The organism is Streptomyces sp. NBC_00207 (genome assembly GCF_045160965.1).
Classification (GTDB): Bacteria; Actinomycetota; Actinomycetes; order Streptomycetales; family Streptomycetaceae; genus Streptomyces.
In genome coordinates, this window is sequence record NZ_CP130715.1 from 617,115 (window position 1) to 839,556 (window position 222,442).

218 protein-coding genes and 6 pseudogenes (2 of these 224 only partly in view) are annotated in these 222,442 nt (G+C 71.8%); 114 read left to right on the forward strand and 110 right to left on the reverse strand.

Going from position 1 to position 222,442, the window contains the following annotated elements:
• From OG472_RS03235 to OG472_RS03255, 5 genes are all read right to left on the reverse strand, one after another.
• Window positions 1-389: the 5' portion of a flavin reductase family protein gene (locus tag OG472_RS03235; RefSeq protein WP_405827599.1), read on the reverse strand. It extends 118 nt beyond the left edge of the window; the window shows 389 of its 507 coding nt (coding positions 1-389); it begins with the start codon at window positions 387-389; its stop codon lies off the left edge, out of view.
• A 358-nt stretch (window positions 390-747) separates the two neighbouring features.
• Window positions 748-2,001, reverse strand: a complete 1,254-nt coding sequence (locus OG472_RS03240; RefSeq protein ID WP_405827601.1) for an ROK family protein — start codon at window positions 1,999-2,001, stop codon at window positions 748-750.
• A 478-nt stretch (window positions 2,002-2,479) separates the two neighbouring features.
• A complete protein-coding gene (locus OG472_RS03245) occupies window positions 2,480-3,052 on the reverse strand; it encodes a YceI family protein (RefSeq protein WP_405827602.1) in 573 nt (190 codons plus the stop codon).
• Between the two features lie 49 nt (window positions 3,053-3,101).
• On the reverse strand, window positions 3,102-3,509 hold the full coding sequence (locus OG472_RS03250) for a hypothetical protein (protein ID WP_401614344.1): 408 nt from the start codon (window positions 3,507-3,509) through the stop codon (window positions 3,102-3,104).
• A 130-nt stretch (window positions 3,510-3,639) separates the two neighbouring features.
• Window positions 3,640-4,446, reverse strand: a complete 807-nt coding sequence (locus OG472_RS03255; protein ID WP_405827604.1) for an alpha/beta fold hydrolase — start codon at window positions 4,444-4,446, stop codon at window positions 3,640-3,642.
• Window positions 4,447-4,595: 149 nt separating this feature from the next.
• Between OG472_RS03255 and OG472_RS03260 the strand changes: the two genes are divergently transcribed.
• Together OG472_RS03260 and OG472_RS03265 are read left to right on the forward strand one after the other, a co-directional pair.
• Window positions 4,596-5,003 carry a YciI family protein gene (locus tag OG472_RS03260; protein ID WP_383576147.1) on the forward strand — a complete coding sequence of 136 codons (408 nt, stop codon included), beginning with the start codon at window positions 4,596-4,598 and terminating at the stop codon, window positions 5,001-5,003.
• A gap of 26 nt (window positions 5,004-5,029) precedes the next feature.
• Window positions 5,030-6,175, forward strand: coding sequence for an RNA polymerase sigma factor (locus OG472_RS03265; protein ID WP_405834758.1), 1,146 nt, complete (start codon window positions 5,030-5,032; stop codon window positions 6,173-6,175).
• A 21-nt stretch (window positions 6,176-6,196) separates the two neighbouring features.
• Here the strand turns inward: OG472_RS03265 and OG472_RS03270 are convergent, their stop codons facing one another.
• The 3 genes from OG472_RS03270 to OG472_RS03280 form a co-directional block, all read right to left on the reverse strand.
• Window positions 6,197-8,275: a protein kinase domain-containing protein gene (locus OG472_RS03270; RefSeq protein ID WP_405827606.1), complete on the reverse strand. Its 2,079-nt coding sequence runs from the start codon at window positions 8,273-8,275 to the stop codon at window positions 6,197-6,199.
• Between the two features lie 116 nt (window positions 8,276-8,391).
• Complete coding sequence (locus OG472_RS03275) at window positions 8,392-9,060, reverse strand: response regulator (protein ID WP_405827608.1); 669 nt, start codon at window positions 9,058-9,060, stop codon at window positions 8,392-8,394.
• Window positions 9,057-10,019 carry a HAMP domain-containing sensor histidine kinase gene (locus OG472_RS03280; protein ID WP_405827610.1) on the reverse strand — a complete coding sequence of 321 codons (963 nt, stop codon included), beginning with the start codon at window positions 10,017-10,019 and terminating at the stop codon, window positions 9,057-9,059. The genes OG472_RS03275 and OG472_RS03280 overlap by 4 nt, the downstream gene beginning before the upstream one ends.
• Window positions 10,020-10,345: 326 nt before the next feature.
• Here OG472_RS03280 and OG472_RS03285 point away from each other — a divergent pair, with 326 nt between their 5' ends.
• A complete protein-coding gene (locus OG472_RS03285; protein WP_383576158.1) occupies window positions 10,346-10,816 on the forward strand; it encodes a cation:proton antiporter regulatory subunit in 471 nt (156 codons plus the stop codon).
• 5 nt (window positions 10,817-10,821) lie between these two features.
• Window positions 10,822-12,066, forward strand: coding sequence for a cation:proton antiporter (locus OG472_RS03290; protein WP_405827612.1), 1,245 nt, complete (start codon window positions 10,822-10,824; stop codon window positions 12,064-12,066).
• A gap of 75 nt (window positions 12,067-12,141) precedes the next feature.
• Here the strand turns inward: OG472_RS03290 and OG472_RS03295 are convergent, their stop codons facing one another.
• Window positions 12,142-14,574 (reverse strand): SpoIIE family protein phosphatase, encoded by a 2,433-nt coding sequence (locus tag OG472_RS03295; RefSeq protein WP_405827614.1) that lies wholly within the window; start codon window positions 14,572-14,574, stop codon window positions 12,142-12,144.
• A 311-nt stretch (window positions 14,575-14,885) separates the two neighbouring features.
• Between OG472_RS03295 and OG472_RS03300 the strand changes: the two genes are divergently transcribed.
• Window positions 14,886-16,619 carry a SpoIIE family protein phosphatase gene (locus OG472_RS03300; protein ID WP_405827615.1) on the forward strand — a complete coding sequence of 578 codons (1,734 nt, stop codon included), beginning with the start codon at window positions 14,886-14,888 and terminating at the stop codon, window positions 16,617-16,619.
• A gap of 87 nt (window positions 16,620-16,706) precedes the next feature.
• On the opposite strand, the gene OG472_RS03305 is transcribed toward OG472_RS03300, so the two are convergent.
• From OG472_RS03305 to OG472_RS03355, 11 genes are all read right to left on the reverse strand, one after another.
• The gene (locus tag OG472_RS03305; protein WP_405940859.1) at window positions 16,707-17,360 is read right to left on the reverse strand and encodes a hypothetical protein; all 654 of its coding nucleotides are present in this window, start codon (window positions 17,358-17,360) and stop codon (window positions 16,707-16,709) included.
• Between the two features lie 228 nt (window positions 17,361-17,588).
• Entirely contained in the window at window positions 17,589-18,701 is a 1,113-nt protein-coding gene (locus OG472_RS03310) for an LLM class flavin-dependent oxidoreductase (protein ID WP_405940860.1), read from the reverse strand.
• 11 nt (window positions 18,702-18,712) lie between these two features.
• Entirely contained in the window at window positions 18,713-19,759 is a 1,047-nt protein-coding gene (locus tag OG472_RS03315; RefSeq protein ID WP_405827620.1) for an LLM class flavin-dependent oxidoreductase, read from the reverse strand.
• Window positions 19,756-21,135 (reverse strand): NtaA/DmoA family FMN-dependent monooxygenase, encoded by a 1,380-nt coding sequence (locus tag OG472_RS03320; RefSeq protein ID WP_405827622.1) that lies wholly within the window; start codon window positions 21,133-21,135, stop codon window positions 19,756-19,758. The genes OG472_RS03315 and OG472_RS03320 overlap by 4 nt, the downstream gene beginning before the upstream one ends.
• A gap of 22 nt (window positions 21,136-21,157) precedes the next feature.
• Window positions 21,158-22,402 (reverse strand): LLM class flavin-dependent oxidoreductase, encoded by a 1,245-nt coding sequence (locus OG472_RS03325; protein WP_405827624.1) that lies wholly within the window; start codon window positions 22,400-22,402, stop codon window positions 21,158-21,160.
• A 151-nt stretch (window positions 22,403-22,553) separates the two neighbouring features.
• Window positions 22,554-23,366: a GNAT family N-acetyltransferase gene (locus tag OG472_RS03330; protein WP_405827626.1), complete on the reverse strand. Its 813-nt coding sequence runs from the start codon at window positions 23,364-23,366 to the stop codon at window positions 22,554-22,556.
• A 43-nt stretch (window positions 23,367-23,409) separates the two neighbouring features.
• Window positions 23,410-24,426 (reverse strand): ABC transporter substrate-binding protein, encoded by a 1,017-nt coding sequence (locus OG472_RS03335; protein ID WP_405827628.1) that lies wholly within the window; start codon window positions 24,424-24,426, stop codon window positions 23,410-23,412.
• Window positions 24,427-24,485: 59 nt separating this feature from the next.
• A complete protein-coding gene (locus OG472_RS03340) occupies window positions 24,486-25,262 on the reverse strand; it encodes an amino acid ABC transporter ATP-binding protein (RefSeq protein WP_401614316.1) in 777 nt (258 codons plus the stop codon).
• Complete coding sequence (locus OG472_RS03345; RefSeq protein ID WP_405827630.1) at window positions 25,259-26,263, reverse strand: amino acid ABC transporter permease; 1,005 nt, start codon at window positions 26,261-26,263, stop codon at window positions 25,259-25,261. Before OG472_RS03345 ends, OG472_RS03340 begins: the two co-directional genes overlap by 4 nt.
• A 151-nt stretch (window positions 26,264-26,414) precedes the next feature.
• On the reverse strand, window positions 26,415-26,966 hold the full coding sequence (locus tag OG472_RS03350) for a winged helix-turn-helix domain-containing protein (protein ID WP_401614312.1): 552 nt from the start codon (window positions 26,964-26,966) through the stop codon (window positions 26,415-26,417).
• Window positions 26,967-27,197: 231 nt separating this feature from the next.
• Complete coding sequence (locus tag OG472_RS03355; protein ID WP_351157052.1) at window positions 27,198-27,281, reverse strand: putative leader peptide; 84 nt, start codon at window positions 27,279-27,281, stop codon at window positions 27,198-27,200.
• A gap of 321 nt (window positions 27,282-27,602) precedes the next feature.
• Between OG472_RS03355 and OG472_RS03360 the strand changes: the two genes are divergently transcribed.
• The 4 genes from OG472_RS03360 to OG472_RS03375 all read left to right on the forward strand — a co-directional run bounded on the left by OG472_RS03360 (window position 27,603) and on the right by OG472_RS03375 (window position 31,033).
• The gene (locus OG472_RS03360; protein WP_405827632.1) at window positions 27,603-28,811 is read left to right on the forward strand and encodes an acyl-CoA dehydrogenase; all 1,209 of its coding nucleotides are present in this window, start codon (window positions 27,603-27,605) and stop codon (window positions 28,809-28,811) included.
• A 126-nt stretch (window positions 28,812-28,937) separates the two neighbouring features.
• On the forward strand, window positions 28,938-29,396 hold the full coding sequence (locus OG472_RS03365) for an RrF2 family transcriptional regulator (RefSeq protein ID WP_401614308.1): 459 nt from the start codon (window positions 28,938-28,940) through the stop codon (window positions 29,394-29,396).
• Between the two features lie 143 nt (window positions 29,397-29,539).
• Window positions 29,540-29,638, forward strand: a complete 99-nt coding sequence (locus tag OG472_RS03370) for a putative leader peptide (RefSeq protein WP_383576203.1) — start codon at window positions 29,540-29,542, stop codon at window positions 29,636-29,638.
• A 279-nt stretch (window positions 29,639-29,917) separates the two neighbouring features.
• Window positions 29,918-31,033 carry an ABC transporter substrate-binding protein gene (locus OG472_RS03375; protein ID WP_405827634.1) on the forward strand — a complete coding sequence of 372 codons (1,116 nt, stop codon included), beginning with the start codon at window positions 29,918-29,920 and terminating at the stop codon, window positions 31,031-31,033.
• Between the two features lie 146 nt (window positions 31,034-31,179).
• Here the strand turns inward: OG472_RS03375 and OG472_RS03380 are convergent, their stop codons facing one another.
• From OG472_RS03380 to OG472_RS03390, 3 genes are all read right to left on the reverse strand, one after another.
• Window positions 31,180-31,932 (reverse strand): amino acid ABC transporter ATP-binding protein, encoded by a 753-nt coding sequence (locus tag OG472_RS03380; RefSeq protein WP_401604455.1) that lies wholly within the window; start codon window positions 31,930-31,932, stop codon window positions 31,180-31,182.
• A 23-nt stretch (window positions 31,933-31,955) separates the two neighbouring features.
• Window positions 31,956-32,915, reverse strand: coding sequence for an ABC transporter substrate-binding protein (locus tag OG472_RS03385; protein ID WP_401602530.1), 960 nt, complete (start codon window positions 32,913-32,915; stop codon window positions 31,956-31,958).
• Window positions 32,916-33,007: 92 nt separating this feature from the next.
• Window positions 33,008-34,153, reverse strand: coding sequence for an LLM class flavin-dependent oxidoreductase (locus tag OG472_RS03390; protein ID WP_401602532.1), 1,146 nt, complete (start codon window positions 34,151-34,153; stop codon window positions 33,008-33,010).
• Window positions 34,154-34,816: 663 nt separating this feature from the next.
• Between OG472_RS03390 and OG472_RS03395 the strand changes: the two genes are divergently transcribed.
• A complete protein-coding gene (locus tag OG472_RS03395; protein ID WP_401602534.1) occupies window positions 34,817-35,839 on the forward strand; it encodes an amino acid ABC transporter permease in 1,023 nt (340 codons plus the stop codon).
• Between the two features lie 74 nt (window positions 35,840-35,913).
• Here OG472_RS03395 and OG472_RS03400 read toward each other — a convergent pair whose 3' ends face one another.
• The 3 genes and pseudogenes from OG472_RS03400 to OG472_RS03410 all read right to left on the reverse strand — a co-directional run bounded on the left by OG472_RS03400 (window position 35,914) and on the right by OG472_RS03410 (window position 38,074).
• Window positions 35,914-36,297 (reverse strand): MerR family transcriptional regulator, encoded by a 384-nt coding sequence (locus OG472_RS03400; RefSeq protein ID WP_401602536.1) that lies wholly within the window; start codon window positions 36,295-36,297, stop codon window positions 35,914-35,916.
• A 26-nt stretch (window positions 36,298-36,323) separates the two neighbouring features.
• Window positions 36,324-37,359, reverse strand: a pseudogene (locus OG472_RS03405) (MDR family NADP-dependent oxidoreductase).
• A gap of 103 nt (window positions 37,360-37,462) precedes the next feature.
• Entirely contained in the window at window positions 37,463-38,074 is a 612-nt protein-coding gene (locus OG472_RS03410; protein ID WP_405827637.1) for a TetR/AcrR family transcriptional regulator, read from the reverse strand.
• A 92-nt stretch (window positions 38,075-38,166) separates the two neighbouring features.
• Between OG472_RS03410 and OG472_RS03415 the strand changes: the two genes are divergently transcribed.
• The 6 genes from OG472_RS03415 (at window position 38,167) to thpD (ending at window position 43,058) form a co-directional block, all read left to right on the forward strand.
• Entirely contained in the window at window positions 38,167-38,595 is a 429-nt protein-coding gene (locus OG472_RS03415; RefSeq protein ID WP_405827639.1) for a nuclear transport factor 2 family protein, read from the forward strand.
• Complete coding sequence (locus OG472_RS03420) at window positions 38,592-39,509, forward strand: NAD(P)H-binding protein (protein ID WP_405827641.1); 918 nt, start codon at window positions 38,592-38,594, stop codon at window positions 39,507-39,509. The genes OG472_RS03415 and OG472_RS03420 overlap by 4 nt, the downstream gene beginning before the upstream one ends.
• A gap of 262 nt (window positions 39,510-39,771) precedes the next feature.
• A complete protein-coding gene (gene ectA / locus OG472_RS03425; protein ID WP_405827642.1) occupies window positions 39,772-40,329 on the forward strand; it encodes a diaminobutyrate acetyltransferase in 558 nt (185 codons plus the stop codon).
• A 71-nt stretch (window positions 40,330-40,400) separates the two neighbouring features.
• A complete protein-coding gene (ectB, locus tag OG472_RS03430; protein WP_401602545.1) occupies window positions 40,401-41,669 on the forward strand; it encodes a diaminobutyrate--2-oxoglutarate transaminase in 1,269 nt (422 codons plus the stop codon).
• Between the two features lie 33 nt (window positions 41,670-41,702).
• Entirely contained in the window at window positions 41,703-42,116 is a 414-nt protein-coding gene (locus OG472_RS03435) for an ectoine synthase (protein ID WP_401602547.1), read from the forward strand.
• Window positions 42,117-42,155: 39 nt separating this feature from the next.
• Entirely contained in the window at window positions 42,156-43,058 is a 903-nt protein-coding gene (thpD, locus tag OG472_RS03440; protein WP_405827644.1) for an ectoine hydroxylase, read from the forward strand.
• 103 nt (window positions 43,059-43,161) lie between these two features.
• Here thpD and OG472_RS03445 read toward each other — a convergent pair whose 3' ends face one another.
• The 4 genes from OG472_RS03445 to OG472_RS03460 all read right to left on the reverse strand — a co-directional run bounded on the left by OG472_RS03445 (window position 43,162) and on the right by OG472_RS03460 (window position 45,173).
• Window positions 43,162-43,542 (reverse strand): toxin Doc, encoded by a 381-nt coding sequence (locus tag OG472_RS03445; RefSeq protein ID WP_401602551.1) that lies wholly within the window; start codon window positions 43,540-43,542, stop codon window positions 43,162-43,164.
• Between the two features lie 2 nt (window positions 43,543-43,544).
• Entirely contained in the window at window positions 43,545-43,790 is a 246-nt protein-coding gene (locus tag OG472_RS03450) for an antitoxin MazE7 (protein WP_401602552.1), read from the reverse strand.
• A 167-nt stretch (window positions 43,791-43,957) separates the two neighbouring features.
• Complete coding sequence (locus OG472_RS03455) at window positions 43,958-44,587, reverse strand: GPP34 family phosphoprotein (RefSeq protein WP_405827645.1); 630 nt, start codon at window positions 44,585-44,587, stop codon at window positions 43,958-43,960.
• Between the two features lie 232 nt (window positions 44,588-44,819).
• Window positions 44,820-45,173, reverse strand: a complete 354-nt coding sequence (locus tag OG472_RS03460) for a hypothetical protein (RefSeq protein WP_405827647.1) — start codon at window positions 45,171-45,173, stop codon at window positions 44,820-44,822.
• 339 nt (window positions 45,174-45,512) lie between these two features.
• On the opposite strand from OG472_RS03460, the gene OG472_RS03465 reads away from it, so the two are divergent.
• Complete coding sequence (locus tag OG472_RS03465) at window positions 45,513-45,728, forward strand: hypothetical protein (RefSeq protein ID WP_401602556.1); 216 nt, start codon at window positions 45,513-45,515, stop codon at window positions 45,726-45,728.
• Window positions 45,729-45,852: 124 nt separating this feature from the next.
• Here the strand turns inward: OG472_RS03465 and OG472_RS03470 are convergent, their stop codons facing one another.
• Window positions 45,853-46,344, reverse strand: coding sequence for a cupin domain-containing protein (locus OG472_RS03470; RefSeq protein WP_401602558.1), 492 nt, complete (start codon window positions 46,342-46,344; stop codon window positions 45,853-45,855).
• A 297-nt stretch (window positions 46,345-46,641) separates the two neighbouring features.
• Between OG472_RS03470 and OG472_RS03475 the strand changes: the two genes are divergently transcribed.
• Window positions 46,642-47,103, forward strand: a complete 462-nt coding sequence (locus OG472_RS03475; protein ID WP_401602559.1) for a hypothetical protein — start codon at window positions 46,642-46,644, stop codon at window positions 47,101-47,103.
• An 84-nt stretch (window positions 47,104-47,187) separates the two neighbouring features.
• Here OG472_RS03475 and OG472_RS03480 read toward each other — a convergent pair whose 3' ends face one another.
• A complete protein-coding gene (locus tag OG472_RS03480; protein ID WP_405940861.1) occupies window positions 47,188-48,327 on the reverse strand; it encodes a sensor histidine kinase in 1,140 nt (379 codons plus the stop codon).
• A gap of 65 nt (window positions 48,328-48,392) precedes the next feature.
• Window positions 48,393-49,049: a response regulator gene (locus tag OG472_RS03485; RefSeq protein WP_405943136.1), complete on the reverse strand. Its 657-nt coding sequence runs from the start codon at window positions 49,047-49,049 to the stop codon at window positions 48,393-48,395.
• A 447-nt stretch (window positions 49,050-49,496) separates the two neighbouring features.
• Here OG472_RS03485 and OG472_RS03490 point away from each other — a divergent pair, with 447 nt between their 5' ends.
• The 5 genes from OG472_RS03490 (at window position 49,497) to OG472_RS03510 (ending at window position 53,522) form a co-directional block, all read left to right on the forward strand.
• Window positions 49,497-49,820 (forward strand): hypothetical protein, encoded by a 324-nt coding sequence (locus OG472_RS03490; protein WP_401602563.1) that lies wholly within the window; start codon window positions 49,497-49,499, stop codon window positions 49,818-49,820.
• Complete coding sequence (locus OG472_RS03495) at window positions 49,817-50,011, forward strand: hypothetical protein (RefSeq protein WP_401602565.1); 195 nt, start codon at window positions 49,817-49,819, stop codon at window positions 50,009-50,011. The genes OG472_RS03490 and OG472_RS03495 overlap by 4 nt, the downstream gene beginning before the upstream one ends.
• Window positions 50,012-50,204: 193 nt before the next feature.
• Window positions 50,205-51,197, forward strand: coding sequence for a CorA family divalent cation transporter (locus OG472_RS03500; RefSeq protein ID WP_405827653.1), 993 nt, complete (start codon window positions 50,205-50,207; stop codon window positions 51,195-51,197).
• 115 nt (window positions 51,198-51,312) lie between these two features.
• A complete protein-coding gene (locus tag OG472_RS03505) occupies window positions 51,313-52,269 on the forward strand; it encodes a GNAT family N-acetyltransferase (protein WP_401602569.1) in 957 nt (318 codons plus the stop codon).
• Between the two features lie 713 nt (window positions 52,270-52,982).
• Entirely contained in the window at window positions 52,983-53,522 is a 540-nt protein-coding gene (locus tag OG472_RS03510) for a GNAT family N-acetyltransferase (protein WP_405940862.1), read from the forward strand.
• Window positions 53,523-53,746: 224 nt separating this feature from the next.
• Here the strand turns inward: OG472_RS03510 and OG472_RS03515 are convergent, their stop codons facing one another.
• The 7 genes from OG472_RS03515 to OG472_RS03545 form a co-directional block, all read right to left on the reverse strand.
• Window positions 53,747-54,292 (reverse strand): AAA family ATPase, encoded by a 546-nt coding sequence (locus OG472_RS03515; RefSeq protein ID WP_405827656.1) that lies wholly within the window; start codon window positions 54,290-54,292, stop codon window positions 53,747-53,749.
• Window positions 54,293-54,654: 362 nt separating this feature from the next.
• Complete coding sequence (locus OG472_RS03520; RefSeq protein WP_401602578.1) at window positions 54,655-55,092, reverse strand: DoxX family protein; 438 nt, start codon at window positions 55,090-55,092, stop codon at window positions 54,655-54,657.
• Window positions 55,093-55,174: 82 nt separating this feature from the next.
• Window positions 55,175-55,609 carry a YdeI/OmpD-associated family protein gene (locus OG472_RS03525; RefSeq protein ID WP_401602580.1) on the reverse strand — a complete coding sequence of 145 codons (435 nt, stop codon included), beginning with the start codon at window positions 55,607-55,609 and terminating at the stop codon, window positions 55,175-55,177.
• 5 nt (window positions 55,610-55,614) lie between these two features.
• The gene (locus tag OG472_RS03530; RefSeq protein ID WP_405827664.1) at window positions 55,615-56,028 is read right to left on the reverse strand and encodes a VOC family protein; all 414 of its coding nucleotides are present in this window, start codon (window positions 56,026-56,028) and stop codon (window positions 55,615-55,617) included.
• A 106-nt stretch (window positions 56,029-56,134) separates the two neighbouring features.
• Window positions 56,135-56,800, reverse strand: a complete 666-nt coding sequence (locus OG472_RS03535; RefSeq protein ID WP_401602584.1) for a glyoxalase — start codon at window positions 56,798-56,800, stop codon at window positions 56,135-56,137.
• Window positions 56,800-57,330, reverse strand: coding sequence for a helix-turn-helix transcriptional regulator (locus OG472_RS03540; protein WP_405940863.1), 531 nt, complete (start codon window positions 57,328-57,330; stop codon window positions 56,800-56,802). The genes OG472_RS03535 and OG472_RS03540 overlap by 1 nt, the downstream gene beginning before the upstream one ends.
• Window positions 57,331-57,618: 288 nt before the next feature.
• A complete protein-coding gene (locus OG472_RS03545) occupies window positions 57,619-58,029 on the reverse strand; it encodes a VOC family protein (RefSeq protein WP_405827667.1) in 411 nt (136 codons plus the stop codon).
• Between the two features lie 492 nt (window positions 58,030-58,521).
• Between OG472_RS03545 and OG472_RS03550 the strand changes: the two genes are divergently transcribed.
• Entirely contained in the window at window positions 58,522-58,974 is a 453-nt protein-coding gene (locus OG472_RS03550) for a DUF4279 domain-containing protein (protein WP_405827669.1), read from the forward strand.
• A 393-nt stretch (window positions 58,975-59,367) separates the two neighbouring features.
• A complete protein-coding gene (locus OG472_RS03555; protein ID WP_405827670.1) occupies window positions 59,368-62,151 on the forward strand; it encodes an IPT/TIG domain-containing protein in 2,784 nt (927 codons plus the stop codon).
• Window positions 62,152-62,373: 222 nt separating this feature from the next.
• Here the strand turns inward: OG472_RS03555 and OG472_RS03560 are convergent, their stop codons facing one another.
• The 8 genes and pseudogenes from OG472_RS03560 to OG472_RS03595 form a co-directional block, all read right to left on the reverse strand.
• Window positions 62,374-63,471, reverse strand: coding sequence for a methyltransferase domain-containing protein (locus OG472_RS03560; RefSeq protein WP_405834760.1), 1,098 nt, complete (start codon window positions 63,469-63,471; stop codon window positions 62,374-62,376).
• 71 nt (window positions 63,472-63,542) lie between these two features.
• Window positions 63,543-64,868: a multicopper oxidase family protein gene (locus OG472_RS03565; RefSeq protein WP_405943137.1), complete on the reverse strand. Its 1,326-nt coding sequence runs from the start codon at window positions 64,866-64,868 to the stop codon at window positions 63,543-63,545.
• A gap of 75 nt (window positions 64,869-64,943) precedes the next feature.
• Window positions 64,944-65,561, reverse strand: a pseudogene (locus OG472_RS03570) (multicopper oxidase domain-containing protein); the annotation flags it as partial.
• A 45-nt stretch (window positions 65,562-65,606) separates the two neighbouring features.
• Window positions 65,607-65,831, reverse strand: a complete 225-nt coding sequence (locus OG472_RS03575; RefSeq protein WP_383565785.1) for a hypothetical protein — start codon at window positions 65,829-65,831, stop codon at window positions 65,607-65,609.
• Window positions 65,832-65,935: 104 nt separating this feature from the next.
• Window positions 65,936-66,538: an ATP-binding protein gene (locus tag OG472_RS03580; RefSeq protein ID WP_405827674.1), complete on the reverse strand. Its 603-nt coding sequence runs from the start codon at window positions 66,536-66,538 to the stop codon at window positions 65,936-65,938.
• A 409-nt stretch (window positions 66,539-66,947) separates the two neighbouring features.
• Entirely contained in the window at window positions 66,948-67,307 is a 360-nt protein-coding gene (locus tag OG472_RS03585) for an ArsR/SmtB family transcription factor (protein ID WP_383565789.1), read from the reverse strand.
• Between the two features lie 192 nt (window positions 67,308-67,499).
• Window positions 67,500-67,874 (reverse strand): hypothetical protein, encoded by a 375-nt coding sequence (locus OG472_RS03590; RefSeq protein ID WP_383565791.1) that lies wholly within the window; start codon window positions 67,872-67,874, stop codon window positions 67,500-67,502.
• Between the two features lie 286 nt (window positions 67,875-68,160).
• Window positions 68,161-68,601 (reverse strand): VOC family protein, encoded by a 441-nt coding sequence (locus OG472_RS03595; RefSeq protein ID WP_405827677.1) that lies wholly within the window; start codon window positions 68,599-68,601, stop codon window positions 68,161-68,163.
• A 173-nt stretch (window positions 68,602-68,774) separates the two neighbouring features.
• On the opposite strand from OG472_RS03595, the gene OG472_RS03600 reads away from it, so the two are divergent.
• The gene (locus OG472_RS03600; protein ID WP_405827679.1) at window positions 68,775-69,248 is read left to right on the forward strand and encodes a GNAT family N-acetyltransferase; all 474 of its coding nucleotides are present in this window, start codon (window positions 68,775-68,777) and stop codon (window positions 69,246-69,248) included.
• Between the two features lie 85 nt (window positions 69,249-69,333).
• Here the strand turns inward: OG472_RS03600 and OG472_RS03605 are convergent, their stop codons facing one another.
• Together OG472_RS03605 and OG472_RS03610 are read right to left on the reverse strand one after the other, a co-directional pair.
• On the reverse strand, window positions 69,334-69,876 hold the full coding sequence (locus tag OG472_RS03605; RefSeq protein ID WP_401602606.1) for a GNAT family N-acetyltransferase: 543 nt from the start codon (window positions 69,874-69,876) through the stop codon (window positions 69,334-69,336).
• Between the two features lie 10 nt (window positions 69,877-69,886).
• The gene (locus tag OG472_RS03610) at window positions 69,887-70,420 is read right to left on the reverse strand and encodes an NUDIX hydrolase (protein ID WP_405827681.1); all 534 of its coding nucleotides are present in this window, start codon (window positions 70,418-70,420) and stop codon (window positions 69,887-69,889) included.
• 228 nt (window positions 70,421-70,648) lie between these two features.
• Here OG472_RS03610 and OG472_RS03615 point away from each other — a divergent pair, with 228 nt between their 5' ends.
• Window positions 70,649-71,191, forward strand: a complete 543-nt coding sequence (locus OG472_RS03615) for an MOSC domain-containing protein (protein ID WP_405827683.1) — start codon at window positions 70,649-70,651, stop codon at window positions 71,189-71,191.
• 46 nt (window positions 71,192-71,237) lie between these two features.
• Here the strand turns inward: OG472_RS03615 and OG472_RS03620 are convergent, their stop codons facing one another.
• Window positions 71,238-72,530 (reverse strand): MFS transporter, encoded by a 1,293-nt coding sequence (locus OG472_RS03620; protein WP_405827685.1) that lies wholly within the window; start codon window positions 72,528-72,530, stop codon window positions 71,238-71,240.
• A gap of 98 nt (window positions 72,531-72,628) precedes the next feature.
• Here OG472_RS03620 and OG472_RS03625 point away from each other — a divergent pair, with 98 nt between their 5' ends.
• A complete protein-coding gene (locus OG472_RS03625; RefSeq protein ID WP_405827687.1) occupies window positions 72,629-73,714 on the forward strand; it encodes a DUF5937 family protein in 1,086 nt (361 codons plus the stop codon).
• An 83-nt stretch (window positions 73,715-73,797) separates the two neighbouring features.
• On the opposite strand, the gene OG472_RS03630 is transcribed toward OG472_RS03625, so the two are convergent.
• A complete protein-coding gene (locus tag OG472_RS03630) occupies window positions 73,798-73,986 on the reverse strand; it encodes a hypothetical protein (RefSeq protein ID WP_401602614.1) in 189 nt (62 codons plus the stop codon).
• A gap of 316 nt (window positions 73,987-74,302) precedes the next feature.
• On the opposite strand from OG472_RS03630, the gene OG472_RS03635 reads away from it, so the two are divergent.
• The 3 genes from OG472_RS03635 (at window position 74,303) to OG472_RS03645 (ending at window position 78,480) form a co-directional block, all read left to right on the forward strand.
• The gene (locus OG472_RS03635; protein WP_405827690.1) at window positions 74,303-75,655 is read left to right on the forward strand and encodes an acyltransferase family protein; all 1,353 of its coding nucleotides are present in this window, start codon (window positions 74,303-74,305) and stop codon (window positions 75,653-75,655) included.
• 221 nt (window positions 75,656-75,876) lie between these two features.
• A complete protein-coding gene (locus tag OG472_RS03640; protein ID WP_405940864.1) occupies window positions 75,877-77,340 on the forward strand; it encodes an MFS transporter in 1,464 nt (487 codons plus the stop codon).
• Between the two features lie 84 nt (window positions 77,341-77,424).
• The gene (locus OG472_RS03645) at window positions 77,425-78,480 is read left to right on the forward strand and encodes an MBL fold metallo-hydrolase (protein WP_401602620.1); all 1,056 of its coding nucleotides are present in this window, start codon (window positions 77,425-77,427) and stop codon (window positions 78,478-78,480) included.
• A 36-nt stretch (window positions 78,481-78,516) separates the two neighbouring features.
• On the opposite strand, the gene OG472_RS03650 is transcribed toward OG472_RS03645, so the two are convergent.
• Window positions 78,517-79,089 carry a TetR/AcrR family transcriptional regulator gene (locus OG472_RS03650; RefSeq protein WP_401602622.1) on the reverse strand — a complete coding sequence of 191 codons (573 nt, stop codon included), beginning with the start codon at window positions 79,087-79,089 and terminating at the stop codon, window positions 78,517-78,519.
• A 119-nt stretch (window positions 79,090-79,208) separates the two neighbouring features.
• On the opposite strand from OG472_RS03650, the gene OG472_RS03655 reads away from it, so the two are divergent.
• The 6 genes from OG472_RS03655 to OG472_RS03680 all read left to right on the forward strand — a co-directional run bounded on the left by OG472_RS03655 (window position 79,209) and on the right by OG472_RS03680 (window position 83,361).
• The gene (locus OG472_RS03655) at window positions 79,209-79,649 is read left to right on the forward strand and encodes a nuclear transport factor 2 family protein (RefSeq protein WP_401602624.1); all 441 of its coding nucleotides are present in this window, start codon (window positions 79,209-79,211) and stop codon (window positions 79,647-79,649) included.
• Between the two features lie 142 nt (window positions 79,650-79,791).
• Window positions 79,792-80,667: an oxygenase MpaB family protein gene (locus tag OG472_RS03660; protein ID WP_405940865.1), complete on the forward strand. Its 876-nt coding sequence runs from the start codon at window positions 79,792-79,794 to the stop codon at window positions 80,665-80,667.
• Window positions 80,668-80,843: 176 nt separating this feature from the next.
• Window positions 80,844-81,071, forward strand: coding sequence for a hypothetical protein (locus OG472_RS03665; protein WP_405827696.1), 228 nt, complete (start codon window positions 80,844-80,846; stop codon window positions 81,069-81,071).
• The gene (locus OG472_RS03670) at window positions 81,068-81,475 is read left to right on the forward strand and encodes an actin-binding ADF family protein (RefSeq protein ID WP_405827698.1); all 408 of its coding nucleotides are present in this window, start codon (window positions 81,068-81,070) and stop codon (window positions 81,473-81,475) included. Before OG472_RS03665 ends, OG472_RS03670 begins: the two co-directional genes overlap by 4 nt.
• Window positions 81,476-81,535: 60 nt before the next feature.
• A complete protein-coding gene (locus tag OG472_RS03675; RefSeq protein WP_405827699.1) occupies window positions 81,536-82,840 on the forward strand; it encodes a cytochrome P450 in 1,305 nt (434 codons plus the stop codon).
• A gap of 98 nt (window positions 82,841-82,938) precedes the next feature.
• Window positions 82,939-83,361, forward strand: a complete 423-nt coding sequence (locus tag OG472_RS03680) for a CBS domain-containing protein (RefSeq protein ID WP_401602634.1) — start codon at window positions 82,939-82,941, stop codon at window positions 83,359-83,361.
• 27 nt (window positions 83,362-83,388) lie between these two features.
• On the opposite strand, the gene OG472_RS03685 is transcribed toward OG472_RS03680, so the two are convergent.
• The gene (locus OG472_RS03685; RefSeq protein WP_405827701.1) at window positions 83,389-83,745 is read right to left on the reverse strand and encodes a hypothetical protein; all 357 of its coding nucleotides are present in this window, start codon (window positions 83,743-83,745) and stop codon (window positions 83,389-83,391) included.
• Between the two features lie 296 nt (window positions 83,746-84,041).
• On the opposite strand from OG472_RS03685, the gene OG472_RS03690 reads away from it, so the two are divergent.
• Window positions 84,042-84,623, forward strand: a complete 582-nt coding sequence (locus OG472_RS03690; RefSeq protein ID WP_405827702.1) for a DUF2231 domain-containing protein — start codon at window positions 84,042-84,044, stop codon at window positions 84,621-84,623.
• Here OG472_RS03690 and OG472_RS03695 read toward each other — a convergent pair.
• From OG472_RS03695 to OG472_RS03720, 6 genes are all read right to left on the reverse strand, one after another.
• Window positions 84,620-85,714 carry a sensor histidine kinase gene (locus OG472_RS03695; RefSeq protein ID WP_405827704.1) on the reverse strand — a complete coding sequence of 365 codons (1,095 nt, stop codon included), beginning with the start codon at window positions 85,712-85,714 and terminating at the stop codon, window positions 84,620-84,622. The genes OG472_RS03690 and OG472_RS03695 overlap by 4 nt on opposite strands.
• Window positions 85,707-86,381, reverse strand: coding sequence for a response regulator transcription factor (locus tag OG472_RS03700; RefSeq protein WP_405827706.1), 675 nt, complete (start codon window positions 86,379-86,381; stop codon window positions 85,707-85,709). Before OG472_RS03700 ends, OG472_RS03695 begins: the two co-directional genes overlap by 8 nt.
• Before the next feature lie 77 nt (window positions 86,382-86,458).
• On the reverse strand, window positions 86,459-87,163 hold the full coding sequence (locus OG472_RS03705) for a VanZ family protein (RefSeq protein WP_405940866.1): 705 nt from the start codon (window positions 87,161-87,163) through the stop codon (window positions 86,459-86,461).
• Window positions 87,164-87,276: 113 nt separating this feature from the next.
• Complete coding sequence (locus OG472_RS03710) at window positions 87,277-87,645, reverse strand: PRC-barrel domain-containing protein (protein ID WP_405827709.1); 369 nt, start codon at window positions 87,643-87,645, stop codon at window positions 87,277-87,279.
• A gap of 187 nt (window positions 87,646-87,832) precedes the next feature.
• Window positions 87,833-89,560 (reverse strand): thiamine pyrophosphate-dependent enzyme, encoded by a 1,728-nt coding sequence (locus tag OG472_RS03715; RefSeq protein ID WP_405940867.1) that lies wholly within the window; start codon window positions 89,558-89,560, stop codon window positions 87,833-87,835.
• A 132-nt stretch (window positions 89,561-89,692) separates the two neighbouring features.
• Window positions 89,693-90,817: a mechanosensitive ion channel family protein gene (locus OG472_RS03720; protein ID WP_405827710.1), complete on the reverse strand. Its 1,125-nt coding sequence runs from the start codon at window positions 90,815-90,817 to the stop codon at window positions 89,693-89,695.
• A 511-nt stretch (window positions 90,818-91,328) separates the two neighbouring features.
• Between OG472_RS03720 and OG472_RS03725 the strand changes: the two genes are divergently transcribed.
• Complete coding sequence (locus OG472_RS03725; RefSeq protein WP_401602649.1) at window positions 91,329-91,694, forward strand: PRC-barrel domain containing protein; 366 nt, start codon at window positions 91,329-91,331, stop codon at window positions 91,692-91,694.
• A 101-nt stretch (window positions 91,695-91,795) separates the two neighbouring features.
• Window positions 91,796-91,969, forward strand: coding sequence for a CsbD family protein (locus tag OG472_RS03730; protein WP_401602651.1), 174 nt, complete (start codon window positions 91,796-91,798; stop codon window positions 91,967-91,969).
• A gap of 165 nt (window positions 91,970-92,134) precedes the next feature.
• On the opposite strand, the gene OG472_RS03735 is transcribed toward OG472_RS03730, so the two are convergent.
• A complete protein-coding gene (locus tag OG472_RS03735) occupies window positions 92,135-92,452 on the reverse strand; it encodes an ArsR/SmtB family transcription factor (protein ID WP_401602653.1) in 318 nt (105 codons plus the stop codon).
• A 101-nt stretch (window positions 92,453-92,553) separates the two neighbouring features.
• Between OG472_RS03735 and OG472_RS03740 the strand changes: the two genes are divergently transcribed.
• The 3 genes from OG472_RS03740 to OG472_RS03750 all read left to right on the forward strand — a co-directional run bounded on the left by OG472_RS03740 (window position 92,554) and on the right by OG472_RS03750 (window position 95,519).
• Window positions 92,554-92,898: a putative quinol monooxygenase gene (locus tag OG472_RS03740; RefSeq protein WP_401602655.1), complete on the forward strand. Its 345-nt coding sequence runs from the start codon at window positions 92,554-92,556 to the stop codon at window positions 92,896-92,898.
• Window positions 92,899-93,089: 191 nt separating this feature from the next.
• A complete protein-coding gene (locus tag OG472_RS03745; RefSeq protein WP_401602657.1) occupies window positions 93,090-94,322 on the forward strand; it encodes an FAD-dependent oxidoreductase in 1,233 nt (410 codons plus the stop codon).
• 129 nt (window positions 94,323-94,451) lie between these two features.
• A complete protein-coding gene (locus tag OG472_RS03750; protein ID WP_405940868.1) occupies window positions 94,452-95,519 on the forward strand; it encodes an LLM class flavin-dependent oxidoreductase in 1,068 nt (355 codons plus the stop codon).
• A gap of 358 nt (window positions 95,520-95,877) precedes the next feature.
• Here the strand turns inward: OG472_RS03750 and OG472_RS03755 are convergent, their stop codons facing one another.
• Window positions 95,878-98,157 (reverse strand): DUF6777 domain-containing protein, encoded by a 2,280-nt coding sequence (locus tag OG472_RS03755; RefSeq protein ID WP_405940869.1) that lies wholly within the window; start codon window positions 98,155-98,157, stop codon window positions 95,878-95,880.
• A 542-nt stretch (window positions 98,158-98,699) separates the two neighbouring features.
• Between OG472_RS03755 and OG472_RS03760 the strand changes: the two genes are divergently transcribed.
• The gene (locus OG472_RS03760; protein WP_401602663.1) at window positions 98,700-99,659 is read left to right on the forward strand and encodes an SDR family oxidoreductase; all 960 of its coding nucleotides are present in this window, start codon (window positions 98,700-98,702) and stop codon (window positions 99,657-99,659) included.
• A 42-nt stretch (window positions 99,660-99,701) separates the two neighbouring features.
• On the opposite strand, the gene OG472_RS03765 is transcribed toward OG472_RS03760, so the two are convergent.
• From OG472_RS03765 to OG472_RS03780, 4 genes are all read right to left on the reverse strand, one after another.
• Window positions 99,702-100,280 carry a hypothetical protein gene (locus OG472_RS03765; protein ID WP_401602664.1) on the reverse strand — a complete coding sequence of 193 codons (579 nt, stop codon included), beginning with the start codon at window positions 100,278-100,280 and terminating at the stop codon, window positions 99,702-99,704.
• A gap of 86 nt (window positions 100,281-100,366) precedes the next feature.
• Window positions 100,367-100,906 carry a hypothetical protein gene (locus tag OG472_RS03770; RefSeq protein ID WP_405827720.1) on the reverse strand — a complete coding sequence of 180 codons (540 nt, stop codon included), beginning with the start codon at window positions 100,904-100,906 and terminating at the stop codon, window positions 100,367-100,369.
• 227 nt (window positions 100,907-101,133) lie between these two features.
• Window positions 101,134-101,892, reverse strand: coding sequence for a class E sortase (locus tag OG472_RS03775; RefSeq protein WP_401602666.1), 759 nt, complete (start codon window positions 101,890-101,892; stop codon window positions 101,134-101,136).
• A 149-nt stretch (window positions 101,893-102,041) separates the two neighbouring features.
• On the reverse strand, window positions 102,042-102,536 hold the full coding sequence (locus OG472_RS03780) for a hypothetical protein (protein WP_401602667.1): 495 nt from the start codon (window positions 102,534-102,536) through the stop codon (window positions 102,042-102,044).
• A 150-nt stretch (window positions 102,537-102,686) separates the two neighbouring features.
• Between OG472_RS03780 and OG472_RS03785 the strand changes: the two genes are divergently transcribed.
• Window positions 102,687-103,304: a TOPRIM nucleotidyl transferase/hydrolase domain-containing protein gene (locus OG472_RS03785; protein WP_405827722.1), complete on the forward strand. Its 618-nt coding sequence runs from the start codon at window positions 102,687-102,689 to the stop codon at window positions 103,302-103,304.
• A gap of 47 nt (window positions 103,305-103,351) precedes the next feature.
• Here the strand turns inward: OG472_RS03785 and OG472_RS03790 are convergent, their stop codons facing one another.
• From OG472_RS03790 to OG472_RS03800, 3 genes are all read right to left on the reverse strand, one after another.
• Window positions 103,352-104,518, reverse strand: coding sequence for an alanine--tRNA ligase-related protein (locus OG472_RS03790; protein ID WP_405827724.1), 1,167 nt, complete (start codon window positions 104,516-104,518; stop codon window positions 103,352-103,354).
• Window positions 104,519-104,817: 299 nt separating this feature from the next.
• Window positions 104,818-105,999 carry a PP2C family protein-serine/threonine phosphatase gene (locus OG472_RS03795; RefSeq protein ID WP_401602672.1) on the reverse strand — a complete coding sequence of 394 codons (1,182 nt, stop codon included), beginning with the start codon at window positions 105,997-105,999 and terminating at the stop codon, window positions 104,818-104,820.
• A gap of 212 nt (window positions 106,000-106,211) precedes the next feature.
• Window positions 106,212-106,493, reverse strand: a complete 282-nt coding sequence (locus OG472_RS03800; protein WP_405827727.1) for a hypothetical protein — start codon at window positions 106,491-106,493, stop codon at window positions 106,212-106,214.
• A 422-nt stretch (window positions 106,494-106,915) separates the two neighbouring features.
• Between OG472_RS03800 and OG472_RS03805 the strand changes: the two genes are divergently transcribed.
• Window positions 106,916-108,811 (forward strand): ATP-binding cassette domain-containing protein, encoded by a 1,896-nt coding sequence (locus OG472_RS03805; protein WP_405827729.1) that lies wholly within the window; start codon window positions 106,916-106,918, stop codon window positions 108,809-108,811.
• Between the two features lie 61 nt (window positions 108,812-108,872).
• Here the strand turns inward: OG472_RS03805 and OG472_RS03810 are convergent, their stop codons facing one another.
• Window positions 108,873-110,090 (reverse strand): FAD-dependent monooxygenase, encoded by a 1,218-nt coding sequence (locus tag OG472_RS03810; protein ID WP_405827731.1) that lies wholly within the window; start codon window positions 110,088-110,090, stop codon window positions 108,873-108,875.
• Between the two features lie 178 nt (window positions 110,091-110,268).
• Here OG472_RS03810 and OG472_RS03815 point away from each other — a divergent pair, with 178 nt between their 5' ends.
• The 4 genes from OG472_RS03815 to OG472_RS03830 all read left to right on the forward strand — a co-directional run bounded on the left by OG472_RS03815 (window position 110,269) and on the right by OG472_RS03830 (window position 114,135).
• Window positions 110,269-111,231, forward strand: coding sequence for a TetR/AcrR family transcriptional regulator C-terminal domain-containing protein (locus tag OG472_RS03815; RefSeq protein WP_405827733.1), 963 nt, complete (start codon window positions 110,269-110,271; stop codon window positions 111,229-111,231).
• Window positions 111,232-111,319: 88 nt separating this feature from the next.
• Window positions 111,320-112,276: a GlxA family transcriptional regulator gene (locus tag OG472_RS03820; RefSeq protein ID WP_401602682.1), complete on the forward strand. Its 957-nt coding sequence runs from the start codon at window positions 111,320-111,322 to the stop codon at window positions 112,274-112,276.
• A 138-nt stretch (window positions 112,277-112,414) separates the two neighbouring features.
• Complete coding sequence (gene gap, locus OG472_RS03825) at window positions 112,415-113,413, forward strand: type I glyceraldehyde-3-phosphate dehydrogenase (RefSeq protein ID WP_401602683.1); 999 nt, start codon at window positions 112,415-112,417, stop codon at window positions 113,411-113,413.
• Window positions 113,414-113,586: 173 nt separating this feature from the next.
• Window positions 113,587-114,135, forward strand: a complete 549-nt coding sequence (locus OG472_RS03830; protein ID WP_405827735.1) for a hypothetical protein — start codon at window positions 113,587-113,589, stop codon at window positions 114,133-114,135.
• 68 nt (window positions 114,136-114,203) lie between these two features.
• Here OG472_RS03830 and OG472_RS03835 read toward each other — a convergent pair whose 3' ends face one another.
• Window positions 114,204-115,748 carry a glutamate synthase subunit beta gene (locus OG472_RS03835; RefSeq protein WP_405827737.1) on the reverse strand — a complete coding sequence of 515 codons (1,545 nt, stop codon included), beginning with the start codon at window positions 115,746-115,748 and terminating at the stop codon, window positions 114,204-114,206.
• A gap of 199 nt (window positions 115,749-115,947) precedes the next feature.
• Between OG472_RS03835 and OG472_RS03840 the strand changes: the two genes are divergently transcribed.
• Window positions 115,948-116,487, forward strand: a complete 540-nt coding sequence (locus OG472_RS03840; protein ID WP_405827739.1) for an AAA family ATPase — start codon at window positions 115,948-115,950, stop codon at window positions 116,485-116,487.
• 64 nt (window positions 116,488-116,551) lie between these two features.
• Here the strand turns inward: OG472_RS03840 and OG472_RS03845 are convergent, their stop codons facing one another.
• On the reverse strand, window positions 116,552-116,932 hold the full coding sequence (locus OG472_RS03845) for a hypothetical protein (RefSeq protein WP_405827741.1): 381 nt from the start codon (window positions 116,930-116,932) through the stop codon (window positions 116,552-116,554).
• Window positions 116,933-117,300: 368 nt separating this feature from the next.
• Here OG472_RS03845 and OG472_RS03850 point away from each other — a divergent pair, with 368 nt between their 5' ends.
• Both OG472_RS03850 and OG472_RS03855 read left to right on the forward strand, forming a co-directional pair.
• Window positions 117,301-117,702, forward strand: a complete 402-nt coding sequence (locus tag OG472_RS03850; RefSeq protein ID WP_405827742.1) for a hypothetical protein — start codon at window positions 117,301-117,303, stop codon at window positions 117,700-117,702.
• Between the two features lie 181 nt (window positions 117,703-117,883).
• A pseudogene (locus OG472_RS03855) lies at window positions 117,884-119,315 on the forward strand (carotenoid oxygenase family protein).
• A gap of 66 nt (window positions 119,316-119,381) precedes the next feature.
• Here the strand turns inward: OG472_RS03855 and OG472_RS03860 are convergent.
• Window positions 119,382-120,575, reverse strand: coding sequence for a serine hydrolase domain-containing protein (locus tag OG472_RS03860; RefSeq protein WP_401602694.1), 1,194 nt, complete (start codon window positions 120,573-120,575; stop codon window positions 119,382-119,384).
• Between the two features lie 274 nt (window positions 120,576-120,849).
• On the opposite strand from OG472_RS03860, the gene OG472_RS03865 reads away from it, so the two are divergent.
• The 3 genes from OG472_RS03865 to OG472_RS03875 are packed head-to-tail and all read left to right on the forward strand — an operon-like array spanning window position 120,850 to window position 123,400.
• On the forward strand, window positions 120,850-121,728 hold the full coding sequence (locus OG472_RS03865) for a MetQ/NlpA family ABC transporter substrate-binding protein (RefSeq protein ID WP_401602696.1): 879 nt from the start codon (window positions 120,850-120,852) through the stop codon (window positions 121,726-121,728).
• Window positions 121,725-122,741: a methionine ABC transporter ATP-binding protein gene (locus OG472_RS03870; RefSeq protein ID WP_405940870.1), complete on the forward strand. Its 1,017-nt coding sequence runs from the start codon at window positions 121,725-121,727 to the stop codon at window positions 122,739-122,741. Before OG472_RS03865 ends, OG472_RS03870 begins: the two co-directional genes overlap by 4 nt.
• A complete protein-coding gene (locus tag OG472_RS03875; protein WP_383565901.1) occupies window positions 122,738-123,400 on the forward strand; it encodes a methionine ABC transporter permease in 663 nt (220 codons plus the stop codon). The genes OG472_RS03870 and OG472_RS03875 overlap by 4 nt, the downstream gene beginning before the upstream one ends.
• Window positions 123,401-123,459: 59 nt before the next feature.
• On the opposite strand, the gene OG472_RS03880 is transcribed toward OG472_RS03875, so the two are convergent.
• Window positions 123,460-124,485, reverse strand: coding sequence for a phytase (locus OG472_RS03880; RefSeq protein ID WP_405940871.1), 1,026 nt, complete (start codon window positions 124,483-124,485; stop codon window positions 123,460-123,462).
• Window positions 124,486-124,761: 276 nt separating this feature from the next.
• Between OG472_RS03880 and OG472_RS03885 the strand changes: the two genes are divergently transcribed.
• A complete protein-coding gene (locus OG472_RS03885; RefSeq protein ID WP_405827751.1) occupies window positions 124,762-125,076 on the forward strand; it encodes a glyoxalase/bleomycin resistance/dioxygenase family protein in 315 nt (104 codons plus the stop codon).
• A gap of 76 nt (window positions 125,077-125,152) precedes the next feature.
• On the opposite strand, the gene OG472_RS03890 is transcribed toward OG472_RS03885, so the two are convergent.
• Entirely contained in the window at window positions 125,153-125,911 is a 759-nt protein-coding gene (locus tag OG472_RS03890) for an ABC transporter ATP-binding protein (RefSeq protein WP_401602702.1), read from the reverse strand.
• Between the two features lie 233 nt (window positions 125,912-126,144).
• On the opposite strand from OG472_RS03890, the gene OG472_RS03895 reads away from it, so the two are divergent.
• Genes OG472_RS03895 through OG472_RS03905 form a run of 3 tightly spaced genes read left to right on the forward strand, consistent with a single transcriptional unit; the run spans window position 126,145 to window position 133,309 of the window.
• Window positions 126,145-129,465, forward strand: a complete 3,321-nt coding sequence (locus OG472_RS03895; RefSeq protein ID WP_405940872.1) for an FtsX-like permease family protein — start codon at window positions 126,145-126,147, stop codon at window positions 129,463-129,465.
• Window positions 129,462-132,350, forward strand: coding sequence for a hypothetical protein (locus OG472_RS03900; protein WP_405940873.1), 2,889 nt, complete (start codon window positions 129,462-129,464; stop codon window positions 132,348-132,350). The genes OG472_RS03895 and OG472_RS03900 overlap by 4 nt, the downstream gene beginning before the upstream one ends.
• Window positions 132,347-133,309, forward strand: a complete 963-nt coding sequence (locus tag OG472_RS03905) for an ABC transporter ATP-binding protein (RefSeq protein WP_401602708.1) — start codon at window positions 132,347-132,349, stop codon at window positions 133,307-133,309. The genes OG472_RS03900 and OG472_RS03905 overlap by 4 nt, the downstream gene beginning before the upstream one ends.
• An 87-nt stretch (window positions 133,310-133,396) precedes the next feature.
• On the opposite strand, the gene OG472_RS03910 is transcribed toward OG472_RS03905, so the two are convergent.
• The 3 genes from OG472_RS03910 to OG472_RS03920 form a co-directional block, all read right to left on the reverse strand.
• The gene (locus tag OG472_RS03910) at window positions 133,397-133,951 is read right to left on the reverse strand and encodes a YbaK/EbsC family protein (RefSeq protein WP_405940874.1); all 555 of its coding nucleotides are present in this window, start codon (window positions 133,949-133,951) and stop codon (window positions 133,397-133,399) included.
• A gap of 66 nt (window positions 133,952-134,017) precedes the next feature.
• A complete protein-coding gene (locus tag OG472_RS03915) occupies window positions 134,018-135,208 on the reverse strand; it encodes an anhydro-N-acetylmuramic acid kinase (protein ID WP_405940875.1) in 1,191 nt (396 codons plus the stop codon).
• Window positions 135,205-136,536, reverse strand: coding sequence for an MFS transporter (locus OG472_RS03920; protein WP_401602712.1), 1,332 nt, complete (start codon window positions 136,534-136,536; stop codon window positions 135,205-135,207). The genes OG472_RS03915 and OG472_RS03920 overlap by 4 nt, the downstream gene beginning before the upstream one ends.
• Window positions 136,537-136,983: 447 nt before the next feature.
• On the opposite strand from OG472_RS03920, the gene OG472_RS03925 reads away from it, so the two are divergent.
• Window positions 136,984-137,394 (forward strand): C40 family peptidase, encoded by a 411-nt coding sequence (locus OG472_RS03925; protein ID WP_401604462.1) that lies wholly within the window; start codon window positions 136,984-136,986, stop codon window positions 137,392-137,394.
• A gap of 26 nt (window positions 137,395-137,420) precedes the next feature.
• Here OG472_RS03925 and OG472_RS03930 read toward each other — a convergent pair whose 3' ends face one another.
• On the reverse strand, window positions 137,421-137,657 hold the full coding sequence (locus OG472_RS03930) for a hypothetical protein (protein ID WP_383565922.1): 237 nt from the start codon (window positions 137,655-137,657) through the stop codon (window positions 137,421-137,423).
• Between the two features lie 198 nt (window positions 137,658-137,855).
• Here OG472_RS03930 and OG472_RS03935 point away from each other — a divergent pair, with 198 nt between their 5' ends.
• From OG472_RS03935 to OG472_RS03950, 4 genes are all read left to right on the forward strand, one after another.
• On the forward strand, window positions 137,856-138,131 hold the full coding sequence (locus tag OG472_RS03935) for a DUF6355 family natural product biosynthesis protein (RefSeq protein ID WP_405940876.1): 276 nt from the start codon (window positions 137,856-137,858) through the stop codon (window positions 138,129-138,131).
• Window positions 138,132-138,397: 266 nt separating this feature from the next.
• Window positions 138,398-138,967 (forward strand): hypothetical protein, encoded by a 570-nt coding sequence (locus OG472_RS03940; protein ID WP_401602716.1) that lies wholly within the window; start codon window positions 138,398-138,400, stop codon window positions 138,965-138,967.
• Window positions 138,968-139,313: 346 nt separating this feature from the next.
• On the forward strand, window positions 139,314-139,553 hold the full coding sequence (locus OG472_RS03945) for a hypothetical protein (protein WP_401602718.1): 240 nt from the start codon (window positions 139,314-139,316) through the stop codon (window positions 139,551-139,553).
• Between the two features lie 325 nt (window positions 139,554-139,878).
• Window positions 139,879-140,958 (forward strand): PP2C family protein-serine/threonine phosphatase, encoded by a 1,080-nt coding sequence (locus OG472_RS03950; protein ID WP_405940877.1) that lies wholly within the window; start codon window positions 139,879-139,881, stop codon window positions 140,956-140,958.
• A 69-nt stretch (window positions 140,959-141,027) separates the two neighbouring features.
• Here the strand turns inward: OG472_RS03950 and OG472_RS03955 are convergent, their stop codons facing one another.
• The gene (locus OG472_RS03955; RefSeq protein ID WP_405827767.1) at window positions 141,028-141,720 is read right to left on the reverse strand and encodes a DUF6882 domain-containing protein; all 693 of its coding nucleotides are present in this window, start codon (window positions 141,718-141,720) and stop codon (window positions 141,028-141,030) included.
• Window positions 141,721-141,780: 60 nt separating this feature from the next.
• Here OG472_RS03955 and OG472_RS03960 point away from each other — a divergent pair, with 60 nt between their 5' ends.
• The 4 genes from OG472_RS03960 (at window position 141,781) to fabV (ending at window position 146,505) form a co-directional block, all read left to right on the forward strand.
• Window positions 141,781-142,365 carry a DinB family protein gene (locus OG472_RS03960; protein WP_401602724.1) on the forward strand — a complete coding sequence of 195 codons (585 nt, stop codon included), beginning with the start codon at window positions 141,781-141,783 and terminating at the stop codon, window positions 142,363-142,365.
• A 435-nt stretch (window positions 142,366-142,800) separates the two neighbouring features.
• Complete coding sequence (locus OG472_RS03965; protein ID WP_401604574.1) at window positions 142,801-143,232, forward strand: hypothetical protein; 432 nt, start codon at window positions 142,801-142,803, stop codon at window positions 143,230-143,232.
• Between the two features lie 378 nt (window positions 143,233-143,610).
• Window positions 143,611-144,669 (forward strand): VWA domain-containing protein, encoded by a 1,059-nt coding sequence (locus OG472_RS03970; protein ID WP_405940878.1) that lies wholly within the window; start codon window positions 143,611-143,613, stop codon window positions 144,667-144,669.
• Between the two features lie 621 nt (window positions 144,670-145,290).
• Window positions 145,291-146,505: an enoyl-[acyl-carrier-protein] reductase FabV gene (gene fabV / locus OG472_RS03975; RefSeq protein WP_405940879.1), complete on the forward strand. Its 1,215-nt coding sequence runs from the start codon at window positions 145,291-145,293 to the stop codon at window positions 146,503-146,505.
• A gap of 150 nt (window positions 146,506-146,655) precedes the next feature.
• Here the strand turns inward: fabV and OG472_RS03980 are convergent, their stop codons facing one another.
• From OG472_RS03980 to OG472_RS03990, 3 genes are all read right to left on the reverse strand, one after another.
• Window positions 146,656-147,201, reverse strand: coding sequence for a GNAT family N-acetyltransferase (locus tag OG472_RS03980; RefSeq protein WP_405940880.1), 546 nt, complete (start codon window positions 147,199-147,201; stop codon window positions 146,656-146,658).
• An 81-nt stretch (window positions 147,202-147,282) separates the two neighbouring features.
• The gene (locus tag OG472_RS03985) at window positions 147,283-149,121 is read right to left on the reverse strand and encodes a glycoside hydrolase family 15 protein (RefSeq protein ID WP_405940881.1); all 1,839 of its coding nucleotides are present in this window, start codon (window positions 149,119-149,121) and stop codon (window positions 147,283-147,285) included.
• Window positions 149,122-149,831: 710 nt separating this feature from the next.
• Window positions 149,832-151,622 carry a hypothetical protein gene (locus tag OG472_RS03990; protein ID WP_405940882.1) on the reverse strand — a complete coding sequence of 597 codons (1,791 nt, stop codon included), beginning with the start codon at window positions 151,620-151,622 and terminating at the stop codon, window positions 149,832-149,834.
• 462 nt (window positions 151,623-152,084) lie between these two features.
• On the opposite strand from OG472_RS03990, the gene OG472_RS03995 reads away from it, so the two are divergent.
• On the forward strand, window positions 152,085-152,615 hold the full coding sequence (locus tag OG472_RS03995) for a hypothetical protein (protein WP_405940883.1): 531 nt from the start codon (window positions 152,085-152,087) through the stop codon (window positions 152,613-152,615).
• On the opposite strand, the gene OG472_RS04000 is transcribed toward OG472_RS03995, so the two are convergent.
• Window positions 152,612-153,022, reverse strand: coding sequence for an SgcJ/EcaC family oxidoreductase (locus OG472_RS04000; protein ID WP_405940884.1), 411 nt, complete (start codon window positions 153,020-153,022; stop codon window positions 152,612-152,614). The genes OG472_RS03995 and OG472_RS04000 overlap by 4 nt on opposite strands.
• Window positions 153,023-153,081: 59 nt before the next feature.
• On the opposite strand from OG472_RS04000, the gene OG472_RS04005 reads away from it, so the two are divergent.
• Window positions 153,082-153,630, forward strand: coding sequence for a flavoprotein (locus OG472_RS04005; protein ID WP_401602739.1), 549 nt, complete (start codon window positions 153,082-153,084; stop codon window positions 153,628-153,630).
• A gap of 96 nt (window positions 153,631-153,726) precedes the next feature.
• Here OG472_RS04005 and OG472_RS04010 read toward each other — a convergent pair whose 3' ends face one another.
• Both OG472_RS04010 and OG472_RS04015 read right to left on the reverse strand, forming a co-directional pair.
• On the reverse strand, window positions 153,727-154,233 hold the full coding sequence (locus OG472_RS04010) for a DinB family protein (RefSeq protein ID WP_405827780.1): 507 nt from the start codon (window positions 154,231-154,233) through the stop codon (window positions 153,727-153,729).
• A 104-nt stretch (window positions 154,234-154,337) separates the two neighbouring features.
• On the reverse strand, window positions 154,338-155,525 hold the full coding sequence (locus OG472_RS04015) for an epoxide hydrolase family protein (protein WP_405940885.1): 1,188 nt from the start codon (window positions 155,523-155,525) through the stop codon (window positions 154,338-154,340).
• 276 nt (window positions 155,526-155,801) lie between these two features.
• Here OG472_RS04015 and OG472_RS04020 point away from each other — a divergent pair, with 276 nt between their 5' ends.
• From OG472_RS04020 to OG472_RS04035, 4 genes are all read left to right on the forward strand, one after another.
• Window positions 155,802-156,461, forward strand: a complete 660-nt coding sequence (locus OG472_RS04020; protein WP_405827783.1) for a ScbR family autoregulator-binding transcription factor — start codon at window positions 155,802-155,804, stop codon at window positions 156,459-156,461.
• A gap of 124 nt (window positions 156,462-156,585) precedes the next feature.
• Window positions 156,586-157,524, forward strand: a complete 939-nt coding sequence (locus tag OG472_RS04025; RefSeq protein ID WP_405940886.1) for an alpha/beta fold hydrolase — start codon at window positions 156,586-156,588, stop codon at window positions 157,522-157,524.
• An 87-nt stretch (window positions 157,525-157,611) separates the two neighbouring features.
• Window positions 157,612-157,941, forward strand: a complete 330-nt coding sequence (locus OG472_RS04030; RefSeq protein ID WP_401602749.1) for a hypothetical protein — start codon at window positions 157,612-157,614, stop codon at window positions 157,939-157,941.
• 200 nt (window positions 157,942-158,141) lie between these two features.
• Window positions 158,142-158,270: a hypothetical protein gene (locus OG472_RS04035; RefSeq protein ID WP_401602751.1), complete on the forward strand. Its 129-nt coding sequence runs from the start codon at window positions 158,142-158,144 to the stop codon at window positions 158,268-158,270.
• Window positions 158,271-158,554: 284 nt separating this feature from the next.
• Here OG472_RS04035 and OG472_RS04040 read toward each other — a convergent pair.
• Together OG472_RS04040 and OG472_RS04045 are read right to left on the reverse strand one after the other, a co-directional pair.
• Window positions 158,555-158,969 (reverse strand): annotated as a pseudogene (locus OG472_RS04040) (class I SAM-dependent methyltransferase); the annotation flags it as partial.
• On the reverse strand, window positions 158,966-159,637 hold the full coding sequence (locus OG472_RS04045; RefSeq protein WP_405940887.1) for an HAD family hydrolase: 672 nt from the start codon (window positions 159,635-159,637) through the stop codon (window positions 158,966-158,968). The pseudogene OG472_RS04040 and the gene OG472_RS04045, both read right to left, overlap by 4 nt.
• A 146-nt stretch (window positions 159,638-159,783) precedes the next feature.
• Here OG472_RS04045 and OG472_RS04050 point away from each other — a divergent pair, with 146 nt between their 5' ends.
• Window positions 159,784-160,215: a VOC family protein gene (locus OG472_RS04050; RefSeq protein WP_405940888.1), complete on the forward strand. Its 432-nt coding sequence runs from the start codon at window positions 159,784-159,786 to the stop codon at window positions 160,213-160,215.
• A 356-nt stretch (window positions 160,216-160,571) separates the two neighbouring features.
• Here the strand turns inward: OG472_RS04050 and OG472_RS04055 are convergent, their stop codons facing one another.
• The 3 genes from OG472_RS04055 to OG472_RS04065 form a co-directional block, all read right to left on the reverse strand.
• Complete coding sequence (locus OG472_RS04055; RefSeq protein ID WP_405827790.1) at window positions 160,572-161,453, reverse strand: NmrA/HSCARG family protein; 882 nt, start codon at window positions 161,451-161,453, stop codon at window positions 160,572-160,574.
• A gap of 160 nt (window positions 161,454-161,613) precedes the next feature.
• Window positions 161,614-163,020: a serine hydrolase domain-containing protein gene (locus tag OG472_RS04060; protein ID WP_405940889.1), complete on the reverse strand. Its 1,407-nt coding sequence runs from the start codon at window positions 163,018-163,020 to the stop codon at window positions 161,614-161,616.
• A gap of 208 nt (window positions 163,021-163,228) precedes the next feature.
• Complete coding sequence (locus tag OG472_RS04065; RefSeq protein ID WP_401602760.1) at window positions 163,229-164,203, reverse strand: helix-turn-helix transcriptional regulator; 975 nt, start codon at window positions 164,201-164,203, stop codon at window positions 163,229-163,231.
• Window positions 164,204-164,266: 63 nt separating this feature from the next.
• On the opposite strand from OG472_RS04065, the gene OG472_RS04070 reads away from it, so the two are divergent.
• The 5 genes from OG472_RS04070 to argB all read left to right on the forward strand — a co-directional run bounded on the left by OG472_RS04070 (window position 164,267) and on the right by argB (window position 169,448).
• Window positions 164,267-165,412 carry an epoxide hydrolase family protein gene (locus OG472_RS04070; protein WP_405827795.1) on the forward strand — a complete coding sequence of 382 codons (1,146 nt, stop codon included), beginning with the start codon at window positions 164,267-164,269 and terminating at the stop codon, window positions 165,410-165,412.
• A gap of 156 nt (window positions 165,413-165,568) precedes the next feature.
• Complete coding sequence (locus OG472_RS04075; protein WP_405940890.1) at window positions 165,569-166,741, forward strand: alpha/beta hydrolase family protein; 1,173 nt, start codon at window positions 165,569-165,571, stop codon at window positions 166,739-166,741.
• 312 nt (window positions 166,742-167,053) lie between these two features.
• Window positions 167,054-167,707, forward strand: a complete 654-nt coding sequence (locus tag OG472_RS04080) for a hypothetical protein (RefSeq protein ID WP_405940891.1) — start codon at window positions 167,054-167,056, stop codon at window positions 167,705-167,707.
• Between the two features lie 177 nt (window positions 167,708-167,884).
• Window positions 167,885-168,523 (forward strand): isochorismatase family protein, encoded by a 639-nt coding sequence (locus OG472_RS04085; protein ID WP_405827801.1) that lies wholly within the window; start codon window positions 167,885-167,887, stop codon window positions 168,521-168,523.
• A 19-nt stretch (window positions 168,524-168,542) separates the two neighbouring features.
• Window positions 168,543-169,448 (forward strand): acetylglutamate kinase, encoded by a 906-nt coding sequence (argB, locus tag OG472_RS04090; protein ID WP_405827802.1) that lies wholly within the window; start codon window positions 168,543-168,545, stop codon window positions 169,446-169,448.
• A gap of 64 nt (window positions 169,449-169,512) precedes the next feature.
• On the opposite strand, the gene OG472_RS04095 is transcribed toward argB, so the two are convergent.
• On the reverse strand, window positions 169,513-170,013 hold the full coding sequence (locus OG472_RS04095) for a GNAT family N-acetyltransferase (protein ID WP_405940892.1): 501 nt from the start codon (window positions 170,011-170,013) through the stop codon (window positions 169,513-169,515).
• A 219-nt stretch (window positions 170,014-170,232) separates the two neighbouring features.
• Here OG472_RS04095 and OG472_RS04100 point away from each other — a divergent pair, with 219 nt between their 5' ends.
• Complete coding sequence (locus OG472_RS04100) at window positions 170,233-171,903, forward strand: serine/threonine protein kinase (RefSeq protein ID WP_405940893.1); 1,671 nt, start codon at window positions 170,233-170,235, stop codon at window positions 171,901-171,903.
• 19 nt (window positions 171,904-171,922) lie between these two features.
• On the opposite strand, the gene OG472_RS04105 is transcribed toward OG472_RS04100, so the two are convergent.
• The 3 genes from OG472_RS04105 to OG472_RS04115 all read right to left on the reverse strand — a co-directional run bounded on the left by OG472_RS04105 (window position 171,923) and on the right by OG472_RS04115 (window position 173,411).
• Window positions 171,923-172,354, reverse strand: a complete 432-nt coding sequence (locus tag OG472_RS04105; RefSeq protein ID WP_405827808.1) for a GNAT family N-acetyltransferase — start codon at window positions 172,352-172,354, stop codon at window positions 171,923-171,925.
• 96 nt (window positions 172,355-172,450) lie between these two features.
• Window positions 172,451-173,077, reverse strand: a complete 627-nt coding sequence (locus tag OG472_RS04110; RefSeq protein WP_405940894.1) for a glyoxalase — start codon at window positions 173,075-173,077, stop codon at window positions 172,451-172,453.
• A gap of 58 nt (window positions 173,078-173,135) precedes the next feature.
• Complete coding sequence (locus tag OG472_RS04115) at window positions 173,136-173,411, reverse strand: isoamylase early set domain-containing protein (RefSeq protein ID WP_327412004.1); 276 nt, start codon at window positions 173,409-173,411, stop codon at window positions 173,136-173,138.
• 249 nt (window positions 173,412-173,660) lie between these two features.
• On the opposite strand from OG472_RS04115, the gene OG472_RS04120 reads away from it, so the two are divergent.
• The 3 genes from OG472_RS04120 (at window position 173,661) to OG472_RS04130 (ending at window position 176,595) form a co-directional block, all read left to right on the forward strand.
• Window positions 173,661-174,500, forward strand: coding sequence for a class II glutamine amidotransferase (locus OG472_RS04120; protein WP_401602778.1), 840 nt, complete (start codon window positions 173,661-173,663; stop codon window positions 174,498-174,500).
• Between the two features lie 8 nt (window positions 174,501-174,508).
• Window positions 174,509-175,648 carry a glutamate--cysteine ligase gene (locus OG472_RS04125; protein WP_405940895.1) on the forward strand — a complete coding sequence of 380 codons (1,140 nt, stop codon included), beginning with the start codon at window positions 174,509-174,511 and terminating at the stop codon, window positions 175,646-175,648.
• Window positions 175,649-175,767: 119 nt separating this feature from the next.
• Window positions 175,768-176,595 carry a ribonuclease BN gene (locus OG472_RS04130; protein WP_401602781.1) on the forward strand — a complete coding sequence of 276 codons (828 nt, stop codon included), beginning with the start codon at window positions 175,768-175,770 and terminating at the stop codon, window positions 176,593-176,595.
• A 63-nt stretch (window positions 176,596-176,658) separates the two neighbouring features.
• On the opposite strand, the gene OG472_RS04135 is transcribed toward OG472_RS04130, so the two are convergent.
• The 4 genes from OG472_RS04135 to OG472_RS04150 form a co-directional block, all read right to left on the reverse strand.
• The gene (locus OG472_RS04135; RefSeq protein ID WP_405940896.1) at window positions 176,659-177,126 is read right to left on the reverse strand and encodes a hypothetical protein; all 468 of its coding nucleotides are present in this window, start codon (window positions 177,124-177,126) and stop codon (window positions 176,659-176,661) included.
• A 159-nt stretch (window positions 177,127-177,285) separates the two neighbouring features.
• Window positions 177,286-177,483, reverse strand: coding sequence for a hypothetical protein (locus tag OG472_RS04140; RefSeq protein ID WP_327412007.1), 198 nt, complete (start codon window positions 177,481-177,483; stop codon window positions 177,286-177,288).
• A gap of 164 nt (window positions 177,484-177,647) precedes the next feature.
• Window positions 177,648-180,278: a LuxR C-terminal-related transcriptional regulator gene (locus OG472_RS04145; protein ID WP_405940897.1), complete on the reverse strand. Its 2,631-nt coding sequence runs from the start codon at window positions 180,276-180,278 to the stop codon at window positions 177,648-177,650.
• A 337-nt stretch (window positions 180,279-180,615) separates the two neighbouring features.
• A complete protein-coding gene (locus OG472_RS04150) occupies window positions 180,616-181,011 on the reverse strand; it encodes a hypothetical protein (protein ID WP_405940898.1) in 396 nt (131 codons plus the stop codon).
• Window positions 181,012-181,111: 100 nt separating this feature from the next.
• Here OG472_RS04150 and OG472_RS04155 point away from each other — a divergent pair.
• Window positions 181,112-181,246 (forward strand): annotated as a pseudogene (locus OG472_RS04155) (GNAT family N-acetyltransferase); the annotation flags it as partial.
• Between the two features lie 76 nt (window positions 181,247-181,322).
• Window positions 181,323-181,874, forward strand: a complete 552-nt coding sequence (locus OG472_RS04160) for a DinB family protein (RefSeq protein ID WP_405940899.1) — start codon at window positions 181,323-181,325, stop codon at window positions 181,872-181,874.
• Between the two features lie 117 nt (window positions 181,875-181,991).
• On the opposite strand, the gene OG472_RS04165 is transcribed toward OG472_RS04160, so the two are convergent.
• Window positions 181,992-182,450: a MarR family transcriptional regulator gene (locus tag OG472_RS04165; protein ID WP_405940900.1), complete on the reverse strand. Its 459-nt coding sequence runs from the start codon at window positions 182,448-182,450 to the stop codon at window positions 181,992-181,994.
• Window positions 182,447-182,929, reverse strand: coding sequence for a MarR family winged helix-turn-helix transcriptional regulator (locus tag OG472_RS04170; protein WP_405827823.1), 483 nt, complete (start codon window positions 182,927-182,929; stop codon window positions 182,447-182,449). Before OG472_RS04170 ends, OG472_RS04165 begins: the two co-directional genes overlap by 4 nt.
• Window positions 182,930-182,959: 30 nt before the next feature.
• Between OG472_RS04170 and OG472_RS04175 the strand changes: the two genes are divergently transcribed.
• The 9 genes from OG472_RS04175 (at window position 182,960) to OG472_RS04215 (ending at window position 196,914) form a co-directional block, all read left to right on the forward strand.
• Window positions 182,960-183,589, forward strand: coding sequence for a putative immunity protein (locus OG472_RS04175; protein ID WP_405940901.1), 630 nt, complete (start codon window positions 182,960-182,962; stop codon window positions 183,587-183,589).
• A gap of 90 nt (window positions 183,590-183,679) precedes the next feature.
• Window positions 183,680-184,273: an NAD(P)H-dependent oxidoreductase gene (locus OG472_RS04180; protein WP_405940902.1), complete on the forward strand. Its 594-nt coding sequence runs from the start codon at window positions 183,680-183,682 to the stop codon at window positions 184,271-184,273.
• Between the two features lie 273 nt (window positions 184,274-184,546).
• On the forward strand, window positions 184,547-185,815 hold the full coding sequence (locus tag OG472_RS04185) for a phenylacetate--CoA ligase family protein (protein WP_405940903.1): 1,269 nt from the start codon (window positions 184,547-184,549) through the stop codon (window positions 185,813-185,815).
• Window positions 185,812-187,182, forward strand: a complete 1,371-nt coding sequence (locus OG472_RS04190; RefSeq protein ID WP_405940904.1) for an MFS transporter — start codon at window positions 185,812-185,814, stop codon at window positions 187,180-187,182. Before OG472_RS04185 ends, OG472_RS04190 begins: the two co-directional genes overlap by 4 nt.
• Complete coding sequence (locus OG472_RS04195) at window positions 187,179-188,324, forward strand: GNAT family N-acetyltransferase (protein WP_405940905.1); 1,146 nt, start codon at window positions 187,179-187,181, stop codon at window positions 188,322-188,324. Before OG472_RS04190 ends, OG472_RS04195 begins: the two co-directional genes overlap by 4 nt.
• A 23-nt stretch (window positions 188,325-188,347) precedes the next feature.
• A complete protein-coding gene (locus tag OG472_RS04200) occupies window positions 188,348-189,496 on the forward strand; it encodes an acyl-protein synthase (protein ID WP_405943138.1) in 1,149 nt (382 codons plus the stop codon).
• A gap of 2 nt (window positions 189,497-189,498) precedes the next feature.
• Window positions 189,499-192,045, forward strand: a complete 2,547-nt coding sequence (locus OG472_RS04205) for an acyl-CoA reductase (RefSeq protein ID WP_405940906.1) — start codon at window positions 189,499-189,501, stop codon at window positions 192,043-192,045.
• 172 nt (window positions 192,046-192,217) lie between these two features.
• Entirely contained in the window at window positions 192,218-193,903 is a 1,686-nt protein-coding gene (locus OG472_RS04210; protein WP_405940907.1) for a glycosyltransferase family 2 protein, read from the forward strand.
• A 14-nt stretch (window positions 193,904-193,917) separates the two neighbouring features.
• Entirely contained in the window at window positions 193,918-196,914 is a 2,997-nt protein-coding gene (locus OG472_RS04215; RefSeq protein WP_405940908.1) for an acyltransferase family protein, read from the forward strand.
• Between the two features lie 11 nt (window positions 196,915-196,925).
• Here OG472_RS04215 and OG472_RS04220 read toward each other — a convergent pair.
• Window positions 196,926-197,851: pseudogene (locus tag OG472_RS04220) on the reverse strand (helix-turn-helix domain-containing protein).
• A 77-nt stretch (window positions 197,852-197,928) separates the two neighbouring features.
• Here OG472_RS04220 and OG472_RS04225 point away from each other — a divergent pair.
• Window positions 197,929-198,786 carry an alpha/beta fold hydrolase gene (locus OG472_RS04225; protein ID WP_405940909.1) on the forward strand — a complete coding sequence of 286 codons (858 nt, stop codon included), beginning with the start codon at window positions 197,929-197,931 and terminating at the stop codon, window positions 198,784-198,786.
• A 94-nt stretch (window positions 198,787-198,880) separates the two neighbouring features.
• On the opposite strand, the gene OG472_RS04230 is transcribed toward OG472_RS04225, so the two are convergent.
• Window positions 198,881-199,303 (reverse strand): subtilase-type protease inhibitor, encoded by a 423-nt coding sequence (locus OG472_RS04230; RefSeq protein WP_405940910.1) that lies wholly within the window; start codon window positions 199,301-199,303, stop codon window positions 198,881-198,883.
• A 505-nt stretch (window positions 199,304-199,808) separates the two neighbouring features.
• Between OG472_RS04230 and OG472_RS04235 the strand changes: the two genes are divergently transcribed.
• Window positions 199,809-200,294, forward strand: coding sequence for a lamin tail domain-containing protein (locus tag OG472_RS04235; protein WP_401602813.1), 486 nt, complete (start codon window positions 199,809-199,811; stop codon window positions 200,292-200,294).
• 120 nt (window positions 200,295-200,414) lie between these two features.
• On the opposite strand, the gene OG472_RS04240 is transcribed toward OG472_RS04235, so the two are convergent.
• Entirely contained in the window at window positions 200,415-201,479 is a 1,065-nt protein-coding gene (locus tag OG472_RS04240) for an alkene reductase (protein ID WP_401602815.1), read from the reverse strand.
• 189 nt (window positions 201,480-201,668) lie between these two features.
• On the opposite strand from OG472_RS04240, the gene OG472_RS04245 reads away from it, so the two are divergent.
• The 4 genes from OG472_RS04245 to OG472_RS04260 all read left to right on the forward strand — a co-directional run bounded on the left by OG472_RS04245 (window position 201,669) and on the right by OG472_RS04260 (window position 205,085).
• Entirely contained in the window at window positions 201,669-202,211 is a 543-nt protein-coding gene (locus OG472_RS04245) for a MarR family winged helix-turn-helix transcriptional regulator (protein ID WP_401602817.1), read from the forward strand.
• 39 nt (window positions 202,212-202,250) lie between these two features.
• Window positions 202,251-203,012, forward strand: coding sequence for a DUF6193 family natural product biosynthesis protein (locus OG472_RS04250; RefSeq protein ID WP_405940911.1), 762 nt, complete (start codon window positions 202,251-202,253; stop codon window positions 203,010-203,012).
• Window positions 203,013-203,087: 75 nt separating this feature from the next.
• Complete coding sequence (locus tag OG472_RS04255) at window positions 203,088-204,302, forward strand: cytochrome P450 (RefSeq protein ID WP_405940912.1); 1,215 nt, start codon at window positions 203,088-203,090, stop codon at window positions 204,300-204,302.
• 105 nt (window positions 204,303-204,407) lie between these two features.
• Complete coding sequence (locus OG472_RS04260; protein ID WP_405940913.1) at window positions 204,408-205,085, forward strand: M15 family metallopeptidase; 678 nt, start codon at window positions 204,408-204,410, stop codon at window positions 205,083-205,085.
• 15 nt (window positions 205,086-205,100) lie between these two features.
• Here OG472_RS04260 and OG472_RS04265 read toward each other — a convergent pair whose 3' ends face one another.
• Window positions 205,101-206,036 (reverse strand): phosphotransferase family protein, encoded by a 936-nt coding sequence (locus OG472_RS04265; protein ID WP_405940914.1) that lies wholly within the window; start codon window positions 206,034-206,036, stop codon window positions 205,101-205,103.
• Window positions 206,037-206,285: 249 nt separating this feature from the next.
• On the opposite strand from OG472_RS04265, the gene OG472_RS04270 reads away from it, so the two are divergent.
• From OG472_RS04270 to OG472_RS04285, 4 genes are all read left to right on the forward strand, one after another.
• Window positions 206,286-206,441 carry a DUF6131 family protein gene (locus tag OG472_RS04270; RefSeq protein ID WP_401602826.1) on the forward strand — a complete coding sequence of 52 codons (156 nt, stop codon included), beginning with the start codon at window positions 206,286-206,288 and terminating at the stop codon, window positions 206,439-206,441.
• 142 nt (window positions 206,442-206,583) lie between these two features.
• Window positions 206,584-207,948, forward strand: a complete 1,365-nt coding sequence (locus OG472_RS04275) for an LCP family protein (protein ID WP_405940915.1) — start codon at window positions 206,584-206,586, stop codon at window positions 207,946-207,948.
• Window positions 207,949-208,152: 204 nt separating this feature from the next.
• Entirely contained in the window at window positions 208,153-210,270 is a 2,118-nt protein-coding gene (locus tag OG472_RS04280) for a SpoIIE family protein phosphatase (RefSeq protein ID WP_405940916.1), read from the forward strand.
• Between the two features lie 10 nt (window positions 210,271-210,280).
• On the forward strand, window positions 210,281-210,925 hold the full coding sequence (locus OG472_RS04285; protein WP_405827856.1) for a hypothetical protein: 645 nt from the start codon (window positions 210,281-210,283) through the stop codon (window positions 210,923-210,925).
• Window positions 210,926-210,958: 33 nt separating this feature from the next.
• Here the strand turns inward: OG472_RS04285 and OG472_RS04290 are convergent, their stop codons facing one another.
• A complete protein-coding gene (locus tag OG472_RS04290; RefSeq protein ID WP_401602831.1) occupies window positions 210,959-211,432 on the reverse strand; it encodes a MarR family winged helix-turn-helix transcriptional regulator in 474 nt (157 codons plus the stop codon).
• Between the two features lie 103 nt (window positions 211,433-211,535).
• Here OG472_RS04290 and OG472_RS04295 point away from each other — a divergent pair, with 103 nt between their 5' ends.
• The 3 genes from OG472_RS04295 to OG472_RS04305 all read left to right on the forward strand — a co-directional run bounded on the left by OG472_RS04295 (window position 211,536) and on the right by OG472_RS04305 (window position 214,024).
• Complete coding sequence (locus tag OG472_RS04295) at window positions 211,536-211,949, forward strand: DUF1398 family protein (protein ID WP_405940917.1); 414 nt, start codon at window positions 211,536-211,538, stop codon at window positions 211,947-211,949.
• Window positions 211,950-212,012: 63 nt separating this feature from the next.
• Window positions 212,013-212,162, forward strand: coding sequence for a hypothetical protein (locus OG472_RS04300; RefSeq protein ID WP_401602835.1), 150 nt, complete (start codon window positions 212,013-212,015; stop codon window positions 212,160-212,162).
• On the forward strand, window positions 212,162-214,024 hold the full coding sequence (locus OG472_RS04305) for a glycoside hydrolase family 15 protein (protein WP_405940918.1): 1,863 nt from the start codon (window positions 212,162-212,164) through the stop codon (window positions 214,022-214,024). The genes OG472_RS04300 and OG472_RS04305 overlap by 1 nt, the downstream gene beginning before the upstream one ends.
• Here the strand turns inward: OG472_RS04305 and OG472_RS04310 are convergent.
• Together OG472_RS04310 and OG472_RS04315 are read right to left on the reverse strand one after the other, a co-directional pair.
• Window positions 214,021-214,680 (reverse strand): class I SAM-dependent methyltransferase, encoded by a 660-nt coding sequence (locus OG472_RS04310; protein WP_401602838.1) that lies wholly within the window; start codon window positions 214,678-214,680, stop codon window positions 214,021-214,023. The two genes, OG472_RS04305 and OG472_RS04310, sit on opposite strands and share 4 nt — an antisense overlap.
• 65 nt (window positions 214,681-214,745) lie before the next feature.
• Window positions 214,746-216,350: an FAD-dependent oxidoreductase gene (locus OG472_RS04315; protein ID WP_405940919.1), complete on the reverse strand. Its 1,605-nt coding sequence runs from the start codon at window positions 216,348-216,350 to the stop codon at window positions 214,746-214,748.
• Window positions 216,351-216,396: 46 nt separating this feature from the next.
• Between OG472_RS04315 and OG472_RS04320 the strand changes: the two genes are divergently transcribed.
• Window positions 216,397-217,047, forward strand: coding sequence for a TetR/AcrR family transcriptional regulator (locus tag OG472_RS04320; RefSeq protein ID WP_405940920.1), 651 nt, complete (start codon window positions 216,397-216,399; stop codon window positions 217,045-217,047).
• 33 nt (window positions 217,048-217,080) lie between these two features.
• On the opposite strand, the gene OG472_RS04325 is transcribed toward OG472_RS04320, so the two are convergent.
• Complete coding sequence (locus OG472_RS04325) at window positions 217,081-218,349, reverse strand: S1 RNA-binding domain-containing protein (RefSeq protein WP_405940921.1); 1,269 nt, start codon at window positions 218,347-218,349, stop codon at window positions 217,081-217,083.
• Window positions 218,350-218,464: 115 nt separating this feature from the next.
• Between OG472_RS04325 and OG472_RS04330 the strand changes: the two genes are divergently transcribed.
• Window positions 218,465-218,884, forward strand: a complete 420-nt coding sequence (locus tag OG472_RS04330; protein ID WP_405940922.1) for a hypothetical protein — start codon at window positions 218,465-218,467, stop codon at window positions 218,882-218,884.
• An 84-nt stretch (window positions 218,885-218,968) separates the two neighbouring features.
• Here the strand turns inward: OG472_RS04330 and OG472_RS04335 are convergent, their stop codons facing one another.
• Window positions 218,969-219,952, reverse strand: coding sequence for an aldo/keto reductase (locus OG472_RS04335; protein WP_405834765.1), 984 nt, complete (start codon window positions 219,950-219,952; stop codon window positions 218,969-218,971).
• 111 nt (window positions 219,953-220,063) lie between these two features.
• On the opposite strand from OG472_RS04335, the gene OG472_RS04340 reads away from it, so the two are divergent.
• The 3 genes from OG472_RS04340 to tap all read left to right on the forward strand — a co-directional run.
• Window positions 220,064-220,708 (forward strand): TetR family transcriptional regulator, encoded by a 645-nt coding sequence (locus OG472_RS04340; RefSeq protein WP_405940923.1) that lies wholly within the window; start codon window positions 220,064-220,066, stop codon window positions 220,706-220,708.
• A gap of 152 nt (window positions 220,709-220,860) precedes the next feature.
• Window positions 220,861-221,361 carry an effector-associated constant component EACC1 gene (locus tag OG472_RS04345; protein WP_405940924.1) on the forward strand — a complete coding sequence of 167 codons (501 nt, stop codon included), beginning with the start codon at window positions 220,861-220,863 and terminating at the stop codon, window positions 221,359-221,361.
• Window positions 221,348-222,442, forward strand: partial view of a telomere-associated protein Tap gene (gene tap, locus OG472_RS04350; protein WP_405940925.1) — the beginning only. The gene runs 1,638 nt beyond the window's last position; only the first 1,095 of its 2,733 coding nucleotides appear in the window; the start codon lies at window positions 221,348-221,350; its stop codon lies beyond the right edge, outside the window. Before OG472_RS04345 ends, tap begins: the two co-directional genes overlap by 14 nt.

The window sequence follows — 222,442 nt, forward strand, 5'->3', positions numbered from 1 at the left end:
ACGGTGAGGCGCAGCCAGCCGGTGACCCCGTCGAGCACGGGCTCGCCCTGCGGCAGCCGGTGCCACCGGGTCGGCGCGGCGAACCGGTCGACACCGCTGGTCGCGAAGCGCCTGGCCAGGTCTTCCTGGGCGGAGCCGAGGAAGTTGACCACCACGGACCCGGCCCGCTCCAGGTGCGGCCACGAGGAGGAGCTGTTCGCGATGCCGAAGGAGACGAGGGGCGGTTCGAGCGACACCGAGGTCAGCGAGGTGGCGGTGAAGCCGACCGGGCCCGCCCCGGAGTCGGCCGTGACGACCACGACCCCGCCCGGGTAGGCGCGGAAGATCTGCTTGAAGCGGGCCGGCTCGACCAGGCTCGCTGCCGGATACGAGGACAAGGAAATACTCAACGTTCCCCCAGGGTGAATGGTGCCGTGCGCTGCCTTTGCGCGGCGTCCGCTGGAGTCGGCGGTACGGAAAAGGGCGCAAGGAAGCGGATCTCGGCGGAATGGGCGCGGCAGAGCAGGGACCGGCACGTTGCCGGTCGGGCTCAGGAATGCCGGGGAAAGGCGTACGCGAAAGGAGGCGCGCAGCGCGTCGTGACGGCGGTGGAAGCGCCGCCGGCTCTCATGTCAACAACAGGAGCGGTGCGCGTGCCGTCGGTTCCTCTGCGGGCTGCTCATGAATCCATCCTCCCTTTCGGGAGACAGCACGGTCAACAATGCAACTTTCTGAATTAAGTCGATTTCCTGAGGTCGCGGCCCCGGGTCAGGAGACGGCCGGCAGGGCGGGCCACGGGCCCAGCGGGTCGTCGTGGAGGGCGCCCAACGCGACGGCCGCTCCCGCGGTGGCGAGCACCGACCCGGTGAAACTGCTGGGCACGACGGACCGCCCGGCGTCGTCGCACACCACGGACCGCGCCTCCACTTCCGCCCGCAACTCGTCCATGCACGCGGGGAGTCGGCCCGTTCCCTGTTCGACCACGACCAGCACCTCGGGATCGAACATGTCCAGCAGCACCGCCGCCGCCCTGCCCGTGAGCCTGGCCCGCTGCCGGAACAGCTCTGCCGCCACGGGATCACCCGCGACGGCAAGGTCCAGCAGTTCGGCGAACCTCGCGACGGGAAGGCCCCGTTCGACGGCTCGGCGCACCATGGCCGGCTCCGAGACCTCGGACTGGAGGCAGCCGGCCGTACCGCAGGTGCACGAGGCGCCGGACGAGGCGGTGCCCACCGTCAGGTGCGCCACGTTCCCCGCTCCGAACCGCGGCCCCTGGTGCACGGCGCCCGCGGTGGCGAACGCGGCGTCGACGACGTTGCCGACGAACAGCACGACGGCACTGCCGCGGGTGGCCGCCTCGCCGATGAGCTGCTCGGCGCGCGCGAGGGCCCTCGAATGGCTGTCGAGGTGCACGGGCACACCGGTCGCCGCGGCGAGCTCGTCCCGTACGGCAACGCCCCGCCAGCCCAGTTGGGGGTGGTGCACCACGGTCCCGGCCTCGGGATCGACCCAGTGCCCGGTGGCCACGCCCAGGGCGAGGGCCGTCCGCCCCGCCCCGTGCGCGGCCAGCAGCCGAGGCAGTCCGGCGGCCACCCGGGCGAGCACCCGGCCGGGTTCGGTGCCCTCGTGGGGCCGGCGCTCTTCCGCGACGATCCGCCCGGTCAGGTCCATCAGGGAGAGCGTCGTGTGGGGAACCGCGATGTGCGCCCCGGCGACGAGGAACCGGCTGGTGTCGATCTCGACGGGAATGTAGGGGCGGCCCAGTCCCCGGGGGCCCGCCGTCTCGGGGCCTTCCCTGACCAGCCCCCGGTCCAGCAGAGCCGCGCAGTGCCCGCTGACCGCCGCGGGCGAGAGTCCGGTGAGCCGGGCGACGGTGCTGCGGGCGACGGGGCCGTGGTCGAGGACGGCCCCCAGCACCGCCCCGGTACCGGATGACCTCCGCAGCGGATTCGCGCTCGCGGACGGGATGTCGGAACGGCGCAGCGGAGTACGGCGGTTGGCTGAGGTCTTCGATCGGTCCACGGGGGCCTTCCAGGTCCTGTGCGGTGGCGCGCAACGCCGGGCGCCGGAACCGGCGCGCGACGGGCGGCCGATTCCGGGCGAGGACGTGCGCAGGAAGCTCCACGGAGGGAGCGCTGTTCACCAGAACGCGGGGACACTGCGGGAGTTCAGGCTCCGCGCCCACTGCCGGGCAGGACGAAGACGAGGGATCCGCGCGGTCGCCGTACGGTCAGGACCGCTGACACGCGGCGGAGCAGACACGCTTCAGGTCGACATGACCTCGTGTCGTCAGAAGCGCGGATCGGTACATGGCGCGCAACATAGCCGGGGCGGCGCGAGCCGGTCAAACGCCTGCCCGCACCGTGGACGGCCTTCCCCGTCCGCGCGCAACCACATGGGCGGGAATCCATGGCGAACGCCGGGTGACGAGCCCACCCGCCTCGCGGCCTGCGCGCGGCGGCCGGGGCGGCACCCCGCGCGCAGGCCGCGCCGGTCGTGCTCAGGCGGCCCTTTCACCGGGCTCGAGGACGGCCTCGACGTCGACCACGACATCGACCGTGGGGCTGACGACCACTCCGCCGCGGCCGACCACGTCGTTCCAGTTCACGCCGAAGTCATGCCGGTTGATGCGCGTCGTTGCGGTGAAACCGGCGCGCCGCCGGGGCCCGAGATCCCGTCCGTCCTCCCACCAAGGGGTGTCCCACTGCCCCAGGTAGGTGACGTCGAAGGTCACGGGGCGCGTCACGCCGCGCACCGTGAGATCTCCGGTGACCTCGAACTCGATGCCGCTCACCTGATGTACGCGCGACCCGACGAACGTCCAGGTCGGGTGATGGTCGACGTCGAAGAAGTCGGCGCTGCGGAGGTGGGCGTCGCGCTGGGGCTGCCCGGTGTACACCTGGGTGGCGTCGACCGTCGCCTCGACGCGCGCCTCCTCCGGCTTGTCGGGATCGACCTCCAGCGTGCCGTGCACGTTCTTGAGCTGCCCGCGCACGTGGGTGACCATCATGTGCCGGGCGCGGAACTCCGCCGCGGTGTGACCGGGCTCGAAGAACCACTTGGTCATGGCCATGCGCGCTCCTGGCCGACGTGCCAATGGTGCCCGTGGGGCCCGTGGTGCGTCACCCGTGTTCGCTGACGCCGTCGACGACGAGGGCGACGCCGATGCCGAGCAGCCAGACGTCCTTGGCCAGCGCGATCCCCTGCTCCGTGGGGCGCAGGCTGCCCTCCTGCCGCATCCCCGGCGTCCGCAGGTAGAGCCCGAGGGTGCCGGCGGAGAACGCGGTCACCGCGGCCCCTGCGACAGCGGCCGGGACGAACGGCACGAGCAGCGCGGCGGCGATGGCGATCTCGCCGGCGGCGAGGAGCCGGACGAACTTCTGGGCATCCTGCTCGCCCAGGAACGGGTAGGTGTGAGCGGCGAACTGGTGCAGTCCCTCAGCGGTGGCCTCGTCCGCGCCCAGCTTCGAAACGCCGGAGTTCAGGAAGAACGTGCCGGCCGTCAGCCTGAGCGGAAGCTGCCTCGCCATGGAACCCCAAGCCGAACAGGATGCCATCCGGAGCCTCCCAAGATTGACCCCCCTTACAACCCTGCCACCCCTTCGAACCGTGTCAAACGGGCGTCGGGGTCCCCCGGCTGCGGGCGCGCCTCTGACCAGGTCAGGAGCCTGTTTCGGGTCGGCTCGAGCGCCCGACGCGCACGACGCGCCCGATCCAGTCGGCGAGGAGTGCGCGCAGGAGTTCCGGTCGCTCGTGGGGCAGGGCGTGGCCCGCGTCGTCGACGACGGCGAGCGAGGCGTGCGGGTAGTGGTCGACGAGGTCGACGGCGGCGGCGTACCCGACCGTCGAGTCCAGCCGCCCGGCCACGACGGCTGTCGGGCCTGCGTAGGCCGGCGCGTCATCGGGGGTGAGCGCCCACCGTTCGCCGATCCGTTCGAGCGCCGCCTCGTCGACGAGCGCGGCGGCCGGGGCGACGTACCGCTCGTACCGTTCGAGCATCTCCGGGGTCTGGATCACGAAGTAGCTCCGGAAGACGTCGTCACCGATCTCACCCGATCCGGCGACGACACGGTGCTCCGGGACGTCCCGGAGCCTCGGCAGCAGCGGACAGACCAGCGCCAGGCCGGCGACCTGCGCCTGGCGCCTCGCGGCCATCGCCTGCGCGTAGTACGCGCCCGCCGAGTGACCGGCGAGGAGGTACGCGGACCCGCCCGTGACCTCGTCGGCGAAGCCGAGCAGCGTGTCGAGTACGTCGTCGGCGCTGCGCAGCGTCCCGGGAGCGGTGCTCCGGCCCATGCCGGGAAGGTCGGGATAGATCCGCCGCAGCCCCGCGACGCCGTCGAGAGCCGGCTCGAAGCAGGCCTCGGTCTCGCGGTGGTCCACGCCGGCGCCGTGGAGCACCAGCACGGGTCGACCGGTCCCGTGCTCCACGTAGTGGACCACCACCTGGCCCACCCGGATCTCCATGCCCGCATGCTAGCCGCGCAGGGGCGGCGCGAGGCCTCGTCGCGCCGCGGGAGAAAAAGTTTCGGGGAGGATGTCGAGAACCCGGAACCGGCTCCGTCCCTGCAGTGAACGCGACCACAATGGGTCGCACGGCACCGAGGAGAAACACCATGGCCAAGTACCTGCTGCTCAAGCACTACCGCGGCGCCCCGGCAGCGGTCAACGACGTCCCCATGGACCAGTGGACGCCGGAGGAGATCTCCGCGCACATGCAGTACATGCACGACTTCGCGGCCCGGCTCGAGGGGACCGGCGAGTTCGTCGACGGTCAGGCACTCGCCCCCGAGGGGACGTTCGTCCGGTACGACGGCGAGGGGCGCCCGCCGGTCACCGACGGCCCGTTCGCCGAGACCAAGGACCTCATCGCCGGCTGGATGGTGATCGACGTCGACAGCTACGAGCGCGCCCTCGAGCTGGCCGGGGAACTGTCGGCCGCCCCCGGGGCCGGCGGAAAGCCGATCCACGAGTGGCTGGAGCTGCGCCCGTTCCTGGCCGCGCCGCCCACCATCACGGAGTGACCTTCCAGGTGAACGACGTGAACCAGGTGAACGAGGCCCTGCTCCGGAGCCTCACGCCGAGCGTGCTCGGGATCCTCGTCCGCCGCGGAGCCGACTTCGCTGCGGCCGAGGACGCCGTACAGGACGCGCTGCTCGAGGCCGTCCGCGTCTGGCCGGACGACCTGCCGCGGGACCCGAAGGCCTGGCTGATCACGGTGGCCTGGCGCCGGTTCCTCGACGCGACCCGCTCGGACGCCGCCCGGCGCCGACGCGAGGACCTCGTCGACGAGGAGCCGGCGCCCGGGCCGGTGCCCGGGGCGGACGACACCCTCCAGCTCTACTTCCTGTGCGCCCACCCGTCGCTGACGCCGTCGTCCGCGGTCGCGCTCACGCTGCGCGCCGTCGGCGGTCTGACCACCCGCCAGATCGCCCGGGCCTACTTGGTGCCCGAGGCGACCATGGCGCAGCGCATCAGCCGGGCCAAGCGCACCGTCTCGGGCGTGCGGTTCGACCAGCCCGGCGACGTCTCCACCGTGCTGCGCGTCCTCTACCTGGTCTTCAACGAGGGCTACTCCGGCGACGTCGACCTCGCCGCCGAGGCCATCCGGCTCACCCGGCAGCTCGCGGCCGCGATCGACCACCCCGAGGTGGCGGGGCTGCTCGCCCTGATGCTGCTCCACCACGCCCGGCGCGCCGCCCGGACCGCGCCCGACGGCAGCCTGGTGCCGCTCGCCGAGCAGGACCGCGGCCGGTGGGACACCGGGCTGATCGCCGAGGGCGTCGGGATCCTTCAGGCGGCCCTCGCCCGCGACCGGCTGGGCGAGTTCCAGGCCCAGGCCGCCATCGCGGCCCTGCACGCCGACGCGCCCACCGCCGGTGAGACCGACTGGGTGCAGATCGTCGAGTGGTACGACGAGCTGGCGCGCCTGACCGACAGCCCGGTCGTGCGGCTCAACCGCGCGGTGGCCGTGGGCGAGGCCGACGGGCCGCGCGCCGGCCTGGCGGCGCTCGCGGCGCTGGACGACTCACTGCCCCGCCACACCGCGGTGGCGGCGTACCTCCACGAGCGCGACGGCGACCCGGTGACGGCCGCGCGCCTGTACGCCGAGGCGGCTCTGAAGGCCCCCAACACCGCCGAGCGCGACCACCTGACGCGGCAGGCCGCCCGGCTCAACGCCGGCCGGAGTCGCTGACGGGCTCGCGGTGCGGCAAGTTCACAGTTGGCCGGTGTCGACGTGGGGGGCGAAGTGCCGGACCGCGGCGATGAGGCGCCGTCGCTCGATGGAGCCCCGAGTGCCGCCGGCGCTCAGGTCCAGGTCGACCCGGGTCTCGGTGTGCCGTGCCAGGCCGCGTTGCGGCCGCGGGAGCGGCCGCCCGCTCCGGAGGTGCACGCGGACCATCGCGCTCCCGGGTGACGCCGGACTCAGTGCGGACACGTCGGCCCAGGGGATGAGCTGGCTCTCGACGATGAACCAGGCACCCGTGCCGAGGCTGCGCACGGTGATGCCGTCCGCGTCGAAGGCGACGCTCTGCTCGAAGAACAGCGCCTGTGCCAGCCGCACCAGGCATGCGATCGCTCCGAGCGCCGGCACGACGAGCCACAGGGCGTCCCAGCCGTCCTCCGTCTCACCGCTCTGGGTTCGGAGGTAGAACCACCATGCAAAGCCTGCTGCCGCCACCAGCCAGGCGACGGCCGCGGCCTTGCGGTGGGAGCGCGGTACGGCGAGCTGGAGGCGCTCGGGGAGGTCCCTTTCAACGGTCGGCCGCTTTTTTCGGCGCCGGGGCAGGGTGTGGGGGGCGAAGTGCCGTACGGCTTCCTCGGCCGTCTGCTTGAGGGCGTCGGGGTCGGGGCGCCGGGGCCGGGCGGGACTGCCGTCGGATCCCGTGCAGGTCACCTTCCTGGGCAGCGGCACGTCGAGTGCGGTGGCCTGCCAGGCATCGGGGTCGAGGTCGAAGGGCAGGGGCGCGCCGTCGACGAAGGTGAGGCGCAGGACCGGCAGGCGCTGGGGCCCGAAGGGGATCACGTCGACACCCGCGAGGTGCTGCCAGGCGATCCGGGCCCCCCGCCGGCCGTTCAGGGTCTGTTGGTGGACGATCAGCCCGGAGGCGTTCATCTGCAAGGCCGCCGGCTGCCAGGCGATGACGGCCGCGAACAAGGGGGCGCACAGCCAGGGGAGCAGGACGAGCACGGTCGCGGCGGTCTCGTGCGTAAGGGTCATGGCGAAGGCGGCATAGGAGCAGATGCCGGCCAGGGCGGCCCATGTCAGGGCGACCGCGGCGCGGTTGCGGCGCGGCGTGGTGAACATGGCCTCCTGTAGTCCGGCTCCGCCGGCACGGGCCTCGGGTCGCCGACGGTCGACCGCGGTCGCGGGGACCGTGACCGCAGGCGGGGCGGGGCGCGCCGGGGCGGCTTCCGCCCCGCCCTCCTGTGCGACGACGCCAGCGTCGGACGCCGCCGGCCGTCCCGCCGCCGGTGCGGACGCCACTGGTGCGGACGCCACCGGCCCGAGGGCCTCCAGCAGTCCTGCAGGCTCCGGCCGGTCGGCCGGAGCCTTGGCGAGACATGCCTCGACGAGTCGGCGCAGCGGTCCGGGCACGGCCGTGAGGTCCGGCTCGTCGTGCACGGCCCGGTACATGAGTCCCAGGTGGCCGCCCTCTCCGAACGCGCGCCCGCCCGCGGCGTGCACCAGCACGGCCCCGAGCGCGAACACGTCGCAGGCCGGCCCGATCACGCCCCCGCTGATCTGCTCGGGAGCGAGGAAGCCCGCGGTACCCACCACGACACTCGTCTGTGTCAGCCGCGTCTCGTCCAGTGCACGTGCGATGCCGAAATCCACCACGCGCGGCCCGTCACCCGACATGATGATGTTCGACGGCTTCAGGTCCCTGTGGACCAGACCGCAGGCGTGGATCGCGCCCAAGGCCTCGGCCAGGGCGGCGGCCAGCGCCCGCAGCCCGTCCTCGTCCATCGGACCGTCCTGGGCGATCGCCACATCGAGGGTTCGGCCCTGGACGAACGCCGTGACCATCCACGGCGGGTCCGCGTCGGGATCGGCGTCGACGACCTGTGCCGTGTGGAATCCGCCCACGCGGCGGGCCGCTTCGACCTCACTGCGGAATCGTGACCGGAAGGCCGTATCGGCGGCGAGATCACGCCTGGCCACCTTCACGGCAACCAAGCGCCCGCCCGGGGAACGGCCCTGGTAGACCCTGCCCATTCCGCCCTCGCCCAGACGGCCCGTCAACACGTACGGGCCCACCTCCGCCGGATCATCCGGATCCAACCCGCGCATGACGCGCGCCCCCTCCGAAGAAACAACACAGCCCTGCCCCGCCCCGCCCGACAGCCACGGGGCAGTCCACACAGTAGGGCTGTCCCCCGGGCCCGGAAAGACCGACTGATGGTCCGCTACGGCTCGATCAGGCCCACCCGGATCGCGTAGCGGGTCAGTTCCAGGCGGTCGCGCATCCCCAGCTTCTGGAGCAGGTTCGCGCGGTGGCGTTCCACCGTCTTGGCACTGATCACGAGGATGTCGGCGATCTCCTTGGAGGAGTGGCTTTCTGCGACGAGCTTGAGGATCTCCTCCTCGCGCTCGGTGATCGCCCGGGCGGGCAGCGGATCCCCGTGGCGGGCCCGGTCGAGGTAGTTGCGGATCAGGGTGGTTTCGGCGCCCGGGTAGATGAACGGCTCGTCGCGGATCGCCGCGCGGCAGGCCTCGACGAGATCTCGGTCGGCGACGGATTTGGGGACGTAGCCGGCGGCTCCGGCCTTGAGGGCCTCGAAGAAGTACTGCTCGTTGTCGTACATGGTCAGGATGAGGATCCGCAGCTCCGGCCGCAGCCGGGAGAGTTCCCGGGCGGCTTGGAGACCGGTCATGCGCGGCATCGCCACGTCCAGAACGGCCAGGTCGACGTCCTGGGTACGGGCGAGGGCGACGGCCTCCGCTCCGTCCCCCGCCTCGGCGACCACCGTCAGGTCCGGCTCGGCGTCGAGGATGAGCCTGACCCCGCGCCGTACGAGGGCGTGGTCGTCGGCGAGCAGGACGCGGATCGGCCCCGACTGGTCCGGTGCGGTCATCGGCGGCTCTCTTCGGTGCTGCGGGCGGGTGCGTCGAGACGTACGTCGGTTCCATCGTGCGGGCCGCCTCCGATGGCGAGGTCGGCGCCGATCAGCAGGGCTCGTTCGCGCATTCCCTGGATCCCGGCGCCCTCGGCGGCGAGGCGGCGCATGCCCATGCCGTTGTCCCGTACGAGCAGGCGCACCTTCCCCGCGGGCCCGTTGGAGAGACGGACCTCGACGTCGCTCGCGCCGGCGTGGCGGGCCGCGTTGGTGAGGGCTTCCTGGGCGACCCGGTAGAGGACGAGTTCGGTGGCCTCGTCCAGCTCGGGCAGCCCCGGTTCGATGAAGTGCCGCACGGTGAGCGTCCCGGTGGTGAACTCCGCCGTCAGCGCCCGCAGGGCACTGTGCAGGCCCAGTTCTTCCAGGATGCCGGGCCGCAGGCGGCGGGCGATGCGGCGGATCTCGTCCAGGCTGGTGCGGGTCGTCTCCTGGACCTGGTGCAGTTCCTCGCGCAGGGTGTCAGGGGCGCGGTCGGCGGCGTACCTGAGCTGGAGCAGGACGGCGGTGAGGGTCTGTCCGACCTCGTCGTGGAGCTCCTGCGCGATGCGGCGGCGTTCGTCCTCCTGCGCCGAGAGGGCCCGGGCGCTGCTGGTGGCACGCTCGGCCTCCAGCCTGACGAGCATCGCGTTGAACGTGGTGGTCAGTTCGGCCATCTCGCCGGGCCCCTCCACGCGGGTCCGGCTGCCGGGGCGCAGCAGATCGACCGCCATCATCGCGCGGGTCAGCCGGCCGAGCGGGGCCAGGCCGATGCGGAGCAGGGCGGCGTTGGCGACCAGCATGGCCGCCAGCCCCGCGAGCAGGACGACGGCTTCGCCGAAGAGGACGGGGGTGGAGACGGTGACGGGGCCGAGCAGCAGCAGAACGGCCGCGACGAGGACGGCGGCGTTGAGCAGAAAGATCCGCCAGTACAGCGACATGATCGTTTCTTCCTCGTTCCCTCATCGCCTCGTGGCCCCATCGCCTCGTGGCCTCATCGCCGCGTCCGGCTGGTCGGCGCGCTCCCCTCCACTATCCCTGCCGGCACTCCCCCGCACATGCTGTGACCTGCGGAGAAACGGGTGTCCCTGCTCACCCTTTCGCCTCGTCGGCGCCTTGTCCATCCGTGCCGACACCCATATGCCGCCCCTGCTGTGAGGTGGCACGATGAGCCCGCGCCGGAGCGGGATCCTGCCTCGCATCCACCCGGCTCCGCACCGCAGTCGAGCACAGAGCAAGGGGGGACAGAGCTGTGCCTGCTCCACGGATGAGCACCACACCACTGCCCGGCATCGGGGTCCAGTACGACCTCACCACCCGCGGGCACCGGCACCTGTCGGTCATCGCGCACCGGGACGGCACCCGGACCGTCAATGTCTACCGGGCTGACGACCCCGACGCCTGTGCGCAGTCCCTGCACCTGACGGGTGCGGAGACGGCCTCGCTCATCGACGCGCTCATGCCCGCGCACCACAGCCCCAACGTTCTCCACACCACCGATCTGGGTCTGGTGGCCGAGCGGATCGAGCTGTCCGGGCACTCGTACTGGAACGGGCGGGTTCTGGGCGAGACCCGGATGCGCACCGAGACCGGCGCATCGATCGTGGCCGTACTGCGCCGCGCCGAGGCCCGACCCTCCCCTGCACCCGATTTCCGCCTGGCCGGTGGGGACACCCTCATCGTGATCGGCACCCGCGAGGGTGTCGAGGCCGCCGCGGCGATACTCGGACGGGAGTGACGCCCGTGCACTCGGCTGTCTTCCTGATCGAATTCGGCGCGATCATCCTCGGCCTGGGCCTGCTCGGCCGTGTCGCCGGCCGCTTCCACTTCTCCCCCATACCGCTGTACCTCCTGGCCGGACTCGCCTTCGGCAAGGGCGGTCTCCTGCCGATGGGCGCGAGCGAGGAGTTCGTCGCGATCGGCGCCGAGATCGGCGTCATCCTCCTGCTGCTGATGCTCGGCCTGGAGTACACGGCCAGCGACCTGGTCTCCAACCTCAAGACCCAATACCCGGCCGGGCTGGTCGACTTCGCCCTCAACGCGGTGCCCGGCGCGGTTGCGGCCCTGCTGATGGGGTGGGGGCCGGTGGGCGCCGTCGTGCTGGCGGGGGTCACCTGGATCTCGTCCTCCGGCGTCATCGCCAAGGTCATGGGGGACCTGGGCCGGGTCGGCAACCGCGAAACCCCCGTCATCCTCAGCATCCTGGTCCTCGAGGACCTGGCCATGGCCGTCTACCTGCCGATCATCACCGCCCTGCTCGCCGGGGTCAGCCTCGCTGCGGGGAGCCTGACGCTGGCCATCGCGCTCGGTGTCGCGGGCGCGGTCCTGTTCGTGGCCGTCCGGTACGGGCGGCTGATCTCCCGGTTCGTCTCCAGCGACGACCCCGAGAAGCTCCTCCTCGTCGTCCTCGGTCTCACCCTGCTCGTCGCCGGGATCGCCCAGCAGCTCCAGGTCTCCGCCGCCGTCGGGGCCTTCCTCGTCGGCATCGCCCTCTCCGGCGAGGTGGCAGAGGGCACGCACACCCTGCTCAGCCCGCTCCGGGACCTGTTCGCCGCCGTGTTCTTCGTCTTCTTCGGCCTCCACACCGATCCGGCGAGCATCCCGCCGGTTCTGCTTCCCGCACTCGCGCTGGCCGTGGTCACCGCACTCACGAAGATCGCCACCGGCTACTGGGCCGCCAGGCGGGCCGGGATCGGCGTCAAGGGGCGCTGGCGTGCCGGCGGCACGCTGGTCGCGCGGGGCGAGTTCTCCATCGTCATCGCCGGCCTGGCCGTCACCTCAGGGATCGAACCGGCACTGGGCCCGCTGGCCACCGCCTACGTCCTGCTCCTCGTCGTGATCGGGCCGCTCACCGCCCGCTACACGGAACCCGTGGCCGCCCGGATCACACGGGGCCGTACGCGCCGCGCACCCGTGCTGACCGCCGTGCCCTCCCCCGCGAAGTCCCCTGAAGCGGCCCAGGACCAGGATCCGGCCGGCCGCACGTGAGCACCAGGCGGCCGGCAGGAGGACGCCCCCGCGGCGGGGGCGCAGCCGTGACGGGACGCAGCCCCCGCTTCGGCTTCAGGCGCCCTTGCGGTGCCAGGCGATCTCGGCCCACACCTGCTTGCCGCCGCTGAGCGGTACCGAGCCCCAGGCCATCGTCGTCGCGTCGACGATGAGGAGACCGCGACCGCCGGTCGACTCCCAGCTCACCCATGCCGGTTTGACGGGGCTGCGCGGCGACGCGTCGTTCACCGCGATCCGCAGCCGGTCCGCCGACAGGGTCAGGTCCATCCCCACCTCGCCCTGCGTGTGCGCGATGGCGTTGGTGACCAGCTCGGACACGACCAGGAGGGCTGCGTCGAGTTCCTCCTCCACGCCCCAGGTCCGCAGGGTGCGCGCGGTGAAGCGGCGCGCGTGCAGGACCGCGTTGGGCAGCCGCCACACCGTCCAGTGGCCCCGCTTCGGCCGGCCCCGCGTGCCGTCGTAGCGCAGCAGCAGCAGCGCCACGTCGTCGTCGCGACGGCCCACACCGAAGACCAGCTCGTCGGCGACCCCTCCGGGGTCGACCGGGTCGGCCGCGGCGAGCACATCGCACACCCGCCTCATGCCCTCCTCCAGGGGCAGTCTGGCGGACTCGACCAGGCCGTCCGTGAGGAGGACGAGCACGGTTCCGGGGAGCAGCCCCGCCTCGGTCATGGGGAATTCGGCTTCCGCCAGCACGCCCAGGGGAGGTCCGCCCTCGACCGCCAACTCCTCGGTGACCCCGTCGGGACGGCGCAGTACCGGCGGCAGATGGCCGGCCCGTACGACCCTGGCGATGCCCTCCTCCATGTCCAGGTCCACATACGTACAGGTGGCGAACAGGTCGGTCTCCATGCCGACGAGCAGACGGTTGGCCCGTGCGACCACCACATCGGGCGGGTGGCCCTCCACCGCGTAGGCCCTGACCGCCGTGCGCATCTGGCCCATGATGGTGGCGGCTCCCGCGCTGTGCCCCTGTACGTCCCCGATGACGAACGCCACATGGCCGTCTCCGAGCGGGATGACGTCGTACCAGTCGCCACCGACCTCGAGTCCCGCCGTGGCGGGCAGGTAGCGGGCGACGGCGACCCCGCCCGGCAGCTCCGGGAGCTTCCGGGGCAGCAGACTGCGCTGGAGCATGGTGGCGAGTTCGTGGCCCGCGTCCAGTGCGTGGGCGCGCACCAGAGCCTGTCCCACCAGCCCCGCGGTCGCGGTTAGCAGCGATCGTTCCTCCGGTCCGAACCGGTGCTGGGCGTCCCACCCGACCAGACACAGCCCGACGATCCTGCCTTCGGCGGGCAGGGGCAGCACCGCGAGTCCGCCGGGCCCGACGCCCAGGAGACCGGGTTCGAGATCCGCGCCCGGCGGCCAGAGGCTCATGTGCCCCCCGCGCAGCGCGCCCTCCAGGGTGGGGAGGTCGCTGAGGGACACGTCGGGCCACACGGACCGCCATTCCGAGCGCCAGGCCTCGGGCCAGGCATCGGGCTCCGGCGGGTCGAGGGCGGTGACGATGAGGCGCTCGGGTTCCAGTTCGCCGACCGCGACCCTGGAGGCGCCGAGCGGCTCGCGCAGGGCGGCGGCCGCCAGCCGGCTGACCTCTCGGATGGTCGCCGCTCCCGCCAGGGTGGCCGACAGCCGCTGCACGAGGGAGACCTCGTCGGCGCTGGGGCGCAGATAGGTGGCGTCGGCCACCACGCCGAGGACGCGCTGCGGTGTGCCCTCGGAGTCCACCTCTACGCGGCAGCGCAGCCCCAGCCAGCGCAGCTCCCCGTTCGGACGGCGGATCCGGAACGCCAGCTGCTGTCCGACGGCGGCCAGCCGGTCCGGCTCCACGACCGCCATCAGTGCGGGCATGTCGTCGGGAACGGCGCAGGCCAGCAGGGTCTCCACCTGCCCGTCGAACTGCTCGGGAGGCAGACCGAGCAGTTCCAGCACGTGGGCGTGGGCCTCCATGTGGCCGGTGCTCAGTTCCAGGATGAAGGCGCCGCCCTGGTGGGGAACCAGGGACTGGCCCAGATGTGCCTGCGGGGCTCTGCGGCCGGCGAAGCGGGCGGCGACCGATTCGAGTCCGGCGGCCACCTGATCGGCGTAGAGCTCCAGAAGGCTGCGGTCGTCGGCGCTGAAGCCGTCCCCGACCTCGCCGGCGACGATCAGGCAGCCGAGCTCCTGGTCGCCGTGTCCCAGCGGCAGCGCGCCGAGGGAGATCCTGGCCGGCGATTCGGGGTCGCCGTCCCGGATCCGGGTGGGGAAATGGTGGGGATCATCCTCGATGAACGTGGCGAGTTCCTTGGGGGTCAGCCACAGCGGGCGGCCGTCGCGGAAGGCGTTGGCGGCGGGTGAATGGCTGGCCACGGCGAGGACGGCGGGCAGTCCGTAGAGGACGTCACGGTTTCCGGTCAGCTCGGCCAGATGGAGTTCCCTTGCCTGGTCGGCGACCACATAGACAGCGGCCAGCTCTGCCCCGCAGAACGCAAAGCGACGTCTGATCACTGTCTGTATCGCCTCCTCCCGAGGAGCCCGCCGACCGCCCCCTCCCATGCTGTCGCGCCGGGGACCGTTCGGGCGAGTCGGAGCGCGGCTCGAGGGGCCGGTGCCCGCCCGCGCTGCGTGGTGTGGCGTGACGGGAAGGGTGCGACCGCGGCCGACGCGAGAAGCCTAGGATGGAGTGCCCAAAGCTGCAGGTGCGGCGCACGGGCCCGGGACCCGAAGAGCGTCCGGAGCGTCTTCCGTATCCGAGCCGGACCGTCTGCGAGGCGGAAGGGCCCGCTCTGCCCACCGACCTTGTTGGAGAGGAAACCCGGTTGAATCGGTTCGCCCGGCTCGCCACGCGGCTTCTGGCGGCCCCGCAGGGGCTCGTATGGCTGGAACCGGCGGGCGAGGCCGCAGGGGCGCTCCCCGAGTACTGGCCGACCGGGACAAGACCCGCCCCGGGCGTACTGGAGTACTGCCGGCGGGTCGCGGAGAACGGGCACCCCCGGTTCCTGCCGCGGGCCGGGGACGAGGGTGCACCCTTCGCGTTCGCCGGGGTTCCCCTCGTCGGGAGTTCCGGCGAGCTCCTGGGTGTCCTCGCCGTCGTGGACCAGGACCTCCGAGCCTGGAGCGAGGACGACGTACAGGACCTGTCGGACCTGGCCGCCGCGTGCAGCGCGCAGATGCGGATGCGGATGCGCTCCGAGATCGGGCGCCAGGCCCGCGAAGCGGCGCAGGACGCGGTGGACGCGGCCGAAGGGGCGGCAACCCGCGCTCATGAGCTGCTCAACCGTTCCGAGCTGCTCCTGCGGGCATCCGAAGACCTGGCCGACACCCGCAGCCTGGACGACGTGAGCCAGCGGGTCGGAGACCTGGTCGGCAGTGAACTCAAGCCGGCCCGCGTCGACCTGGCACTGGTGCGCCAGGGGATGCTCCACCACACGATGAGTCCCGTCGGCGATGACTCGGCCCACGGCGGGGTGCCCGAGTCCCTCGGCCTCAGTTCGGACTGGCCGGTCGCACGGGCGGTGCGCGAGAACCGGATGATCGTGGTCGACCGGTCGTCGGAGGCCGACGGCGGGGGCGGCCCCTCCGGCGCCCTGGCCGGCCCTGCGTTCGGCAGTGCGCACTTCAGCACCGCCGCCTGCCTGCCCCTGCGCGGAACGCACGGCACCCTCGGGGCCCTGGTGCTGGGGTGGGACACTCCGTACGAGATCGGCGTGGACGAGCGGGCGGTACTGACCACGCTCGCCGGCTACACCGCCCAGGCGGTCGAACGCGCCCTCCACCTGGAAGAACGCGTCACCGTGGCCCGCGAGCTCCAGCGGGCCATGCTCACGGATCTCCCCGACGTACCCGGTCTGGAGCTGTCCGCCCTGTACCGGCCGGCCGCACGGGACGACATGGTCGGCGGTGACTGGTACGACGCCTATCCCCTGCCGGAGGTACCGGGCGCAGGTCCCTCGGAGGCGTTCGCCGTCACCGTCGGCGACATCACCGGACACGACATGCGGGCCGCCGCCCTCATGGGCCAGGTCCGCAGCATGCTGCGCCAGGCTGATCACGACCATCCCGGCACGGGTCCGGAGCAGGCCCTCAGCGCATTCGAGCGGGCCTGCCGGCGCCTGGACCTCCCGGCGAGCGGCACAGCCGTCCACGCCCATCTCAGCCCGGCGCCCGACGGCCACTGGAACCTGAAGTGGAGCAACGCGGGCCACCCCGCTCCGCTCCTGCTCACCGGTGACGGCGTCGTGGAGAGCCTTACGGAGCACGACGTGCTGCTGCACCACGCTCTGCCGCCCGGGCCCCGCTCCTGCGGCAGCCGTCCCCTCCCTCCGGGCAGCACCCTCCTGCTGTACACGGACGGGCTGGTCGAGGAGCGGGGCTCGGACATCGACGAGAACGTCGACCGGCTCGCCCACCTGCTCGCCACGGCTCCGCCGGGAATCCGGCTCCATGCGTTGCTGCGGTCCCTCCTGGACGCGGTCGGTCCGCGGGAGGCCGAGGACGACACCGTCCTGTTCGCGGTACGGGTCCCCCGGCTCCCTGACGATGGCCTCGGCTGATCTTCCCGTCGGCACAGCACGCAAGGTACGGCGGCGACCCACAGGGAGTACGCCTGTCAGGTGGTCCGTGGCGTGGAGGGCACGGGTTCAGTTGACGACGGGGCCGGGGTCGGGGTTGGTCCAGATGCCGTAGTCGCTGTCCTGGCGGGGGCCGGGGTCGGTGTTGCCGTCGGGGATGGTCTGGCCCCCCTCGCCCGACTTCGGAACGACACCACCGTTGGCGCCCGGGAGGCCCTCGCCCCCCTCCCCCGACTTCGGAACGACACCACCGTTGGCGCCCGGGAACGTCAGACCCCCGTCCCCCGACTTGGGGCGTTCGATCTTGCCGGGGTCGCCGCTCTTTCTGATGCTGCCGGGGTTGGAGTCGTTGATGATGGGGCCGCGGCGCGCGTCGTCGGTTCGACTCTCCATGACGACGAAGGGAGGGATGTCGACGGGCGCGGTGTTGGGGTCCTTGCCCCAGGCGAGTCCGCCATTGCGGGGATCGGGGCCAATGCTGGGCGGCTGGGTGTCGCCGCCGTTGGCGCTGTTCGAGCCGACCGGGCCGATCTTGCCCAGGTTTCCGATCTTGCCGAGTCTGTTGAGGAGGGGGTTGTCGCTGTCGGTGGTGATACCCACGGGTGATGCGGATGGGGCGGCGGTCGCGGAGGTGGCGGAGGTGGCGGTGAGGGCGATCGCTCCGGTGGTGAGGGTGGTGGCGATCAGGAGGGGGACGAGACGTCGGGTCTTGATCATGGCCATGAGGAGAGGCCTCCTATTCGAGGGGCGTCGGGGTGCGGACGAGGCGGATTGCCGTTCGGCGGCCGTCGTTCTCGTCTCCATTGCGCCCCAGCCGCGGCCCCGGGTCATGGTCCGGGATCCCGTGGCTTGACAGGCGGGCTGTGACCGCTGTGTCGGCACCCCTGCGCGTGTCGGGCTCCTGCACCCGCTCCGCGCACCCCGGCCCACTGATCCGGGTCCGCCGGCGCGTCAGCGGCGCTGCCACTCCTCGGCCAGCAGGCGGTAGGAGCGGACCCGGTCCGCGTGGTCGTGGGTGATGGTGGTGATCAGCAATTCGTCGGCCCCGGTGGCCTCCTGGAGGCGGTCCAGGTGCCCGGCGACGGTCCGCGGCGAGCCGACGAACTGGGTGTCCACCCGGTCGGCGACGAGTTCCCGATCGGCCTCCATCCAGGGCACGGCGCGTGCCTCGGCGGGCGTGGGGAAGGGGATGGCGCCCTCGGCGGTACGGATGCTGCGCACCCAGGGTGCGTAGCCGGTGGCCAGCTCGCGGGCGGTCGCGTCGTCCTCGGCGACGACGACGTCGGCGGACACCGTCAGGTACGGCCGGTCCAGCTCGGCGGAGGGCTTGAAGGCCGCCCGGTAGCCCTCGGCCGCCTCCAGCACCGATGCGGGGCTCACGTGGTAGTTGGCCGCGAACCGCAGCCCGTTGCGGCCGGCGGTCTCCGCACTGACTCCGCCGCTGCTGCCCAGGATCCACACCTGTACGTCGGCCCCCTCGCCCGGCACGGCATGCGCCTCCACGCCCTCCGGGGAGCGGTAGTCGCCCCGCAGCAGCGCGAGGACGTCGTCGATCTGCTCGGCGTAGTCCTGCGGCTGGGCACCGGGCAGGTTCAGCAGCCGCTGCTGGAGCGCGACCCGTGGATGACCCAGCAGGTGCGCGAAGGAGAACCGGGCCGGGATGCGGAGCCCGTTCGGGGTGTGTCCCTCGAACGGAGGGTCCTGCGAAGCTCCCGGCTGTGGCCGGCCCGCCGAGCGGCCCAGGCCCAGGTCGAGGCGCCCGGGGTGCAGCGCGTCGATCAGGCCGAACTCCTCGACCGTGGACAGGGCGGTACGGTGCCCGAGCTGGACGGCGCCGGAGCCGAGCCGGATGGTCGAGGTCGCGGAGGCGGTCAGTGCGAGCACGACCGCCGGGGAGGTCCCGGCGACTCCCGGATTGAGGTGGTGTTCGGCGAACCAGTAGCGGGTGTAGCCGAAGGCCTCCGTCTGCCGGGCGAGGTCGATGCTGTGCTGCAGGGCCTCGGCGGCGGTGGAGCCGGACGGGACCGGGACGAGGTCGAGGACCCCGAGGGGTATGCCGGACATGGCCGGGCTCCTTACAGGTCGGGGAAGGAAGGGTCGGGGATCGCGCGGCGCAGCTCCGGGGCGATCTGCGACTGGAAGAGTTCGAGGGAGGCCCGGTGCTCCGCGGGGGTGAGCCCGCCCGGCTCCGCCTGGAGGTGCAGGGCCGTGTGGCCGAAGGCCTCGTGGTAGCGGTGGACCTTCTCGATCACCTGCTGGGGGCTGCCGATCAGTGCCGAACTCCGCTCGACGAAGTCCTCCAGTGTCGGGAAGACGGGATCCAGACCCTGCTGCTTGTGGAAGGCGAGGTACCGGGCGAACGCCGGCCGGTACGCCGCCACCGCCTGCTGCGAGGTGGGGGCCGCGTGGTAGCCGGCCGAACCCGCGCCGACGACGGCGTGCGCCGGATCGTGCCCGTAGTGCTCCCAGCGCTCCCGGTAGTGGCGGATCAGCTCGGCGTACGGACCGATCGGGTGGGTGACGTTCGCCGAGAAGAGCGGGTCTCCGTAGCGCGCGGCGAGATCGACGGACTCCCGGCTGGTCGCGCTGCCGTGCCAGACCCGCAGGGCCGGCTGGAAGGGCCGCGGCAGCACCTCGGCGCCGGCCAGCGCGGGGCGGAAGCGCGGCTCGGCGCTCACCTTGTCCTCGCGCCAGATCCGCCGGAACAGCTCGTAGCCCTCGGCGTTGCGCTCCCACTGGTCCTCCGGGGTCACGTGGAACAGCTCGCGCTGGGCCGTGCCGTTGCCCTTGCCGATCATCAGTTCCAGCCGGCCGTCGGAGAGGTGGTCGAGCGTCGCGTAGTCCTCGTACGCACGCACAGGGTCCAGCAGGCTCAGGGTGGTCACGGCGGTGAACAGCCGGATCCGGCGGGTCAGCGCGGCGACGTGGCTGAGGATTACGGGTGGCGAGGACGACAGGAACGGCCGCTCGTGGCGCTCGCCGACCCCGAAGCCGTCGAAGCCGAGCTCCTCCGCGAGCAGCGCGGCGTCGACCACCTCGCGGAACCGCTCACGGGTGGGTGTGGGGGCGCCCGTCACCGGATCCGCGGAGTCCGTGATCAGGGTGATGGCCAGGAACTTCACGAGCCCGCCGCCTGCCGGTCGGAGGCGGCCTCCGGCACCGCGAGCCCGAGGTGGTCGCGCAGGGTGGTGCCCGCGTACTCGGTGCGGAAGACGCCCCGCTCCTGTAGCAGCGGGACCACGGTGTCGGCGAAGACGTCCAGGCCGCCCGGTGTGATGTGGGGGACCAGGATGAAGCCGTCGGCGGCGTCCGCCTGCACCAGCGTGTTGATCTGCTCGGCGACGGTGGCGGCGGAGCCGACGAAGGTCTGGTCGGCGGTGGTGGAGATGACGAGCTCGCGGATCGACAGGCTCTTGGCCTCGGCGAGCGCGCGCCACTGCCGGGCGGTGGCGAGCGGGTCGCGGAACTCCCGGACGCTCGCGCGCCCCAGGGCGATGGTGTTCTCCCCGACCTCCGGGTCGACCTCGGGCAGCGGGCCGTCCGGGTCGTAGCCCGACAGGTCCCGGTTCCAGACGTGCTCCAGGAACTTGATCGCGGTCTGTCCGCTGACCTGGAGGCGGCGCACCTCGTGGGCCGCCTCGCGGGCCTCGGCGTCGGTGTCGCCGAGGACGAACGTGGCCGCGGGCAGGATCTTCAACTCGTCGTGGCTGCGCCCGTACGCGGCCAGCCGGCCCTTGACGTCGGCGTAGAACTCCCGGCCCGCGTCGAGGGTGCCGTAGCGGCCGAAGATCGCGTCGGCGCTGGAGGCGGCGAACTCGCGGCCCTCGTCGGAGTCACCCGCCTGGAAGATCACCGGCCGGCCCTGCGGGCTGCGCGGCACGTTGAAGTGGCCTTCGATGTCGAAATGCTGCCCGCGGTGGGCGAAGGCCCCGGCCCGCGCGTCCCGCAGGAAGGTGCCCGAGCCGGCGTCGGCGAGGATTTCGGAGCCGTCCCACGAGTCGAACAGCTCGGTCGCGGTGACCAGGAACTCCTTGGCCCGGCTGTAGCGCTCCTCGCGCGGCAGGAACCCGCCGCGCCGGAAGTTCTCGCCGGTGAAGGCGTCCCAGGAGGTGACCACGTTCCAGGCGGCCCGGCCCTCGGACAGGTGGTCGAGCGAGGCGAACTGGCGGGCCACCTCGTAGGGCTCGTTGAAGGTGGAATTGATCGTGCCGGTCAGGCCCAGGCGCTCGGTGACCGCCGCCAGGGCGGCGAGCACCGTGAAGGTGTCGGGACGGCCGACCACGTCCAAGTCGTATATTTTCCCGCCCTGTTCGCGCAGTCTCAGCCCCTCGGCGAGGAAGAGGAAGTCGAACTTGGCGCGTTCGGCGGTCCGCGCGAAGTGGACGAACGAGTCGAAGTCGATGTGGCTCCCGGCAGCCGGGTCGCTCCACACGGTGGTGTTGTTGACGCCGGGGAAGTGGGCTGCGAGATGGATCTGCTTGAGCGGTTTGCTGCTCATGACGGGGCCTTCCGGTCCGGGATCAGGCGGCGGGGTGGGCGGCATAGCGGCCGGCCGGGCGCTCCAGGCCCAGCAGGCCGCGCAGGGTGTCCGCCTCGTACGCGCGGCGGAAGACCCCGCGCCGCTGGAGCTCCGGCACCAGCCCCCGGGTGATCGCGGGCAGGTCGTGGGCGTGCGTGCCCGGACGCAGGCGGAAGCCCGACAGCCCGGCCGTCCGCCAGTCCTGGAGCAGGTCCGCCAGTTGCGCGGAGGTCCCGGTGAAGACCGCCGTGTCACTGCCGTACGGGGTGCCCGCGAGGGCGTCCAGGCGTTCCCTGCGCGCGTCGGCGGCCGGGGCGTCCTCGTCCAGGAACACGGTGAGGTCCGCGAAGAGGTGCAGAGGCTGCGCCGCGAGCCCGGCGGATGCCCGGGCCTGCCGGATCTCCGTGACCGCAGCGCGGGCCCCGTCGGCGTCGGGTACGTCGACGTACCCGACGTCCGCGGACCGGGCGATGAGGCCGTGCGCGGCGCTGCCGTCGCCCTGCGCGCCGGCAGTGCTCGCCGCGGTGGCCGCCGTGATGAGCGGTTGCCCCTGCGGCGGGCGGGGGGTGATCGACGGCCCCCTGACGCTGAAGTGACGGCCCTCGAAGTCGATGTAGTGCAGCTTGTCGCGGTCGACGAACCGGCCGGTGGCCACGTCCCGGATCTCGGCGTCGTCGTCCCAGCTGTCCCACAGCCGCCGGATCACTTCGATGTGGTCGGCGGCCTCCTCGTAGGAGTCCGCTTCGGGGAGCGGGACCGGCCGGCGTCCGAAGTGCCGGCCTTCGTGGGCGAGTTGTGACACCTGGATCCGCAGGCCCGCACGCCCACGGCTGACGTGGTCCAGGGTGGCGATCGCCTTGGACATGTGGAAGGGCTCGGTGTGGGTGGCGGTCACCGTCGGGACCAGTCCGATGTGCCGTGTCAGCGGGGCGACTCGGGCGGCGGTGAGTACCGCGTCCAGCCGCCCGCGGACCTGGTCCGTGCGTCCGTCGGGCCCGTCCGCCGAGGACGACTGCAGGGCGAGGGAGTCCTCGAAGGTGACGAAGTCGAGCAGCCCGGCTTCGGCCTCGGCCACGGCATCGGCCCAGTAGCGGGCCGTGAAGAGTTCACCGGGCCGGGCGCCCTGCTCGCGCCAGGCGGCAGGGTGCCGGCCCGCGCCGTCGAGCGCGACGGCGAGGTGCAGCGGTGCGGAAGGTGCTGGTGTGAATGCCGGTGTGAATGCGGATGCGGGCGGGGAGGAGGACACGTCGAATTACGCCTTCCTGATCGGCCGGGCGAAAAGGAGGCCGATGCGCGTCGCGAATATGAGGGCGTACGAGAGGGCGGGGAAGAGGCCCGTCACCCATTTCCTTCCGAAACGCTATGCCTCATAGCGGTGCCATACAATGACTTGAATATTAAGAGAAGTTGGCAGGGGTGTTGCCGGGCGCGCGGACCGCTGTGAAGGACGGGCGGCGGCGCAGGGTGAAGCCGATCGACTCGTACAGGCGGATCGCCGTCGTGTTGCTCGCGGCGGTATGGAGGAACGGGACGTCGCCGCGCTCCCGGATGCCCGCGGCGACGGCGCGGACCAGCCGCGTCGCCAGCCCCGAGCCCCGGTGGTCGGGATGGGTGCACACCGCGCTGATCTCGGTCCAGCCGGGTGGCCGCAGCCGCTCTCCGGCCATCGCGATCAGCCGGCCCCGGTGCCGGACGCCGAGGTACGTGCCCAGCTCCACGGTGCGGGGCAGGAACGGACCGGGCTTCGTGAGCTCGATGAGACCGAGGATCTCGGGTACGTCACGGGGGCCGAGCCTGACCGCCTCCGGGGCGGGCTCGGCGCGCAGCGAGGTGTCGACCAGCTGGACGCCGGGGACCGAGCCGACCGTCTCCCAGCCGTCGGGCGGGCTCAGCACGCCGGCGAGCGCGGCGATCCCGCCGTCGCCGACCAGCCTGCGCAGGTCCGCCCAGGAATCAGGGTCGGCCGGGTCGGCGAGGGCGGCGAACGGCGAGACGTCCGACGGGTAGCGGGCGGCGCGGGAGGAGAAGCCGGCGCGGGAAGGGGCCGGCCGCTCGGCGAAGGCGGCGTGCGCGCCGGACAACGAGGCCCAGGCGGGGTTGTCGAGGACGTGCGGGGACGCCACGGCGCCCGGGCGCGTACGGGTACTCGTGCTCGTGCTCGCACTGGTGCTCGGACTCGTACGCCTGCTGGGACCTGCGTTCGTGCTCATGGGGCGGGCTCTCCGTCCGTGGCGCGGCCCGGGGGCCGGGGATTCAGGAGTTGGTCACCGGCAGGCCCAGCGGGTCGACCTCGGAGGTGGTGACGGCCTCGTTGGAGAGGTTCCAGGCGGCGAGGAGCTCCGCGTACTGGCCGTTCTTGATCAGATGGTTGATCGCCTCGGCGACCGGCTTGGCGAGCCCGCTGTCCTTCTTCGCGGTCGCGGCGATCAGGCCCTGGAGCGACTCGCCGGCGCCGGAGAAGGAGCCCGCGTTGCGGGTGGGGGCGCTGCCGCTCGACGTCTGCGTGATGTGGTAGGCGATGGACGGGTTCGGGCCGAAGCTGAGGTCGATCTTCTTGCCGCTGAGGGCCAGGTAGGTGCTGTTGACGTCGGGGAAGTACTTGACGGTGATGTCCTTGCCCTCGGCCTGGAGCTTCTTCTGCCACTCCAGCAGGATCTTCTCCTGGTTGGTGCCCGAGCTGACCGCGACCGTCTTTCCCGCGAGGTTGCGGTAGTCGCCGCCGTAGTTCCAGGGGTTGTCCTTCAGCGTCTCGAAGGCCAGGTTGTCCTGCCGGTAGGAGGCGAACTCGTACTTCTTCTTGCGCTCCTCCGTGACCGTGACGTTCGTGAAGGCCACGTCCACCTTGCCGCTGTCGATGCCGACGAAGAGGTTCTCCCAGGTGGAGTTCTTCACCACCGGCTTCAGCCCGAGCGTCGCGGCCACCAGCCGGCCGAGGTCCGGCTCCGCCCCGGTCAGGGTCTTCTGGTCGGTGCCGACGTACGCGAGCGGCGGGTAGCCGGCGGGCAGCGCGCCGACCCCGATGACGAGTTCGCCGCGCTCGCGGACTTCGGCGGGCAGCTGGGCGCGCAGGGACTCGACCACCGGGACGGACAGCTCGGCCGGCTGGGCTGCGCCGTTGGACACCCCGCCGACGGTGACCTTGCCGGAGCCCGGTCCGGTGGCCTCGGCGTCACCGCCGCACGCGGTGAGACCGGAGGCGAGCGCGACGGTGGCGGTGGCGGCGCCGAGGCCGCGGACGAGTCTGGTGCGCAGGGAGCGTGGGCGTTGCATGGTGTTCCTTTTCGGGTCGGGAAGGGCGGTGGGGCCAGGTGGGGTGGGGCGCGGCGGAGTCAGAGCACCTTGCTCAGGAACTCCCGCGTGCGGGCATGGGCGGGCCGGTCCAGCACCTGCTCGGGCGGGCCCTGTTCGACGATGCGGCCGCCGTCGAGGAAGACGATCTCGTCGGCGACCTCGCGGGCGAAGCCGATCTCGTGCGTGACGATGACCAGCGTCGTGCCGCCGGTGGCCAGGTCCTTGATCACGGAGAGCACCTCGCCGACGAGTTCGGGGTCGAGGGCAGAGGTGGGTTCGTCGAAGAGGATGACTCCGGGCCGCAGCGCGAGGGCGCGGGCGATGGCCACGCGCTGCTGCTGCCCGCCGGAGAGCTGCCGCGGATAAGCGCCGGTCCGGTCGCCGAGCCCGACGCGCTCCAGGAGTTCGCGCGCCAGGGCACGGGCCCGCGGCCGCGGCAGCCTGCCGGTGGCCACTGGGGCCGCGGCGACGTTGTCCAGCACGGTCAGGTGCGGGAAGAGGTTGAAGTTCTGGAAGACGAAGCCGATCCGGCCGCGCTGGGCGAGGATCGCCCGCTCGCTCAGCTCCTTCAGCCGCCCGCCCTGCCGCTGTACGCCGATCAGCTCGCCGCCCACGCTGACGTAGCCGGCCTCGGGCTTCTCGAGGTGGTTGATGACCCGCAGCAGGGTGGACTTGCCGGAGCCGGAGCGGCCCAGGACCGCGGTGACCGTGCCCGGCCTCAGCGTCAGGCTCACCCCGTCCAGGACCTGCCGGCCGCCGTACCACTTGTGCACGTCGTGGACCTCGATCGCGGCGGCCCGCGTGCTGGTGGTCATCGCGCCGTCTCCTTCCGGAAGCGGTCCCGGAGATCGCGCAGGCCCGTTCGGGCCCGCTGCAGGGGGGTGGGCGGTACGGTCCGCAGCGCACCGCGCGCGTAGTACCGCTCGACGTAGAACTGGACGACCGAAAGGACGCTGGTGAGGACCACGTACCAGAAGGTGGCCACCAGCAGCAGCGGCACGACGTCGCCGGAGTAGGTGCTGCCGAGGCTCTGCACCGTGCCGAACAGGTCGAGCAGCGATACGTAGAAGACCAGCGAGGTGGCCTTGACCAGCCCGATCAACTGGTTGACGTAGGCGGGGACGATGGAGCGCAGCGCCTGGGGGAAGACGATCCGGGCGAACTGGTACCGCTTGGGCAGTCCCAGCGCGGCCGCCGCCTCGTGCTGGCCCTGGTCGACGGAGAGCACGCCGGCCCGTACCACCTCGGCCGCGTACGCCGCTTCGCTCAGGCTCAGTCCCACGACCGCCACGACGATGTCGGTGGCCAGCCGCGACTCGTCGAAGGTGAAGAAGGCGGGCCCGAAGGGCACCCCGATGCTCAGGGTGGGGTAGAGGGCGCTGAGGTTGTAGAGGAAGAGCAGGACCACGATCAGCGGCACCGAGCGCAGCAGCCAGATGTACGTCCAGCTCACCGACCGGAGTACGGGGTTCGCGGAAAGCCTGCCCAGGGCGAGCAGGATGCCGCCCGCGAGGCCCAGGACCGCGCTGTACGCGGCCACCTGGAGGGTGATGAGCAGGCCCTCCAGGATGGCCGGCCGGACGAACCAGTACGCGAACCGGTCCCATTGGTAGAAGGGATTGGTGAACAGCCCGTGGGCTGCCTGGGAGGCCAGCACCAGCACGACGGCGGTGGCGATCCACCGCCCGGGCCGGCGGAGCGGGAGGACCCGCTCGGCCGGCGCCGGCGGTACCGGGGGCGCGGTGAGGACAAGCGACTCGGTCAAGGACACTCCAGCAGCATTCGATAAGTCGAAGAATCGAAAAGCAGCCGTCATGCCGGAAAGAAGAGGCCGCTGATGTCATTTTCTGCGGCGTAAGCTAGGCAGCCCGGATAAGGACTGTCAACGGTCCTGATATCGATATCGGGGGAAGCGCGCGGCAATTTCATCGGCCGTACACACAACGCCTTCCGATGAAATATTCCGGCTACTGGTGGTCGGGAACGTACTTGTAGCCGACGCGGCGCACGGTGGAGATGCGGCCCCGGTGGGCGGGACCGAGCTTGCGGCGCAGCCGGGCCACGTGGACGTCGACCGTACGGCCGTCGCCGAAGTGCCCGTAGCCCCAGATGCCCGAGATCAGGGCATCACGCGTGTGCACCGTGTAGGGATGGGTCACGAGGTGGTCCAGGAGGTCGAACTCCAGGTAGGTGAGCTCCAGTTCGCGCCCGTCGACTTCGACCAGCCGGCGTGCGCGGTCGACCCGGATGGCATCGCCGTGCCGGACGGGGCTGGGGCGGGAGGCCGGCTCCGGCTCGGGGGCCGGAGGCGTCCCGGGCTCGAGGGGGCGGATCTCCGGGCGTATGCCGTGCGCCGTCATCACCGCCACCGGGTCGACGTTCGCCGGCAGGAACACGAGGTAGGCGACGCGGCCGCCGTCGGTCCCGTTGCCGGGGACGACGGGCGGACGGTCCCCGACCAGCTGGAGGCGCGGGGCCGGGGGACGGCGGATGGCGGGTGCGGGAATTGCGGTGGTCATGATGAGCCCCTTCGGCTGCTCGGAGTCAGGTACGGATGCCGGGTGTTCGGCCACGACGGGGCATGGGTCTCCGCGACGGCTTCCGGATGCGACCGGGAGAACCGGCGCGTCGCACGCAGGACGGACCCGTACGGCTCAAAGGAGCGGGGTCACGGAGGAAGCGCGACGCACAGCGGGAAGCGGCAGCCGGAACACCGGCGCGCGGCGGGGAAACGCCCTGGCGAAGAAGCCCTAAACAGGTCGGCAGACCGCGCTGGCGACGCGACGGAAGTCAACGTGCCTGCGGCGTACGAGCAACGGCTGCGACGGGGACATGGCCACATCGTGAGGTGCGCGATGGGCACGCGTCAATACTTCCCTACTGATTGCATAGGAAATATGTCCACAGAGGGCCGCTGACCTGCAGCGTCTTTCATCTCGAGATGGATCCGTCCATCATTCGGTCATGGCCTTGCCGGGAAGGCCGCTTCCGGCAAGTATCCCTATCAATCCGATGGGAAAGGTGGGGATTCGATCGCCACCACCGGCTGACGCCACCCAACAACCTTCCGGAGTAGCCGACATGACCACCGCCGTCCCCCATGGCACCGCTGTCCACCCAGCCCCCGCACCACGCAGCGGCGCCCGGGCCTGCCGGTGACGCCCGCGCCGACGACACCGGGCACCGCCGGCCGCCGCCCCGTGGACGAGCAGCGCCGCACGCTCCTGCGTACCGCCCGCGACGTGGCGGAGGACCTCGCCGCGGACGCCATCGTCCGCGACCAGGCGGCCAAGCCTCCGACCGACGAGACGGCCCGGCTGCGCGAGGCGGGCCTGCCGGCGGCCCTCACCCCGCCCGGGCCGGGCCGCGGGGCGGACTGGCGTACCGGATGCGCCGTCATACGGGAGATCGCCGCGGCGGACAGCTCTGTCGGCGACGTACTCGCCCGCCACTACGTGCACGCGTGGAGCGGACGCTTCTACGGGAGTCACCAGCAGGCGGCCGCCCTCGAAGAGGAGTCGGTGCGCGAACGGTGGCTGTGGACCGGAGCGGTCCGCACGCCCTGGCCCGACGACGACGCCGATGGACCGGACCTCACCCTGAGGCGGCACGCCACCGGCTACGTGCTGAGCGGGCGCCGGGCCGTGGACACGGCGGTGGCCACGGCCGACCAGATCGTGGTCGACGCCGTCTACGCCGCGAACGGTGACGTCCTGGTCGTACGGATCCCACCCGGCGCACGGGGCGTGACCGTCGAACCGGCCCACGACCGCCTCGGGCAGCGCGTCGCCGGCGCGGGCGATGTCGTCCTCGACCGGGTCACCATCACGCCCGAGCAGGTGCTGGGCCGCCGGCCGCACGACGAGGAGTCGACCGCACCCTTCACCGCGCTCGCGGAGCCGGCGCTGCGGCTCGCCCTGTGCCACGTCGGCCTCGGCATCGCCGAGGGCGCCCTCACCGAAGCGCGCGACCTCAGCAGGGGCGGCCGCGCACACCGGCTGCCCGGCGAGGACCCGGACCTCTTCCTGACGTACGGGGAACTCGCCTCCGCCGCCCAGACGGCCACCGCCGTGGTCGACCGGGCGACGGACGTGATGGCGCAGGCCCTCGAAACCGGCCCGCACCTCGACGCGGAGGGAGCCGCGGGCGTCGCCGCGCTGGTCGCCACGGCCGAGGCCGTGACGTCGAAGGCCGCCCTGCGCATCACCGCCCGGGTGCTGGAACTCGCCGACGCGCCCGGCCTGGACCGGTTCTGGCGCAACGCCCGGGTCCTGACGGCCCACCGCCCGGTCGCGCACCGCCTGCGCTCCATCGGCGAGCACTACCTCAACGGCTCCCACCGCGCGGTGGCGGCCTTCCGCTGACAAAGGGCGCAGCTCGGGTCGCGGGCCCGCGACCCGAGCCCCCGGCTGCCGGGTACGCGCACCTTCCCGGCAGCCGGCCGCCACCTGCGGCGGACACCGGCCCCGGCCATGCCAGATAATATCCACATGCGGATCTCAGCCAGGGCGGACTATGCGGTACGTGCCGCGCTGCAGCTTGCCGCGTCGCAGGACGACGGGCCGGTGAAGGCGGAGGCCATCGCCGACGCCCAGGACATCCCGCACAAGTTCCTCGAGGGCATCCTGAACGACATGCGCCGGGGCGGTCTCGTGCTCAGCCAGCGAGGCGGCAACGGCGGCTACCGGCTGGCCAAGCCCGCCCGGTCCATCAGCATCGCGGATGTGATCCGCGTCGTGGACGGACCGCTCGTCTCGGTGCGCGGGGTCCGCCCGCCGGACCTGTCCTACACCGGCCCCGCCCAGGCGCTGCTCCCCCTGTGGATCGCACTGCGGGCCAATGTGCGCGAGATCCTCGACGGCGTGACCCTCGCCGACGTCGCGTCCTCCGACCTGCCCGCTGACGTGTCGGCACTGGCCGACCCCCCCGGCGCCTGGACCAATCCCTGATCTGCGCCCCCACCCCCACCTGCTGTTTCTCGTATGTCGAGATTTCGGTGTCCACCATGCGGTCAGGCTCTTGGGGCGCGTCTCCGCCTCTGCCAATATGCCTACCAACCAGGTGGGAAAACTAGGAATCCAGGGAGGTGGCCGTGCGAACACTGCACCACGCAGGCCGGATGCTGCCTCTGACCTCCCGCCGGCACATCGACCTGGTCCGTACGTCCAGCGCCATCTGTCAGGCCGGCTGACACCCTTCGCCGGGCCTGGCTCCCCGCACAGGTCACCACGGGGCGCTGCCCCGCTCCGTTCCCGTCGGCCGGGCGGGCCCCCCGGCCGACCCGACCGATCGCGTGCCTTCGAGCGCGGGCGTCCGATGTCCGTCCCCCGGCCTGCGACAGCGACACCACCACGGCCACGGCCACGGCCACCGATGGCCGGGAGTCGCTTCCGTGTGTGCCGATGGCTTCGCGTCGCCCCGACTCCGTCCCCGTATCTCCTCGAACACCATCCCGTGAAAGGACACCTCCGTGTCTGCCGCAAGACCGCTCACCGCCCTGCGCGCCATCGCCGTCACCGCAACCCTTCCCCTCCTGCTCACCGCCTGCGGCTACGGTTCCGCGGCGAAGAAGGACGAGGGCGACAAGGCCGCCAACGTCGCGGCCACCGACGGCAAGAAGCTGTCGGCCTCCGAGGTCCGCATCGGCTACTTCCCGAACCTGACGCACGCCACCGCGCTGGTCGGCCTGCAGGAGGGCCTGATCGAGAAGGAACTGAACGGCACCAAGATCAAGCCGCAGTCCTTCAACGCCGGCCCGTCCGAGATCGAAGCCCTCAACGGCGGCTCTCTCGACATCGGCTTCATCGGCCCCTCCCCCTCGATCAACGGCTACGTCAAGTCCAAGGGCTCCAACCTGCGGATCATCTCCGGCTCCGCCTCGGGCGGCGTGAAGCTGGTCGTGAACCCGGACAAGATCAAGACCCTGGACGACCTCAAGGGCAAGAAGATCGCCACCCCGCAGAAGGGGAACACGCAGGACGTCGCCTTCCTCAACTGGATCTCCGAGAAGGGCTGGAAGGTCGACCCCGAGTCCGGCAAGGGCGACGTCTCCGTCGTCCGCACCGACAACAAGGTCACCCCCGACGCCTTCAAGCAGGGCTCGATCGACGGCGCCTGGGTCCCGGAGCCCACGGCCTCCAAGCTCGTCTCCGACGGCGGCAGCGTCCTCCTCGACGAGACCTCCCTGTGGCCCGACAAGAAGTTCGTGATCACGAACATCATCGTGTCCCAGAAGTTCCTCAAGGAGCACCCCGACGTCGTCGAGGCCGTACTGCGCGGCACGGTGAAGACCAACGACTGGATCCACGCCAACCAGGACAAGGCGAAGGCCTCCGCCAACGCCAGGCTCGAGGCGGAGGGCGGCAAGCCGCTCGACGCGAAGGTCATCGACCCGGCATGGCCGAGCTTCACGGTCACGGACGACCCGCTGGCCTCCACGCTGAAGACCCAGTCGGACTGGGCGGTCAAGGCCAAGCTCATCGAGCAGCCCGACCTCGCCGGCATCTACGACCTGACGCTCCTGAACAAGGTGCTGAAGGCCGCCGGCAAGCCCGAGGTCTCCGACGCCGGTCTCGGCGCCAAGTAAGCTGGCCGGCCTCCCGGTTCCCGGGAGGCCGAACCCGGTCGCGGGCCTCGACGAGCCGTCCGCGAGGTCCGCCGAGACCCCCGGCGGCCGTCCGGCCCCGATGTTGCGGGAGCACACCCTCTTCCCGTGACGAGCCACGCCCACGGTCAGAGGACCTTGGAGAGGAAGGCGCGGGTGCGGGCCTGCCGCGGGTCGTCCAGGACGGCCGCGGGCGGCCCCTGTTCGACGACGGCTCCGGCGTCCATGAACACGACGGTGTCGGCGACCTCGCGGGCGAAGCCGATCTCGTGCGTCACGACGATCATGGTGGTTCCGGCGCGGGCGAGGTCCTTGATGACGTCGAGGACCTCGCCGACCAGCTCCGGGTCGAGCGCCGACGTCGGCTCGTCGAAGAGCAGTACCTTGGGTTCTAGGGCGAGCGCGCGGGCGATGGCCACGCGCTGCTGCTGCCCGCCGGACAACTGAAGCGGATAGGCGTCGGCCTTGTCGGAGAGGCCGACGCGGTCCAGCAGCCGGCGGGCCGTCCCCTCCGCCTCCCCCCTTGGGCGGTCCAGCACGGAGACCGGTGCCTCGACCAGGTTGTCCAGCACGGTGAGGTGCGGGAAGAGGTTGAAGTTCTGAAAGACGAACCCGATGCGGGTGCGCTGCCTCAGAACCTCCCTCTCCTTCAACTCGTACAGCTTGCCACGGGAGTTGCGGTAACCGATGAGATCGCCGTCGACGCTGATCCAGCCGCGGTCGACCTTCTCCAGATGGTTGATGGTGCGCAGGAGCGTGGACTTCCCCGAGCCGGAGGGGCCGAGGATCACGGTGACTTCGCCGGCGCGGACCAACAGGTCGACGCCGCGCAGCACCTCCAACGGCCCGAAGCTCTTGTGAACGCCGCGCACGTCGACCATGACGTCGCTCACGGGCTCGCCCCTCACGTGTGCTCGGCCGGATTGATCTGCGACGTGTCGATCGCCGAGGCGGTGGTGCCCCACTTCTGCAGGATCCTCGCGTAAGTGCCGTTCTTGATCAGCTCGTTGACGGCGGCCTGGAGGGCGGGAGCAAGCGGGGAGCCCTTCTTGAAGGCGAAGCCGACGTCGAGGCGGTGGTACTCGCCGAGGAAGGCGGTCTGCGCGGCGGGCTGTGCGGCCTGGTGGCGCAGGCCGTTGATCGTCGACATGACGACGTCGATCCGGCCCTGCTGCAGGGCGGTGGTGACGGCCCCGGTCTCGGAGAAGACCTTCACCTCGTAGGGCTTCTTGCCGGCCGCGGCGCAGACACCGCGCTGGGCGGTGAGGGTCTTCTCGAACGTCGTGCCCGCGCCGGTACCGATGGTCAGTCCGCACAGCTGGGTGAGGTCGGAGACCTGCGTGGTCAGGGTGGTGCTGCCCGTCTTGACCGCGAACCCCTGCCCGTCGTTGATGTAGGTGACGAAGTCGATGGTCTTCAGGCGTTCGGTGGTGACACCGAAGTTGCCCGTGCCGAAGTCGTACTTGCCGCTGCCGAGAGCGGGCAGGATCGTCTCGAAGGAGGCGTCCTGGCGCTCCAGCTTCACGCCGAGGACCTTGGCCACCGCGTCGGCGATGTCGATGTCCTGGCCGGCGGGCGGCTTGTCCTGCCCGTTCGGGTAGTACGCCGCGGGAGGGGACCCGACGGAGCTGCCGACCCGCAGGGTGCCCGCCTTGCGGACGTCGGCGGGCAGCAGGGCGGCGATCGAGTCCACGGTCTGTACGCCGGCGACGGGGTCGTCGGCCGGTGCGGAGGACACCTGCGCGCCCGCCACGGCCGGGGTTCCGCCACCGGAGCCGCAGGCGGTCAGCACCAGGAAGGGCAGGAGGGCGAGGGCGGCGGCGGTGTGCAGGCGGTTGCGGATCCCGTTCCCGGGGAGGTTCACAGCGGGAAGGCCTTTCCGTTGCGGGGCGTGGCGGAATGTGGGGCGGAATGTGGGCGGGCCGGAATGTGGGCGGAGCGTGCGTGCGGCGGAGGTCACCCGCGAGCCGGCGTGAGGGCCTGGTGGGTGTCGAGTGCCGCGCGCTCCGCGTCACGCTTCGCGACCTCCTCACGGACGAGCGGGATCACGTGCCGGCCGAAGTCGACGGCGTCGCCCAGCAGGTCGTAGCCGCGGGCCGAGAGGACGTCGACGCCGAGGTCGTGGTAGTCCAGCAGTGCCTGCGCGACCGTCTCCGGGGTGCCGACCAGCGCGTTGGAGTTGCCCGCGCCGCCGGTGGCGGCGGCGGTCGGGGTCCACAGCGCCCTGTCGTAGCGCTCCCCCGCCTCGGCTATGGCGATCAGCCGCTGTGAACCGGTGTTCTGGGGCCCCGCGGTCTCCAGGACGCCGTTGCGGTGGTGTCGTACGAGGCCCGCCTTCCGCCGCTGCTTGATGGCGCCGACCGTGCGGTGGGCCTTCTCCCAGGCCAGTTCCTCGGTCGGGGCGATGATCGGGCGGAACGCGACCTGGATGCGGGGCACGTCGGTGCGGCCCGCGGCCTTCGCGGCGGCCTTGACGGCCTCGATCTGCTCGGCGGTCTTCGCGAGCGGCTCGCCCCACAGGCAGTAGATGTCGGCCTCCGCGCCGCCGGCGGCGTACGCGGCGGGTGAGGAACCGCCGAACGAGACGTCGGGACGCGGCTGCTGGACCGGGAAGACGTCGCTGACGAAGTCATGGAAGCGGTAGTGCTCGCCCTCGTGGTCGAAGGGCTCGCGGGTGGTCCAGATCTTCTTGACGATCCGGATGTACTCGCGGGTGCGGGCGTAGCGCTCGTCCTTGGTGAGGATGTCGCCCTCGCGGCCCTGCTCGTGGTCGTTGCCGCCGGTGATGAAGTGGACGGTCAGGCGGCCCTCGCTGATCTGGTCCAGGGTGGCGAAGGTCTTGGCGGCGTAGGTGGGGTAGGAGACGTTGGGCCGGTGGGCGAGCAGGATCTGCAGGTGGTCCAGCCTGCTCGCGATGTACGCGGCCGCCGGCGCGGGGTCCGGGGATCCGGAGCCGTAGGCGAACAGCACACGGTCCCAGCCGTGGTCCTCGTGCGCCCGGGCGAGCCGGAGCGTGTACTCCTTGTCGAAGGCGGCGCCGGATCGCGCGGTGGTTTCGGAGCCGTCGTTGGTCGCGGCGATGCCGAGGAACTCCACGGGCATGGGGTGGCCTTTCGGAAGGGGCGATGGATCGTGCACGCGGGCATGGCGGAACAGCCCGTGCTGCAGCGAAGAATGATGGAACGTCACATCCACACATGCGGGGCGGTGCTGGCGTGACGACGCGGGGCGTCGGGAGGATCGGGGCGGCGGCAGCGCACGCCCGGGCCCGCGGCAGCGCGCTCTCGTACGGCTCGCTGCCCGCGCCCGGTGGTGGTGCGAAGGGGGATCTCGGCCCGCGACGGGGTCACCGAGGGAGGGAAGGGCCGATCAGACAGCCCGCTGCCGCGTCAGGCGCAACACGCCGCGGACCACACCCGACCGAAGTCGATGTAGTCGCGCGAGACCAAGCGCTGATGGGCATTCATGCGACTAATTGAGCAGTACATGCTGCTCTTCGTCAAGCAACGGCCCGGATGGCGGACGGCCTCGGCCGGCCGGGCCTCGCGTGGTTGACACAGCCGGGCCGTTGGCACATACGATCGACGGCGGAGCGGCTCCGCCCACACGGAAGCCCCTCCGCCCGCGTTGAGGGACGCGGGGAGCGTGACGACTCGAGTACCCCTTCCCGGCAGCACCGTGTCCGCACGGAGCCCGTGCCGTGCTTTCGCGCGCCGTGCCGCCGGATGGTCCACGCCCACGCCCCCTCCCCTGGAGAGCCTCCCCATGGCCACCCCTCCCGATATCTCCGACGTCTCCGACACCATCGCCGCTCGCGCCGGGGCGGCCGGCCCCCTGGCGAAACGCTCGGGGGCGCACGGCACTTCCGGGGACGAGCTGCCGCCGATCGTGCCGCGCCGGCGCATCGGCCGCCGGCTGTCCGCTGCCGCCGCGCTGCTGGTCTTCGCGATGGTGCTGGCTTCCGTCGTGCGCAACGAAGCCTTCCAGTGGGACGTGGTGGGAAGGTACTTCACCACCGCTGCCGTGCTCGACGGGCTGCTGCTCACCCTGTGGCTGACCGGCGCGGTGATGGTGCTCGGCTTCCTGTTCGGGACGGTGCTGGCGGTGATGCGGCTCTCCGCGAATCCGGTTCTACGGACTCTGAGTTGGGGCTACGTGTGGATATTCCGGTCCACGCCACTGCTGGTGCAGCTGCTGTTCTGGTTCAACATCGGCGCCCTTTACCCGACGCTCGGCCTCGGCATCCCGTACGGCCCCCAGCTCTTCACCGTCAAGACGGTGAACCTGCTCGGCCCGACCCTCACGGCCGTCATCGGCCTGACCCTGCACGAGTCCGCGTACGCCGCCGAGGTGGTGCGCGGCGGCATCCTCTCCGTGGATCCCGGCCAGACCGAGGCCGCGCAGGCGCTGGGGCTGAGCAGGCGCCGGACCCTGCGCCGGATCGTCGTCCCGCAGGCGATGCGGTCGATCGTGCCGACCGCAGGGAACATGCTGATCGGCACGCTCAAGGGCACCAGCATCGTCAGCGTGCTGGCGGTACACGACCTGCTCTACTCGGTGCAGCTGGTCTACAACCAGAACTACCAGGTCATCCCGCTGCTGATGGTCGCCACCCTCTGGTACGTCGCCGTCACGACCGTACTGAGCGGGGGCCAGTACTACGTCGAGCGGTACTACGCGCGCGGCACTTCCCGCGGCCTGCCACCCACGCCGCCGCAGCGGCTGCGCGTCCGGCTCACCGCCCTCCGCGCCCGGCTGCACACCCTGACCGCACCCGCCGGGCGGTAGACCGGCCACCGTCGGGGGCCGCCCGGTCGCCGCGGCCGGCCCGCCAGTCGGAGGCACGCCGCGGCCGGCACGGATCAGGGCGCCGGCCGGGCGCGCCGGGCCAACTCGTCGCGGCGCCGGGTCAGTCGGGCGATCTCGGCGTCCAGGGCGGCGATGCGCCGGTCGACGACCGGCGCGAGGCCGCTGCCGCCGCTCCCGTCCTCGTCGACCGAACCACAGGCGGGTGCCGGGTCCCGGGTCAGCAGCGGCAGCCGGTCCGCGCGGGTGCGCAGATCCTCGATGGTGAGGCCGAGGGAGAGCAGCTCACGGATCATCCGGACCAGCGCCACGTCGGTGTCCGCGTACCGGCGCTGGCCGGACGGGGTACGGGCGACGGGGGGCAACAGGCCGCGCTCCTCGTACAGGCGCAGCGCCCGCGCCGTGGTTCCCGCGGCCGCCGCCGCGTCACCGATCCGCACTCCTCCGCACCCCGCTCGGTCCTCGCCTACAACCGTACGACCACCGCCCCGAAATGGCGGCCGGTGATCAGTTCGGGCAACGCGGTGCGGGCCCGCTGCATTCCCTCGATCTCCGTGTATGGGAAGCTGATCTGACCCGAGCGCAGCCAGTCGCCGAAGCGGCGGGTCCACTCGTCCTGTACGCCGGGATGGTCGGCCCCGGCGTATCCGCTCAAGGTGATCCCGCGCACCACCAGGCCGAAGGTGTCGATCTCGGCGGGCGACCTCCCTCCGGCCGCGGCGGGGGACATCTGTCCGGCCAGCGCACCGACCAGGGCCACACGGGCTCCGGGGCGGGCGGCGTCCAGCGCGGCGGTCAGCTGGTCCCCGCCGACGGTGTCCAGGACGACGTCCGGCCCGTCGGGGGCCGCGGCCCCCAACTGCTCGGCGAACGGCGGCTGTCCGGGGCCGGCCACCAGGACCCGGTCGTAGCCCAGCTGCCGTACGAGCCGGTCGGCCTTGTGGGCAGAGCGGGTGGTGCCGATGACCGTCGCGGCGCCCAGCAGGCGGGCGATCTGCCCGGCCAGGGTGCCGACCGCACCGGCCGCCCCCGTGATGAGGACGGTGTCGCCGGGGCGGACCCGGGCCAGCCGGGTCAGCGCTCCGTACGGGGCCGCCCCCTGGGCCAGGTGTGCGACCGGTGTGGGCAGGGCGCCGCCTGCGGGGACCGCGTCGGCGGCGGGCACCAGCGCGTGGTCGCGCCATCCGGCCAGGTGCACGACGGTGTCCCCGGGGCTTCAGCGGCCCGCCACCCGGCGCGGCGACGACCTCGCCGACGGCGGGGCCGAAGAGGGCGTCCCCGGCGGCCAGGGACGGCAGCGGAAGACCCCGGGTCCGGCCGCCGATGAGCGTGCGCAGGCCGGGGAAGACCAGGAAGTACCGGTTGCGCACCAGCACTTGGCCGGGACCGGGTGCGGCCAGCGAGGTCCGGGACAGGGTGAAGTGCCGGGGTTCGGGAAGGCCTTCGGGTACCGAAGCGAGCCGGATCTCCAGGGCGGTGCCGGGCAGGGCTGTGGTCGTCATACGGGCCTCCAGGATCGGCGCCGGGCGGGGTCCGGAGACGCTAACCCCTGACCCGCTGGTGAGGGTCAAGTGCGTTGGTCCGCCCTGTACCGGTGCGGCAGCGTCACCGTTCGTCGGCAGGTCCTCGTCGGGTGCGGGTCTCGAGGATCCCGGCGGTGAACTCGGCCAGCTGCTCCCGCAGTTCCTCGCGGGGCACGCCCTTGTCGCCGGCCAGGTAGGCGACGAGGTCGGCCCGGGTGGCGGCGAGCAGGGCGTGTGCGGTGAACCCGGTGTCGGCCGGGCCCGGGATCTGTTCCAGCAGGTCCCGGAGCAGGGTGTGCCACCGCTCGTAGTGTGCGGTCCGGTAGGGGCTGTCCGCGCCGGTTCCCTCGAGGGCCAGGGCGAGGTGGCGGTTGTCGAGTTTGAAGCACAGGACGGCGTCCAGCAGGGCGGGCACGCGCTGGAGCGGCGGGGTGGCGGGCCCCAGCGGTGCCGGACCGTCCTCGACGGCGTTCCTGACCGGTTCGAGCCGTGCCTCGTACAGCGCGCCGATCAGCCCGGTGCGGTCGCCGAAAGCGCGGAAGAGCGTTCCCTTGCCGACGCCGGCCGCTGCCGCGATGTCGGCCATCGTCACGTCCTCGGGGCTCCGGCAGTGGGCGAAGAGGGTGTCGGCGGCGGCGAAGACGGCGGCCCGGTTACGGGCTGCGTCCTTGCGCGGGCTGCGCTGTTCGGTCATCGAGATCCTCCGGTTGCGATGCGGACCGGCGGTCCGTATCGTTCACGAAGAAAGCGGACCACTGGTCCGTATCGTACGGGACGGAGTACCCCATGCCCACGACCACCGCACCGGCGGATCTCTATCGCCACAGCCTGCGCCTGCTCCTGGCCAAGGACATACCCGGCTGGGTCGCCCTGTGGGCCGACGACGGCGTGATGGAGTTCCCCTTCGCTCCCCCGGGCTGGCCCGAACGGCTGGAGGGCAGGGAAGCCATCGCCGCCTACATGCGCGACTACCCCGACCACATCGACCTGCACGATTTCCCCGACGTGCGGATCCACGAGAGCACCGACCCCGGAACCATCGTCGTCGAGATGCGCGGCGTGGGCCGCCTGGTCCCGACGGGCGACCCCTTCGACATGACGTACATCGCCGTCGTGACCGTCCAGGACGAACGCTTCACCTCGTACCGCGATTACTGGAACCCCCTCGCCGTCCAGACGCCGGCGATGGACTTCACGGGGAGCAGCACCCGATGACCCTCAACAAAACCACCGGATCCACCGGAACCACCCTGGTCATCGGCGCCACCGGCACCACGGGCGGCCGGACGGCCGCGCAGCTGATCGCCGCCGGCCACCGCGTCAAGGCCGCCGGCCGTCGAGCCACCCCGCTCCCGGGAGCGGAACCGGTCCGCTTCGACTGGTACGACCCCACCACGTTCGGCGACGCCCTCGCCGGAGTCGACCGGGCCTACCTCGTCCCGCCCATCGGCGACCCGGACCCCGCCGCGGTCATGACACCCTTCCTCCGGGAGGCCCGCGCCGCCGGCGTTCGCCGCGCCGTTCTCCTCAGTTCCTCGGCCATCCCCGAGGGCGGCCCGGCGGTGGGGGCGGTGCACCAGGCCATGCCCGGCCTGTTCGAGCAGTGGGCGGTACTGCGGCCTTCCTGGTTCATGCAGAACTTCACCGGCGCGCACGCCCACGCCGACGGCATCCGCGACGACGGGGTCATCCGGACGGCGGCCGGGACCGGCCGGGTCGGATTCGTCGACGCCGACGACATCGCCGCCGTCGCCGTACACGCCCTGACGAACGACCGGGCGCCCAACTCGGACCTGGTCCTGACCGGGCCGGAGACACTCAGCCACGACGACATCGCCAGGATCCTCACCCAGGTCACCGGCCGCCCGGTGGTCCACCACCCCCTGCCCTACGAGGACATGCGCGACCGTCTGGCCACGGTGATCCCGCCGGAGTTCGCCGCGATGCTGGCCGCCATGGACCGCGCCATCGCCGAGGGAGCCGAGGACCGCACCACCGACACCGTCCAACGCCTCACCGGCCGCCCGCCGACCCCCTTCCGGGTGGTCGCCGAACGGGAACTTCACGAGATGAGCCTCGCCGGACGCCGGCGGGCACACCGCCCCACGGGCCGCGAGCCTCGCGTATAACCGCGCAGCTGCGAACGAAACCCCTGACCAGCCGACGAAGACATCACATTCAAGTGGCAAATATGAGACAGAGCAAAGACGTTATCCGCTCGTTATAGAATGAGGGGTGCGGTGGAAATGTCAGCATTTTTCACAAGAACACGGGCGCGCCGCTGGCATTTCACGGCCCCACGATGGCGTCTGCAAATATCACGGGACATCCTGCCTCCGTAACCCCTCAGGCCCATGCAATTTGCTCCATCCCTGGGTAACTTCGGCCCGCATGACTGCTCATGCAGAACTGGCCCGATACAGGAAGACCCCGCCGCCCACTGCGACCCCGACCACCTCGACGACACACATCGACCGACCCCGACCAGGTGACGGCCCCCTGCTGTGGCGCCTCGCCCGCGACTCCAGGACGCTGGACCTCAACTCGGCCTACAGCTACCTCCTCTGGTGCCGCGACTTCGCCGGCACGTCCGCGGTGGCCCGCGACGGGGCCGGGTGTGCCGTCGGTTTCGTCAGCGGATACCTGCGGCCGGACAGCCCCGGGACGCTGCTCGTCTGGCAGATCGCCGTCGACGAATCCGTCCGCGGCCAGGGAATCGCCGGCGCCCTGCTCGACGGCCTCTCCGCCCGTGTCGCGGCGGAACACGGATTGAGCTGCCTGGAGACCACCGTCTCTCCCGGAAACCGCGCGTCGGAGCGGCTGTTCGCCTCGTACGCCGCACGGCACGGCGCCACGCTGACGCGCGAGGTGTTGTTCGCCGCAGAAGAGTTCCCGGACGACGGCCACGCCCCGGAGGTCCTGCACCGCATCGGGCCGCTCCGCTTCTGATCCAGGGCCATCACCCCAACGCCGCTCCGCACCGAACACCCCCACACCCCCACACCCATTGGAGAGTTGCCTTGACCATGACCGAGCCGGTCCTGTCCGTCTTCGAGACCGTCGAGTCCGAGGTGCGCAGCTACTGCCGCGCCTGGCCCGTCGTCTTCGAGCGCGCCACGGGAAGCCGGCTGTACGACGAACACGGCCGCGGCTACCTGGACTTCTTCGCGGGCGCCGGGTCCCTGAACTACGGCCACAACAACCCCGTCCTCAAGCGGGCCCTGCTCGACTACCTGGAGCGGGACGGCATCACGCACGCGCTCGACATGTCGACGACCGCCAAGAGGGCCTTCCTCGAGACCTTCCGGTCCCACGTCCTCGAACCCCGCGCCCTGCCCTACAAGGTGATGTTCCCGGGCCCCACAGGGACCAACGCCGTCGAAGCGGCGCTCAAGTTGGCCCGCAAGGCCAAGGGCCGCGAGTCGGTCGTGTCCTTCACCAACGCCTTCCACGGCATGTCTCTCGGCTCTCTCGCCGTCACGGGCAACGCCTTCAAACGGGCCGGCGCCGGCATTCCCCTGGTCCACGGCACGCCGATGCCCTTCGACAACTACCTCGGGGGCCGGACCCCCGACTTCCTCTGGTTCGAGCGCCTGCTCGAGGACCAGGGATCCGGCCTGAACCATCCGGCGGCCGTCATCGTCGAGACGATCCAGGGCGAGGGCGGGATCAACGTGGCCCGCGCGGAATGGCTCCGCGCCCTCGCGGACCTGTGCCGGCGCCGCGACATGCTGCTGATCGTCGACGACATCCAGATGGGCTGCGGCCGCACCGGCGAGTTCTTCTCCTTCGAGGAGGCGGGGATCACGCCCGACATCGTCACGCTGTCCAAGTCCATCAGCGGCTACGGACTCCCCATGTCCCTGTGCCTGTTCAAGCCCGAGCTGGACCTGTGGGAGCCGGGTGAGCACAACGGCACCTTCCGCGGGAACAACCCGGCCTTCGTCACCGCGACCGCGGCCCTGGAGACGTACTGGGGCGACAACACCCTGCGCGAGCGGACCCTCGTCCAGGGTGCGCGCGTCGAGAGTGCGCTGCGCGAGCTGTGCGCCGAACACGGCCGGCTGGGCGCGACGTACCGGGGCCGCGGCCTGGCCTGGGGCATCGAGTTCACCCGGAAGGAGCGCGCCGCGGAGGTGTGCCGGAGGGCCTTCGAGCACGGCCTCCTCGTCGAGACCTCGGGCCCGGAGGGCGAGGTCGTGAAGCTGCTCCCGCCGCTGACCGTCACCGGCGACGAACTCGAAGAGGGACTCGCCGTCCTCGCCCGCTCCATCCGCGAAGCCGCCTGACCGGCACCAGCTCACACCACGAAGGGCACCACCATGATCGTCCGCTCGTTCCGGGACATCGAGGGAACCGACCGCCACGTCAGGGCCGCGTCCGGCACCTGGGAGAGCAAGCGCATCGTTCTTGCCAGGGAACGTGTCGGCTTCTCCCTGCACGAGACGGTCCTGTACGCCGGCACGGAGACGTCCATGTGGTACGCGAACCACGTGGAGGCCGTGGTCTGCACGGAGGGGGAGGCCGAGCTCACGGACGAGGAAACGGGCCGGACGTACACGATCACGCCGGGAACCATGTACCTCCTCGACGGCCACGAGCGGCACACCCTGCGCGTGAAGCACGAGTTCCGCTGCCTCTGCGTCTTCAACCCGCCCGTGACCGGCCGGGAGGACCACGACGAGAACGGCGTGTACCCGCTGCTCACCGAGCCCGACCACCACCAGCACGGCTGACGTACGGACAACGCACAGAGAGGAGAGGCAGGCACCGCCATGACCTACGCACCCACCCGCACGGTGAACGACCTGTATCCGACCCGCGGCTCCGAGGAGGTGCTCATCGGCCGCGTGGACCCCGTCGTCTGGTCCGAGCCCGGCACCGCGGGCCCCCTGTGGGCCCACGAGCTGGAGAGCTTCGAGCGCGACGGTTTCCTGTCCGTCGACGAACTCATCACGCCCGACGAGGTGACCGTCTACCGGGACGAGATGGACCGGCTGCTGCGCGACCCCTCGACGCTGGCCGACGAGCGGTCCATCGTGGAGCCGAAGTCGCGCGAAGTACGCTCCGTTTTCGAGGTCCACAGGATCAGCGAGGTGTTCGCGGCCCTCGCCGCCGATCCTCGCGTCGTGGGGCGGGCGCGACAGATCCTGGGATCCGAGGTGTACGTGCACCAGTCCCGGATCAACGTCAAGCCCGGGTTCGGCGCCAGCGGCTTCTACTGGCACTCCGACTTCGAGACCTGGCACGCCGAAGACGGCCTGCCGCACATGCGCACCGTGTCGGTGTCCATCGCGCTGACGCCGAACCACGCCACCAACGGCGGCCTGATGATCATGCCCGGCTCCCACCGGAGCTTCCTGGGCTGCGCCGGCGCGACGCCGAAGGACAACTACAAGCAGTCCCTCCTGATGCAGGATGCCGGCACCCCGTCGGACGAGGCGCTGACCAAGTTCGCCTCGGCCTGCGGCATCAGGCTCTTCACGGGCAATGCGGGCTCGGCCACCTGGTTCGACTGCAACGCGATGCACGGCTCGGGTGACAACATCACGCCCTACCCGCGCAGCAATGTGTTCCTCGTGTTCAACAGCGTCGAGAACCGCCCGTCGAAGCCCTTCGCCGCGCCGGTGCGCCGCCCCGGATACATCGCCTCGCAGGACTTCACCCCGGTGGGCTGACGCGTCCTACCGACCGTCCGACCCGTCCCACCCGGCCCGGCCTGGCACCTGCCCGGTCGGGTCGGCCGGTCCCCCCTCTACCCCCGGGCACCTTCTGCGGCGGTCAGGAGCCTTGACGCATCGAGCGCAGCCGGTCGGCCACCTCGTAGACGGTCAGGCGCAGCGTTCGGATGTCGGTGATCAGGTCGCGCCAGGGTTCGAAGGTCGTCTCCACGTCCTTGCCGGAGGCCCTGATGTAGGCCACCGCCACGCCGTAGCCGAAGTACTCGTTCCTGGCCGGCAGTGGGCGCAGCAGCACGATCTGCTCCAGCAGCGCCGCTGACCGCCAGTACGCGTCGGGCTCGTCGGTCGCCAGCGCCGGGGTGTTCACGCGGTGCCGCGCGACCGCGGCCACGAGACCGGAGTAGTCCTGGACTCCCAGCTCATTGCCGAGGAGTTCCTCCTGGCGGTCCAGAAGCCAGCGAATGTCGATGTGCAGGTCCAAGATCAGGCTGCCCGGTGCGCGCTCGCGGACGGAGGCGGCCCGCCGAACTCGCGGTCGAACGCCTCCGCGATGCCCGGCTGGCCGACGGCGTCACGGAACGCGACGGTCGCCCGGCCGAGGGCGAGCTGGTTCTCCTGCTCGATGGCCAGCTCCGCCAGGTAGGCGCGCACGCTCTTGCCGTGGGCGGCGGCCACCGCGGCGAACCGGTCCCGGGTCGCCGAGTCGATCTTCACAGTCGTATCTGCCATGCCCCGAGTATGCACCGATGAATACCATCGCGAATACCTTTCGGGAGTTTTCCCGTGAGAGCCTCCCCCGAGGGGCGCGCGGCAGCTCTTCTCCACGGCCTTTCCGACGTGCTCCGACCTGCTCCGACCCGATCAGAGCGACGGCCTTCTCGGGGAAGGCTCCGGCGTCATCCGACGCCGCCTCGCCAGATGTTGTCGAAGGCCGCGTCCTCGATGGCTCGACGTTGCCGTACCGCCGCCAGTTCCACCAGAGCGTCGTCGACGGCGGCCAGCACCGTCGCGACGGCCTCGTCCGCCACGTCCGCCACTTCCGTCACGTCGGGAGATTCTCCGGTCCGCTCGCCGCGCACCCGTACGGCCTCCGCGAGGAAGGCGAGGACGGGTTCATCCGATGCCAAGCGGTCCGCAGCCCGACGGCGGTCGGGCGAATCGGCCAGCACCAGTTCGCCGGCCCGGAAGGAGATCCCGCGACGGCCGTGCCGGACGAGCTGCCCTTCCGCCTCGAGCTCGGCCTGGTAGGCCGCGGCCAGGTCGCGGCCCCTGCGCCACAGCCAGTCGGCGACCGACTCGTAGGGCACCTCCCGAACGAGCGACGCGGCGGCCTCCTCCAGGAGGCGATCAGCCAGCGCGGGCCGGTCCCCCGGCACGATGAGATCCCCGTCCAGCCTGACGGCCCGGGCTGCGAGGAGGTCGATCACCTCGGCCCCGGCGAGCGCGAGCGACAGGTCGCCCTGTCCGACGGGGCTGCTCGACCCCATGTCCATGGCAATGATCAACAAGTCCCGCGGTGTGGTCATCAAGGGCTCCTCTCAACCGTGCAGGCAGGTCGCTGGCCAATTATTGATCGACTTGCCCTTCGGCAGGGCCTTGCGGCCGAACACGCGAGTCGAGCCTCCCGGGATGGACACGGCACCTTCGTGGCGCTTCCATACGATGCCGCCGTTGCGCTTGCCGGGCAGTGCCCGGCCCGCAGGCCACGAAGGGATCGCCGCAACGGGACGGCCCGCCCCGTCGGCAAGCCGCCCTGCCTCAGCGGAACTCGTGGACGACCTGGATCTCGCCGACGATGTGCGCGTTGAAGTCGTCCAGCTCCTCGGCCGGAACCCACAGCTCGAGGATGGTCCGTCCCCCGGCCTGCTGGACGGGGTACCGGCTCAAGAACTCCGACTCGACCTCGAACTGGGTCACGTAGCCGACACCGCTGTGCTTCACGTTCCAGTCCCTCGCGATCTTGATCGCGTAGTCCTCGTTGAGAACCGGGTAGAAGATCGGCTGCTCGGGGAGCCGGGGCGGCCAAGCACGCCAGTTCAGCTCGCGGACCAGGTCCAACTCCGTAGGGCCGGTGGGGCGCCACAGGGTCGTCGTAACTCGCCGGCTGGTCATGTGAATCGCTCTCTGAACGTGGAAGGCCGCTGACGCACGGCTGGTCTGAGACCGGACGATACCGGCGCCGCGAACGCAACGGCTACGCGATTTCCCGCACCAGGTCAGCGCCGTGACCAGCACATACGGGACAGCCGGCCGCGTCGCTCCGGTCCCGGTCGGCGGCCTGATCCGGCCTGATCCGACCTGAGGCACCACCGACATCCACGCGACCCGCTCGACGTCATCCGGCGCGCGTGAAGGGCGGGTCGCCGCCGCGGCGCGCCCCGAATTCCTTGACCCCGACACCAACTCGCCTGCAAACTCAACACACTTGCTGATCTTCACCAGGGGGCTCTGTTGAACGGCATGATCACCGTCTACGCGTATTTCGGTCTGCCCGTCGTCACGTTGGTGGCATTCCTCCTCTGGCGCGACAAAGCCACCCGGACGAAGAACCTCGACGGACTCCGAGTGGAGGAGAGCGCCCGGCGGCGGGCCCGCCTCGACAAGTACTCCCCCGTATACAGCCACACCTACATCCCGCCCCGCTCCCCCGACGGCCGCCGCCGCTGAGAACGGCCCGCGAAACGGACCGCGTGCACATCCGCCGACGGTGATCAGGCCTGCCGGACCCAGTGCGGACGAGGGGGCCGCGGCCGCCCAGCGTGCCGGGGGCTCGGTGGGCCATGGCCAGAGGTCAAGCTGCGGGGCGGCCGGCCAGCGCCGCGCCACAGCCGCTGCAGTAGCGGGCGTCCGCCTCGATCGCGTGCTTGTGGCACCGGTCGCACACCAGGTGCACCGCGCACGGCTGGGGCGCAGCAGCAGGGGTGGTCCGTCCGATGCGCATTCCGCGGCGCCTGCGGTGCACCGTCAGGACGAGCAGTCCCTCGGGGCCGGCCAGCAGCGCCCGGGATGTGCCGCGGGGCAGCAGGCCGAGGAATCCGGGGGACAGCTCTGACTGGGTACCGTCGAGGGTGAGGGTGCCGGCGCCCGCGACGACGACCAGCATCACGTCGACCTCGTCCTCGGTGTGCGCCGCCCCGCCGGTCCCGGGCAGGTGGCGCACCAGGTTCGCGTCCAGCTGCCGGTCGATGCCTTTCAGTCGCCACAGTGCGCCGCCCTGCGCCTGGGTCGCCGCCTCGACCAGACTCGCGACCGTCACCAACTCCGCCCCCCGCACAGCCTCCATTGTCGTACCCTCCGTGCCCGAACCGAACTCCACCACACCAGCATGATCGCTCACTCGCCACCGGGTCGGGTCCGGACGCCCCGTGACCGGCGTGCCGAAGCCCGAGGCACCGGCCGCAACTGCCGCGCCTGCCGTGCCTGCCGCACCCGAACGGGTGACCGTCTGAACCGCCTCAGACCGCGGTCCCGCAGAACGGTGACCGCCGTCCGCCCTTCCCTCCCGTCCGCAGCGACCACCGCGTACGAAGCCGAGGGCCGGAAGCCGGCCGTACGGCTCCGGTGCGGCATCATCTGGATCATGACGCACCCCTCCCTGCCGACCACCGAGTCGGCCGTCGCCGCGATACGGGCGATCGCGGCCGAGTACCGGCTGTCCATGGCAGTCACCGACGACATCGGCGCCGACCAGACGTCGCGGAGGACCTCCGCACCGCTGTTCGCGGTCGTCGATCCCGACGGATCGCTGCCCCACGAAGCATTCGTGGAACTGGGCGGCAGCCCGGCGGTCAGCGTGCGGATCTTCCCCGACGACGACGCGACGATCACCGTGGACGGGGTGGAGTTCCACGACATCCCCCGGAACTCCGTCCCGCCGTTCCTGATGTCGGTCTACAGCGGACTGGCCTTCGTGAAAGGACGGTTCTTCCCGCCCGGCTACCGGCTCTACGTCCCCCTTTCCGGCGACGAGACCTACAAGGAGCGCATCCTGGGCGCCTCGCTCACGCCCTGGCTCTCCGGACGCGTCCGCCAGGGGTCGTGAAGGAGCGGCTGCCCGTCGAAGTGGGCGAAGCCGCCGTGGCCTTGAGCTCCTCAACCGTGGGGCAACGGGCGGGGCGCCGGGGGGTCACTCGGGGCTGCGCCGGGTCCCGTCGGCCATCGGCTGCGTGCTCGCTCCGCACTGCGGGAGCTGCAGGTGGAGGCGGTAGCCGCCGTCCGGGGTGGGCCCGTGGGAGAGGGCGCCGCCCAGGTGCTCGGCTCGTTCTCGCAGGCCGAGCAGTCCGTGCCGCGCGCTGGGCAGCCCCAGAGCGGGATGCCGGGCCGTGGTGTTGGTGACCGTCACGTCGAGGGCGGGCCCGGACCGGCGGAAGTCGACCACGACGGTCGAACCGGGAGCGTGCTTGCGCACGTTGGTCAGGGCTTCCTGCACGGTCCGGTAGGCGGCGCGCTCCACTGCGCGGCTCGCGTCACGAGGGACCTCGCCTGTCAGAATCACGTCCAGGCCGCTGTCCGCGATCAGGCTGTCGAGGAGGAGCAGGGCGGGCTGCGTGTCGAGTCCTGCATCGCGGCTGCCCGAGGCCCGCAGCACGGCGACCATGTGGCGCAGCTCGTCGAGCGTGGCCGCGCTCAGGGTGCGGATGGTGCGGGCGGCCTCCTTGGTGTCCGTACTGTCCGCGGACACCTGCAGGGCACCGGCTCGTACGGCGATGAGGCTGACCTGGTGGGAGACCACGTCGTGCATCTCCCGGGCCAGATGGGCGCGCTCGCGGGCGAGGACCGTCTGGGCGTGGAGCTCGCGCTGATGCTCCTGTGCCGCGCGCAGTTCCGCCATGTGCCGGGCGAGTTCGCGGCGGGTCAGTACGAGCCGGCCGAGGACCACCGCCACGCCTGCGGCGGTGAGCGAGTAGCCGATGGCGACGGCGAACTCGGACAGATGGCCGCCCCTGTAGTCGTCGAGGTCCGGCAGGTTGGCGCAGATCCCGTACGCCAGTGCGCACCCGGCCAGGACCCGGCGGGTGCGTTGCTGTTCGGCCAGGGAGAACAGGGCGGCCAGCGCGGCGAGGACGTTGTGGCCGAGCTGGATGGCGAGCAGTGTGAAGACGAACACCGCGACCGGCCACCGGCGTCGTGCCAGCAGGGCCAGAGCGGCGACGGCGCCGGGAGCAGCCGCTGCCCACGCGCCGGCTCCGGCTCCGGCTCCGGTTCCGACCTCGGAGAAGGCCCACGCATCGGCCAGCGCGGCAGCCGCCAACCCTGCGTCGACCACGCGAGGCTCCAGGGTGCGGCCGGCACGGTGCACGCGTCCGGCTCCGTCCGACGCCGTACGGCCCGTCACGTGCGTGCCCCGTCCAGCAGGCCGGCGCGCTGCGCCCACAGGGCGGCCTGGACCCGGTTGCTGACGTCCAGCTTGGCCAGCACGGCGCTCACGTAGTCCTTGACGGTGCCGATGCTCAGATGCAGACGACACCCGATGTCGGCGTTGGACAACCCCTGTGACAGCAGCACGAGGACGTCGCGCTCGCGTGCGCTGAGCAGGGAGACCGCGCGGGTGGCGGCGCTCTGCTCGCCGTGGTGGTGGAGGTAGCCGCTGATCACGGTGGCGGTGACCTGCGGAGCGAGAACCACCGCACCCGCCGCCAGTGACCTCACCAGCCGCGCGAGCTCGTCCGGGTCGGTGTCCTTGACCAGGAAGCCGGAAGCCCCCGAGCGCAGTGCGGTGGCGATGTACTCGTCGGAGTCGAAGGTGGTGAGCATGGCGACCAGCGGCGGATCGTCCAGCTCCATCAGCCGCGCCAGGATGGTCAGCCCGTCGACGTCGGGCATCCGTATGTCGAGCAGCACCAGGTCGGGCGCGTGCCGGGCCACGGTCGCCAGCGCCTGCCCACCGCCGGTGGCCGCCACCACCTCGATGTCCACCGCGGCGTTGAGGATCATCGTGAACCCGGACCGGACGAGAGCCTCGTCGTCGACCACCATCACCCGGATCACCGCACCGGTCTCCCACCTGTCGTTCCGCACCGGTCCAGCCTTTCCGCAGGTCAGAACCGAGGAAGGCGCTGCCACCCTAGCGCCACCGGAGGCGCGGCCACGCGGCGGGACGGGCGGCTCGTGGGCGGGCCACGGCCGGCCCACGGGTGCGGACTCGCCCGCGACTCCTGAACCCGAAGACCTGCACCCCGCGGGAGAACGCGAACACGCCCCGCCGGGGTGCCGTCCGGCCGGGCGGCGGGTCCGCAACCCGCGACGTGGCGGGGCCGGACCAGCCGGTCGACGGGTGCCGTCGGCACCCGGGCCGGACCGAAGATCGTGACGTCGCGGGCCACGCCGGCAGCCCGTCGACCGAGCACCATCCGACCCGTCCGTCCACGCGCATCCGCATCCGCAAAATCCGGAATGCCCCTGCGCGGGACGGCAACAAGCACCACGGGAAACACCTTGCGCACCAAACACAGAAGTCTCGCCCTGGTCATGGCCACGGCAGCCTTCCTGTCAGCGGCACCCACCGCCCACGCGGTCGACGTGATCCAGGAGAACAACGTCAAGAACTGCTATCTGGGCAAGAAGAAGGACGTCGCGGCCTGCGAGCGGCTGCTGGCCGGCCGCCCGATGACCCAGCGGGCCAAGGACTGCCTCCTCAAGGCCGGCATCGGCGGGGCCGCCGCCCTGGTCGTGGGACGCGTCAACAAGGACGCCGCGAAGAAGATCGCCACCAACGTGGTGGCCGGCGGGGTCGCCGGCTGCCTGAGCGGGCTCGTATGAGCACCGCGCTCCAGTGGGTGGCCAAGGCCGCCACCACGGCCCTGTCCGTGCTCGTCCTGGTCCTCGTACGCACCCTGGCCGGCCCGCCCTACTGGGCCGAACTCCTCCTGACCGCGGCCGTGACGGCAGCAGGTGCCTGGGTGTGGTCACGGATCGACGGCGCAGAGCCCCGGGCGACCACCCGTCACTGAGCAGCCCTGGCCCGGGTCGTTCCCGTGTCCCTCACAGGCGCGGCCCGGGCCGAGCGGCCGGCACGACGCCCTGCAGGCCGGGGACCTCACCTGTTCGAGGTGCATTGCCGGGCGAACGCGTCACCGGGATTGCGCCCCGCCGTGGCACGTACAGGCTGGGGGCAACGCATCTGATGGCATAGGGCGAGGGGCAATGATCGTATCGGTGATGTCCATGCCGGACGGCACCATGACGCGTGCCCACGTGTCCGAGGCACGGGAGCGCCTCGCGACGTCCCCTTTCCTGCTCGTGGACGTGGAACTGAACAGGAAGAACCAGCCCACCGGGCGGCCGCTCGCGCACCTGTTGGGCCTGGAGGTCGCGGACCTGGCGTGGCTCGGCCGGGAGGGCGAGTCCGCCCGGGCCGAGTTCCTCGGGGGCAGCGCAGCCTTCGTCGTACCCGCCATCGAGGCGGGCCAGGTCATTCACATCCATGTCGTGGTGACCGAGAGGTACCTCGTCACGGTGCACCGGGGGGCGGCCCGCCTGGTGGCAGGTCTCACCGCTCGCTTCCCGCACGAACGTCCGCAGAATGCCGTGGCCATGCTGTTCCTCCTGCTGGACGAGGCTCTGGAGACCTATCGCGAGTCTGCCGTCCAAGCCCTGCTGGACGTGGAGGACCTGGAAGACGAGATGTTCCGCCGACGACAGCCCGAGCAGGTCTATCGCCTGGCGCGTCTGCGACGTATGGCGGCCCTCCTGCACCACACGCTCCTCCCCTACGAGCGGGTGATGGAGGAGACGGTCACGCGCCGGATGATGAGCGAAAGCTTCCCGGAGGAGCGCCTGCGGCTGGTTCGTGAGTACCAGCGCACTTCGAGGATGGTGCTCACGGACATCGAGTCGCTCCAGGAAGCCGCCCGGCGCGCCTTCGGCAGCTACTCCTCCCTGGTGTCCGCCGACCAGAACGGCGTGATCAATCGCCTGGCGATCGTGTCGACGATCTTCCTGCCGCTGACCTTCCTGACGGGGTTCTTCGGCATGAATTTCGCCTACCTGACGGACGAGCTGGAGAGCAGAGCCGTGTTCTGGCTGCTCGCCGTGGGGCTGCAGGTGGCGTTCCTGGCCATCGCGCTCTACATGCTGCACCGCACCGGTCTGTGGCGGAGGCTTCAGGACGACGACGGCACCCTCGACGGCGAGTAGGGCCGGCCCACGGTGTGGCAGGTCTCCCGCCATCAGGACGTACGGGCCCTGCCGACCGACGGCCACTGCCGAAAACGCCTGAGCGTCAGGTCCGGCACGGCCTAAGGTCGGCAACATGAAGATCAACATGCTCACGCTGCCGCCGTCCGAGACCGATATCGACTCCTGGCTGACGGTCCTGGCCTCCGCCGCGGCCTCCGATCTGCCGCAGCTGCCCGCCCCCTCCCGGAGGGAGATCGCCGGCCGGCTGCGCGTGCCGTCGGCGCGCGGCCGGGCCGTGCTCTGGGCGGCGGAAGAGGGCGCGGGCGTGGCCGCTCTGGTCCTGTTCTCGGACGAGGCCAACCGCCACACCGCCTTCGTGGACGTGCTGGCGGTACCTCCGCAGGCGCGGCGCCAAGGCGTGGGAACCGCCTTGTGGGAGCGGGTTCGCGAGGAACTGGTCGCGGACGGCCGGACCTCCGTCGAAGCGATGGTCGACCTCGGCGGTCCCGGGCAGGCGTTCGCCGAGTCGCTCGGGTTCGTGAACGTACTGCCGATGGCCTGGTACGAACAGGAGCTCCCCGACCGGCCCGCGCCCGTCCCGGCCACGCCCGGCTACGAGATCCTCACCTGGCACGGCCTGGTGCCCGATGTCTGGGCCCCGGCCGCCGCAGCGGCCCACGGGGCGATGGAGGATGCGCCGAGCGGGGACATGGACATACAGCTCGAACCCTGGACCGCGCCCCGGCTGCACTCCGTGCAGCAGCTGATCCTGGACCGGGGCGGAGAGCTGACCACGGTCGCGGCGGTGACCCCCGAGGGCGAGGTGGGGGCCTACACGGAACTGGTCCTCCCGGACCCCGCCGGCACGCGCGCGTTCCAGTACGACACGGTGGTCACCCCCCGCCACCGCGGCCACGGCCTCGGCCGCGCCGTGAAGCTGCACATGGCGGCGCAGGCCGCCGAGCGCTACCCGGCGCTGCGCCGCATCGCCACCACGGTGGCGGACGAGAACACCCCCATGCGAACGGTGAACGAGTCCCTCGGCTACCGGCGCGAGCGCGGTACGGCGTACTTCCAGCTCAAGCTGTAGCCGGATCCGGGAAGCGGGCCGCCGTCGGCCGCGGCCCGGAGTGGAGTGGAGTCCGGAAGCAGCGGGTCCAAGGCCGTCTGGCGTGGCGCCGGGGAGCCTCCCGCACGGGAGGGACAGCGTGTCCACGCTTGAGGCACGGACACCAGCGAGTCGAGTCCGCGGAGCAGGGAGCTGCGGCCGGCGCTTGCCGTGTGCGGCGGCGTCAGCCGGGCGGTCCGTCTGAACGTGCGGAGCCCGTCAGGCGACCACCACGCTCCGCAACGCAGCCGGTCGCCGTGCCGGCCGGCCACCGGCTGGCCGCCCGGCCCACACTGTCCCTGGCCGACCCGGCCCGACTCCCGCCCCCGGCCCGGGTCCCCGGTCCCCAACCCCGCGGGGTGGTCAGCCCCGAGGCCGAGCGGGGTGACGCGGTACCCGTCCCGCCGGGGCTCATCCAGGACGCGGTACCGGCACTGATGGGGAGCGGAGCGGCGGCCGCCGCAAACGAGCCGCGGGCATCCGGAATCTCCCCTGTCACATGCCTATCGGCCTGTCCGGCCCCGCGCTTATGGTGTGGCTCCGGACCATCCCGGGCCCGTCGCCCTCCCGGCTCCCCACGGGAGGGTCGCCGCGCGCCCTGGGGCGGAAGGATGTTCCTCGGCACCTCGGAGGCGTCGCGGTGAGGCAAAGAAAAAGGTTTGCCTCAAGGCCAGAGCTCGAGTTGGCTGGGCGGCATGGCTGAACTGCGTACCGATCGCCTCACCGTCCGTCCATGGCGCGACTCCGACCTTGCACCTTGGGCGGCGATGAATGCCGATCCTGAGGTTCGGGAGCATTTGGGCGACCTGCTTACCCGCGAACAGAGCGATGCCTCCGTGGCACGTTTCCAGGCCGCGTTCGACCAGCGAGGCTACGGGTGGTGGGCGGTCGAGGTGCAGGCCACTGGTGAGTTCATCGGCTTCGCCGGCTTGGATCAGGTCGATGACGGCTTGCCGTTCACAGGGGTGGAGATCGGCTGGCGGCTCGCCCGCTCGGCCTGGGGCAAGGGCTACGCTTCCGAGGCTGCGCTGACCGTCCTGGCCCACGGCTTCGACACGCTTGAACTTCCCGAGATCCTTGCCGTGACAACCGCCACCAACGTCCGTTCACAGGCGGTGATGCGCCGAATCGGAATGACGCGGAACCCGGCCGACGACTTCGACGACCCCACGGCGCCCGAAGGGCCGCTGCGTTCGAACGTGCTGTACCGCATCGCCCGTAGCGCCAGAACCTGACCTTCTCCGCTGCTGCGCTACCGCGGGCGCCAGGCCGTGCCGAACCCGACGATCACGGGCTTCGGGCACACCCGAGGCGACCTGGGCACGAAGATCCACCTTGTCAGCGAAAGCCACGCTCGCCCCTTGGCCCCCCACGTCACCGCGGGCCAGGCGGGCGACGCACCGGCCGCCGGCGGCCGCCCGCTTTCGGCCTCCGAACCCGGCACTGAGAGCCGAAGCATCTAACCCGAAATGCGGGGCAGCCAGCTGGTGGCGCCCACCACTTCGCGCGCTATGTCGACCACGGAACGTCCGTCGGTCGCCACTCGCACCGTGTCCAGGGGCGTCTGCTCATCCAGAATCCGTGCCTTACGGGCGCTGCTCTCCAGCTCGTGCTCCAGCTCCGAGCCCAGCTCCCGACCGGTCAACCGCTCACGGACGGTGGCATCGGAGGCGGTGAGCACCACCCGTACGATCCTGACGCGCGCACCCATGGCGCGCTGGAACATGCCCTCGTTCTCCCCCAGAACGCTCACCGTGTGCGTGTAGATCAATCGGCGGTACCCGAGCTCGGCGTAGTTCGACCAGAGCGCCGTCAGATTGCGCTCGGCGATCTTCCTGCGGCGGGGGTCCCCCTCCGGAGCAGGATGAGCCTGCCCCATGAAGTCACCTTCGATGACGCAGTGAGCAACCGTCGCGGCGCGCAGACGCGCCGAGACCTCCCACCCCACCGTCGTCTTGCCGACGCCCGCGCGCCCTCCGATGAGCAACACCTCTGCTTGATCCATAACCACACCCTGCCACCGAGCAGCCGAACCGCGCGAACCACATGTGCGCGGCTCAGGCGGACAGACCCTGGCCACCGGACGTGGAACCCGTGTAGGGGACGCCGACAAAATCTGCCCAGCCCAGTACTCCCCCGGATTGGGCATCCAGTTCGCGGGCGAATGCGCTGAGCTGGTCCATCTCTTCGGTAGAAGTTCGAGCGGAGGGCCAAGCCGATCTCGGCGCCATAGCCGACACCGGCCCAGTGGGCGGTCCAGGAGTGCTCGCTGAGCCAGCTGGAGGCCGCCGGGCCCAAGCACGGCGGGGCACGGCGCGCTCGGGCGGGGCCTGTCGATCCTGCCTGGCCCACACCCCATCCGGCCTTCTACCGGCCAAAACCCGATCGGATCCTCCCCGAGGCCCCTGTCTGCGCGGTAGGAGCCCGCAAGAGGTCTCGCCAGTCGGCAGGCCAATTGGCCAGTGCGAGGGTGCCCATGAGGAGAAGGTGGGTCGGCGCGGCCCAGCTCTCCACCGCCGGGTCGTGGTTGACGATGTGGGTGGTGACCGCTCCGGTGAGCACGAACATCAGCGTCGTGGCAGCCAGGAAGCGTGTTCGCCTATGGGGAATCACCAGCAGGACGGCGGCTGCACCTTCCAGGGCACCGACCACGAAGCGCATCCAGGACGGGTAACCCCAGTCGACGAACTTCGCGGAGTACGCCGAGCTGAATATCGTGTCGCCCGGCCAGTACTTGGTCACGGCGCCCAGCGCGAACTCAAAGGCCAGGAACCAGTACAGACCGGTCATGAGTCGCTTCGACATACTTGTCCCTTCAGCAGGAATGGGGCAGGGGCAAGCCTCCGTACGGCGATTGCAGTGCCGCCGGAGTCCTTGCTTTCGGGGGTCAGCCCCGCAGGGTGGCGATGGCCTTCTCGATACGCCGTCGGCGCGTCTCGGGCCTCTTCGCGCTCTCGATGGCGCGCACATGCTCGCGCTTGCGGCCATGGGCAAGGTTGTCGTACGCGGCGCGGGCGACCGGGTCGTCGTCCAGGGCTCGGGCGAAGTCCGGGGGCTCGGCGACGACGCGCGGCTCGGTGTCGAGCTCCAGCTCGACCTCGACCTCCTCGCCGATCGCGACACCCGCGCCCTGCCGGTTGGCGTTACTGAGGCCGAGCAGGTGGCGGCCCCGCATGATGGCGACCCGGCTCTTCCAGGAATGCCCGTTGACCGTGATCGTCACCGGCGGCCGCGCGCCCCCACCGAGCGCCGCCACCACCTCGGGCGGAACTTCCAGGCCCCGCATGGGCTCGGGCGGCTCGACGTGGGCCCAAAACTTCATCGCGGCTACTCCGCGTAGGGCTGGTCGGTGCCCGCGGCGCTGTAGCCGAGACTCCAGACATAGCCATCCGGGTCGGCGAAGGTGCCGCCGTACCCGCCCCACGGCAGAGCACCGGCGGGCTTGAGGATCGTGGCACCGGCCTTCTGGGCCTCCGCCATGATCTCCTCGACCTGTGCCTCACTGCGGACGACGTAGGTCAGAACCAGCCCGCTGAAGCCGCTGCCCTCCGCATCCGTGCCCACCTGGTCGGCCAGACCCTCGCGACCGTAGAAGCCGACCGGCGAGGCGCCGTCCGAGTCGAAGAACACCGAGATGCCGTAGTCGTTCTTGATCTTCCAACCGAGTCCCTCGGTGTAGAACTGCTTGGCCCGGTCCATGTCCCGGACACCGAGGAGGATCGAGCTGACGTGCGCTTTCATGTCTTACTCCTTGCACTGTGGATGTATGCGTGCCGGACATCCGGGCCAGGGCCCGGCTGTCACATGGCGCGTGTTCGACGGTCAATCGGTAGGACAGGGGCGGGAGTCAGGACAGCGTGGGGGCGAGCGACGCGGCAGCCTCCCAGGCGAACCCGTCCGGGTCGGTGAAGGCATCGGCGGTGCTGCCGAGGGCGATGCGGTGCGAGCCGGTGCCGTCGGCGGGGACGCCGAGGTCCTTGGCCAGGGCGCGGCGCTTGTACAGCGCCAGCTTGACGGGGCTGGACTGACCGGGGGCGAACTCGGCGTACTTGCCACCGAAGCTCTTGGCCACGGTCAGGCCCCGGCCGACGTAGAACTGCTTGGTGGCCTTCACGTCCTCGACGCCGAGCAGCAGGACGACCTCGTCGATCTCGCGGGTGGCGGGGCCGGTGTCCTTCTTCGCCGAGGTCGCGATCTTCCAGATCGTCCCGTCCGGGGCCTGGACGACGCCGCCGTAGCCCCACAGCGACTTCGCGGCGGGCTTCAGGACCGTGGCGCCGGCGTCCACGGCGGCGCCGACGAAGCCGTCGACGGTGGCCGGCCCGGACACCGTGAGCGCCAGGGTGAAGCCGCGGAATCCCGTGGAGTGCGCCTCGGACGCCCGCAGGCGTATGTACGTGTCCACGCCGAAGGCGCTGTAGAAGCGGCGGGCGGCCTCGGGGTCGGCCACCTCGAGGGTGACGGACGCGAGGGACGTGTGGGCTGTGGTGGAGGTGGTGGTTGCCATGACCATCACGCTAGGGGCTGTGCGGCGGCCGGGGCTTCTCGATTCCTGACCGGTCTTGAGACTTGCTTCGCCACGCACGCCGGCATCCCCTCCACCTTGATCGCCGGCCCCGCGCCGCGGACCGTATCCGCTGCATCGGCAGGGTCGGCCGCCGCATCCGCCGCATCCGCCGCCTGGCGGCGGAAGGCCCCGGGCGGCATGCCGACCAGCTCGGTGAAGCGGGTGGTGAACGTGCCCAGCGACGCGCAGCCGACCGCGAAGCAGACCTCGGTGACACTGAGGTCTCCCCGCCGCAGCAGCGCCGTCGCCCGCTCGATGCGACGCGTCATCAGGTACGCGTACGGCGACTCGCCGTAGGCGGCCCGGAACTGCCGGCTCAGGTGCCCGGCGGACATGTTCACATCGTGGGCGAGCGCCTCCACGTTCAGCGGCTTCGCGTATTCCCGGTCGATCCGGTCGCGGACGCGGCGCAGCCGCGCAAGATCGGCCAGGTGCTGCGCCTGGACGCGTGCGCGCCGCCATTCGGGCTTGCACATGAGAGCCCTCCCCTTCGTCTTTCTCTTCCATTTCCCTCGGCGTCCCCAGCGTCTGGGGTGCCGGCCTCGGCGGGCACCCCAGACGCTCGGTGGTGTGGACCGGCCCGCCCGACTCGACCAACCGCCGGTCGGCCAACTGCCATACAGAGGCAGGACGGAGTCCGGGCTCAGGACCGGTTCAAGGAGGACCCGGACGCGTCCCGGGCGGGCGACTGGCAGGGCAGGCACTTCCGCTCTGGTGCGCCGCCGCGTTCCTTATGGGTGGTTCGCAATGTCGGCCCGCACAGGTCAGCGCAGCTCCTGAATGCGGACCAGGTTGCCCGCGGGGTCGCGGAACGCGCAGTCGCGGACGCCGTACGGCTGCTCGGTCGGCTCCTGGACGACCTCGGTGTCACCGGCCTGCCCCTTCTCGAACGTGGCGTTGAGGTCCGGGGTGGCCAGCAGGATCCAGCCGTAGGTGCCCTTGGCCATCATCTCGGTGATCGTGCGGCGCTCGTCCGCGGTGATGCCGGGATCGGCGGCAGGCGGCGCCAGAAGGATCGACGTGCCCGGCTGACCGGCCGGGCCGACCGTGATCCAGCGCATCTTGCCCTGCCCGACATCGCTGCGGACCTCGAAGCCGAGGACGTCGCGGTAGAAGGCGAGCGACGCGTCCGGGTCGTCGTACGGAAGAGAGGTCGTGTGAATGGTGATGTCCATGACTAGCAGGCTAGAGGCGGCTCCGTGAACCGCGCTTCTCGATTCCTGATCGATCCGGACGCGCCCGGACGTTCACGCGCATGTCACGCGGAGCGCACTCGCTTCCCGCGACGGAGCACCCGAGGCCCCCTCCCCCGCCAGGCAGAACCTCGTCCTGGACGAAGCCGGCATCGAAGACCCGGTCGTCTGCGAACTGCTCACCACGCGCGGCCTGGCAAGACCGTCTCCAGCGCGAGCTGACGTACGACGGACTCACCCTCGACGTGCCGGGCAAGATCGCCCCGGCCTGCAATCTGACCGTCAATGAGCGCCACACGTACTATGTAACGGCCGGCACGACGCCAGTTCTCGTACACACGTACACAACGCCTCGTGCGACTTCATCCCGGAGACGGTTTCGCTGTCTGACGCGATGCGCGACGGCGGCAATCGGATCATTCTCGTGAGCAAGGACGGCCGGATCTTGGTTCCGACGAATGGCAGGTACCGGCCATGAGCGCGTTCCGCATGTACTTGAGGGTCGTCAGCGAGTCTTTGCAGCCGGAGGAGATCTCCAGGCGGCTGGGCGCGGAACCCGACGAGTCGGCCTCGATCGGTAGCCGCAGGCGCCCGCAGTTGCCCCCGCAGTCCCACTCGACCTGGATTCTGCGTGCAGGTGCGCCGGAAGGGCGGGGCAGGCCGGAGGATCTGGAGCCGGCGGTCCTCGGGTGGGGCACGGATCTCGCCACGGCCCTCGGACGACTCGCCGACGCGGGGGAAGCCTCCGTCTTCCTGGAGATCGTCCAGGAGATCAGGGACCTCGACGACCCCCAGCAGAAGGGCATTTCGCTCAGCGCCGATCTGATGTCCTGGATGGGTGCGGCCCGCGCATCGCTCGACATCGATCAGTACGTCTACCACGACTGCGGAGACGAACCGGACGCTGCCAGTCCGTCGACACCGTAGACGCCGGGGCCGGATGCTCCACAAGCCCCACCGGGAATCCTCCTGCGGGGCTTCTCCTCCTCACCAAGTTGCCGCATCCAGAGCCCCATTTGCCCGCCGCAGATCACCGGGCGAATCCCGAGCGCAGCTCCAGTGCCTGGCCCAGCCCCTCCGCGGCCGCGCGGTCGCGGTACTCCGCACACTTGTGCCCCAAACTGCACAATCAATCAACGTGGTCGGTTCATGGGTCCGTTCGGGGGACACCTCGGCACGCCGAACCGCAGACGGAAGCGGGGCATGGGGTTCTTCCACTAAACACCGGCCCATGATCACCGGCTACTGCAGGGCAAAGACCGTCCGTTGGCGATCCACGGGCGGCACCGGACTTCCGAACCAGGCTGAAGGGGGAAGCCCATGTCGTTGAAACGGCTTCCCGAGGTGAACCGGAGAGCACTCCGCGCGGCGCGCGGCTGGCCTCGCGCACTGGTGCTCGCGCTCGCCGTCACGCTCACCGCGGTCGCGCCGGCCGGCGGGGCGGCCGCCGAGCCGCGTCCCGGCGTCCCGCCCACCGCCGCCGCCGGCCAGTCGCAGGCCGACGGCGAGGGGAAGCTCTCCCGGGTCACGCCGAAGCGGCGCGTGGACGTGCGGAAGCTGCCGCGGCCGGAGCGCACCGGCGAGCCGCAGGTGCAGCGCTACCTCGCCCCTCCGAAGCGGCGGGCGCCCGTGGGACCGATGCGACAGCCGAGCCTGCCGGTCACCACTACGGCGCTGACTCCGAAGGGCGCGACGCCGCGGAAGTCGGTGCCTTCCTCGGCCGTCGTTGAGCGGCTGAAGACATTCCCCACGCTGGGGAACATCGACACCATCACTCCCTCCGACACCAATCTCGCGGTGGGGCCCACCTACATCGTCCAGGTCGTGAACCGCTCCGGCCAGATCTACGACAAGGGTGGCAGCGCGGTGGGCGCGCCCTTCGACCTGGGTGCCTTCTTCGGATTCGCGGCGGACACGGGCGGGGATCCGCGGGTGCACTACGACGCGGGGTCCGGTCGGTTCTTCGCCTCGTACGAGGGGATCCTGTCGAACGGCGATGAGGTCGACGTCGCGGTCAGCGACAGCTCCGACCCCCGCGGACACTGGACCGTGTACAACATCGGAAGCAACAGCTCCAACGTTCAGCAGGACCGGCCGCTGCTCGGGTACAGCAACGACAAGGTCACCCTGAGCTGGAACAACTTCGACCTCACACCCGACCCCGAAGTGTTCCTGGGCGCGGTGAACGTGGTCGTCAACAAGGCGGACCTGCTGGCCGGCGGCACCATCAGCTTCACGACCTTCGCACAGGACACCAGCCTGGATGACAACGTCCCGGCCACCTCGCTGTCGGGGATCAACGATCAGCTCTCGATGAAGCACTCGGGTACCGACGTGATTGTGTCCACGATCACCGGCGTGCCCGGCGTCAGTGCGGTCAACCGCACCCTGAACACCATCGCCATCGGAGCCGCGCCCCCACCACAGACGTGTGGCGGCGTAAGGGGATGCGCGGCTCAGCCGCCCGGGGGCGACGCCACCATCGCGACGAACGACGACCGGATGCTCTCGGTCGCGTGGCAGAACAACCACCTGTGGGGCGTCTTCAACGTCAGCTGCACCCCCCTCGGCGACACGGCGGTCCACACCTGCCAGCGCTACGTCCAGATCGCGACCGGTGGTGGCCAGAGCCTGGCGACCAACCTCAATCTCGGCCTCGTGGGCGGAGACATCTACTACGGCTCGTTGGCCCTCAACGACGAGGACGACCTGTTCTCGGGCTTCACCGCATCCTCGTCCACGATGTTCGCCACTGCCGTCGCGATCGGAGTGCCGGGCGGCAACTTCCCGTCCACCACCTTCGGCGACTTCTACGCCGCGGGCACGCAGGCGTACGCCTGCCGCTGCAACGGCGACAGCCGCTGGGGCGACTACTCCGGCACCGCGCGCGACCCCAGCAACCCCAAGGACGTCTGGACGGTCCAGCAGATCGGAGCCACCGGCGACACCGGGATCTTCGGCGGTGACTGGGGCACCGCCATGGACCGCGTCACGCTGTCCCCGCCCACCGTCACCAGCGTCACCCCCAACCACGCGCCCGAACTCTCCCAGTGCGTGAACACCGTGACTGTCCGCGGCACGGAATTCCCGACGAGCGGCACCACCGTCAGCTTCGGCTCGGTGGCCGCCACGAACGTGAACGTGAGCGGGCCGGAGGAGCTGACCGCACAGGTGCCCCCGCAGGCACGGGGCACGGTGGACGTCACCGTGACCACCCCCAACGGCACCAGCCCGATCACCGCCGCCGACAAGTTCACCTATGACCCGGACACGACCGCACCGGCCGTCTCCGCGAGCATCTCGCCCGCGCCGAACGGCGCCGGCTGGAACACGACCAGCCCGGCGACCGTCAACATCAGCGCCTCGGAAGGGGCCTGCGCCTCAGGGGTCCAGAAGATCACCTACAGTGCGAGCGGCGCCCAGCCGATCGCATCCACCGTCGTCTCCGGCGCGAGTGCCGCCGTCCCGATCACGGTGAACGGCCTGACCATCGTGACGTACACCGCCACCGACAACGCGGGCAACACCTCCGCACCGCAGACGATCACCGTGCGGCTCGACACTGCAGGGCCGACGATCACCATCGTCCGTCCGACGGCCGGCACGTACCTGTATCGCCAGCCGGTCACCGCGTCCTACTCGTGCACGGACGCCATCTCCGGGGTGGCGAGCTGCGTGGGCACGGTCCCCAACGGCAGCCCGATCAACACCTCCACGCTCGGCCAGCGCACGTTCACGGTCAACGCCACGGACAACGCCACGAACCCGTCCACCAAGAGCGTCACCTACAACGTGGCGTACCGGATCTGCCTGCTCTACGACCCGAGCCGCCCGGTGCGGCTGCTCGGCCAGGTCGTGATCAGCCTGCGGATCTGCGACGCGAACGGCAACAACCTCTCCAGCTCGAACATCACGCTCACCGCCAGCCGCATCACCGGGCCCGTCACCAGGCCCGTCACCGGCCGGTTCAACTACAACCCCCTCTTCTCCTCCTACAGCCTCCCCGTGAGCACCCGGAACCTGCCCAACGGCAACTACAACCTCGAATTCACCATCAGCGGAGCGGACACCACGACCCACGTGGCCCCGTTCACCCTGCGCTGAGACCCGAGCTCCCGTCGGAGTGCGCCGGCCCGGCCCCAGACACTCGGGGCCGGGCCGGCGCGCGTCAGTGCAGTGGCTGCCCGTGCGGAGCCCGCGGGCGATCGACCCGGCATGCCCTGGTCGATGGCTGTTCCGGTTGTCCACAGCGCCATGCCCGATCAGCGCCGCACATGGCCGCCGGGCCGTCCAGGGGCCGCCATGTCACCGACGCTGCGGCGCTGTTCAGGCGATGAGCAGGCGGAGGCCGAGATCTGCCGCGTCGAGGTCGGCGAGATCGCTGTTGCGCTCGGCCCACCGGCCGGAGTCGAGGTCGTCGCGGAGGCTTCGTACCGCCCGCTGCTCGGCGTCCGGCCCGACCCTCGTCCACACCGACATCGCACGGCGGACGTGCTCCTCCAGATACGCCCCCGGTCTGCGCCAGTACGCCTCGAACAGGCCGTCAGTGCAGTCCCACGGGATGGGCACCGGCTCAGCTCGGGCGCCGATCGCGTCGGCCATCCCCGCAAGTGGGGGAAATTCTGCGAGGACGGTGGCGAACTCGGGCAGGTAGTCGCGGGTAAGCCAGAACCGGTCCTGCCATCCGGGCTCGTCGGTGTCGAACGTCAGCACCACCACGCGCCGGGCCACGCGCCGCATCTCGCGCAGCCCCGCCATCGGGTCCCCCCAGTGGTGAACGGTGGAGACGGCCATCGCGACGTCGAAGGAGTGGTCCTCGAACGGCAGGCTCTCCGCGGCGGCGGCCACGCACGGCGCCGAGCCGGCAGGCCGCTGCCTCCGCATGACCTCCGACGGCTCCACCGCGGTCACCTCGCGATCAGCCGGCTCGTAGGAGCCGGTGCCGGCCCCGACATTCAGCACCGTCCGCGCGTCCCCGAGCGCGTCCAAGATCTGCGCTGCGATCCGCGGTTCGGTACGCCGCGTCGCCGTGTAAGCGCCGCCGATTGCGTCGTACAGCCGTGCACCAAGCATCCCCAGTTGCTCCTCCGGTGTCACCATCAGTCCCCTCGCCCGTGCCTCGAGTTCCCTGTCGATGGCCGCCACCATGGCGTCAGCACGATCACGCCGCTCCAGCAGCAGGCCGCGCAGCCGGCGCAGGTGCGCGACCGCGTCGGTGGACTGGTCTCCGACCAGTTCCGCTACCTCCCGCAGCCCGAAGCCCAACCGCCTGTAGGCCAGCACCTCGCGCAGCCGCTCCACGTCGTCGGCCGAATAGGCCCGGTACCCGGCCACGGTCCGCGCCGACGGCCGAACGAGTCCGATCCCGTCATAGTGATGCAGCGTGCGGACGCTCACGTCGGCCAGCTCTGCCACGCGTCCCACGGTCCAGTGATCTTCCACGGCACCGACTATGCAGCCTGACGCCGCGTGAGGGTCAAGAGCGTCACGTGGTGTCAGGTGTGTTGTCCGGACCGGGGCTCGGCGGCGGCGCGCCAGGTTCGGGCGTAGCCCTCGCGGAGGGGACCGCCTACGAGGGTGAGGACCTCCGCGGCGGCGTCGGCGAGGTCCTGCGGTTCGCCGTCCCCGCAGAGGCGGCGGTGGCCGTCGAGGAGGGCGCCGCCGTGCCGGGGGTCGGTCTGCAGCAGGCGGCGGGGCAGCCACTTGCCGCCGCCGGTCCAGGCCCGTCGGTGGTCGAAGAGGAGGTCGGCGGCGGTGTTGAGGACGACGCCGGCCACGGCGAGGCGCTCGACGACGTCCGCGGTGTCGGCGAGGTCGTCCAGCGCATCGGTGAGCACGTAGCGCCGGCTCTCGACCGTGGCGGGGGCCAGGGCGCCAGGGCCCTTACGAAGCGCCTCCTCGGCGTGCCGCTTGATGTTCGCGGCCGCTCCGTCCCGCTCGGAAAGGACCAGGCCGCCGGCGTACATGTGCTGCATGGTGCCGCGGCGGGAGGCTGCGTCCGCGGCGAAGAGCCCGTCGAGGCCGGCCCGCGTGTGGACGAACAGCTCGACCAGCCGTCCCTCGAAGCGGAGGGTCTCCCGGCGGGTCTCGCCGCCCTCCTCGATCAGGACGAAGACGGTGTCCTTCGGCCCGCGCAACGGCGGTGGCGGGGCCGCGCCGTTGATCTCAAGGATGCGGAACTGGACGTCGTGGACGTGGAAGTTGTGCGGCATCCCGTCGTCGTTGCGGAGGGTCCAGGTTTCGGTCGTCCCGCGGGTGACGGTCTCGTCCACCCGGGACATGTCCATCTTCCGGCCGTTGATGCCGGACATCTTGAGCTCGAAGAAGCGACTGCGGGACGGGTCCTCACCGGTGGGGAGCGCCGATGCCACCAGCGCCCCCGGCAGCTCCGCCGAGGGCCTCAGGGTGGGCGCGGCACGCAGCTGCATCACGTCGAAAGAGTCGTCACCGCCCCCGAAGCGCTGGTTCCAGAAGTCCAGGCCGGCGTCCAGGGGGTGGGAGCGCAGGATCCTTCGTTCGCCCGGCTGCATCCGTATGACGATCTCCGCGCGCTCCCCTGGCGACAGGCGCAGACGGCTGGTCGTGTGCGGGGCTTCGAGGAGGCCGCCGTCCGAGGCGATCTGCCGGAAGGCGCGGCCGTCGTCGAAGCCGAAGGTGTAGACGCGGGCGGTGGAGGCGTTCAGCAGGCGCAGCCGGACCAGTTCGTCCTGGACGGTGGCGTACGGGTCCAGGGTGCCGTTGACCATCGTCCGGTCGCCGAGGAAACCGACGTTGCGCATCAGCTTGTGGCCGTGGTCGAGTTTCGCGCCGTCGAAGGTCACGTCCTGGACGATGACCGGGATGTCGTCGACCCCGTACGTCTTGGGCAGGGGCAGAGCTGCCGACTCCGCGTCGTCCAGGAGGAACAGGCCCGCGAGGCCGCGCTGGACGTGCGTCTCGGTCGCGCCGTGCGGGTGCGGGTGGTACCAGAGCGTTGCGGCCGGCTGCTCGACCGTCCACTCCGGGGCTCAGGTGCCGCCCGCCGGCACCATCTGGTGCGGGCCGCCGTCCATCGCGGCGGGCAGGTGCATGCCGTGCCAGTGGACGGTGGATTCCTCGGGCAGGGTGTTGGCCACCTTCACCCGGACCTTCTCGCCCTTCGCCGCGCGGAGGGTGGGGCCGAGGTGGCCGCCGTTGAAACCCCAGGTCGGGGTCCTCGTCCCGGGGGTGAACTCGGTCTCCCCCGCTTGCATCCGCAGGTCGAAGACCCGGGTCCCGTCCGCCTCCACGGTGGACGCGGCGAGGGGAGGCACCGCGAGGGCGTTGTGGAAGTCCACCGCGCCGACGGTGGACACTTTGGCACCGGTGTAGAGCCAGGTGAAGAGCCCGCCGATGACAAGGGCGAAGCCCGCGACCAGTGATCCGAGGATCAGCAGCGTCCGCTTCCAACGCGGCATCCGGGGCTTGTCGCCGGTCCCGATGTTCCCATTTTCAGACATGCCCATGACGCTATGGACGGCGCTCGCGCCCCACATCGGGGACCGACCCGGGGCCGACCCCCACACCGCCCCCGAGTCGGTTCAGGGGCGCGGGCCCGGATCACACGCCGAGCGGCTCGGGGCGCGGGCCAGACGAGAGCCGAGGCGGCAGCGCATCTCGCCCGCGGCCCTGCGGACCTCCTCGGGCTGCCTGTCGTCGTCAAGAACGCCGAGGAGGACCATCAGGGCCCGGGCCTCATCCCCACTGATCAGCTTCAGCCTCGGCTCCGTCACCCCGTCGAGCAGCACGTCCAGCATGTCGTCCATGCAGGGAACAACGCCGGGCTGCACGACGCGTCACACCAGGCGTGGGGTGTCGGGCCGCGAGCTTGATCACTGTGACGAAAGACCGGTCGCCTTCCCCCGATCCGTCAGCCGTTGCGCCGGTCGTCGACCTGGACCTTCAGATGTGGCCAGACCGTGGCCAGGCGTGAAAGCTCGTCGGCCGCCGGAACGGTGACCGGACCCAACGACCCGTCCGGCCTGAAGTGGACCAGCGTCCCGGTCGTGCCGTCGACCTCGATGGGCTCGAGATCAGTGACGGGCACGCCGTGTTCGTAGCGCTGGGTCCAGGCCCCGTTGAGGCGGCGGTTGGTATGGGCGAGCCACTCGCTGAGCGCCGCAACCACGGACATGCCGCGCCGAGGATGGCCGTCCGGCAGCGCCTCGACCTGCGGGGAATCGAAGAACCGGAGGTCCTTCGTGGCCATGACCGGCTTCTTCACGCTCTGGCCGTACTCGTCCACGCGGGTGTCAGTGCCCCGTCCGTCGTCCCGGACGGACACGGAACCGTCGGCATGGAGCTCGACGACGCAGCTTCCCTCGCCTTGGCCCGACGCTTCATCGGCGGCATAGGCGAGTACCTCAAGGACGAGGTGCCAGGGTCCGTCCGGAGCGAACTCCGCAGGCCTTTGCCGGATATGCGCCAGATGATCGGCATCGACAAGGCCGGACCAGTCATGCGTCGTGTTCACCCAGGAAGCCCTCGATACGTCCATCAGGCAAGTATCCCCCTGGCAGGGAACCCCTCACCGCTGTCCCGCGGCCTCCCGCTCCCGGTGCGCGGTGTGGACTCGGTGCCACAGCTTTGCCCGTGCGGGGGCGTCCACATCGGTCAGGTCCAGACGGAACACGCCCTCCAGTACGTCGTACCAGCCGTCGGCGGAGGCGACGGTCCGCTCGGCCGTGCCCGCGACGTCGATCCGGAGCGCGAGATGGTCGCCGGCCGCGCCCGCGGGAGCCTCGGGGGGTGCCGACGTCTCGTTCCGGCTGCCGGAGTCGAGGCCGAGGCCCTTTGCGGACGCTCAGGCCTCGGTCAACGGCCCATATTCACACTCGACTTGGCGCCCCCACTCCGATGACGGCCCGCCGATGCTCGAGGCCTCACAGCGTGGTCGGACCTGTGTGCACGGAGGTGTCGGCGTGGCGTAGTTCAGCGAGCAGCTCGCTCTGTCCTGCCAGCAGTTCGGTGAGGATTCGCCGTGCGGCCCGCAGGAGTTCCGCCACGTCGCCGCCGGCGAGGGCGTAGCTGACGGTGGAGCCGTCACGGATGGAGACCACGATGCCGGATCGGCGCAGTACTGCGAGCTGCTGGGAGAGGTTGGACGGTTCGATCTCGATCTCGTTCAGCAATTCGCGTACGGGTACGGGGCCGTTCTGGAGCAGTTCCAGTACGCGGATGCGGACGGGGTGTCCGAGCATGCGGAAGAACTCTGCCTTGGCCTGGTACAGCGGCACCTGCATGCGACAACACTCCCACCCGGGTTCGACTCTTCACGAGCTGGCAGCCAGACCTGACGGATCCTCGATGCCTGGCTGTCCAGCCATCCTCCCGCCTCCTGGCTCCGGTCCGCCCTCGGCTGATCACTTTCAGATGTGCCGAGTTGAAGAGTTTTTCAACTTGTGGGCATGCGGAGCCGGGAAGCAGGAGGGCGGTTACAACTCCAGGTCCGCCTCGATGCGCTTGAGCTGGTGCCTGGCCATGGCCAGGTTCGCCCTGCCCTTGTCCAGGACGATGTAGATGAACAGGCCGTTGCCCCCGCGCCCCTTGAGCAGCCGGATGAGGTGGTACTGGCTGCCGAGGGTGATCAGTACGTCCTCGATCTCCTCGCTGATACCCAGCATCTCCATGGTGCGGATCTTGGCCCGGATCACATCGGTGTTCCCGGCTGCGGCCACCGTGAGATCGAGGTCTTTGCCTCCGCCCAGCATTCCGAGTGCCATGCCACTCGTGTAGTCGACCAGCGCGGCCCCGACGCTGCCCTCGATCGAGGTCATCGCCTCCTTCAGAGACGTCTCCACACTCACCATCAGTACTCGCTCCCTCGGGAATCGACGGCCCCGGCCGGCTTCATACCTCCGACCGAGGGGATGACGGCAGACGCTACCCACTGGCCGCCAAGAGGGCGGGGAACATGAAACTTTCGGCGGAAAACGATCCCCCAGGCCCTAAGATGCGCCCCTGCGGCCTGCGGGTGACGTGGACGAAGCCGTGCAGCTGCCCCCAGCGGCGAGGGCAGGGGCGGACGGACGCTCGGGCCGACGGCGCGGTCGGCCCAGGGTGCGCAGCACCCGATCGCTTCGCGGTAACCGCCGATCAGTCCTTCGCACCACCGAAATCGGGCAGGGTGACCGAGCCGTCTGCGGCGAGGGGGAACCCCGGGTTGTACGCGACTTCCCAGGCGTGGCCGTCGGGGTCCACGAAGGCACTGGAATAGAACCCGATCGCATTGACGGCCGCGGGCTTGGTGACGCTACCGCCTGCCCGTCGAACCGCGTCGAGCAGCTCGTCCACCTCGGCCTCGGAGCGGACGTTGTGGGCCAGGGCGATCCCGCCGAAGCCGCCGACCGGTCCAGGCTCCACGCCGCAGTCACGAGCCAGCTTGTCGCGATCCCACAGCACCAGCCCGAGCCCGCCGGCCTGGAAGAAGACCGTCGCCTCCACCTCCTGTCCCCGCCAGCCCAGGGCCTCGTAGAAGCCCTTGGCGCGTGCGAGATCGGTAACCCCCAGGGTGACCAGGGTGATGCGCTGTTCCATGCGATCACGCTAGAACGCCTGGCGGCACGGGGGCCGCCGACTCACCGCCGACACGAGGGCGCCGCCGCCCCTGCACGCGCGGGGATGACCCCCATCCGGCCCGGGTCTCACCGGCAGCGACAGGTGCGGAAACCGGATTGCCCCGCCGTGCTGCAGGAGTCAGGCTCGGCCCCATGACCACAGATTTCATCGTGCGTCCGGCCCGACCCGCCGATGCCCGGACCTTGGCCGAACTGCGTTGGGCCTTCAAGCAGGAGGACTACGAACGGCAACCACCGGCCCCTGCCCGGCACTTGGAGGAAGCCGAGCGCTGGATCCACGACCGGCTCGGCAGTGGCCACTGGTTGGCCTGGGTCGCGGAAACCGAAGGCGAAATCCGCGGCCACGTCTTCCTCTGCCTGGTGGAGCGGATGCCGGAGCCCTACGAGGACAACGACCCGTTCGGCTACGTCACGAACTTCTTCGTCCTGCCGTCACAACGGAACAGCGGAGCCGGCTCGGCACTCCTTGCGGCGCTGAAGCAGCATGCACGCAGTGCCGGCATCGAGGGCTTGATCGTCTGGCCGTCGGAGCGCAGCGCGCCGCTCTACCGGCGCCGCGGATTCCAGCCTCCGGAGGAACTGTTGGAGCTTCCGCTCGGCACCTGAGGGGATCGGCTTCCGAGACACCGCGCAGGACCTGTTACCTCGCCGGGCGCGGCGGCTTCGGGCGATCGCGCGGCCTGGCCACCCGCTACGACGAGACCGGGGACCACACTCCGAACCACTGCTCGGCGCCGTACTCCTCGAACCGCTCCACCTCGGTGAACCCCAGCTTCGCCGCGAGGCGCAACGCCCGGTCGTTGGCGTTCTGGGTGCAGAGCACCACCGGATCGCCGGGAAGCGCGGCGGCGAACCAGTCGAGCGCCGCCGTACACGCCTCGGCGGCGTACCCGCGTCCCCACGCCTCCGGCAGGAACATGTAACCGAGCTCGGTCTCCCCGCCCTCCGGACGCACGTGCCCCGGACGCTCCGCAGCGCGCCGATCGAGCGTGATCATGCCGATCATCGCTCCGTCGAGATCGATCACGAAGAATCCGGGACGCCGGCCGGGCACCGCGGGCACCGCGCGTTCGAGCTCGGCACGCGGTCGAGGGCCACCGACGTAGGTGCCCACCTCCGGCGATGAGAACAGCTCGATGAACGCCGCGCGGTCCCGGGCCTCGGATGCGCGGAGCACGAGCCGTTCGGTCCTGATCGGGACAGGTGGCCAGGCAGCGTGTTCGAGTCCAGTCATGCCGGGCAACCTATCCCACGTCCGTACGAGTGATCCGTGGAAGAAGACCTGGGCGATCTTGTAGGGCCGCGACGACCAAGTCGTGGATGAGGAACTCCCCGGGAGCGCGGTTCTCCTTGAGGCGGGGCAGGTCTTCAGGGCCGAACCAGTCGTATGCGGTGTGCTTGGACCATTCCAGGGCGGGGTGGTCCAGGTCGCCGTCGACCTCGACGAGGTAGTCGGCCTCATGACGTACCCCGTGGCCGTCGTCGCCCGTCCACGTGGTGAGGCCGAGCAGACGGCGTACCTTGCGCAGACGCCAACCCGTCTCTTCTGCGACCTCCCGTGCGAGCGTGTCCAGCAGGGTCTCGCCGGGCTCGACGTGTCCGCCCACGATGTCCCAGCAGTCCGGGAAGAGCCGCCGGTCCGGGCTGCGCTTCTGGGCGAAGGCCCGGCCGTGCCGGTCGAGAATCACCGCACCCACGGCCCACAGCTCGCCCTCTGCGGGGACGGGTATCTCGACACCGCTGCTGACGACGACATCCGGGTGCCGGTCTGTTGCCATGGGCCCCAATGTAACGGCGCGTCTGATCAGCATCGCGGCGCGTTGGCCGGTCAGTCCAGAGTGAGCTGGAGGTACGCCGTTTCCCGGAAGCCCGCGGTCGGCGGGTCCGCTTCCACACTCGCCACCGGCTCTCGACCGTGGCGGCGATGGCGACCGCGGCGGCCGTGCCCTGAGGTCCGAGCGTTAGGGTCGTGACCGACCATGGCCACTGAGGAGGGGGCTCCGACCATGTCCGGAGTAGTGACGGCAGTAAGCAGCAACAGCGAGTACTCGTTCACCAAGCCGAACCGGGACAGCATCACACTGCTCCCCGGCCTCGGCGTGGAGGGGGACGTACATTCCGGCGTGACGGTCAAGCACCGGTCGCGCGTCGCGCAGGACCCCACCCAGCCGAACCTGCGCCAGGTGCACCTCATCCACGAAGAGCTCTTCGCCGAGGTCGGTGCAGAGGGATTCGACGTGGTGCCGGGTGCCCTCGGCGAGAACATCACCACCCGCGGGATCGATCTGCTCGGCCTGCCGGTCGGCACGCTGTTGCACATCGGCGATGGTGCCGTGCTGGAGGTGACCGGCCTGCGCAATCCGTGCCTGCAGATAGACAACTTCCGGGACGGGCTGCTGAAGCAGGTCGTCGGCCGCGACGAGGCCGGGAACATCGTGCGCAAGGCCGGAATCATGACCATCGTGAAGAAGGGCAGTGCCGTGCGCCCGGGCGACACGATCGAAGTGGAGCTTCCCAGCGGGCCGCACCGGGCCCTGGAACGGGTCTGACGGCGCTCCATGGGCACCATGCGGATGGGGTAAGCCCGGCCCCGCATCAGTCGAGCGTGAGCCCGTGAGGGGCGGTTCGTACCCTGCACTCCTCTGCCGTGCGGCTTCGCGCTGCGCCGGTCCGGTCTCCGGGTCGGTCTCCGGGGCGGTCCTTTTCGGTGGCAACGGCGCCGGCCGAGAGGAGCGTTGCAGTGGCGAGGCTGCCCCAGAGGGCGGCCGGGCCGTGGGGGGCGAGAGCGGTGATGACCGCCGGGGAGACGGCGAGGCCGAGGCCCGTGGAGAGCTCGAAGCGGGCGAGGGTGCGTCCCAGGAGGTGGGCCGGGGCGAGGACGGTGACGAGCGCCGTGGCACTGCCGGCATAGATGATCTCGCCGATGGTGCAGACCACCGACACCGTGGCGACGGCCGGGGCGCCCCAGCCGTGTCCCAGTGAGGCGGCCGCGAGGAAGCCGAGGTAGGACGCCGCGATCACCACGCCGGCGAGGGCCAGCACGGCCCGCCGGGGGAAGCGGGACAGCAGGACGGTGACCGGGACCTGCAGGGTGACCACCAGCACCGTGTTGGCCACGAAGACGGCCGCCGACCACACCGGGGATGCGTGCAACTGCGTCACCAGGACCAGGGGGAGCGCGATTTCGGGGACGTTGAGGCAGAAGGCGTAGAACACGTTGGCGGCCAGCAGCGCGCGCATGCGGGGCGCCGGCCCGGAGTCCCCGTCCTTGGTGGAGGTTGCAGCCGGGCGGGCGCGCAGGTGGACCGACCACGCCAGGGCCGCCGCGATGAGATAGGCGAGCCCTGTGACGGCTGCCAGCGCCTGCAGTGCGCCGGTGCCGCCCGCCAGGCACGCGGTGGCGAGGAGCGCGCCCGCGCCCATGCCGGCGTTGCGCAGGGCCCGGCCTCCGGCGAGAGCGGTGTCGCGTTCCCGACCGTGGGCGACCGTGGCCACGAGAGCCGCGTGGGCGGCGGGCCATGCCTGGTTGCCGATGCTGAGGAAGAGCGCCGCCGTCGCGAACAGCCAGACGTGCCCGGCCGGGGTCGCCAACAGCAGTGTCACGCCCACCACCCGCACCAGCATGGACGCCGCGACGACCGTGCTGCGTGCCCCGCGGTCCAGCCATCGGCCCACCGCGGGCATGCACCCCAGACCCACGACGACGCCGACCGTCATGGCGACGCCGGTGGCCGGCGCGGACAGCCCCAGCACGGTGACCCCGTAGAGCAGCAGAAAGGGACGCAGCAGGCCGGTGCCGAGCGCGTCCACGATCAGGGCGACGGCGTAGCGGGGGCCTCCGGAGGCGCGGACGAGGGCGCGGGGCTGGATCTTGGTGGTGGTTGCCATGGCATCAACGGTGAGTTCGGCCCGCGGGCCGGCCCCGCCGGTTGACGGACATCGTCAACCGGCGCCGTCGCAGGCCGGGCGGTCGGTGATGATGAGGGGTGACCTTGAGGATCGACATCAGCGGCCTGCCGTCCGAGCGACTGCGGTTCGCCGCCTCCCCGCTGGCCGAGCTGACCGCGATGCTGCACGTGCTGGCCGAACCCGGGCATCATCCGCAGTTCGCCGACTGGGCCGGGGAGGTCTGGGCGGGGCTGCGGCCGGAGCTGGCCGAGCGGCTGCGGGAGGCCGAGTTCCTCTGGCGTTCCTCCCAGGCCGACTTCCTGATCCCCGCCCGGCCTCGGCCGACCCTCGCGGAGGAGTTGGACGAGGTGGACCGGATCGACGACGAGACGTACGTGACCGCCGCACTCGTCACCACCTGCGGCAGCAACCGTGTCCCCTTGGCCGCGCCGTCGCCGCTCACCGACGCGTCAGCGCGCGAGCGGGCCCTGGACCTGGCCCAGGCCCGTGGCGCGCGGCAAGAGGCGTTCGCGGAGCGGCTGCTCGCGGACCCCTCCGCGGTACGGGCCCGGGTGCGCCACACCCTCGAACAGTGCGCCGAGGCCTTCTTCGACGCCGCCTGGGCGGGCGTCGCCGTGCAGCTCGCCACCGACCTGCGGCTGAAGAACGACCTGCTGAAGCGCCAGGGCATCGGGGCGGCACTCGCATCGGTCTCCGGCGCGGTCACCCTGGCACCGGACGGCGACTGCATCGTCGTGGACAAACTGCAGGACAAGACGACCGCAGCCCACGGCGCCGGTGTCACCTTCATCCCCAGTGTCTTCGGCCGCCCGCACCTGGTCGCGGTCCACGCGCCCGGATGGCAGCCGGTGGTGCAGTACCCCGTGGCCGGGCCGGGTCCGTCGGAGCCGATGTCGCTGGAGACGGTCACGCTCCGGCTGGAGGCACTCGCCCATCCGGTACGGCTGCGGCTGCTGCGCACCCTGGCCCGCGGCCCGCACACCACCGGTGAGCTGGCCCACACCTGGGAGCTCTCGCCCCCGGAGGTTTCCCGCCACCTCGCCGCGCTGCGCCGTGCGGGCCTGCTCACGGCCCGGCGGCACGGTCGCTATGTCCGCTACACCCTCAATCTTCCCGATCTGACGGCACTGGGCACCGACCTGCTGGCGGCCGTACTGCGCTGAGCGGCTTCGGCCTGCCGAATGCGGGCGACCGCCGCCGTGTCGGCCGGGGAGCCGGCGGGGGTGTCGCTGGCCGGAGCCGTGTGTCAGCCGCTGCACTGGGTCAGTTCGCCGCCCTGCCGGACGCTGTACTGGCCGGGCGCCACGTTCAGGACCTGGAAGCCGCCGTTCTCGGCGACCTCGGTGGTCCCGCCGAAGCCGGCCGACCCCTGGTAGTAGGCCGGGCCCGGGGTGAAGCCACCTCCGGAGAGGTGCACCTTCCCGTTCTCGAGCACGCTGGAGACCGAGCAGGTCGCGGCCGGTACGGCAGCCGGCGCGGACAGGGGGACCGCAGCGAGGGCGGTGGGGGCGGCGACGAGTGAGGCGGCCGCAAGGGGGTGAGGACGAGCAGGCGTGTGCGCCGGTTCATGAGTCTTCCTCGGTCTTCCTTATCTGGACGAATCGGGAAACTGCGGGCCGAGGCGGAAGCGGGGGCGAGGGCCGCCTTTCCATCGTCACCCTGGCCCTGCCCGGGTGCGACCGGGCATCGGGCATCGGGTCACTCCGCAGGATCCGGACTGCAGGCCTCCGAGCTTCGGATATCGTCCCTGCGTGAATCTCATACCCCCACTCACCCAGCGGGCGGCCGCCCCACCGGCTGCCGCACCCGGTGCCCGGCTCGGCTGGCTGGACGCACTCCGCGGCATCGCCGCTCTGATCGTGGCACTTCACCACTTCGACGTGCTGAGGATGCTGCCCTTCGGGGGCGTGATCTGGCGCAACTTCGACATGGGCCTGTTCGGCGTCATGCTCTTCTTCATCGTCAGCGGCTACATCATCCCGGCCTCGCTGGAGCGACGGGGCGACGTACGCGGCTTCTGGATCGGCCGGATCTTCCGGATCTACCCGGCCCTGATCGCCGCCTTCGTCCTCTCGATCATGATGCTGCCGGCCGGGGACGGTTCGGTCGCGCTGCTGCGCACCGGCGACAACCCGGCCTCGCTGGTCGCGAACGGCCTGATGCTCCAGGACCTGCTCGGCGTCATCAACGGCATGAACGTCACCTGGACGCTCTGCTACGAGATGGTCTTCTACTTCTTCGTCACCGCCCTGTTCACGCGCGGTCTGCACCGGCACAGCGGTCCGATCGCGGTGGCTCTGGCCGGTGTCGCCCTGGCGGTCGGTACGGCCGTCGGCACCCAGCTCGTGAGCGCGGAGATCGGCTCGACCCGGCAGCTCCTGCTGATCGTGACGCCGATCGTGCTGGTGGGCCTCGTCTGCGTGCTCAGCGGCAAGCGCCTGCTGACGGGGACGGGCGCCCTGCTGCTCGCCGGTGTCGGCCTGGTCCTGGTCACGCTGAACAGCCGGGCCCCCGCCTTCGAGACCTGGATGATCTTCGCGACGATGTTCGCCGGTACCGTCGTGTACCGGGCGCAGCACGGGCAGCTCGCCCGGGTCCCGGCCCTGCTCTCGTGCGGTTTCGTCGTCGTCGCGGGTGTCCTGGTCGGCTGGCTGTACAACCACGGCGAGGCCCTGGAGCGGACCTGGTCCGCCGGCTGGAAGGCCTGGTCGATCGCCTACCTGTCCGCGTGGGTGCTCTTCGGCGTCGGCTTCCTCCTCCGGGGGCGCCGCTTCCCGAAGGCGCTGACCTGGCTCGGCGCGATCAGCTTCTCGGTGTACCTGCTGCACATCCCGCTGCTGCGCACCGTCGAACCGCTGGTGGGCATTCCGCCGCAGCCGTCCTCGACGCTCGGCCGGTTCGCCTGGACGGCGATCTTCCTCGGCGTCGTACTGGCCGTCAGCCACCTGATGTACCGCCTGGTCGAGATGCCGATGCAGCGCCTCGGCCGACGCGTGCAGAAGGCGGCGGAGCGCCGCTGGCCACAGAGCGTTCCCACCGCGCCCGTCACCCCTGCGGCCCCTGCCGAGGCCGCCGCGGCCCTGTCCGGTACGTCACGGAATTGATCAGGGCGGACCTGTGGCGAGCACGCGGAAGACGCGTCGCAGCAGCGGCGGCCGGCTCGCGTCCTGTACCGGCGAGGCCGTCTGACGGCGTCGCCGGAGTCCGCGGGGTCCCGGGCGTGCGGTGTCCCGCGGGTCGTTGACGGCTTGGGGTCGGTCCGGCTGTATAGGGTTTGGCCTGCAGCCCGTAAGCGCAGACGTGACCGATCATCAGGGGTGCTGTCATGGGACCCGCAGGGACTTCGTCCGCGCCCGGCGGTCTCGGCCGCAACCGTGAGACGGCGACGCTGGTGCTGCTCTCGTTCGCCATGCTGATCGTTTCGCTCGACCAGTACATCGTGGTCGTGGCCCTTCCCGACATCGCGGCCGACCTCGGCTACTCGGCGCAGACCCTCCAGTCGGTCATCAGCGCCTACGCGGTGACCTCGGCCGGCTTCCTCCTGTTCGGCGGGCGGGCCGCGGACCTGCTCGGACGACGTCGCGTCCTGGCCACCGGCCTCGCGCTCTACGCCGGGGCGGCGCTCGCGGGAGGACTCGCGACCGGACCGGGTGCGCTCCTCGCCGCTCGCGCGGTCCAAGGTCTCGGTGGGGCCCTGGTCTTCCCCACCACCCTGGCCATCATCAACACCACCTTCGTCGAAGGCCGTGCCCGCAACCGCGCGTTGGGGATCTGGGGTGGGGCGGGCGCGGCAGGACTCGTCATCGGTGTGCTGCTCGGCGGACTTCTGACGCAGGTGTTCGGCTGGGAAGCCGTCTTCTTCGTCAACGTCGTCCTGGCCGGCCCCGCGCTGGTCCTGGCGTTCGTGGTGATCCCCCGGGATGGCGAACGCGAGAAGGGCCGGACGTTCGACCTGCCCGGTGCGATCGGCATCTCTCTCGGTGTCACACTCATCGTGTTCGCCCTGGTGCAGGGCCCCGTGTCGGGCTGGCTCGCGCCCGGCATCCTGGTGAGTGCGGTCGCCGGCGTCCTGCTGATCGGAGCCTTCGTCGTCATCGAGCGGCGCAGCTCCGACCCGCTCATGCCGCCCCGGCTCCTCTCCCATCCCCACCTGATCACCGGCGTCGTCATCGCCTTCATGTTCATGGCGACCTTCGGCTCCGTGCTCTATTTCCTGTCCCTCTATTTCCAGGAGGTTCTGGGCTACGACGCCTTGCAGACCGGCGTCGGCTTCCTCATCCCCACGGCAGTGGTGGTGGCCGGTTCGACCGTTGCGGGCCGGCTCGTCACGCGGTTCGGTCTCAGGCGCACGCTGGCCGTGGCCCTCGCCGTCGGTGCGCTCGGTGCGGTCGCGCTCGGCCTCGCGATCTCGCCGAACGGCACGTACGCCGGACTCGTCCCCGGCCTCGTGGCTGTCGGCATGGGCGACGGGGTGGTCTTCACCGCCATGTTCATCGCCGCCGCCACCGGGATCCCCGACCGGGACCAGGGCATCGCCTCGGGCATCGCCTCCACCGGCGCGGGCGCGGGTGGAGCCGTCGGCCTCGCCGTCCTCGTCCTCGTGTCGACTGCCGGCCTCGACGGCCTCTCCGGTGAACGGCTCCGGATCGCCGGCGCCCACGGGATCCGCACCGCGCTCTTCGTCGTGGCGGGCGGGATCGCGGCGACCTTCCTCGTCGCCATGCGCCGCTGCCCGACGCCGTCCGAACCGGTACCCGGCCCCGTGCCGTACCAGACCCGTCGCTGCTGACGGCGCTTCCCGGGGACACCGTGCCTCGTGCGGCGTACGCTCGTCCGCAGGAGACTCGTGGTCCACAGCACCGCGGGAGGGTCCATGACGGCGTCCACGACCGCACTCGGTGATCTGATCGAGATCGACGAACGAACCGTGCTGGTCCTCGGGCAGGGGCTGGACATCGGGCACGATCAGCCCGACGTCGCCAACGCCCTCGTACACCGGGCCGGCGACACGCTGGTGCTCGTCGACACCGGCGTCACGGCGGTCTTCCGCGCGGCGCTGCGGGAGGCGGCCGGCCGGATCGGGCCCTGGTCCCGCGCGCTGGTGCTGACCACGCACGGCCATCCCGACCACGTGGGCAACAACGATCTGGCCGACGAGCTGGGTGTGCCCGTCGAGCACTACGTCCCGGCCCCCGACCTCGACCAGATGCGGGACCCGGCGGCGTACTGGGTGCGGTCCTTCGAGCGCATCGCCGGCGTGACGCCACTGCCCGCTCCTCCCGCGCCGACCGCCGACAAGGTGGTGTCGCTCTTCCGGCCGATGCAGCCCTTCGGCGCGACGACCCGGACCTACGAGGAGCGACCGCTGGAGCGGATCCGGCTCGGCTCGCTGCGCTTCACCGGCTGGACCTTCGCCGACGGCGCGGTCCGCGTGCTGCGCAGCCAGGGCCACTGCGCCGGGCACGTGATCGTGCACCTCGGGGACTGCGGCGTCCTCCACCTGTCCGACGAGGGCAACGGAGCCTGCGGTGCGATGGCCGACGCCGACCAGCTCAAGATCCAGACCGTGCTCGGGTCCGTCGCCCGCCTCTTCGAGGAGGGCGAGGCCTCGCTCCTCACCGACGGGCACACCTTCGCCGTGCGCCGTGGCGCCGAGGTGGTGGCGTACCTGGACGGGCTGCTGGAGCAGGCCACGGCCCTGCAGGCGGCGGCCCTGGGAGTGACGAGGGAGAACAGCGGGATCCGGCCGAGCGCGTTCACCACCCGGTACGCGGAAAGCCTCGCCGAGCTGGAGGTCGGCGGCGCCAATCCGAATGCGATGTTCACCGCCATGATGGCGGTCAACCAGCTCCGCGAACTCGGGCTGCGGCCGCAGTCCGGCGACGCCGACGCGCCCTGGTCCCGTCCCCCGCTACAGAACCCCGCCTAGGTCGTCTCTTTCGGATCTCGCCGGACCCGCGCCGGTTCAGCGTGGCCGCAGCCCGTCGAAGACGACGTCGAAGATCCGCTCCCGGGGCCCGGGATCCGCTCCGAGCTGTTCCAGGGCCCTGCCGGTGCCGGCCAGGAGGGCGATGAACTCCGGCAGGCCCAGCTCCGGGCGGACCGCTCCCGCCCGTTGCGCGCCGGTCAGCAGATCGGCCAGCCGGGCCTGGATCTCCATGGTCGGCCCCTGCAGCGACGCGTGCACGTCCACCCCGGCCGCAGCGAGGGCCTGGGTGAACTCGTTCTTGCCCTCGGACTGCTCCACCACCAGGCGGAAGCAGGCGAAGAAGGCCTCGGCGGGTCCGGACTCGGCGGCCAGCTGCGCGGTCCGGGCTGCCATCTCCTCCAGCCTGCGCACCATCACCGCCTCCAGCAGCGCCTCCTTGGTGGGGAAGTGCCTGAAGAGCGTGCCGACTCCGACCCCGGCGGTTCGCGCGATCTCCTCGGTCGGCACGCTGACACCACGAGTGGTGAACACCTCCGTGGCGACATCCAGCAGCCTGGCCCGGTTGCGTGCCGCGTCCGCCCTCAGTGGGCGCTCCTGACCGCCAGCCATCCCTCTCCGCCTTTCGCAGGCGACGGCAGAACCACCCTGGACAACCGGAGTCTCCAGTCCGTATCGTGAAAACGGAGTCGCTAGTCCGATTCTATCCACGGTCTCACCGGAGGTTCGTCATGCCCGAAACGCTGTCGCCGCGCGAGGTCTTCCAGAAGCTGATCGAAGACATCGGTGCAGGGCGGTACACGGAGTTGGCCGAGCTCTACGCCGAGGACGCCGTCGTGGAGACCGTCTTCGAGCCGGTCGGGCCGCGCCGGGTCGAGGGGCGGGCCGCCCTCAGGGAGCGGTTCGCGCAGGTCTCCGCGGGTTCGCCCGTGGAACTGACCCCGGCGAACGTGGTCGTCAGGGAGACGGACGACGCGGAGGTGGTCGTCGCCGAGTTCGACTACCGGGTGCACCACCGGGTGACGGGGCGGAGTTTCGAGGCCGCCAACATCCTGGTGCTGCGGGTCCGCGACGGCCTGATCGTCAGCAGCAGGGACTACCACGACCACCTCGCCCTCATCGTCGCCGGCGGCAACCTCCCCCAGCTGGTGGAGGCGCTGGAAGGCAAGTAGTGCCAGGGCCGCTGCCGGTCCGGTGCCCGCGGGTCCGGCCGGTGGGCATACTGCTCTCATGGGCCGGTGGAGGACGGTTTTCCCAGGCGCCCGTGCTGTCGCAGGCGCCCTTACTTTCGCAGGTGCCCGTGCGCGCGCCCGTGTGCGGCTGGGCGAGGCTCTCTTCCTGCGGGTGGCCGGGCCCTCCGGCCCGGCCACCCGGAACCGCAGCCACCTGACGCCCGGTCCGCGCTGGTTCGCGCCGGACCACCCTGTGCGGCGGGTCCACGCGGACGCGGCCCTGTTCGTCGGCGGGATCAGCGCCCTGCTGCTGCAGTCCCTGCATCCTCTGGCCATGGCCGCCGTGGCCCGGCACTCCGCGTACCGGGAAGATCCCTGGGGCAGGCTGCAGAGCATCAGCACCTTCCTCGCCTTCACCACCTTCGGGACGGCGGACGACGCGCAACGGGCGGTCGAACGGGTCATCGCGGTGCACAGGACGGTCAGCGGGCAGGCTCCCGGAGGTGAGCCGTACGCGGCCACGGACCCCACCCTCCTCGAATGGGTGCACGACGCCGAGCTGAGCTGCTTCCTCCGCTCCCACCAGCGCTACGGCTCCCGCCCGCTGAGCGGCCCGGACCAGGACGCGTACGTGGCGGGCATGGCGCGGGTCGGCGCGGCGCTGGGTGTCACGGACCCGCCACGCACCGCCGCGGGACTCGCCGCCCGCATCGAGGACTACCGGCCGCAGCTGCGCGGCACCCCCGAAGCCCGGGAGGCGGCCCGCTTCATCCTGCGCCGCCCGCCACTGCCGTGGGCGCTGCGCCTGCCGTACGCGGCCCTGGCCGCGGGCGCGGTCGTACTGCTGCCGGACTGGGCCCGGGCGGAGCTGGAACTGCCCCGGCGCATGCCGCTGGAGCAGTGGTGGGTCCGGCCCGCGGCCCGCGCAGCGGTCCGGCTGGTTCGGTGGTCCCTGCCCCCGGCGCCCGTGCCGTCCTGGGCCGCCGACCCCGTGCCGGATGACGTGCCGGCCCGCTGACGCGCGGCCCGGACACGGCCCGGACAGGGACTGGACCGGGTTTCGCCGACCGAGGGCCGGGCAGGCGCCACCAGGCGGCCCGGGACGGGAGCGAGGAGACTTGACGCGTGGGCCCCGTACCGCGAGCAGTGCGGCCCGGGCATGGCAGTGCAGCCCGGGCATCGAGGAGGTGCGACATGAGCCGACCGGAGCAGCCGCGCCGCCGTGCGCCCACACCGCCGTCGGAAGCCGTCCGCGAGAGCGGGGACCGCGAGGCCCGGCAGGAAGCGGACGCAGCCGTGAGCGGCCGCACGGAAGACGCCGGTGGGCGTCACCCCGCAGGCCGTTCCGCCAAGCGGCAGCGCCCGGGAATCGGCCGCGAGGAACAGATCCGGCAGCACCCGCAGGGAGACGATCGCCCGTGAGCAGCCGGAATACCGCCGTGGACGACAGTTGCCTGAGCGCCTTGCAGGAGCTGAAGAGCAGGCGCGAGATCAACACGGTCGTCTACCGGCTGAACGAGCCCTTGGACACCGTGATCGTCGAGAGCCGGGCGAACCTCACGCACGAGGAGATGCTGGAGGCGCTTCCGGCCGACGAACCCAGGTTCGTCGTGTACGACCTGCACTTCGCCGCGTCGGACGGGGCCCGCAGGAGCGACCTCGTGATGATCCTCTGGATGCCCGACGGGGCGCCGGCGGCGCACAAGCTCGCCTACTCCTCCGCCCACCGCGTCCTCCAGGACCTCCTGGACGGTATCCAGGTCACCGTCCGGGCCACGACCGTGTCCGACCTGGCCTACAACGAGCTCGCATCCCAGGCAGTCTGACCGGGACCGGGACCGGCGGTCGCTCCTGATCGCGGTCCCCCGATCACGTAGGGGCAGACCATGTCCGTTCTGTTGACCGACAGCACCCTGTCCCTGCTGACCCACGGCTACGCGTGGGCCCCCGACCTGCGCCGGGCCCACCATGGTGCGCCCGTGGTCTCCACCCACCTGTTCGGCCGTCGCGCGACACTGCTGCACGGGCCGGGGGCCGTGGCCCTCTTCTACGACGAGAGCCGCGTCCAGCGGCACGGCGCCCTGCCCTCTCACGTGCTCGACACCCTCTTCGGGAAGGGAGCGGTCCACAGCCTGGACGGGCCGCCGCACCGGGTGCGCAAGGAGCTCTTCGTCTCCCTGCTCATGTCGCCGGAGTCCATCGGCACCCTGACCGAGAGCATCGAGGAAGGCTGGCGCGAAGCGGTGACGGCCTGGGAAGGGCGCAGGGTGGTCCTCTTCGACGAGGTGGCCACCCTGCTCACTCGGGCGGTCTGTGACTGGGTGGGGCTGCCGGTCCCGGACGACGCGGCCCGGGAGGTCGCCGAGGACTGCGTCGCCATGATCGACGGCTTCGCCACGGCCGGACCCCGTCGCGTACGTGCCCGGCACGCCCGGCACCGCCAGGAGCAGGCCCTCGCGGCCGCCGTCGCCGACCTCCGCAGACTCGGGCCGCACCCGGACGGCGTCTTCGCCCCGTCCCGGCACGCGTCACTGGCCGGCAGCCCCCTGGAGGCGGTCGCGCTCCACCGCGAGCAGGACGGCACCCTGCTCGATCCGCACACGGCAGCCGTCGAGCTGTTGAACATCATCCGTCCCACCGTCGCCATCACGTGGTTCGCCGTCTTCGCCTCCCACGCCCTCCACCGCTATCCCGGTGTGCGCGACCAGCTGCGGGCCGGTGGCCGCGTCCACGCCCGCGCGTTCGCCCACGAGGTCCGCCGCTTCTACCCGTTCGTGCCCTTCATCGGAGCCGTCGCCGCTCACGACCTCGTCCTCGCCGGTCACGAGATCCCCGCCGGCACCCACCTCCTCCTCGACGTGTACGGGCACCACCACGACCCGGAGCTGTGGGACCGTCCGTACCACTTCGACCCCGGGCGCTTCCTCGGCCACGAACCCGGCCGCGACGCGCTGATCCCGCAGGGCGGAGGCGACGCACGCACCGGCCACCGCTGCCCCGGCGAGGACATCACCGTTTCCCTGCTGGCCGCGCTCGCGCCGGCCCTGGCCGATCTGGACTTCGCCGTACCCCAGCAGGACCTGTCGATCCCGCTGAGCCGGATACCGACCCGGCCCCGCAGCGGGTTCGTCATCGAAGTCGCACACCAGCCGAGGAGCCACGGCGCCCGGCGGTTCCAGCCCCAAGCCTGAACCGGGCCGGGCGCTCTGCCCGCGACCGGCCGGAGGCCTAGTCGGCGCCGGGGCGGGTAGCCGCCCGGCAGGAGCACCTTCCAGCAGTCGGAGGAGTCATGACGCGACGCGTCCACGAGGTGATGACCAAGAATCCGGTGACCGTCGACAAGCTGACGTCACTGGCGGAGGCGGCGCGGGTGATGCGGGACGCCGACATCGGAGACGTGCTCGTCGTCGACGGCGGCCGGCTGTGCGGCATCCTGACCGATCGGGACCTGGTCGTCCGTGCCATGGCCGAGAGCAGGGATCCCGCCGAGACGACCGTGCAGGCCGTCTGCAGCAGTGCGCCGGTCACCGTCCGGCCCGACGACAAGGTCGACCATGCCGTCGGCCTCATGCGCAGGAAGGCGCTGCGGCGCCTGCCCGTGCAAACCGAGGACGGTGACCTGGTCGGCGTCGTCACGCTGGGCGACCTCGCCGTCGAATCGGACCCGGGGTCGGCCCTCGCGGCGATCTCTGCCGCGGAGCCCGACAGCTGACCGGCTCGTCGGCGGCCCCGGACGCCTTCATCGGCGTCCGCGGCCGCGCCGCACCAGCACGAAGACGGCCAGGGCCGCGCCCGCGGCAAGCAGGGGCGTGCGATGGGCGCGTGCCGCCCTCGCGGTCCGGCCGGCCTTGTGGAGCACCGGGTCCGGGGTCTTCTCCGCCGTCAGCCGGCCCGCGCGGAGCACGGCCCGGGCGAGGAACCCCGATGCCTGAGCGGCGCGGTCCAGTACGCGATCGGGAGTCCTGTCCTTCACGAGATGCGCGGCCTGCCGGGCCTTGGCCTGGATCTGGCCGGTCACCAGGGCCGTCGTCTCAACTGCCTGTTCCCTGACGGCCGCTGTGGGCGTGCCGATACTGGTTCCGGGTTCGTTGGTCATCGGTGCGCTCTCTCCTTGATCTCGGCCAGAGCGGCCTCGCCGCCGGCGATGGTCTCTTCGGGTACGGGTACGGGTACGGGCGCGGGGGCGTCGACGGTCTGCTCCACGGTGCGTTTCAGGAGCCTCCCCCCTGCGGTGCGTACGCCCTCGTGGCTCGGTTACCCCGTAATCCACCGGGCACCGGGCCGACCGCCGGGATTCCGGGGCCGGGCGGGCTCCGCCGTTGGCAGGCCGTCCGTTCGGGTGCAGTCGAGGCCGTGGCGGGATGTCGGCGTGCCGCCGGGTAGGCGTCGGGTATGAACTCCTACACCCCCGGTACCTCGACGGCAGTCGGGCGGGCCTCCGCACTCGATGCGGCATCGGCAGGCTGGCTGAGGTCCCTCGGTCTGCTCGAACGGACGACGGTGGCCGATCCGGCGATCAGGCTGCTCCAGCGGGGAATCCGCTCGATCCCCCTGGGCGGGCTGCGGGATCTGTTGCGTGGCAGGCCACTGGGCCACCCGGTGCATCCCGTCCTGGTACAGGTGCCGATCGGCTGCTGGCTGTCGGCCGCCGTACTGGACGTGGTTCCGGGGACGCAGCGTGCGGCGACGACCCTCACGGGCGTCGGCCTGGCCGGGGTCGCGCCGGCCGCGCTGGCCGGCTGGGCGGACTGGGCTGACCTGCCGCCCGCACAGGCTCGGGTCGGACTGGCCCACGCGGTCACCAACGTGGCCGCGGTGGCCTGCTACGCCGCCTCCCTGACGGCGCGGCTCCGCGGGCACCCGGCGAAGGGCAGGCTGTGGTCGCTGGGCGGCCTGGCCGCCGTCGCCGTCACGGGTGCGCTGGGCGGGCACGTGGCCTACCGGCAGGCCGTCGGAGCTCAACCCGGAGCCTAGCGACCGTCCCGTGGGGGCGTGCCGGGAAACCGGACCGTGACGAGGAGACCGCCGGCGGGGCGGGGGACGAGGTCGAGGGTCCCGTCGTGGGCGCGGACGATGCTGTGCACGATGGCCAGGCCGAGGCCGACACCGGCGTGCTCGTCGGTGCGCACGCGTTCGGTTCCGCGCTGGAAGGGTTCGGTGAGGGTCGGTACCAGTTCCGGCGGGAGCCGACTGCCCGTGTTCTCGACCCGCAGCACGCTCGTGTCGCCGTGCGCCTCGGTGTGGACCGTCACGGTGCCGCCGGCGGGAAGGTTGTGGACGACGGCGTTCTGGACGAGGTTCGTCACCATCCGGAGCAGGAGCTCCGCGGAGCCGCTGGTCCGGGCCGCCCCGCCGGTGACTTCGAGCGTGATCCGCCGCTGTTCGGCGAGGGGCAGCAGCGTTTCGGCGGCTTCCTCGGCGATGAGGGAGAGGTCGACGCTCTCGGGGCGGAAGCTTCCACGATCGCCGCGGCTGAGCAGCAGGAGCGCCTCGGTGAGGTCGATCGCCCGCGTATTGACGGCGTGCAGGCGTTCGACGAGTTCGCCCCGGTCCCGCGTGGGGTCCTTGCGGGCGACGTCGAGGAGCGTCCGCGAGATCGCCAGCGGGGTGCGCAGTTCGTGGGAGGCGTTCGCGGCGAACCGCTGCTGCTCGGCGACGTGGGACTCGAGTTGTTCGAGCATCGAGTCGAACACGTCGGAGAGTTCACGGAACTCGTCCTGGCGGCCCGCCATGCGGATGCGGTGGGACAACGACCCCTTTCCGGCCCTGTGTGCGGCGTCCGTGATCCGGGTGAGGGGGGCGAGCATCCGGCCGGCGAGGAGCCATCCCCCGACGAGGCCGAACACGAGCAGGAAGGCCATCGCCACGGCCGCGGCGGGGGCGAAGGTGTGCACGAGGAGGTAGCGGTTGGGCGAGATCCCGAGCAGGCCCTGGGAGTTGTCGGGTACGTGGCGCAGCAGGAACACCCACACCACGGCCAGCAGGAGCGCGCCGGCGACGGCGAGGAATCCGGCGTAGCTGAGGGCGAGTTTGAGCCGCGCACTGAGCCCTGGGCGCCTAGGCATGCGGACTGCCGGTGTCGATGCGGTAGCCGACGCCGGGCACGGTGGCGATGGCCCATGGTTCGCCGAGTCGTTTGCGCAGGGCGGAGACGGTGATGCGCACGGCGTTGGTGAGGGGGTCCGCGTTCTCGTCCCAGCCCCGTTCCAGCAGCTCTTCGGCGCTGACGACCCCGCCCTCGGCGGCGACGAGGACCTCCAGCACGGCGAACTGCTTGCGCGTGAGCGCCACGTAGCGTCCGTCGCGGAAGACCTCCCGGCGGAAGGGGTCGACCCGCAGGCCCGCGATCTCGCGGACCGGGGGCCGGGCGTACGCGCGTCTGCGGTCGAGCGCCCGCAGCCGCAGGACGAGCTCCCGCAGATCGAACGGTTTGGTGAGGTAGTCGTCGGCGCCGAGCGCGAACCCGGAAGCCTTGTCGTCGATCCGGTCGGCGGCGGTGAGCATGAGGATCGGGATGCCGCTGCCGGAGGCGACGATGCGCCGGGCGACCTCGTCCCCGGAGGGGCCGGGGATGTCGCGGTCGAGGACCGCGAGGTCGTAGGAGTTGACGCCGAGCAGTTCCAGGGCGGAGTCGCCGTCGCCGGCGATGTCGGCGGCGATCGCCTCGAGCCGCAGCCCGTCACGGACGGCCTCGGCCAGGTAGGGCTCGTCCTCCACGATCAGTACGCGCATGTCCGAAGCCTAAACAGCGCGACATATCGCCGGCGTATCCGAAGACGTACCGGAGGACGTGTGCACACCGCCTCGAGTCAGCCTGCCGGTACCGGCGCGGGGCGGGGCCGGTCCGACGGCGCGTGCGCCGAAGTGCGCCACCAGCGGCGCGACGCCAGCGCGGCCAGCACGGCCCCGGCGGCGTTGACCAGTACGTCGTCCACGGAGGACACGCGGTCCAGCCGCAGGACGTACTGTGCGGTTTCGACCAGGACCGAGCAGCCCGCCCCGAGCGCCAGGATCCGCGGCACGGACGCCGGCGCCGCGAACCGCATCGGGGCGAAGAACCCCAGCGATGCGAAGACCAGCAGGTTGCCGACGATCCCGAGCGGCCCCATCGTGACCAGGTCCCGCAGCGGTACCAGGCTCACCCGGCCGGGGACGATGCCGGCCCCGGCGCCCGGCATCATGGTCAACCACACGAACGGCACCGTCCCGTGGACCATGCCCACCTCGGCCAACGACATCCGCCACGCCGATGTGACGCCGGCGGCACGCCGTCGGCGCGCCAGAGCCCACGCCACCAGCGCGGCCAACGGCAGCGCGACCAGCGTCATGAACACCACGCCGTTGAACGTGTCGAAGCAGCCGTGCCACCGCCCGGCCATGCACATCGGAGCGGACATCATGAGCGGCCGCCGCACGACGTACACGGCGCTCGCCACGGCGAGTCCGGCCAGGCCGAGGAGGACGATCCTGCGCGTGCGGCGGGTCGGTGCCGACGGGGATGCGTTGTGGTTCATGCCGCCATGGAAGACGGCGGGCCGTTGCGGTGGCGTATGCGGTTTTCGATACGCCCGCGATACACGGGGCCCGGACTCGGCGAATCGAGTCCGGGCCCCGTACGTGTCTCAGGTCAGACGAGCGGGCCACCGAAGGGGCCGCCGACGCCGTAGTACATGCCCAGCTGCTCACGGTAGTCCGCGTCACCGAGGTGCTTTTCCCGGTGGAACTCCGGGGAGTCCTTGATCTGCTCCTTGGTGCGGTCCACGTGGATCACCTGCCGGCCCGGGTCGACCATGATCACGGTGCTGGCCGGAAGGAGTACTTCCTTGCCGAAGATCCATATACCGGTGTCCACGACCAGGTAGGCGTCACCGACCTCGTCGGAGTGCTTGTCGACCTTGCCGATGCTCCCGTCGACCGCCTCGACCTTGTAGCCGGTGAGGTCGGTACCGGCCAGGTGGCCCGACGTCGACTTGTAACTCCACACATGCTCAGTCACGCGAAACAACTCCTCCGGTGAACGAAAGGGCGGCGGGGGAATATCCCCGGCCCCTTCTCTTTCCGTCCGTCGTGCGCGGCGGACTTCGCGTTTCCGCTCGAAGTCCGCCTCCGAAACCGCGTATGCCCCGGCTTTCCCGTTCTGCACGTCCGGCGCGAGAGCCTGACGGCGGGACGTGCGGTGGCCGTCAGCCCTCACGGCCCGGCAGCAGCTCCTTGGCCTTGGCCACGGCGAAGCCCCAGCCCTGGGCCACGGTCGGCTTGCCGGGCACGGCGACTTCGTCCGGATTGGTGAGCACGTCGAGGAGGACCGGTCCCGGCGTCTCGAAGGCCCGGCGTACGCCCTCGTGGAGATCGGCCGGGTCGGTGACCCGGATCCCCGTCAGGCCGAGGGCCGTTGCGACCGCGGCGAAGTCGGGGTTGTCGAGTTCCGTACCGAACTCGGGCAGACCCGCCTGCTCCTGCTCCAGCTTGACCATGCCCAGGCGGCGGTTGTCGAAGACGACGAGCTTCACCGGCAGCCGGTACGTCCTGATGGTCATGAGGTCGCCGAGCAGCATGCTCAGCCCGCCGTCCCCGCACAGCGCGACGATCTGCCTTTCGGGTGCCCACAGTTGGGCGCCGAGGGCCTGGGGCATGGCGTTGGCCATCGAGCCGAGGTTGTACGAGCCGATCAGGCGGCGGTCGCCGCGCATGGTGACGAAGCGGGAGAGCCAAACGGTGGCCATACCCGTGTCGGAGGTGAACACGGCGTCCTCGGCGGCGTGCTCGTCCACCGCCGCGGCCAGCGCCTCGGGGCGGATGGCGTGCTCGCGGTTGTCCAGGGCGGCCCGCAGCTTCCCGGTCCAGCGGTGCTCGTGGGCGGGGTCGGCCAGCCGCTGCTGCCCCTCCTGCCAGTCGGCGAAGCGTTTCCGGGCGTCGTCGAGGTGGGCACGGTCCGGGGCCGTGTTCAGCAGGGGCAGCAGGGCCCGCAGTGTGGCGCCGACGTCGCCGGCCAGACCCACGTCCACGGGGGTGCGGCGTCCCAGGTGCTCCTCGCGGGCGTCGACCTGGACCACCTTGGCGTCCTTCGGGTACCACTCCCTGTAGGGGAAGTCGGTCCCCAGCATGAGGAGCACGTCACCGCGGTCGAGGGCGTGGGCCGCGGCGGGGTTGCCGATCAGGCCGGTCTGGCCCACCTGGAAGGCGTTGCCGTCCTCGAAGCCCTCCTTCGCCTTCAGCGTGAGCACCATGGGCGCCGCCAGCAGCTCGGCGGTCCGCAGGACCTCGGTACGGGACTCGCGGGCACCCTGGCCGACGAGCAGGGTCACGCGGGAGGCGGCGTTCAGCAGCTCGGCTGCCCGGGCGAGGGCCGGGTCGTCGGGCCGGGTGACGGCGCGGTCGAGGGCGAACCGCGGGGGCCGGTCGTCGCCCACTTCCTGATCGCCCAGGTCAGCGGGGACGGTGAGGACGGCCACGCCGCCCCGGGTCACGGCGGCGCGCACGGCGGATTCCAGCAGGCGCGGCATCTGGTCCGGGGAGGTGACGGTGGCCCGGTGGACGGCAACGTCGCGGAAGAGCAGGTCGTTGTCGACCTCCTGGAAGTAGTCGCTGCCGATCTCGGCGAGGGGGACCTGGCCGCAGATCGCGAGGACGGGCGTACGGCTCTTGGCGGCGTCGTAGAGGCCGTTGAGCAGGTGCACGGAGCCGGGCCCCACCGTGCCCATGCACACCCCGAGGGTCCCGGAGAGCTGGGACTGCGCCGAGGCGGCGAAGGCCGCGGCCTCCTCGTGGCGGCAGCCGACCCAGTTCAGGCCGACGGAGGTGCGGATGGCGTCGGTCAGCGGGTTCAAGGCGTCGCCGACGACGCCGAAGACGTGCTGGACGCCCAGTTCCTCGAGTGCGTCGACGATGACGTGGGCGACGGTGCGTGCCACAGGAGTGCCCTTCGTTTGCCGGTTCAGGGGGTGAAGCGCGGTCGGGGTCGGCCGCGTACCCGTCGGCTGCCCGGCTTTCGGGCGGCGATGCGAGCAGTCGTCCGGGAACGGGCCCGGCCGTCGGGTCGCCGTTCACCGGGGCTTCCGCAAGGTGGCGGCCGCCTCCGGCCGAGCCGTGCGGCGACCCTCGGTTCCGGCGGGGGCGTCCGCTCCCCGGGCCGGTCCGGGTGCCGGGTCCAGCAGGACGCGGGGCAGGGCGTCCGGGTGCTTCTCCGCGAGCCAGGCCACCAGTTGCTCCCGTACGGCGCAGCGCACCGTCCACAGGTCGTCGGGGTCCTTGGCGGTGACGATGACCCGTAGCACGACGGTGGAGGGCGTCGCCTCGGTGACGGCGAGGTCCCAGCCACGGCCGTCCCACTCCTTGCAGCCCTGCAGGATCTCCTCGGCCTTGTCGCGCATGAGGTCCACGGGCACGCGGTGGTCGCAGTGGAGGAAGACGGTGCCGGTCATCTGGATGCCGCCGCGTGACCAGTTCTCGAAGGGGCGGGTGGTGAAGTACGAGACGGGCATGGTGATGCGGCGTTCGTCCCAGGTGCGTACGGCGAGGAAGGTGAGGGTGATGTCCTCGACCACCCCCCACTCGCCCGCGACCACGACGGTGTCGCCGATGCGCACCATGTCGCCGAAGGCGATCTGGAAGCCGGCGAAGAGGTTTCCGAGGGTGGACTGGGCGGCGACGCCGGCCACGATTCCGATGATCCCTGCGGAAGCGAGCACGGACGTGCCGAGCGCGCGGAAGCTCGGGAAGGTGACGAGCATGGCGGCGACCGCGACGATCGCGACCACGACCGTGACCACCCGCGTGATCAGGGTCACCTGGGTGCGGACCCGGCGCAGCCGGGCCGGGTCGCGGGTGGCGGTGGCGTAGCGGGCGTACCCCGACTCGACGACGGCGGAGGCCACGGCCACCATCAGCCACGCCCCCGCGCCGATCAGGGTCAGCGAGAGGACCCTGCCGACGGCGGCCGCGTGGTCCTGCAGCGGTGGCCACGCGATCTGCCGGTAGGCGCCCTTGAGCAGCGCGGCGAGCAGCACGATCTGCAGGGCGCGACGGCACCGGCGCAGCAGGTTCCACAGGGGGGTTTCGGGGTGGCGCGCGTCAACTCGGCGCAGCAGCAGGTCGAAGGCCCATCCGGCCGCGAAGGTGAGCAGGATCGAGCCGCCCAGGACGGACAGCACACGAAGAGCGCTGTTCATATCTCCTCAACGGATGTAGGTGACATGGACGTTCACGCCCCTGCCCCGTGGGAGGGAGCTGACACAGGAGGACGAAGACCGGCGTGCGCCGCGCGGGGACCCTCGGGGGGGGGACGGGACCACCTGCCGACATCCTGACTGACGGCCCTCACTGTGGACGGGTGCGCAGGGGCTGACCTCGTGGCATCCGGGGAGAGCGAGTCCGGCAGCATGTCCTGCACTGGCTGCGGACGAGCCCCGGCCGCGTGATGGCGGGGGGATGCCACCACGCGGCTCGGGTCCGCTCGGAAGTCCGCGCCGCTCACCGTCACGGACTCCGTGACCACGCTTATGGCCGGTCCCCGTCGGCTCAAACGGCCGGAGCGCACTTTTTCCCGCTGCGATCCGGAGGCCTCGCACGCACGGGAGTGGAACCTCGGGTGACCGGGCAGGCGCGCCGTCGACGGAGGTTCCTGCGTCCCCGGGGTCACGGGGTGGAGGGACCACGCTTGCGACGAAGGAGCTGTTTCGCATGACGGAGAACGTGTGGGCCTACCGCGTCGGCGTCGACTACCTGGCGGCCGACCTCACCGGCTACGGGGTCGAGGCGGTCGACGGCGGCATCGGCAAGGTCGACAAGCACTCCGACGAGGTCACCGACGCCTATCTGGTCGTCGACACCGGCGTGTGGATCCTCGGCAAGGAGGTCCTGCTGCCGGCCGGGCTGGTGACCGGCATCGACCACGCGGCGGAGAAGGTCTACGTGGACCGTACGAAGGCGCAGATCAAGGCCGCTCCGGAATTCCATCGGGACGAGCACCTCGGCAACGCGGACCATCGTGAGGCCCTGGGCGCGCACTACCTCTCCGGCATGCCGTTCGGCGTCCCGCCCGCCTGACCGGATGCCCCGCTCGGTCCAGCCGCCCACGTTTGCGGGGCGCGATCGGGGTCAGACGCTGGGGGCAAGGCATTTCCCGCATCCCCAGGGAGTGATCAGCTGTGTCGAGGGACGAGAAGGGCCGGGCCAAGGTCGAGCAGGCCAAGGGCAAGCTCAAGGAAACGGCCGGCCGCCTGGTGGGCAATGAGCGACTGACCGCCGAAGGCCGCACCGAGCGGGCGAAGGGCGATGCCCGCCAGGCCAAGGAGAAGATCAAGGACATCTTCAAGCGGTGACCTGGCCGCACCGCGGATGTGCCTCGGTCCCGAACCCGTCTGGGGTTCGGGACCGAGGCACATCCGTACGCCGACCTCGCCGCCGGGACGGGGCGGGGCCGGGGGGCGGACGGACTGCGGCAGACGGCAGACCGTGCGTGATCGCGCGTGATCGCGCGCCTGGGCTCACTCCCCCGGCTCGGCCGCCACGATGCCCAGCAGTCCGGGAAACCGCTGCTCGATGTCGGCCCGGCGCAGGCTGGCCATCCGGCTGTTGCCCCGGTCGACCTGCCGGATGAGCCCGGCCTCGCGGAGCGCGCGGAAGTGGTGCGTGACGGTCGCCTTGGACACCGGCAGCCCGAAGGAGCTGCAGGTCCGTGCCACGCCGTCGGGTTCGGCCGCCAGCTCACGCACCACTCGGCGGCGCAGTGGATCCGCCAGTGCGGAGAGTACGGCGCCGAGCTCCATCTCCTCGACGTTCGGGTGGCCTTCGCCGTCGGGCATGCGGGACACTTCCCTTCAGGTATGGATTGCATCGTACCTGCGAGTTCGATAACGTCCGCCAGGTACGAGATTCATAGTACCTATCGGGGGGAGAACCCTGCATGCCCCAGCCATTCGCACTCGTCGGCACCGCACGCCCCAAGCCCGAACGCGCCGAGGAGCTGAAGCAGCTCCTGCTCTCGTTCGTCGAGCCGACCCGGCAGGAGTCCGGCTGCCTGCAGTACCACTTCCACGAAGATCGGGGCGACCCCGGCGTCTTCGTCTTCTACGAAGCCTGGCGCTCCCAGGCCGATCTCGACGCCCACCTCGCCCTCCCCCACATGCAGGCCTTCTGGGAGCAGCGCATGGACTACCTGGAGTCCGACCTCGACATACGCTTTCTCGCGATGCACAGCCCCTACCCGTGGGACGACCGGTCAGGAGCGCGGACCCCGGCGCCCCGGTGACGCCGCGCCGGTCCAAAAATCCCCACCCGCCGGCGATCTCGCCGGCTCCGACGTCGGCGGCGCGCAAGTAGCGCGGGTCGAGGGCCTCCTGAAGGCAGGTCAGGTCGGCGTCGCCGCTACCGGCCCCGCCGTCCCCCGTGCGGTATACCTCCCCTGGGGCTCACCCGATCCCCGCGAAGGGAGTGGTTGCCGTGGAGCGCACGACGTGCTGCGTGGTGGGAGGCGGGCCGGCCGGAATGGTGCTGGCGCTGCTGCTGGCCCGGGCCGGTGTGGAGGTGACGGTACTGGAGAAACACGGCGACTTCCTGCGCGACTTCCGCGGTGACACCGTGCACCCCTCCACCCTTGCACTGCTCGACGACATCGGCCTCGCCGAACGGTTCGCCCTGCTGCCGCAGCGCCGCGTAACCACGGTGCAGCTGCCCCTGGGGCCGGACCGGGCCCTGGTCACCATCGGGAACATCGGGGCGCTGCACGGAAAGTACAACTACATCGCGATGGTGCCCCAGTGGGACCTGCTCGACCTCCTCGCCGACGAAGCGGCCCGGGAACCCTCCTTCCGCCTGCGCATGAACACCGAGGCGACGTCGTTCCTCATCGAGCGCGGACGCATCACGGGCGTGCGCTACCGCACCGCGGACGGCAGCACCGGCGAACTCCGGGCCACCCTGACCGTGGCCTGCGACGGCCGTGGCTCACTGGCCAGGGACCTGCGCGAACTCGGCCTGGAGGACTTCCCGTGCCCCATGGACGCCTGGTGGTTCCGCCTGCCGCGCCACGAGGACGACCCCAGCGGGCTCGTGGGCGGCCTGGGCGACCGGTTCTTCACCGCACTCATCGACCGCGGCGACTACTGGCAGTGCGCCGCGCTCATCCCCAAGGGAACCGACGCCGAGCGCCGCGCCGAGGGCTTGGAGCGCTTCATGGACCGCTTCACGTCCGCCGTCCCGTGGCTGGCCGACCGGAGCCACGCCGTCACTTCCTGGGACGAGGTGAAACTGCTCGACGTACGGCTCGACCGCCTGCGCCGCTGGCACCGCCCCGGGCTGCTGTGCATCGGCGACGCCGCCCACGCGATGTCGCCCGTCGGCGGCATCGGCATCAACCTCGCCGTGCAGGACGCGGTGGCCGCGGCCCGCTACCTCGTACGGCCACTGCGCGAGGGCACCGTGGGGCTGCGCGACGTGCGCCGCGTCCAACGCCGCCGCTGGCCCACCACCGTGGCGACCCAAGGCCTCCAGAGCCTGGCCCACACCCAGGTCATCGGTCCGCTGCTGGCCGGCCGCACCGCGTTCGGCGACCCCCGACGGGCCAAGCGGCTGGCGGAGCTCGTCACCGACTCCCGGTGGCTGAACCGGGTCCCGGCCTACTTCATCGCGTACGGAGCCATGCGCGAGCGCCCCCCGAAGGAATCGCTGCGCTGATCGACCCGTGCCTTCCCCCGGGGAAGGTCATCTGCATCAAAGGGGTTTCGTTGCGTCAGGCACGGCCACCCGCCCCGCGCCGGGACCTGCCATGCTGAGCAGGTTCGATCTCGCACCTTGGAGGCTTTGATGCGTGCAGGCGTCGTTGTCGCCGCGCAGCCCGGTGTGGAGGACCTCGCCGTGCGGGCCGAGGAGTTGGGCTTGCACAGCTTCTGGGTCAACGACACCCCCATGGTCCACGGCGACCCCTTCGTCGCCTTGAGCCTGTGTGCGAAGGCCACCAGCCGCATCAGGCTCGGCATCGGCGTGACCTCACCGGCGCTGCGCTCGGCCCCGGCCACCGCGAGCGGGCTCGCCAGCCTCAACGCCCTGGCACCGGGCCGGATCACCTGCGGAGTCGGCACCGGAAACACCGCCCGGCGCACCTTGGGCATGCGGCCGACCACGGCGTCCAGGCTGGAGAACTTCACCGTCGCGCTGCAGGACCTTTGCGCCGGACGTTCGACCGAGTACCGCGAAGGTGACCGGGTCCGCGACATCCGGTTCCTGCACGCCGGGGCGCACGTGAACACCGCCGACCCGATCGAGTTCGTCGTGGCCGCGCTGCTCGGACCGAAGGCAGCCGCCGTCGCCGGCCGCCGCGGCACGGGCCTGATCTCCTTCGGCCTGCTGGACCCCACCGCCTGGCACGCGCTGCACGACACCCGCCGCCACGCCGCCCAGGACGCATCCCGCGACCACGGCTCCCGGGCGGACTCCTACGTGGTCACCTCGCTCCACCTGCTCGACGAGAACGAGGACCCCCACGGCGTCGCGGCCCGTGACGCGACAGGCCACCTCGTCCTGTCGCTGCTGGCCTTCGCCGCCGACACGGCCGCCGACACACCCGCCTTCGCCGAGCAACTCGGCCCCGAGGAAAGCGAGGCGGTGCGGCGGCTCCTCGACCGGCGTGGCACCACCGCCACCGCGCCGGACCGGCACACCAAGCTCTACCCCAACTACCTCGGACGCATCGCACCGCAGGACCGGGACCTGGTCCTGCCCTCGCTGATGAACACCCTGGCCCTGGTCGGCACCCGCGACGACATCCTCGCCCGCATCACCACCCTGGAACAGGCCGGCGTCGACGAACTCCTCATCCAGCCGGTGATCGACCCGTCCACCGAGATGGCCCTGCTCGCGAAACTCCTCACCTGAGCTGAACCGCCTGCCGCACGTCCTTGCCCTGCACACCTACAAGATCGCGAAGACGTGGCGTCCTCTGAGCCCTGCCCCTTGTACGGACGCGACGCGCTCCAACCCTCACGGCGATCGGCCCTACGCCACCGCATAGCGCCGTACGGATCACGGGGGGGCCGGTGCGAGGACGAACGTCCGCGGAGTCCTCGCCTGGCCCGTGCCGTCGCCGGCCGCCGGCGGGGGTTGAACCTCACGAGGGCTGAGCCGACGACGATGCGACAGCGCGACCCCCACGTACGCAGCCACCGCAGGCATCGCCCGCGGTGGCTCAACCGGAGCAGCATCGCCCGGGCCCTGGACCACCAGATCACCCGGACTACTCCCCCGCCCCCTGCCCACTACCAGAATCCCCGCCCTGCTGGCTCCCCTGATCGCTCCCGGGATCCTGACCGGGCGGCTGCCCCGTGCCCGGGCCCGACTCCTGCCCCTGACCCGTTTCCGGGCCCGGCCCCTTCCCCGGGCCGTTGCCCGTGCCGGTACCGGATTCCTGGCCCGACGCCTTCCCGGGTTCCTGACCAGAGTGCTTGCCCGGGTCGTTGCCACCGCCGTTGTCCGGGGCCTTACCCGGATCCTGACCCGGCACCTTTCCAGGGACCTTGTCCGCGTCCTGGCCCGGCACACCCCCGGACTCCTGGGCGGGGGGCTTGCCCGACTCCTGGCCCGGCGCCTTCCCCGGACCGTTGCCGGACTCCTGACCCGGCTCCTTCCCGGAATCCTGATCCGAGTGCTTGCCCGACTCCTTCCCAGGCGTGTTTCCGGGGGCACTGCCGGCATCTTTCTCCGGGGCCTTGCCCGGACCCTGGCCGGACTCCTTGCCCGGCACCTTCCCGGGGGCCTTGTCCGGGTCGCGTCCCGGCACCTTCCCCGAGTCCTGGCCCTTCTCCTTGCCTGAGTCCTGACCGGGCTGCTGCTTGCCGGACTCGTCACCCGGGTTCTGGCCCGGCTCCTTCCCCGCGTCCTGGCTCGGGCTCTTGTCCGGCTCCTTACCCGGCGCCTTGTCCGGCGCCTTGTCCTTGTCCTTGTCCGTGCCGGGGTCCTGACCCCGCTCCTTCTCCGGTTCCTGCCCGGACTCGTCACCCGGCTGTTCGTCCGTGCCCTTGCCTGGCTCCTTTCCCGAGCCCTTGTCCGGCTCCTTTCCCGGATCCTTGTCCGGGTCCTGAGCCGGCTCCTTTCCCGGCGCCTTCCCTGATTCCTTGCCCGGGCCCTTGACCGACTCCTGACCCGGCGCCTTCCCCGGATCCTGGCTGGATTCCTCTACCGGAGCCTGGCCCGGCTCCTTCTCCGGGGCCTCGCCAGGCTCCTCGCCGGAGACCTGACCTGGCGCGTTCCCGGAGTCCTTGCCGGTCACCTTCCCGGGGGCCTTGTCCGGGTCCTGGTCTCGCTCCTTGACGACACCCTGGCCGGGGGCCTTGCCGGGCTCTGGGGCCGGGACTTTCCCCGTGTCCTTACCCGGGGCCTGGCCTGGTTCCTTCCCCGGGACCTGTCCGGACTCCTGAGCCGGCACCTGGCCCGGCTCTTGGCCCGCATCCTTACCCGAGTGCGCGCCCGGGGCCAGGCCCGGCTCCCTCCCCGGGTTCTGGCCCGGGTTCCGGCCCGGGTCCTGGAGCGGTGCCTTGCCCGGGGCCTGGCCCGGGACGTTGCCCGGTGCCTGGCCCGGGACGTTGCCCGGGGCGGTTCCCGGGTTCTGGCCCGGCACGTTGCCGGGGGCGTTCCCGGGGATGTTGCCCGTGCCGGTGTCCGTGCCCTTGTCCGGGGGTGTCTGGACTGATCCCGGGTGGGCCGCCGGCAGGACCGGGTAGGTCGAGCCGGGTGTCTGGCCCTGCGGGGGCGGGACCTCACGGTCGTGCTCGCCCTGCGCTGCTCCGCTCGGGCGCTCGTACCATCCCTTGCGGCCCGGGTCGAAGACCGTGACGGTCTTCACCGGCTTCGCAGCGGGCCTGACCGCAACGAGGCCGGAAGACCGGAACGCGGACCACTTCTCGCCGCTGTACGTCTGCCTGCCCCTGACCGCGACCGGCGGTCCCAAGGGGTTGCCGCAGGCACAGCGCACCTTGGGCACGCCGCGGCCGTCGACCAGAACCGGCGTGCCGGCCTGCAGGACCGCCTGATAGCTGGTGGGCGCGTTGTTCCGGTACCCGTGGTTCGTGACCCGGGTGTCCCAGCCCAGCCGGACGGGCGTCAGCGACCTCAGGTACGAGGGGATCTCGGGCTGTCGGATACCCGACAAATCAGCGAACGCCCTGCCCTTGTCCGGGTGTTGCGTGAGGAACCGGATCTGCTTCTCCACGTCACAGCTCACGACGTTCCGCGTGCCTCCGTACAGCCCCGGATACCCGCCATCGACCTCCAGCGTGCGCGCAGCGCTCGTGGCGTTCGTGGCGTTCGTACCGTCCTTCGCCTTCCCGGCGGCGGTCATGGGCGTGACCTGGGCGACGCTCTCGGCCTGTGTGGCCGTCGAGGGAGTGAACGGATCGGGGCCGGCCTCCGGAGCGGCCTGGAGGAAGACCTCACCGCCCACCGCGGTGTTCCCTCCCAGCACGGAGAAGCTGATGACCACCGCCGACACCACGGCCACCGCCGTACCGGCACTCAGCACGGCCCTGCGCGATCGCCACCTGCGAGCCCGCCCACCGCCGCCCGCCGGCGAAAGCGAGGATCCGGCGGAAGACGTGGGCAGAGGGCCCGACGGCGGCCCCGACGGCGAATCCCCCGCCGGAGGCGGAGGCCCTGATGGCGGCGGAGGTGGCGGCGGAGGCGCCTGCTCGCCCCGGCCCGACAAAGGGCCGGGCGGAGGGCCGGTGGGACGTTCGGAGGAAGGAGGCAGGGAACTCACGAGACTCGCCCCCCGACACAGGGCAGCGGGTGAACAATGGTGACTCGCATGCGCTCACTCCTTCCGAGCCGTCAACGCCTCCATATCCCGGAGGTGAAACCTGGACTGTCGCTGTCGTAGGCAAAGGGGCGACGACACCGACAAGGACCACGCACGACGCGTACGTCCGTCTCCTGAGTAAGCCCCCTCGCCCCGGCCACGTCATGACGCGACCTTTCGGGGCTTGACAAAGCGCATGAAGCACACAAATCCGGTCGGCGGTGCGCCGTCGGAGGCCAGAGGTCGCCCCCTGGAAAGGACTTGTTGTGGAAGGCATCGAGCGGAACGAGGCGACTCCGCCGGCCGAAGGCGTCTACCTGCTGACCGTCGTCAGGCCCCGCAAGGGCGAGGGCAACAGTCCGACCGGGATCGTCGGCCGGCGCCTGGCGCGGCAGCTGCTCGCCCTGGGCAGGCGTGTGCGGGTGATGGCCGAGCCGGGCCAGTGCGGCGGCTGGCCCGACGCGGTCGAAGTCGTCGAAGGCTCCATCGCCCGGCCGCTGGATTGCAGCCGGGCCTTCGACGGTGTCGAAGCCCTCTTCCTCGCCGGCGCCGATCCCTCCACGGTCCACGACGTCCTGGTCCTGGCGCGGGAAGCCGCCGCCAGGAGGATCGTCCTGCTGTCGTCCCACGGGCCGGAGTACGAGGAGGCTAATCCGCCCGAGACCTGGTTCTGGCTGGCCATCGAGAAGGCGGTCGAGCACTCGGGCATCGCCTGGACGCACATCCGGCCGTCGGCTGTGATGGGTGCCGCCATCGAGGGGACCTACCCGGCGACGGGGTCGGACTGGCCTGACACCGTACGCGCCGAAGGGGTGGTCAGGGAGGCCTTCCTCGACCGGGGCCACTACCCCTTCATCCATGAGGAGGACCTCGCCGCCGTGGCGGCCGCCGCCCTGATCGGCGACGACTACACCGGGACGGTCATCGAGGCGGTGGGCCCGCCGCTGAGCACCCGTTCACGGATACGCGGCATCGCCGCCGCTCTCGGTCGCGACATCGATACGGTCGATCTGACGCCGGACGAGAGCCGGGCGATCTGGCAGCGCCTCGGCTGGCCCGGAGGTGCGATCGACGTGACGCTGTACGCCCTCGAAGAGTACGGCGCCCGATTCGCCGAGCTCCTGCAGTGGACACTCGACCAGCAGCCTTCCGTGCAGGACATCACCGGCCGTCCACCGCGCACCTACGACGACTGGGTGCGCGAGAACATCGACGTGTTCCGCTGACGCGTCGAGTCGCGGGCACCTGGTGGCACTTGAAGGCGGCGCTTACCCGGCGAAGCCCTCGGGGACCTTCCCGCACGGCGCGAAAACGCTGACGGCGAGCGTCCCCGTGGGCTCGTACCAGTCGACGTCGACCATGTCGCCGGTGTCCGGGTTCTCGAAACGGAACCCCATGTCTGAGATGTTCTCGCTGATGAGCTTCCAGCCCTGCTGTGACAGTCGGCTGCGGACGCGTTCCTCACCGGTGCGGGCGACGGCCCGCGGAACGCCGGTGGTGCGGGTGTCGAGACCGAAGCTGTGCACGTCCCGGCGCGACTCGTCGATGTGGGCGAAGGACCGCAGCCCGCGGTAGTAGCAGGCACCCGTTTCCGCTCGGTCCGGCCTCTCGGCGGCCGGCCAGCTCAGAGCCAGGTCGTCGTGTACGCGCTCGACCTCCTCACTGAGTCGGGTGACGACCACGTTCGGGTCGATCTCCGGGTACGGTGCGCCGTTCCACAAGCGGTACCCCGCCCAGGACACGGCCGTGAGGAGTCCGGCGCCGCCGAGCACGAGCGCCGTCCGGAGGAGGCGGCGCGCACTCGAGCGGGGCGGGACCGTGCTGGTTACGGGCTGACCGAAGCTCATGGCCCGACCGTAGCCGCGGGGCATCTGCCGGACATCGGGGCGGCTACTCAGATCCTCGTGAGTAGCCGCCCTGACCATCGGCCGGCTCAGCGGAAGAGCATGGACGCGTCCCCGACCGGGGTGGTGACCGATCCCGGACACAGGAAGCTGCCCGAGGTCTTGGCGGCGGTGAAGGCCCGGTTGACGTACTTCCGGCTCGCCCCGTCGCGGTCCCACACGATGTTCGTCGCCTTGTAGCGGCAGGAGATGAAGCTCTGCCTGCCGGTGATGTCGATCAGATCGGTCCGCGCCGTCCCGGCGGCGTCGTCGAAGGTGAAGGCGGGGTTGTTGTTGAGGGTGGCGGCGATGCCGCCGCCGCAGGCAAGATTGCCTCCCGGCGTGTTGATCGTGGTGCGGTCGACGGTGAGAGCGGCCGGGGCAGCGGCGCTCGTGCTCGCGTTGGTCCAGCTGCAGCTGTTGCCGGCGACCACGATCACGCCGTCGACCTTCTGGTCGGCGGCCGCGGCCCCGGTGCCGTGCGCGAGGGCGGTTCCGGTACCGGTGAAGGCTGCCGCGACGACCAGCGTCGCGATCCCGGCGATGCGTGCGATGCAGGTGCTGTGCCTGATGGGCGTGATGTGCCTCATGATTCGCTCCTCCATGCCACGTACTGGTGGGGGTGGGCGAGGCGCTGGGCCTCTCAGAGGGTGCGGAGTGCGTGCCCGGAGAGTCCCACAGCCACCTTGAACTGTCAGGAGCATGCCATCGCGATACCAAGATTTGGCTGGAATTACCCGTCGGTACGAGATCTTGCACCCGCTCCGGCATGGCTCGGTCCCGCCTCCGGGCCGGGTGCGTCAGCGGCCCGGGGGCGTCAGCGCGCCGCGGAGGTCTTGCGCAGCACGCCTATCTTGTCGATGCGGTGCTCGGGGTTGCCCTGGGCGTCGCTCCAGAAGTTGCCCTCGGCGTGGTCCTCCGGCGTGGCACAGGTCGAGATCGTGATCATGGCCTGGGTGGGGGCCGTCCCGGGCGCCCCGGGGACGGCCGCGCGCTGTTCGCCGAGCGAGCGCTCCGACCGGAAGGACGTCTTGCGGGTCGCGACGATCTCGTAGGTGTACTCCACCTCGCCGACGGTCACGAGGACCGTGTCGCCCTTGTCCACGGAGGGCAGGTCGTGCAGCGGGCCGCCTGCCGAAAGGCGGTGAGCGGTGATCAGGAAATTGCCCACCTGGCCGGGCCCGACCCCGCCCAGCTTCCCGTACGGGCTGGCGGCGTGGCCGAGGTCCTGGATGCGGGTGCCCGGTACGTCGTCGGTGGTGCCTTCGTACGGCATCACGCGCAGTCCGGAGATGCCCACAGAAGGTATGGACAGGACCGAGGCCTGGGTACGGACGCCGGCGTACGAGGCGGCCGCGGACCCCGGCGTGGAAGCGGCAGAGGCAGCGGGGGACGGTGCAGCGGCGGGCGTGTACGTCGCGGATGCGGCGGCCGGGGCCGAGGCGGATCCCGAGGAGGTGGTCTGCGGCCGGGCCGCGGCACCGGCGGCAGCCGAGGGGGCGCACGCCGCCAGCAGGGCGGCCACGGCTCCGGCGAGTACGGCGGGCACGGCACGGGACGGGAACGGCAAGGACATGGGCGTTTTCCGTGTCGGTCGGTCGACCGGGCCGTGCGGCAGGTGGGACCCGATTCAGCGGCCAGAGTGACATACGGAGCAAGAGGTCCATAAGGGTCCAAGCCTGTGACCTCCCTCCCTCCCTCCCTCCGCCGGACTCCGGGATCACGTCAGCTCGGACGCTGCCTCGGTCCCTTGACCCGGCGGCTCGCCGCATTGCGGACGCGACGGGTGCGTCCGTACTCGGCGAGCAGGGTGAGGGCATCGGGCGAGGTGACGATCTGCGCGGCTGATGCGGTGCGCTGGAACCAGTCGGATGCGCCGGTGAGCTCCTCGGCCGTCCACGGCTCGTCGAGGGCGATCGTTCGCAGGAGGGTCCACTCGCGCAGGCGGCGGGTCAGGAAGGGCCGGTCCCCGATGACCGTGGCCATCATCCGGGCCCAGGAGGGGAATCCGGAGTCGGTGAGCAAGTGAGCCGCCCGGCGCTCCACGTGGTGGTTCACCGCAGACTCGGCCATCGACACGCAGTCGTCACGGAGGATCTCGGCCACCAGGTCGGCCTCGTCCGCCTCCGGCACGTTCTCGGGGACGCTGTCCAAGACCTGCAGGTAGCGGGCGTAACGCCCGTGCTCGGGAGGCTCTTCGTCGGTCTCGGGTGCACTCATGCGGCCATTCCATCGTTTCGCGCGATCGGCCGGTACCCCGCAGCCGAGATCCGAGTCCCCACCGCGGGCCTGTGCGCGGGTCCGGGCCTCTGCGTTCTCCAGGACGAATATTGCGTACCGTGCCGTCGGCCGAGGTAGGAGACTCGCTTCATGGTGGACATGCGCACGTTCCGGGACGAGGTCAGCGGCTGGGCGGGGGGCGGCTCCGGCGGGCCGGCGAGTGATCTGGCCGTACGCCTGGGGGTGCGGACCGCGGTGCTGCTGGAAGGGCCGAGCGACCTCGCGGCCGTCGAGACCCTGGCCGCGCGGCGTGGCCGCGACCTCGCCGCCGAGGGGGTGTGCGTCGTACAGATGGGCGGGGCGATGAGCGTCGCCCGCTACGCCGACCTGCTCGGGCCACCGGGCCTCGGCCTGCGCCTGGCAGGCCTGTGCGACGCGGGCGAGCAGGGCTTCTTCGACCGCGGCCTGACCAGGGCACGGGCGCCGCGCCGGGGCATCTTCGTATGCGTGGCGGACCTGGAGGACGAGCTCATCCGCGCCCTGGGCACGCCGAGGGTCGAGGAGGTCGTCGAGGCGGAGGGCGACCTCCGCGCGTGGCAGACCTTCGTACGCCAGCCCGCACAGCACGGCCGGTCCCGGCAGCAGCAGTTGCGGCGCTTCCTCGGGACGAAGAAGGGCCGCAAGATCCGTTACGGGCACCTCCTCGTCGAGGCCCTGGACCTCGACGAGGTCCCGGCTCCCCTCGATGACCTCCTCGCGAGCCTGTGACCGGACACCGGGCACAAGGCGTGCTCGGCCGGCTCGGTTGCTCTGCCTCACTCCTGCCTCAGGCTCGTGACCAGCTCCCGCGGCAGGCCATGGGTGTCGTGGAGGTAGTGGAAGTCCTCCCCGCTCAGCGGACCCTGGAACCGGGGCCGGGCGAGCACGTTCCGGCCGCGCTCCAGGAGCCGGCGGAACCGGCGTTCCTCCTCCCGCAGTATCCGGAGCACGTCTCCCGGGCCCATGTCCAGCCGGAAGTGGTCCAGGGTGTGCCGGACCACTTCGTCCGGCAGGTCGCCGACGCTGCGCGAGGAGTCGTCCCGCCACAGCACGGTGAGCACCCGTCGCAGGAGGCGTCGCAGTACGTAGCCCCGTCCCGTGTTGGCCGGGCGCACGCCGTCGCCGAGTACGACGATGGCCGAGCGCAGGTGGTCGCAGACCAGCCGCAGCGACGGCAGGTCCAGGGGCCAGAGGTCCGGCACGAGGCGGCGCCAGGGGTCGAAGACGTCGCACTCGAACACGGACGACTTGCCCTGGAGCAGTGAGGCCAGCCGCTCCAGGCCCAGTCCGGTGTCGACGTTGCGCTGGGGAAGGGGCACGAGGGAGCCGTCGTCGAGCCGGCGGTGGCTCATCGTGACGTGGTTCCACACCTCCACCCAGCGGTCGTCGCGGGTCGGCGTCGACTCGGGTGGGCAGTCGCCGCTCCACAGGAAGATCTCCGAGTCGGGACCGCACGGTCCGACGGGTCCGTTGGACCACCAGTTGTCCTCCACGGTGAGCTCGACGGGGACTCCGCGGTCCTGCCACAGCCGGAGCGAGGCGGTGTCCGGGCCGGTCTGGCCGTCGCCGGCGAAGACGGTGGCGTGCAGCAGCCCGGGATCGACGCCCAGGCCCTCGGTGAGCAGCCCGTATCCCCAGTCGAGGCTGAGGGGGCCTTCGTAGTCGCCCAGCGACCAGGTGCCGAGCATCTCGAAGACCGTCAGGTGAGTGGCGTCGCCGACCTCCTCCAGGTCCGTGGTGCGCAGACAGCGCTGCACGTTGACCAGCCGCTTTCCCAGCGGATGGGGGCGGCCCTCCAGGTAGGGGGTGAGCGGGTGCATGCCGGAGGTGGTGAAGAGCACGGGGTCGCCGGGTGGCGGGAGCAGCGCCGAGCCGACGATGCGACGGTGGTCGCGTTCTTCGAAGTACTCGACGAACGTCTTGACGAGGTGTTCGGTGTGCATGGGGTGCGTCCTTCGCGTCACAGCGGGGAAGGCACCGGAGAACGGACCGTTCGATCGTCGGGCCGGGGCGGGGAGCCACGGCACTGCCGGCGGACCGTTGTCCGGTCGCCGGGGAGGGAAGAAGGTCAGGCGGCGGCAACCGGCGAGCTGGTCGCTCGCGCGGTCGCGGTGGTGCTGGAGCCGGTGACGTTCATACGCCGACCATAGTGCGGCACTGATCAGCGGCGCACCCGAATTTGCCGCCAGGGCGGCGACACGGGCAGGGGCGGGGCGGTCGGGTCCGAGTGGCCGCGCGGACCCTACGCCGGGTCCTTCGGGCCGCTGGCCGGCCGTCGGCCCTCGTCTTCGCGACGGTCGACGAGGATGACCGCCACGTCGTCCGCAAGGCGGCTCTGCGTGTGGCGGAGCAGCGCCTGGTGCAGGCCTTCGAGGAACTCCGGACGCGGGTGGTCGCGCATGATCACCATGGCCTCGGGAAGGTCGAAGAAGGTGTTGTCCGGGTCGCGGGCCTCCAGGACTCCGTCGGTGCACAGCAGCAGCCGGTCCCCCGGTGCGAACGCATAGCTGTCCGTCCGTCCGGGAGGTCCGCTGATGAATTCCTCGAGGCCGAGCGGCGGCAGGGGGACGGTGGGCATCAAGGGCCGGACGGTGCCGTTGGTCAGGAGCAGCGGCGGCGGGTGGCCCCGGTTGATCACCTCGACGTGCGGGCCGTCCGGGATCTGGGCCACGATCGCGGTGACGAATCCCTCCAGGACGGCGTCGCCACCTTCGACCGCGTGATCGCTCGCTCCCGCGACGGCGGCGTCACGCCGCAGGGCCGCTCCGCAGTGGTTGACGACCTCCACCAGGTCGTCCTCGTAGTGCACGGACTCCCGGAACGCGCCCAGCACGACCGCGGCGGCGCGTACGGCGGGCAGCCCCTTGCCCCGGACGTCCCCGACGATCATCCGGACCCCGAACCGGGTCTGGACCACGTCGTACAGGTCGCCGCCGATCTGCGCGCCCTCCTCGGCCGCCAGGTACATGCTGGCCGCCCGTACGGGGCCCAGCCGGTCCGGTACCGGCCGCAGCAGGGCCTCCTGGGCCGCCACGGCGATCCGGCGGACCTGGTTGAGCTCGGTCTCGCGGCGCGTGCGCGCGGCGCCGCTCGTCATGACGCTCGCCGCCGTGACCAGGGACAGGGCGAGGAAGTTCGTGTAGACCTGCTGGCCGCCCCAGGCATGGTTGTGGGTGGCGGTGATCACGCTGACGCCGACGGCCACCGCCGCCGCCGCGAGGGTGCCCTTGGGACCCATGGTCACCGCGGCCAGGGCGGGTGTCGCGACCAGCATGGGGCCGGTGTACACGACGTGCAGGGGCGTGAGCTCGATGAGGAGCACCAGCAGGGCGATCGCGAAGGGCACGCACTCGGCGATCGTGAAAAGGACCTGGTGGTGGCCGCCGGCTCCCGGTCCCGGGGGCGAGCGCAAGGGCGCTCTCATGAGTACAGCCTGCCTTGCCCGGACGCCTGGCCGCCACTCCGGTCCCCCGCCCGGTGCCCCTGGGGCGAACGGGGACGGGGCGGAAACGGCGGGCGCTCCCGCGCCGCCCGCCGCCCCGCCGCCCAGCCGTCCGCGCGTCCGGAACGACTGCCGGCCGCCCTCTACGTACGGTCACGCGTCGTACACCGAGGGCTTGCGCCCTGCGGCCGTGTTCAGGCCGGTTCGCCGCCCACGTTGTGCATCATGCGTCGCAGCACGTTGAGCGTCGTGATGTGGTCGGCATCCTCGATGCCCTCGTGGATCCGGGCTCGCCAGGCGAGCGCGTGGGTCTTGAGGTCCGCGCGGGCCGCGTCGCCGGTCCCGGTGATCCACAGCCGGCCGTCGGCGTCCCGGGTGATCCAGCCGCGGGCCAGGAGCGTCTCGGCCTCCGCCGACAGACCGGGGCTGAGCGAAACCGACCCGAACAGGGATCCGAGAGCGAGGTGCGCGCTCACAGCCGGGACCGGCGGCCTGACGAGGTCAACGATGGCGCACGCGTGCCTTGTTGATCAACACCGGCTTCCTCGACGACCGTTGAGGCGGCCCGTAGAGCGCGCGGGAACCGTGGAGCCGTCGGAGGCCGCAAGCGATTTCCGATGACCCGACCCCTGCACCGACCGGTTCCAGCCAACCTGCCCTCCCCCGCGGTCCGGGAGCCCGGCGGCACCCGGACACGATCAGCGGCCACGCCAAGGGGGCCGCCGCCGCGAGGTCGGCCAGATCCCGCTGCTCCGGCCGCCGGCCTGCGCTGTACTCACTCCCCCAGTTGCAGCGACCCCGCGACAGCCCCTCCGCCCACTGCGGACCCGGGCTTCCTCGCCATGCGCGGGTGCAGCCGAACTGGCCTCCACAGCAACCCGGTTGAAGGAGAAGCAGCATGTCCGACCAGCAGGCCGAGAAAGCGAAGTCCGCAGTCCCGCCCGCTCCACCCGCCCCTCCGGAGTTCAAGTACACCTGGGGCCAGCACAACGAGACCATGGAGGCGCTGTCGCTCGGCCACATGGCCCGGCGCGTCCCGTCCGCCCTCCGGCAGACCGCGTGGCTCGCCCTCGCCGTCAACCGAGCCGCCTTCCACGTACTGGTCACCGCCCAGATCCTCGGCGGGATCTGCACGGCGGCGGCGCTCACCGCGGTCTCCCAGGCCATGGTGCCGCTCCTGGCCGGAGACGGCGTCCGGGAACGCGTGTCGGCCGCCTCATGGCCCCTGGTCGTCGCCGCCGCGATGACCGCCCTCGGCGCCCTGGCCTCCATCGCCGCCGGCAGCGCCGCCCGCCGCCTCAACCCGGGCATGGCCACCCTCGCCGACCTCGCGATGGTCGACGCCCACATGGACGTGGAACTCGCCGCCTACGACGCCCCCGACTTCACCGAACGCTCGGAGGCCGCCGAGACCGGTTCCGCCCGCTCCGCCATGCTCCTCCAGGACGCCCTCGGCTTCACCGGCGGGGTGATCGACATGATCGCGGTCGCGTCCGTCCTCGCCGTGGTCCACCCCGTCCTCCTGCCGCTGCTCCTGCTGTCGGTGGTTCCCCGGGGCCTCGGCTCCGTTTACGCCGCCCGCCTCGACTACCGCCTCCACAACCAGACGGTCGCCTCCCGCAACATCAAACACATGATGCGCTGGCACCTGACCACCCCGAAGCTTGCCGACGAGCTGCGCGGCAACAGCATGCGGCCCTACGCCCACCACTGGTACGCGGCCGTCTGTGCGCGCATCGACTCCAAGATGGTCAGCTCCGCGCCCCGTTACCTCGTCGTCTACCTGATCGCGGCCACCGCCTCCGGAGTCTTCGTCGTGGCGACGTACGGGGCGCTGGCCGGGCTCGTCGTCGGCGGGTACATGGCCCTCGCGGCCGCGGGCACGGCCATCGTCGCCATGCGCACCTCGACCGCAGCCCTGTCGCAGCTCGTCGTCTACGGGGCGGCCATGTTCCAGCACGCGCTCTACCTCGGCGACTACACCGCCTTCGTCGAGGAGGCCGCCGAGAAGTCCGGCCCGCGCGGCCCTCAGGTGATGGAGAGCGCCCCGGAGAAGATCCGGCTCGAGGAGGCCTCCTACACCTACCCGGGCAAGGACACCCCCGCCCTCGGCCCGGTCTCGCTGACCCTGGCCCGGGGTGAGGTGGTCGCCGTCATCGGGGAGAACGGCGCCGGGAAGTCCACTCTGATCCGGCTGCTGACCTCACTGACGGCCCCGACGTCCGGCACCGTGTCCTGGGACGGCGTCCCCACCTCCGACGCGGACCAGCGCTCCGCCTGGGCGCACGTCGGCCTCGTCACCCAGTCGTACGGGTACTGGCCCTTCTCCGCGCGGGAGAACATCACCCTCGGCCAGCCGGATCCCCGGGGCGAGGAGGCGGTGTGGGAGGCACTGGACGCCGTCGGCATGCGGACGACGGTGGAGGAGTTCCCCGACGGCCTGGACACGCTGCTGGCCCGCTCGGTCTGGGGCGGACACGAGCCCTCCGGCGGCCAGTGGCAGCGACTGGCGTGCGGCCGCGCCTTCCACCGCAAGCCGGGTCTGCTGGTCATGGACGAACCGACGAGCGCCATGGATCCCCGCGGGGAGCACATGGTCTTCTCCGGCCTGCGGGACATGAAGGAGGACCGGATCACGGTGATCGTCACTCACCGGATGGAGAACTGCCGCCTCGCCGACCGCATCGTCGTCCTGGACGGCGGCCGGATCGTGGAGCAAGGCCCGTTCGACCAGCTCGTGTCCCTGGACGGCGGCCGGTTCCGCGAACTGTACGAGCTCTCCCAGGACCGCTGACGACCTGAGGCGCTGCGGAGCCCGCCGACAGCGGTGTGCTCCGCGGCGCCGTGCCGCCCGGTCATTCCTGCGCCCCGGCGCTCGCGAGGGCGTACTCCGGCAGTGCGATGTTCCCGGCCTTGGCGAACTGCGCAGCGAACAGGTTCCGCATCGGCCAGCGGGTCATCGACCGCATGGACAGGTCGCGCAGCCGGATCCCGAGCCGGCCCGACGGCGCATACCCCGCGGCCCCGCCGGGCGGAAGCTGCTGGGCCTGGCTCACGTACGGGCGCATCACCGTGTCGTAGCGGCGGAAGGCGACGTCGTGGTCGCCCTCGGCGGCGGCGAGTTCACCGGCCAGGACGTAGGCGCCGACCAGGGCGAGGCTGGTCCCGAGGCCGGTCAGCGGGGTCGCGCAGTATCCGGCGTCGCCGAGCAGCGCCACGCGGCCGCGCGACCAGCTGTCGAGGCGGACCTGTCCCATGGAGTCGAGGAAGAAGTCCGGGGCGGCGCTCATCGCCCGCAGCAGGCGCGGGGTTTCCCAGCCGACGTGGGCGAAGCGCCGGGCCAGGAGCTCCTGTTGGGCGGCGATGTCGCGGCGGTCGTAGGAGAGCGGTGGCGAGCGGAAGCTGAAGCCGGCCTTGATCTCGCCGGGGAGGCGGCCGGGCCGGGCGGAGACGACCAGGCCGCCGGGCGCGTTGTGCATCACGAACCAGCCGTCGAGGTCCAGGCCGTCGAAGGCGGTGAACCAGCTCGTGTAGAGGCCGATCGGGCGGACGAAGTCCCGCTCCGGCCCGAAGGCCAGCCCGCGGACCACGGAGTGCGGCCCGTCCGCGCCGACGACGAGCGCGAACCGGCGGGGTGCGGCCTTCTCGAAGGTGACGGTGACCCCGTCCGCGTGCTGGTCGATCCCGGTGACGGTGTCGTCGAAGAGGTACTCCGTGTCCGGCAGGCTCGCCTCGTACAGCAGCCGGGCGAGGTCGCCGCGGAGGATCTCGACCTCGGAGACGATCCCCTCGCCGCCGAAGCTGTCGGCGGGCAGTCGGGCGGTGGTCCGGCCGTCGGTGTCGACGAGGGCGAGGCCGCGCTGGTCCACGGTCTCCGCCCTGGCCCGGTCCATCAGACCCATCCGTTCGATCACGGTGCGGCCGGCGCCGCGCAGATCCACGGTCTGCCCGCCCGGCCGGGGTGCCGGCGCGCGCTCCACGATCGTGACCGTGAAGCCTCCGCTGCGTAGCCAGTACGCGAGTGCGGGTCCTGCGATGCCTGCACCGCAGATGAGTATCTCGTTGTTCGGCATGATGCGAATGTACGCCGTACGCAGACTAGTGCGCAAGCATGAAATACCCTGCGAGCATCGCATGTTCACCTCTACCGCACTAGTGCGCATAGGCGGGGAAGGTGCCGGTCCGCGGGGATCGCCCGCGCCGGAGGCTAGGATGGCGCCCATCCGGGTGCACTAGTGCGGAGGAGTATCGGTGGACGGACAAGCGGTACCGCGCTACAGCCAGATCGCGGCCGAACTGCGGCGGCGGATCGATGCGGGCGAACTGGCGCCGGGGGATCGCGTCCCGTCGACCCGCGAGATCACCCGCCAGTGGGGCGTCGCCATGGCGACCGCGACCAAGGTGCTCTCCGAACTGCGCCGCGAGGGCCTGGTCCGCGCCGTCCCGGGCGTCGGGACGGTCGTGGCCGCCCCGAGCCGCCCGGTGCGAGCCGCCCGGCCCGCTGCCGCCGCACACCCCGGCGGGCCCTCCGGCGCGCCCTCGGTCCAGGCGGCGCTCACGCTCGGACGGATCGTGGGTGCGGCCGTCACCGTCGCCGACACGGAGGGGCTGGCCGCGGTCTCGATGCGCCGGGTGGCCGCCGAGCTCGACGTGGCGACCATGTCCCTGTACCGGCACGTGGCCGACAAGGACGACCTGCTGACGCGGATGATGGACGGCGTCATGGCGGAGCACCCGCTGCCCGCCGACCCTCCGGAGGGCTGGCGGGAAGCGGTCGAACTGGCGGCCCGGCAGCTCTGGGACCTGTTCCGCCGCCATGCGTGGCTCGCACCGGCCCTGTCGGTGACCCGCCCCCAGATGATCGTCTCGGCACTGCCGTACAGCGAGTGGATCCTCGCCACCCTGCACGCCCACGGGCTCGACCTGCAGTCCGCCTTCACCGCGCACCTCATGCTCTTCAACTACGCCCGTGGCATCGCCGTCAACCTGGAGACGGAACGGGAGGCCGAGGCGGACAGCGGCCTCGACAGCGAGGAGTGGATGGACACCCAGGAGCCCGCGCTGCTGGCGGTTCTGCGCACCGGCCGGTTCCCCGCACTCTCGCGCCTGGCCACGGCCGGCTACGACTTCGACCTCGACGCCCTCTTCGAATTCGGCCTCCAGCGCCTCCTCGACGGCCTCGCCCCACTCGTCCACGAAGGCTCCGCCGGCTGAACGGAGAGCCGTCAAGGCCCCTGACCACCGACGGGCCGCCGCCCTGGGCGCCGCTCGCCGCGATCCGGCCCCGCGTACCCTCGACCCCGTGCCAGCCTCCCGCCTCCACCGTGTCGCCGTCCTCGTCCTCGAAGGCGCGAAACCGCTCGACGTCGGCATCCCCGCACAGGTCTTCACGACCCGGGCGAGCATGCCGTACGAGGTGCGGGTGTGCGGCGCGGCGCCCGGTCTCGTGGCCGGCGGCGACGGCCTGTCGTACCACGTGACCCACGGGCTGGAGGCCCTCGCGTGGGCCGACATCGTGTTCGTCCCCGGCTACCGCTTCCCCGACCGGGAGGACCCGCCGCAGGCGGTCATCGACGCGCTGATCGCCGCCCACGAACGGGGCGCGCGGCTCGCCGCCATCTCGACGGGCGCGTTCGCGCTCGCCGCCACGGGCCTGCTCGACGGCAAGCGCGCCACGACGCACTGGCACTACGCGCGGGCCCTCGCGGAGCGGCATCCGCTCGTCCGGCTCGACGAGAACGTCCTGTTCGTCGACGAGGGCAGCGTCCTCACATCGGCCGGCGCCGCCTCCGGAATCGACCTGTGCCTGCACATCCTGCGGGGTGACATCGGCGTGTCCGCCTCCAACCACGCGGCCCGGCGCCTCGTCGCGGCCCCCTACCGCAGCGGTGGCCAGGCGCAGTACGTGCCGCGCAGCGTGCCCGAGCCGCTCGGCGAGCGGTTCGCCGCCACGCGCGAGTGGGCGCTGCACCGGCTCGGCGAGCCGCTCACCCTGGAGGCACTCGCCCGGCACGCCGGGGTCTCGCCCCGCACGTTCTCCCGGCGCTTCGCCGAGGACACCGGGTACACGCCGATGCAGTGGATCATGCGTGCCCGCATCGACGTGGCCCGCGAGCTGCTCGAACGCTCGCAGCGCGGCATCGAGCAGATCGCCGCCGACGTGGGTCTCGGCACCGGCGCGAACCTGCGCTCGCACTTCCAGCGCATCCTCGGCACCACCCCGACCGAGTACCGGCGCACCTTCACCCAGGGCGAATAGCCGGCCGGCGGCCCGCCGCCTCGCCGTGCCGCCCCGCCATGCCGCCGTGGCGGGATCCTTTTGAACCATGGCGATCACGCCGCTGTCGCGGGCGGGCGCCGGGCGCGAACCTGATGGCGAACGAAAGGGACATCGCTCATGACTCGCATTGCCATCAACGGATTCGGCCGCATCGGGCGCAACGTGCTGCGCGCGCTCCTCGAACGCGACAGCGACCTGGAGGTCGTGGCCGTCAACGACCTCACGGAGCCCGCCACCCTCGCGCGACTGCTCGCGTACGACACCACCTCGGGCCGGCTCGGCCGCCCGGTGACCGTCGACGGGGACGTCCTCGTCGTCGACGGCCACCGCATCAAGGTGCTCGCCGAGCGGGAGCCGGCGCAGCTGCCGTGGGCCGACCTCGGTGTCGACATCGTGCTGGAGGCCACCGGCCGCTTCACCTCCGCAGAGGCCGCCCGCGACCACATCAAGGCGGGCGCGCGCAAGGTGCTCGTGAGCGCGCCGTCCGACGGCGCCGATGTCACGCTCGCGTTCGGGGTCAACTCCGACGCCTACGACCCGGCCCTGCACACCATCGTCTCGAACGCCTCGTGCACGACCAACGCGCTCGCGCCGCTGGCCGCGGTCCTCGACGACCTCGCCGGCATCGAGCACGGCTTCATGACGACGGTGCACGCCTACACGCAGGAGCAGAACCTGCAGGACGGCCCGCACCGCGACGCCCGTCGCGCCCGCGCCGCCGCGGTCAACATCGTGCCGACCACGACGGGTGCCGCCAAGGCGATCGGGCAGGTGCTGCCGAACCTGGACGGCAAGCTGTCGGGCGACTCGATCCGCGTACCGGTCCCGGTGGGGTCGATCGTCGAGCTCAACACGACCGTGGCCCGCGAGGTGACGCGCGACGAGATCCTGGCTGCGTACCGCGCCGCCGCGGAGGGACCGCTGGCCGGCGTCCTCGAGTACTCGGACGACCCGCTGGTGTCCTCCGACATCACGGGCAACCCCGCCTCGTCGATCTTCGACTCGGAGCTGACCCGCGTCGACGGCCGCCACGTCAAGGTGGTCGCCTGGTACGACAACGAGTGGGGCTTCTCGAACCGCGTGATCGACACCCTCACCCTCCTCGCCACCCGCTGAGCCGACGGCACACCGGTGGTGCTCCGGTCGGCCGCACGGGCCGACCGGAGGGGCGCATGGGGCTAGCGCTGTGGCCGACGTACGTCAAGCCACGGGATGCAGGGACGTGACCGTGTGGGGTGGGCGAGGCCTACTGGAGGTTCCTCCGCACGACCTCGACCCCAGGAGCTCCCATGACCCACCTCTTCCGCACCCCGCGCTTCCTCGTGCTGGCCGCCTCGACCGCCGCGATCGTCGGAGGCGTACTGACCCCGACCGGTGCGTTCGCCGCCACACCGGCCATCGCGCACGCGGCCGTGGCCTATGACCGCACAGCCGCCCCCGCGGACGACGGCGGCGCCGACAACAGTGGCCTCCTCATCGGCACCCTCGAGAAACCCCTGCTCGGAACCGGGGGCGACGCCACAGGGACCGGCGACGCCACAGGGACCGGTGACGCCACAGGGACCGGTGACGCCACCGGCCCGAAAACGGGACCCGACGGGGGCGACCGCATCCAGCAGCCCACGGGCAGCCACACCCGGGTCTGTGTCCGCGCGCCCTGCGAGCAGCCGGATTCCGAGCCCTTCCCGGACCTCCCCGGCATCCCGGACCTCCCCGAGCTCCCTGACGCCCCCGACACCCCTGACGTCCCTGACATCCCCGGCTTCCCTGGTGTCCCCGGCTTCCCGGCCTTCCCGGGCATGCCGCACTCCGGCGATTTGACCGCCCCCAACGGGTGACGCCGGCAGGACGGCCCGCTGCAGCGCGGGGCCGCCACCCGTCCGGTGGCGGCCCCGCGCACGCCTGCCTAGAAGTCCCCGTACCGCATGCGCCCCAAGGCCGTCATCGGCCGGTCGTGCGCGGCGACCGGAGCCGGGAGGCACGTGGAGCCGGTCAGGTAGCGGTCCACGGCGGCGGCCGCCGCCCGGCCCTCGGCGATGGCCCACACCACCAGCGACTGCCCGCGGCCCGCGTCGCCCGCGACGAACACCCCGGGCGCCCGCCCGCCGCTCGCCGCGAAGCCGGCGTCCCGCGCGTAATTTCCGCGCCCGTCGAGCTCCAGCCCCAGTTGTTCGCGCAGGCCGCCGGCCCGCTCGGGCCCCGAGAAGCCGAGGGCCAGCAGCACCAGGCCGGTCGGTATGACGTGCTCGGTGCCGGCCAGGGGGCTGCGGCCCACCGGCTCGACGGCGGTCAGGTGCAGCGCCCGCACCCGGCCCGAGGCGTCCCCCTCGAATCGCAGGGTGGCGCTGGAGAACAGCCGGGGGTCGCGGCCCTCGTGCCCGCGGGCCTCCTCGTGGGCGTGGGAGATCCGGTACGTCTTCGGGTACACCGGCCAGGGCTCGCCGTCGGTCCGGCCGGGGCCGGGCTCGGGGTTGATGTCGAGCTGGACCACGGAGATCGCGCCCTGCCGCAGGGCCGTCCCGAGGCAGTCGGAGCCGGTGTCGCCGCCGCCCACGATGACCACGTGCCGGCCCTCGGCGGTGACGGGCGACACGGGGTAGTCCCCCTCCCGCACCCGGTTGGCGCAGGTCAGGTAGTCCATGGCCTGGTGGATGCCGTGCAGCTCGCGGCCGGGGACCGGTAGTTCCCGGCGCTCGCCGGCCCCGATCGCGACGACGACCGCGTCGCACCGGCTGCGCAGTTCGGCCGCGCTGGTGCCGGCCGCCCCGCCGGCGCCCGCTGCGGTGCCGTCCGCGCCGCCGACGTCCGCGCCCGTGACGAACTCCGTTCCCTCGGCCCGCATCTGCTCGATCCGGCGCTCCAGGTGGGCCTTCTCCATCTTGAACTCGGGGATGCCGTAGCGCAGCAGTCCGCCGATCCGGTCGGCGCGCTCGTGGACCGTGACGGAGTGGCCGGCCCTCGTCAGCTGCTGTGCCGCGGCCAGTCCGGCCGGACCGGAGCCGATGACGGCCACAGTCCTGCCGCTGCGCTTCTCCGGCGGCCTCGGGGTCAGGTATCCGCGCCGCAGCCCCTCGTCCGCGATGGTCTGCTCGACGTTCTTGATGGTCACCGGGTCCGCGTTGATCGTGAGGACGCAGGCGTCCTCACAGGGGGCCGGGCAGAGCCTGCCCGTGAACTCCGGGAAGTTGTTGGTCGCGTGCAGCCGCTCGTACGCCGCGCGCCAGTCGCCGTGGGCGGCGTACGCGTTCCACTCGGGTATGAGGTTCCCCAGGGGACAGCCGGTGTGGCAGAACGGAATACCGCAGTCCATGCAGCGGTCGGCCTGCCGGGAGACGAGCGGCAGCATCGCCTGGCCCGCGTACACCTCGCGCCAGTCGCCCAGCCTCTCCTCTACGGGACGGGGCGGGACGGCCTCGCGGGGAATCCGGAGGAAGCCGAACGGATCGGTCACATGCCGCCTCCCTGGATCGTGCGCGGCGGGGTGCACGGAGCGGCGCACCATGTTCCTCGTACGCGCGTTCTGTGGCGGTCCGACCAGGTTACGCCGCCTTCGCGGCGGCGTAACCCGGCGAGGAGGAACGGTGACCGGGCGGGCGCGGATGGTGACGACCGGCCGGTGGGCGGCGGCGCGGGCGGGTAGCGTTGCGCAGATGACGGTGGGCACCCCGGACACCCGGCTCGTCGTGCTGCGCGGGAACAGCGCCTCGGGCAAGTCGTCGGTCGCGGCCGGCATCCGCGAGCGGTTCGGCCGGGGCCTGGCCCTGGTCGGCCAGGACACCATGCGCCGCGTCGTCCTGCGTGAACGTGACCGGCCGGACGGCGCGAACATCGGCCTGATCGACACCGTCGCGCGCTACGCCCTCGACGCCGGCTACCACGTCGTCGTGGAGGGCATCCTCTACGCCGACCACTACGGGGGCATGCTCGCGCGGCTGCGCGCCGACCACTGCGGCCCGACCCACGGCTACTACCTGGACGTGCCGTTCGAGGTGACGCTCACCCGGCATGCGACGAAGCCGATCGCGGACGCGGTCTCCGAGGCGGACCTCGCCTCCTGGTACCGGCCGCTCGACCTGCTGCCCGGCGGTGTGGAGACGGTCATCGGCGCCGCGAGCTCCCTCGACGACACGGTCGGGCGCATCCTGCGCGACACCGGCCTGGCCGGACTGCCCTGGCGGGGAGAGTGCTGACGGCGCGTACGCCGCGATGTGGCGGGTCGGCGTCGGTGGCGAGTCTGCAACACCTCGACGATGGTCACCCGGCGCGGATCAGCAGGTCGACCTCCTTCTCCTGATCTCCCGCCACGGTTCCCCGGTCCTCGACCCCGAAGGCGTCCGTGAGGGCGGCGACGACCCGGTCGACCGCGCGGGGGCCGCCCTGCAGACCGACGTCGACGGTTCCGTCCAGACCCGTGGGCCCCGTCGTCGCGGGCTGGTCCGCGGCGAGCACGGTCGTGCACCACACGGTGGTCTTGCCGTGCGGGCCCGGTTCGAGCGCCACGCCTTCCGCCGACGCCTCCGGAAAGGCCCGCTCGAGAACGTCCAGGAGGACTCTGGCGGCTTCTTCCGAGCAGTGAGTGGCCGTGACCACCACTTCCGCCGATGACTGCCGTGATGCGCCGGCGTCGCTGGTCATCGCTTCCCGCCTTCCTCGTCCGCCCGGGCGCGAGCGCCCTCCAGGCGGCGTCGATCAGTGGCCGTGGGCATGTTTCGGCTGCTGCTGGTTCGTCCCGGGACCTCGGGGCATCACGCTTCTCCTTCTTGCGGGGAGGGTTCACCGCCATCCTGCGAGGCCACGCGGATTCCCGCACTTCGGATCTGCCACATGACACCCGAAGGTTGAGGACCACCCGTCGGGGAAGGCGCGCAAGACGGTCGTGCCCGCCACGCCCTGGAAGCCCGTGCTTCCGGCGGCGAGCGCACCCGGATAATGGCACCGAACCGGGCGGCCACCGTGAGCGTGCCCGGTCGCGGCCCCACGGACTGACCGGAGACGAAGGATTGATGATGCTCGAAGCAGGCCAGCGGGTGAAGTTGGCAGCAGACCTGCGGCTGGCCGGGTCGGTCCTTTTGGCCGAGGACTCCCCGGAGGCCACCACGGGTGCCGTCGCCGGCTCGCTGTCCCTGGCATCGGGCACCGGGGGCACCGTCGAGCGGGTGAACGAACCCCAGCAGCAGGAACAGGGCCCGGACGTCCGCGAGTACCTGCGGCTCAAGTCGCTCCTCGACGACTTCGGCCACCAGCTGCCCTCGGCGACCAGGAAGCAGCTCGAAGAGCAGGTCGGCTCCCTGGAACCCGGGTGGATCGCCCACCAGGAGGAGCAGCTCCACGTGACGGTCCGCGTCCGCCTCGACAACGGTTTCGTCCTCGACGACGCACTCGTAGAGATCTTCCTATCCGACTGATCCCCTGGGCCGTGGTCAGTGCCTGGGGCGCCGCGTGCGGCGGCACGGGTCCGCGGCGGGCCGCTCCGTGCTCTGGCACGCTCGCGCGTACCGCGTTTCACTGGAGAGTGCCGCAACCGCGCGCCCGCAGCGGATCACTCCGTCCACTGCAGGCCCTGCCGGGCGCACGCCGGGAGGTCCCGTGAACACCCGCACACCACCCGGCTTCGACCCCACCCGAGTCCCCCACCTGCTGGGATCGTTCGCGCCGGTGACGGAGGAGGTCGACGTCGCCGATCTGGAGGTGACGGGCGAGCTGCCGGCCTCCTTGGACGGCCTGTACGTGCGCAACGGCCCCAATCCCCGTTTCACGCCGATCGGCTCGTACCTGTACCCCATCGACGGCGACGGCATGCTGCACGGGGTCTGGCTTTCCGGGGGTCGCGCCCGCTACCGCAACCGCTTCGTACGCACCCCCGCGGTGCAGGCCGAGGAGCGCGTCGGACACGCCCTCTGGGGCGGCCTCGAATCGATGATCGTGCCGGACGCCGACCAGGTCGGACCGGAGCTCGCCGGAACCTTCAAGGACCTGCCCGACATCAATGTGGTCCGGCACGCCGGCCGCACGCTGGCCCTCGCCGAATCGGCCTGCCCGTACCGGATCGGTGCGGGCCTGGAGACCCTCGGCCGCGAGGAGTTCGGCGGATCCCTGCCGGCGGGCATCACCGCCCATCCCAAGATCGACCCGGTCACCGGCGAGATGGTCGTCTTCTGCTACGGACTGGAGCCGCCCTACCTGACCTGGTCGGTCATCGGCCGGGACGGCGCCGTCACGCGCGGGCCGACCACCGTCGACGGGGTGGACGAGCCGATGATGATCCACGACATGGCCCTGACCGACCGCTACGCCGTCCTCGTCCTCACCCCGGCCTTCTTCGACCTGGGCGCGGCCATGGCGGGCGGCTCGTTCCTGGCCTGGCGGCCCGAGCGCGGCACCCGCGTGGCACTGATCCCGCGCGACGGCGGAGCGCCTCGCTGGGCGACGGACGAGGCGTTCTGGCTGTGGCACACCGTGAACGCCTACGACGACGGCCCCGGCGAGGACGCCCCGGTGATCCTCGACTACGTGCAGTGGAGCAGGCTGACCGTCGGTGAGAGCCCCGGCGCCGCGGCGGAGCCCGTGAGCGGCGGCCTGGTACGGGCGCGCATCGATCCGGCCGCCGGCAGCATGGCGCGCCCCGCTGGACGACTGCCGGGTGGAGTTCCCGCGGGTCGACGACCGCCGTATCGGCCGGCGCCACCGCATCGCCGCGCTGGCCACCGGGACCGGGCGGGCGGACCTGCTGCCGGGCGAGTACGACGCCGTGCGCTGGTACGACACCGAGACCGGCACCGCCCGTGTCTGGTCGGCCGGGGACCTCTCCGTCGGCGAGCCGGTCTTCGCCCCCGAGCCCGGCCGGGACTCCGACGAGCACGGCCACTGGCTGACCTTCGCCACCGACCGGACCGACGGGTCGAGCTGGTTCCTGGTCATCCCCGCCGAGGACCCCGCCTCCGGGCCGGTCGCCCGCGCCCGCATCCCCGTCCGGGTCCCGCTCGGCCTGCACGGCTGCTGGCTCCCCACCGAGCCGTGAACCCGGCAGGCGCCCCGCCGCGTCTCCACGGCCGCCGGGGTCACCGGGGCACCTGGGTCACCTGGGTCACCTGCGCAGCAGGGCGCAGACGAAGTCCTCCTGGACGTCCCGGACCTGTGCGAGGAGGTCGGGGTTGGCGTCGAGGGACGTCTGCGTGCTGATCGAGAAGGTCAGGGAACGGCGGCCGTCCGCCGTGGCCGCCACCAGCTGTGTGTAGCCGGCCGTGTTGCCGGTGTGGCCGTAGACCGCTCCGCAGCGCGTGGTGTAGCGGTAGATGGCCAGGCCCGCCTCGGTGCGGCCGGGGCCGGGGGGCTGGGACAGGGCGCCGGGGATGAACCTGAACTGCTGCCGGCGGGTGCGGTCCGAGACGAGCGCGCCGCCCGCGTAGCCGCGGATGAAGGCGGTCAGGTCCTTCGGCGTCGAGACGATGCCCCCGGCCGCCCAGGCTCCCGAGGCGCTCACGGCCTCGCTGACGTCGACGGGCCCGGCCTGCGGGTCGATCTGGTAGCCGTGGAGGAAAGGCGTGGGCAGCCGGTACCCCTGGGGCAGGCTCGTGGCGTCCAGGCCCAGCGGCTCGTAGACGAACTCGCGCAGCAGTGCCTCGTACCGGCGCCCGGTGACGGCCTCGGCCATCAGGGCGATGGCGATGTTGTCGGAGTTCGAGTACTGGTAGCGGCTGCCCGGCCTGAATTCCAGATCCTCGCCGGCGACGAACTCCAGCAGGCGCCGGGAGTCGAAGCGGTGGCGGGGGTCCTCGGAGATGATGTCGATGAACCCGGGGGACGCCGAGTAGTCGGGCAAACCGCTGGTGTGGTTGAGCAGTTGACGCAGCGTCACCCGGTGCCACGCGACCGGCTGACCGGGCAGCACCTCGCCGATCGTGTCGTCCAGATGCAGTCGGCCGCGGTCGACGAGCCCGAGGGCCACCGCCCCGCTGAAGGCCTTGGCGACACTGGCGATCCGCATGTGGTCCGTCGCCTTCGGCGGCCGCCCGCTCTCCACGTCGGCCACGCCCGCCCGGTAGACCTGCGTACGGTCACCGTCGCGCAGGACGGCGATCACTCCGGGGGGCCCGTCGGGGCGCTCCACGAGCTCCCGCAGCTCCTGCCGGAGGGAGGCCGCGGGCGCCGGGGCGCGGTCCGCTCCGGCCTGCGCGGGCTGCACGGAGGCGCCGAGCAGGGCGCCGCACACGGCCGTGGCGGCGGCGAGGCGCAGCGAGGGGCGGATCCGGCGGGCGTGGCCGTACGGGCGTGGGGACACGGAGGGTACCTCCAGGGGCGACGGGGCGCGGTGGCCCCACGATGGCAGGAGCGGCACCGATGCCGGCGGTGACACGGCCGCGCGCCGACCGGTGGTGGTCCATCCGGCCCTGGCAGGCGCGCGTGCTCCGGTGACCCCGGCCCACCTCACCCACCCTCCCTTTCATTCATTTCAGATTCATGAATAGAACCTCACATTCGAAGGTCACAAGGCTATTTCGATCTACGATCCATGCATCGTTCGTTCGACTCTTCCTCTGCACATGGATCACACAATGATTTCTGCACTCCCGCGCCGACGTACCCTGTTCGCCGCATCCACCGCCACCGTCCTCGCGCTCCTCGTGTCCGGCTGCGGCGCCGGAGACGGCGACGGCCACCGCATCCGTGTCGGCGTCTCCGGCGACTCCCCGGAATGGGACGTCCTCGCCAAGGAGGCCAAGAAGCAGGGCCTCACCGTGGAGACGGTCGTGTTCGACGACTACTCGCTGCCCAACAAGGCCCTCAGCGCGGGCGACATCGAGCTCAACGCCTTCCAGCACCTGGTCTTCCTCGCTCAGTCGAACACCGAGAACAAGACCGACATCGCCCCCATCGCCGCGACCACCGTGGTCCCCCTCGGCCTCTACTCCAGCAAGCACAAGCAGCTCGCGGACCTCCCCGACCGGGCCGAGATCGCCCTGCCCAACGACCCCGCCAACCAGGGCCGCGGACTGCGCGTGCTCGAACAGGCGAAGCTCATCGAGCTGCGCAAGGACGCCGGGCTCTTCGCCACCCCCGACGACATCACCGCCAACCCCAAGCACGTCAAGCTCACGCCGGTGAACGCCCAGCAGACCCCGCGTACCCTCAAGGACACGGACGCCGCGATCATCAACGACGGCGTCGCCGAACTCGCCGGCATAGCCGCCGACACCGCGCTGTTCAAGGACGATCCCGCCGCCCCGCAGTCCGTCCCGTACCTCAACGTCATCGCCTCCCGCGCGAACCAGAAGGACAACGCGGACTACCGGAAGATCGTCGAGCTGTACGGCTCCCAGGCCGTACAGGACGAGGTTCGCCGCACCAGCAACGGCACCGCGCACCACGTCGAGCTGCCCGCCGCCGACCTCCAGGCCGAGGTCGCCCGCATCCAGAAGCAGCTGAAGCGATGACCGCGGCCGTGGAACTGCGCGACGTCCGCAAGGAGTTCCCGGGCGGAGCGCGCGCCGTCGACGGGGTCACCCTCTCCGTCGAGGCTGGCACTGTCTTCGGGGTCGTCGGCCACAGCGGTGCGGGCAAATCCACCCTGCTGCGCCTGGTCAACGGCCTGGAGGAGCCGACCTCGGGCAGCGTCCTGCTCGACGGCCAGGACCTCTCCGCCCTCGGCGAGCGCCGCCTGCGCCCCGTCCGCCGCGACATCGGCATGATCTTCCAGCAGTTCAACCTCTTCCGCTCGCGCACCGTCCTGGGCAACGTGCTCTATCCGCTGCGCCTCGCCGGGATGGACCGCGCGGCGGCCCGGGCCCGCGCCGAGGAGACGCTGGACTTCGTCGGCCTCGCCGGCCACGGAAAGCGCTACCCCGAGCAGCTCTCGGGCGGCCAGCGCCAGCGCGTCGGCATCGCCCGCGCGCTCGCCACCCGCCCGAAGGTCCTCCTGTGCGACGAGGCGACCTCCGCCCTCGACCCGCAGACCACCGGCGAGGTACTGGCCCTGCTGCGCCGCGTCAACCGCGAGCTGGGCGTCACGATCCTCCTCATCACCCACGAGATGGAGGTCGTACGGACCCTGTGCGACCGCGTCGCGGTGATGGAGGACGGCAAGGTGGTCGAGAGCGGCGAGGTGTACGAGCTCTTCGCGCGGCCCCGCCACGCGACCACCGCCGCCTTCGTCCGCTCCGCCCGCCACAGCGAGCCGGACGAAGCACTCCTGGAACGGCTGCGCGCCCGCCACCCCGGCCGGCTGATCACGCTGCCCGTCGCCGACGGCAGCGCCTCCCTGGACGGGCTGTCGGAGCTCCTGCACGTCCACGGCGTCGAGTTCACGTTCGTCCACGGAGGCATCGCCGAGGTACGGGGACGACCCCTGGGCAGCGTGACCCTGGAACTGCGCGGCGAAGCCGGCGCGGTCGACGCCGTCGTGGCCGCGCTCTCCGTCCCGTACCTCGCGGAAGCGGGTGCCCTGTGAAGGCCGACTGGAGCACGTTCTGGCCCAAGGTCCTCGACGCCACCGGCGAGACCGTCTACATGGTGTTGATCACCCTGGCACTGTCGACCGTCGGCGGACTGGCGGTGGGGCTCACCCTGTACGCCACCCGCAAGGGCGGCGTCCTGCCCAACCGGATCGTGCACACGGTCCTGGGTCTGCTCATCAACGTCATCCGGCCCGTCCCCTTCATCATCGCGATCGTCGCGCTCGCCCCGGTCACGCGCGAGGTGGTCGGCACGATGATCGGGACGAACGCCGCGATCTTCCCGATGACGGTCGTCGCGACGTTCGGGGTCGCCCGCATCGTGGAGTCCAACCTGCTCTCCGTCGAACCCGGCGTGATCGAGGCGGCGCGCTCGATGGGCGCGAGCCCGCTGCGGATCCTGCTCACGGTCCTCGTCCCCGAGGCACTCGGACCCCTGGTGCTCGGCCTGACCTTCATGCTCGTCGCGCTGATCGACTTCTCGGCGGTGGCCGGCACGGTCGGCGGAGGAGGCGTCGGCAACCTGGCGATGACCTACGGCTACCTGCGCTTCGACACCTCGGTGATGGTGGTGACCGTGCTCGTCCTGATCGCACTCGTGCAGTCGGCGCAGCTGCTCGGCAACGTGGTGTCCCGCAAGGTGCTCCGCCGCTGACGCCGGTGCGCGGACGCTGCCCGGAGGGGCGCCGGCGGGAGCGCCGGCGCCCGGGACGATCAGCCGAACAGGGCGGTGATGCGCTGCAGCGGGACGAACTTGAAGTTCTGGTTGCCGCTGGTGCCGGGGGCGCCGTTGGAGCCGTCCTGGCAGATGAACACGCCCTGGGGGAAGGCGGGGCCGAGGTTGGCCGAGGTGGCGTCGATGCCGTCGGTGTCCTCGCAGTCGTCGGCCGCCGTGCCGTTGGAGACGGAGAAGCGGCCGAGGTAGGCGCGGGTGGTGCGGTCGTACACGGTGAAGTCGTTGCTGCCCTGGGAGGAGACGTAGATCCGGTTTCCGGCGGCGGTGATGCCCTCGGTGTCGGCGGTGATGTGGCCGCCGGAGCCGGTGGAGTCGAGCCTGGTGCGGCTGGTGCCGGCGGTGGGCTCCGCCCCGTACACCCAGACGCCGACGTCCTCTTCGCCGAGGTAGAGCTTGCCGGTGGTCTCGTCGGCGTAGCAACCCTCGACCGCGGAGCCCGCGTCCCACAGGCGGACGGAAGTCGCCGTCACCGCGTCACCGTTGACGGCGAGCTCCCACTGCTCGACGCGGCCTGAGGTGGAGTTGGGGAAGGCGTACAGCTTGCCGGAGACCGGCGAGGTGTAGAGGCAGATGCCGTGCGCGGTGACCTCGGTGGGCACGTCCGCGAGCCGCTTGAGCTGCCGGGTCGCGGGGTCTATACGGTAGATGTGCATGGCACCGTTGCCGCCGGCGGCCTCGTCGTCCGCCGAGACCACGATGTTGCCGCGCAGGTCGACGTTGTTGCCGTAGTCGCCGGTGATCCGCTGGATGCGGGCGCCGGTCATGTCGTAGACCTCCAGCGCACCCTTCTTGTCCGTTCCGACGACCACGGACTTGGCGGGGTCGGTCGGGTGGACCCAGATGGCGGGGTCGTCGGCGGCGTCGCCGCTGTGCGAGACCGGGGCGGTCTCCACGGTGGCGGTGACGGATGTCGCCGCCGCGTGAGCCGGGGCGGCCGGCAGGGCCAGTGTGGCCAGGACGGCGGCGGGCAGCGCGGCCGCACGGACGGAAAGGGCGAAGGACACCGGGTTCCCCTCGGTCGGGTGAAGGACAGGAGGAGGGTAGAGAGGCCCGGCGAGCACGGCGTGAACGGCAGTTGAACCGGCCGCGGCCTCGGCGCCGGGCCGGGCGGGATCCGCAGGGGGCGCAATCTCCGGTGCCGCCGGCCGGGAGCGGCAACTACTCTGGCGGGGCTCGGACATCGGCCCACCGCAGCGCCGTCCGGACCGGCAACGTGCCCCATCCGTACGGCTCTTGCCGGTGCTGCCCGAGCCTGCGTCCCCACAGCCCCCTGGAGCCCCATGAGCGACCCGATAGCCATCCGCGCGACCCTGCTGGTCCTGTACTCGCCCCGGCTCGAAGAGTGCCGGCGCTTCTACGAAGACCTGGGGCTGCCCTTCGCGAGCGAGCAGCACGGGCAGGGCCCCCGCCACTACGCGGCCACGCTGGCGGACGGTGCGGTCCTCGAGATCTACCCCGCCCGCCCCGGCCGCGAGACCGGCGCCCTTCGCCTGGGTCTCACCCTCACCGGCGCCGTCGCGACCCCACCGCTCGCGCCCGGCCGCCATCTCCGCACGGACCCCGACGGCCGGACCGTCGACATCCACTCGGTCTGACCAGGGCCGACGGGCGTCCCGCCCGGCAGCCGAGCGGCGTAACCGGGGCGCCGGCGCGGGCCTGCGCCGCGTCACCTCACCGGCCGGGCTCCTCGTCCGCGCCGGGCCCGACGATGCGGCCGTCGCGCAACTCCACTACGCGGTCGGCGAGTTCGATCAGGTTGGGGTCGTGGGTGGCGACGAGGATGGTGACCGACTCGCTGCGCACGACCGCCCGCAACAGCTCCATGATCGACCGGCCCGTCTCCGAGTCGAGCTGACCCGTGGGTTCGTCCGCGATGATCAGGTCGGGGTCGTTGGCCAGGGCCCGGGCCACCGCGACGCGCTGCTGCTGGCCGCCGGAGAGCTCACCGGGGCGCTGCTCGGCGTGGTCCGCGAGGCCGACCAGGGCGAGCAGGGTCCGGGCGCGTTCCTCGCGCACCTTGGCGGGCACACGACGCAGTCGCATCGGTACGCCGACGTTCTCGGCTGCGGTGAGGACGGGGATCAGGCCGAACGACTGGAACACGAAGCCGATGCGGTCGCGGCGCAGGGCGAGCAGGTCCGGCTCGTCGAGGGTGGCCAGGTCGGTGCCGTCGAGGGTGATCCGTCCGCTGGTCGGGGTGTCGAGCCCGCCGACGAGGTTCAGCAGGGTGGTCTTGCCGGAGCCCGACCGGCCCCTGAGGGCGGTGAGTTCGCCGCGGCGGACCTCGAAGGACACGCCGCGCAGGGCGTGGACGGCCTGCGGTCCGCTGCCGAAGCTGTGGTGCAGGTCGTCCACCACCACGATCGGCGTGCCGGCGCCCTCTCCCGCCGTCGCGACCGCCGCCGCCGGTTCCTGATGGTTGTTGCTCATCGCCTGTACTCCCCCGTCGAGTTGTCCGCATCGTGCGCGTCGTCCGCGTGGAGCGCCCCGCCCCGCGGTCCGCACCCACTGCCACTGCCACTGCCACTGCCACTGCAGCTTTCTGATCGCATTTGCGCATCCAACGCACCTTTCACGCAAGCCCCTTCCCTCTCTGGCTCGAATCTGACAGCATCGTCCGCTATCCGGTACCGAAGGTCCGGACGGGGGAGGGAACTCAACACGTGCTCGGCTTCGTCGTGCGCCGGCTGCGCGGGCGATGGCCGCTCGCCGTCGCCGTACTGCTCACCGTACTGATCACCGCGACCGCTCTGACCGCGCTGACGGCATTCACCCGTGGCGTGGAGGAGGAGGGACTGCGGCAAGCCCTGACCGGCTCGGAACAGGCCCGGACCACCGTCGTGGTCACCAGCGGCCATCCGGCCTCCTCCCGCGCCAAGGACGACGAGTCCGTCCGGGCCTACGCGGGCGAGGTGTTCGGGCGACTTCCGGTCACCACCGAAAGCGTGGCCCGCAGCCGCTCGTACGGGCTTCCCGGCACCGCCTCTTCGGGCCGCGACGCCGACCTGACCCTGCTCGCCGCCCTGGCCCGGGAGCGCGTACAACTGCTCGCCGGAGCGTGGCCCGGGCCCGTAGCCGCCGGGGCCGGCACCCCGGCGGCACCGATGCAGGTGGCCGTGCCGCGCGCGGCGCTGGCCCGGCTCGGCCTGGCCGAGTCCGCGCTGCCCGCACCGGTCCGGCTGGACGACCGGTTCGACGGGGCTGCGCTGACCGTGCTGGTCACCGGCGTGTACCGGGCCGCCGATCCGGACGCCGGGTACTGGCAGCTCGACCCGGTCGGCGGCCGGGAGATCCAGTCGAACACCCTCGCCACCTATGGCCCTCTGCTGGTGGACGACAGCGCGTTCACGACCGGCGGCCTCCTGCAGAACTACCGCCTCACTCTGCTGACCCCGGACATGAGCACGATCCGCACCTCCGAGGCCGAGGCCGTCCGGACCGCGGCAAACCCCGCGGGGGCCACCCTGGAGCGCACCACCTCGCTCCGGACTGCCACCGAACTGCCCAAACTCCTGGCCGAGTTGGACTCCGGCCTGCTCGTCGCCCGGTCCACCCTCCTGGTGGGCGCGCTCCAGCTCGCCGTCCTCTCGACGGCCGCGCTGCTCCTCGTCTCCCACATCCTGACGGTCCGCCAGGAACCGGAGCGCGTCCTGCTCACCGCGCGCGGCGCCTCCCGCCGGCGCCTCGGAGCGCTCGGCGCGGCCGAGTCGCTGCTGCTCGCCCTGCCCGCGGCCGTCCTGGCACCGCCGCTCACTCCGCCCCTGCTGCGTCTGTTCGGCAAGTTCGGACCACTCGGGCGGGTCCACCTGGAGATCCCGGACACCTGGCTGGTCTGGCCGGTCGCGGCCGGCTGCGCCCTGGCCTGTGTCCTGCTGACCACGCTGCCGTCCGTCCTGCGCGGCGCCTCGGCCGCCGTACTGCGCCGCGCCGGCAGCAGGCAGGCCCTGGTGACGGGGGCCGCCCGCTCCGGGCTGGACCTCGCCGTGCTGGTCCTCGCCGTCCTCGGCTACCAGCAGCTGTCCCAGTACGGGGGTACGGACGCCCAGGTGCCCGACTCCCCCGCCGGCGGGCTGGGCGTCGACCCGGTGCTGGTCGCCGCCCCGACCCTGGCCCTGTGCGGGGGAACCCTGCTGGTCCTGCGCCTGCTGCCGTTCGCGGCGCGGGCCGGCGGACGGCTGGCGGCGCGCGGCCGGAGCCTGGGCCCGGCCCTGTTCGGCTGGCAGCTCGCCCGACGGCCCGGCCGGGCCACCGGGCCCGTGCTGCTGCTCGTACTCGCCGTCTCCAGCGGGATCCTGGCCCTCGGCCAGCACACCGCCTGGTCCGAGTCCCAGCGCGACCAGGCCGACTTCGCGACCGCGGGCGGCCTGCGGATCTCCGGGAGCAGCATGGCCCCGATGGGGCAGGGCGGACGCTACGGGGCACTGCCGGGCGCGGACCGCCTGATTCCGGTGGTCCGCCGGGCGCAGCCGCTGCCCGGCGGGGGCACCGCCGACGTCATCGCGGTGGACGCGACCAAGGTGGGCGAAGGCGTACCGCTGCGCGCCGACCTGCGTGGCGGCCACGGGATGCGGGAGCTCTTCGGCCCGCTCGCCGCGGAGGGCCCGGACACCCCGACGGGGTCCGCGGCTGCGGGCGCCGCGGGTTCCCCGCCCGGGCGGGTTCCCGGTGTGGTCCTGCCCGGCTCCCCGCGGCGGATCGAGCTCGGCGTGACGGTACGGTCAGCCGGGACGAGTTGGGCGGCGGTGAGCCTGCTGCTGCGCGACCGGTTCGGGGCGACCCACGGGACGACCTCGGTCACGCTGCCCACCAGCGGCGACGCGACCCTCGCGTTCCCCCTGGACACGCTGACCGGTGCCCCGATCGGTTCGGCCGCAGCCCCGCTGACCCTGGCGGGGATACGCCTCTCGTACGCCGGGGACGAAGGCCCCGCGGGCGACGGCAGCGAACTGACCCTGCGCCGGATCGGCGTCTCCGACACCGCGGACGGCGGCGCGACCGCGGTCGCCGCGTCCGGACCCGCGGCCACGGGCGGCTGGACTTCCTCGCCCCCGCAGGGACCCCGCAGCATGCGGGCCCCGGCGCTCTCCCCGCTCCCGGCAGGTTCCACGGATCACCTGCAGGTGCGGTACTGGGGCGGGGCCGGCACGGAGAAGGGCGTCAGCGCCGTGCTGTTCCCGGCGCCCGCCGCACCTTCCGCGACCACGGTCCCGGCGGTCGCCACCACCGACTACCTGCGCTCCATAGGCGCCTCCGTGGGGGTGACCGTCCCCGTCACGCTGGACGGCGCGGCGGTCCCGATGCGGATCACCGCGGCCGTGGACTCCCTTCCGGTGGTGGGACGGTCGGGGGTCGCCGTCGACCTGCGCACGCTCGGCCGGTTCCTGGTGGAGTCCGCCGGGCAGCTGCCGGCCCCGCCCACCGAGTGGTGGCTGCCCGCCGCCTCGGCCGCCGATCCGGTCCCGGCCCGCGCGGCGGACAAGCTGCGCGAAGGGTCCAGGACCGAGCGCGTCCAGTTGCGCGAGGAGATCACCGCACACCTGTTGGAGGATCCGCTGAGCGCAGGCCCGCAGAGCGCGCTGGCCGCACTCGCCGCCGCGTGCGCGGTCCTGGCGGCCATCGGCTTCGCCACGTCCACCGCCGCCGAACGGCGCGCGCGCGGCCGGGAGTTCTCGGTCCTGCTCGCGCTCGGAACCCCGCGCCGGTCGCTGGCCCTGGCGTCCGCCGCCGAGGGCGGGGTGCTGATCGTCATCGGGACCGCGGTCGGGACCGGGCTGGGTGCCGCCCTCGTCCACCTGATGGCGCCGCTGGTCGTGCTGACGCCCGCCGCCGGGCGGCCGTTCCCGCCCGTACGGGTGGACCTGCCGTTCTGGCAGACCCTGCTGACGGCCGCCGCCATCGCCGCCGTTCCCCTGCTGTCGGCCGTGCTCAGCGGCCCCCGGGGCCGCGACATCGCCGCCCGGCTGCGTCCCGTGGAGGAGATGTGACCACCCCGCCGCCGTCCGCCGCGCCGCCGTCGGAAGCCACCCCGCAGTCCGCCGCTGCCCCGCGGTCCGGGCCCCGGCCCGCGCCCTGGGTCAGGACCCGGTTGCGGGCGGCTCCCCTGGGAACCCTGCTCGCCGCCGCGCTGGCGTTCGTCGCCGTCCTGTTGGCCGCCGCGCTGCCGCGGGCCCAGGACCGGGGCGCCGACCAGGCCCTGAGGTCCTTCCTGGAACGCAGCGGGCAGACCAACACCAGCCTGCAGGTGACGGCGCCGGCCCCCGTGTCCGGGCAGAGCGCCGAAGCCCTGGACGGGACGCTGAAGAGCCTGCTGTCCCACACCGGAGCCAGCTTCCGCGTCGACCCGGACGCGGTGGTCCACGGCACGCGCACCACCAAGCGGCAGCCGCTGCTGAATCCGGAACTGTCCCGCCCGTCCGGCTTCCCGCCCGCCATGGCCCTGCTGTACGTCCAAGAGGCCCAGGCCCACGTGAAGCTGGTGGAGGGGCGCTGGCCGAGCGACACACGCCCGCCCGCGGCCGCCCCCGAGGGCGCCGCCGCGTACGACCCGCCGCTGCAGGTCGCCCTCTCGCAGCGCGCCGCCGAAACGCTCGGCGCCCGCCTCGGATCCGTCCTGAAGAGCACGCCCCTGGTCGGCGGCACGCCGTCCGTGGAAGTCGTCGGTCTCTACGCGGTCCCCGACCCGACCGAGGACTTCTGGGTGGGCCTCGATTGCCTCCCGCGCGCCTGCGAGCACTACAACGGTGAGAACCTCTCCTGGCACGTCGACGCCCTGATCGGAGCCGGGGACCTCGGCCGGATGGACACCTGGGGCGATACCGCCGAGGACTTCTGGCGGCTTCCGGTGGACGTCGGCAGCCTGCGGGCCGACCGGCTCGACGCCACGACGAAGGAGATCGCCTCGTACGTGGCCGGGCCCACCGCAGCCGCCCTCACGAGGGAGACCGCGCGCCTGCGGCTGCGGACCACCTCGTGGCTGCCCGAACTGTTCAAGCAGGCCCACGACCGCAGGCAGGCCGCGGCGCCGCTCGCCCTGATCGGACCCGCCGGGGTCGGCGGGGTCGCCTTCGTCGTCCTGTGCCTGGCCGGCGCACTCGCCGCGGACCGCCGCGACGCCGAGCTGCGGCTGCTGCTGGCCCGGGGCGGCTCGCGCGCCGGCATCGTCGGCCGGCTCCTCGGGGAAGGCGCCGTCACGGTGCTCCCGGCGGCCGCGGCCGCCACCGCGCTCGCCGTACTGCTGCTGCCCACGCCTCGGCTCACACCCGCGCTGCTCTCGGCCGCGGTCGTCGCCCTGCTCGCGCTGCTGGCCTTCCCCGTACGGGCTGCCGTACTGCTGACCCCGCCGCGTCCGGCCGGGCGGTGGCGCCGGCCCGTGGCCGAGCTGCTCGTGGTCATCGCCACGGCCGCGGCCGTTCTGGAGGTCCGCCGCCGCGGGGTCGCCCCGGCGGGCAGCGACCCCGACCCGCTGCTGATCGCGGCTCCGCTGCTGCTCGCACTGTGCGGCGGGCTGCTGCTGGCCCGGCTCCAGCCGGTGGTGACCGGCTGGCTCGCGCGGGCGGCCGGCCGCAGCTCCGGGCTGGTCGGCTTCCTCGGGCTGGCGCGGGCCGCCCGCGGCACGGGGGCCGCCGGGACCAACTCCCGTGGCCGGACCGGCCCCTCCGTCCTGCCGATGGTCGCGCTGCTCCTCGCCATCACCACCGGGGGGTTCGGGGCCGCGGTCCTGCACTCGGTGGACGCGAACCGGCTGGGGGTGGCCCGGCTGGCGGTCGGCGGAGACGCGGCGATCTCCGCGTTCGGGAAGGCGTCGCTCCCGGAGGGACTCGCGAAGGCCGCCGGCGAACTGCCGGGCGTACGCACCTCCGTGCCGCTGTGGATCGACCACGACTCCTCGGTCCTCGGCACGACCCAGCGCTCCACCCAGATCTCCGTGATCGTCGCCGAGCCGGCCGCATACGCGGAGCTGTCCCGCACCCTCGGCTGCGGATCCTTCGACCCGGCCCTGCTGGCCGCGGGCGGCGCGCAGTCCGCCGACGCGCCCGTCCCCGCGCTGTTCAGCGCCGGTCTGGCACGGCTGGCGGGCCCGGGCACGTACACGTTGCAGCCCGGCAACGGCGGAGAGCTGAAGGCACGGGTCGTCGGCGTGATCGACTGCACCCCGGCCCGGCCGGCCCGTGACGCCGCGACCGTCGTCCTCCCGGCAGGCCCGGCGACGGCCCTCATCGGCGCCGACCGCCCGAACCAGTGGCTGGGCCTGGGTTCCGTCGACGGCGACCGGCTGCGCGCGCTGGTCCGGTCCGCTCTCCCGCCGGCGCCTTCGACGAACCAGTCTCCGGCTCCCGTCGCGGACCAGGGCCCCTCCGCCGGGGCGCACCCCGCCGACGAGGTGTATCCAGTACGCACCAGCGCGGAGGCCGTCGCCGAGCTGGGCGCCGATCCGCTGCAGCGGTCGGCACAGCGCCTCTTCTGGGCCTCCGTGGCGGGAGCGGCCGGTTTCGCACTGCTGGCCGTACTGCTGACGCTGATGCGGACGGTCCCCGAGCGGGCGGCGCTGCTGGCCCGGCTGCGCACCATGGGTCTGCGCCGCCGCCAGGGCGTGGCGCTGATCCTCGCCGAGAGCCTGCCGCAGACGCTGGCCGCGACGCTGGGCGGCGCCCTGGTGGCGGCCGCCGCGGTGGCGTTGCTGGGCCCGGCGATGGACCTGTCCACGCTGGTCGGCGCGAGCGTGCCGACCGGTGTGCGGCTCACGGCGGGTCCCGTACTGACCCAGGCCCTGGGCCTGGCCGCCCTGGTCGCCGCGGCCGTGCTCGTCGAGGCGGCGACATCCGGGCGACGGCAGATCACCACCGAGTTGAGAGCGGGAGACCAGCGTTGAACACCGACCAGCCGACGTACGAGGAGCTGCGCCGCCGGGCGACGGCCGCCGCGGAGCCGCGCACCCCGGCGGCGGACGCCGCGATCGCCTGCGACCGTCTGGTCCGGATCTTCAGCACGGACGGCATCGAGGTACAGGCCCTCCAAGGGCTGGAGCTGACGGTCGCCCAGGGCGATCTGGTGGCCCTCGTGGGCGCCTCGGGCAGCGGCAAGTCCACCCTCCTGAACATCCTGGCGGGCCTGGACGTCCCGACGGCGGGCAGCGCCGCGGTCGCCGGCTACGACCTGCTGGAACTGTCCGCGCGGGACCGGCTGCGCTACCGGCGTGAAGCGGTCGGCTTCGTCTTCCAGCAGACGGCCCGCAACCTGCTGCCGTTCCTGACGGCCGCGCAGAACGTCGCCCTGCCCATGCAGTTGAAGGGCGGAGGCGGGCGGCGCGGCGCGGGCGCGCGCCGGGCCGCCCGGGTCGCGGAGATCCTGGACGCCCTCGGGATCGGCGAACTGGCGCACCGGCGCCCGGCGGAACTGTCCGGCGGCCAGCAGCAGCGCGTCGCGATAGCCGTGGCGATGGCCAACGATCCCAGGGTCCTGCTGGCCGACGAACCCACGGGCGAACTGGACTCCGAGACGGCCGCTGCGGTCTTCGAGACGTTCCGTACGGTGAACAAGGAGCTCGGGGTCACGGTGGTCATCGTGACGCACGACCCCATGGTGGCGGGCGAGGTCCGCCGCACCGTGGCCATCCGCGACGGCCGTACCAGCAGCGAGGTCCTGCGCCGTCTGGTCACCGACGAGCACGGCGAGGAATCGATCAGCGAACGCGAGTACGTCGTCCTGGACCGCTCCGGGCGCGTCCAGCTCCCACCGAAGTTCCTGGAGGCCCTGGGCATGGAGCACCGCCTGGCGGTCGACCTGGCCCCGGACCACATCGAGCTGCGCCCGGACCGGACCCACGGCTGAGCCGCGCACGGTCCGGCGGCCAAGGGTGCCGGGCCGTGGGAGCGTTCACGTGCCGGGCGGTGCGGTCCCCCACGGGAGCGGGGAACGTCAGAGCGCGAGGCCCTCGATGAGCTCGGCACCGGGGAGTTCCGCGAACAGTTTCCCGGGCGCGATGAGCTTGCCGCGTCGGCGTCCGCTGCCGACGAGCACGTACGGCATGTCGGCGACCACCGGGTCCACCAGGAGCGGCCAGCTGTCCGGCAGACCCAGCGGGGTGATGCCGCCGTACTCCATGCCCGTCAGCTCCACGGCCGTCTCCATCGCCGCGAAGGACACCTTGCGCGCGCCCAGATGACGCCGGACGGCGCCGTTCACGTCGACCCGGTCGGCGGAGGGCACGAGGCAGGCCGCGAGGGTGGTCGCGCCGCCGCGCTTGGCGGCGACCACCACGCAGTTCGCCGACTGACCCAGCAGCTCCTGCCCGTAGTGCGCGACGAAGGCACCGGTGTCGGCGATGGCCGGGTCGGTGTCCACGTACAGGATCTGCTCGGCCGGGACGTCCCCGGTCCAGCCTCCGACGGCAACGGCGACGGGAGGAACGAGATCCGCGAGGCAGTCGGGGGCGGGAACCGCGTTGTCGAAGGGTCCGATGGGAGCGCGCATGCCCGCACGTTAACACCATGCCCGGACGGCCGAGAGCCCCTGTCGGCCGAGCGTGCACCCTCGGCGTCAGCGCGGCACCGGGGCCCGTACGGCCAGGGAGCGCGGAGCGGGCGTCGGCTCCGCGGGCAGCCGGAGCGGGCGGCTTCCCGGCGTGATCGACCCGAGGACGCGGGGGCCGGCGGCTCCGGTGCACCCGGGAGCGTTGCCGGGGAGGCCGTGCAGGGTGAGGTATCCCAGCACCGCGAACGCGTACGCCTCCTTCGCCGCGGCCGGCAGCCCGAGCTCCTCCGACGTGCGCAGCGCCGCCGTGCCGCCCAGCTCGGCGCGGAGCATGCCCGTCAGCGTCGGGTTGCGCACACCGCCGCCCGACGCGAAGACCTCGGTGGCTCCCAGCGGCCGCAGCGCGTCGGCGACGGTCCGGGCGGTGAGGCGTGTGAGCGTGGCGACCAGGTCCTGCGGCCGGAGCCGGCCGAGCCCCGTCAGCCGGGAGCGCAGATAACCCTCGTGGAACAGCTCCTTGCCCGTGGTGCGCGGCGTGGGCAGCCGGTAGTACGGCTCCGCGAGCAGCCGTTCCAGCAGCGGCTGGTGCACCTGTCCGGCCGCCGCGAGCGCGCCGTCCGCGTCGTACGCGAGCCGCCCGCCGCTCAGTTCGCGCACCGCGGCGTCGATCAGCGCGTTGCCCGGGCCGGTGTCGAACGCGACCGGGTCGCCGCTGCGCGGCACCACGGTGACGTTGGAGATGCCGCCGATGTTCAGGGCTGCGGGCACACCGGGCCGGCCGCGCAGGAGCATCAGGTCGATCAGGCTCACCAGGGGCGCGCCCTGCCCGCCGGCGGCGACGTCGCGCGGCCGGAAGCCGGAGACGACGGGGTAGCCGGTGGCCTCGGCGATCCAGGCCGGCTCACCGAGCTGGAGGGTGCCGTGGACCCGGCCGTCCGCCGCCCAGTGGTAGACGGTCTGCCCGTGCGAGGCAACCAACTCGGCCCGCGCATCGCACAGTTCGCGGTCGGCCCGGACGGCGAGCCGCCCGAAGGCCTGCCCGATGTGCGTGTCGAGGCGGCACACGTCGGCGAGCGTGGTGGCCGAGGGCGGCAGAGCCGCCGCGAGAGCGTTCCGCAGGCCGTCCGGGTAGGGCTCGCTGACCATGCCGAGCGGGGTGAGGTGCAGCGCGCCGTCCCCGTCCCGGACTTCGAGGTCGCAGGCAGCGGCGTCGATGGCGTCGTACGAGGTCCCCGACATCAGGCCGACCACTCTCATCGCAGGGGCTCCCGGTGGTCGTTCCCGCGCAGGGTCAGCAGCGCGAGTGAGCTGATGGCGCAGGCGCCGGCGGCGTAGTGGGCGGGGATGGCGGTGTCTCCCGTCCAGGCGGTCACAGTGGTGATGACGAGTCCGGCGCAGCCGGAGAACACCGCGTTGGCCAGGGAGTAGGCCAGCCCGAGCCCGGTGCAGCGCACGCGCCGCGGGAACATCTCGGCCAGCATGGCCGGCCCCGGTCCGGCCAGGAGCCCGACGAGCGCGCCCGCGGCCGGCACGGCAACTGCCCGTGTCTGCAGGGATGTTCCCGGGGACTGGAGGAGGTGCAGGAGGGGGTGGGCGAGTACGGCGATCCCGAGCGCACCGCCGAGCATGACCGGGCGCCGCCCGATCCGGTCGCTGAGGAGCCCCGCGGGCAGGATGGAGGCGGCGAAGCCGAGGGTGACGAGGGTGGTGGCCAGCAGGGCGTTCCGGAAGGAGGCTCCCAGCGTGGACTGGAGGTGGGACGGGAGGACGACGAGGAACGTGTACCCGGCCGCCGACCAGCCCATGATCCGCCCGATGCCGAGTACGACGGCACGGGCCTGCACCCCACCGCGAGACGGCACTTCGGCGCCCCGGGTCCCGGAACCGGCCTTGGCCGGGGGCGCCCCCGGCGGCTCCTCCAGCGCCGTACGCAGCCACAGCGCGACCATCCCCAGCGGCAGGGCCATCAGGAACGGGATCCGCCACCCCCACGCGTACAGGGCTTGCGCGGGCAGGACCACCGCCAGGCCGGCGGCCGTGGCGGCGCCGGCCAGCAGGCCGAGGGCGACGGTGAAGGACTGCCACGCGCCGTAGAGACCGCGCCGGCCCGGCGGCGCGTACTCCGTCATCAGGGACACGGCGCCACCGAACTCCCCTCCTGCGGAGAGTCCTTGGAGGACGCGCAGGAGCGTGAGGAGCCAGGGCGCCGCCGCACCGATGGTGTCCCGCGTGGGGAGGAGCCCGATGAGGGTGGTAGCGAGCGTCATGAGGCCGATGACGAGGACGAGGGTGGGACGGCGGCCGAGACGGTCGCCGAGACGCCCGAAGAGCAGGGCTCCGACGGGGCGGAAGAAGAAGGCGAGTGCGAACGAGGCGTATGTGGCGATCAGCGCCTCGGCACCGCCTGCGGCGCCCGCTCCGGCGCCCGCGTGCGGGGTGAAGAAGTTGGCCGCGATGACGGTGGCGAAGCATCCGTAGACGCCGAACTCGTACCACTCGACGAGATTGCCGGCCGAACCGGCGAGCAGGGCCCTGCGGGCGGCGGCGCGGGGTGGCGGCGCCGGGATCAGGTCGGTCGAGGTCACCCGTGCTGAGTGCCCGATCCGCGGCGGCCCGATGCCTCGCGGCGGCACGGTTCAGCACATCGGCGGCAGCGGCGGAGTTCCGAAAGTCCGGGATATCAAACGGATTTGATCGGTTTCATCGTCGGCCTCCGCATCACCAATTCCGACGGTCAGGCGTGAATACGAGCAAGTCATGCATAACTATTATCTCGAATCGAATGGAAATTCGGGACAAATCGCGCCGTGTCCGATGCCGTTGGGCGCAGGACGTCGGAGAAAACTGGTCCGCCGTCAGAGCCAAGCCACGACACATGCCACCGAGAACGGGACCTGACCACTGATCTGAACTGCCGACTGCCAACCGATTGCGGAGGTGTCACGATGTCCTGCCCCAGGACCGACTTCCGAAAGGCCCCCAAGGGCTTTCTCCTCACGGGCTGTTGCCCCAGAGCACGTGCCGTCTTCTTCATACTGCTCCTCACGTCCGGCGCATTGACCGGTCACGCGGACCCGGCCAACGCGGCCGCACCGTACGGCGTCAGAGCCGTCGAGGTGGCGGCCTCCAAACAGGGCTCGCCGTACGCCTACGGCGCCACCGGGCCCAAACGCTTCGACTGCTCAGGGCTGACCCTCTACGCGTTCAGGAAGGCCGGCAAACGCCTTCCACGCACTGCCGATCAGCAGTACGAGCACACCCGCCACATCCCCAAGTCCGATCGCGCGGCCGGCGACCTGGTCTTCTTCCCCCGCGGCGAGACCATGGCCCACGTCGGCATCTACGCGGGCGAGGACAGGATCTGGCATGCTCCGCGCCCCGGCACCTTCGTGCGTCTGGAGCGGATCTGGAGCACAGAGGTCCGTTACGGACGCGCCACCTGAACCGGCACCCGGCGGGGGCGGAACACCTAGTGCAGGCGCCAGGTGAATTTCCCGCCGCCGACCCAACGGACCGCGTCCGGATCGTCGAGGTCGTGAATGGTGATCCCCTCGGCCGCCGCCGCCAGGATCACATCGGTCATGGACTCCGCCATACGGACCATCTCCCCGTCGATCTCCACGATCCGGAAGGGCGGATCGCCGGGCTGCACCGCCCCCACGGTGACCCGCGGCGAGGCGATGTACGGGCTCGAGCTCTCAGTCATGCGGAGATCGTTCCACGCCGACGCCCCCTTGGCTCCGATTCGCCGGCGCGCCTACCGCCGAGTGGACGCAGGCGGAATCCCACTGCTCCCCCATTCGACCCGGCCGGTGTGTCGGCGTACCAGAGAATCGATTCGGCCAGGTGGGTGGTGCCTAGGGTGATCGCCATGTTGTCGCTATCCGGATTCCGAGGAGTTCCTGTGCATATTCGTCGCCTCGCCACCGCCCTGCTGTCCGCCGGCCTGATGCTCGCGGGCGGGCTGGTCACCGCCTCGCCGGCCACCGCCGATCCGTGCGGGTACTTCGCCACCGGCTCCGATTCGTTCTACAACCACTGCACGAACGACGGATCCCGGGTCATCATCGAGGTCGAGGTGTTCGGGCCCAATTACGAGAAGTGCGTGGGCCCCGGCAAGACGTGGCTCGGAACGCGCAGCAAGGTGAGCAACGCCTCGTACGCCGGGCGCACCTGCTGAACCGGGCGGGCGCTGCGCCTGAGTACACGGGTGCACGGGTCCGGAGGGACCGCGCCCGGTGCCGGCGCAGCGCCGGGCCGCCGCGTTGACTGTCCGTGCCTGCACGCATGATCGACCCGTGACGCACGCTCCCGCCGACACGCCGTGGCCGGTGTGGGAGGGCAACGCTCACGGTTGCCTCGGCGGGGCGAGGCTGGGCGGGACGCGATGCGTGCCTCCAGGTGGTTGCAGGTGCCGGGCCCTGCCGGCCGCGGTACCGATACTGCATGACCCAGAAGAAGGACAAGGCAGGCGACGCGACCGCCGAGCGGCCGAGGCAGCGGGGAACCACCTTCGCCGCGCTCGCGGGGGCGCTCATCGGCGCCCTGGCCGGCCTCACGGGCAGCACGCTCGCCTACTTCGAGGCCAAGGACACGCACCGCGAGGAGGCCGGCGCTCGACGGGCGGACATCCGGCGGGCCGCCTACGTCGAGCTCGCGGGGAGCACGAACAAGTTCGTGCAGCAGGCCACCCAGCTGCTGAGCGTGAGCCTCGACCCCGCCAAGACACCGGCGGAGAGGCGGCGTCAGTTCGAGGACAAGTACGCACCGGCCAACACGGACCTCGCGCGGGCCCTCACGACGGTGCGCCTCGTGACGACGCCGGAGGGCAGGCGCGACCTGGAAGAGATCAGCACCCGCTCTTCTCGCGTGGGAGAGTTGGCGACGGCCGAGTACATCGACGGCCCCGAGGGCGTCGACCTGAAGAAGACCGGCGCCGCATTCGCGGAGGCGGTGCACCGGCAACTGGCGGCGCTGCAGACCTTCATGGACCGGGCAGCCGACGAGGCGCTGTGACGGCCCGTGCCGCCCCGTCCGCGCTCCGGCCGTAGGGGCTCCCCAGCGTGAAGTCCACGCCCGTGGGGTAATTGTCCTTCACGGTGAGCACCACACGGCCCGGCCCGACCCGGCACTCCGCCGCCGCGTGACGCTCCCCGGGGCTTGGCGTCGTCGGTACGAACGGCGGCGCCGCTCACGATCGTTGCCCGAAGGCGGTTCATGGTGACTCTCTCGGATGTATCGTCATTCCTCGGCGCGCATACGCACAGCGACAACAGGAACGCACGGTGCGACGGGACGAGTTCACCCGTGCCTCCGCCAGCGGCTGTCGCTGCCCCCGCCATCTCCCACCCGAGGAGTACCCGTGGCCGTCCTCACCACGATCGCCGTGATCCTCGGCGCCTGGTGCGCCGCCGCCCTCGCCACCGCCGCACTGTACGTCGTCCTGCGCGCCCGCCACGTGCGGCGGCAGCGTGCCCGGGCGGCCGAAACCGACGGCACCGTCGACCGGTGCGCCCCGACGGCCGGGCCCGGCGACCGGAGCTGTTCGCAGGCGCAGGCGGCTCCTGTCGTCGCGAGCACGACGGCGCCTGACGCGGTGTGACCGTGCCGCGGATCCACGCCGTCCGCGCCGTACCCACTCCGGCCACGCCGACCGGAGTCCCTCCGCCCGAGGCGTGAGTCGGCACCCCCAGACAGGTTGGTGTGGCCTCGATCGGCTCAAGGCCGCGCCCCGCGTTCGTCACCGGAACGGACGGGGCTGATGGAATGCCTTCCTCGTCGGGCTCCCTGGGGCGCACCAGGGGTTATGGAGGCGTCGTGCCGGAACCGGATGGCTTGGAGGCACGCCTGCGCGCGATGGAAGAGGCTCTCGAGCAGGTCGGGACGTCGTTCGTCGAGGGGAGACCTGGCGGGAGCTCGCGGGGTTCGTGTTCCGGACCCTGTGCGACGCCGCGGCCGTGGAACTGATCGGCCGCGGAGCGAGGAACGAACGCGTCGCCGCGGCCGGCGCCACGGATCTCCTGGACGGCCCTGCCACCGAGGTCAGCCCCGCGGTGAGGGCCCTGGACGAGGGACATCCCGTACACGCGTACACCGGCCCGGGCACGGAAGGGCCCGTGCAGCTCGTCTCCGTGCCGCTGATCGGCCGGGGCGAGCTCTACGGACGGCTCCTCGCGGCCCGGGCGCACGGCGGCTTCAGCGACCACGAGACGGCGACGCTGCACTTCGCCGCACGGCTCGCCTGCATGCACATCGGACACGCGCGGCGCCAGGCGGCGACCGAGAAGATCGCACTCGACCTCCAGCGCGCCCTGGTGGCCGAACCGGGCCGGCCGCACCCGAACCTGGAGGTCGCCAGCCGCTACCTGCCGGTCGGAGCGCGCGCCCTCGTCGGCGGCGACTGGTTCGAGACCGTACGGCTGCACTTCGGCAGGACCCTGCTGGTGGTCGGAGACGTCATGGGCCACGGCCTGGAAGCCGCCGTCGACATGAACGCCTACCGCTCCCTCCTGCGCGACGTCGCCTCCACGGATCTCGCCCCGCACCGCGTCCTTCGACAGCTGGACGCGCTGTCCGCCGCGGACGACGGCCGCCGCCCGGCGACCTGCCTCCTCGTCCGCGTCGATCCGGCCCGCGGAACGGCCGTGTACGCGAGCGCCGGACATCTGCCGCCCGCCGTCTTCAGCGGTGACGGCCCGGGGTCGCTGCTGAAGGTTCCCGTCGGCCCTCCGCTGGGCACGGGCGTCGGCGGCTACGAAGCCGTCGCCCTGCCCATCACGGCCGATCAGACGATCGTTCTCTACACGGACGGCCTGGTCGAACGCCGCGGCGAGGACATCGACACCTCGCTGGCCCGGCTCGCCGCGCTCCGCATGACCGCCGGGGCAGGAGTCTCGGACGTGGTGGACGCGGTCTGCAGCGGACTCGACGCCCAGCACGCCGAGGACGACGTCGCCGTCCTCGCCGCCCGCCTCCGCGCCCGGACGCTCCACGAGGCCACCGGTTAGGTTCGCCGCAGTCGTGCAGGCGGGTCCTGAGCCCCGTGCGAACAGGATGATCCCGGTTCCAGGCCGTTCTCAGACCGCGGTCAGGCGCACGGCGGCGATGCGCTCCGCGTGATCGAACTCGATCTCCGCCACACTGCCACCGGGTAGATCGGCGAGGATCCGGTCCCCGTCCTCCCGCAGGGGCACGCCGTGGTAGTCCAGGTAGCCGGTGACCACCCGCCGGGCCGAACGGCCGATCAGGCCCGCCCCGGTCAGGAGTTCCCGCGGCAGCGCGACCGTGTCGAGGCCGGCCCTCGGAACCCGCGGGTCGTCCGGCAGGAAGTAGACCAGGCTGTCCGGTCCCGCCGAGTGGCCCAGATACCCGGGTGCCTCGGCCACACCCATTCCCGCGAAGGCCAGCGTCTCCGCCGCCCGCCGGGGATCCGCGAAACCGGACAGGTCGAGGGTCTCCTCGGTGAACTCGGCGATCCCGTGCTTCCTTCCGTAGCGCTCGATCGCGCCGGTCAGCGCCACCACCTCGCTGCCGCGCAGGCCGGGGTTGGCCCAGCCCCACATCCAGGACCGGTCCTGCACGTCGTACGTGCCCAGCACGGCGACCCGCAGCTCGAGACCGCCCTGCCGGTAGAGACAGGCCTCGAGGTCCGCCGTCCAGGGCCCTTGCGGCACGTACTCGGTCAGCACCTGCAGTTGGGCGGCGCCCCAGGCCGCATGCCGTTCTGCCTCCAGAAGGAACGCGTCGCTGAACTGACTCATCATGATCATGCCCACGACCCTAAGGGGTTGCCTTGAGACCACGAGCAGCCCATGGCAGGCTCATGCCACATGATCGATGAATTCGCGAAAGACAATCTGCACGGGAGACTGCGGCGGGACCGCAAGGCGCTGCTCTGGAAACTCGACGGCTTGCCCGAACACGACGCCCGCCGGCCTTTGACGGCGACCGGGACCAACCTCCTCGGCCTGGTCAAACACGTGGCCACCGTCGAGGCCAGGTACTTCGGCGAAGTCTTCGACCGCCCTTCCCCGGAACCACTCCCCCGGTGGCAGGACTCCAACGGCAGCGATCTGTGGGCGACCGAGGACGAGACCCGCGATCAGATCATCGCGTTCTACCGGCGCACGTGGGAACACTCGGACGCGACGATCAACGAGCTTCCCCTCGACGCCCCCGGCCACGTGCCGTGGTGGCCGGAGCCTCATGCCGACACGAACCTGTTCGCCGTCATGGTCCATGTCCTCGGCGAGTCCATCCGGCATGCCGGGCACGCCGATATCCTGCGCGAGGGCCTCGACGGCCGGACCGGGCTGCGGGCCGAACACGAGAAGCAGATCGACGAGGAAGCCCGTGCAGCCTACTGCGCGAAGATCGAGCAGGCCGCCAGGTCGGCCGCACCAGTCAAGGCTTAGAGGTTGTCTCACGTGGCGTGATGTCCGTGCGGCATGCCGCCGGTCGTGGGTGCCGATCCATCGAAGCGCCTGGTTCCTGATGAACTCTGCCAGCCGGCCGCCCCGTTGCCGCCGCCGCTCGCTGCTCGTCCGCAGGGTGGTGGAACCGCTCCGCGTGCCGCGCGGGCCGACCCGGTCGATCTCGGATGAACTGTGGTCGCCGATGCAGCCGTTGTTGCCTGATCCGGCAGCGAAGCAGACGGAGGGCCGGCATCTGGTACTACGGCACCGGACTGGGCGGATGCCTGGGAAACCGGCACGGCTACAGCTACCCGTACGGCGGGAACCGGGGCGACAAGGCCCACGAACCGACCTTGTAACACCCCACTGTCACCCGAGCCCCCGCACTGACTACGGTGTGGGGGCTCTCCCATTCCTGCACCCCAGGAGCCCGCCTTGATCACACGCCGTCTGCTGCTGACCGCATCCCTCCTGGCACTGGCCGGATGCTCACTGGAGGACCATCCGAAGGGAGACCTCGCCGTACCCGACCGTCTCGCACCCCAGCCCCACGGGTTCTACCACCAGGACGAGGCCAGGGACGGCGAACTCTTCAAGACATGGGCAGCCTCCGAAGACAACTCGGACTGGTCCGTCGTGAGCCACGTGAAGGCGGTGCAGCGCGTGGTGGAGGGAGACGCGGTGTACGCGTACATCCACACCGACCTGAACCCGAAAAAGGACGACCCCGACATGCAGGCCCCGGCGATCGGCGAGGCGTATACACAGTGGCCTCAGCGTGCCACGGACGCGGTCCGGATCGGTGTCTTCGACGCACAGGGCAAGCGCATGGGAAGGGCCATGATGGTGGAGCCCCGGCGAAGCTGACGACATCACCGGTGTGACAAGTCTGAATACGAAGACATCGTGGATGTCGTCGCGTCGTTCCCACCGAACGCGGAGCCGGCTGAAGCCGTGGAGCCAGGCGATGGTGCCGAAGGCGTGTGGGACGCCGCGGCGGGCGATCACGGGTTTGACCCCGGTCGCCCAGACCAGTCGGCGGTGCCTGTCGTGGTCGTAGCCGCGGTCGGCCCTCCGCCTGCTTCGGTGCCGGCCCAGGCAACAACGGCTGTTAGGACCTCTAAGTCCTTGCCGGCGCGAGGTCCGTCTCGGGGCTGGCGGGTGATTGTCCGTCAAGCTCCATTGTCAGTGCCTCCCCATAGTGTGGAGACATCACTCGGGGAGCCTCGGAGGGGGAGCGGAAACATGTCTGCCAATAGGATCCAGCACAAGGTGAATCACGTCGCGCTGGTAGTGGACTGTTCAGGTTCCATGTACCAGCACCAGAGCCAACTCATGCGGGTCGTGGACGAGTTCGTGGCGGGCCTGAAAACCGAATCGGACAGCCTCGGCCATGAGACCCGGATCAGCCTCTATTCCTTCGACCACAGGGTGGAAAACCTGGTCTGGGACATGGACGTGAAGCATCTGCCGTCCATGCAGGGGCTTTACAAGGTGAACAATGGTGCTACGGCCCTCATCGAAGCCTCCCTGAAGTCCCTGGACGACCTGGGTCACATCTGGGAGGAGTACGGGGAGCACAGTTTCCTGCAGATCGTGGTGACGGACGGCGAGGAGAACGCCTCCGGCGGCGACCGGCGGCACGACGGCGACATGGCCATCCTCGGCCCCTGGCTCGACAAGATCGCGGCGAAGATGGGTGCGCTTCCCGACCACTGGACTTCCGCGATCCTCGTTCCGAACTCCCTGGCCAAGCGGACCGCCCAGAACTACGGCTTCCCGGCAGGAAACATCGCCGTCTGGGACGCGGACTCCCAGGAGGGGGTCAAGGAGGCGATAGGCACCGTGCGCGCCGCCGCCACCAGCTTCCTGCGCGGACGCGAGAAGGGGGTGCGCGGTACGAAGAACCTCTTCACGGTCGGCCAGGACATTTCAGTCGACGATGTGCGGGCGAATCTCGAACCGGTCCCGGCCGACAAGTACCGGCTCCTGAAGGTCGATACCGAGGTCGCGATTCGAGCCTTCGTCGATTCGCATCCCGGCGTGACGTACGAACGCGGGTCGTGCTATTACCAGCTGGGCACCCGGGTTCAGGTTCAGCCCGACAAGGAAGTCATCGTGGTCGAGAAGGACACCGACCGCGCCTACACCGGAAATGCGGCACGCAGCCTTCTGTTCGGTACGGGTATTCAGGGGACCGTATCCGTGAAGGCGGGGCACAATCCCAAGTTGGAGGTATACGTGCAGAGCCGCTCGGTGAACCGAAAGCTCAAGCCGAAGACGCGCCTGCTCATCATGCTCTGAATTCCCGTCGGAGCCAGTGCTGTTCGCGCAGCATTCGCTTCCTGGGCGGCCTGTTGGTGGCGGTGGTCGGTGGCCACCGCGACAGTCGCCGAGGCGGTCGCGCTCCTGCCGGTCCCGCTCCAGCGGCTCCTGCAGGTTCGCGACCTCCTCGGCGAGCCGCGCCGAGCTCGGCGCGGGCCGGCGCGCGCCAGCCTGCGCTGCGCACCGTGGCCACGGTCGGCGGCCGGCACACGGATCAGGACGTCGTCGAGCGGCGCGCCCTCCGCGAGTTCGGCTCGACCGCCGGGAACAGGGTCACCAGTGTGCCGGCATCGCCCCCCCCTCACGCAGCTGCAGGCTGCGCTCGCCCTGCTCGACGGGCGTGCCGGCGACCCGGAGCGGGCGCGGGTCTTCGCCAAGGACCCCGACACCGATCGCCAGGCGAAGTCGGCCCGCCTATCCCGGACTTCCGGCCGACGTGAGGGAGACGCTCGCCGGAAGTGGTGGAACACTCCAAGATCGGCTCGTGATCATTGTCCTGGGTGGGCCCACTGTCCGTGTCCGGCCTGTCGCAGACTTGCAGCACGCGGTGGCCCGGCTGGCTTCCGCGTCTTCGGCCCCGTCGACCCAAGGACTGCAATCGTGAGCGAGCGTGTTCTCATCCCCCGCAACCGGGGCTTCCTCTTCCTCGACTCCCACCCGGCGGGCTGCGAGCGGCTGGTGGCCGACATGTGGCAGGCATGCCCCGACTCGGCCGACGTGCCGGAGGGTGCCGGGCCGGTGGCCCTGATCATCGGATCCTCGGCCGGATACGGCCTGGCGGCCACGGTCGCCGGACTCAAGCGCGCCGGCATCCGCGGCATCATGGTCTCCTTCGAGAAGGCGCCCACCGAACGGCGCACCGCCACGGCCGGCTGGTACCGCACCGCTGCCACCGCCGACATCGCCCGTGCCGCCGGGCGGGATCTGGTCTTCCTCAACGGCGACGCGTTCTCCGACACGATGAAGGACCAGGTAGCCGACCTCATCGAGCAGCGTTTCGGCGGCAGGCTGGACTACCTGATCTACTCGGTGGCCGCACCCCGGCGCACCGACCCGGACACGGGCACCACGTACGCCTCCGTCCTCAAGCCGATCGGCCAGGCGAACCGCACCAAGACCCTTGTCTTCGACGACCAGGGCGTTCCCGAGGTCCGCGAGGTCGAGACCGGGCCGGCCGAGGGCGATGACGTCGAGCAGACCGTGGCCGTGATGGGCGGCGCGGACTGGGAACGCTGGATCGACCACCTGGCCGGTCGGGGATTGCTCGGCGAGGGCTTCGCCACCGCCGCGCTGTCGTACATCGGCTCGTCCCTGACGGCGGCGATCTACCGGCAGGGCACCATCGGCGAGGCCAAGGCCCACCTGGAGGCCACCGCCCGCACCCTGAACGAGCGGCTCGGCAAAACGGTGGGCGGGCGGGCCGTGACCTCCGTCAACGGCGCCGCGGTCACCCAGTCCTCCACCGCCATCCCCGGCATCGCCCTGTACACCGGCCTGCTGCGCGGCGTCCTGGGAGAGGACCTGGTCCCGCCGGTGCATCAGCTCGCCGCCCTGTGGGACCAGCTCACCGGTGCCGCGCCGCTCGCCCTGGACGACGAGGGCCGGATCCGCCTGGACACCTGGGAACTCACCGCAAAGGTCCAGGCGGCCGTCGCCGAACGCTGGGAGGCCGCCACGACCGACACCATCGCCGGCCTCGCCGACCTCGACTGGTTCCACGCCGAAGTCCAACGCCTGTACGGCTTCTCCGTGCCGGGCGTCGACTACACCGCCGCAGTGGCCACCGACATTCCCTGGCCCGCCCCCACGCCCTGACCCCGGTACGTATCCGCCACTCGCGTGCGCCGCATCCGCCACCAGGCGGGCTGTCAGGGGCCGGGTGACCTGCTCGGCGCTGGTGCCGTCGCCGCGGCCCTCGGCGGCTGGCGGCGGCTCGCCCCATGCACAGGCCCGTAGCCGCGAGCGTCAGGCCGAATCCCACTCGTCACGCAACAACGAGTAGTAGAGGCTGTCGCGCCACGTCCCGTCCGGGCGCGGCCAGTCACGACGAACCACACCGTCACGCACCGCTCCCAGACGTTCCAGTGCTTGCTGCGACCGGATGTTCTCGGGGTCCGTACGGAACGTCACTTTGTCACAGCCCAGCCCGGTGAAGGCATGCTCCAGCAGGAGACGCTTCGCCTCCCGGTTGATGCCGGCACCCCACCACGCCCGCCCCAGCCATGTGGAGCCGATCTCCACCTGTCGGCGCACCGGATCCGGGTACCAGTACGACGTGGTCCCTGCCACCTGCCGGTCGACGAGCACCGCAAACGGCAGGCGCAGTGCCTCACGACTCATTGCGGCCCGGATCCATTCCCGCATCGCGCCCACCGTCGGCGGACGGTCGTACGGCAGCTTGGCGAAGACCTCTGCGTCGCCTGCGGACCACAACCCCTCAGCGTGCTCAAGGGACAGTGGTTCCAAGCGGACGCGCGGGCCGGACAGGACGATCGGGCTCAGTGGAAACACCCGATGAGTCTGCCACCAGCAGGCGCTGTCAGGCGTTGGCGAGTGGGCGCGGGGCGCTGCCGAGGCACGGGGCCGACTGCGTCAGCCCAGCGCGCGGTCGAGGTTGAAGGCGGCGCTGATCAGTGAGAGATGGGTGAAGGCCTGCGGGAAGTTGCCCAGTTGTTCTCCGGTCGGGCCGATCTCCTCGGCGAACAGACCGAGGTGGTTGGCGTAGGTGAGCATCTTCTCGAAGGCGAGCCTGGCCTCCTCCAGCCGGCCTGCGCGGGCCAGCGCCTCCACGTACCAGAAGGAGCAGATCGAGAAGGTGCCCTCGGGGCCGTGCAGGCCGTCCGGGCTGGCGGTCGGGTCGTAGCGGTAGACCAGCGAGTCGGAGACCAGGTCCGTGGTGAGCGCATCCAGGGTGGACAGCCACTTGGGGTCGGTGGGCGAGATGAACTTGGCCATCGGCATCATCAGCAGCGAGGCGTCCAGCACGTGGTCGTCCAGTCCCTGGACGAACGCCCCTCGCTCGGCCGACCAGCCGCGCCGCATGATCTGCCGGTAGATCGCGTCCCGGGACTCCCGCCAGCGGGTCAGGTCCGCCGGCAGACCGCGGCGGTTCGCCATGCGCATCGCGCGCTCCAGCGCCACCCAGCACATCAGCCGCGAGTACACGAAGTTCCGGCGGCCCGCCCTCGTCTCCCACACCCCCTCGTCGGGCTGGTCCCAGTGCTCGCACAGCCAGTCCACGACCGCGCCGACCTCGTCCCAGCGGTCACTGCTGATCGGCTGCCCCCACTTGTCGTACAGGTAGATCGAGTCGATCAGTGCACCGTAGATGTCCAGCTGGAGCTGGCCGGTGGCGGCGTTGCCCACCCGGACCGGTGCGGAGCCGAGGTATCCCTCCAGGTGTGGAAGCTCGTGTTCGGGCAGGTCGGTGCGCCCGTCGATGCCGTACATGATCTGCAACGGACCGCTCTCCCCCCTGCCCCGCAGGATGCCCCGCTCGGAGATGAACCCCATGAACGCCTCGGCCTCCGAGGTGAACCCCAGGCGCAGCATCGCGTAGACGCAGAAGGCGGCGTCGCGGACCCAGACGTAGCGGTAGTCCCAGTTGCGCTCGCCGCCGATCTGCTCGGGCAGGCTGGTCGTCGGTGCGGCGACGATCGCACCGGTCGGCGCGTAGGTGAGCAGCTTCAGCAGCAGCGCGGAGCGGTGCACCATCTCCCGCCACCGCCCGTGATAGCGCGACCCCGCCAGCCAGTGGCGCCAGAACCGGACGGTCGCCTCGGCCTGCTCCTGCGCCTCGGCGCGCGGGCACGACCGGGGCGGGACTTCGTCGCCGATCTGGTCGAGGGCGAACACGTTGGACTCGCCCTCGAGGAGCTTGAAGTGCGACCACACGTCCAGGCCGTCGGTTTCCAGGGGTGCGGTAGCGGTCAGCGCGAGCGTCAGTGACGGGGAGCGGAACACCGCCGTGTGGCCGTCGAGGTGCGTGGTGTGCGCTTCGGCGCCATAGCCGAAGCGAGGGGCGATCCGCGCCCTGAACGGGAGGGTTCCGCGGACGCAGATCACCCGCCGGATCAGCCGGTGCCGGGCCGCCTCGCGCGACTCGTCGACCACGGGCATGAAGTCCTGGATCTCCGCCACCCCGTCCGCGGCGAAGAACCGCGTGATCAGCACGTTCGTGTCGGGGAAGTAGAACTGTCTGGTGCGGCTCGGGACCTCGGCGGCCAACTCGAACGACCCGCCCCGGTCGGCGTCGAGGATGGCCCCGAAGACGCTGGGCGCATCGAAGCGCGGGCAGCAGTACCAGTCGATGGTGCCGTTCGTGCCGACCAGGGCGGTCGTACGAAGATCGCCGATCAGGCCGTGCTCGGAGATCGGGACGTACCGGCCGCCGTCCGCCTGCTCGAAACCAGTCGTGTCGAACGCCGCCATACCGGCCTCCCTGCCGCTGCGGCCCGGGCCTGGGGATGAAGCCTTGCTTTTCATGCTAGACCGCAACCGAGGCGGGGGGCCGACGGAGCCGTGCGGACAGGACTCGGCGGCCGGCTCGCTTCTGGCCACCCCCAAGGCCAGACCCACGTACTCCACCGCAGCGATGACCGAGAGGCCGAAGAACCGCGTAAGGCGGGTACGGGCCGGAGGGCGGCGGGCGACCCAGAGGCGGATGGTCCGCGCGGGACCCCGGAAGACGGGCCCCTCGCCAGGTCAAGGCCGCCGACCAGGCCGCCGTACGTGACCCTCCCCGCCCCCGTGCAGACCCCCGGCGCCGCTGACACCGGTCCGGAGGCACCGACCCGCTGGTGCCTCCTACGGGGCCGTCGTGGCGGCAGGTGCGGTGAGCACGACCGCGTCGGCCGAGCTCCGAGCGGCCCCGCCCGTTGCCGGGGACGCGGACGGTGACTGCCGGAACTGATCAGTCCGTATCGTTCGCTGGGCTCTGGCCGGGGGTGTCCCCGTTCAGGAAGGTGTTCGCAACGGCATGGCGGCCGCTCCATGGAGGGGGGAATGGCCTTCCACCGGGCCGGCGGGGGCGGCCGGGGCCGGCTCGTCCTCGCTGTGGGGCGGGCTGCTCGACGGCTGAGGCAGGCGGGGGGGTGCTCCCGGTCCGGGTACCGGTCTCGGGAGCACCCCGTCGGTTCGGGTCAGGGGCAGCCGGGGCCCGTTCCGGGGTTGGCGCAGACGTCGGTGCCGGGGCCGCCGTTGTTGCTGTTCGTGCCCGGGCCGCCGTCGAGGTTGTCGTTGCCGACGTCGCCGAACAGGAAGTCGTCCCCGGGGCCGCCGGTGATGGTGTCGTCGCCCGGGGAGCCGCGCAGGACGTCGTCGCCCGCGCCGCCCGCGATGCGGTCGCTGCCGGGCCCGCCGGTGACCCGGTCCGCCCCGGGGCCGCCGCACACGAGGTCGTCGCCCGCGAGGCCGTTGATGGTGTCGTCGCCGCCGCGGGCGAGGATGACATCGCGTGCGGGCGTGCCGTTGATGTTGTCGTTGCCGGGGGTGCCGGTGATGGTGGGCTGTTCTCCGAAGCAGGTGACCGCGTCGACGGTGGTGGTCTCCGTCGCGGTGTCGTTGGCCGGGGCCGGGTCGGAGACGGCGCCGGCCACGCCTGCCGTGTCGACGGCGATGTCCTCGGTCGTGGCCGTCGCGGTGATGGTCCGCGCGGCGCTCGCTCCGGCGGTGAGGGTGCCGATGCCACAGGTGACGATGTCCGGGGTGGTGCCGGACGCGGTGCACCCGGGGGACGCCGAGACGAACTGCAGTCCGGCCGGGAGGGTGTCCTGGAGGACGACCCCCTCGGCGGTCTGCGGGCCGTTGTTCGTCGCGGTGAGCGTGTACGTCACGTTCTGGCCCTCCACGACGGGGTCGGAGCCCGTGTCGGACTTCGCGACGGCCAGGTCGGCGTCGGTCAGGTGGAGGTGTCCGATGAAGCTGGAGGTCTCGGCGAACCAGATGTCGTCGTCCGGGCCCTTGGTGATGCCCCAGGGGCCGCGCTCCGAGGAGGGCAGGGGGAACATGGCGATGATGCCGGACGTGCTGATCCGCCCGATCTGCCCGCTGTTGCGGTCGGTGAACCACAGGCTGTCGTCCGGTCCGGCGACGATGTCCTGGGGCTGGGGCGCGAGGCCGTTGTCCGGTACGTCGTACTGGGTGATCACGCCGGCCGGGGTGATCCGGCCGATCCGGTTGCCGCCGAACACGGTGAACCAGAGGTTCCCGTCAGGGCCGGTGGTGATGTCGGTCGGGCCTCCGCCGCCGGGTACCGGGAACTCGGTGACGACGCCGGACGTGGTCATGCGGCCGATGAGGTTGTCGCCGATCTCGGTGAACCAGAGGTTCCCGTCCGGCCCGGTGGTGATGTAGGACGGCTGGCCGGAGCCGGCGGGCAGGGGATACTCGGTGAGGGTGCCGGTCGTGGTGATGCGGCCGATGCGGTGGGCGTTCTGCTCGGTGAACCACATGGCCCCGTCCGGGCCGACGGTGATGCCGGTGGGCTCGACGAACTGGTCGGGGAGGGGGTACTCGGTGACCGTGCCGTTCGTGTCGATCTTCCCGACCCGGGATTCGAAGTGCTGCATGGTGAACCAGACGTTCCCGTCCGGGCCGGTGGTGATGTCGTGCGGTGTGCTGAACTCGCCGGGCAGGGGGTACTCGGCGATGAGGGTGCCCGTCGGGCTGATCCGCCCGATCTTGTTGCCGACCGCCTCGGTGAACCACAGGTTGCCGTCCGGGCCGGTGGTGATGCCGACCGGGGTGCTGGGGGTGGGTACGGGGTATTCGTCGATCCCGACGGCCGCGCTGGCCTGCGGGGCCCCGGCGGCCAGGGGAAGGACGGCGGCCATCAGGATGCCGGCGATCAGCGCCGCCAGACCGCGCCGTCGGCGGGGTTTCGGCTGCTGGGGCGTCCCTGGCTCTGGCGCATTGCGGGTTGTGGAAGGCATGGGCGAGCACCTTTCGGTCGCGTGGGAACGCGCCCGTCCTACCAAGGCCCGATCGTTTCTTCGGATGCGGCTGCACCTGCGGCGCGCCGGACGTTCACCCGTATTCCACCCGATCGGAGCAATACCGGCCAGTGCGGACGGCGGGGGCGCCCTGGCCTGAGCGGCCGTTCGACGGCGGGGGTTGCGCCCGTTCTGCGTCGGTCTCAGGCGGCTGCACCGAAGTGATCACCAAGGCGTTCCACGACGCGGGCAGGCTTGCATGTGCCGCGCTGGACGCGGTCACCGGTCCGCAGGCATTCCTGGCCGGCTTCCCGCAGGCGGGGAACGATCCGGCGCAGGGCCACCAGTTGCTCCTGGACCACGCCGCGGAGCAGCCGAGCGCTGCGATGCCTCCGCAGAGCCGCAAGCGCGTGGGAGGGAAATCAGATGTCGGCTCCCGGCCTGCGCAGGCAGGATCTCGGCATGTCGACCGATGTCAGCGGAATGATCGAATGCCGACCAGGCGCCCGGCTGCGGGGCCCCGACGACGAGGACTCCGTATGGGAAGCCGCCATCGATCTCTTCCTCCTCAACAGGGGCAACGCCTACGACGGCCTGGCCTGTCTCTTCGGAGTCCGCAACTCCTTCGGCTTCCGGCCCCTTGCGGAAGGCCGCGGTCTTCCGGATGACGCCTCGGACGGCCTTCGAGGCGAGTTCGCCGCCTACGGCGGCCCCCGCGATGTGCACGGGACCACCTGGCTGGCCTGGGCCGAGGTGAACACGGCGGACTGGCAGGAGACCGACGCCTCTGGCACCCGAAGCCGCGCCTCGGCCGCAGGGACCGACACCCATTGGGGCCGGGTCTGGAGCGTCATGCGCATCCTCAGCGAAGTGCACGGAGCCGACAACGTGCGCCTCGTCGTCTGGTTCCACTGCCCCACGGCCGAGTTCCGCAATCGGCCTACGTCGCCAAGGACGGCGCGGGTCGGGTCAGATCCGAAAGAGACCGACTAGGCCTGATTCGCCACCACCTGGGTGTTCTGGCAGGCGGTCAGCAGCCAGCGCCCGCCCGGCTCCCGGGTCATCACGTACAGCGGCGCGCCCTCACTGGCCTCACCGGCCCCGCTGTAGACCTGGCGTACCTTCACCGCCGCGACGTCGGGACGCAGGAATTGGATGTGGACCACCTCGTAGGTGACTTCCCCGTCCCAGCTCGCGGCCGGCAGCACGGCCCGCGTGAACGCGGCGATCTCCTCGAACCCGATGAGGACCTTCCCGTGCGCCGTCGTCCACAGCGCATCCGGATGGAACAGGGCCAGGAAGCCCTCTGCATCCTTGGCCCGCTGCGTGCGCTCGACCGTGGCGACGACCTCTTGGATCGCCTGCGTGGAAGCGGCTCTGGCCGCCTGTTCGATGCTCATGTCCCTGATCGTGCTGCCTCAACCGTGCTTGAGGTCAAGCAATATGATCATATTGCCCCATGACCACGAAGACCCTCTACCTGCTCTGCTCAGCCGCCCCGCCCGTCTTCGACGTCGCCCACGTCATCGAAGACGCCCAGACCCGCGGCTGGGACGTATGCCTGGGGCTGACCCCCACCGCCGCACACTGGGTCTCGGAAAGCCTGGACGGACTCGCCGCGCTCACCGGCCACCCGGTGCGCTGGCAGTACAAATTCCCGGGCGAAGCCGACGTCTGGCCATCCGCCGACGCCCTCCTCTTCGCCCCGGCCACCTTCAACAGCGTCAACGCCTGGGCCCTGGGCCTCACCGACCGCTTCGTCGTCGGTGTCGCCGCCGAAGCCCTGGGCAAGCACACCCCCACGGTCGCCATGCCGTGCACCAACACCGCACTCGCCGCCCACCCCCAGTTCGACACCTCCCTGGCCACCCTGCGCAGCGCCGGAGTCGAACTCCTCTACGGCGAGAACGGCTTCACCCCCGGTCCGGCAGGCCCCGACGCCCCGCCCCACTTCCCCTGGCCGGCCGCCCTGGACGCGGTGGACCGCATCACCACCAACCGGCCCTAGCCCGGCCGCAGCGGTGTGCGGACGTGAGGATGCGCGGGCATTTCGGGGCGCGGAGATGTCGGGACGTGGGGACGGCGGCCGGGCAGGCTTGGGGGGCTACTCCCCCGTCGTCCCGTCGATCACCTCGCGCAGCAGGTCCGCATGCCCGTTGTGGCGGGCGTACTCCTCGATCATGTGGGTGAGGATGTAGTGCAGCGAGTAGGGCTGGTCGCCGAAGTGCCCCGTCACGTCCAGGGACTCGGCGGCGTCCACGATCGCCCGCGACCGCTCGCAGGTCTCCTCCCAGATCCTGAACGACCGGGCCACGTCCGCGTCCTCGACGTGGAACTCCGTCCACTCCCCCGCCTCGTTCTTCGGGAAGTAGCCGCGTACGTCCTCACCGGCCAGGACATTGCGGAACCAGCCGCGCTCGACCTCCGCGAGGTGACGCACCAGCCCCAGCAGGCTCAGCCCCGACGGGGCCACCGCCTTCAACCGCAGCTGCTCCTCGCTCAGGCCGGCGCACTTCATCATCAGGGTGTCCCGCTGCCACTGCAGGACGCTGGTCAGGGTGGCACGTTCGTCGCCCGCCAGCACGGGCCTTGTCCTCTGCTCGTCGATCACCGGGTGATCATCACAGCCGGGCAGGGCCCGGCTCACCGCAATTCCACATGCCGGACGCCCGTCCCGCTCTCCGGTCAGCCGTCCTGCCGGAGTCGCAGGAGGTCTCAGAGTTGCCGGAGGTCCCGGAGTTGCCGGAAGAAGGCCCGTACGTCTCCCACCAACAGCTCGGGCACCTCCATCGCGGGGAAGTGGCCGCCCCGGTCGTACGAGGTCCAGCGCACGATGGTGTCGGTGCGTACGGCGACGTGCCGCAGCGGGATGAAGTTGTCCCGGGGGAAGTCGGCGAGTGCGGTCGGGGTGTGCGACACCTCGGGCGGCTGCCCGGCGTAGTCGGCGTGGGCCCGCTCGTAGTAGATCCGGGCAGCGCTGCCGGCCGTACCGGTCAGCCAGTACAGCATCACGTTGGTGAGCAGCTGGTCCCGGTCGACCGGGCACCTCGGATCGCTCCACTCGTCGAACTTCTCGGCGATCCAGGCGAGCAGCCCGACCGGTGAATCGTTCAGGGCGTACGCGAGGGTCTGCGGCCGGGTCGCCTGGATGTCGGCGTACCCCTGCCGCTCACGCGCCCAGATCCGGTACCGCTCCCAGGAGGCCTGGGTCCGCTCCCGCTCGGCGGCAGGAAGCGCGGCCAGCTCTTCGGGCCGGGGTTCGGCGGTGGCGCCGCCCCCGGGCAGCAGGTTCAGGTGCACCCCGATCACACGACCCGGATGGATCCGCCCGAGCTCCCGCGAGATCGCGGCTCCCCAGTCGCCGCCCTGCACTCCGTAGGACGCGTACCCCAGCCGCTCCATCAGCACGCCGAAGGCCCGCGCCACCCGCTTGAACTCCCAGCCCGCCTCGGTCGTGGGCCCCGAGAGCCCGAACCCCGGGATGCTCGGCAGCACCAGGTGGAAGGCGTCGGCCGGATCCCCGCCGTGTGCCCGCGGATCAGTCAGCGGACCCGCCACCCGCTGGAATTCGACGAACGACCCCGGCCAACCGTGGGTCATCAGCAACGGCGTCGCGTCCGGCTCGGGCGAGCGCAGGTGCGCGAGGTGCACTCGCGCCCCGTCGATGACGGTGGTGAACTGCGGCCACTCGTTCAGCCGGGCCTCCGCCTCCCGCCAGTCGTACCCGTCGCGCCAGTACCCGACGAGCTCCCGCACCCGCTCGAGCGGAATCCCGTACGCCGACCCCGCACCGGGCAGCTCGTCCGGCCACCGCACCCGCCCCAGCCGCTCGCCGAGGTCGTCCAGCTCTCCCTGTCCCACATCGAGCCGGAACCCGCGCAGCCCTTCGCCAAGATCACTCATAGTCCGCATGCTAGACAGCAGGGTCTCCGCCGGTGCGGGCGGTGGCGCGGGGGCCGATGCGTGTGGCATCAACACACCCTCAGCGGAAGGCCGTTGCACCCACCCCCTTCGCATCCACCGAGAAACAACAACGCAAAAACCTCACAACTCCCCGAACTGCTCCCCCACCTCGCGAAACACGTACCTGTCGACTGGTTTTCTTTCGGGCGGCCGGATTACATTGACGTCACACTGCAGCGAGAACCGCTCGAAAACAGCGACCTGGGGGACCAGCACGTGGCGAGGGCCAGACAGGAACGGGCCGAGATCACCCGCCAAGCCATTCTCGACGGCGCGGCCACGGCCTTCGACCTCGGCGGGTTCGAAGGCACCAGCCTCAGTGACGTCGTCAAGCACGCCGGAGTCACCAAAGGCGCCCTGTACTTCCACTTCCCGTCCAAGGAAGCCCTCGCCCGCACCCTGATGGACGAACAGTTCCAGGTCGCCGCGCACGTCCCCACCATCGAGAACCCGGGCCTGCAGACCGCCATCGACCTCACCCACCAGATGGCACACGGGCTGCGCACCAACGTCCGCATCCGCGCCGCCATCCGCCTGGTCGTCGAGTTCGGCTCCTTCACCCACCCCGACCCCACCCCCTACGACACCTGGATCGCCACCTGCCGCAACTGCCTGACACCGGCTCAGGAACGCGGCGACATACACCCCACGCTCGACGTACCGGCCCTCTCCGCGCTCCTCGTCGCAGCCTTCACCGGGATCCAGGTCACCTCGCACGTCCGCACCCGCCGCGAAGACCTGCACGCACGCGTCACCGATCTGTGGGACTTCCTCCTCCCCACCATCGTCCCCCCACAACGCATCGCCCGCTTCCACCCCACCGGCACTTCTCAGCCCGGCACTTCCCTGCCCGCGTCACCGCCCCCCACCGACTGACCCACTCAGGACGGCCTCGCACACGCCGTGGCGAACCACGGGGGTGCTCGCCACGGCGTGGCCGAGGCCGCCCTGCCACCGCAGTGCGATCTTCAGGACTCCTGTGGCGGCTAGCGTTTTGGCCATGCCCGAACTGAAAGCACGGAACGTCGGCCCGTCCGGAATCGAGATCGCCTACGAACGCTTCGGTGCGCCCGGTGCACCTGCGGCCCTGCTGATCACGGGAGCCGGCGCTCAGATGATCAATTGGCCGGAGGGGTTCTGCCAGGCGCTGGTGGACCGCGGCCTGCAGGTGATCCGGTTCGACACGCGCGACACGGGACGGTCGACGCACTTTCCGGACGCACCCGTACCGGATTTCGCGGCGGCCCTGGCCGGTGACCTGTCCACGGCGTCCTACACGCTCTCCGACATGGCGTCAGACACTGTCGGCCTGCTCGACGCGCTCGGCCTCGCCGACGTGCACCTCATCGGCGCCTCGATGGGCGGGATGATCGCCCAGATGGCCGCCATCGAGCATCCGGAGCGGGTGCGCTCGCTCACGTCGATGATGTCCACGACGGGTGAACCCGGTGTGGGCGAGGCCGATTTCTCGGTCTTCGCGGAGCTGGGAGGGCCGCCCGAGGACCAGGAGGCCTTCGTCGACTGGCAGGTGCGCGCCCTGCGCCTCGCCGCGTCGCCGAGGCACGCGTTCGATGCGGCCGCTGCGGCCCAACGGGCCGGACGCGTCTTCGACCGCGGGTACGACGTCCTGGGCATGCAGCGCCAGGGCCTCGCGGTCGTCGCGACGGGCGACCGCACCGAGCGGCTACGGGCGCTGCGGGTGCCCACGCTGGTGATGCACGGCGACTCCGACATCGTGTGCGATGTCAGTGGCGCTCGGGCCACGGCTGCGGCCGTCCCGGGTGCCGAACTGGTGATCCTGGAGGGCATGGGCCACAACCTTCCGCAGCAGTTGTGGCCCGAGCTCGCCACGCACATTTCCGCACTCGTCCACCGCGTCGAGCGAGGCCGGCCGGTCGAACCATTCAGCGGCCTCCGGAAGATCGCGGATCAGTCGTAGGAGCGCGAAGAGGGCCTCGGATACTCACGGAGGTCTGAGTAGCGGACCCCAAGCGGTGTTGGTCGCCCTCCGCCTAGCCTGCTTCCCATGAGTTTCTCGAAGCAGGCCGTCGAACCCGCAGACCAGGCCGAACCGGAGTCCACGGGCACTGGATCGCTGCTGCTGGGCATCGTCGGGGTCGCAACGACCGGCTGTCCGTTCCTGCCGGAGGCCCTCCCACCCTTGATGCGTTTCTTCCCCCTTTACCTCACGCTCCCTCTCGGGATCTGCGCGGTCGTCTGGGGGCTTCCCGACGTGTGGCGTTCGCGGCGTGAAGGGGTACCGGGTCCGGTCCGGGCTCGGTACGGGGTCTTGCTCGGTGCGGTGGCCATCGCGGTGCCGCTGGTCTTCCTCTTCTTCTACCTGCGCATCGGGTGAGCTGCCACCAACCGAGAGCCGACGAGGGCTCCCACGACGTACCACCCGGGGCGGCAGCTCCGGTCCGAAGACGTCGGCCAGTCCGGCCCCCAGGCCGAATACGCCCAGGTACGGCGCGGCGGTAGGCGTTTGCGCCGGTCTCGGGGGAAACGACATTGCGGCTGGCTCGTACCTGGAACGCGACCACGATGAGGGTGCAGGTGAGCATGGTGCCCGAGATGAGCCAGTGCGGGGCGCTCGTGGCACTGACCAGCCAGAGCGGGACGGCCACGGTGAGCGCCTTGAACTGGATGGCCATGATCCCGTCGAGTGCGGTGAGCAGCAGGTAGGGGCGGCCGCTGGTGGTGGCGAGGGGCGGGACCACAAGGGGGGCGGCGTAGACGCCGCGTGCTCCGTACCTGTCGGCCAGATGACCGACCGCGACGCCCAGAGTCAGAGCGACGAGACCGGCGATGCCGAGTCCGAGCCCAACCTGGCCTGCCGGAGGCGAGCGACGGCGTGGTGATCGACCGGGGACGGGACCTGGTCGTATTCGGGTGCTTACGGGGCTCTTCGTAGGACGGCTTTCCCGCCGGGGGAGCCACTTCTCGTGGGCGGCGAGGAGCATGCGGCCGCCGGGGCGCAGGATGCGGTGGAGTTCGGTGAGGTTGGCGGGTACGTCGGGCCAGAGGTTGTTCACGCACAGCACGACGTCGACGGAGCTGTCGGGCTCGCCCGCGCAGGCGGCGGCGGGCCATGGCGAGCATGACGTCGGACGGGTCGACGCCGATCACGTGGGCGGAGTGGCGGGCCGCGGCGTCGAGCCCGGCTCCGGGGCCGGGCCCGACGGCCAGGACGACCTCCTGTTCCGTGGGCGCGGCGAGGGCGACGACATGCCGCTCGGTCGCGGCGTTGCCGTGAGCCCACCGGGCTGCCCGAACCCCTTGGTCAGGAGGCGTTGGGCGATGCTCTCCACGTCGCGTGGAAGCACGTGGAGAGCGGTCAGCCGCGTCGAGGCATGCCCGGCGGGTCCCCAGGTCGATGATCATTCCCTTGCAGCATGAGAACGCGTGCCGGAGGCGAAGGCGAGGATGTCGGCGGCAGCTTCGCCCAGACTGGAGAAGTGCCGGTGCACGCCGTCCACCGCGGCGGGAGCGTTGACCCCCCACACCGTCATGCCCGCGCGCAGCCCGGACAGCACGCCGGTGGGGGCGTCTTCGACGACGAGGCAGTCCTGCGGCGCGGCACCCAACCGTTGGGCGGCCAGCAGATAGGGGACCGGTGAGGGCTTGCCCTCCGCCACGGAGGCGGCATCGACGATGATCTCCGGGACCGGCAGCCCGGTCCGGGCGAAACGCCCGCGCACCCGGTGTTCGTAGTTGGACGTCACCAGCGCCCATCCGCCGGTCGGCAGCGCCTCCAGGAGCTCTGCCGCACCCTCGAACGCCCCGTACACCCCCGAGCGCACGTCCTCGTCCTCCAGTTCGTGCAGCAGGGCGAGGCACTCCTGTGCATCACGTCCGGCAGCCACCTGCGCGAAAGTCTCCATCGGCCTCGTCCGCAACGCCACGCGGTAGACCTCATCGGGATCCAGCCCGTACCGCTGCGCCCACACCCCCCACACCCTGCGCTGATTGTCCACGGCGTCGATCAGCGTGCCATCGACGTCGAACAGGACGAACTTCTTCGCACCGGACCCATCAGAATCACCTATCACAGGTTGATCATGCCAGCAGGCCCCGCAGGCCCCGCTGGCCCAACCAACTCGGTGGCTACGGGCGTTTCGACGTGCCCGACGACACCCGCGTGGGCGACCGTGGACCCACCGCGGAAATCACGACCGGACACCCAGGAGACGCCCCCATGAACTGGACACTCGAAGTCGTCCCCGTCCCCGTCACCGACATGGATCGCGCGAAGGCCTTCTACGCCGAAAAGGTCGGCTTCACGATCGACCTCGACGACGAGGTCGCCCCCGGAGTGCGCATCATCCAGATGACCCCGCCCGGCTCGCGCTGCTCCATCGCCATGCTTCAGGGAATGCCGGCGGCTCCCGGCACCAAGACCATGACACCCGGAACACTCCACGGCCTTCAACTGTGCGTCGTCGACATCGAAGCAGCTCACAAGGATCTGACGGACCGAGGGGTCGATGTCTCCCCCGTCCGCCATGTCGGCGCGACCGGTTGGGAAAGCGGCAAGGGCGGGACCTGGAACTCCTTCCTCACCTTCAACGACCCCGACGGGAACGGCTGGGTGGTCCAGGAAGCCCCCTCGGAACTCGCCGAACGCTGACCACCGGCACCCCCGGCACTCTCGTCGCCCGCGGCCCGTCGCGCCTCACCCGCCCTGCAGGGCTCGGCCCCGCAGGTGCGGGGAGCAGCTCTCCGCTGGAGGATCACTGCGGCGCAACGGCTCCCGAGTCGGGCGGCTGCTGGAGTCCGGACATGTCGACCGCCGCGGTGCCCGCCGGGTGCCGTGCGGGCCACACGTAGCTCTGGTCGGAGCGCGGCACGGTGATGCGGATCGCGTGGTCGATGCGCCCGTTGGCCGTTCACGCGCCGGCGCTGTGCCGTCCTCACGGCAGCCGGCGGTTTGCGCACCGCCTCGCGGTCAGCGCCTCGGCCGGCTGGCGCAAGCCGCAGGTCAGGTCAGTGGTGGGTGGGTGCGGAGGCCAGAAGAGCGGACCAGTTCTGGTCTGCGGCCCAGTCGGTGAAGCTGTGCCAGCCGACTTCGGGATAGTCACGGCGCAGCCCGGCGACATCGACGTCGAGGCCAGAGGTGGTGAAGTACTCGAACATGGCGGCCAGGTCTTCGGACCGGGTGCGTACGTAGGCCAGGGGTACCTCCTGGTGACCGATCGGCCGGCCGATGGCATCCCCGAGGATCTTCGCCATCTCGGCAGGGGTGCGCTCGTCGGAGGCTATGTCGATGCGGCGGCCGGCGAACTCGTCCCGGCGCTGGAGGGCCAGTGCGGCGAACGCGCCGATGTCGGTGGCGGGTATGAGGGTGAGCGGCCGTTCGGCCGGCATGGGCCACGCGAACGTGTCCTGGAGCAGCCCTTCCAGCGTCCAGCCGCTCGCGTAGTTGTCCATGAACGCGGCCGGGGCGATCACCGTCCAAGGCACTCCGGCCTCACGAAGGTGCCGCTCGACCAGATGCTTGCTCTCGTAGTGGGGGACGCCGGTGCCGCGGTCGGCGTGCGCGGCGGAGGTGAGCACGATGTGACCGAGGCCGGCGGCTGCCGCGGCGTCGACGAGGGTCTGGCCCTGCCGGGTCTCCGTGGCGAGGTCTGCGCCGAAGGGAGTCGTCACCGCGAAGAGCGAATCCGCTCCTTCCAGGGCCGCGTCGAGGGACGCACGGTCGTCGAAGTCCGCCCGGCGGACGTCGACACCGAGGCTGCGCAGGGCGTCAGCAGCGGGCGCGTCGGGATGACGGGTGACAGCGCGCACCTGGTGGCCGGCGGCGAGCAGGGCGCGGGCAGTTGCCCCGCCCTGGGCCCCGGTGGCTCCGGTGACGACAACGTTGAGCATGGTTCCCCCACGAGTAGAATCTCTGCGTGGCGCACTTTCTGCGCCACACAGAGAACTGTACGGGATTACTGCGCCGCGCAGCAATAGGGAACGTGCCCGGGCTGCAGAGCCACTACAGCCGCGGTCGGCCGTACGAGCGGGAGCGGGTGACGGCGCCTGCTCAGCGAACGGGGCCCGACAGCAGCCCGGGGAACGTGGCGATGGCCGGGGACAGGGCGCGGGGGGCGGAGGCCGGGGCGTCCGCTGCCGGGGTGCCCGTCGGCGAGGCCTCGGCGGGACGGTTCTTCGCCGCCGGGTCCGAGGCGCGCGGTGCGGTGGCACCGCAGAGGGACCGGTCCCGATAGTCCACCAGGGCGGCGTCGGCCGGGTGCGGGACGAAGGCGGTGCCGTCCTCGTTGAGGCGCTGGTACTTCATCAGGTTGTAGCCGATGGCGAACTGCCGGGTGCCGTCCGGGCTGGACAGTGCCCAGGTGCCGGCACCCCAGACGCCCCCGTCGTGGCCCCAGGCCGGCCCGCAGGGCGTGTCCATGGCGTAGATGCCGAGGCCGTAGCGCATGAGCACGGAACCCTTTTCGTCCTTGACGTCGACAGCGGTGCGCATCTCCTCCAGCTGGCGGCGCGGCAGCAGGTTGCCGGTCAGCAGGGTGCGGTAGAAGGTGTTGAGGTCCTGCGGGGTGGAGATGAGGGCGCCCGCGGTGCCGGCCCAGGTCATGTTGTAGACGCTGTAGTCGCGCGGCGGGTCGATGAGCCCGTAGAAGTTCTCGTACATGCGGGCATGGGCGCCGCGGATGTGCGGGTCGGTGCCGGGGAAATAGGTGTCCCGCAAGCCGGCCCGCCGGATCACGTCCTGCGTGATCAGCCGCTCCGGGTCCTGGCCGGTCACCTTGCGGAGCACCTCGCCCAGCAGCAGGTAGTTGGTGTTGGAGTAGCTCCAGTCGGTGCCGGGTTCGAACAGCTGTGGCCGGGCGACCCCGTACCCGATCAGCTCGGCGGGCCGTACGGTGCGGAACCGGTGGTCGTCGAGGCTCTCCGTGGTGCCCTTCTTGAGGGAGGGGAAGGCGTCCGCGATGTAGTCGTCGATACCGCTGGTGTGGTTGAGGAGCATGCGTACGGTCACCTTGCGGCCGCGCTCGCCGGGCAGGAGTTCGGGCACGTAGTCCGCGACCGGCCGGTCCAGGCCCACCCGGCCCTTCGCGGACTGCTGGAGCACGGCGACGGCGGTGAAGGTCTTGGTGACGCTGCCGACGCGGTGCCGGAGGTCGGGGCGGGTCGGTATGCCGGCGGAAAGGTCGGCGAGGCCGGCGGCTCCGTCGAAGCGGTCGCGGCCGTCGCGCACCGAGGAGTAGACGCCGTACACGCCCGCCTCCTGGATGGCCTTCAGCCTCGCCTGCAGTTGAGCGCGGTCGGGGTGCCGGCCAGACGCCGCGGCATGAGCGGCCTGCGATTCCTCGCCGGCGGCGGTGGCCGCCGGAGCGAGGCCCGCGAGCAGGGCTAAGGCGACGGCGGTGACGGAGGCAACCCGGCGCAGGCGCGGTACGGGTCGGTCGGCAGGAGAGGTGTGGGGCACGGCGGCTCCTCGTCGGTGGCCCGGTGGGGCCCGGCGATCTGGGGACACCTCGATTCTTGGCCCCCTACCCGTGGCACGGCCTCCTCCACCAGGACGAACAAGGCATCAACCTCCAGAAGGAGAGGCACCTTGACAACCCATTACATTTGTCACGCCGACCACCGCTGACTGCCGCCGGCCACCGACACCATCATCGCCACCGCCATCGTCAGCGGAGCGGCCGCTTCCCCGTCGAGCGCGCGTAGCGCTCAGCGAGGCCGCGGAGGTGGGTGACCAGTTCCGGGGGTTCGGTCACGTCGAAGTCGAAGTCGAGCATGCCCAGGTAGACGGCGAGGGTCTGCATCGTGTCGGCGCCGGTGACCAGGACGCAGGTATCGGCGTCGAGCGCCTCGACCGTGCCGACCGCGGGGTTGATCCGCTCGGCCACCGCCGCCGCCGGGGCGTGCACGGTCACGCGTGCGTGGTGGCGCCACGCCGCGCCCGATACCCGTAGCGCAACGTAGGCCGCCACGTCGCCGCCGGGTGGTTCGCGCGGGGCGAAGCGCGGTCCGGTCGGGGTGCGGGGCTGGATCCGGTCGATCCGGAAGGTCCGCCAGTCCTCGCGTTCGACGTCCCACGCCACCAGGTACCAGCGCCGCCCCCAGTTCACCGCCCGGTACGGCTCCACGATGCGGCGGGTGGGCGAGCCCGCATGGTCCAGGTAGTCGAAGCGCAGTCGCTCCTGGTCACGGCAGGCGGATACGAGGGTGGTCAGCACGTCCGCGGACACGGCCGGGACCGGACGGTCCGCCGGCACGGCCACGGTGTACGCCATGAGGGTCCGCACTCGGCGGCGCAGCCGGGAGGGCAGTACCTGCTCCAGCTTGGTCAGCGCCCGCAGCGAGGTCTCCTCCGTTCCGGGGACGGCTCCCTGCGTGGCGGTGCGGAGCGCGATGGTCACGGCCACAGCCTCCTCGTCGTCGAGGAGCAGCGGGGGCATGGCGGCGCCGGCCCCCAGCCGGTACCCGCCGGTGGTTCCGCGCGTGGCGTCCACGGGATAGCCGAGCTCGCGCAGTCGTTCGATGTCGTTGCGGACGGTACGGCCGCTCACCCCGAGGCGCTCGGCCAGTTCGGATCCGGGCCAGGCCCTTGGGGTCTGCAGCAGGGAGAGCAGACGCAGCAAGCGTGCGGAGGTATCGAGCATGAGGACCAGCCTGTTGCGTCATTAGGAAGGCATCGTGCCTATATCGAGAATACTGTCTTACCCATGGAGACCAGCAGCAACACCGACGCCCGGATCCACCCCTTCCGTATCGAGGTCCCGCAGGTCGAGCTCGACGACCTGCGCGATCGGCTGGCACGTACCCGCTGGGGCAGCGAGATCCCCGGAGCCGGCTGGAGCCGGGGCGTGCCCACCGACTACCTCAAGGCCCTGGCCGCGTACTGGGCCGACGGTTTCGACTGGCGCAAGGCGGAGGCGGAGCTCAACGAGTTCCCCCAGTTCACCACCGAGATCGACAGCCAGAACGTCCATTTCCTGCACGTCCGTTCGCAGCGCCCGGATGCGGTCCCGCTGCTTCTGCTGCACGACTGGCCCTGTTCTTTCGTGCAGTTCGCCGATGTCATCCGGCCGCTGACGGAGGACTTCCACGTCATCGTGACCTCGACCCCCGGCACGGGCTTCTCCGGCCCGCTCGGCGAGGCGGGATGGAACACCGGGCGCATCGCCGGCGCGTTCGTCGAGCTCATGAGCAGGCTCGGATACGGCTCCTACGGCGTCCAGGGAACGGGCGGTGGCGCCTGGATCGCCGCCGAGATGGGCCGGCAGGCACCCGACCGGGTCGTCGGCGTGCACGTCAACGGCCTGATCACCTTCCCCTCCGGCGACCCGGCCGAATTCGACGGGCTGACCGCGTCCGAGCAGGAGCGGCTGGCCCGGCTGGAGAACTTCCAGCAGGACAAGATGGGCTTCAACGCCATCCAGTCCACGCGCCCCCAGACCCTCGCCTACGGGCTGCACGACTCACCGGTCGGTCAACTCGCCTGGATCACCGAGAAGTTCAAGGAGTGGACCGACCCGGCCGCCGAGCTCCCCGAGGACGCCGTCGGGCGGGACCGCCTTCTGGCCAATGTCAGCGTCTACTGGTTCAGCGGCACGGCGGGCTCCTCGGCGAACCTGTACTACGAGTCGGGCCACGACCCGAGCGCCTGGGCCCCGAAGCCGCGCGGCACCGTCCCGACCGGTGTGGCCGTCGCCCTGCACACCGACATCGCCATCCGCCGCTTCGCCGAGCGCGACCACAACGTCACCCACTGGACCGAGTTGGAGCGCGGCGGCAACTTCCTGTCGCTGGAGCAGCCGGAGGCGTTCGTCCTCGACGTCCGCACCTTCTTCGGCTCGCTGGACGGCTGACGCCCGCGGCCGCCCCTGCCGCAAGGAGGCCCGGGCAGCCCAGGGCGCTGATGCGCCGACCGGCTGCCCGGGCCGTGCACTCCGGGGACCGCCCAACTTCACGACATGCAGGTAGACTTAGGTAAGCCTTGCCTAAAAATGCCTTAAGGTGTGGGCATGAAAAAGATCATCCGCGTGCTGACGGCGATGGCGGCCGGACTGGCCCTCGCCGCACCCGGCACGCTCGCGACTCCCGCCGTCGCCGCGACCGCCCCGGCAGGCGCCTCCCGGCTTGAACTCCCGCGGCCCACCGGCGCCTTCAGCGTGGGACGCGACACCCTCCACCTGGTGGACCGGGAACGCAAGGACCCGTGGGTGCCCACGGCCGACCGGGAGTTACTGCTGTCGCTGTACTATCCGGCGCTCGCCCGCACCGGAACTCCCGCTCCCTACATGGCCGTTCCCGAGGTCAAGGCGCTGCTGACCGACCGGGGGCAACTGGGCGAGTACGTCACGCCCGAGCAGGTCGCGGGGACCCGCACCCATGCACGCTCGGACGCGCTGCCGCGGCCCGCGGTACACCGCTACCCGCTGATCGTGCTCTCCCCCGGCTTCACCATGCCACGCGCCTCACTGACCACCCTGGCCGAGGAACTCGCCAGCCGTGGTTACGTCGTGGCCTCCGTGGACCACGCGTACGAGTCGGACGGCACCGTCTTCCCCGGCGGGCGGCTCCTCTCCTGCACGGCGTGCGCGCAGGTGTTCCCCGACGGGTCGCTGCACCGGGTTTCCGACGGCCGGGCCCGCGACGTCTCCTTCCTCCTGGACCGACTCACGGGCCCGCACCCCGCATGGCGGTACTCGTGGCTGATCGACTCCCGGCACATCGGCATGGCCGGCCACTCCATCGGCGGAGCGGCGGCCTCGGCCACGATGGCCGCGGATCCGCGCGTTGACGCCGGGGTCAACATGGACGGCACCTTCTTCACCGCGATACCCCAGGGCGGCCTCGGCGGACGCCCCTTCCTGATGCTCGCCGGCGATCCGGCCCTGCTGCCGCCCGACTTCCCCGACACCTCCTGGGAGGACAACTGGCCCCGGCTGGACGGCTGGAAGCGCTGGCTGACGGTCACCGGAGCGGGGCATCCCGCCTTCACCGACTGGCCGGTGCTCGGCGACCAGGCGGGGTACCCGCACCCGGAGACACCCCTCTCGGGCACCCGGTCCCAGCAGATCACACGGGCGTACGTCGGCGACTTCTTCGACCTGCACCTGCGCGGGATGGCGGCGCCGCGCCTGGACGGTCCGACGGCGGCCGACCCGGAGGTCGTGTTCCACCGCAGCAGCTGAGGGCGTACGGGGGCGCCCGCCAGGCCGGGCGCCCCCTGCGGCGACGCGTTCCGCGACCCGGCGGCCGCCTCCGTGCCGGCCTCGACCGGGTATCGCGCGCCCGAGGTGCCGACCAACCGGAGCAACGCGCTCGGCTCGGCCCACCGGGCCATCGTCTCCGACGAGAGCGCATCAGCGAGCTCGCAGGGTGGCACAACCCGCCCTCCCCCGTGTCGCCTTGCGGCTGTCCTCGCGGGCCGGGCGATGGCCCGATTGCAGCCACACGCCTCCCTCCTCACACATTCTGAGGTTAGGCTTACCTAAATTGGGGGTGTGGGGATGCAGGAGAAGGCGCGAGACCAGGCGCAGCAGGACGAGTGGGCCGACGAGGTATTGGCCTGGATGAGTTCCCAAGAGGAAATGGACCGGGCACTGCGCGACGCGTTGCGCCGCACGCCCAGCCAGCGCGAGGAAACGATCGCCCGGATGGCCGACGCCCTCCGCGGGGCCGCCCAGGGACTGACCATCCCCGGCTGCGCCGCCGCGGCCGGCCTCCCCGAGCGCACCCTGCGCGAGTGGCTGGACATCGACGCCAGCTTCGCCGAGGCGCTCCGCGCCGCTCACGCACTGGCCGAGGCGCACGGACTGAGACCGGGGGCGGCGCCCACCCCCGCCGCGCTCCAGCTGATGCTGAACGCGATCCGCAAGGGCGCGGCCTGGCCGGCCGCCGCGACCCTCGTCGGGATCTCCGTCCGCGGATTCAACCGCCTGCGCACCGAAGCTCCGCCGGTCGGGGCCCTGATCGCGGCGGCCCAGCGGGCTCGGTCGGCGAAAGCGGGCGCGAACCAGCGGCGCAGGCTCCCCAAGGGCGCGGGCCGCCACCCCGGATACCGGATCGTGCAGCTCGACGACCCCCTCCTTTCACCGGGATGCCAACCGGACAGCTTCACAGGCGGGTTGAGCGGGCGCATCACGCGCCGGGACTGAGTGCGCGAGCGCGCGCCGACCGGACGGGCGGTGCTTCCCACCCCTTCGAGCAATCGAGTTAGGTTAGGCTAAGTTAAGCGATGGATGAGGGTCGGGGCATCCTCCAGCCCTCGTCGAGCTGCGCGCGCCGTTCACCACCGGCGCCCCGCGAAGCGCCGGTAACGAGGAGATCCAGCCGTGGGCCCTGCGACCATCGACCCCTACCCCATGCCCACCCGGGACGTCGTGCCCCATTCCGCGGCGCCGTGGTCCATCGACCCCGACCGGGCCGCCCTGCTCATACACAACATGCAGAACCACCTGCTCCACCCCTTCCCCCGGAACCGCTCGCCCCTCGTCGACCTGATCGGCAACATCGCCGCTCTTCGCCGGTCCGCACGCCGGCTGGACCTCCCCGTCGTCTTCAGCGCGGAACCCCCGGCCCAACGCCCCGAACAGCGCGGCCTCGTGGCCGAGATGGAGTCCGGACCGACCACACCGGACCGCGATGTGGCGATCACCGGCGAGCTGACCCCGCACCGGGGCGAGCACGTGATCACCAACGCGCGGCACAACGCCTTCCTGCGCAGCCACTTGGAGCGCATCCTGCGCACCACGGGCCGCGACCAGCTGATCCTGTGCGGTGTGTTCGCCCACTCCGGCGTACTGCTCACCGCGGCGGACGCCTTCATGAACGACATCCAGCCGTTCGTCGTCGCCGACGCGGTGGCGGACACCTCCGCGGAGGAGCACGCGCTCGCCCTTCGCTGGACGGCCGCCCGAGGCGCCGTCGTACGCACCACCGCAACCCTCATCGACGAACTGGAAGCCCGATGACGACACCACCCCCGGCCCGGTGAGCGGGCCCGCGGCGCCGCAGGCGCGCACACTCGACGAGGCCCTGCCCCGGCTGGAGCGATATCAAGGCCGCACGGTCGTCGTGAAGTTCGGCGGAAACGCCATGGTGAGCGAAGGGCTCAAGGCGTCCTTCGCCCACGACGTGGTCGCCCTGCGCCGCGCAGGGCTCCGGCCGGTCGTCGTGCACGGAGGCGGCCCCCAGATCAGTGCGATGCTCGAACGGCTCGCCCTGGAGGTCCGGTTCGCCGCCGGACTGCGGGTGACGACCCCCGAGGTGATGGAAGTCGTCCGGATGGTGCTGGCCGGACAGGTCCAACGGGACATCGTCGGCCACATCAACCACCACGGAGCCCTCGCCGTCGGAATGACCGGCGAGGACGCGCGCACACTGTCCGCCGTCCGGCGGCCGGCCCTGGTGGACGGCTCGGAGGTGGACATCGGGCTGGTGGGCGACATCGTGCACGTCGACCCCGACACGGTACGTGGCCTGCTCGAGCGGGGGCGCATCCCGGTGCTCTCCCCCATCGCCCGGGGAGCGGAGGACGCAAACGTCTACAACATCAACGCGGACCTCGCGGCCGCAGCGCTCGCCCAGGCACTGGACGCGGAGAAGCTCGTGATGCTCACCGACGTCGCGGGGCTCTACGCGGACTGGCCGCACAGCACGCGGATCATCGGCCGGCTCACCGCGGGCGAGTTGGAGAAACTGCTGCCTTCGATCGCCGGCGGCATGCTGCCGAAGATGGAGGGCTGCCTGCGAGCGGTGCGCTCCGGGGTCCGGATGGCGCACGTACTCGACGGCAGGGTGCCGCACGCCCTGGTCCGGGACGCCTTCGCGGACGAGCGCGCCGGCACCACGGTGGTACCCGACGGCCCGCCGCCGGAGGACCGCCTCCCCCGCTGAACGACAGGAGGGCCGGGCCGGAGCACCCGCTCCGGCCCGACTCTGCCGTGTGCGCGCGTACGGTTCAGAGGCGCCGGGACAGCACCTGGGACCCGCGCGCGGGGTCCAGCGCCCGCGCCCAGGCGGCGGGAGCGCGTCCCCGGGCGGTCGGCGCGAAGCCGTACCGCCGGAAGAGGTCCGCGCCGCTGGTCGTCGCGGTGAAGACCTCCCGCATCGAGCGGCGCCTCGCCTCGGCGAAGGCGGCCCGCAGCAGGGCGGCACCCAGTCCCCGCCCCTGACTTCCCCGGGCGACGCAGAAGTTGTAGAGCACGGCGGCCCCGTTCCCCTCGTCGCTCAGGGCGACGCAGCCCCGGACGGGAGTGCGGCCGCGGCCGGTCGCGAGGATGAACTCCCCGGCGTGCGCCAGATAGTGGTCGATGGTGCGGGCCCGTAGGGCGCCGGAGCGGACGAAGGCCAGCGAGAGCGAGTGCAGGGCGCGGGCGTCCTGCAGGCGAGCCCTGCGGACCAGTAGCGGGAGATCGTCCGCACCTTGCAGCGGCAGACGGGGGACGGCGGCAGCAATCACAGACTTAGGCTAGCCTTCCCTAAATTGACCCGCAATCAGGCCTCCCGTCCAACAGGGAGTGCAGCAAGGCCGGTTGGTGTACCCACCGGGTCTCGGACCGTGTTCCGCAGGTACGGAAAACGCCGTACATGACCATGTTCGCGCCACTAGAATCCGGCCGGGTTCGGGCACGACGCGGGGGGCCGAGTGGACGCATTGGTACCAGGTGATCCGGCGCGAGTGGGGCCTTACCACGTCGTGGCACGGCTCGGCAGCGGCGGCATGGGGCGGGTCTACCTGGCCCGGACGCCCGGCGGGCGGAGCGTGGCCGTGAAGGTGGTGCATCCGGAGCTGGCCCGGGATCCGGAGTTCAGGCGGCGGTTCGCCCGCGAGGTCGCCGCCGCGCGGGCGGTGGACGGGAGGTTCACCGCACAGGTCCTCGCCGCCGGAGTGGACGACCCGACGCCGTGGCTCAGCACGGTGTTCGTACCCGGGATGTCGCTCGCCGAGGCGGTGGCCGAGCACGGGCCCTTCCCCGAGGCCTCGGCCCTCGCCCTGGCCCGCGGGCTGGCGGCGGCGCTCTCGGCCGTGCACGCAGCCGGGCTGGTGCACCGTGATCTGAAGCCCTCCAACGTACTGCTGGGCCCCGACGGGCCCCGAGTGATCGACTTCGGCATCTCGCGGGCCACCGAGGCGAGCGCCCTGACCAGGACCGGAATGACCGTCGGGTCCCCCGGCTTCATGTCACCGGAGCAGGCCTCCGGGGCCGCCGTCGGTACCGCCTCCGACGTGTTCTCGTTCGGGGCCGTGCTGGCCTTCACCCTCAGCGGCGAAAGCCCGTTCGGGGACGGCGCCACTCCGGCGCTGCTCTACCGGGTCGTGCATTCCGAGCCGCGCCTGGAAGCCCTTTCGGGCGTCCTGCTGGACCTCGTCCGGCGTTGCCTGGCCAAGGACCCGGCGGGCCGGCCTTCCCTGGAGGTCCTGCGCGCAGAGCTCTCGGCCGGGACGGACGGTGTCCACGCGACGGACGGGGCTGACGGGGCCGACATGACCCGTCCCGTCGGATCCGGCTGGCTGCCGCCCGCCGTCGCGCACAGCCTGCTCGCGCGTGCCTCTTCGGCGCTGGCGGCGGACTCCGACCCGTCGCTGAAGGCCGCTCCCGCAGGGCACGAGCCGACACGGGTGGACCCCTCGGCCGCGGCCCTCGCCGACCGTTCGACCCCACCTGAGGCACCCGAGGCAGCCGGAGCGGCCGGGGCAGACAGGACGGGGTCCACGGCCCGCGTGCGGATCCGGAAGGCACCCTTCCTTGCCGCCGCTGCCGTGGTGGTGGCCGCCGCGATCGGCGCCCTGGCGTATACGACGGCTCAGCACGGAAGGGATCCGGACCCGCCCTACGTGTCCCAGGACGACAACGGCGACACTCCTGCCGACACTCCCACGGAGACTCCGACCGACACCCCCTCGCCCACGGGGACGACACCGGAGCCCGGCGAGAGCGCGACGACGCCCGAGGAGCCCGCCCCGGAGACCACCGACCCGTTCGACGGCTGGTTCATGGCGGACGAAGCGGAGATCCGTCTGCCCACCGGGTACGGCATCGACGCCTCCGACTTCAGGAACGCGAAGACGGGGGACGGCTTCGACGTCGACCTGCACAAGAACTGGGACCTCGCCGGGGACGACATCCTGCTGCTCAAGGACGCGGATTCCCACGTGCACAGCGACTGCCTCGCGGAGAAGTGGACCTCCGACTACGGAACCCTCGTGGAGGACGCCGACTGGGGCGTCGACGACAAGATCTGCGTGCGCGTCTCCAGCAGCATGCTGCTCGTCCTGGAGGTCAACAGCATCGCCGACGGCCAGGACGACTACCTGGAGGCCCTCGCCAAGGTGTGGGAGCGGGAGTAGCGCGACAGGGCGACGGCGCTCACTGCTCGCCGAGCACCATCCACTTCTCGGGCGCTCCCAGCGGTGCGAAACCCACTTCGGCGTAGACCGCGTGGGCGTCTGCGGTGGCCAGCAGGATCCGGCGCAGCCCGTAGGGTGCGAGGTGGTCCTTGACGGCACTCACCAGGGCAGTGCCCAGGCCCTTGCCGCGTACGGTGGGATCGATGTAGACGTCGCAGAGCCAGGCGAAGGTGCTCAGGTCGGTGACCACCCGGGCGTAGCCTGCCTGCGCACCGGACGCACTGTCGTAGACGCCGAAGTTCAGGGACTCGGCAATGGCCAGGTCCTGCTTCTCCCGGGGCCGGCCGAGGGCCCAGTACGCGTCCTGCGACAGCCACTGGTGTATCAGCGCGTGATCGAGGCGCTCGGGGGCGGTGGAGATTTCATAACCGGGCGGAAGGGCACTGTTCATGCCCGCATCCAAGCAGCCGGGACGTACGCAGGCCAACGAATACCCGCACGACGGCGGGTGATCCGTCCGGCGTCCGCCACCCGGGTCGGTGACGGATCAGGCGGCGGCCGCCGGGGTCGCCACGGCCTCCCAGGCGTACCCGTCCGGGTCGGTGAAGGCCCCGGCACCGCCGCCGAGGACGAGACGGTGCGATCCGGTGCCGTCGGCGGGGACGCCGACGTCCTTGGCGAGGGCGCGGCGCCCGTACAGCGCCAGCTTGAGGGGACCCCGGCCGGCGGCGAACTCGACGTACTTGCGGCCGTAGCTCTTCGCCACCACGAGGCCCTGGCCGACGTAGAACTTCCTGCTCTCGGCCATGTCCGCGACTCCCAGCAGGAGGACGAGCTGCCAGATCTCCCGGGTGGCCGGGCCGGTGTCCTTCTTCTCCGAGCTCGCGAGCTTCAGGATCGTCCCGTCCGGGGCGCGTACGACGCCGCCGTAGCCCCAGAACGACTTCGAGGCGGGCTTGAGCGTCGTCGCGCCGGCGTCGAGGGCGGCGCCGACGTAGGCGTTGACGTCGGCCGGCTGGGCCACGGTGAGCGACAGCGAGAACCCGCGGAAGCCGGTCGTGGGCGCCTCCGAGGCACGCAGGCGCACCTGCGTGCCCAGGCCGAGGGCGGTGTAGAAGCGGTCGGCGGCCGTGAGGTCGGCCACCTCGAGGGTGACGGATTCGATGGAAGTCATACCCGTCACGCTAGGCGCCGCTCCCCCGCCGTTGCTTCTCGATTCCTGACCGATCCGGTCAGGTGTGCAGACGGCTGTTGGGGCCTTCCTGGTCTCCCGCGCTCTCGTCGTTGAACCAGTAGTCACCGGCCGCCAGGTAGCGGAAGCAGTGGGTGCTCTCGTTGGGCAGCTCGACGGTGACCGCACGCTTGCCGTCCTTGCGCGGCCGCAGGGTGTGGACCCCGGGCTGCCAATCGTTGAAGTCGCCCACCACACTCACCGTCCCGGCAGGGCTGTCCGCGGGGAGGACGAAGGTCACCTGGGTACGGTCCTTGCGCAGCTTGCGCTCCAGCATCAGGGGCTCCTAAGGGCACGGGGGCGGATCCCACCCATCCTGGGCACTGGAGCCGCCGCTCGCATGCCGACGCCGCCGCCGACCCCCCGGCATCACCCTTACGCCACCATCCGTAGCCGGATGCGCGCGGAACGCTCCTGCCCGCGTCCGCGCCCGTGCGGGTCGCGTCCTGCCCCATCGGCGGTTCGCCGGCGCGAACCGCGACACGTGCGGCATTAGGCTCGGAGGAGGCCGAGAAGGAGATGTGGCATGTGTCGCTGGCTCGCGTACCTGGGTTCGCCGATGCTGCTCGACGCCGTGCTCTACCGGCCGGAACACTCGCTGATCAACCAGAGCCTCCGCTCGCGGATGGGCGTCGAGTCGACCAACGGCGACGGTTTCGGCATCGGCTGGTACAGCGGGAACGACGACGGCACGCCGGCGGTCTTCCGTGACATCGGCCCCGCCTGGAACAACCGCAACCTGCGGGAGCTGGCCGCTCACGTGCGCTCCAGCCTGTTCTTCGCGCACGTCCGCGCCTCGACGGGCTCGGCGATCCAGCAGACCAACTGCCACCCGTTCCGTCACGGTCGCTGGCTGTGGATGCACAACGGCGCGGTCACGGACTTCCACCGGCTGCAACGGGACCTCTGCATGGCCGTCGACCCGGCGCTCTTCCCGTCCATCGAGGGCTCCACGGACTCCGAGGTGATGTTCTACCTGGCGGTCACCTTCGGCCTCGACCAGGACGTCCCGGGCGCCGTCGCCCGCATGGCGGGCCTGGTCGAGGACCTCGGAAGGCAGCACGGGGTGCCGAATCCGCTGCAGATGACGATCGCGGTGAGCGACGGCGAGCGGGTCTGGGCATTCAGGTATTCCAGCCAGGGCCGGTCCCGGTCGCTGTACTACAGCAGCAGGGCCGACACCGTACGCCACCTCTATCCGGAACTGGACTACCTCCGCGAGGTCTCCGACGAGACGCGGATCGTGGTCTCGGAGCCCCTGGGTGACCTGCCCGGCGTCTGGAACGAGCTGCCGGAGGCCAGCTATTCGGTGATCCCTTCCAGCCGGCACACGGACTACTTCCCGTTCCAGCCGAAATCGCCATAACCGCGGGTATGCAGGCCATGCGCTCGTCAGGAACACCGTGCAGCACCTCCGGCCGGCTGACCATGGGGGTGGAGGAGGAGTTCATCCTCGTGGACCGCCGCAGCCGGGCCCCGGTGGGCCGGGGACCGCTCGTCATCGCGGCCGCGGCGCGCAGGCTGGGCGCGCTGGTCCAGCCGGAGTTCTTCACCGCGCAGGTCGAGGTGTGCACCAGGCCGACGGCGAGCGCGGCCGACCTGGGCGCCGACCTGGCCGACCTGCGACGGGAGCTCGGGAAGGCCGCGGACGGCGAGCAGTGCCTGCTCCTGGCCTCGGGAACACCGGTGATCCCTCCGGAGCATCCGCTGACCATCACGCCCGACGACCGCTACCAGAGGATCGCCACCCGCTTCCCGTCGGCCGTCGGGGCCCGCGACCAGCTGGTGTGCGGCTGCCACGTGCACATCGGCGTGGAGGACCGGGCCCAGGCCCTGGAGCTCTCCAACCGGATCCGCCCCTGGCTGCCGGTCCTGCAGGCGCTCGCCGCCAACTCCCCCTTCGACCGCGGCCGGGACACCGGGTACGCGAGCTGGCGGGCGGTCGAGCACGCTCGCTGGCCCACGGTGGGGCCCGCCCCCGTCCTGGACGAAGGGTCCTACGAGCGCATCGCCGAGGCCCTCGTAGGGTGCGGAGCCCTCCTGGACCGACGGATGATCTATTGGTACGCCCGGCCCTCCGAACACGTGCCGACGCTCGAGGTCCGTGTCGCCGACGTGAACTCCGATCTCGACACCGTCGTCCTGCTGGCGGTGCTCGTGCGGGGGCTCGCCGCCACCGTCCGGCCGGAGATCGACGAGGGCCGACCGGCTCCGTGTGTCGAGTGCGGAAGGCTGCGGGAGGCTCACCGGCTCGCGGCCCTGCACGGCCTGGACGGTGACGGACTGGATCCGTTCGGCGGGGCGCGCCTTCCGGCCTGGGACCTGGTCGACCGGCTGCGCGAACGGGCCGCACCCGGGCTCCGCGCCTCGGACGACCTGCTCCTCGTCGACACCCTGCTCGACCGGCTGCGCACCGCGGGAGGCGGCGCCGCCGGACAGCGCGCGGCCCACGGGCGCCGCGGGAGGCTGAGCGATGTGGTGGACGCCCTCGCGAGGAACGTGGCCGGCGCCTGACCGCCGCGATGCGGCGGGCGCACCGCGGGGCGCTGCCCGGATCCGTGCTGCCGCACGGCTGGAGTCCCCGGCCGGGACGTCCTACCGTGGGAAAAGCACCAGCTGGAGCGGCCATGGCCATGAGCGGATCCGAGGGGCCCGGACGGCCGTCGTTGCCCGGCCGGCTGGGCAGTACGATCCGCCGGGTGCGGGCCGGCCGCCGCTGGGGGCACGTTCGGGAGCTGCAACTGTGGCAGCGCTCACTGGGATTCGCCGCCCTCGGGTTCCTGACCCTGGTCCCCCTGCTCGTCGTCGTATCCGCTGCGGACGCCACCGGCGGGCAGGGCTTCGCGCAGTGGCTCGGTGACGGGATCGGCGTGTCGGCACCCGCCATGGTGGAGATCAAGCAGCTCTTCGCCCTGCCCGGCCAGGTGTGGCGGACCACGACGGCGTTCGGCCTCGCCCTGCTCACCGTGTTCGGGCTGTCCTTCGGCACGCTGCTGCAGAGCGGCTACGAGAAGCTCTGGGGCCTGCCCCCGGCCCGCTGGTGGGCCAGGTGGCGGCACGTCGTGTGGCTCGCCGTACTGATCGGCGCCCTCTACCTCTCGGCGATCTCCCCGCCGTGGCGCGCCTCCCCTGCCCGCGGCTTCGTCACCGTCGCGATCGGCACCCTGTTCTTCTGGTGGTCCCAGCGGCTGCTGCTCGCCGGCCGGATCCCCTGGACCGCCCTGCTGCCCGGAGCGGTGGCCACCATGCTCGGGCTGTTCGGGCTCCGGGTCTTCTCCCGCCTGGTCTTCTCACCGCTGATCGCTTCCAGCGCCGTCACGTACGGGCCCTTCGGCACGGTCCTGGTCATCCAGTCCTGGCTGGTCGGCGTGGGCGTCGTCGTGTTCGGCGGCGCGCTGCTCGGCCGGCTCCTCCACGACGAACTGGCGCGCCCCGCGACCCCTCCGGAGGAAGGTCGCTGAGGCGCGCCGGGCCCCGCCGCCGTGGCGGCGGGGCCGTGCCCTGAGGTGGCGCGTGCCCGTGTCTCACTCCGGCGCGGTCGAGTGCTTCCAACTCGTGCACAGGGCCCAGATGATGAACACGTCGATCGCGATGATGATGATGGACCACCAGGGCTGGTACGGCAGCCACATGAAGTTGAGGATCACGCTGATGCTGGCGAGGGCGATACCCGCGCCCCGGGCCACGTTCGAGCCGGCGATCAGGCCCACTCCGGTGAGCACGACGATGATGCCGAGGACGAGATGGATCCAGCCCCATGCCGTCAGGTCGAATTCGAAGACGTAGTTGCCGATGCGCGCGTAGACGTCGTCATTGGCGATGGCCGCGATGCCCTGGAAGATCGCAAGGCAACCGGTCACGAGGAGGAGGACCGCGGCGAACAGCGTGCCCGTGCTCCCCGCACTATCGTTCTGGCTGCCGGGGAACAGCGGCGCGTTGCCCGGCGCAGGGCCGGTGTTCCAGTTCCCCCCGGTCGGTGTCGGCTGACCCATGGAATTCACCTCACAGATGGCGGTACGGCGCCGGACCGTCCTGCTCCGGCTCGGCCGGGTCGCAGGCATCGGCGCCCATATCGCAGTGTCGTCCGGCGGACGGGTTCTTGTGATCACCCGAAGCGGGTGGTCTTCGCTCCCCCGGGAGCGCGTGCAGAGTCAGGCCGGCAGCTGGCGCATTTCGAGGACCCGCAGGCCCAGGGACTGGAAGCGCGTGAGCAGCCCGTACAGGTGGGCCTCGTCGGCCACGCTGCCGTGCAGGAGGGTCTGCTCCCGGACGGGGATGCGGGCGAGCTCGGGGAAGTTCGCGGCGAGCGTGTCCGGCACGACGCCCGAGACGCGGAATTCGTAGCGCATGAGAGCACTCACTCCTCTCGGAACGAAGGCGTCGGGGGGTGGGACTGGGACGGTGCCCGGCCCGCTCCTGGCCTTCGCTCCCATCGTCGGTCCTCGCCCGGCGGCTCGGCATCGCCCGGTACGGGCGAGAAGGCCGGGCGCGCCCGCTGCCGCCGAGCCCGGCGTCACAGCATCCCGAGGTCCTGGGCCCGGTGGACGGCCTCGCTGCGCCGGGTGACGGAGAGCTTGCGGTAGATGCTCTTCAGGTGGGTCTTGACCGTGTTGGCCGACAGGTACAGCTCGGCCGCGATCTCCTCGGTGGACAGCAGCTCGGCGGCCTTGCGCAGCACCTCGGTCTCCCGCCCGCTCAGCGGCTCCACCACGGGCGGCTGCTGCCCGCCGGCCGTCGGCGCCGGCGCACGTACGGGGGTGCGGGGGTACAGCCAGCCGTGCAGCCGGGCCAGCTGCGGGTCCCGGCGCAGGATCCGGCGCACCCAGGGGCCGCTCTCCGTGAACATCCGGCGCAGCGCCTCGGGCCGGGCGAGCCCCAGCGCCTCCCCGAGCCGCCGCCGGGCCTCCTCGGGGTCGCCGTCGGCCGCGGCGATCTCCGCCTGGAGGAGGCGCGCCCGTGCCCGTGCCGGCGCCGCAACGCCGTCGTCCGCCGGCATGCCCGCGAGGACCTCCGCCGCACGGTCCCCGTGGCCGGCGGCCAGCAGGGCCCGGGCCCGGGCCAGCACCTGCTCCGGCCGGTCGCCGTCCTCGCCCTCTGCGCCTTCCACTGAGTCCAGGACCTGGAGGGCCGCGACGGCGTCACCCCGTGCCAGCTGTGCGGCCGACTCGGCCACGGCCAGTCCGGCCACCGCCCAGGAGTGCAGCCGTACCGGCGCCGCTGCCGACCGCAGCGCGCGGAGCGCGGCGAGCGCGGCCTCGGCGTCGCCCTCGGCCGCCGCGAGCGCGGCGCCGGTCATAGCGGCCAGGACCGCGGCCACGGGCTCCGGACGGGGCCCCGCCTCCGAGCCCGCCAGGTCGAGGTGGCAGCGGGCGGCCGCCAGGTCGTCCTGCTGCACGGCCACGCCTGCGAGGGCGAGGTGGCCGGCACCGGTCCGGCGTCCGGTCGGCAGGGCATACTGCTCGGCCGCGGCGAGCGAGGCGCGGGCGTGCGCGACCGCCTGCCGCAGTCGGCCGCGCATCAGCTCGGCCAGGGCCAGTGAGCCGAGCGCGTCGCAGAGCGGGTACTCCGTACCGGGCTTGCCGCACGCGTCGACGGCGGAGGTGAGGACGGACACCGCGCGATCGGGGTGTCCGGCGCCGAGCTCGGCCGCGCCGAGACCCGCCAGCACCAGGGCGCGGATCTCGGGGCGCTCGGCGAGGAGGTGCGGCGGCAGCTCCGGGAGCACACGCTCCACTTCGGCCGCCGCCCGCTCGGTGGCCGTCAGGTCGTCCGCCAGCCGCCCTGCGAGTACGCCGACGAAGGCGCGGGCCAGCCTCGCCGCCGGACCGGAGTCCGGGCCCGGGTCCGCGTCCACCCGCCGGAGCCCGGCCTCGCATCCCGGGAGGTCCTGTTCGGCCAGTCGGCAGGCCGCGCCGACCAGTGCGGGCGCCGTACCCGTCCCGTCGGCCGGCATGCCGGCGAACGCCCGGCCCAGCTGGTCCGCCTCCAGGCCGGTGATGAGTCGTCCGATCGCCAGGTTGTCGACCACGTGCGCCGCCGCGAACTGCCAGTCACCGGCGGCCGCGCCCTGGACGACCGCTTCCGTGAGCCGGCCGGTGCGGGCCAGCCAGCGCGCCGCCTGCCCGTGCAACCGGGCTTCGAGGCCGGGGCGGCGCTGCCGGAGGTGCGCCCGCAGCACTTCGGCGAACAGCGGATGCAGCCGGTACCAGGCCGATGCGTCGATCCGTTCCAGGAACGCGTTGTCGCGGGCCAGCCCGGCGAGCGTCCGGGCGCCGTCGTCGCGGCCGGTCAGCGCGTCCGCGAGGTCCGGATGGATGCGGTCCGTGACACAGACCCGCAGCAGCAGGTCCTGCGTGAGCGGCGGTTGCGCGTCGAGCACCTCCTTCAGGAGGTAGTCGGCGATGATCGTGCGGTCGGCGGCGAACTGGCGGAGGAAGATCTCGGGGTCGGCGCTGTGCTGCATGGCCAGGGCGCACAGGCGCACTCCTGCCGCCCACCCCTCGGTCCGCTCCACCAGCAGCCTGATCCCCTCCTGGGAGACCGTCAGCCGGTGCTCGCCCAGAAGCGCCTCGGCGTCCTCGTGGGTGAACCGGAGGTCCGCCTGGCGGATCTCGGTGATCTCGCCGGCCGCCCGGTAGCGGTGGAGCGGAAGGAGCGAGTCCGTGCGGCCGGTGAGGACGATGCGCAGGCCCCCGGCCGCATGCCGGAGCACGAAGTCCAGGCCCTCCGCCACCGCCGCGGGCGGCTGGGCCGTGTCGAACTGGTCGAGCACGAGGACGGCGGGCTGCGCCGACTCGGCCAGCCCCTCCGCCAGACGGACCAGGAACGACCGGGTCACTCCTTCGGCGCGCGTGGGCCTGCCCACGCCCGCCGGGAGCGCCACCCCGCCCCGGTGGAGGGCCTCCAGGACGTACGCCCAGAGCGCGCCGGGAGCGTCGCCCGGCTCGACGGTCAGCCACACGGGGGGACGCGGCGCGAGCCCTCCGGCCGCCCAGTGGGCGGCGAGCACCGTCTTGCCCGAACCGGCCGGACCGTTGACGAGGGTGAGCGGCCCCCGTGCCCCGGCCGTCATGCGCTTCAGCAGCTCGGGCCGGGGCACGAGGAGCTGCGGCACGGCCGGAACGGCGAATCGTGCCGTGAGCATCGGGTCACCGGACGGCGGCGGGCTCCCGTGCGGCGGACGCACGGGTGAATCGGTCCCTGCGGGGTTCTCCATGCGGTCACCGGGGTCGGGTCAGTGGTCTGCGGATCCGGGTCCGGGTCCGGGTAGCCGGTGCGGACTGTGGCTCGCCCGCGCTCTCCACTGAAACCGTGATCAGTGGTGATCACCAGTCGTGTCACCTGCTCCGGGTGACGTGTCCCGTTCGGCGCAGGCTACGGCCGTGTTCACGACGCCCCGGCCGACGACAGGGCAGCCTGGGGAGGGAGGTCCGCCCGGGAGCCCTTCGCACGTCGACCGGGCGGCCCTTCCCCAGCGGCCTTCAGCGGTACGGCGGGCCGATGACCGACCGGCCGACCTCGACGAGGGTCACCCCGTCGTGCTCGACCCTGCCGCCGTACCCGAGCTCCGGCACCTCCGGCCAGATCAGCTGCTCCCAGCGGATCATGCCGTGGTTGTCGCCCACCAGGCCGGTGAACCGGTCCTCGACGCTGCCGACGGGCTGGTCCAGGATGAACGTCCCGATCGGGAGGAGGGGGGCGAGGTCGTCCGCATCCTCGGAGAGTTCGGACGCATGGCCATCGGTTCGCAGGTCCGCGTCCTCGTCGACCACCCTCGCCCAGATCGCGTCGTTCTCCGTACGGAACCAGGCGTCCGGCAGCGCCCGGCGCAGCCGCAGCACCTCCACGACCGTGCAGAGCTCCACGTCCACGGACACCTGCGCGTACTCCCGCTCGCCCAGCGCGAGGAGCCGCCGCGCCAGGGCGAGGGCCGCCGCCGGGTCGGACGTGCGGAAGACGGGATAGGAGACGAAATCGGCACGTGCACTGTACGAGCGGCTGGGCTACGTCGCTTACGGCCGGAAACCGGACGCGTGGGACGAGCAGGCCCCCGATGGATCGTTGCGCCGCTACGAAACGATGTGCGCGTTGATGCGGAAGGAACTCCCGTAGCCCCGGCCGATCCATGAACGCGGCACGTGTTGCGGACTCGCCGCACTGTCAGTCCCGTTCGCTAGGGTCTGCGGCCATGACGGAGACGACAACCGAAGCATGGCCGGAACCTCCACTCGCCGGCACCGAGGCGGCAGCCGTCCTCGGCGCCCTGGAACGCCAGCGGGCCACGCTGGCCTGGAAGTGCTCCGGCCTGGACGATCTTGGCCTACGCGCCACGGTCGGCGCATCCAGCATCACTCTGGGCGGTCTGCTCAAACACCTGGCGCACGTGGAGGACAGCCACTTCGCCCGCCTGTGGCTCGGCTCTCCCGTCGGCGCTCCCTGGGACACCGTCGACTGGGACAGCGCCCCCGACTGGGACTACCGCTCCGCTGTCGAGGACTCCCCTGGGCAACTGCTCACCCTCTGGCAGGAATCAGTTGCCCGCTCCCGTGCCATCGTCGACAAGGCACTCGGCACGGGCGGGCTGGAACAACTCGGCGCCTACACCACCCCTGGCGGCGAACGCCCGAACCTCCGCCGCATCCTCCTGGACCTTGTCGAGGAGTACGCCCGCCACGCAGGTCACGCCGACCTCATCCGCGAATCCGTCGACGGCCTTACGGGCGAGGACCCACCGAGGTGAAGCAGGTACGCCGCGAGGCGGGCTGCGGGGCGGCGCGGGCCTGACAGTTCCCGTCGAGACCGTCGGGCCCCGCATTACCTCTCTGCGCGTCCGTGGTTCCCGACGCGGGCCTCGGGCTCAGGCTCCGGCCAGCTCGGCGTTCGCGCGGTCGGTGACCAGGGTCAACACGCGGCCCGCGATGGCGAGGTCCTCGGCCAGGATACCGGCGTACAGCCGGGCGGCGATCTCGGCGCCCTCGGCCGCGATGCTCTCGTACAGCTCCCGTCCGGCGTCCGTGAGCCGCACCCGGGACACCTGCGCCGGATCCTCTTCGAGCAGCTTCCCGGCCGTCAGCTCCTCGATCACTGCGCGCACGACCGACGCGTCGGTCTTCAGGAAACCGCAGACGTCGCCGACGAGCTCGTCGCGTCCGATGGACTCGCCCGCGGACGCGACGGTCCGGAGCGTCACGCTCTGGTGGAAGGTGGCGCCGTGGCGGACCAGCGCGTCCTCCAGGAGGGCACGCGCGGCGTGGTGCGCCAGGGCTATGACACGGGCGTTGACCGCGATGGGGACGGTGGGTGCGGTGGTGGTCATGGTTGCTCCTCGTCGTTCTCGGTGTACGGATCAAGAGGTGCGTCGAGCAGGGTCGCCAGCTCGCGGGTGAACTGCCGCGTCCGCGGGCTGTCCTGTCCGCCGAGCGGCTCCAGCAACTGGTCCAGCAGGCCCTGGACCACCTTGATCGCGCGGCGTGCGACGTCGCGCCCCTGCTCGGTGAGCGACAGCTGCACGGCCCGCGGGTCGTCGGGGTCCCGGGTGCGGGCGAGAAGTCCGGCGGCCTCCAGTGCACGGGCGAGTTTGGACACGTACAGCGGTTCGAGCCCGGTGTGGTCGGCGAGCTGCCGCTGGCTGGGCCGCAGCCCGGAGCGCCCCATGCCGTACAGCGAGGCCATCAACGCGTACTGCGCATGGGTCAGTCCCAGCGGCGCGACCGCACGGTCGACGGCCACCCGCCATTTCATCGACAGTCGCCAGACCTGAAATCCCGGCGTGCCGCCCTCAGTTGGTGAACTCACAGAAAAATACAGTACATGGACACTATGTACATGGCTACTGTTTTCGCGCCGGGGGCAGCCGATCAGCTCGGGGCCGATCAGCCCGCTGCCCGGACCGTGAGCCACGACAGACAGCGGCGGAACCGGCAGGATGTGCGGGTGAACCAGGTGACCATCAGCGAAGAAGACCGCCGCCTCCTCGGCCTCTGGGCCGCCGATTGCGCCGAGCGGGTACTGCCGCTGTTCGAGGCGAAGGCTCCCGATGACACCCGCCCGCGCGAGGCGATCGAGGTCCTGCGGACCTTCACGCGCACGGGGAAGAGGACGGCACGCCTGCGCTCGGTCGCCTGGGCAAGTCACAAGGCCGCGGGCGAGGTCGGCGATCCGGTCGCCGCTGCCGCCGCGCGCGCCGTCTGCTACGCGGCAGCGGCCCCGTACATCCACTCATTGGCCACCCCTCACCAGGCGAAGCACATTCACGGACCGGCCATGTACGCCGCGCTCGCTCGCGAGCTCTCGGCCGGCGATGACGCCGCCGCGGGCGACGAGGAGCTGCGATGGGCGATCGGGCACGCGTCGCCGGAAGTGCGCGCGCTGGTGCGGCTGATGCCGGCCTGCGAGCCCGGTCGCAGCCGACTGGCCGTGCTGCGCCACCAGTTGGACTCGGCTTTGCGCCACTGACCCGTCAGGTGCGCCCGTTCCGCTGAGCGGTGGCTCCCGGATAATGACGACCAGCCGAAGGGGCGGCTCGTGTCGACTGGGGGAAGAGCCATGCGCATAGGTGTCTATCTCGCACATCCGCGGTCGGGAAGCTTCAATCACGCGCTGTTCGACGCGGTGGTGGAGGAGCTGCGCGGGCGGGACTGTCAGGTGGTGGCGCACGATCTGTGCGCCGAAGGGTTCGCGCCGGTGCTGTCCGCCGAGGAGACGGGGACGGTCGAGTCGGCGTCACGGGCCCACGATGCGCAGGTGGAGCTCCACCGGGCCGAGGTGGCCACGCTCGACGCCATGGTGTTCGTCCACCCGAACTGGTGGGGCATGCCACCCGCCGTCCTCGCGGGCTGGGTGCAGCGCGTACTCGCGCCCGGCGTCGCCTACAAACTGGGCACCGCGGAGGGCGAGCCGGCGGGACTCCTGAAGGCAGGCAGGGCGCTCGTCCTGAACACCTCCGACACTCCCGCCGATCGCGAGAAGGCCGAGTTCGGCGATCCGCTGCACAGCATCTGGTCGGCATGTGTCCTGCCGTACGTGGGAGTTGCCGAGGTGCGCCGGATCGTCTTCCGTACCGTCACCGATTCGGACGAAGAGCAACGCGCGGCGTGGCTCGACGAGGCACGCCGGCAGGCCGCCGCACTGCTGACCTGACCGGCGGCGATTCGCCGCAGCCGCCGCCCGACGGGCGAGGAGTCGAAGATATTGCCGGATGCGGCCACGCTGTCCGGAAATCCTCGGCCAATTTGGTGACAAGCGCACTGATGTTTCATCATTGTGACAGCACGTCAGCTCTTGGCGTGCGTCGAGGAGGCGGGGGCGCCGGGGGGTCCCCCGTGCACACCGGTCGAAGCCGCAGGCGAGTTCTTGCTCTCGCCGTGCGCCGCCGGGGCTCCCGTCCCATATCCGTCACCAAGGCAAAGGCCCATGTCCGCCCAGCAACTCTCGGACCTCATACGTTTCGCCCGTCACAACTCACCCTTCTACCGGGACCTCTACGCGTCCCTGCCGCCACACGCCGACCGCCTCACCGACCTGCCGGTGGTCGACCAGAAGGAGTTCTGGGCGGCCAACACCCTTCACGACAGCCGCGTGCTGACCGGCCCGCTCAGCGAGGCCACGGTCTACAAGACCGGCGGCACCACAGGCTCCCCCAAGTTCTCCGTCTACACCCGCGACGAGTGGCGCACCTTCGTCACCTCCTTCGGCCAGGGCCTTGTGGACACGGGCCTGCGCCCGGGACACCGCGTCGCGGACCTCTTCTACGCCGGGGAGCTGTACGCCAGCTTCCTGTTCGTCCTCGACTCGCTCGCCCACGCGCCCGTCGACAACGTCCGTCTGCCGATCGGCGGCGGCGCGCCGCCGGAGACGACGATCCCCACGCTGCGCGATCTCGCCGCCCAGGTGCTGGCCGGCACGCCCACCACCCTGTGCCGGCTCGCCGAACAGGTCGTCTCCACGGGTGTCCGGCTCGACTCCGTCGAGCTGCTGCTCTTCGGCGGTGAGGCGCTCTTCGACGACCAGCGGCGCCTGCTGGCCACCGCGTTCCCCCGCGCCGAGGCCCGTTCCGTCGGGTACGCCAGCGTCGACGCCGGCCTCCTCGGCCGCCCCGTACCCGGCCCCGACGCACGGGTGCACCGCGCCTTCACCCCGCACTCGGTCGTCGAGATCCTCGACGACTCCACCGATGAGCCCGTCACCGAACCGGGGCGGCCCGGCCGCGTCGTCGTCACCAGCCTCTTCCGCCGGCTCATGCCGATCATCCGCTACCCCGCCGGCGACCGGGCCGAGTGGACCGGCACCGGCCCCGGGCACTTCCGGATCCTCGGCCGCGCCGAGGAAGGCGTCCGGGTGGGCCCCGTCTCCCTCTACACCCAGGACGCCCAGGACGCCGTGACCGCGGCGGACACCGCAGGGCAGGTGGTCGGCATGCAGCTCGTCGTCCGCCGCTGGGACGGCCGCGACGGGCTCGTCCTGCGACTGGCGACGGCCCCCGGCGACCCCGGCCACGGCCGGGAGCAGCTGGCCGGGGCCGTCGTCGCGGAGCTGGAGGCCGTACGGCCGCTGTATCCGGAGAGCGTGCGCGCCGGGTTCGTGCACCCGCTCTCGGTGGAGTGGGCACGCCACCGCGACCTCGCCGTCAACCCGCGCTCGGGCAAGCTCGTCCGGGTCCTCGACGAGAGGCCGACCGCATGACCGCCGCACCCGTGACCGAGGAGGTCACGAGCGAGGTCGCGGCCGGCGGCCGTCGTTCGCCGCTGATCCTGCGCAACCGCGCCTTCGGCGCCGTGTGGCTCGGCCAGGTCCTCACCCAGGCCGCCGTCCGCATGTTCCAGGTCGGCGTGTCCTGGTGGATCGTCGCCTACGCCGTGCACGACGCCCGCGGTCTGGCCTCCGGGCTGTTCATGGCGGCCTGCACCCTGCCCGCCGTGGCGCTGGCGCCCGTCGTGGCGGCGGCGGTCGGCCGGTTCGCCCACCGTTCGGTGCTGCGGACCGCCGCGACCCTGGCTGGGGCCGCCTCCGGCGCCCTCGCGCTGTGGGCGTACGGCGGCGGGCTGCCGCTCACCGCCGTGTACGCCGCCGCTCTCGCCCTGGCCACCTGCCAGGCCTTCTTCGACCCCTGCCTGACCACCTCGGTGCCCGAACTCGTCGACGACGCCGACATCGAGACGGCCACCGGCTTCGAGTTGTCCACCCAGTCCCTGGCCGGCCTCGGCGGAGCGCTGCTCGGCGCCCTGACCGTGGACCGGGCGGGCGTGGCCGGGCTGGCCGTCGGCTGCGCGGCCGCCTACGCCGGGGCGGCCCTGCTCATCGCGAGCGCCCGCTTCCGCCCCACCGGAGCCACCGGAGCCACTGAACCCACCGAAGCCACCGTGGCCGACGGGGTCTCGGCAGACGCGCCCCAGCGGCGCGGCCTCCGCCGGATCCTGGGCGAACTGCCCTACGTACGGCGGATCCTGGTCTGCTTCACCGCGGCGAACCTCTTCACCACCGCCGTCTTCGTCGTCATCCCCCTCTACACCCGCTCGGTCCTCCAGGGCGGTGGCGGCACCGTGGCGCTGCTGGAGGCCTCCCTGGGTGCCGGCGCGCTCATCGGCGCCTTCACCGGGACCCGCGTGCCGGGCCGGCCCACGGTCGCCGGCGCCTGGTGCCTGGGCCTGATGGCCCTCGCGCTGGCGGTGCCCGGGCTGCTCCCGCACCGTCCGGTCGTCGCGGGCTGCCTGGCCGTGGCCGGATGGTGCGCCGGGGCGGTGAGCGTCCGCTTCGTGGCCCTCTTCCAGCGGCTGGTTCCGACGGCGGACAAGCCCGGCTTCTTCGCCGTGATGCAGGCCGTACTGGGCGCCTCGCTGCCGGTGGCGTCCCTCGTGTTCGGCTTCGCCGGCGATTTCCTCTCGCCCCGGACGCTGTGCCTGGTGCAGGGGGCGGGCCTGGTCCCCGCTGCCCTCGCGCTGGCCCTGCTCGGGTCCCGTACGCCCGAACCGGACGCAGCGGATGCGGATTCTGGAGCGGACACGGACACGGACGCGGGCCACGGCACGGAATCCGTCGGAGGCACCCGGTGAACCCCGTCATCACCCCGGCCACCCCGGCGGACATCGCCGAACTGCGCCAGCTCTACTACGCCGTCTACGGGCCGCACTACCCGGTGGCCCTCGGCACCGACCCGGCCGAGATGGCCCGGCTCATGGCGGACCCGCACTCCCTGTGGCTCGTCGGCCGCTGCGCCGGCACCGGGGCCCTGACCGCGTCCGCCGCCATCCACGGTGAACCGGGCAGCCGCATCGGCCGCCTGGAGGGCATCGCCGTCCACCCCGGGCACCGCTCGGGGGGCCTGGCCGCCGCCCTGACCGAGTCGCTGTGCGCCGGGATGCTGGACACGGGGCGGCTGGACTCGGTCTACGCGACCGTACGCACCGTCAGTTCCGGACCGCAGCGCGTCGTCGCGCGCAACGGCTTCCGGCCGCTGGGCATCCTGCCCAATGCGGTGGATCTCCGCAGCCGCGAAAGCCTCGCACTCTACGCGCGTCACTCCGAGGGCGTGCTCGACCGCCGCATCCCCGTCACCGAAGTACCCGCCCCGCTGCTGCCGTTGCTGCGCACCGCGGAGGCCGCCCTCGGCATCCGCTACCCCGCGGTCCGCGCCGCCGCCGGCCCGCTCCCGGCGCCCGCACCGCAAGGGGCCGCCGAACGACTGGAGATGATCGAGGCGCCCGGCTTCGTGCGCCGCCGGTTCCGCGAGCGGTTCCCCTGCGCCGAAGGCTGGTTCTACCCGCTGCACACCCCGAACGTGCTGCTCACCCCGGAGGACGGCCGGTTCGAGGTCTACGCCTACCTCAACCGCGCCGGAGGGTACGCCTCCCTGCTGACCGCCCACCCCGGCCCGGCCGCCGCGGCCGCGTACCTCGAACCCGTCACCAGGGCCCTCGCCCGGGCGGGTGCCGGCTACGTCGAAGCTCTGGTACCGCTCGCACACCGGGAGGCCCTTTCGGCCTTCCTCGCCCAGGGGTTCGTCGCCGGGGCCCTCTACCCGGCGATGCGCGCCGACGGCGAGGGCTTCCATGACTACGCCGTCCTCTCCCGGTCCAGCGAGCGGATCGACTTCCGCGGCGTCGCCGTCGAACCGCCCCTCCAGCCCTATCTGGACTGCTACACGTCGGCCTGGGCGTCGACTCACCTGCCCACATCACCCGAGGTCGCCTCATGAATCCCGTGAACACCACGAACCACATGAACCCCCATCTCGCACCGGTCTCCGTACCTGATCCGGCCCTCCTGCCGCACGTACAGCAGCTGTGCGACCTGACCGATCCGTACGCCTTCGGCCCCGCGGAGGACACGCTGTTCGCCGCCGCCATGGCGGAGACCAACGCCTGGCACTCCGAGCGCTCCCCGTTCTTCCGCTCCCTGTACGAGGCCACGGCGCCGGCCGAGCCGTACCGCACGCCGCTCGTCCACGCGAACTTCTTCAAGCGCCACGAGGTGCTCTCCATCCCGTGCGAGGACGTCGAGCTGCACCTGACCTCCTCCGGCACCACCGGCCAGAAGTCGCAGATGTTCTTCGACCACTGGACCATCCGCTCCGCCCAGCGCATGGTCGCCAGGATCTTCGAGCGCAACGGCTGGATCACCCCCGACCAGGAGGTCAACTACCTCCTCTACAGCTACGAGCCGGCCCCGTCCCTGAACCTGGGGACCGCCTTCACCGACAACTACCTGTGCGACTTCGCCCCCGCGCGCAGCGTCGAGTACGCGCTGCGCAACACCGGCGGCGACCACGAGTTCGACCCCTTCGGCTGCATCGCCGCGCTGCGCCGCTTCGAGCGCGAGGACGCCCCGGTCCGCATCCTCGGCTTCCCGGCCTTCCTCTTCTTCACCCTGGAGCGCATGCGCTCCATGGGGCTGCCTCCGCTGCGCCTGCCCGAGGGCTCCCTCGTCGTCCTCGGCGGCGGCTGGAAGGGCCACGCCGACCGGCGCATCGGCAAGGCGGAGCTGTACTCCCGCGTCACCGAGCAGCTCGGCATCCCGGGCGAGCGGATCCGGGACACCTTCGGGTCGGTGGAGCACTGCATCCCGTACATCGAGTGCGACCACCACCGGCTGCACGCCCCCGTCTGGTCCCGGGTGACGATCCGCTCCACGCGCACGCTCGAACCGCTGCCGTACGGGGAGCCGGGCTACCTGCACCTCGTGTCGCCCTACATCACCTCGGTACCGGCGCAGAGCGTTCTCATGGGCGACCTCGCCTCCCTCCGGCCGGGCGACGCCTGCGGGTGCGAGCTGGAGACCCCCTGGTTCACCGTCCACGGCCGTGCCGGGGTGAGCCGCAACCGCAGCTGCGCGGTGGCCGCAGCCGAACTGATGAAGGGCATGGCGTGACCGTGACGGAGACCAAGGCCGCGTACGACCAGCACGGCGACGGCGCCGCGCACCACTACTGGCAGGGCGCGTTCATCGGCGACGAGGAGGCCGGGCGACGCCTCGCCGGTCTGCCGGCCGCCGTGGAGGCCGCGCTGGCCGAGGGGCTGGAGACCGAGACCGTCCTGGCCGCCTGCGACGCCCTCGCCGGCGCCCTGTGCGACCCGGACCACCCCGTGCACGCCCGGCTCGCCCCCCACCTGCCCGAAGGCGAGGACCCGGCCGTCCTGGCCGAGCTGGGCGTCCTCCTCGGTCGGCGGGAGCTGACCCGCAAGCTGCGCCGCGAACTGGGCGGAGCGGCTCCCGGCCGGCTGAACCGGGCCGATCCGCGCGAGACGGTCTACGAGGCCTGGGCGCCCGTCGGCCTGGTCGCCCACATCGCCCCCGGCAACGCCTCGACGGTCGCGCCGCTGAGCATCGTCGAGGGCCTGCTCGCCGGGAACGTCAACGTCCTGAAGACCAGCAGCGCCGACACCCTCCTCACCCAGCACCTGATGGCCGAGCTCGCGGCCCTGGACCCCAGCGGCGCGCTGGCCGCGCGGATCGTCGTGCTGCGCTTCCCGTCCTCCCGCCAGGAGTGGCTGCGCCTGATGTGCGCGCCCGCGGACGCCGTCGCCGTGTGGGGCGGTGAGGGGGCCGTCGAAGGGGTGGCGGCCCATGTGCCGGCCGGCTGCCGGCTGGTGGAGTGGGGGCACCGGATCTCCTTCGCGTACCTGACGGGCGACGCCTGGTCGGACGCCGGGACGCTCGACGCCCTCGCGGACGACGTGTGCCTGCACGAGCAGCAGGCCTGCTCCAGCCCCCAGGTGGTCTACCTCGACACCGAGGACGAGGGCGAGGTGTTCGCGTTCGCCGAGCGCTTCGCCGCGGTGCTCGCGGCGCGCCCCCCGGCCGTGACCGCCGCGCCCGCGGGCGGGCCGGATCCTGCCGAGGAGGCCGAGCTGACCACCACCGAGCTGGTGGCCCGTCTGGAGGAACACCTCGGTCTCACCAGGGTGTTCGCCGCGCCCGACGGCTCGTGGCGGGTCATGGCCGATACCCGGTCCCCGCTCACTGCCTCGCCGCTGCACCGCAGCGTGTGGGTCAAGCCGCTGCCCCGCAAGCGGCTGATCGCCACGCTGCGCCCGATGCGCCGCTATCTGCAGACCGCGGGCCTCGCGGGCAGCCGGACCGACATCGCCGAGCTGTCCCGCACCGTCCTGGCGGCGGGCGCCACTCGTGTCACACCGGTCGGCGCCATGCTGGACAGCTACGCGGGCGAGCCGCACGACGGCGTCTACGCCCTGCAGCGCTACAGCCGCCGCGTCGCGGTCCAGGCCGACCCGGCCCGCTTCGCCACCACCGCCTGCCTCGACGACCTGGCCCGGCCCGTCGTCCTGCCGCGTCCCGCCGGCCCGCTGCTGGGCAAGGGGGACGTGCAGGAGCTGGCCCCGCAGGTGGCGCGGGCCGATGCCGAGCTGTACTTCCGCAGCGGCGGCAGCACCGGCGCGCCCGCGCTGTCGATCTTCAGTTACGACGACTACGACACCCAGATGCACGCCGCCGCCCGCGGCCTGCTCGCCGCCGGCTACGACCCGGTCGGGGACCGCACCGCGAACCTCTTCTACTGCGGGGCCATGTACGGCAGTTTCATCAGCTTCTTCTCCGTGCTGGAGCGGCTCGGCGGGGTACAGCTGCCGCTGTCCGCCGGGCCGGACCACCGGGCGACGGCGCAGGCGCTGATCGACCTGGGGGCCGACACCCTCTTCGGGATGCCCTCCTACCTGTGGCAGCTGCTGCAGGCGGAGGGGGAGGCGCTGCGCGCGTACGGAGGCCTGCGCAAGGTCTTCTACGGGGGCGAGCACTTCACCGAGGAACAGCAGCGCACGCTGAAGGAGACGTTCGGGATCGAGACGGTCCGCTCGATCACCTACGGCAGCACGGACCTCGGCCCGCTGGGCTACCAGTGCACCGAGAGCTCCGGCGGCGTCCACCACCTGCACGCCGACCTCCACACGATGGAGGTCCTGGACCTGGCCGAGGACCGGCCGGTGGCTCCGGGCGAGACGGGCCGGCTGGTCTTCGCCACGCACGCCCGGCGCGGCCAGCACCTGGGCCGGTATGTGATCGGTGACCTCGGCCGGGAGATCCCGGGCCGCTGCCCGTGCGGCCGGCACGCGCCCCGGTTCGAGCTGCGGGGGCGCACCGGTGACGTGATGCGGGTGGCGACGTACTTCCTCAACCACCGGCGCTTCCTGGACCTGGCCGGGGAACAGGGCGGCCACCGGGGCGAGTTGCAGGTCCGGCTTGACGGTGCGGACGCGCGCGAGCTGCTGACCGTACGGGTGGAGCGGGCCGGGACGACGGATCCGGAGCGGCTGCGGGAGGTCTTCCTGGCCGGCTACCCGGAGCTCCGCTCGGCGGTGACGGAGCGGCTGCTGGACCTGGTGGTCGAGGCGGTCGACGGTGCGGCGCTGGACCGGAGCCCGACCAGCGGCAAGCTCCTCGCGGTGGTGGACGCGCGCCGCTAGGCCCTGCCCGCCCCACCTGCGCGTCGGCCCCGGTCCGCGACCGGGGCCGACGGCGCGGGTCGGCAACGACCTTGAGTTTCAGGACTGTTCATCCCCACGTGACAGTGGTCTATACCTTTAACACTAGGCTGGGTCACCTGAAACATGCACATGCACAGCCGTGGGGGGCTTTATGACCTTTCATCATCTTCCGCAGCCACCTTCCGACGAAGAGCTCTACTGGTACTTCGGACCGCAGCGCCGCTGGGTCCTGGTCGCCACCTCGCTCGCCTTCGTGTTCACGGCGGCGACCATGTTCACCTTCGCCCTGCGCACACCGGCGCTCTGGGCCTTCCTCGCTGTCCTCGGCCTCAACCTCGTTGCCCTGGTGCTCTCTTCCGTCAACAGCCTGCGCCAGCGCCGGCTCACCCGGCAGTCGCACGAGGTGCTCGTCCACGCCTGGCAGCCCGCGGCTCTGCCCCGTGTGGACCTGTACCTGCCGACCTGCGGCGAGCCCCTCCCCGTCCTGGCCAACGCCTACCGCGCGGTGGCGGAAGTCGACTGGCCCCGCGAGGCGTTGACCGTCTGGATCCTGGACGACGCCGACCGGCCCGAGGTCTCCGCGCTGGCCGCCTCGTACGGCTACGAGTACGTCGTGCGCCCCGACCGGGGGCACCTGAAGAAGGCCGGCAACCTCAACCATGCGCTCGCCCTGAGCAGCGCCGAGTTCATCGCGATCCTGGACGCGGACTTCGCGCCCCGGCCCGACTTCCTGCGCCATCTCGTCCCCTACCTGGCCGACCCCGCGGTCGGCATCGTGCAGAGCCCCCAGTGCTTCGACACCGACGAGACCATGGGCTGGATCCAGCGCGCCGCCGGCTCCGCCCAGGAGTGGTTCTTCCGGTGGATCCAGCCGTCCCGGGACGCCAGCGACGCCGCCATCTGCTGCGGCAGCAACGCCGTCTACCGGCGCAGTGCGATCGACCTGGCCGGCGGCTTCGCCCGGCTCGACCACAGCGAGGACCTCTACACCGGACTCGCCCTCCACGAGCAGGGTTTCCGCACCCTGTACGTACCGGTGCTGGTCGCCAAGGGCACCTCCCCCGACCACGTCACCTCCTTCGTCAACCAGCAGTACCGGTGGGCGATGGGCAACCTCCACCTGCTCGGCACGCCCGTGCTGGGGCGGATGCGTGCGCCCTGGCGGATGCGGCTGTGCTTCTACGAGGGGATCGTCGGGTACCTGACCACGGCGGTGAACACGTTCGCAGCGCCACTGCCGCCGCTGGTGATGATGTTCTGGTACCCGGACCACATCCGCCCCTGGCACGTACTGCCGCTGCTCGCTCCGCTGTGGCTCTGGCACGTGCTGCTGCCGCGGATCAGCCGGACCCGCTGGCGGGTGGAGGTGATCCGGGCGAACGTCCTGACGAGCGTGGCCGCCGCGACGGCGTTCCTGCACACGCTGCGGGGCCGCAGCGCCGCCTGGGTCCCGACCGGCACGCGGAGCGCGGCGGCTCCGGGCGGGATGGCCCGCCGCGTGGTGGCCGTCTCACTGGCCTGGCTCGTCCTCTCCAACAGCGCGGCCGCCACGGGGCTCGCGCTGGCGGTCGCCCGCAACGGCTGGGAGCCCAACTGGGGCCTGCTCCTCTACCTCCTGGTGCAGTGCCAGATCAACATCCCGCTGATCCGGGACCTGCTGGCCGAGCTGTACCCGGCCGCCGGACCGCTGCGCGCCCGCGTACGGGCCGCCCTGCGCCCCCGCGGCGGGATGCTGCCGCGCCGCTGGCCCGAGACCGTCGCCGCGTCCGCCGTCCTCCTGCTCACCGGCCTGCTCGCCTCGGGATGGGTCGACCCGATGCTTCCCTGGCTGAGCTGAAAGGCGCCCTCACCATGTCCTTCCTCCTCACGCCCGGCCGGCGGAGCCCTGCCGCGCCCCCGTCCGGATCCGGTGCCGGCGTCGAGTCCGGGCCCAGCCCGCACCGGTCCGCCTTCCGGCCCGACGTCGAAGGGCTGCGCGCGGTCGCCGTCCTCGCGGTCCTCGCCTTCCACGCCGGGATCCCCTGGGCCACCGGCGGCTTCGTCGGCGTGGACGTCTTCTTCGTCATCTCCGGATACCTGATCACCGGTCTGCTGGTCCGCGAGGCGATCACCACCGGCCGGATCCGGCTCGGTGACTTCTTCTCCCGGCGCGCCCGACGGCTGCTTCCCTCGGCCGCCGTGGTGCTCGGCGCGGTGGCGGTCGCCGGAGCCCTGCTGACCGTGCCGCTGCGCCGCACCGACGTGGAGTACGACGTCGTCGCGGCGGCGCTGTCCCTCGCCAACTGGCGGTTCGTGTCACAGCAGACCGACTACCTCGCCGCCGGCCACGAGCAGAGCCCACTGCTCCATTTCTGGTCCCTTGCCGTCGAAGAGCAGTTCTACCTGTGCTGGGCCCCGCTGCTGGCGGTGCTCGTGCTCTGCACGGCCCGGGCGGTCCGCCGGGGCCGGGCCGTGCGCTCCGCCGTGGTGCTGGTCGCCGCGCCGCTGACCCTCGCGTCGTTCGCCCTGGCCCTGCACTGGACACGGCACTCCGTGTCCCTGGCCTACCTCGGAACGCCCTCGCGCGTCTGGCAGTTCGGCGTCGGCGCCATGCTCGCCCTGCTGCCCTGGCACCTGATGCGCGGGCCGCGACCGCTGCGGCTGCTGTGCGGCTGGGCCGGGGCCGCCGCGATCGGCTGGTGCGTCGTCGCGTACGACGCCGCGACCCCGTATCCCGGTTTCGCGGCGCTCGTGCCGACCCTGGCCACCGCCGCCGTGATCCTCGCCGCGATACCCGGCCGGGGCGAGCGGAACGCCCCGGGCAGCCACGAGGTCGGACGGCTGCTGGCGGGGCGGGCGCCCCGGGCCGTCGGGCGGCTCTCCTACAACCTGTACCTGTGGCACTGGCCGGTCCTCGTGCTCGCCGAGGCCCGGACCGGCCCGCTCGGCTGGCCCGCGAAGACCGCGCTGACGCTGGCGGCCGTGCTGCCCGCGCTCGCCACAATGCGCTGGGTCGAGCAGCCGCTGCGCCGCAGCCGTACGGTCTCCGAACTCCCCCGCCGCGGACTGTCGGTGGGCGTCACGGCCATCGTGCTGCCGGTCGTCCTCGCGCTGGTGGCGGGCACCACGACCCTGCACCGGCTGGGCCCGGCCACCCCGGTCGACCCGAAGGGACTGCCCCCGGGCGCCGCCTCGGGCCCCACCCTGCTCGCCCGGACCTCCGGCACCCCGCTCGTGGACGGCCCGGTGGTGCCGAGTCCGGTCCAGGCGCGCGCGGACTTCCCGCCGGACGGGGCCTGCGAGGTCGCCCCGGCCGAAACCCGCAGTCCGGACTGCCTGTTCGGCGCCGTTGACAGTCCGGACCGGATCGTGCTGCTCGGCGATTCGCACGCCGGGCAGTGGTTCTCCCCGATGCTGGCGCTGGCTGCCGGACGGGGCTGGGCGCTGCAGGAACTGGTGAAACAGGGCTGCCCGCTGCCGGAGCTGGCAGTGGACAGCCCCCAGCTCGGGCGTGCCTACCGGGAGTGCGACACCTGGCGGGCGGACACCCTGGAGAGGCTGGGGCAGCAGCCGAAGCCCCGGCTCATCGTGATCGCCTCCCTCAACCGCTACACCGCCGCCCCGAAGCTCCTGGCCGAGGGCTGGGAGAAGACGCTGCAGCAGCTCATGGCCCTGGGCGCGCCGATCGTCTACGTCGAGGACACCCCCGTACCCGGTACGGACATCCCGGCGTGCGTCTCCGGCAGCCCCGTGTCCGCCGGCGCCTGCGCGTTCAGCCGGAAGGACGCCCTGCCGCCCGATCCGCTGGCCTGGCGGATCTCCTCCGGCGCACTGCCGGGCGTACGGAGCGTCAGCGTGAACCAGGTCCTGTGTCCGGGCGACGGGCCGACCTGCCCGGCCGTGCTCGACCGGATCCTGCTCTACCGGGACGACGCCCACCTGACCAATGTGGCGGCCGTCGTCCTCACCAACCGGCTGGAGCGGCTGCTCACGGAGTCGGGAGCGCTGCCCTCTCCGGCCGCGCCCTCTGCTCCGCCGCCCGGCGCGGACGGGTGGAGGCAGCTGCTGCGGGACGACTTCGACGGCCCGGCGGGCAGTCCCCCGTCGGCCGTCCACTGGATCCACGACCTCGGCACCTGCTACCCGGGCTGCCCGGCTCCGCAGTGGGGCACCGGCGAGATCGAAACGATGACGGACTCGACCGACAACGTCCGTCTCGACGGCAAGGGTGCACTGGAGATCGTCCCCACCCGCAAGGACGGGCAGTGGAGTTCGGGGCGCATCGAGACGCGGCGCTCCGACTTCGCACCTCCGCCCGGCGGGATGCTGCGGATCGAGGCGTCGATCGCCCTGCCGGAGGTCACCGGCGCGGAGGCGGCGGGCTACTGGCCGGCGTTCTGGACCCTGGGGGCACCGCTGCGCGACGGGTACACGGGGTGGCCGGGGGTCGGGGAGCTCGACGTCATGGAGTCCGTGAACGGGCGGGACACCGTCTTCGCAACGATGCACTGCGGTGTCCTGGAAGGCGGCCCGTGTGAGGAGCCGACGGGCCTGACCTCCGGTCCGCAGCCGTGCTCCGGCTGCCGGAGCGCGTTCCACTCGTACGCCGTCGAGGTCGACCTCACTCCCGGCGCGCAGGAGGTGCGCTGGTACCTCGACGGCCGCGTGCGCCACAGGGTGACGGCCGGCCGGATGGACGCCGGGACGTGGCAGCGGGCCGTGGACCACGGGCTGTTCCTGATCCTCAACGTGGCCGTCGGGGGCAGTCTCCCGCTCGCCGACGGCGCGAACGTCGGCCCCTCCACCGAGCCGGGCCATGCGATGCGGGTCGACCACGTCACCGTCTCGGCCCGGGAGAAGGGCGCCTAGGCGAGTTCCCTTCATCTGGTCGAGCGGTCGGCTCCGTCACCGTCCTTGCCCACCGGTACGCCGCCGGGGCCCCTGACCGGGCCCCGGTCGACGGCCGGGGCGGTTGTTCCGCGGCCGGGCCAGGCGATGTCGTCGACGACGAGGAACGGCTCGCCGGCCACGGTCGCGGGGGTTGCCCCGGCGAACGCCGCGACGTCCCGGTGCAGATGGGACTGGTCGGCGTAGCCGGTGTCGGTCGCGACCTGGGCCGCGCTGTCCCCCGCGACCAGGCGGTGGGCGGCATGGTCGAAGCGGACCAGCTTCGCGGCGTGCTTGGGCGGCAGGCCGACCTGTGACCGGAACCGGGACCACAGCCGCTTACGGCTCCACCCGACCTCGGCCGCGAGTGCATCGACCCCGACCAGGCCCCGGGTGCCGGCGATCCGGCGCCAGGCCCAGGCCACCTCCGGGTCCACCGGCCGCCCCGCCCGATGACGACGCGCGAGCAACGCGTCGGTCAGCGCGAAGCGTTCCTGCCATGACGGGGCATCACCGAGCTGCTCGCGGATCCGCGACGCCTCCCGCCCCCACAGGTCACCCAGCGGCACGACGGCACCCGCGAGGTCGGCGGGGGAGGCGGCCAGAATCGTGTGTGCCGTCACCGGGGACAGGCGCACCTGCACGCACTCGATATTCTCTCCACGAGCCCGGGTCTCACCTCCGGACCCTAGTCCCGGCCCGGCGACGAAGCTCCCCCGCTGCGGCCCCCTGGACCACAGTCGAGGACGGGCCACCCGTCGCCGAAGTCCAGGAGCAGGGTCACGGCCGGGTGCGGGACGATCCGGAGCGCTTCCGGGCCACGGATGCGGAACCCGGCCATGGTGACACCGGCCATCCGGCTGGGCCTCCGCGGGCCCTCGACATCCCACGTGGCCGCCCCGTGCACAAAGGTCCGCATCACCCCATGCTAGGCGGGCCGCCTGAGGGGAACATTCGTCCAATACACCCGCGCGTACCGGCGGGGACAGTGGGCTCATGACTGTTTCAACAGGCAATCCGTACGTGAACAACGGAGCCGGGGCCACCGCGAGTTCAACCCTGTCACTGGACGACGGCGACGTCCACGTGTGCCAGGACGGCCCCCGCGACGCGCCCGCGCTCCTGCTCATCCACGGGTCCGCATCCTCGACCCGCTCGTGGAACCCGCTGGTTCCGCTGCTGACCGGATCTCACCGCGTGATCCGGATCGACCTGCTCGGGCACGGCCGGTCGGCCAAACCGGCCGACTGCAGCTACGCGGTCCCTGAACAGGCACTTCGGGCCGGCGTGGCACTGGACCGGCTCGGCGTCCAGCACGCCGCGGTGGTCGGTCATTCCAGCGGTGGCGCGGTCGCCACCGCCCTCGCCGAACAGCGGCCCGAGCTGGTGACCGCGCTCGCACTCGTCAACACCGGCCCCGGCCTGCACGCCTTCATCGCACCGGAGTCCGCCGCGCCCGGCCCCGCGCAGTGGCCGCCTACCGACGAGCAGCTCCGGCAGTTCGCGCGTACGGGATTCAGCCGCGTGGGCTACCAGATCCCGGAAGAGCTCCTGGACGACGTACGCGCGATGACCCACCACACGTTCACCGCGACGATGCGGGCCACCCGCTCCTACCTGGAGCAGCGGGCGCTGCCGGATCGGCTGAAAGTTCTGGGCAAGCCGCTCCTTGTGGTCTTCGGCGAGGACGACCGCAGATGGCGCTCCTCATCGGCCTGCGACTACGGGGCCGTTCCGGGCGCGGAGATCGAGTTGCTGCCCGGCCTCGGGCACTCGCCCCAGCTCGAGGATCCGCGGCGGACCGCCATCCCCCTGCTGGCCTTCATCGCGCGCCACGCCGTGCGGGTGGAGTGAATTCGCAGCCGGCTGACGGCTTCCGGCCGATGCCGGCGCCCCGCTCGCGCGTCCGCGGGCGGGGCGGCGGGCGCGGGGGCGCGCCGGCGGAGGGTCAGAACGCGAAGACGGCGTTGCCGTTCAGGGTCGCGGACATGACGCAGCTGTTGGAGAAGGTGTGCTTCCAGGCGACGCGGCTGCCCTTCCACACGCCGTCAGCGGTGACGGTGACCGGGGCGTAGTGCATCGGGCACGCGTGGTCCGGGTCGGGGGACGCCAGCAGGCGGTCGAGTGTCCCGTCGGTGGAGTTCAGGGCCGCGCAGGCCGAGCGGGGGTCGGGGTGGGTTCCCAGGGCGGTCGGCGCACAGCTGAGGGTGGATGCCCGGACGACGGTGGACGCGTCGTCGTCGCCCTGCGCGACGGTGAACACCATCGCGGACGGGGCGTACAGGCTGGCGGGCTGGGCCGCCGCGCTTCCGGTGGCTCCGATCAGGCTGAGGACTGCAGCGGCGGAGGCAGCTGCGATGCGGTGACGCACGACGAGACTCGCTTTCGATTCAAAGGTTGAACGCGATATTTTCTTTCGATCGCGTCCTTGCGAGCCCAGACTGTCCGACATGGAGACGAGTCGCATATCCATGACCGATTTACGGACAGAGCGTGTACATATGCGCGACCGAATGGTCGTTCGGGCAGCTCAGAGGGGGCGCGCCGGCCTCGTCACCGGACGCGGACCGGAGCGATACCGACCGTGACGTGCGCCCTTGAGTCCGCTGACCTGCTGTCGGCCGCGCGCGGTTCACCGAACGGCCACTCAGCTTGACCGGATCCATGCGTTCATCGCCGGCACGGGGGCCGATCCGACGTCGATGACACGGGAGAGTTATAGATATATCCGAATTGGGCAACACGTGCCTTAATTGCGGCGATTCATGGTGGATGGAGGCCACAGTGTGGCTCCTCGGCAGGACGCCGGGAACCGCACGGAGCCCGACCGGCCCGAACGACGCCGGTCCGGGCTGACTGTTGAAGGGGTCAGCTCCATGTCTGCTTCTCTCGCCACCCGCCGCGCCCTCTCGGCGGCCCTGGCCGCCGTCGCCCTGGTCGGCGCCGCCGCTCTGCCTGCCACCGCCGACGACCACCGGCGCGACCGGAACTCGCACTCCTCCCTCGTCATCGGCGACGTCCAGTACGACAGCCCCGCCCGCAACGACCGCTCCAACCGCGCGCTGAACAGGGAATGGGTCGAGGTCAAGAACACCGGCCGCCGCAGCGTCGACCTGCGCGGCTTCACCCTCACCGACCAGCAGGGCAACCGCTACCGCTTCGCCAACTTCCGCCTGGACGGCCGCTCCAGCGTCAAGGTCCACACCGGACAGGGCCGCGACACCCACCGCGACGTCTACCAGGACCGCCGCCACCAGATCTGGAACGAGCGCGACACCGCCACCCTCCGCGACAACCGCGGCAACGTCGTCGACACCGAGACCTGGGGCCGCCGCGGACACCACGACAACCACCGCCGCTGACCCCCACCGGCAGCCGCACCACCGGCCACGGGAGCGGTGAACTGCCGCCGGACGGGAACGGCGTGCCACGGCAATCTCGCCGCGGCACGCCGCACCCATGTCCCACGTGTACCGAAACCGCTAGCGGGCCGGGTAGTCCGTGTAGCCGCGGGCGTCGCCCCCGAAGAAGGTGGCCGGGTCAGGGGTGTTGTACGGGCCTTCGGTGCGCAGGCGGTCCGGCAGGTCGGGGTTGGCCAGGAAGAGGGCGCCGAACGCGAGGAGGTCCGCGGTGCCGTCCTCGATCAGCCCGAGGGCCCGGTGGTCGGTGGGGCCTTCGGTCGCCGGGTTCAGTACGAGCAGCCCGGAGAACTGCTTGCGCAGGGCGAGGGTGGTCTCACGGGTCTCGGGGGTGGGCTCCAGCACGTGCAGGTAGGCCAGCCCGAGCCCGTCGATCTCCTTGACCAGCGCCTCGTAGGCGGGCTGCGGGTCGGGCTCGGTGATGTCGTTGTACGTGTTGCCGGGCGAGATGCGCAGTGCGGTGCGCTCGGCGCCGATCGCGGCGGCGACCGCCTTGACCGCCTCCACCGCGAAGCGGATCCGGTTCTCGACCGGGCCGCCCCACTCGTCGGTGCGCAGGTTCGAGCCGGGGGCCAGGAACTGGTGGATCAGGTAGCCGTTGGCGCCGTGCAGCTCCACCCCGTCGAAGCCGGCCTCCACCGCGTTGCGGGCGGCCTCGGCGAAGGCGGCGATGGTCGCCCGTACCTCGGCTCCGGTCAGCTCGTGGGGGGTCACGAAGTCCTTCATGCCGTCGCCGGTGAACAGCTGCCCCTGGGCGGCGACCGCCGACGGGGCCACCGGGACGAGGCCGTCGGGCAGCAGCGACGGGTGGCCGATCCGGCCGGAGTGCATCAGCTGGGCGAAGATCCGGCCGCCGGCGGCGTGCACGGAATCGGTGACCTCGCGCCAGGCCGCGACCTGCTCGGCACTGTGCAGGCCGGGGGTGAACGGGTAGCCCTGGCCGACGACGGAGGGCTGGATCCCCTCGCTGATGATCAGACCGGCCGAGGCGCGCTGCGTGTAGTACTCGGCGACGAGGGCGGTCGCGATACCGCCCTCACCTGCACGGCTGCGGGTCATCGGCGCCAGGGCGATGCGGTTGGAGAGGGTGGAGCCGGCGATGCGAACCGGTTCGAAAGCGCTGGTCATATTCGCCTCACAGAAATAAACAGAGATAATTGGTCGGCCAAGCTTTGGCTGCGAGATGCAGCGTACCCCATTACTTGGTCGGCCAAGGTAAAATCTGGAGGGCGGGTAAGATCCATGGACGGACGACGACGGTCAGGGCGTGGTCCGCCGACCGGACCCTGCCGCACCCGACCCAGGAGGAGCGCCCCCATGACCGCGGAAACCGCTCAGGAACCGCGCACCACCTCGCAGTGCACGGCGGCGCCCAGCGCCGTGCTGGACGGGCCGGTGAGTCATGCGATCAGCCGGGTCGCCCGCCTCCACCGGATCGCGGCCGGCCGCGCACTGCGGAACCTGGGGCTGCACCCGGGGCAGGAGTTCCTGATGATGCACCTGTGGGACAACGGGGCCGTGCGCCAGTCCGAGCTGATCAAGGCGGTCGGCCTCGACCCCTCCACGGTGACCAAGATGCTCCAGCGCCTCGAACAAGCCGGCCACGTACATCGCCGCCCCGACCCCTCGGACCGGCGCGCCTCCCTGGTCGAGGCGACGGACGCCAGCTGCGGGCTCCTGCTCGAGGTCCGCAACGCATGGGGCGAGCTGGAGCGCCAGACCCTGGACGGCCTGGACGACGCCGAACGCACCGAACTGGCCCGCCTGCTGGGCAAGGTGGAGGGCGCCCTGTACGCGGAGCTCGCCCGGGGCTGCGGCGCCGAGTACGAGGAGACGCACAAGGGACCGGGCGCCTGCTAGGTCGTTCCCCGCAGCCCTGGCCCTGGCAGACTCGGGCCCATGTCCGAGGAACACACCGATGCGCAGCCGGAGGATCCGCTGCGCGCGTACGCGGAGTTCTACCCCGAGGTCGTCCGGGCCGGATCCCTGCGGCATGCGCTGCAGGCTGCTGCGGACCGTGCGGGGTACGGACTCACCATCGAACTCATGCCACCGCGCCGCTGGCGGCACGTCGTGGCGCGGGCCCGGACCGGCAACCGGTCCGTGATCGTCTCGATGACCCTCGGCCGGCGGAGTTTCGCCGTCAACTGCCGTGCAGACGGCGCCCCCATGGCCCGGGGCGCCACCGCGGACCTGTCCGAGGCCGCCGGAGCACTGCATTCCTGGCTCCAGGGGCTGCGCGTGCCCGAACTCAGCGCGCGGTGGCCCTTCCTCGGGTCCGGAGAGCCGTCCGGGAAGCCGTCCGAGGCCGGGGAGCCGGGCGACGCGGTGTCCGTCAGGTGGCGGCAGGTGCGTGCTTCGGCTGCCGGCCCGCTGTACGCCCCGCTGTACGAGCTCGTCGAGGCCGCCTTCGCCGAACCCCGCCTGCGGGCCCTGTGCCCCCGCACCAGCCATGACTGGCTCCGGTTCAGCCGCCGCGCCACCGCTCCCCTCTGCACCGACCTGCCGATGGCCCGGGCGATCGGGAACGGCCGCCATCAAGTACGGACGCACGAGGGCCGGGTACACGAAACCACCGGCACGGCCGACACCATCGCCCTCATCCTCGACAGCCTGCCCGAGAACCAGGAGCCCGGCCCTCCGGGGACCGGACCGAGTTGACTATCGTGATCTTGATCAAGGTGGCGAACACACCCGTCGCCGCCGACCGGCCGCTCAGCACATAGGGGAATGCGCATGACCCGGACCTCCGAAGACGTCTCCCTCACCCAGCCGTTCGGGGAGTCGTTCGCGCGCGACCCCCACGCGGTCTACGCGGGACTGCGCGCCGCGGGCTCGGTGCACCGGGTGGCGCTGCCCGACGGTTCGCCGGTGTGGCTGGTGACCCACGAGGCGGACGTGCGCGCCGGATTGTCCGACCAGCGCCTGTCGGTCAACAAGAGGCATTCGTCGACTGGTTTCAGCGGCTTCTCGCTCCCGCCCGCGCTGGACCGCAACCTGCTGAACATCGACCCGGACGACCACCTGCGCCTTCGGCGACTGGTCGCGAAGGGGTTCACCGCCCGGCACGTCGAGGTGCTCCGCGACAGCGTCGGGGCAGCCGTCGACGACCAGGTCGCACGGCTCGCGGCCGAGATCGCGGACAGCGGCGAGGCGGACCTGGTGGCCGGGTTCGCCAGACCACTGCCGCTACGGGTGATCGGCGCCCTGCTCGACATCCCGGCCGGCGACCAGGAGCGCTTCGCCGCCTGGGTCGCCACCATGCTCAGCCCGCGCTCCCGCGAGGGCCTCGTCCAGGCGATCGGTGACATCCACCGGTTCCTCGTCGACCTCGTGGCCCTGCGGCGCGCCGCCCCCGGTGACGACATGCTGTCCAGCCTGATCGCGGCACGCGACGAGGAGGACCGCCTCACCGAGGACGAACTCGTCTCGCTCGCCTTCCTGATCCTCGGGGCCGGCAGCGAGAACGTCCAGCACGTCATCAGCGCCGGCGTGCTCACGCTCGTCGAGCACCCGGAGCAGCTGGCCGAGCTGCGGGCACGGCCCGCGCGCGTGGCGGACGCGGTCGAGGAACTCCTGCGCTACACCAGCCCCAACCAGACCGCGATCCGCCGCTTCCCCACCGAAGCCGTCGAGATCGGCGGCGTACGGATACCGGCCGGGGACACCGTCCTCTTCAGCCTGGCCTCGGCACACCGGGACCCGGCCCGGTACCCGGACCCCGACCGTTTCGACATCGACCGCGCGGACAAGGCACACCTCGCCCTCGGCCACGGCATGCACTACTGCCTCGGAGCGCCCCTGGCCCGGCTCCAGCTCACCCTGGCCCTCGGCTCGCTCATCGAACGGCTCCCCCACCTCAGGCTCGCCCGCCCTGCGGACCAGCTCAGGTGGCACAGCACCTTCCGGTTCCGCGCCCTGCACGACCTGCCGGTCACCACCCTCCCCTGACCACCGCTCGGGCGGTCGGGGGCCCGCGGGGGGCCGGGGTCCCAGACCGCTCGACCGGCCGCTCCCGGCATGCCCGTCCTCGGGGATCGCCGTAGCGTGTTTCCCGTGCGCCACACCACCGCGGCCGCGTGCGTGACGGCCACGCTGTGCGCGGCCGCCCTGGCCTGCTCCACCCAGGCCGGTCCGACGCGCTTCCAGGCCCGGCCGGCCGACCCGCCGGCCCTGCTCTCCGCGCGGGTCATGGCCGTACCGGCGGAGAAACTGGGCGTCTCCTACCGGAAGGGCTGCCCGGTGCCGCCCGAGCGGCTGAGGCTGATCCGGATGAACCACTGGGGTTTCGACGGCCGGATCCATGCGGGCGAGATGGTGGTCCACGAGAACGCCGTCCGCCCCCTCCTCCACGTCTTCCGGCGGGCCTTCGACGCGCGCTTCCCGATCCGCCGGATGCGCGTGATGGCCCAGTACCGCAACGACTCCGAGGCCATGGCCGACGACAACACCTCGGCCTTCAACTGCCGCCCGGTCACCGGGGATCCCCGGCTCCTGTCGCAGCACGCCTGGGGCGACGCGGTGGACATCAACCCCGTCGAGAACCCGTACGTCGACGTCCACGGCGTCGTGCACCCTCCGAAGGGCCGCCCCCACCTGCGACGGTCCCTGAACCAACCGGGTCAGATCCACCGGGGCGACGCCATCACCGCGGCGTTCCGCGAGGTCGGCTGGCGCTGGGGCGGTCGCTGGGCCAATCGGGACTACCAGCACTTCTCCGCCAACGGCGAGTGAGGACCGGGCCCGCTCTCAGTCCCGGCCGAACCAGAAGTCGGCGAGGGAGTCCAGCTTCGTGTCCGACGGCGCACCCAGTTCCCGCATGTACCAGGGCAGGTTGCTGTACACGTGGAGCAGTGTGTACGCGAGCAGTTGGGCCGGCTCGAAGCCCGTCCCCGCGCCACTGCCGTACGAGGCGAGGAGCCTGCGCAGCAGGGGGCGGTCGGCCCGGGTGACGAACAGTCCGACGCCCACGAAGTCGTACGCGCGGTGGCCGATCATGGCCGGTTCGAAGTCGAAGAAGCCGGTCAGGCGCCAGCCGTCGGGGTCCACCAGGAGGTGCTGGCGCATCACCTCGGTGTGCAGCAGGGCGCGCCGGGGTTCGCGCGGGAGCGGGACGGAGGCGAGGAAGTCGGGAATCTGCTCCAGCCATGCGTCGGCCAGTCCGTGGCCCCGCTGCTGTTCCACAGCGCCTTCCCGCTGTCCGTCGACGAAGGCGCCCCAGTCTCCGGGGCCGAGGACGTCGGCGAGCGGTTCCGGGTCCAGTGAGTGCAGCGCCGCCAGTGCCTCGCCGACGTCGGCCACCAGCCGTTCGCGGTCCGCCTGCGGTATCCGCGGCCAGGCGTGCGCCAGGCTCTCACCGCCGAGCCTCGACATCAGGACGTAGCGCCAGCCGTTCTCGTAGGCGCCGGACTCCCGGACGTGTGGTGTCGCCACCGGCAGCCGTCCCTGCACGTGGGCGAGCACCCGTCCTTCGGCGACGCCGTCCCGGGCCGCAGCGGCCGGGAACAGCTTCAGGACGTGCTCGTCACCGACCGCGTAGACCGGCTGGGAACCGTCCTTGAAACGGACCAGGGGCGCTCCACCCAGCCCCAGACGGCCGCAGAGGTCCTCCGCACCCGGTCGCATGACCGTTTCATCGGGGACGACCGCGTCCCACTCCTCGTCCGTTTCCACCAAAGGCAGCATGATCGGGAACGTAGACGGCACGGACCTGTCGTCACAACCGGTTTTGCCGGCCCGGTGAGCACCCGAGACCTCACCATGTTTGCGCTGGTGGAAAACGGTGAGACGCCGTGTGCGCTGCGTTCCGGTACGACCGCGGCGCACCAAAGCCGCAAGCCCGTGAGGTCCCCCTCCAGGCCAGGACCGCGGCGGTCGCGCAGCATGGCACGACCGGCTTCGGGCCAGAGGCGGCTAGGGAAATGGGAGAGCCTCATGATCATACTCGGAATCATTCTGCTGATCGTCGGATGGCTGCTCGGCATCTCGATCCTCTGGACGATAGGCATCATCCTGCTCGTCATCGGCGCCGTGCTGTGGATCCTCGGAGCCGTGGGACACGAGGTCGGCGGACGCCGCCACTACTACTAGGGGGCTTCATCCGTCCCGGGCCGTCGGCCACGGCCGACGGCCCCGTTGCAGGGGTGAAACCGGCGCGTACAGCCCCTCCGCTCGCACGGAAGCCACGTAAAGTCGCAATTTGAGCGGATTCGTTCTATTTCGGGGATGTGCATTGCGTCGTCTCACTGTTGCTCTCGCGCTGCTGACCGCCCTTTCCTGCGGCTCCCTCCTGGGGCCGCAGGCCGTTTCGGCAGCCGTCTCGGCCGGAAACGGACCTCCGGGCAGCGGCAGCCGGGGCACGAACATCCTGATCGTCGGCATCGACAGCCGCGCCGGGCTCTCCACGGCCGAGAAGAACCGGCTCCACGTGGGCGGCAAGGGGTGCAACTGCACGGACGTCATGATGCTCGTGCACGTCTCCGAGAGCGGGCAGCGCGCGAGCGTGGTCTCCATCCCGCGTGACTCCTACGTCGAATACGCCGGCGACTTCACCACCGCCCGCAGCGGCAAGATCAACGGCGCGTACGCCCTGGGCGGCGGCGCGCTCACGGTGGCCACCGTCGAGAAGGCCACCGGTCTCCACGTCGATCACTACCTGGAGACCGGCTTCAGGGGCTTCGAGCAGACGATCGACAACCTCGGCGGCGCGACCGTCTGCACGGACCGGCCCCTCACGGACGAGAATTCCGGCCTCGACATCGGCGCCGGCCGCCACCACACCAACGGGAACGACACCCTGCGCTACGTGCGGGCCCGGCACGTCAACCTCCGGCCCGGAGACCTCGGCCGCGTCCGCCGCCAGCAGCGCGTGGTCAACGACCTCCTGGCCCGCCTCACCCTCGAGGGGGCCCTGGCAAGCCCCGTGCGCACGGCGCGGACCGTGCACGCCCTGCTGAAGTCCGTACGCACCGACGCGCGGACCGGGCCGGGCGATCTGATCCGCATCGGCTGGACGCTCGGCCGCCTCCGCGCGGACCGGATCGAGTTCGCGACCGTCCCGATCAGGCTCTTCGACCACCGCGTACCCGGAGTGGGTTCCTCGCTGGTGTGGGACGAGGCGCGCTCCGCCGCGTTGTGGGACGCCCTGGGCGCGGACCGCCCCCTCACGGGCGACACCCGCATCCAGCCCCTCGCGGAGACCCCGGCGCCGACCGACCCCGCCGGCATCGCCGTCCGCGTGGACGACGCCGCCGTCGCCGCGGCCCTGCGCCGCAACGGGTTCGTGGTCACGGACACCTCGCAGTCCGCGCCGTCCCAACGCCCTGCGGGACCCCCGGTCATCCGGTTCGCCGCCGGCCAGGAGGAGAAGGCGGCGACCCTCGCGGCGGCGCTGCCCGGCTCCCGCCTGGAGGCCCGCCCTGATCACGGCGCGATCTTCGATGTCGCCATCGGCACGCAGCCCGTCCAGGTCAGGACCGTCACCTACGACCGCAACCTCGCCGATGGCGCCCCGGTGACCGGCGACCGCCTCCGCTGCCCCGACGGGTCCGCGGCCGCGGCCCCCGCCGCCGTCCCCGCGACCACCGGTCGGCCGTAGAACGGGGGCGGTCGGGGGGGCGGCACGGTGTCTCCAGGGCGACGATGAGAGATGTGGACGAAGCGCAGCCGCAGCACGCACCGGGTGAGCGGCCGCAGGCCCCGACCTGGGCGCCCTCCCGCTCCGTGGGCACCGGTGCCGCCTGCCGCCGTCCGGGGATTCCGCGCCGCACGGCCGGGACCTCCCAGGAGGAGCGGGTACAGGATGCATGAGGAGATGCCGTTCGAGGATCTGATCAGCGGCGCCGCCCAGGACGCCGGCGGATGGCTGGGCGCGCTGCCGGTGGCGCTGATCGCCACCAGCAGCGAGGGGCTGGTGGTGCGCTGGAACCACGGCGCGCAGGAACTGCTCGGATACACTCCGCCCCAGGTGCTCGGCCGGCACATCGCCGATCTGCTGCATCCGGGCGCCGACCGCAGCCTGGGCCGGTCCCTGTGGGAGACGACGGCCACCGGTCGCGGGGTGATGGGCACGGTCACCGCCTGGCACCGCAGCGGTCACCCGCTGGAGCTAGAGATCTGGGCCTGTCCCGTTCCCGACCGGCGCCACGGCGCCTCGGCGGTCCTGGTCTTCGCCGCGGACGCCCATGCCGCCCGCCGGATCCGCGGGTCCTCGGCGGTGTGGGACGGGTTGTTCTCCCGCTCCCCCGTCGGTATCGCCGTCCTCGACACACAGCTGCGGTTCCTGCAGGTCAACCCGGCGCTCGAAGCGATGAACGGTCTCGCGGAATCCGCCCACGTGGGCCGACGCCTGGCCGAGCTGCTGCCCGAGGTGAACGCCGACGAGATGGAAGAGTCCATGCGCCAGGTCCTGGACACGGGTGAGCCGGTCCTCGACCGGCGGCGCACCGGCCGGACCCCGGCCGACCCGGAGCACGACCACGTGTGGTCGTGCTCGTACGTGCGCGTGGAGGACCCCGGCGGCCGGCCGATCGGCATCATCGCCTCCCTCCTCGACGTCACCAGGCAGCAGCGCGATCAGACCGAGGTCGAGGCGGGCCGCCGCCGGCTCGCGCTGCTGAGCGAGGCCAGCTCCCGCATCGGTGGCAGCCTCGACCTGGAGCGCACGGCGCAGGAGCTGGCCGACCTCGCCGTCCCGCACCTGGCCAGCGCCGTCACCGTCGACGTACTGGACTCCCTCGCGAGCGGGAACGAGCCGGGCCCCGGGCTGGCCGGGGGCGTTGCCCTGCGACGGCTGGGCAAGGCGCCGCTGACCGGCTCCCCCGTCACCCAGATCCTGGCGCCCCTCGGCAGGACCCTCACCTTCCCCGCGGCCGCCCCGTACACCCAGGCCCTCTCGGCCCGGCAGCCCTTCCTGATCGCCCACCTCGACGAACGGGTCGTCGCCACGGCCGGCCGCCACACCCCCAAGCCCGCGCAACTGCTCGAGACGGGCGTGCACTCGTTCATGATGATCCCGCTCGTCGCGCGGGACGTGGTCCTCGGCGTCGCGACGTTCTACCGCGCCCGGCCCGGCGGGGCCTCCTTCGGGTCCGACGACGTCACGCTCGCGGCCGAACTCGCCGCCCGGGCCGCCATCGGCATCGACAACGCGCGCCTGTACCACCACGAGCACGAGACCGCGGTCGTCCTCCAGCGCAGCATGCTCCCCCAGCACGTCACCCCTCCCCCGGGCATCGAGATCGCCCACCGCTACCTGGCGGCCAGCGACGTCAACGAAGTCGGCGGGGACTGGTACGACGTCCTCCCCCTCACCGGAGGCAGGGCGGGGCTGCTCATCGGGGACGTCATGGGCCACGGCATCGCCGCCGCCGCGGTCATGGGGCGCCTGTCCGCGACCGTACGCGCCCTCGCGCGCCTCGACATGTCCCCGACGGCGCTGCTGCACCAGTTGGAGGCCACGCTCGCCGACCTCGCCGAGCCGATGCTCGCCACCTTCCTGTACGTGGTCTGCGACCCCGCCACCGGCCACTGCACCGTCACCCGCGCCGGACACCCGCCACCTGCCGTGGCCGAGCCCGACGGCACCGTCTACCTCGTCCAGACCCCGCCCGGCGTCCCGCTGGGCGTCGGCGGCATCACCTTCACCACCACCGAAATCACCCTGCCCCCCGGCAGCCTGCTCGTGCTCTACACCGACGGCCTGATCGAAGCCCGCAGCCGTGACATCGACGAACGCCTGGGCGAGCTCACCAGCCTGCTCACCGAACACCACCCGTCACTGGACCACCTGTGCGACACCCTGATCGCACACCTGGTACCGGCGTCCGCGGACGACGACATCGCCCTCCTCGCCGCCCGCATCGGCACGACCCCCCACCTCCCGCCCGGATCGCCCCTGCCTGTCAGTGGTGGGCCGTAGCGTCCCGTACATGGGTTTCACCAGCGCGTGGGCGATCAGCAGCCACTCCGACGACGACGTGGCCCGCCTCGCCCCGAGGCTGCTGCCCGCGATGCGGGCGGACCGCCGGCGGCCCGAGGCCCGACGCCGCCGGCTGGAGTGGCAGCGCGCACCGCTCCCGGACCACGACACCTGGTACGCGCCTGCCGGAAGCCCGGATGCCAAGGGGGCGGACGCCCACGCGGTGGAATCGTTCCGTGCCCTCATGGCGCCGGGCCGCCACGTCGACGAGGTCTGCGACGGCACCGCGGACCCTTCCTTCTACGTCGTGGACGACGTGTGGGACGGGCAGAACCGGGACGGCATGTTCATCTCCGTCCACTCCAAGGACTACGCGGTCGCGTCCTTCTTCCACGCCGTGGGCCCGGCCCGCGCCGCCCTTCTGCCGGGCTGGTGCGGCAACTTCCTCCTCACGTCCACCGAAGTCCGCCGGCACCTGCCGCAGGTGGAGCGGGCCCTCTCCTTCACCGCGGCCGACCGCGCCGCCGCGCAGGCCCAGGACTGGCTGGACTACCCGGAGGGCGAAGAGCGCGTGCTGGAGGGCCCCCTGCGCGTCTGGCGCGCCGCCGCCCGGAGTGGCTCGGGCCTGTGCGGACTGTCGGTCCACCTCTGCTGACCTCGCCCGGCGGGACGGGCGATCCGGACGGGTCTAGGGCGTCCGGGTGTCCGGGCCGCGGAGTGTGCCCGGGTCGGTGTCCTCGTAGCGGCGGACCTCGTCGATCAGGCGGTGGAGCAGGCTGCGGGCGGCTGCGATGTCGGCCGTGGCGATGTCTGCGGTCAGGGCCCGGTGAACCGTGCTCGCGCGGGTGGTGATCTTCCGGAGGGTGTCCTGGCCGGTGGGGGTGAGGGCCAGGAGGGGCGACCCGCGGTGGTCCGGGTTCGGCTCGAAACCGGCCAAGTCCTCGCGGACGAGATCGTTGGCGACGCGCTGCACGCCCTGGCGGGCGATTCCGAGGCGGCGGGCGGCCCGTGCGACGGTCAGCGGCTCCTCGGAGACCACGCTGAGGAGCTGCCAGCGGGCCTGGGTCTGCCCCTCGGCGGACGCGATCGTCTCCCCGATCCTGCGCAGCAGACCGGCTGCCTCGAACACGTCCGCGACCAGGAGGGCCAGCTCTTCCGGCACGGCGCACTCCCCCTCTCCCAATTGACAACATGATGACAGTCTGGAAATCTGTTGTCATCCTACCGTGGCGGGTCCCGACCCGACACCCAGCAGGGAGAGAACGATGATCAGCGCCACTGAAAACCTCCGGGCCGCCTTCGAGCGGGCCTCCGCCGTCCGGCCGAAGGTCGGCGGCTTCCCGTACCTCGCCGAGGCGCTCCGCCAGGCCGGGGTCAGCCGCTGCCGGATGGCCGTGCCCTCCAACGCCATGCTCTACCTCACCACTGCCGGGCCGGTCGCCGTCCAGGGCGAGCCGCTGTGCACCGGCATGGTCGACGTCGCGCCCTTCGACCGTGAGGCGCTCGTCGCGGCGCTGCGCCGCGACCAGGCCGGGGAGACCTCGTTCCCGGAGTTCGTCGAAGGCTGCTGGAAGGCCGGTGTCGTCTGGTACGACGTCGACCTCGGCGCACGGACCTGCTCCTACTACGGAGCCGACGGCGACGGCTACACCGAGTCCTACCCCGTCGTCGAAATCTGAGCCCGCGACCACCACCACCGGCACCGCGACCGTCCCTGCCCCGCCCCGCCCTGCCCTGCCCGCATGGCGATCACCGGCGGGGGACACGAGAATGAGATCTGCCCGGACGAGCGTCCTGTGGCCCCGGAGAGGCACCACGCATCGGCCGAACCCCCGTCGGCCGCGCACCTGCCGCTGCCCGCCGGGCAGCGGCTGCACGCCGTGGAGGGCTGATGCGTCCCTATCCGCCGATTGCCGAGCACGGTCTGATCGGAGACCTGCAGACCTGTGCGCTCGTCTCCTCCGAAGGCGTGATGGACTGGTTCTGCTCACCGCGCTTCGACTCGCCCAGCGTCTTCGCCGGGCTGCTCGACGACGAGCGCGGCGGATACTTCGCCATCACCGCGGAGGCGCCCGAAGGTGTCTCGGGCGGTGGGCCGGGGACCGAGGCGGGGGTCGTCACCCGCCAGCTCTACCTGGCCGACACCGCCCTGCTGATCACCCGCTTCCTCACGCGTGAGGGCGTGGGCGAGGTGGTCGACTTCATGCCCGTCCACGATCCGCACACCGCCACCGACCGCCACCAGGTGGTGCGGGTGCTGCGGGCGGTACGGGGTTCCGTGCGCTTCGCCCTGGAGTGCCGGCCGCGCTTCGACTACGGCCGCGCGCCCCACGAACTCACCCTGGGCGGCGCCATCGCGCGCTTCGACGGGCCGGGCATCACCGCACACCTCCAAGCCGTCGGCCCCGTTCCGCTGGAAGCCGACGGGAACGACGTGCGCGCCACGGCGACCCTGACGGCCGGTGAGCGCGCGGCCGTCGTCCTGACGGTGTGCGACGGCGCGGGCGAGCCCCCACGGCTCCTGAACGCGGACGACCTGGCGGAGGCGTTCAGCGCCGTACGCCGCTTCTGGCACGGCTGGATCGGCCACTGCACCTACCGCGGCCGCTGGCAGCAGATCGTCAACCGCTCTGCCATCACCCTCAAGCTCATGACGTACGCGCCCACGGGCGCGCCGATCGCCGCCGCCACGATGGGCCTGCCCGAGCAGGAGGGCGGCGAGCGCAACTGGGACTACCGCTACACCTGGATCCGCGACGCATCCCTGGCGGTTCGCGCGATGCGCGACCTGGGGTTCACCGAGGAGGCGTACGCCTTCCGCAAGTGGCTCCAGCAGCGGATGCACGACGGAGGGGCCCCCAACGGCGAGCCGCTGCAGATCATGTACCGGGTCGACGGCGACCCGTACCTGGCCGAAGAGGTACTGGGACACCTGGCGGGCTGGCGGGGCTCCGCCCCGGTGCGCGCCGGCAACGGCGCTGCCGGCCAACTGCAGTTGGACATCTACGGGGAGGCCGTCTTCGCCCTCGCCCAGACGGGCGGGAGCGGCGAGGTCGTCGGCTACGACGGCTGGCAGCACTCCGCCGCCGTACTGGACTGGCTGTGCGACAACTGGGACCGGCCCGACGAGGGCATCTGGGAAACCCGGGGCGGCCAGAAGGACTTCACCTACAGCCGCCTCATGTGCTGGGTCGCCCTCGACCACGGCATCCGCCGGGCCGCCGCCCTCGCCCGCCCGGCCGACGTACCGCGGTGGACCGCCGCGCGCGACGCCATCCTGCAGCAGATCATGACGCGCGGGTGGAGCGAGGAGCGCCGGGCGTTCGTCCAGCACTTCGGAAGCACCGTGCTCGACGCCTCCCTGCTGCTCATGCCGCTGGTCGACTTCATCACGCCGAAGGATCCGCGCTGGCTGTCCACCCTGGAGGCGATGGACAGCGAACTCGTCTCGGACAGCCTCGTCTACCGCTACGACCCCGCCGCCTCTCCCGACGGCCTGCAGGGCTCCGAGGGCACCTTCTCCCTGTGCACCTTCCTCTACGTGTACGCCCTCGCGCGCGCCGGGCAGCTCGAGCAGGCCCGGTACGCCTTCGACAAGATGCTCACCTACGCGAACCACGTGGGGCTGTTCGCCGAGGAGATCGGACCCACCGGGGAGCAACTGGGCAACTTCCCGCAGGCCTTCACACACCTCGCCCTCATCGCCGCGGCCCTCGCCCTCGACACGGAGCTCGACCTGGACGCGAACCGCTAGGACGCGTCTGGGCGATCGGGTTCGCAGCGCATCAGAAGATGACCGCGGCGATACCGTTCCTCCGCGAGTGGCTCGCGGAGCATCCGTCCGACTTCGACGAACCCGGCCTCGCGGGCCAGCCCCGCGAGGACGTCGATCGGCCACCGGTAGGCCGTCGTCACCTTGTGGTCGAACGGCTCCACCGGCCCGCCCTCGGACTCGAAGAAGGCGAGCAGGAGGGTGCCTCCCCGAACCAGCACGCGGCGGAACTCGGCGAGGTGGGACGGCATTTCGTGCGGTGGAGCATGGATGACCGAGTACCAGCACACGATGCCGCCCAGCGTGCCGTCGGCCAGGTCCAGGGCGTCCATCGAACCGACTTCGAAGCGCAGGTCGGGGTAGGCCTCCCGGGCGAGGTCGATCATCACCGGCGAGACGTCGACGCCGAAGACGTCCAGCCCGAGGTCGCGCAGGTGTGCCGTCACGTATCCGGGACCACATCCCAGCTCGGCGACGGGTCCGGCGTCTGCGGCTCGCGCGAGATCGGCGAACGCGGCGAGGACCGAGCGGTCCAGCGGAAGATCGTCGAGCACGTTGCGGAAGAGGGCTGCATATCGCACGGCTACGGCGTCGTAGGCGTCTGATGTCGCACGGAGGTGCGCGGAGAGTTCGGTCACGGGGGACGACAGTAGGGCTTGCGCGATCGAGCCCGGTGCGGGGCCCCCGCCGGATGCCCCGCTCGTCAGCCCCCCACGGGTGCGGGGGCTCCGAACCACTGTGCCAGGGACGCGGCGAGGCCCTGCACCGCGTCCGCGCGGTCGTCGGCCGCGTCCGCCGCCCAGGCGGTGCATCCGTCGGGGCGCACGAGCAGCCCGGCCGGCGCGGGCCCGGCGGGGCAGGTGGTGGTGACCACCCGCACCCGGTCTCCGTACCCCTCGGCCACCGCCCTGAGTTCCGCGTCGTCCGCGAGATCCAGAAGCAGCGCCCGTCCCTCGTGCATCAGGTCCGCGAGGCGGCGCCCATCGGCGAGTTCGAGGTCGGGGGCGCTGCGGCCCACCAGCCGGTGACTGCCGGGAAGGTCGTACCGCTGCCATACCCCGGAGATCTTCTTGACGAAGTGGGTGGTGCCGGCGGCGGTCCCCATCAGCTCGGTGACGACATCGAGCAGGGCACGGGAATGCGGTTCCGGCCGCATCAGGGCGATCTGCGCCCGGGTCCAGTCGAGCACCCACGCCCCGATCGGATGGCGCTCGGCCGTGTACGAGTCCAGGAGCCCTTCGGGGGCCTGCCCCCGGACCACCGCGGCGAGCTTCCAGCCGAGGTTCAGCGCGTCACCGATGCCGAGGTTCAGCCCCTGGCCGCCGAACGGCGAGTGGACGTGCGCGGCGTCCCCCGCGAGCAGCACCCGGCCGGCCCGGTAGTCGGCCGCCTGGCGGGCGTTGTCGGTGAAGCGGGTGGCGGTGTGCACCTCGGTGACCGTGATGTCCGTCAGCCCGGTGACCCGCCGCAGGCTCGACTGCAACTCCTCGGCGGTGACGGGTGCCTCGCGGTCTGCGGGCGCGCCGTCGAATTCGACCGTGAGGATGCGGCCGGGGACGGGGCCGTGGACGTACGTTCCGGTGCCGGTGTGGTTCCAGCCGCGCTTCAGGGTTTCGGCGCCGGTCATGGTGACGACGGCCTGGTGGCCGGTGATCTGCGGATCCGAACCGGGGAAGGCGAAGCCCGCGAGCTTGCGCACCGTACTGCGGCCGCCGTCGCAGCCGACGAGCCAGCCGGCGCGCAGCGTCCGGTCCGGTCCGCCGCCGACCGGGGCCGTGCGGACCGTGACCCCGTCGTCCTCGGCGTCGAAGCCCGTCAACTCCACGCCCCGGCGCAGATCGACGCCGAGCTGCGCGGCGCGTTCGGCGAGCAGCCGCTCGACTTCCTGCTGGGGTACGAGGGCCACGTCACCGGCCGGCCCGGCGTGCGTGAAGTCGGGGTCGGCCTCGTCCAGCAGAGCGCCGCTCAGCATGATCCCGCCGAAGTGGCCGGCGAACTTGGGTGGCGTGCGCGGGGGTTGTCCGTCCACTGCACCTCCCGGCCGGCCGCGCATGAAGGCCTGGACCTGGTCGAGCGTGCGCTGCTGCACCTCCGCTATCGCGGGCAGCAGCCCGCGTCGGTAGAAGGCTTCGGCGGTCGGCGTGTTGATCGACCCCGCCTTGATGGTCTGGTCCACATCCGTACGTCGTTCCACGATGACCACGCGGGCCCCGCCGAGGCGGAGTTCGCAGGCCAGCATCAGTCCGACGGGGCCGCCGCCGGACACCACCACGTCCACGGCCACGGCCGGCTCTAAGTTCGAGTTCATGCGTTCACTATAGTCACTCAAATCTTGTAGTCGCTATAGTGTTCTCATGAATCAAGGGACCGACGCGAAGGCAGCACCGCTCTCCCTGCGCGAGCTCAAGAAGCGCGAGACCCGGCAGCGGATCTCCGACGAGGCGACGATGCTGTTCGTGGCACGGGGCTTCGACCACGTGACCGTGGCGGAGGTCGCCAAGGCCGCCAACGTCTCGACGATGACGGTGTTCAACCACTTCCCGCGCAAGGAGGACCTCTTCCTCGACCGGATCCCCGAAGCCGTCGAACTGTTCACGGCAGCGGTGCGCGACCGCGCGGAGGGCCGGTCCCAGCTCGGCGCCCTGCGCTTGCTGCTGCTCCGACTCCTCGACGAACGCCACCCGTTGGCGGGCGTCGGCGACACCTTCCCGCACTTCTGGCGGATCGTGCTCGACTCCCCCGCACTGCGGGCGCGGGCGCGCGAGGGCGTGGAGGAGGTGGAGAACGCGCTGGCCGAGGCGATCGGCGGCCCCGACGCCCGACTGACGGCGGCCCTGACCGTGGCCGCGTACCGGGCCGTGTACGTGATCACGGCCGGCCGGCTGCTCGCCGGCGAGCGCGCGGCGGACGTGGCCGAGGACCACCGCATGCGGGTGAACGCGGCGTTCGACGCCCTGGAGCGGGCCCTGCCGGAGACGTCCGGAGGCAGGCCCGGCGGACCCTGAGCGCCATGGCAGCGCCCGCGACGGGTCCGAAGCTCACTCTCCTCGTGGGTCTGCGAGCAAGGCCTTGAGCGAGAGTGACACGCGTTCGCGGACCGGGTCGACGTCGAGGATCTCCGCGGTGATCTCCTGCCCGACGGAGACGACCTCCGAGGGGTGGTCGATGGGGAGCCACGACAGTTGGGGGATGTTGATCATCGCCGTGAAGCCGCCGATGTCCACGAACGTGACGCAGAAGTCCGCGATGTGGATGACCGTACCGGTCACGACCTGGCCTCGCCGAAGGTCCCGGGTCTTGAGGAAGGCCCAGTTCCGGTCGCTCGGCGTGGGATCGGTCCGCCAGCGGGCCCGTACCACTCCGTCGGCGTCCGGCATGACGGCGGTGAACAAGGGCACGCGTTCGTCGGCGTACATGGGCAGGAGCGCCGCCGCACCCGCGCGGGAGATCCGGGCGGCCAGTTCCGGGAACTCCCCCTCGTCGACGGCGGCGCTGTGGATCCGGCCGTCCTCCTCCTGCCATACGCCCTCGATGAGGCCGTCGACGGGCATACCGCCGAGGACCGCGTCGATGTCGCAGGACAGGTCCGGCCACACGGACAACCGGGCGCGGGGGGCGAGTCCGGCGCGCACCGCGTCGAGGGTCTCGTGGGTGAGGCGGTGGTAACGGGATATGCCTTCGACGGGCTCCTCCTCCAGGAGTCCCGCTTCGCACACGCCGACGGCATGGCGCAGGCGCGCCCAGAACGCGTCGTCGCCCGGCCGCTGGACCTCTTCCCCGTCGGTCTCCTGCTCGGCCTCCACGTCGTGCGGGGACGCGCCCATGCGTTCCGGGAAGAGCCCGAGCGCGCGGGCCCGGACCTGCGCCTCCTCGCACGGGGAACTGCTGCCGATGTAGAGGTACTGGTCCCATCCGACGTGCACGGCGAACGCGTCCTCCACCTCCAGCCGGCACCAGGCACCCCCGTCGCGCAGCATGACCCGCACCAGTTCGAGCGCGGTGTCGAGCGAAACCTCCGCGCCATCGTGGAAGCCCACCCGCCCGGAGGGACCGCTCGGGAAGATCTCGTCCAGTCCGTAGCCCTCCATGGGCGGCTCGGCGCCGAAGTGCACGAAGGACGCGATCTGCGGCTCGCGTACGGACAGGCGGTCGATGCCGGAGTCGGCGGCGAACGCCTCGATCGCCCGGAGGTAGGCCGCCTCGACCTCACCGTGATCGCTGACGCAGTCCTCGGGGCCGGTGTAGCAGCCGCGTTCATCGCGGTCGGCCGGATCGTACTTGGTGACGCAGTAGACGTAGGGAAGCACGCCCCCATCCTCCCTACCCGCCGGGAGCCGGCGGCACCCGGGCCTGCCGGCGCCGGTCGGCGCCCCAATGGCCCGGGGCCAGCGGTCGCGTCGGGTACACGCAGAGCCTCTGGGCATGGATCTCATACACATGGGCAGCGGAAGCGGCGAAGATCGTTCCATGGACCACGTCATCGACCTCGATCGGGCCGCGGCCGAGATCACCGCACGCCTCCCCACCTGGACCGCGGCCGGCCACGACCCCGGGCCCGTCACCTGGCGGGACGGAGGGGCTCCCTGGCCCCAGCGACTGGAGACCGACCGCACCCTCGTCGCCGCCCCGGACTCGGTCGGCATACGCATCCTGGGCGCCGACGCGTGGAGCGAACTGCAGATCGTCCTGTACCGCGGCGGCTGGGCGGACCTCGATGCGCTGACCGGGGACGAGGTCGTGGCCGAAGGCCCGCGGATCACCGGCCGCGAGGAGTTCGGCCGCCTCCTGGACTCGGCCGTCACGCGTTTCCTCGGCCCGGGCCGGCGACCGGCCGGCGGCTGACACATCCGGTCGCGCCGGGACACCGACCCGGGCCCGCAGGCCGATTGGCCGGTTGGCCGTTCAGCGGTTCGGCAGATCAGCCGTTCAGCCGTTCAGTGACTGCATCAGCTCCGGGGCGTAGCGGTCGCCCGAGGCCACGCCGTGGGGGGCCACGGCGTCGATGGCCGCCAGGTCCGCGTCGGTGATCGTCACCGCGGTGGCGGCGATGTTCTCCTCGAGGTAGCGGCGGCGCTTGGTGCCCGGGATGGGCACCGCACCCTGGCGCAGGGTCCAGGCCAGCGCGAGCTGGGAAGGCGTGACGCCCTTCTCGGCGGCGAGACGGCGCACCTGGTCGACGACGGCCAGGTTGCGGCCGAAGTTCTCGCCCTGGAAACGGGGGTCGGTGCGGCGGAAGTCGTCGGCGGCGAAGTCGTCGGGGCTGGTGATCGCGCCGGAGAGGAATCCACGGCCGAGCGGGGAGTACGCGACGAGCCCGATGCCGAGCTCGCGCAGGGTGTCGAGGACGCCGTCGTGCTCGATACCGCGCTCGAAGAGGCTGTACTCGGTCTGCACGGCGGCCAGCGGGTGGACGGCGTGGGCGCGGGCGATGGTGGCGGGCGCGGCCTCGCACAGGCCGATGTGGCGGACCTTGCCGGCGGCGACGAGCTCGGCCAGGGCGCCCACGCTCTCCTCGACGGGCACGTTCGGGTCGATGCGGTGCAGGTAGTAGAGGTCGATGTGGTCCGTGCCCAGGTGGCGCAGGGAACGGTCGGCCGAGCGGCGGATGTACTCGGGTGTGGCGTTGTGCCCGCGGAAGGCACCCTCGTCGGTGAACTCGACGCCGGTCTTCGTGGCGATCACGGCGGCTTCGCGGCGGCCGGTGAGGGCCTTGCCGAGGAGCTGCTCGTTGAGGAAGGGACCGTAGCCCTCGGCGGTGTCGAGCAGGGTGACGCCGAGCTCCAGGGCGCGGTCGATCGTGGCCAGCGACTCGGTCTCGTCCGTGGCTCCGTAGTGGGCGCTCATGCCCATCAGGCCGAGCCCCTCGGCGCCGACCTCCAGTCCCTGGCCGCCCAGCGCACGGATCTCCATCGCAGTCTCCATCACGGTCTCCCTCATAAGTAACTAACTGGATAGATAGAGCATGCATCGCACGCGCGCCGGTTGTCAATAACCAGATAGTTACTTGCTAGGCTGCAGGCCATGGCAAGGGATTCCAGCGCGACCAAGGCACGGCTGCTCGACGCGGCCTTCTCCGAGTTCGCGACGTACGGCATCGCCGGCGCTCGGGTCGACCGCATCGCCGAGGCCGCGCAGGCGAACAAGCGGCTCATCTACGTCTACTACGGCAACAAGGAGCAGCTCTTCGACGCCGTGCTCCAGCGGGCGCTGGAGACGGGCTCGGAGTCGGTGCCCTTCGACGTCGACGACCTGCCCGGCTACGCGGGCGCCGTCTTCGACCACCTCGTCGCGCGGCCGTCGCTGATGCGTCTGGTGCTGTGGAAGCAGCTGGAACGTCCGGGGAGCACGGACACCGAGGCGGCGTCCTACCAGGGCAAGATCGCAGCCGTGCGGCAGGCGCAGGATGCGGGCCGGATGGACGGCGGGCTGGACGCCGCCGACGTGCTGACGCTGGTGGTGGCCATGTCGCAGGCCTGGTTCGGCGCGTTCGGCGGTCCGGCCGTGGGCAGTACCGCGGCGGGCGGCGCAGCCGGCGGTGCGACGACCGGCGAGGCAGGGACCGGCGAGGCAGGGACCGGCTGGGCGCCCGAGGAGCTCGCCCGCCACCGGGCGGCCGTGGTCGAGGCCGTACGCCGGATCACCGCACCGCACGGGGACGGGAGTTGAAGCCCGGCAGGGTCGGGTGAAGTCGGGCGGGGTCGCACCGGTGGGCCGCGGGTGCCTCGATAATGTGGTGCCGGTGGTGACGGCGGTGCGGCCTGCACTGGTGTCAGTGGGGTGGCCGGCATGCGGGAGAAGCGGGGGCTGCTGGTATGCGCGTGCGGATCGACAGTGGTGACGGGGGCGGAGTGGGCGGCGGGCCCGCCGAGGGCGGCCTGGGTCCGGATGAGACCGCGGGGCTGACCGGGGATTTCGCCGACTGGCTGGCCCAGGATCGCGAGGTCTCCCGGCACGCGGTGGTGCGCCGGGTCCGTGCGGACTCCCCGGAAGGCGCGATGTCGGGCGATCTCGTCGAGTGGATCAGTCTCGCGATCTCCTCCGGATTCTCGACCGCCGCGCTCGTGTACGCGCACCGGACCTTCCGCGCGTCGCTCCCGCCCCGCCTGCGCTCCGGCGCGCGGCTGGTGGTCGAGCACGAGGGCGTCCGCGTCGTCATCGAGGACGGCACCGAGGAGGACGTGGCCCGCTTCGTACGGGCCCTGGCCGGCGCGGGGGCAGCCGGGAATCCCGAGGGCGGAACCCCCGGGGACGGCCCGCGGTCCGCCCCCGGCCGGTCGCAGGGCGCGGCACCGGAGGATGCCCACGGTGCCGGTTCCTGACCCGTTCGCGAGCCGGGCGGTGCTGATCGGGGTCGACGGCTACGCCCACCCGGACCTGGCCCCGCTGCCCGCGGCGGCCGCCGGGGCACACCGGCTCGCCGAGTTGCTGCGCGACCCGTCGGTCTGGGGCCTGCCCGCCGCTCACGTCACGGTGCTGGGCGCGGACGCCTCCGCGGCCCGCGTCCTGGGCGCGGTGCGGGACGCGGCCCTCGAGGCCACGGACACCCTCTTCGTGTACTTCGCCGGGCACGGGCTGCGCGACCGCGAGGAGAAGCTGTATCTGGCGCTGGCCGAGGCGGACGCGGATCATCCGCAGATCGGGACGCTGCCGTACCGGGCGTTACGCGACGTGGTGCGGCAGGCCGGGTACCGGGCGCGCCACCGGGTGACGGTGCTGGACTGCTGCTGCAGCGGCCTGGCCGGTGCCATGTCCGCCATCGCTGTGCCCACGCGTACCGATCTCGCCCACGCACTGGATGAGCCCGAGCACTCGGGCGGGAGCGGGCCCGCCCCGGGCCTCCCGATGGGCGCGCACACAAGCCGGCACCCGAACACGGTCGGGGATGGGCACGGGGACGGGGACGGCGACGCCGCCGGGGACGAGGACGACTACGGGGACTGTGTGCTGACCTCGGCTCCGCCGACGCGGCGCTCCTTCGTCCCCCGGGGTGCCCGGTTCCCGGAATTCACCGGCCTGCTGATCACCTTGCTGGAACACGGCGTCGCCGACGCGGGCGCGGAGCTCAGCCTGGAGGACGCCTGGCGCCGGATCCTGCGGCGCATGCGCGAGCGCGGCAGCCCCGAGCCGCAGCAGTTCGCCCAGAACTCCGTCGCCGCCCGGATCCGGCTGCGCAACCGCGCCGCCGCCGCGCCCGGCCGTGCCGCCGTACCCACCGGGCAGGATGCCGCAGCGGGCACGATGAGCGCAGCCTTCACACCGGCCGCACCCACCACGCCGACGGCAGCCACCACGAGTGCCCGGCACCCCGGCGACGCCCCGCCCGGGAGGCGCTTCGACAACGGGCCGCTGGCCGTCATCGACGCCGACGCGGAGGACGGCCGGGTGCGGGCCCACTGCGCG

What these genes read in the sequence shown, in the direction of transcription:
- OG472_RS03245 (WP_405827602.1), bottom strand. Translation starts at nt 3,052, where the DNA reads ATGGCCATGACCAAGTGGTTCTTCGAGCCCGGTCACACCGCGGCGGAG.
- OG472_RS03250 (WP_401614344.1), bottom strand. Translation starts at nt 3,509, where the DNA reads ATGGCGAGGCAGCTTCCGCTCAGGCTGACGGCCGGCACGTTCTTCCTG.
- OG472_RS03255 (WP_405827604.1), bottom strand. Translation starts at nt 4,446, where the DNA reads ATGGAGATCCGGGTGGGCCAGGTGGTGGTCCACTACGTGGAGCACGGG.
- OG472_RS03260 (WP_383576147.1), top strand. Translation starts at nt 4,596, where the DNA reads ATGGCCAAGTACCTGCTGCTCAAGCACTACCGCGGCGCCCCGGCAGCG.
- OG472_RS03270 (WP_405827606.1), bottom strand. Translation starts at nt 8,275, where the DNA reads ATGCGCGGGTTGGATCCGGATGATCCGGCGGAGGTGGGCCCGTACGTG.
- OG472_RS03275 (WP_405827608.1), bottom strand. Translation starts at nt 9,060, where the DNA reads ATGACCGCACCGGACCAGTCGGGGCCGATCCGCGTCCTGCTCGCCGAC.
- OG472_RS03280 (WP_405827610.1), bottom strand. Translation starts at nt 10,019, where the DNA reads ATGTCGCTGTACTGGCGGATCTTTCTGCTCAACGCCGCCGTCCTCGTC.
- OG472_RS03285 (WP_383576158.1), top strand. Translation starts at nt 10,346, where the DNA reads ATGAGCACCACACCACTGCCCGGCATCGGGGTCCAGTACGACCTCACC.
- OG472_RS03305 (WP_405940859.1), bottom strand. Translation starts at nt 17,360, where the DNA reads ATGGCCATGATCAAGACCCGACGTCTCGTCCCCCTCCTGATCGCCACC.
- OG472_RS03310 (WP_405940860.1), bottom strand. Translation starts at nt 18,701, where the DNA reads ATGTCCGGCATACCCCTCGGGGTCCTCGACCTCGTCCCGGTCCCGTCC.
- OG472_RS03320 (WP_405827622.1), bottom strand. Translation starts at nt 21,135, where the DNA reads ATGAGCAGCAAACCGCTCAAGCAGATCCATCTCGCAGCCCACTTCCCC.
- OG472_RS03330 (WP_405827626.1), bottom strand. Translation starts at nt 23,366, where the DNA reads ATGAGCACGAACGCAGGTCCCAGCAGGCGTACGAGTCCGAGCACCAGT.
- OG472_RS03335 (WP_405827628.1), bottom strand. Translation starts at nt 24,426, where the DNA reads ATGCAACGCCCACGCTCCCTGCGCACCAGACTCGTCCGCGGCCTCGGC.
- OG472_RS03340 (WP_401614316.1), bottom strand. Translation starts at nt 25,262, where the DNA reads ATGACCACCAGCACGCGGGCCGCCGCGATCGAGGTCCACGACGTGCAC.
- OG472_RS03345 (WP_405827630.1), bottom strand. Translation starts at nt 26,263, where the DNA reads ATGACGGCTGCTTTTCGATTCTTCGACTTATCGAATGCTGCTGGAGTG.
- OG472_RS03350 (WP_401614312.1), bottom strand. Translation starts at nt 26,966, where the DNA reads ATGACCACCGCAATTCCCGCACCCGCCATCCGCCGTCCCCCGGCCCCG.
- OG472_RS03355 (WP_351157052.1), bottom strand. Translation starts at nt 27,281, where the DNA reads ATGTCCCCGTCGCAGCCGTTGCTCGTACGCCGCAGGCACGTTGACTTC.
- OG472_RS03365 (WP_401614308.1), top strand. Translation starts at nt 28,938, where the DNA reads ATGCGGATCTCAGCCAGGGCGGACTATGCGGTACGTGCCGCGCTGCAG.
- OG472_RS03380 (WP_401604455.1), bottom strand. Translation starts at nt 31,932, where the DNA reads ATGGTCGACGTGCGCGGCGTTCACAAGAGCTTCGGGCCGTTGGAGGTG.
- OG472_RS03390 (WP_401602532.1), bottom strand. Translation starts at nt 34,153, where the DNA reads ATGCCCGTGGAGTTCCTCGGCATCGCCGCGACCAACGACGGCTCCGAA.
- OG472_RS03395 (WP_401602534.1), top strand. Translation starts at nt 34,817, where the DNA reads ATGGCCACCCCTCCCGATATCTCCGACGTCTCCGACACCATCGCCGCT.
- OG472_RS03410 (WP_405827637.1), bottom strand. Translation starts at nt 38,074, where the DNA reads ATGACCGAACAGCGCAGCCCGCGCAAGGACGCAGCCCGTAACCGGGCC.
- OG472_RS03415 (WP_405827639.1), top strand. Translation starts at nt 38,167, where the DNA reads ATGCCCACGACCACCGCACCGGCGGATCTCTATCGCCACAGCCTGCGC.
- OG472_RS03420 (WP_405827641.1), top strand. Translation starts at nt 38,592, where the DNA reads ATGACCCTCAACAAAACCACCGGATCCACCGGAACCACCCTGGTCATC.
- ectA (WP_405827642.1), top strand. Translation starts at nt 39,772, where the DNA reads ATGACTGCTCATGCAGAACTGGCCCGATACAGGAAGACCCCGCCGCCC.
- OG472_RS03435 (WP_401602547.1), top strand. Translation starts at nt 41,703, where the DNA reads ATGATCGTCCGCTCGTTCCGGGACATCGAGGGAACCGACCGCCACGTC.
- thpD (WP_405827644.1), top strand. Translation starts at nt 42,156, where the DNA reads ATGACCTACGCACCCACCCGCACGGTGAACGACCTGTATCCGACCCGC.
- OG472_RS03450 (WP_401602552.1), bottom strand. Translation starts at nt 43,790, where the DNA reads ATGGCAGATACGACTGTGAAGATCGACTCGGCGACCCGGGACCGGTTC.
- OG472_RS03455 (WP_405827645.1), bottom strand. Translation starts at nt 44,587, where the DNA reads ATGACCACACCGCGGGACTTGTTGATCATTGCCATGGACATGGGGTCG.
- OG472_RS03460 (WP_405827647.1), bottom strand. Translation starts at nt 45,173, where the DNA reads ATGACCAGCCGGCGAGTTACGACGACCCTGTGGCGCCCCACCGGCCCT.
- OG472_RS03470 (WP_401602558.1), bottom strand. Translation starts at nt 46,344, where the DNA reads ATGGAGGCTGTGCGGGGGGCGGAGTTGGTGACGGTCGCGAGTCTGGTC.
- OG472_RS03475 (WP_401602559.1), top strand. Translation starts at nt 46,642, where the DNA reads ATGACGCACCCCTCCCTGCCGACCACCGAGTCGGCCGTCGCCGCGATA.
- OG472_RS03495 (WP_401602565.1), top strand. Translation starts at nt 49,817, where the DNA reads ATGAGCACCGCGCTCCAGTGGGTGGCCAAGGCCGCCACCACGGCCCTG.
- OG472_RS03500 (WP_405827653.1), top strand. Translation starts at nt 50,205, where the DNA reads ATGATCGTATCGGTGATGTCCATGCCGGACGGCACCATGACGCGTGCC.
- OG472_RS03505 (WP_401602569.1), top strand. Translation starts at nt 51,313, where the DNA reads ATGAAGATCAACATGCTCACGCTGCCGCCGTCCGAGACCGATATCGAC.
- OG472_RS03510 (WP_405940862.1), top strand. Translation starts at nt 52,983, where the DNA reads ATGGCTGAACTGCGTACCGATCGCCTCACCGTCCGTCCATGGCGCGAC.
- OG472_RS03515 (WP_405827656.1), bottom strand. Translation starts at nt 54,292, where the DNA reads ATGGATCAAGCAGAGGTGTTGCTCATCGGAGGGCGCGCGGGCGTCGGC.
- OG472_RS03520 (WP_401602578.1), bottom strand. Translation starts at nt 55,092, where the DNA reads ATGTCGAAGCGACTCATGACCGGTCTGTACTGGTTCCTGGCCTTTGAG.
- OG472_RS03525 (WP_401602580.1), bottom strand. Translation starts at nt 55,609, where the DNA reads ATGAAGTTTTGGGCCCACGTCGAGCCGCCCGAGCCCATGCGGGGCCTG.
- OG472_RS03530 (WP_405827664.1), bottom strand. Translation starts at nt 56,028, where the DNA reads ATGAAAGCGCACGTCAGCTCGATCCTCCTCGGTGTCCGGGACATGGAC.
- OG472_RS03535 (WP_401602584.1), bottom strand. Translation starts at nt 56,800, where the DNA reads ATGGTCATGGCAACCACCACCTCCACCACAGCCCACACGTCCCTCGCG.
- OG472_RS03540 (WP_405940863.1), bottom strand. Translation starts at nt 57,330, where the DNA reads ATGTGCAAGCCCGAATGGCGGCGCGCACGCGTCCAGGCGCAGCACCTG.
- OG472_RS03545 (WP_405827667.1), bottom strand. Translation starts at nt 58,029, where the DNA reads ATGGACATCACCATTCACACGACCTCTCTTCCGTACGACGACCCGGAC.
- OG472_RS03550 (WP_405827669.1), top strand. Translation starts at nt 58,522, where the DNA reads ATGAGCGCGTTCCGCATGTACTTGAGGGTCGTCAGCGAGTCTTTGCAG.
- OG472_RS03555 (WP_405827670.1), top strand. Translation starts at nt 59,368, where the DNA reads ATGTCGTTGAAACGGCTTCCCGAGGTGAACCGGAGAGCACTCCGCGCG.
- OG472_RS03575 (WP_383565785.1), bottom strand. Translation starts at nt 65,831, where the DNA reads ATGGACGACATGCTGGACGTGCTGCTCGACGGGGTGACGGAGCCGAGG.
- OG472_RS03585 (WP_383565789.1), bottom strand. Translation starts at nt 67,307, where the DNA reads ATGCAGGTGCCGCTGTACCAGGCCAAGGCAGAGTTCTTCCGCATGCTC.
- OG472_RS03590 (WP_383565791.1), bottom strand. Translation starts at nt 67,874, where the DNA reads ATGGTGAGTGTGGAGACGTCTCTGAAGGAGGCGATGACCTCGATCGAG.
- OG472_RS03595 (WP_405827677.1), bottom strand. Translation starts at nt 68,601, where the DNA reads ATGGAACAGCGCATCACCCTGGTCACCCTGGGGGTTACCGATCTCGCA.
- OG472_RS03600 (WP_405827679.1), top strand. Translation starts at nt 68,775, where the DNA reads ATGACCACAGATTTCATCGTGCGTCCGGCCCGACCCGCCGATGCCCGG.
- OG472_RS03605 (WP_401602606.1), bottom strand. Translation starts at nt 69,876, where the DNA reads ATGACTGGACTCGAACACGCTGCCTGGCCACCTGTCCCGATCAGGACC.
- OG472_RS03610 (WP_405827681.1), bottom strand. Translation starts at nt 70,420, where the DNA reads ATGGCAACAGACCGGCACCCGGATGTCGTCGTCAGCAGCGGTGTCGAG.
- OG472_RS03615 (WP_405827683.1), top strand. Translation starts at nt 70,649, where the DNA reads ATGTCCGGAGTAGTGACGGCAGTAAGCAGCAACAGCGAGTACTCGTTC.
- OG472_RS03620 (WP_405827685.1), bottom strand. Translation starts at nt 72,530, where the DNA reads ATGGCAACCACCACCAAGATCCAGCCCCGCGCCCTCGTCCGCGCCTCC.
- OG472_RS03640 (WP_405940864.1), top strand. Translation starts at nt 75,877, where the DNA reads ATGGGACCCGCAGGGACTTCGTCCGCGCCCGGCGGTCTCGGCCGCAAC.
- OG472_RS03645 (WP_401602620.1), top strand. Translation starts at nt 77,425, where the DNA reads ATGACGGCGTCCACGACCGCACTCGGTGATCTGATCGAGATCGACGAA.
- OG472_RS03650 (WP_401602622.1), bottom strand. Translation starts at nt 79,089, where the DNA reads ATGGCTGGCGGTCAGGAGCGCCCACTGAGGGCGGACGCGGCACGCAAC.
- OG472_RS03655 (WP_401602624.1), top strand. Translation starts at nt 79,209, where the DNA reads ATGCCCGAAACGCTGTCGCCGCGCGAGGTCTTCCAGAAGCTGATCGAA.
- OG472_RS03665 (WP_405827696.1), top strand. Translation starts at nt 80,844, where the DNA reads ATGAGCCGACCGGAGCAGCCGCGCCGCCGTGCGCCCACACCGCCGTCG.
- OG472_RS03675 (WP_405827699.1), top strand. Translation starts at nt 81,536, where the DNA reads ATGTCCGTTCTGTTGACCGACAGCACCCTGTCCCTGCTGACCCACGGC.
- OG472_RS03680 (WP_401602634.1), top strand. Translation starts at nt 82,939, where the DNA reads ATGACGCGACGCGTCCACGAGGTGATGACCAAGAATCCGGTGACCGTC.
- OG472_RS03685 (WP_405827701.1), bottom strand. Translation starts at nt 83,745, where the DNA reads ATGACCAACGAACCCGGAACCAGTATCGGCACGCCCACAGCGGCCGTC.
- OG472_RS03690 (WP_405827702.1), top strand. Translation starts at nt 84,042, where the DNA reads ATGAACTCCTACACCCCCGGTACCTCGACGGCAGTCGGGCGGGCCTCC.
- OG472_RS03695 (WP_405827704.1), bottom strand. Translation starts at nt 85,714, where the DNA reads ATGCCTAGGCGCCCAGGGCTCAGTGCGCGGCTCAAACTCGCCCTCAGC.
- OG472_RS03700 (WP_405827706.1), bottom strand. Translation starts at nt 86,381, where the DNA reads ATGCGCGTACTGATCGTGGAGGACGAGCCCTACCTGGCCGAGGCCGTC.
- OG472_RS03705 (WP_405940866.1), bottom strand. Translation starts at nt 87,163, where the DNA reads ATGAACCACAACGCATCCCCGTCGGCACCGACCCGCCGCACGCGCAGG.
- OG472_RS03720 (WP_405827710.1), bottom strand. Translation starts at nt 90,817, where the DNA reads ATGAACAGCGCTCTTCGTGTGCTGTCCGTCCTGGGCGGCTCGATCCTG.
- OG472_RS03725 (WP_401602649.1), top strand. Translation starts at nt 91,329, where the DNA reads ATGACGGAGAACGTGTGGGCCTACCGCGTCGGCGTCGACTACCTGGCG.
- OG472_RS03735 (WP_401602653.1), bottom strand. Translation starts at nt 92,452, where the DNA reads ATGCCCGACGGCGAAGGCCACCCGAACGTCGAGGAGATGGAGCTCGGC.
- OG472_RS03740 (WP_401602655.1), top strand. Translation starts at nt 92,554, where the DNA reads ATGCCCCAGCCATTCGCACTCGTCGGCACCGCACGCCCCAAGCCCGAA.
- OG472_RS03750 (WP_405940868.1), top strand. Translation starts at nt 94,452, where the DNA reads ATGCGTGCAGGCGTCGTTGTCGCCGCGCAGCCCGGTGTGGAGGACCTC.
- OG472_RS03765 (WP_401602664.1), bottom strand. Translation starts at nt 100,280, where the DNA reads ATGAGCTTCGGTCAGCCCGTAACCAGCACGGTCCCGCCCCGCTCGAGT.
- OG472_RS03770 (WP_405827720.1), bottom strand. Translation starts at nt 100,906, where the DNA reads ATGAGGCACATCACGCCCATCAGGCACAGCACCTGCATCGCACGCATC.
- OG472_RS03775 (WP_401602666.1), bottom strand. Translation starts at nt 101,892, where the DNA reads ATGTCCTTGCCGTTCCCGTCCCGTGCCGTGCCCGCCGTACTCGCCGGA.
- OG472_RS03780 (WP_401602667.1), bottom strand. Translation starts at nt 102,536, where the DNA reads ATGAGTGCACCCGAGACCGACGAAGAGCCTCCCGAGCACGGGCGTTAC.
- OG472_RS03785 (WP_405827722.1), top strand. Translation starts at nt 102,687, where the DNA reads ATGGTGGACATGCGCACGTTCCGGGACGAGGTCAGCGGCTGGGCGGGG.
- OG472_RS03790 (WP_405827724.1), bottom strand. Translation starts at nt 104,518, where the DNA reads ATGCACACCGAACACCTCGTCAAGACGTTCGTCGAGTACTTCGAAGAA.
- OG472_RS03795 (WP_401602672.1), bottom strand. Translation starts at nt 105,999, where the DNA reads ATGAGAGCGCCCTTGCGCTCGCCCCCGGGACCGGGAGCCGGCGGCCAC.
- OG472_RS03805 (WP_405827729.1), top strand. Translation starts at nt 106,916, where the DNA reads ATGTCCGACCAGCAGGCCGAGAAAGCGAAGTCCGCAGTCCCGCCCGCT.
- OG472_RS03810 (WP_405827731.1), bottom strand. Translation starts at nt 110,090, where the DNA reads ATGCCGAACAACGAGATACTCATCTGCGGTGCAGGCATCGCAGGACCC.
- gap (WP_401602683.1), top strand. Translation starts at nt 112,415, where the DNA reads ATGACTCGCATTGCCATCAACGGATTCGGCCGCATCGGGCGCAACGTG.
- OG472_RS03830 (WP_405827735.1), top strand. Translation starts at nt 113,587, where the DNA reads ATGACCCACCTCTTCCGCACCCCGCGCTTCCTCGTGCTGGCCGCCTCG.
- OG472_RS03840 (WP_405827739.1), top strand. Translation starts at nt 115,948, where the DNA reads ATGACGGTGGGCACCCCGGACACCCGGCTCGTCGTGCTGCGCGGGAAC.
- OG472_RS03845 (WP_405827741.1), bottom strand. Translation starts at nt 116,932, where the DNA reads ATGACCAGCGACGCCGGCGCATCACGGCAGTCATCGGCGGAAGTGGTG.
- OG472_RS03850 (WP_405827742.1), top strand. Translation starts at nt 117,301, where the DNA reads ATGATGCTCGAAGCAGGCCAGCGGGTGAAGTTGGCAGCAGACCTGCGG.
- OG472_RS03865 (WP_401602696.1), top strand. Translation starts at nt 120,850, where the DNA reads ATGATTTCTGCACTCCCGCGCCGACGTACCCTGTTCGCCGCATCCACC.
- OG472_RS03870 (WP_405940870.1), top strand. Translation starts at nt 121,725, where the DNA reads ATGACCGCGGCCGTGGAACTGCGCGACGTCCGCAAGGAGTTCCCGGGC.
- OG472_RS03885 (WP_405827751.1), top strand. Translation starts at nt 124,762, where the DNA reads ATGAGCGACCCGATAGCCATCCGCGCGACCCTGCTGGTCCTGTACTCG.
- OG472_RS03890 (WP_401602702.1), bottom strand. Translation starts at nt 125,911, where the DNA reads ATGAGCAACAACCATCAGGAACCGGCGGCGGCGGTCGCGACGGCGGGA.
- OG472_RS03910 (WP_405940874.1), bottom strand. Translation starts at nt 133,951, where the DNA reads ATGCGCGCTCCCATCGGACCCTTCGACAACGCGGTTCCCGCCCCCGAC.
- OG472_RS03915 (WP_405940875.1), bottom strand. Translation starts at nt 135,208, where the DNA reads ATGAGAGTGGTCGGCCTGATGTCGGGGACCTCGTACGACGCCATCGAC.
- OG472_RS03930 (WP_383565922.1), bottom strand. Translation starts at nt 137,657, where the DNA reads ATGACTGAGAGCTCGAGCCCGTACATCGCCTCGCCGCGGGTCACCGTG.
- OG472_RS03940 (WP_401602716.1), top strand. Translation starts at nt 138,398, where the DNA reads ATGACCCAGAAGAAGGACAAGGCAGGCGACGCGACCGCCGAGCGGCCG.
- OG472_RS03955 (WP_405827767.1), bottom strand. Translation starts at nt 141,720, where the DNA reads ATGATCATGATGAGTCAGTTCAGCGACGCGTTCCTTCTGGAGGCAGAA.
- OG472_RS03960 (WP_401602724.1), top strand. Translation starts at nt 141,781, where the DNA reads ATGATCGATGAATTCGCGAAAGACAATCTGCACGGGAGACTGCGGCGG.
- OG472_RS03970 (WP_405940878.1), top strand. Translation starts at nt 143,611, where the DNA reads ATGTCTGCCAATAGGATCCAGCACAAGGTGAATCACGTCGCGCTGGTA.
- OG472_RS03985 (WP_405940881.1), bottom strand. Translation starts at nt 149,121, where the DNA reads ATGGCGGCGTTCGACACGACTGGTTTCGAGCAGGCGGACGGCGGCCGG.
- OG472_RS03990 (WP_405940882.1), bottom strand. Translation starts at nt 151,622, where the DNA reads ATGCCTTCCACAACCCGCAATGCGCCAGAGCCAGGGACGCCCCAGCAG.
- OG472_RS03995 (WP_405940883.1), top strand. Translation starts at nt 152,085, where the DNA reads ATGTCGACCGATGTCAGCGGAATGATCGAATGCCGACCAGGCGCCCGG.
- OG472_RS04000 (WP_405940884.1), bottom strand. Translation starts at nt 153,022, where the DNA reads ATGAGCATCGAACAGGCGGCCAGAGCCGCTTCCACGCAGGCGATCCAA.
- OG472_RS04005 (WP_401602739.1), top strand. Translation starts at nt 153,082, where the DNA reads ATGACCACGAAGACCCTCTACCTGCTCTGCTCAGCCGCCCCGCCCGTC.
- OG472_RS04015 (WP_405940885.1), bottom strand. Translation starts at nt 155,525, where the DNA reads ATGAGTGATCTTGGCGAAGGGCTGCGCGGGTTCCGGCTCGATGTGGGA.
- OG472_RS04025 (WP_405940886.1), top strand. Translation starts at nt 156,586, where the DNA reads ATGCCCGAACTGAAAGCACGGAACGTCGGCCCGTCCGGAATCGAGATC.
- OG472_RS04030 (WP_401602749.1), top strand. Translation starts at nt 157,612, where the DNA reads ATGAGTTTCTCGAAGCAGGCCGTCGAACCCGCAGACCAGGCCGAACCG.
- OG472_RS04050 (WP_405940888.1), top strand. Translation starts at nt 159,784, where the DNA reads ATGAACTGGACACTCGAAGTCGTCCCCGTCCCCGTCACCGACATGGAT.
- OG472_RS04055 (WP_405827790.1), bottom strand. Translation starts at nt 161,453, where the DNA reads ATGCTCAACGTTGTCGTCACCGGAGCCACCGGGGCCCAGGGCGGGGCA.
- OG472_RS04065 (WP_401602760.1), bottom strand. Translation starts at nt 164,203, where the DNA reads ATGCTCGATACCTCCGCACGCTTGCTGCGTCTGCTCTCCCTGCTGCAG.
- OG472_RS04070 (WP_405827795.1), top strand. Translation starts at nt 164,267, where the DNA reads ATGGAGACCAGCAGCAACACCGACGCCCGGATCCACCCCTTCCGTATC.
- OG472_RS04075 (WP_405940890.1), top strand. Translation starts at nt 165,569, where the DNA reads ATGAAAAAGATCATCCGCGTGCTGACGGCGATGGCGGCCGGACTGGCC.
- OG472_RS04105 (WP_405827808.1), bottom strand. Translation starts at nt 172,354, where the DNA reads ATGAACAGTGCCCTTCCGCCCGGTTATGAAATCTCCACCGCCCCCGAG.
- OG472_RS04110 (WP_405940894.1), bottom strand. Translation starts at nt 173,077, where the DNA reads ATGACTTCCATCGAATCCGTCACCCTCGAGGTGGCCGACCTCACGGCC.
- OG472_RS04115 (WP_327412004.1), bottom strand. Translation starts at nt 173,411, where the DNA reads ATGCTGGAGCGCAAGCTGCGCAAGGACCGTACCCAGGTGACCTTCGTC.
- OG472_RS04120 (WP_401602778.1), top strand. Translation starts at nt 173,661, where the DNA reads ATGTGTCGCTGGCTCGCGTACCTGGGTTCGCCGATGCTGCTCGACGCC.
- OG472_RS04125 (WP_405940895.1), top strand. Translation starts at nt 174,509, where the DNA reads ATGCAGGCCATGCGCTCGTCAGGAACACCGTGCAGCACCTCCGGCCGG.
- OG472_RS04130 (WP_401602781.1), top strand. Translation starts at nt 175,768, where the DNA reads ATGAGCGGATCCGAGGGGCCCGGACGGCCGTCGTTGCCCGGCCGGCTG.
- OG472_RS04135 (WP_405940896.1), bottom strand. Translation starts at nt 177,126, where the DNA reads ATGGGTCAGCCGACACCGACCGGGGGGAACTGGAACACCGGCCCTGCG.
- OG472_RS04140 (WP_327412007.1), bottom strand. Translation starts at nt 177,483, where the DNA reads ATGCGCTACGAATTCCGCGTCTCGGGCGTCGTGCCGGACACGCTCGCC.
- OG472_RS04145 (WP_405940897.1), bottom strand. Translation starts at nt 180,278, where the DNA reads ATGCTCACGGCACGATTCGCCGTTCCGGCCGTGCCGCAGCTCCTCGTG.
- OG472_RS04160 (WP_405940899.1), top strand. Translation starts at nt 181,323, where the DNA reads ATGACGGAGACGACAACCGAAGCATGGCCGGAACCTCCACTCGCCGGC.
- OG472_RS04165 (WP_405940900.1), bottom strand. Translation starts at nt 182,450, where the DNA reads ATGACCACCACCGCACCCACCGTCCCCATCGCGGTCAACGCCCGTGTC.
- OG472_RS04175 (WP_405940901.1), top strand. Translation starts at nt 182,960, where the DNA reads ATGGCTACTGTTTTCGCGCCGGGGGCAGCCGATCAGCTCGGGGCCGAT.
- OG472_RS04180 (WP_405940902.1), top strand. Translation starts at nt 183,680, where the DNA reads ATGCGCATAGGTGTCTATCTCGCACATCCGCGGTCGGGAAGCTTCAAT.
- OG472_RS04185 (WP_405940903.1), top strand. Translation starts at nt 184,547, where the DNA reads ATGTCCGCCCAGCAACTCTCGGACCTCATACGTTTCGCCCGTCACAAC.
- OG472_RS04190 (WP_405940904.1), top strand. Translation starts at nt 185,812, where the DNA reads ATGACCGCCGCACCCGTGACCGAGGAGGTCACGAGCGAGGTCGCGGCC.
- OG472_RS04200 (WP_405943138.1), top strand. Translation starts at nt 188,348, where the DNA reads ATGAACCCCCATCTCGCACCGGTCTCCGTACCTGATCCGGCCCTCCTG.
- OG472_RS04210 (WP_405940907.1), top strand. Translation starts at nt 192,218, where the DNA reads ATGACCTTTCATCATCTTCCGCAGCCACCTTCCGACGAAGAGCTCTAC.
- OG472_RS04215 (WP_405940908.1), top strand. Translation starts at nt 193,918, where the DNA reads ATGTCCTTCCTCCTCACGCCCGGCCGGCGGAGCCCTGCCGCGCCCCCG.
- OG472_RS04225 (WP_405940909.1), top strand. Translation starts at nt 197,929, where the DNA reads ATGACTGTTTCAACAGGCAATCCGTACGTGAACAACGGAGCCGGGGCC.
- OG472_RS04235 (WP_401602813.1), top strand. Translation starts at nt 199,809, where the DNA reads ATGTCTGCTTCTCTCGCCACCCGCCGCGCCCTCTCGGCGGCCCTGGCC.
- OG472_RS04240 (WP_401602815.1), bottom strand. Translation starts at nt 201,479, where the DNA reads ATGACCAGCGCTTTCGAACCGGTTCGCATCGCCGGCTCCACCCTCTCC.
- OG472_RS04245 (WP_401602817.1), top strand. Translation starts at nt 201,669, where the DNA reads ATGACCGCGGAAACCGCTCAGGAACCGCGCACCACCTCGCAGTGCACG.
- OG472_RS04250 (WP_405940911.1), top strand. Translation starts at nt 202,251, where the DNA reads ATGTCCGAGGAACACACCGATGCGCAGCCGGAGGATCCGCTGCGCGCG.
- OG472_RS04255 (WP_405940912.1), top strand. Translation starts at nt 203,088, where the DNA reads ATGACCCGGACCTCCGAAGACGTCTCCCTCACCCAGCCGTTCGGGGAG.
- OG472_RS04265 (WP_405940914.1), bottom strand. Translation starts at nt 206,036, where the DNA reads ATGCTGCCTTTGGTGGAAACGGACGAGGAGTGGGACGCGGTCGTCCCC.
- OG472_RS04270 (WP_401602826.1), top strand. Translation starts at nt 206,286, where the DNA reads ATGATCATACTCGGAATCATTCTGCTGATCGTCGGATGGCTGCTCGGC.
- OG472_RS04280 (WP_405940916.1), top strand. Translation starts at nt 208,153, where the DNA reads ATGCATGAGGAGATGCCGTTCGAGGATCTGATCAGCGGCGCCGCCCAG.
- OG472_RS04285 (WP_405827856.1), top strand. Translation starts at nt 210,281, where the DNA reads ATGGGTTTCACCAGCGCGTGGGCGATCAGCAGCCACTCCGACGACGAC.
- OG472_RS04295 (WP_405940917.1), top strand. Translation starts at nt 211,536, where the DNA reads ATGATCAGCGCCACTGAAAACCTCCGGGCCGCCTTCGAGCGGGCCTCC.
- OG472_RS04300 (WP_401602835.1), top strand. Translation starts at nt 212,013, where the DNA reads ATGGCGATCACCGGCGGGGGACACGAGAATGAGATCTGCCCGGACGAG.
- OG472_RS04305 (WP_405940918.1), top strand. Translation starts at nt 212,162, where the DNA reads ATGCGTCCCTATCCGCCGATTGCCGAGCACGGTCTGATCGGAGACCTG.
- OG472_RS04315 (WP_405940919.1), bottom strand. Translation starts at nt 216,350, where the DNA reads ATGAACTCGAACTTAGAGCCGGCCGTGGCCGTGGACGTGGTGGTGTCC.
- OG472_RS04320 (WP_405940920.1), top strand. Translation starts at nt 216,397, where the DNA reads ATGAATCAAGGGACCGACGCGAAGGCAGCACCGCTCTCCCTGCGCGAG.
- OG472_RS04330 (WP_405940922.1), top strand. Translation starts at nt 218,465, where the DNA reads ATGGATCTCATACACATGGGCAGCGGAAGCGGCGAAGATCGTTCCATG.
- OG472_RS04335 (WP_405834765.1), bottom strand. Translation starts at nt 219,952, where the DNA reads ATGGAGATCCGTGCGCTGGGCGGCCAGGGACTGGAGGTCGGCGCCGAG.
- OG472_RS04340 (WP_405940923.1), top strand. Translation starts at nt 220,064, where the DNA reads ATGGCAAGGGATTCCAGCGCGACCAAGGCACGGCTGCTCGACGCGGCC.